This is a genomic window from Oribacterium sp. FC2011, assembly GCF_000701645.1.
Taxonomy (GTDB): Bacteria; Bacillota; Clostridia; order Lachnospirales; family Lachnospiraceae; genus Oribacterium.
The window spans coordinates 1-170628 of the sequence record NZ_JNJM01000010.1; the positions used below are offsets into that span (position 1 = coordinate 1).

At 40.1% G+C, this 170628-nt stretch carries 151 protein-coding genes, 4 pseudogenes and 1 riboswitch; of the genes and pseudogenes, 131 read left to right on the forward strand and 24 right to left on the reverse strand.

What is annotated here, in order from left to right; genetic code table 11:
* The 33 genes from T357_RS19170 to T357_RS0109430 all read left to right on the forward strand — a co-directional run.
* A partial coding sequence (locus T357_RS19170) for a hypothetical protein (RefSeq protein ID WP_044916646.1) occupies window positions 1-593 on the forward strand: 593 nt, incomplete at its 5' end.
* Between the two features lie 45 nt (window positions 594-638).
* Window positions 639-1595 (forward strand): helix-turn-helix domain-containing protein, encoded by a 957-nt coding sequence (locus tag T357_RS20250; protein ID WP_049962364.1) that lies wholly within the window; start codon window positions 639-641, stop codon window positions 1593-1595.
* A gap of 81 nt (window positions 1596-1676) precedes the next feature.
* Window positions 1677-2195 carry a hypothetical protein gene (locus tag T357_RS0109265; protein ID WP_031551422.1) on the forward strand — a complete coding sequence of 173 codons (519 nt, stop codon included), beginning with the start codon at window positions 1677-1679 and terminating at the stop codon, window positions 2193-2195.
* 146 nt (window positions 2196-2341) lie between these two features.
* Window positions 2342-2806, forward strand: coding sequence for a hypothetical protein (locus tag T357_RS0109270; protein ID WP_031551424.1), 465 nt, complete (start codon window positions 2342-2344; stop codon window positions 2804-2806).
* A gap of 208 nt (window positions 2807-3014) precedes the next feature.
* Window positions 3015-3503 (forward strand): 5' nucleotidase, NT5C type, encoded by a 489-nt coding sequence (locus T357_RS0109275; RefSeq protein ID WP_049962365.1) that lies wholly within the window; start codon window positions 3015-3017, stop codon window positions 3501-3503.
* A 109-nt stretch (window positions 3504-3612) separates the two neighbouring features.
* Window positions 3613-3957: a phenylpyruvate tautomerase MIF-related protein gene (locus tag T357_RS0109280; protein WP_031551430.1), complete on the forward strand. Its 345-nt coding sequence runs from the start codon at window positions 3613-3615 to the stop codon at window positions 3955-3957.
* A complete protein-coding gene (locus T357_RS0109285; RefSeq protein WP_031551433.1) occupies window positions 3941-4849 on the forward strand; it encodes a fructosamine kinase family protein in 909 nt (302 codons plus the stop codon). Before T357_RS0109280 ends, T357_RS0109285 begins: the two co-directional genes overlap by 17 nt.
* 18 nt (window positions 4850-4867) lie before the next feature.
* Window positions 4868-5167 (forward strand): HNH endonuclease, encoded by a 300-nt coding sequence (locus tag T357_RS0109290; protein WP_049962366.1) that lies wholly within the window; start codon window positions 4868-4870, stop codon window positions 5165-5167.
* Window positions 5168-5196: 29 nt separating this feature from the next.
* On the forward strand, window positions 5197-6030 hold the full coding sequence (locus T357_RS0109295) for a YitT family protein (protein ID WP_031551438.1): 834 nt from the start codon (window positions 5197-5199) through the stop codon (window positions 6028-6030).
* Window positions 6031-6169: 139 nt separating this feature from the next.
* Entirely contained in the window at window positions 6170-7048 is an 879-nt protein-coding gene (locus T357_RS0109300; protein WP_081828114.1) for a single-stranded DNA-binding protein, read from the forward strand.
* Between the two features lie 111 nt (window positions 7049-7159).
* A complete protein-coding gene (locus T357_RS0109305; protein WP_031551443.1) occupies window positions 7160-8017 on the forward strand; it encodes a class B sortase in 858 nt (285 codons plus the stop codon).
* A 213-nt stretch (window positions 8018-8230) separates the two neighbouring features.
* Window positions 8231-9169: an aldo/keto reductase gene (locus T357_RS0109310; RefSeq protein ID WP_031551446.1), complete on the forward strand. Its 939-nt coding sequence runs from the start codon at window positions 8231-8233 to the stop codon at window positions 9167-9169.
* Between the two features lie 81 nt (window positions 9170-9250).
* Window positions 9251-9865 carry a TetR/AcrR family transcriptional regulator gene (locus tag T357_RS0109315; RefSeq protein ID WP_031551448.1) on the forward strand — a complete coding sequence of 205 codons (615 nt, stop codon included), beginning with the start codon at window positions 9251-9253 and terminating at the stop codon, window positions 9863-9865.
* Between the two features lie 22 nt (window positions 9866-9887).
* Window positions 9888-10430, forward strand: a complete 543-nt coding sequence (locus T357_RS0109320; protein ID WP_031551450.1) for a flavin reductase family protein — start codon at window positions 9888-9890, stop codon at window positions 10428-10430.
* A gap of 56 nt (window positions 10431-10486) precedes the next feature.
* Window positions 10487-11023 (forward strand): flavodoxin family protein, encoded by a 537-nt coding sequence (locus tag T357_RS0109325; protein ID WP_031551452.1) that lies wholly within the window; start codon window positions 10487-10489, stop codon window positions 11021-11023.
* Window positions 11024-11599, forward strand: coding sequence for a sugar O-acetyltransferase (locus T357_RS0109330; RefSeq protein WP_031551454.1), 576 nt, complete (start codon window positions 11024-11026; stop codon window positions 11597-11599).
* Between the two features lie 6 nt (window positions 11600-11605).
* The gene (locus tag T357_RS0109335; RefSeq protein WP_031551456.1) at window positions 11606-12133 is read left to right on the forward strand and encodes a flavodoxin family protein; all 528 of its coding nucleotides are present in this window, start codon (window positions 11606-11608) and stop codon (window positions 12131-12133) included.
* Window positions 12134-12144: 11 nt separating this feature from the next.
* Entirely contained in the window at window positions 12145-12474 is a 330-nt protein-coding gene (locus T357_RS0109340; protein WP_031551459.1) for a putative quinol monooxygenase, read from the forward strand.
* Window positions 12475-12504: 30 nt separating this feature from the next.
* A complete protein-coding gene (locus tag T357_RS0109345) occupies window positions 12505-12981 on the forward strand; it encodes a flavodoxin (RefSeq protein WP_031551462.1) in 477 nt (158 codons plus the stop codon).
* Window positions 12981-13682: a flavodoxin gene (locus tag T357_RS0109350; protein WP_031551465.1), complete on the forward strand. Its 702-nt coding sequence runs from the start codon at window positions 12981-12983 to the stop codon at window positions 13680-13682. Before T357_RS0109345 ends, T357_RS0109350 begins: the two co-directional genes overlap by 1 nt.
* Window positions 13683-13692: 10 nt before the next feature.
* Window positions 13693-14457, forward strand: a complete 765-nt coding sequence (locus T357_RS0109355; RefSeq protein WP_031551468.1) for a carboxymuconolactone decarboxylase family protein — start codon at window positions 13693-13695, stop codon at window positions 14455-14457.
* A 375-nt stretch (window positions 14458-14832) separates the two neighbouring features.
* On the forward strand, window positions 14833-15945 hold the full coding sequence (locus T357_RS20255; protein WP_197027327.1) for a phage tail tip lysozyme: 1113 nt from the start codon (window positions 14833-14835) through the stop codon (window positions 15943-15945).
* A gap of 95 nt (window positions 15946-16040) precedes the next feature.
* Window positions 16041-17135, forward strand: a complete 1095-nt coding sequence (locus T357_RS0109370) for a hypothetical protein (RefSeq protein WP_031551474.1) — start codon at window positions 16041-16043, stop codon at window positions 17133-17135.
* Window positions 17136-17333: 198 nt separating this feature from the next.
* A complete protein-coding gene (locus T357_RS0109375; protein WP_031551477.1) occupies window positions 17334-18842 on the forward strand; it encodes a hypothetical protein in 1509 nt (502 codons plus the stop codon).
* Between the two features lie 206 nt (window positions 18843-19048).
* Window positions 19049-21193 (forward strand): PcfJ domain-containing protein, encoded by a 2145-nt coding sequence (locus T357_RS0109380; protein ID WP_031551480.1) that lies wholly within the window; start codon window positions 19049-19051, stop codon window positions 21191-21193.
* Between the two features lie 153 nt (window positions 21194-21346).
* The gene (locus tag T357_RS0109385; protein WP_031551483.1) at window positions 21347-21766 is read left to right on the forward strand and encodes a hypothetical protein; all 420 of its coding nucleotides are present in this window, start codon (window positions 21347-21349) and stop codon (window positions 21764-21766) included.
* Between the two features lie 513 nt (window positions 21767-22279).
* Window positions 22280-22522, forward strand: a complete 243-nt coding sequence (locus tag T357_RS0109395; protein WP_031551486.1) for a hypothetical protein — start codon at window positions 22280-22282, stop codon at window positions 22520-22522.
* The gene (locus T357_RS0109400; protein ID WP_031551489.1) at window positions 22523-23122 is read left to right on the forward strand and encodes a hypothetical protein; all 600 of its coding nucleotides are present in this window, start codon (window positions 22523-22525) and stop codon (window positions 23120-23122) included.
* 118 nt (window positions 23123-23240) lie between these two features.
* Complete coding sequence (locus T357_RS0109405; RefSeq protein WP_031551492.1) at window positions 23241-23438, forward strand: hypothetical protein; 198 nt, start codon at window positions 23241-23243, stop codon at window positions 23436-23438.
* A gap of 284 nt (window positions 23439-23722) precedes the next feature.
* The gene (locus T357_RS0109415; RefSeq protein WP_031551498.1) at window positions 23723-24592 is read left to right on the forward strand and encodes a DUF5688 family protein; all 870 of its coding nucleotides are present in this window, start codon (window positions 23723-23725) and stop codon (window positions 24590-24592) included.
* Window positions 24593-24689: 97 nt separating this feature from the next.
* Window positions 24690-25130 (forward strand): JAB domain-containing protein, encoded by a 441-nt coding sequence (locus T357_RS0109420; RefSeq protein ID WP_031551501.1) that lies wholly within the window; start codon window positions 24690-24692, stop codon window positions 25128-25130.
* A 285-nt stretch (window positions 25131-25415) separates the two neighbouring features.
* Entirely contained in the window at window positions 25416-26111 is a 696-nt protein-coding gene (locus T357_RS0109425) for an AzlC family ABC transporter permease (protein ID WP_031551504.1), read from the forward strand.
* Window positions 26104-26427, forward strand: a complete 324-nt coding sequence (locus T357_RS0109430; RefSeq protein WP_031551507.1) for a branched-chain amino acid transporter permease — start codon at window positions 26104-26106, stop codon at window positions 26425-26427. Before T357_RS0109425 ends, T357_RS0109430 begins: the two co-directional genes overlap by 8 nt.
* A 98-nt stretch (window positions 26428-26525) precedes the next feature.
* On the opposite strand, the gene T357_RS21160 is transcribed toward T357_RS0109430, so the two are convergent.
* The 5 genes from T357_RS21160 to T357_RS21165 all read right to left on the reverse strand — a co-directional run bounded on the left by T357_RS21160 (window position 26526) and on the right by T357_RS21165 (window position 34326).
* A complete protein-coding gene (locus T357_RS21160) occupies window positions 26526-26687 on the reverse strand; it encodes a hypothetical protein (RefSeq protein WP_155991347.1) in 162 nt (53 codons plus the stop codon).
* Window positions 26688-26816: 129 nt separating this feature from the next.
* Window positions 26817-27095 (reverse strand): hypothetical protein, encoded by a 279-nt coding sequence (locus tag T357_RS0109440; RefSeq protein WP_031551510.1) that lies wholly within the window; start codon window positions 27093-27095, stop codon window positions 26817-26819.
* 221 nt (window positions 27096-27316) lie between these two features.
* Entirely contained in the window at window positions 27317-28807 is a 1491-nt protein-coding gene (locus T357_RS0109445; RefSeq protein ID WP_255342815.1) for an RRXRR domain-containing protein, read from the reverse strand.
* A 196-nt stretch (window positions 28808-29003) separates the two neighbouring features.
* On the reverse strand, window positions 29004-33830 hold the full coding sequence (locus tag T357_RS0109450) for an SNF2-related protein (RefSeq protein ID WP_049962367.1): 4827 nt from the start codon (window positions 33828-33830) through the stop codon (window positions 29004-29006).
* Window positions 33831-34173: 343 nt separating this feature from the next.
* A complete protein-coding gene (locus T357_RS21165; protein WP_155991350.1) occupies window positions 34174-34326 on the reverse strand; it encodes a hypothetical protein in 153 nt (50 codons plus the stop codon).
* Between the two features lie 236 nt (window positions 34327-34562).
* On the opposite strand from T357_RS21165, the gene T357_RS20260 reads away from it, so the two are divergent.
* From T357_RS20260 to T357_RS0109485, 4 genes are all read left to right on the forward strand, one after another.
* On the forward strand, window positions 34563-36485 hold the full coding sequence (locus tag T357_RS20260; RefSeq protein WP_049962368.1) for an AAA family ATPase: 1923 nt from the start codon (window positions 34563-34565) through the stop codon (window positions 36483-36485).
* Window positions 36486-37250: 765 nt separating this feature from the next.
* Window positions 37251-39002: a hypothetical protein gene (locus T357_RS0109475; protein ID WP_031551528.1), complete on the forward strand. Its 1752-nt coding sequence runs from the start codon at window positions 37251-37253 to the stop codon at window positions 39000-39002.
* Between the two features lie 165 nt (window positions 39003-39167).
* Window positions 39168-40514: an MATE family efflux transporter gene (locus tag T357_RS0109480; protein WP_044916650.1), complete on the forward strand. Its 1347-nt coding sequence runs from the start codon at window positions 39168-39170 to the stop codon at window positions 40512-40514.
* A 556-nt stretch (window positions 40515-41070) separates the two neighbouring features.
* Window positions 41071-42177 carry a sigma factor gene (locus T357_RS0109485; protein WP_031551534.1) on the forward strand — a complete coding sequence of 369 codons (1107 nt, stop codon included), beginning with the start codon at window positions 41071-41073 and terminating at the stop codon, window positions 42175-42177.
* 346 nt (window positions 42178-42523) lie between these two features.
* On the opposite strand, the gene T357_RS0109490 is transcribed toward T357_RS0109485, so the two are convergent.
* Window positions 42524-43525 carry a hypothetical protein gene (locus T357_RS0109490; RefSeq protein ID WP_031551537.1) on the reverse strand — a complete coding sequence of 334 codons (1002 nt, stop codon included), beginning with the start codon at window positions 43523-43525 and terminating at the stop codon, window positions 42524-42526.
* A 354-nt stretch (window positions 43526-43879) separates the two neighbouring features.
* Window positions 43880-44449: pseudogene (locus tag T357_RS0109495) on the reverse strand (helix-turn-helix transcriptional regulator); the annotation flags it as partial.
* Window positions 44450-44984: 535 nt separating this feature from the next.
* Between T357_RS0109495 and T357_RS0109500 the strand changes: the two are divergent.
* The 4 genes from T357_RS0109500 to T357_RS0109515 all read left to right on the forward strand — a co-directional run bounded on the left by T357_RS0109500 (window position 44985) and on the right by T357_RS0109515 (window position 49093).
* Window positions 44985-45731, forward strand: coding sequence for a hypothetical protein (locus tag T357_RS0109500; protein ID WP_031551544.1), 747 nt, complete (start codon window positions 44985-44987; stop codon window positions 45729-45731).
* A gap of 241 nt (window positions 45732-45972) precedes the next feature.
* Complete coding sequence (locus T357_RS0109505) at window positions 45973-46617, forward strand: hypothetical protein (protein ID WP_031551547.1); 645 nt, start codon at window positions 45973-45975, stop codon at window positions 46615-46617.
* Window positions 46618-46623: 6 nt separating this feature from the next.
* Window positions 46624-48876, forward strand: coding sequence for a VirD4-like conjugal transfer protein, CD1115 family (locus T357_RS20265; protein WP_049962369.1), 2253 nt, complete (start codon window positions 46624-46626; stop codon window positions 48874-48876).
* Window positions 48877-48892: 16 nt separating this feature from the next.
* The gene (locus tag T357_RS0109515) at window positions 48893-49093 is read left to right on the forward strand and encodes a cold shock domain-containing protein (RefSeq protein WP_031551554.1); all 201 of its coding nucleotides are present in this window, start codon (window positions 48893-48895) and stop codon (window positions 49091-49093) included.
* A gap of 32 nt (window positions 49094-49125) precedes the next feature.
* Here T357_RS0109515 and T357_RS0109520 read toward each other — a convergent pair whose 3' ends face one another.
* Window positions 49126-49980 carry a hypothetical protein gene (locus tag T357_RS0109520; RefSeq protein ID WP_031551563.1) on the reverse strand — a complete coding sequence of 285 codons (855 nt, stop codon included), beginning with the start codon at window positions 49978-49980 and terminating at the stop codon, window positions 49126-49128.
* Window positions 49981-50174: 194 nt separating this feature from the next.
* On the opposite strand from T357_RS0109520, the gene T357_RS0109525 reads away from it, so the two are divergent.
* Both T357_RS0109525 and T357_RS0109530 read left to right on the forward strand, forming a co-directional pair.
* Window positions 50175-51875, forward strand: a complete 1701-nt coding sequence (locus T357_RS0109525; RefSeq protein WP_031551574.1) for a hypothetical protein — start codon at window positions 50175-50177, stop codon at window positions 51873-51875.
* A 53-nt stretch (window positions 51876-51928) separates the two neighbouring features.
* Window positions 51929-52702, forward strand: a complete 774-nt coding sequence (locus T357_RS0109530) for a DNA-directed RNA polymerase subunit alpha C-terminal domain-containing protein (protein WP_031551577.1) — start codon at window positions 51929-51931, stop codon at window positions 52700-52702.
* A 156-nt stretch (window positions 52703-52858) separates the two neighbouring features.
* Here T357_RS0109530 and T357_RS0109535 read toward each other — a convergent pair whose 3' ends face one another.
* Together T357_RS0109535 and T357_RS21170 are read right to left on the reverse strand one after the other, a co-directional pair.
* Window positions 52859-53617, reverse strand: a complete 759-nt coding sequence (locus tag T357_RS0109535; RefSeq protein WP_031551580.1) for a transposase — start codon at window positions 53615-53617, stop codon at window positions 52859-52861.
* A 14-nt stretch (window positions 53618-53631) separates the two neighbouring features.
* Window positions 53632-53784, reverse strand: coding sequence for a hypothetical protein (locus T357_RS21170; RefSeq protein WP_155991353.1), 153 nt, complete (start codon window positions 53782-53784; stop codon window positions 53632-53634).
* A 117-nt stretch (window positions 53785-53901) separates the two neighbouring features.
* Here T357_RS21170 and T357_RS0109545 point away from each other — a divergent pair, with 117 nt between their 5' ends.
* From T357_RS0109545 to T357_RS0109555, 3 genes are read left to right on the forward strand one after another with little or no spacing between them, the layout of a single operon-like run.
* On the forward strand, window positions 53902-55140 hold the full coding sequence (locus T357_RS0109545) for a site-specific integrase (RefSeq protein ID WP_031551584.1): 1239 nt from the start codon (window positions 53902-53904) through the stop codon (window positions 55138-55140).
* On the forward strand, window positions 55127-56131 hold the full coding sequence (locus tag T357_RS0109550; protein ID WP_031551586.1) for a tyrosine-type recombinase/integrase: 1005 nt from the start codon (window positions 55127-55129) through the stop codon (window positions 56129-56131). The genes T357_RS0109545 and T357_RS0109550 overlap by 14 nt, the downstream gene beginning before the upstream one ends.
* Window positions 56118-57122, forward strand: coding sequence for a tyrosine-type recombinase/integrase (locus T357_RS0109555; RefSeq protein WP_031551588.1), 1005 nt, complete (start codon window positions 56118-56120; stop codon window positions 57120-57122). The genes T357_RS0109550 and T357_RS0109555 overlap by 14 nt, the downstream gene beginning before the upstream one ends.
* A gap of 69 nt (window positions 57123-57191) precedes the next feature.
* Here T357_RS0109555 and T357_RS0109560 read toward each other — a convergent pair whose 3' ends face one another.
* Entirely contained in the window at window positions 57192-57737 is a 546-nt protein-coding gene (locus tag T357_RS0109560; protein ID WP_242840090.1) for an IS91 family transposase, read from the reverse strand.
* Window positions 57738-57990: 253 nt separating this feature from the next.
* On the opposite strand from T357_RS0109560, the gene T357_RS0109565 reads away from it, so the two are divergent.
* Genes T357_RS0109565 through T357_RS0109575 form a run of 3 tightly spaced genes read left to right on the forward strand, consistent with a single transcriptional unit; the run spans window position 57991 to window position 61540 of the window.
* Complete coding sequence (locus T357_RS0109565) at window positions 57991-59295, forward strand: COG1470 family protein (RefSeq protein WP_049962371.1); 1305 nt, start codon at window positions 57991-57993, stop codon at window positions 59293-59295.
* Complete coding sequence (locus T357_RS0109570) at window positions 59295-60404, forward strand: ABC transporter ATP-binding protein (protein WP_031551592.1); 1110 nt, start codon at window positions 59295-59297, stop codon at window positions 60402-60404. Before T357_RS0109565 ends, T357_RS0109570 begins: the two co-directional genes overlap by 1 nt.
* Complete coding sequence (locus T357_RS0109575) at window positions 60401-61540, forward strand: ABC transporter permease (RefSeq protein ID WP_242840091.1); 1140 nt, start codon at window positions 60401-60403, stop codon at window positions 61538-61540. The genes T357_RS0109570 and T357_RS0109575 overlap by 4 nt, the downstream gene beginning before the upstream one ends.
* Window positions 61541-61901: 361 nt before the next feature.
* On the opposite strand, the pseudogene T357_RS20845 reads toward T357_RS0109575, so the two are convergent.
* Window positions 61902-63137 (reverse strand): annotated as a pseudogene (locus T357_RS20845) (IS91 family transposase); the annotation flags it as partial.
* A 169-nt stretch (window positions 63138-63306) separates the two neighbouring features.
* Here T357_RS20845 and T357_RS0109590 point away from each other — a divergent pair.
* From T357_RS0109590 to T357_RS0109600, 3 genes are all read left to right on the forward strand, one after another.
* Window positions 63307-63828 carry a hypothetical protein gene (locus tag T357_RS0109590; RefSeq protein ID WP_031551594.1) on the forward strand — a complete coding sequence of 174 codons (522 nt, stop codon included), beginning with the start codon at window positions 63307-63309 and terminating at the stop codon, window positions 63826-63828.
* A gap of 118 nt (window positions 63829-63946) precedes the next feature.
* Window positions 63947-65089, forward strand: coding sequence for a Gfo/Idh/MocA family protein (locus tag T357_RS0109595; RefSeq protein ID WP_031551595.1), 1143 nt, complete (start codon window positions 63947-63949; stop codon window positions 65087-65089).
* A 159-nt stretch (window positions 65090-65248) separates the two neighbouring features.
* Window positions 65249-66628, forward strand: coding sequence for an ATP-binding protein (locus T357_RS0109600; protein ID WP_031551596.1), 1380 nt, complete (start codon window positions 65249-65251; stop codon window positions 66626-66628).
* A gap of 222 nt (window positions 66629-66850) precedes the next feature.
* On the opposite strand, the gene T357_RS0109605 is transcribed toward T357_RS0109600, so the two are convergent.
* The 3 genes from T357_RS0109605 to T357_RS0109610 all read right to left on the reverse strand — a co-directional run bounded on the left by T357_RS0109605 (window position 66851) and on the right by T357_RS0109610 (window position 69369).
* The gene (locus T357_RS0109605; RefSeq protein ID WP_031551597.1) at window positions 66851-68413 is read right to left on the reverse strand and encodes a hypothetical protein; all 1563 of its coding nucleotides are present in this window, start codon (window positions 68411-68413) and stop codon (window positions 66851-66853) included.
* Window positions 68414-68815, reverse strand: a complete 402-nt coding sequence (gene tnpA / locus T357_RS20850; protein ID WP_081828118.1) for an IS200/IS605 family transposase — start codon at window positions 68813-68815, stop codon at window positions 68414-68416.
* Window positions 68816-69048: 233 nt separating this feature from the next.
* Entirely contained in the window at window positions 69049-69369 is a 321-nt protein-coding gene (locus T357_RS0109610) for a hypothetical protein (RefSeq protein WP_031551598.1), read from the reverse strand.
* A gap of 290 nt (window positions 69370-69659) precedes the next feature.
* Here T357_RS0109610 and T357_RS0109615 point away from each other — a divergent pair, with 290 nt between their 5' ends.
* From T357_RS0109615 to T357_RS19185, 4 genes are all read left to right on the forward strand, one after another.
* Window positions 69660-70373 (forward strand): hypothetical protein, encoded by a 714-nt coding sequence (locus T357_RS0109615; protein ID WP_031551600.1) that lies wholly within the window; start codon window positions 69660-69662, stop codon window positions 70371-70373.
* A 133-nt stretch (window positions 70374-70506) separates the two neighbouring features.
* A complete protein-coding gene (locus T357_RS0109620) occupies window positions 70507-70740 on the forward strand; it encodes a hypothetical protein (protein ID WP_031551602.1) in 234 nt (77 codons plus the stop codon).
* Between the two features lie 111 nt (window positions 70741-70851).
* Window positions 70852-72930 carry an ATP-dependent DNA helicase RecG gene (locus tag T357_RS0109625; RefSeq protein ID WP_031551605.1) on the forward strand — a complete coding sequence of 693 codons (2079 nt, stop codon included), beginning with the start codon at window positions 70852-70854 and terminating at the stop codon, window positions 72928-72930.
* Between the two features lie 170 nt (window positions 72931-73100).
* Window positions 73101-73949 carry a PD-(D/E)XK nuclease family transposase gene (locus T357_RS19185; RefSeq protein WP_031551608.1) on the forward strand — a complete coding sequence of 283 codons (849 nt, stop codon included), beginning with the start codon at window positions 73101-73103 and terminating at the stop codon, window positions 73947-73949.
* Window positions 73950-74054: 105 nt separating this feature from the next.
* On the opposite strand, the gene T357_RS0109635 is transcribed toward T357_RS19185, so the two are convergent.
* Window positions 74055-76157, reverse strand: a complete 2103-nt coding sequence (locus T357_RS0109635; RefSeq protein WP_031551611.1) for an FAD-dependent oxidoreductase — start codon at window positions 76155-76157, stop codon at window positions 74055-74057.
* 150 nt (window positions 76158-76307) lie between these two features.
* Here T357_RS0109635 and T357_RS0109640 point away from each other — a divergent pair, with 150 nt between their 5' ends.
* From T357_RS0109640 to T357_RS0109680, 9 genes are all read left to right on the forward strand, one after another.
* Window positions 76308-77087: a helix-turn-helix domain-containing protein gene (locus T357_RS0109640; protein ID WP_197027328.1), complete on the forward strand. Its 780-nt coding sequence runs from the start codon at window positions 76308-76310 to the stop codon at window positions 77085-77087.
* Between the two features lie 78 nt (window positions 77088-77165).
* Window positions 77166-77342, forward strand: coding sequence for a hypothetical protein (locus tag T357_RS21175; protein WP_155991359.1), 177 nt, complete (start codon window positions 77166-77168; stop codon window positions 77340-77342).
* Window positions 77343-77426: 84 nt separating this feature from the next.
* Complete coding sequence (locus tag T357_RS0109650; RefSeq protein WP_031551616.1) at window positions 77427-78569, forward strand: hypothetical protein; 1143 nt, start codon at window positions 77427-77429, stop codon at window positions 78567-78569.
* 149 nt (window positions 78570-78718) lie between these two features.
* Window positions 78719-79486 (forward strand): hypothetical protein, encoded by a 768-nt coding sequence (locus T357_RS0109655; RefSeq protein WP_031551619.1) that lies wholly within the window; start codon window positions 78719-78721, stop codon window positions 79484-79486.
* 1208 nt (window positions 79487-80694) lie between these two features.
* Window positions 80695-81207, forward strand: coding sequence for a hypothetical protein (locus T357_RS0109660; RefSeq protein ID WP_031551622.1), 513 nt, complete (start codon window positions 80695-80697; stop codon window positions 81205-81207).
* A gap of 12 nt (window positions 81208-81219) precedes the next feature.
* Complete coding sequence (locus T357_RS0109665; protein ID WP_031551625.1) at window positions 81220-81540, forward strand: hypothetical protein; 321 nt, start codon at window positions 81220-81222, stop codon at window positions 81538-81540.
* A 77-nt stretch (window positions 81541-81617) separates the two neighbouring features.
* Window positions 81618-82145: a hypothetical protein gene (locus tag T357_RS0109670; RefSeq protein WP_031551627.1), complete on the forward strand. Its 528-nt coding sequence runs from the start codon at window positions 81618-81620 to the stop codon at window positions 82143-82145.
* 18 nt (window positions 82146-82163) lie between these two features.
* On the forward strand, window positions 82164-82424 hold the full coding sequence (locus T357_RS0109675) for a hypothetical protein (RefSeq protein WP_031551629.1): 261 nt from the start codon (window positions 82164-82166) through the stop codon (window positions 82422-82424).
* Window positions 82425-82627: 203 nt separating this feature from the next.
* Window positions 82628-84598 (forward strand): hypothetical protein, encoded by a 1971-nt coding sequence (locus tag T357_RS0109680; RefSeq protein WP_031551632.1) that lies wholly within the window; start codon window positions 82628-82630, stop codon window positions 84596-84598.
* Between the two features lie 134 nt (window positions 84599-84732).
* Here the strand turns inward: T357_RS0109680 and T357_RS0109685 are convergent, their stop codons facing one another.
* Complete coding sequence (locus tag T357_RS0109685) at window positions 84733-85362, reverse strand: anthrax toxin lethal factor-related metalloendopeptidase (protein ID WP_031551635.1); 630 nt, start codon at window positions 85360-85362, stop codon at window positions 84733-84735.
* Between the two features lie 242 nt (window positions 85363-85604).
* On the opposite strand from T357_RS0109685, the gene T357_RS0109690 reads away from it, so the two are divergent.
* The 6 genes from T357_RS0109690 (at window position 85605) to T357_RS0109715 (ending at window position 89533) form a co-directional block, all read left to right on the forward strand.
* Window positions 85605-85907, forward strand: a complete 303-nt coding sequence (locus T357_RS0109690) for a hypothetical protein (protein WP_031551646.1) — start codon at window positions 85605-85607, stop codon at window positions 85905-85907.
* Window positions 85908-86155: 248 nt separating this feature from the next.
* Window positions 86156-86566 carry a DUF4430 domain-containing protein gene (locus T357_RS0109695; protein WP_049962372.1) on the forward strand — a complete coding sequence of 137 codons (411 nt, stop codon included), beginning with the start codon at window positions 86156-86158 and terminating at the stop codon, window positions 86564-86566.
* On the forward strand, window positions 86559-87065 hold the full coding sequence (locus T357_RS0109700; protein ID WP_031551650.1) for a hypothetical protein: 507 nt from the start codon (window positions 86559-86561) through the stop codon (window positions 87063-87065). The genes T357_RS0109695 and T357_RS0109700 overlap by 8 nt, the downstream gene beginning before the upstream one ends.
* 102 nt (window positions 87066-87167) lie before the next feature.
* On the forward strand, window positions 87168-88046 hold the full coding sequence (locus tag T357_RS0109705) for a hypothetical protein (RefSeq protein ID WP_031551653.1): 879 nt from the start codon (window positions 87168-87170) through the stop codon (window positions 88044-88046).
* A 132-nt stretch (window positions 88047-88178) separates the two neighbouring features.
* Window positions 88179-88454, forward strand: coding sequence for an HU family DNA-binding protein (locus T357_RS0109710; RefSeq protein ID WP_031551656.1), 276 nt, complete (start codon window positions 88179-88181; stop codon window positions 88452-88454).
* A 110-nt stretch (window positions 88455-88564) separates the two neighbouring features.
* A complete protein-coding gene (locus tag T357_RS0109715; RefSeq protein ID WP_031551660.1) occupies window positions 88565-89533 on the forward strand; it encodes a hypothetical protein in 969 nt (322 codons plus the stop codon).
* Window positions 89534-89746: 213 nt separating this feature from the next.
* Here T357_RS0109715 and T357_RS0109720 read toward each other — a convergent pair whose 3' ends face one another.
* A complete protein-coding gene (locus T357_RS0109720) occupies window positions 89747-91165 on the reverse strand; it encodes an IS5 family transposase (protein WP_031551663.1) in 1419 nt (472 codons plus the stop codon).
* 215 nt (window positions 91166-91380) lie between these two features.
* Between T357_RS0109720 and T357_RS0109725 the strand changes: the two genes are divergently transcribed.
* Both T357_RS0109725 and T357_RS0109730 read left to right on the forward strand, forming a co-directional pair.
* Window positions 91381-92262, forward strand: coding sequence for a hypothetical protein (locus T357_RS0109725; RefSeq protein ID WP_031551666.1), 882 nt, complete (start codon window positions 91381-91383; stop codon window positions 92260-92262).
* A 63-nt stretch (window positions 92263-92325) separates the two neighbouring features.
* Complete coding sequence (locus tag T357_RS0109730; protein ID WP_031551669.1) at window positions 92326-93321, forward strand: InlB B-repeat-containing protein; 996 nt, start codon at window positions 92326-92328, stop codon at window positions 93319-93321.
* A 77-nt stretch (window positions 93322-93398) separates the two neighbouring features.
* Here the strand turns inward: T357_RS0109730 and T357_RS0109735 are convergent, their stop codons facing one another.
* Both T357_RS0109735 and T357_RS0109740 read right to left on the reverse strand, forming a co-directional pair.
* On the reverse strand, window positions 93399-93929 hold the full coding sequence (locus T357_RS0109735; RefSeq protein WP_031551671.1) for an NUDIX domain-containing protein: 531 nt from the start codon (window positions 93927-93929) through the stop codon (window positions 93399-93401).
* Between the two features lie 12 nt (window positions 93930-93941).
* Window positions 93942-94274, reverse strand: coding sequence for a winged helix-turn-helix transcriptional regulator (locus T357_RS0109740; RefSeq protein ID WP_029201516.1), 333 nt, complete (start codon window positions 94272-94274; stop codon window positions 93942-93944).
* Window positions 94275-94417: 143 nt separating this feature from the next.
* Here T357_RS0109740 and T357_RS0109745 point away from each other — a divergent pair, with 143 nt between their 5' ends.
* The 19 genes from T357_RS0109745 (at window position 94418) to T357_RS0109835 (ending at window position 122099) form a co-directional block, all read left to right on the forward strand.
* The gene (locus T357_RS0109745) at window positions 94418-94771 is read left to right on the forward strand and encodes a cupin domain-containing protein (RefSeq protein ID WP_031551674.1); all 354 of its coding nucleotides are present in this window, start codon (window positions 94418-94420) and stop codon (window positions 94769-94771) included.
* 525 nt (window positions 94772-95296) lie between these two features.
* Complete coding sequence (locus T357_RS0109750; RefSeq protein WP_031551676.1) at window positions 95297-97399, forward strand: TIR domain-containing protein; 2103 nt, start codon at window positions 95297-95299, stop codon at window positions 97397-97399.
* Between the two features lie 193 nt (window positions 97400-97592).
* The gene (locus T357_RS0109755) at window positions 97593-98300 is read left to right on the forward strand and encodes a hypothetical protein (protein WP_031551679.1); all 708 of its coding nucleotides are present in this window, start codon (window positions 97593-97595) and stop codon (window positions 98298-98300) included.
* A gap of 13 nt (window positions 98301-98313) precedes the next feature.
* Window positions 98314-98505, forward strand: a complete 192-nt coding sequence (locus tag T357_RS0109760; protein ID WP_031551682.1) for a ribbon-helix-helix domain-containing protein — start codon at window positions 98314-98316, stop codon at window positions 98503-98505.
* 26 nt (window positions 98506-98531) lie between these two features.
* Window positions 98532-100490: an SPFH domain-containing protein gene (locus T357_RS0109765; RefSeq protein ID WP_031551684.1), complete on the forward strand. Its 1959-nt coding sequence runs from the start codon at window positions 98532-98534 to the stop codon at window positions 100488-100490.
* Window positions 100491-100510: 20 nt separating this feature from the next.
* On the forward strand, window positions 100511-101218 hold the full coding sequence (locus T357_RS0109770; RefSeq protein ID WP_031551687.1) for a YrzE family protein: 708 nt from the start codon (window positions 100511-100513) through the stop codon (window positions 101216-101218).
* Between the two features lie 199 nt (window positions 101219-101417).
* Window positions 101418-102713 carry a TFIIB-type zinc finger domain-containing protein gene (locus T357_RS0109775; protein ID WP_031551691.1) on the forward strand — a complete coding sequence of 432 codons (1296 nt, stop codon included), beginning with the start codon at window positions 101418-101420 and terminating at the stop codon, window positions 102711-102713.
* Window positions 102714-102889: 176 nt separating this feature from the next.
* On the forward strand, window positions 102890-103162 hold the full coding sequence (locus T357_RS0109780) for a hypothetical protein (protein ID WP_031551695.1): 273 nt from the start codon (window positions 102890-102892) through the stop codon (window positions 103160-103162).
* Between the two features lie 59 nt (window positions 103163-103221).
* The gene (locus T357_RS20270; RefSeq protein WP_031551709.1) at window positions 103222-104157 is read left to right on the forward strand and encodes a toll/interleukin-1 receptor domain-containing protein; all 936 of its coding nucleotides are present in this window, start codon (window positions 103222-103224) and stop codon (window positions 104155-104157) included.
* A 31-nt stretch (window positions 104158-104188) separates the two neighbouring features.
* Window positions 104189-105901, forward strand: a complete 1713-nt coding sequence (locus T357_RS0109790; RefSeq protein WP_031551712.1) for a DUF6273 domain-containing protein — start codon at window positions 104189-104191, stop codon at window positions 105899-105901.
* Between the two features lie 403 nt (window positions 105902-106304).
* The gene (locus tag T357_RS20275; protein WP_197027329.1) at window positions 106305-107891 is read left to right on the forward strand and encodes a toll/interleukin-1 receptor domain-containing protein; all 1587 of its coding nucleotides are present in this window, start codon (window positions 106305-106307) and stop codon (window positions 107889-107891) included.
* A 226-nt stretch (window positions 107892-108117) separates the two neighbouring features.
* The gene (locus T357_RS20280) at window positions 108118-110940 is read left to right on the forward strand and encodes a DUF6273 domain-containing protein (protein ID WP_031551717.1); all 2823 of its coding nucleotides are present in this window, start codon (window positions 108118-108120) and stop codon (window positions 110938-110940) included.
* Window positions 110941-111108: 168 nt separating this feature from the next.
* Window positions 111109-113757: a TIR domain-containing protein gene (locus T357_RS0109805; RefSeq protein WP_197027330.1), complete on the forward strand. Its 2649-nt coding sequence runs from the start codon at window positions 111109-111111 to the stop codon at window positions 113755-113757.
* Between the two features lie 61 nt (window positions 113758-113818).
* Entirely contained in the window at window positions 113819-115342 is a 1524-nt protein-coding gene (locus tag T357_RS0109810) for a DUF6273 domain-containing protein (protein ID WP_155991362.1), read from the forward strand.
* A 48-nt stretch (window positions 115343-115390) separates the two neighbouring features.
* A complete protein-coding gene (locus T357_RS0109815; protein ID WP_031551725.1) occupies window positions 115391-116299 on the forward strand; it encodes an SIR2 family protein in 909 nt (302 codons plus the stop codon).
* Between the two features lie 43 nt (window positions 116300-116342).
* Complete coding sequence (locus T357_RS20285; protein ID WP_049962373.1) at window positions 116343-118778, forward strand: DUF6273 domain-containing protein; 2436 nt, start codon at window positions 116343-116345, stop codon at window positions 118776-118778.
* 68 nt (window positions 118779-118846) lie between these two features.
* Entirely contained in the window at window positions 118847-119416 is a 570-nt protein-coding gene (locus T357_RS0109825) for a hypothetical protein (RefSeq protein WP_031551730.1), read from the forward strand.
* A gap of 43 nt (window positions 119417-119459) precedes the next feature.
* A complete protein-coding gene (locus tag T357_RS20290) occupies window positions 119460-121241 on the forward strand; it encodes a toll/interleukin-1 receptor domain-containing protein (protein WP_031551733.1) in 1782 nt (593 codons plus the stop codon).
* 453 nt (window positions 121242-121694) lie between these two features.
* The gene (locus T357_RS0109835; RefSeq protein ID WP_031551735.1) at window positions 121695-122099 is read left to right on the forward strand and encodes a signal peptidase I; all 405 of its coding nucleotides are present in this window, start codon (window positions 121695-121697) and stop codon (window positions 122097-122099) included.
* Window positions 122100-122446: 347 nt separating this feature from the next.
* Here T357_RS0109835 and T357_RS0109840 read toward each other — a convergent pair whose 3' ends face one another.
* Entirely contained in the window at window positions 122447-122851 is a 405-nt protein-coding gene (locus tag T357_RS0109840) for a hypothetical protein (protein ID WP_031551737.1), read from the reverse strand.
* Window positions 122852-123179: 328 nt separating this feature from the next.
* On the opposite strand from T357_RS0109840, the gene T357_RS0109845 reads away from it, so the two are divergent.
* The 6 genes from T357_RS0109845 (at window position 123180) to T357_RS0109870 (ending at window position 127994) form a co-directional block, all read left to right on the forward strand.
* Complete coding sequence (locus tag T357_RS0109845) at window positions 123180-123590, forward strand: hypothetical protein (protein ID WP_031551740.1); 411 nt, start codon at window positions 123180-123182, stop codon at window positions 123588-123590.
* A gap of 208 nt (window positions 123591-123798) precedes the next feature.
* On the forward strand, window positions 123799-124461 hold the full coding sequence (locus T357_RS0109850; protein WP_031551743.1) for a TraX family protein: 663 nt from the start codon (window positions 123799-123801) through the stop codon (window positions 124459-124461).
* Window positions 124462-124700: 239 nt separating this feature from the next.
* Window positions 124701-126248 (forward strand): helix-turn-helix domain-containing protein, encoded by a 1548-nt coding sequence (locus T357_RS0109855; RefSeq protein WP_031551746.1) that lies wholly within the window; start codon window positions 124701-124703, stop codon window positions 126246-126248.
* 55 nt (window positions 126249-126303) lie between these two features.
* The gene (locus T357_RS0109860; protein WP_031551748.1) at window positions 126304-127059 is read left to right on the forward strand and encodes a class B sortase; all 756 of its coding nucleotides are present in this window, start codon (window positions 126304-126306) and stop codon (window positions 127057-127059) included.
* Complete coding sequence (locus tag T357_RS0109865; RefSeq protein WP_031551750.1) at window positions 127059-127298, forward strand: hypothetical protein; 240 nt, start codon at window positions 127059-127061, stop codon at window positions 127296-127298. Before T357_RS0109860 ends, T357_RS0109865 begins: the two co-directional genes overlap by 1 nt.
* Before the next feature lie 171 nt (window positions 127299-127469).
* A complete protein-coding gene (locus T357_RS0109870; protein ID WP_031551753.1) occupies window positions 127470-127994 on the forward strand; it encodes a hypothetical protein in 525 nt (174 codons plus the stop codon).
* A 51-nt stretch (window positions 127995-128045) separates the two neighbouring features.
* Here the strand turns inward: T357_RS0109870 and T357_RS0109875 are convergent, their stop codons facing one another.
* Entirely contained in the window at window positions 128046-128516 is a 471-nt protein-coding gene (locus tag T357_RS0109875; protein WP_031551757.1) for a hypothetical protein, read from the reverse strand.
* 169 nt (window positions 128517-128685) lie between these two features.
* Here T357_RS0109875 and T357_RS0109880 point away from each other — a divergent pair, with 169 nt between their 5' ends.
* From T357_RS0109880 to T357_RS0109940, 13 genes are all read left to right on the forward strand, one after another.
* The gene (locus tag T357_RS0109880; protein ID WP_031551759.1) at window positions 128686-129807 is read left to right on the forward strand and encodes a toprim domain-containing protein; all 1122 of its coding nucleotides are present in this window, start codon (window positions 128686-128688) and stop codon (window positions 129805-129807) included.
* 261 nt (window positions 129808-130068) lie between these two features.
* Window positions 130069-130353, forward strand: a complete 285-nt coding sequence (locus T357_RS0109885) for a hypothetical protein (protein WP_031551763.1) — start codon at window positions 130069-130071, stop codon at window positions 130351-130353.
* A gap of 61 nt (window positions 130354-130414) precedes the next feature.
* Window positions 130415-130762, forward strand: a complete 348-nt coding sequence (locus tag T357_RS0109890) for a hypothetical protein (RefSeq protein WP_031551765.1) — start codon at window positions 130415-130417, stop codon at window positions 130760-130762.
* 623 nt (window positions 130763-131385) lie between these two features.
* On the forward strand, window positions 131386-132714 hold the full coding sequence (locus T357_RS0109895; RefSeq protein WP_031551768.1) for a hypothetical protein: 1329 nt from the start codon (window positions 131386-131388) through the stop codon (window positions 132712-132714).
* A 25-nt stretch (window positions 132715-132739) separates the two neighbouring features.
* Complete coding sequence (locus T357_RS0109900) at window positions 132740-133216, forward strand: PrgI family protein (RefSeq protein WP_255342817.1); 477 nt, start codon at window positions 132740-132742, stop codon at window positions 133214-133216.
* A gap of 24 nt (window positions 133217-133240) precedes the next feature.
* Entirely contained in the window at window positions 133241-135976 is a 2736-nt protein-coding gene (locus tag T357_RS0109905; protein ID WP_031551772.1) for a VirB4-like conjugal transfer ATPase, CD1110 family, read from the forward strand.
* A gap of 484 nt (window positions 135977-136460) precedes the next feature.
* Window positions 136461-137735, forward strand: a complete 1275-nt coding sequence (iscB, locus tag T357_RS0109910) for an RNA-guided endonuclease IscB (RefSeq protein ID WP_081828120.1) — start codon at window positions 136461-136463, stop codon at window positions 137733-137735.
* 4 nt (window positions 137736-137739) lie between these two features.
* The gene (locus tag T357_RS0109915) at window positions 137740-138114 is read left to right on the forward strand and encodes a Lar family restriction alleviation protein (protein WP_031551776.1); all 375 of its coding nucleotides are present in this window, start codon (window positions 137740-137742) and stop codon (window positions 138112-138114) included.
* Window positions 138115-138117: 3 nt separating this feature from the next.
* On the forward strand, window positions 138118-138801 hold the full coding sequence (gene lepB / locus T357_RS0109920; protein WP_044916655.1) for a signal peptidase I: 684 nt from the start codon (window positions 138118-138120) through the stop codon (window positions 138799-138801).
* A gap of 179 nt (window positions 138802-138980) precedes the next feature.
* Window positions 138981-139634, forward strand: a complete 654-nt coding sequence (locus tag T357_RS0109925) for a hypothetical protein (protein ID WP_031551780.1) — start codon at window positions 138981-138983, stop codon at window positions 139632-139634.
* A gap of 10 nt (window positions 139635-139644) precedes the next feature.
* Entirely contained in the window at window positions 139645-139944 is a 300-nt protein-coding gene (locus T357_RS0109930; protein WP_031551783.1) for a hypothetical protein, read from the forward strand.
* Between the two features lie 128 nt (window positions 139945-140072).
* Entirely contained in the window at window positions 140073-140741 is a 669-nt protein-coding gene (locus tag T357_RS0109935; RefSeq protein ID WP_031551797.1) for a 3'-5' exonuclease, read from the forward strand.
* A gap of 117 nt (window positions 140742-140858) precedes the next feature.
* On the forward strand, window positions 140859-141644 hold the full coding sequence (locus T357_RS0109940) for an ADP-ribosylglycohydrolase family protein (RefSeq protein WP_044916658.1): 786 nt from the start codon (window positions 140859-140861) through the stop codon (window positions 141642-141644).
* 58 nt (window positions 141645-141702) lie between these two features.
* On the opposite strand, the gene T357_RS0109945 is transcribed toward T357_RS0109940, so the two are convergent.
* A complete protein-coding gene (locus tag T357_RS0109945) occupies window positions 141703-142998 on the reverse strand; it encodes an ATP-binding protein (RefSeq protein WP_031551804.1) in 1296 nt (431 codons plus the stop codon).
* A gap of 429 nt (window positions 142999-143427) precedes the next feature.
* On the opposite strand from T357_RS0109945, the gene T357_RS0109950 reads away from it, so the two are divergent.
* Window positions 143428-144027, forward strand: coding sequence for a hypothetical protein (locus tag T357_RS0109950; RefSeq protein WP_031551807.1), 600 nt, complete (start codon window positions 143428-143430; stop codon window positions 144025-144027).
* A gap of 3 nt (window positions 144028-144030) precedes the next feature.
* The gene (locus tag T357_RS0109955; protein WP_031551810.1) at window positions 144031-144291 is read left to right on the forward strand and encodes a hypothetical protein; all 261 of its coding nucleotides are present in this window, start codon (window positions 144031-144033) and stop codon (window positions 144289-144291) included.
* Window positions 144292-144372: 81 nt separating this feature from the next.
* On the opposite strand, the gene T357_RS0109960 is transcribed toward T357_RS0109955, so the two are convergent.
* Complete coding sequence (locus T357_RS0109960) at window positions 144373-144915, reverse strand: hypothetical protein (protein WP_031551812.1); 543 nt, start codon at window positions 144913-144915, stop codon at window positions 144373-144375.
* A gap of 175 nt (window positions 144916-145090) precedes the next feature.
* On the opposite strand from T357_RS0109960, the gene T357_RS0109965 reads away from it, so the two are divergent.
* The 18 genes and pseudogenes from T357_RS0109965 to T357_RS0110055 all read left to right on the forward strand — a co-directional run.
* Window positions 145091-146383, forward strand: coding sequence for a Na+/H+ antiporter NhaC family protein (locus tag T357_RS0109965; protein ID WP_031551815.1), 1293 nt, complete (start codon window positions 145091-145093; stop codon window positions 146381-146383).
* Window positions 146384-146540: 157 nt separating this feature from the next.
* Complete coding sequence (locus T357_RS0109970; protein WP_031551817.1) at window positions 146541-148922, forward strand: InlB B-repeat-containing protein; 2382 nt, start codon at window positions 146541-146543, stop codon at window positions 148920-148922.
* Between the two features lie 316 nt (window positions 148923-149238).
* Window positions 149239-150225: a PDDEXK nuclease domain-containing protein gene (locus tag T357_RS0109975; protein ID WP_031551819.1), complete on the forward strand. Its 987-nt coding sequence runs from the start codon at window positions 149239-149241 to the stop codon at window positions 150223-150225.
* A 426-nt stretch (window positions 150226-150651) separates the two neighbouring features.
* On the forward strand, window positions 150652-152073 hold the full coding sequence (locus T357_RS0109980) for a hypothetical protein (protein WP_031551822.1): 1422 nt from the start codon (window positions 150652-150654) through the stop codon (window positions 152071-152073).
* Entirely contained in the window at window positions 152066-153292 is a 1227-nt protein-coding gene (locus tag T357_RS0109985; RefSeq protein ID WP_031551825.1) for a hypothetical protein, read from the forward strand. Before T357_RS0109980 ends, T357_RS0109985 begins: the two co-directional genes overlap by 8 nt.
* Window positions 153293-153414: 122 nt before the next feature.
* Window positions 153415-154605 carry a ParM/StbA family protein gene (locus tag T357_RS0109990; RefSeq protein ID WP_031551828.1) on the forward strand — a complete coding sequence of 397 codons (1191 nt, stop codon included), beginning with the start codon at window positions 153415-153417 and terminating at the stop codon, window positions 154603-154605.
* Window positions 154605-155477, forward strand: a complete 873-nt coding sequence (locus tag T357_RS0109995; RefSeq protein WP_031551830.1) for a hypothetical protein — start codon at window positions 154605-154607, stop codon at window positions 155475-155477. The genes T357_RS0109990 and T357_RS0109995 overlap by 1 nt, the downstream gene beginning before the upstream one ends.
* Window positions 155478-155600: 123 nt before the next feature.
* The gene (locus T357_RS0110000; RefSeq protein ID WP_031551832.1) at window positions 155601-156068 is read left to right on the forward strand and encodes a hypothetical protein; all 468 of its coding nucleotides are present in this window, start codon (window positions 155601-155603) and stop codon (window positions 156066-156068) included.
* Between the two features lie 157 nt (window positions 156069-156225).
* Window positions 156226-156456 (forward strand): annotated as a pseudogene (gene vapB, locus T357_RS22190) (type II toxin-antitoxin system antitoxin VapB).
* Window positions 156453-156814: pseudogene (vapC, locus tag T357_RS19215) on the forward strand (type II toxin-antitoxin system tRNA(fMet)-specific endonuclease VapC). Before vapB ends, vapC begins: the two co-directional pseudogenes overlap by 4 nt.
* 193 nt (window positions 156815-157007) lie before the next feature.
* Complete coding sequence (locus tag T357_RS0110015; RefSeq protein ID WP_031551834.1) at window positions 157008-157598, forward strand: hypothetical protein; 591 nt, start codon at window positions 157008-157010, stop codon at window positions 157596-157598.
* Between the two features lie 691 nt (window positions 157599-158289).
* Entirely contained in the window at window positions 158290-158868 is a 579-nt protein-coding gene (locus T357_RS0110025; protein ID WP_155991365.1) for a hypothetical protein, read from the forward strand.
* A gap of 717 nt (window positions 158869-159585) precedes the next feature.
* Window positions 159586-161799, forward strand: coding sequence for a diguanylate cyclase domain-containing protein (locus T357_RS0110030; protein ID WP_031551838.1), 2214 nt, complete (start codon window positions 159586-159588; stop codon window positions 161797-161799).
* A 19-nt stretch (window positions 161800-161818) separates the two neighbouring features.
* Entirely contained in the window at window positions 161819-164743 is a 2925-nt protein-coding gene (locus T357_RS0110035; protein ID WP_031551841.1) for an EAL domain-containing protein, read from the forward strand.
* A gap of 46 nt (window positions 164744-164789) precedes the next feature.
* Window positions 164790-166136, forward strand: coding sequence for a GGDEF domain-containing protein (locus T357_RS0110040; protein WP_031551843.1), 1347 nt, complete (start codon window positions 164790-164792; stop codon window positions 166134-166136).
* Window positions 166137-166285: 149 nt separating this feature from the next.
* Complete coding sequence (locus tag T357_RS21180) at window positions 166286-166450, forward strand: hypothetical protein (protein WP_155991368.1); 165 nt, start codon at window positions 166286-166288, stop codon at window positions 166448-166450.
* 213 nt (window positions 166451-166663) lie between these two features.
* A complete protein-coding gene (locus tag T357_RS0110050) occupies window positions 166664-169846 on the forward strand; it encodes a SpaA isopeptide-forming pilin-related protein (protein WP_031551846.1) in 3183 nt (1060 codons plus the stop codon).
* A gap of 53 nt (window positions 169847-169899) precedes the next feature.
* Window positions 169900-169976: riboswitch (Fluoride riboswitch) on the forward strand.
* Between the two features lie 50 nt (window positions 169977-170026).
* Window positions 170027-170628 (forward strand): cation:proton antiporter domain-containing protein (locus T357_RS0110055; protein WP_031551849.1); only part of this gene is annotated, 602 nt, incomplete at its 3' end.

Below are 170628 nucleotides of genomic sequence, written 5' to 3' on the forward strand. Positions count from 1 at the left end.
AAAATGGAGAATTGTTAAGGTATAAATTCCTTAAGCAGTCTCTCGACAATCCAGATGAGTTATACGAAATGGAATACCGAGGAGACGGGCAGATTTTGGAAATAGACGAGTATTCTCCGGTAGGTGTTTCAGCACCAATGCACGGAATCTTGGATTTCTTCGATGACCTTTGGTTCGATTTTCCGACTCCCTTTAAAAAAGGAGATATCCTTTGGATTCCTAAAACCGATGACAATCCGCTTAAACATAGTTATGGAGGGTTTGTTCTTAACAAAATGTCAACATGGGATACCAATGAATTCATCAGAAAAAATGGTGACAGTGATGACATGGATGCATCGGTGTATCTAGCTGACTCTCTCGGAGGAGTGTTCCGGGAGGTTGTAGGGAATTACATGGATTTTGAGTATTATGAAGAGCCTTTCAAGGTGAATGAACAGTTTTTTTATGCTCTTAGTAGTTATTTAAAAGAAAAAATAGGAGAAGATGCCCTCCTTAGATTATACAGGGAAAGGCTATTGGAAGTTGCGATAGCCGACGATATTGAAATGGCAAGTTGGGAAGAGGATGGAAGATATGAAAATCTTATTTAAATGTTAGAATCCAATTCCTAATGTAATTAATACTAGGGGATTTCTATGAGTTGTATAGATTTAATAAGAATCGGGAATAATATAAAAGATTTAAGAGAGCAGTATGATGAAACACAAAAAGATTTGGCGGCATTTTTACATTTGACACCATCAGCAATTAGCAAAATAGAAAATGGTGAAAATGAAATAGACATTGGAAAACTCGCCATCATTTCAAAGCATTATAATATCACAATTGATGAGCTTGTATTTTCAGATAAAATAAGAGTAAATTATTTCAAGAGGAATAAAGTTTCGAACGAAAAGAGATTCACTATATTTGATTTTATTAATAATTTACTATTCTTTCCTGAAAATCCATATAATTACCATGAATACTTAAAATACAAGATTAACCTTTATACCATATTTACATCAAATGATGTAGAATCGAATATAAAAAAAATCAATGCCGATATCTGTGCGCAGAAAGAAGATCTTATTGATGAATTGATTAAAGATTATGAAAGAAACGAAAATTGTGATAGCATGCATTTTATATTATGCATAAATCTAGAATATGCAATTATAATATCGTTTTGGTTAAATCAAATAATTAATAAAAGTAATTTTATAAAAGCTTATCCTGAAGATGGCATTCAAAAATATAACAGAATAATTGCATCGCAGATTGAATTTTTAAATCATTATGTAAATCTTAATTTTGATTTTTTTGACCATGATGAATTAAATATCGAGAAGATTCAAGAACAATTGATTGGTGCTATTAATAATGTGTGGCTTTCATTGACTTATATGGTTCATTATAATAATGATTTGTTCTGCTATTACAATGCCATTATGTATTTATGGGATTTGGTTGATAATGACAGGAATGAAATACAAAATCTTCAATATGGCTGTGATTTATTGCTTAGTGCTGCAAATATAGACAATTCGTATGCAAAAACGCATCTTGCTATAATGCATGAATGGAAGAAATATCTTTTATATTCCACTTAAGCACAATTACTTCACTAGAAACCATCGTTCTTTTACAATCAATCCATAATAAAAAATTGATTTAAAAGGAGGTTCCTCACAATGAAATGTGTTGCAAAGGACGACAGGAAAAGAGTAGTTGAAGTTTGTCATAAGAAAACAAATAAAGAAGCCCCAATTTATCTATTCAATGAAAATGATTCAAACAGACAAGTCCCTCACAGTACAAAAATGTCAAATACATTATCTAAGGACTTGGGTGGCATTGCTATTGAAGCAACTAGGGGTTTTACCTACATAAATGGTAAAAAATATGATGCTATAAAAGAGGCAGTTGATAAGTTCTCCGAAGTACAGATGACTAAATCAGAGAATGAAACTAAAATTCTTACTGATATTTTAGATTCTGATGATTTGAGTTCGGATGCAAAAGAGCATTGTTGCAATGAGTTTGTAACCAGTATAAATCAAGGTTCAGAAAATACAAAGATTGCTGTTCTTGGATCAATTTCAGTACTTAGTATTGCAAGTGTCCTTAAAACGATAATTGTTCAGAATCATAAAACAAAGAGATGTTTTAATAGAAATATGTTTCGATATCTGAATAAAAGAAAGCACTAAGCTTGTATATGTATTAAATATTTATGTTAAGTTTTAAGAAAGAGGGTATAGCCTATTCGGTAGTTGTGAAACGCATGATTTGTGTATTTGCTACCGTTAGGCTTATCTAATACATCATCTTTTAATATTTTTCAGGAGCTTATAAAATGCAGTTATCAAACAGTGATATTAAGGTATGGTTCGCCTTGTTAGTAACAGCTTTTTTTTCTTTTGGATTATCATTTCTTCCTACAGATAACATCTATAAAGCAATGGAATTGTCGACAAGCTATTATACTGAAGATTTTCTTATAAAGAAAGATCTTGACAATGATGGAGTATGTGAATACATTGAGAACCAATCATTTTCGGACGGCGGACATGTCTGTTCAGTTTATAAATTAATAAACGACTCTATCTATGTAGGATGTGTCACTGATCTTTTTGATGAACCTTATGATAATACGGGTCTTGGCTGTATGATGACCTATTATGACAGAGACAACAATTCTGTTTTATTTATATATAAATCAAATGGAATACTCAGAAATAAGACCAAACGTCTTGACGTAAGCAATATACATTTTGAACCATTGGATCCCATGCTTCAAGATAGTATATATATAGAATAATATCAGTGGGCATTCGCTAGGCATGATAATTGCCAGAAAGCGAATGCTCTTTTTTTGTATCTATATAGATGCATGTACCTTTTTTTGCATCCCCGACCAGCTAACATATAATCAGAAGCTTATCTGAACATTCCCTCCCCATAATTGTTATGTAACAGATCATAAGTAAATTGGAGAAGAACATGAATAGTAGAGAAAGGAGATGTGCATGAAACGTATATTTTTCGATCTTGACGGTACTCTTGCCGAATGGAAGGAAGCAGGAATGAGAGAACTAAAAAGCCGGGGATATTTTCTTAATCTGGATCCGCAGACTGAAATACTCGACTTTGCGAGAAAACTTGCAAAAAAGGAAAACTTCGAGGTATACATTTTGTCCGCTTTCCTTACGGACTGCACTGCGTTGGAAGATAAGAACAAGTGGTGTGATATGAAAGCGCCGGAGATTAAGAATCGAAATTTTGTGCTAAACGGTACAAATAAGGCTCTCTCAGTGATGAAGATACTTCAAAAAGAGTCTCTAACCGATGAGGATATCCTGGTGGACGATTACTCGGAAAACTTAAACGAGTGGAAAAAATACGGAGGAAAGGCAATAAAGTGGCTAAACGGAAAAAATGGCCGTGGTATCAAATTCGATGGACCGAGAACAAGTGATATCAACGAACTTGCCAGGCTGATTAGTTCAGCCGCATAATCTGCGACTTTTGTCGTTAGTCAGCTAATGTTAAGTTCAATGAAAAGCATTATAATGGTACAGAGAACTATAGTTGATACTATTTTTTGTAGGGAAAAGGAGAAGGACCATGCCATTCATTTCAACAAAAACTAATGTTACGGTAACAAAGGAAAAAGAGAAACAGCTAAAGGAGCGCCTTGGACAGGCTATTTCAATTATTCCGGGGAAGAGCGAGAACTGGCTTATGTTGGCAATCGAGGGAGACATTCCTATGTACTTTAGAGGTGATGATTCTCAGCCTACAGCATTCATCGAGGTTAAGATCTATGGAAATGCTTCTTCTGATGTTTACGGCAAGATGACAAAAGAACTGACAGGCATATATGGGGATATTCTTGGTGTGAGTCCTGACCACATGTATATCCGTTATTTCGGATCAGATGATTGGGGATGGAATGGGAACAATTTCTGATAAAGTGCTCGTTTGCAGCTCGTTAAAAGAGGCTGTTATATCAGTATGCGGAAAAGACGTATCAGTGGAGAAAAAGCAGGCAGTTCATGGCGGAGATGCCAATGATGCCTATAAGCTTTTTCTTTCAGATGGAGAAACGCTTTTCCTTAAGGCGAACAGTATTTCAAATAAAGATTTCTTCAGGGCTGAAGCTGAGGGTGTCGCTGTCATAATGCAAACAGGAACCATCAGGGTCCCACATATTCATGCTATTGGCACAGATGATGGATATTCGTTTCTTTTGATGGAGTTTATAGAAAGGGCTTTGCCTAAGAAGGACTTTTGGGAAAAGCTCGGCTCCGGTCTTGCTGCCATGCATAAGGCTGATACCTCATCTTTTGTGACAGATGGGAAATATGGTCTTAATAGTGATAATTACATCGGTGCCGGCAAACAGAAGAATACTCCAAAGAACAGCTGGATAGAGTTCTTTTACGAATGTAGGTTAAGACCACAGTTTGAGCTGGCATCAAGGCACCTTGACGGAAGCCTTATCAGAAAGGTAAATTGGCTCCTCGATAACCTTGACAGATTCCTTTATGAACCGGAGAAACCTTCTCTTTTACATGGGGATCTCTGGGCCGGAAACTTTATGTCGGATGAAACTGGGCAGCCGATGCTGATAGATCCGGCGGTATACGTGGGATGTAATGAGGCTGACATTGCGATGACTGAACTGTTTGGTGGCTTTGACAGAAAGTTTTATGACGCGTACTTTAAAGCTATGGGAGCTATCCCGGGCTATGAGGAAAGACGGGACTTGTATAACTTATACCACCTGACAAATCATTTAAATCTTTTTGGAAGTTCGTATTTGTCAGCGGTAGTGAGGACGATAGAGAGATATTGCTAAAAGATATCCGAGGGATGTATGAGGGGCCTAAAGCAAAAGAAATCAGAAATCAAACGTATTCTTCTAAACAAAACGGATGGAGTTTGCGCTCGTTGCGGAAGGTCTATTACTCTGGAGAAAACAACTATAGAACATTACATACCAAAATACAGAGGTGGAGCAGATGACGAAAGAAATCTCCTTCCGTTATGTAAGAAATGTAATAAGCAGAAAGGCTCAAGGATAGTAGACGCTGAGGAGTACTATCCGTTTCTTAAGAGCGAATACTGCTTGGATGCAGATAAATATAAACTTAATTGGGGAAGTGTAACTGAATAGGCAGAAAATACAGAAGGATAATAGTTTAGATGAAGAAGACTCAGGGCATACTATCATATATTTTTATTATACTTGGAGCCATTATGGCGAGTTTTTCGGTTGCTCTTATTTTGCTTCCGAATGACGCTATAGACTACGGAACTGCCGGGGTTGCCATCATTATCAGTAAGCTTACCGGGCTACAGCTGTCACTATGCATGATTGCGGTTTTCCTGCCTTTTTTGATAGCGGGTTACATTTTTCTGGGAAGACGTTTCACCATAAAAGCTGCGGTTGGTTCTATCGTCTACACTTTAGGGCTTGTATTTTTTGAGCATATTCCTTTTGAACTAAATACTGAGCACTTTCTTGCGGTAGCTTTCGGAGGAGCAATACTTGGCTTTGGATTATCATTGATCCTTCGCTATGGCGGGTGTATAGACGGTTCAGAAATTCTTGCGAATATCATAGTAAAGAAGCTGTCTGATAAGACAGGTAGAAATTACAGCATGACACCGGTGCTTCTGGCATTCAATGCTCTTGTGTACCTCACGGTGTTTGTAGTAATAGATGCAACAGCCGCACTTCTTAGTCTTCTTGTATATGTTGTTGCCACAAGCGTGATAGATCACTATACGGATCACTTCGAATCAATCAAGCAGGTTACCATTATTACCCAGGATCCTGATGGAATAATAAGTGACATCAAGAAGCAGCTCAATAAAACATGCACCATCATGAATTCCCGCGGAGCCATTGCTGGAGAGAACACAACATTATTCTGCTATATAAGCTATTTTGAACTGTCGGTGATGAAAGAAATCATATCAAGTCATCCAGGAAGCTTCAGTACAGTATCGACCATCGATGAGATAATAAGATAATACAATAATGTTCAAGAACCGGTTCGCCGGTTCTTTTTTTAAAAAAATTTTTCTAAAAAAAACTAATACGACAAAAACTCCGTACATAATTAGATAGTAAACGAGTTAATAGAGTTATTTGGAGAAAGAAGGTATTATAATGGCACGTCACAATGAGGTCACAATGTACGGCCAAGTGTCGAGCGCACCAAAAATATATACTGATAAGCCCGGACAGCCGGACGCAAAGAAGATACAGGTAATCTGTACCGTAGCGGTCATCCGTGGCATCAGGGATTATGGTGCCAAGGACCACAGGATCAAAATGGATAATCCTATCGTCCTTTCACAAAATGCAAAAATCATGAAGCAGATGGCCAAATGGGAAAAGGGAGATATGGTGCTCATTAGGGGAACCCTTGCATCCCATGATTACACAAAACATTGTTTATGTAAGAATGAAGTCTGTGAGGATGAAGAAGGAAAACATTCAGTTATTTCCTTTAATGAGACACTTTGCTATGTGAACCCTGTGTTCACAGAAGTGCTCACAAAGGGTCTTGATCCATCGGAAGGTACAAAGAATATGCGTGAGCGTTCCGAGATTTCAAACCGTGTTACCATAATCGGAAAGGCAAGCAACGAACCGGAGATCTATACTACAGACCAGGGACAGAGGATCACCAATTATGTCCTTGATGTACCCAGAAAGTATAGGATAAAGGAAGATGATGATTCAAATCGTCACGATTTCCTTATTATGAAGTCATACGGTAAGATTGCCGATATGGATTACCGTTACATAAAAAAAGACGGTCATGTATTTGTCGATGGAGCAATACAGGTAAGAGAGTATGCAAAGCAGCTTGAGTGTCCTTACTGTCACACGGTCCACAACATATTAAGGACTGTGACAGAAGTAATTCCTTATTCAACAGAGTACGGTGTTGGATGCAGAAATGAGGAAGAAGCAGAAGAGTTTCAGACAAAGATGTCAGCACAAAAAGCCGGCGAAGTAAAAGATGAGATATTCTCATAAAAGATATTTTAAAAAATCTGCTGTAAAACCGGCAGATTTTTTTGTTATCCGAGTTATCCCCTTCCATAATCTGTATGTAGATTATTAGATAAGTCATTAGAGGAGGTAAATATGAAAAAAACAATGACTTTTATCCTTATTATTCTTGCTGCGGTTTTCGTGACAATGTCGGTGAAGCGCTCAAGAGATAAGGAAGAAGCGGCTGAGTCTTATAACGAACTTAAAGCCGAGATGTTTACCGAAGCATCTGAAGAAATACCGGATACCGCGGTGGATGTAGAGGAAATAGAACCAGAAGCCATTGCTCTTTCTGATGACGAAAGGGCTATGGTAGATGGTGTAAAGAGACTCCAGAAGGATAACGGAGATGTTCAGGGGTACATCATGATCCTTGACTCTGATATCGAGAAGGATCGACTCTGCAATGCGGCAATGAAGGACGAAGGAGTTGTTCTTCAATACCCAGTTTATCAAAGAAAAGGTAATGATCAGGAAGCTCTTGATTATTATTTACACCATAACGGAAAAGGCGAGCGGGAAAGTTATCCTGGATGCATTTTCGGAGACGGTGCAATAGATGAAGAGGGTAATTATCTTTTTGACCTCGATAGCGATGGTAATCATGTCATCGCCGGACACAACATGAGTGTCCATAGGAACAAAAAGGAGAACTGGATGTTTGGAAGCCTCCGTTATTACGAGGAACCCGAATACCTTGAGGAGCATAAAAACCTCGTACTGGTAACTGATGAAACAGTGAAGTACTTCACTATAGTTTCATATTACCAGGCAGAGGCGGATGATGATTTTTACAACATTCATCCTGAAACTCCAGAAGCACTCTCAAAATTCCTGTCTGATAAGACGGGAATGGAAATAGAGACGGACGATTCGGTAACGCTTGTTGCCTGTGATGATGATACATCAAATGATGCAGGCAGACGTTATGTCATTGCGATTTCTGAATAAGTGGGCGATATGCTCACTTATTTTTTAGTTGAGGTATTTTTCTCATCTAGCATCACAACATTCTTGAAACATATATAAAAAGGAGATTCTCTATCGGTAAGGAGTCTTCAAAATTTTATAAAAGAAAAAATAAAAAAGAGATTGACACTGTGTCAATACAGTGTTATTATTCAACCATCACCTGACACGATGTCAACTGAAAGGAGCTTTGATATGACAAAGACATTACCAAAGATAGCACTCGGCGCATGGGCATGGGGAAATGATGGAACATTTGGAGGAAACTTCACAGAAGAATCTCTCAGACCTATATTTGACGCAGCAATGAAGGCAGGTCTTAATCTCTGGGATACAGCTTATGTATATGGCATGGGCACATCAGAGAAGACCCTCGGAAGTTTTCTGAAGGGGCTTCCAAGGAATTCATATATCGTATCTGATAAGTTCACACCACAGTGTGCAGATTACTCATCAGCAACACCTGTAGCGGATATGCTGAAGACAGAATACGAGATGCTCGGTATCGACAGCATGGATATTTACTGGGTACATAATCCTGTGGATGCCCCAAAGTGGATCACAGAGGTTGCGAAGTATTTTGAAGGGAAGGACAATGTTCCGGTAATCGGCGTGTCAAACCACAACCTGGCAGAGATCAAGGAAGCAGACAGAATCCTTCATGAGCATGGACTCAGGCTTGGAGCAGTACAGAATCACTACAGCCTCCTTAACAGATCATCTGAGGATTCAGGAATCGTTGATTACTGCAAGGAAAACGGCATTCAGTTCTGGGCATATATGGTACTTGAACAGGGCGCACTTTCCGGAAAGTATGATACAAAGAATCCGATGCCGGAAGGATCAGGAAGAGGAATAACCTATAATCCTGTACTTGATAAGCTTGAGATCATGAATGCTAAGCTTAAGGAAGTAGCAGACAAGTACAATGTGGCACCGGCACAGATTCCTGTAGCATGGGCTATCGCAAAGGGAGCGCTTCCTATCATCGGTGTGACAAAGGTTAATCATGTTGAGGATGCAGTTAAGGCCTGCAACATTTCCCTTACTGCGGAAGAGATAGCAGATCTTGAAAAGACTGCTGACAGCCTTGATCTTAACCTTATCCGTATGTGGGAAAAGAAGATGGATTAACTTTTGCCCGAAAATTGACCTTGTGTCAACATTATAGTAATATAAGTTATATTTGAGACAAGGATTCAAAGGAGAACTATCATGGCAGTGGAACTTAAGGAGACGATTGACAAAAGAAGAGAGGAGATAATGGATGCCTGTGAAAAGCTTTATGAGAACATGGGCTTTCACAGCATTACCATAAAGAGCATAAGCACCGAAACCAGCTTTTCCAGACCTTCTATCTACAATTATTTCCAAACAAAGGAAGAAATCTTTTTAGGACTGCTTACCCGTGAATATATGAAATGGAATGATGCTTTAAGGAGCATTATCAAAAGAAATTTGGATATGGATAAGGATTCTCTGGCAAGAGCCATTGCAAAATCCATGGAAGACAGGAAGACACTTCTCAAGATTTCGGCCATGAACCTTTATGAGATAGAGGACAACAGCAGGGATGAGCTTTTGATTGAATACAAGAAAGCTTTTAAGGAAACGGTGGAGCTTTTTGGTGAATGTTTGAAAAAACATCTTAATATAACCGATCAGAAGAGTGAGCAGATAAGATATGCATTTTTCCCTTACATGTATGGAATCTATCCATATTCATATCCGACAGAGAAGCAGATATCTGCCATGGATGAGGTGAAGCTCTCTCATGTTGATGTGACGATTTATGAAATGACCTATCAGTTTTTGAAACTGATTTTTTGATTAAAAGAAAGAAGGAGCGTAAATGAAGAAGAATATAGGAGCAACTTTGGCATTATATCCGGCACCTGTAATCGTAGTAGGAGCAATGGTGGACGGAAAGCCTAACTGGACACTGGTAGCACACGCAGGAACTGTAGCGCACAGCCATCTTATGGTATCCATGGTGCAGGCACATTATACAAATAAGGGAATCAGAGAGAATAAGATTTTCTCTGTGAATGTAGTTGATGAGTCATGGCTTAAGGAAGCAGACAGAATGGGCGTAGTCTCAGGAAATAAAGAAGATAAGTCAGGTGTTTTTAAATATACAGTAGGTGAGAACGGAGCTCCTCTTATTGATGATGCAAAGGTTTCTATAGAGTGCGAGATGGACACAAACTTAGAACTTGAGAACTTCGATAACTTTATCGGAAAGATCCTTGCCACATACGCGGATGAGTCTGTCCTTAATGAAGCCGGTAAGATTGACTACCATGTTTTCAAACCTGTTCTTTTCGAGTTCCCTACATATGAATACTTTGTGACAGGTGATAAAGTGGGCGATTGCGCAAAAATGAATAAATAATTGAAAGTAAAGTCTGCGGCTTTTTGCCGTGGGCTTATTTCATAGAGGATTTTAGAATGAATATAACAGTTTTGATGGGAAGCCCCAATAAGAATGGTTCAACCGGTATCCTGACCAAAGAATTTAAACGAGGAGCAGAGGAATCCGGGCATACAGTCGAGATTCTGGATATCTGTCACATTGATATAAAACCATGTATCGGATGTGTGCAGTGTGGATATGAAGGACCATGCGTACAGAAGGATGATACAGAGATCATAAGGAGAAAACTCCTGTCATCTGATATGGTGGTATTTGCCACTCCGCTTTACTACTATGGAATGTCGGCACAGATGAAGATTGTTGTAGACAGGTTCTGCGCTTATAACAGCAGCCTGAGCAGAAAACATCTTAGATCAGCACTTCTTAGTGTTGCATGGAATGCAGATGACTGGACATTCGAGGCACTTGAAGCACATTATAAAACTCTTGTCAGATACATCAATTTTGAAGATATGGGTATGGTTCTTGGATATGGCTGCGGAACACCGGGAATGACTTCAAGGAGCAGGTATCCAAAGGAAGCCTATGAACTTGGAAGGAGGCTCAGATAAATGACAGAACACGAAAAGCTGTTAGAAGGAAAAGAGTATGATTACAGAGATCCTGAGATTCAGGAGATGATCATATCAGCAAAAAAACTGGTCAGGAAGCTTAATGATACAGATGAAACTATTGAACAGAAGGAAACTGCAAAAAATCTCCTTGGCAAGATGGGCGACGGAACAGTGGTCATGCCTCCTTTTCGCTGCACTTATGGAAAGCATATAGAGCTTGGTGAAAATGTCACGATCAATATGAACTGTACCTTCCTTGATTCAAATATGATCACTATTGGTGACAGAACTCTTATCGCACCAGATGTAAAGATATATTGTGGAGAGCATAGTTTAGATGCTTCAAAACGTTTTGGAACGAGAGAAGATGGAAGCAAATATCTTATTTCAACAACAAGACCTGTAAGGATAGGTTCTGACTGCTGGATAGGAGGGAATGCCACAATTCTTCCTGGAGTAACTATAGGAAATAATGTGGTAATAGCGGCCGGTGCTGTCGTAACTAAGGATATACCGGATAATGTTATTGCTGGCGGTGTTCCAGCTAAGATAATTAGACAGCTAGAGGGGTAGCTATCTATGAAAAATGTTTTGATTTTGTCGGCAAGCCCCAGAAAAGAGGGGAATTCCGATATCCTGTGTGATGCGTTTATGAAAGGCGCATCCGAATCCGGTAACAATGTCGAAAAGATTTCTCTGTATGACAGGAATATAAACTTTTGTCGTGCATGTTATTCCTGTTTTAAAACAGGAAAATGTGTCTTACAGGATGATATGGCTGAGATCCTTGATAAGATGCAGAGATCAGATGTGATCGTTGTTGCCACACCAACTTATTTCCTTACCATGAATGGAATGCTTAAGACTGTGATAGACAGGTTTCTTCCTAAGTGGCAAGATCTCGGAGGACATGATATCTTCCTAATTATCACAGGACATGACGAAAAAAGAGGACTTGAACTTGTAGGGCAGGAACTAACCACAGTATTCAAGAACCTTGGGAATGAAATAAAAGGCATCATTTGGGGAGAAGGTGTCTGGCAAAAAGGCGAAGTAATAGGAACCAGGGCAATGAAAGAAGCCTATGACAGCGGATTAAACGTATGAGGTAGATGAAGATGAGCATTACAGTAAATCTCAGATATACAGGAACCAATGGTTCTGCAAGAAAATTTGCAGAGGAGATGACAAAAAGCGGAACAGTAGAGAAAATCCGTAATGAGGCAGGAAATCTCAGGTATGAATATTACGAGTCATTGGAAGATCCAGAGACTATACTTCTGATAGACAGTTGGAAGGATCAGGAATCAATTGATGTCCATCATGCATCTCCCATGATGAAAACAATCATGGATCTTCGTGAAAAATATGATCTCCACATGACTGTTGAGAGATATGTTTCTGATGATACCATGCCGGAAAAGGATGCGGGTTTTATAAGAAAATAAGCATAAAGAGGAAAGAGAGGGATTAATCTTATGGGTAAATCTTTAGTTGCATTTTTTAGTGCAAGCGGAGTAACCAAACAGGTTGCGGTTAGGCTTGCTTCGTCTATAGGCGCTGAGTTATTTGAAATAGAGCCGGAAGAAAAATATACAAGTGCTGATTTAAACTGGCAGGATAAAAGCAGCCGTAGTTCCATAGAGATGAATGACAAAAACAGCAGGCCGGAAATAGCATCACGTATTGCTGATATTTCAGAATATTCAAATGTTTTTGTTGGCTTTCCGGTGTGGTGGTATAGAGAGCCATCTATCATAGATACATTTATGGAAAGCTATAATTTTTCGGGAAAAACAGTCATACCATTCTGCACATCAGGAGGAAGCGGAATAGGGAATTCAGGTGAGAATATGAAAGCTCTTGCTAAGGAAGCTAATGTTGTCAGTGGAAGGCGATTCACCAGAAATGTTTCTGAAGAAGAACTGAAAAAATGGGTGGAGGAGATAATCTGATGAGTAACTGTTTTAAGAAGATTACGGTATTAATAGCTATTGCAGCATTAATGACAGGCATTGTTGGATGCGGAAATCAATCAGAAACTCATACAGAAAGTGTTACCGAAACAGTAGAAACTGTTGAGTCAGTGAGAACTGATGAAAGTGCCACATCGGAAGCGGCAACAGAAAACAGTACTGATATATCAAAGGAAGCATCAAATGTAGATGTGGGCAATAAAACTCTGGTGGTGTATTTTTCGGCGACAGGAACCACAAAGGGAGTTGCAGAAAAGATATCACAGGTTACAGAAGCAGATTTATATAAGATCGTACCAAAGGAGCCATATACGGATGCAGATTTAAACTATAATGATTCAAACACAAGGGCTACAAAAGAACAAAGGGATCCTGATGTTCGACCTGAATTTGAAGACCTGAATATAGAAATAGGTGATACTTATTCCACTGTATTTATAGGTTATCCGATATGGTGGGGTGAGGAACCGCGTATCATGGATACGTTTGTGGAAAGCTATGATTTTGATGGGTTAACGATTATTCCGTTCTGTACATCAGGAGGTAGCGGAATAAGTACGAGCAGTAAGAATCTTTCAGAAAAAGCCGGGTCAGGCAACTGGCTTGATGGAAACAGATTCAGTGGAGATGTTTCTCTGGAAGAGATCAGAAGCTGGATCGATGGACTTTCGCTGGAATAAGGAGTAGGAAATGAGCGAGAAAATAGTACAAACCGCAGGCCGAGCAGCTCTTTCAGAGTTCGCACCGGACTTTGCACATTTTAATGACGATATTCTTTTTGGGGAGAACTGGAACAATCAGGATATTGATGTAAAGACCAGAAGCATCATAACTATTGTAGCATTGATGGCTCAGGGAATTACAGACAGCAGCCTGAAGTATCATATTGATAATGCAAAAAAGCATGGTGTTACTCAAAAAGAAATGGCGGCGGTCATTACACATGTAGCTTTTTATGCAGGATGGCCGAAAGCATGGGCGGTATTTAATCTTGCTAAAGAAGTATATTCTGAGAAAATTGAGGAATTAACTGACAAGGATAAATACCAGAATACTATCTTTTTCCCTATCGGGGATCCGAATGACGGATTTGCTCAGTACTTTGACGGACAGAGTTATCTTGCACCGGTTTCTACTAAACAGATCCCGATTTTCAATGTGACCTTTGAGCCGGGATGCAGGAATCACTGGCATATCCATCATGCGAAGAGCGGTGGTGGTCAGATGCTGATCTGTGTAGGAGGAAGAGGCTTTTATCAGGAATGGGGTAAGGATGCAGTTGAATTAACTCCCGGAACAGTCATCAATATTCCTTCCGAAGTAAAACACTGGCATGGTGCAGCACCGGATTCATGGTTTTCACATCTTGCAATAGAAATTCAGGGTGAAGATGCGGGCAATGAGTGGTGTGAGTCTGTGTCGGAAGAAGATTATTCTAATGCAGTAAGGAAATAAATATAGAAACTAAGAGAATAAAAGCTACGAAAGGCGCATGGACTTCATTCATAGTCTGTGCGTTTTTTTGTTCTTAATTAAGAAATTTCTCCAAAAAATACTGATACGCGAAGAAGTGTCCGCATAATTGTTTTATGGAAAGGGAGGGGTAATACCATGATTAGATTGCCACTTATTATTTACGTACCGGTACTTTTCTTAATGGGGATAGTTTATGTAGCATCGGGAACACTGTTTACCAAAAACAAAACAACACATTTAAAAGAAACAGTTATACGGTTCTTAGTATTAGCAACGATTTTCACCGCGATATATTACCTTACTTGAACGACTAAATACGCTCTCATGGAAAACAGTGAAAGGAATTGTGACTTAATGAGAAGAATATTATCGGGTATAATGGCATTTTTAATCGTCGTTATATCCCCCTTTAGCACATACGCATCGGATAAAGATAATAAGGTGGCTCCGTCAGCTATTTACGGCTCAAGGATAAATATGTCTATCAATCAGGAGTCAGTAATGTTTTCGCCACAGTATTTTGATCCGAATGAACTGTATGTGACATCAAGTTCTACCGTATCTGTAATGGATATTCCCGGACTATCAACGGACGAGATGGAAAATATGAGAAAGATAGTATCGGGATTAAAGGACCTTAATCTTTCTAACGCCATGCTGGCAGGAATACTTGGAAATCTCCGTCAAGAGTCTAGCTTCAAGCCCTCGGCACTGTCGGATTCCAAGACATACTATGGTCTTGTTCAATGGGGAAAAGAACGAAGAACGGCCCTTGAAACCATACCGGATTATGATACAGTCGAAGGTCAGGTGAAATTCCTGAAAGCTGAACTTCAGGGCACTGCACCGGCAACAGGAAATTATGGCGCTACATTAGATAAGTATCTGAGTCGCTATGATAGTTCGAATATGCAGACGGTAATAGATGTTGAAATGGCATGCGAAGCATTCTGTGTTGTTGTTGAGGGATGTACAGGCGGTAAAGCTGAAAATAAAAATAAAGCTAAAGACGGTAAGTATTATCAGGATCTTGGCCAAAGAAAAGATTATGCAAAAGAGATTTATAACTATCTCGAAATTGGAAATATAAGCGTAGAAGCATCGGAACAGGTTAAGGAATTCCTTTCAATAGCATCGTCAAAGCTTGGCTGCCCTTATGTATGGGGAGCAAAAGGTCCTAACTCATTTGACTGTTCAGGCTATGTCTGGTGGTGCTTAAATCAGACCGGTGTAAACGTTCCGTACAGAACCACAGGTAGTTGGATCTCAGATAAGCCGTTCCCGCAGGTTACTTCTTATGATGAACTTAGGGCCGGGGATGTCATGCTTATCAGTGGACATATCGTAATTATCGTAGGAGACGGAACCATTATGGATGCTTCATCATCTAATGGCAAAGTGGTTCACAGAAATCTTAGTGAGTGGTGGAGAAATCACTTTGTAGTTGGATATAGGATATTTAATTAAACCACTAAGCTAGGATACCCTTTATATCATGTGCTATATTAATTATTCGCACGCATAATTAAAGTATGGACAATAAAAGTAATATGGGAGAAAATATGAAAAACTTATTTAAAACAATATTCTTTGCAACAGCCATTATGACAATGGCTGCATTCGCATCATTTGCAGAAACTGAAAGGGTAGATAATCTTAACTCTGACTTTCTGCCAGAAAACGCAGTAGATGTAGAAATCTCGGCAGATGTACCGGAGTATTACAACCTGAAGATTGATGTCATGATAAATGACATAGACTTTGATCTAAACTATCGTGAGGATTTACCGAACAACGGTTACACCAGAACATACCCTATATCAGCCGGTGTTTATGATGTAACGGTGTTTTCAAATGAAGATATAAACGATGAATACACATACGAAGTATCTCCTAAGACATTGGATACTTCAAAGTGTCAGAATGTAAAGATCAAGGTTAAATCGTTAGGAAAAGATATAGAAGCTGGAGAAGAAGATAATCATGAAGTGGATGAAAGCATAGGCCCACTTGACGTTGAACCAGAAATAATAGATCTCTCCGACGGAAAAACCTATGGCACATTCCGTGTAAAGCTTGTAAGCTACGAGGCAGCCATCACCCATGTAACATATCAGATTACAGACGGAAAAACTGTCTATGACATAGACCTAAAGCGTGAATATAATTTCGCTGCAGACGTACTCCTTCCCGTAGGTTCTTACTATGAGCTCGGATCTCCAAAGTTCGACTTAGACGATAGAGCTTCGTGGAACAATGAAATCAGATGTACGTGGTCCCATAAATATAATAGGGGTACTTTCGGAAACTACTACGAGATTGTGGAAAATAACACAACACTTCTTGACGATCTTGAAATCATGATGATTCAGAGAGGAGATGTCTTCCCGTTTGATTCATATATGCTTTTCCAGCCAATGATCAAGAACGAAAGAGATGCCCTTATTGAATCCCATGCTCAGGCAATTCAGGAATCATTGAATGAAACTACAGAAACAACAGAAGCAAAGACAGAAGAAACTGAGACGATTGCAGAGCTAAAGCCTGTAGAAGATACTACCAATGTAGATATCGGACGTATCATTGTTATAGTCGGTGCTGTGGTAGCAATATTGATTGCAAGCGTTGCGGTTGTATTGAAACTAAAGAAAAAATAAGTACATATTATAAAGCGGTCATATCACAAAAAATGACCGCTTTTTGTATGCCAATTTTTAATTCATATCAACGTTATTAGAAACATCCCCTTCCATAATTTATTTGAAAAAAAGCATAAGTCATTTAGAGAGAAAAAATGACAGACAAGCCCGACGGGGCATACGCAGAGGTGCTCGAGTACCGGAAAGGAGCCATATATGGCAAAGAACGTTCAGATTATAGAAACCGGTAAGGGGTATACCCTTACTACGACAAATGTACCTGAGACAAGCGCAGAGCTTAGCGCACACACAGGCATCAGAAAAGAAAGCATAAGATCTCATATGGATAGTATGGGGGCACGCTTTGATGCCGAAGGCCATTTCTACTTCGACCTTGAAATAAGCGCAGAGCTTGCACTGTCGATTTTTGACGGAGTAGAAGTTAAGGAAGTCGAGGAAATAACTCCTGATGATCCGGTTCTCAGCGAACATCCGGAAGATGATGTACCGGAAGCTGAAGAAACGGAACAGGAAAAAGAACCCGTGATAGAAACTGAAGTGATTCCGGAGCCTGTGACGGAAACAAATGTGACCGAAACTGTTGCAGACACAGTACTCACAAAACCTGATGTAAAGGTAAGTGTAATTATGTCTCCTGACTTTATGTCCTACACTTTTACGACAACCGCCGACAGAGAAACAATTAAGGATATTGCAGAAAAGGCGAGTCTTTCAAAGGTGGATCTTTTAGCGGACATTTACCTTTGCAATGGAAAGGTTGATTCTGATGATTATATCAGTTTCGATTCAGAAGAGGATGCCGAAAAGGCTGCCGGCAAGATTAACCGTCTCATTGCAGAAGCACCCACTAAAAAGGTTGAAGAAGTGTGTGACGAGGAATCGGAACCGGAAGCCCAAGCAGAAACTCCAGTAAAAAAGGAGGAAGAGGTTATCCCTGACTTCTCTGATTACAGAGAAAAACTTCAGTGGGAGCTTGATAAGATCAAGAAAGCCCATTGCAAGGACGAAGATAATCCCTCTATGAGCGAAATGAACTTTCTAGGTAGCTTTATGTGGTATATGAGCTGTATAGAGCAGAGAGTTGCAGTAGACCCATTATTTGAAAGCAAAGTTCTTGATAAGAGACTTAACTTAGATTTATTAAACAAGTTTCTTATGATGAGAGCATTGGGACAGCTTACTCCAACAGATGACGGAAATATCGTTACAAAGGAAGCAGCTGAAGCAGAGAATAATAAAAAGAAGGGTGTAAAGTCATCATCCGGAGACTTATCCCGATTCACCGTGAATATGGGTGAGTTCTTGGACAATGCCTACGGAGCCTCAAGAGGCATAGGTTATCATGTTCCTGATGCAGATGTCGCAGGCTGGATCTTCGATTTTTATGATCACGAAGGTGATGCTCTTTACAATAAGATAAAGAGTAAGAAAGAGAAGAAAGCAAAAGAGGCGGAGGAAAGAAAAAAGAAGGCCGGGAAGAATAAGACTACAAAGAAGTCTAAAGCTAAGTCTTCCAAAGCCACTGTAAAACCGGCAACAAATGTAACAGAAAAGGTAGAGTTTAAGACCGAAACTACGGTTACGGAGGAAAAACCGGAAAGCACTGATATCCCCCTGACACCTTCTGAAATCTGGGGTATGGATGATCCCTACAAGATAAACGACGGATATGCTCAGATGAATTTTATGAGTATGTTAAGTTGACCAAAAGAACATTTTTTAAACAGTCTGCAACTTCGGTTGCAGGCTGTTTTTTTGTGCTCATTCCAGATGTTCTGACTAAGTCTATCTGAAATATCCCCTCCCATAATTTTAATGTAAAAAGCAAAAGTCATTATGGAGAAAGAAAATGACGAAAAGCCCAAAGTGGCATACGAAAGTTGTGCAGGTGCACAGGAAAGGAGCCTTTTATGGCCGAGTTGGAATTAACAGAAGAGTTCAGAAAAGAACGGACAAAGGAACTTAAAGAAGTGTTGAAAGGGTATCAGTATCTTTGTACTGACACTGATGAGCTTTCGAGGAAAGCAGCGAATGGACACCAATCATACATCTTCAAATACTATAAGAAAGATGGAGATGTGCTGATACAGGAAGTCTGGGTGGCAAACGAAAAGCAGAACCATGTCGCTGTATTTTCCGGTTTAACAGCAGTTGATACAAAAAACGAGCTTTTTGTCACTATGAACAGCGACGGAAAATATCAGACAAGGACTACGGCTTGTGACCATGCAAGTAATGTCATAAGAAAAGGAGATGCTTATAGCAGTATTGGCAAAATCGTAATGACGGATAAGGATGCCGGAAAGGAATATGATAGGCTGGTTGATAATATTGCATGGCAACAGGCATATCAAGATTACAACAGGGCGTACGACAGAAAGCAGGATGAGGCTAAAACCCTCAATACCCCGGTAAAACCCATAGGAAAAGACTTTATTAGATTTTGTAAAAACCTTCCCTTTAATATGGGCAATCGAATTTTCTATAAGGGAGAAGAGGGTTATTGCACAAGATGTAAGCAAAACGTGTCCCTAAAGGGAAAGATTAAACACCTCAGTGAAGGCAAGTGCCCTTCTTGTAAAAAGGAAGTGACATTCATTTCGAGGCTTAGGAACCATAAGGTGGTCCATGATACACGCTGTGCAATGAAGCTTGAAAAAGCAAGTGAAGGCTATACTTTGATCAGGTTTTTCCGAGTAGAAATGACCATTAACGGTGATTCCATCTCTCCAATATATGATCTCACGGAAAGAGTACGTGAGTTTGTTAAGGAGAAAAAGGTACGTGCCTATAAATGGAACTGGGGTAAATGGGAATACTGTAAAACCATTCGTGGGTTCGGCGGAAACCGTATAATGAATATCGGTTGTAACTTCGGAAAGTTTTCATCTAAAGGTGGGATATATACCAAGGGGCTTAACTCCTTGATAGACAGCACACCTTTCCTGCAGCATATAGGCTTTAAGGAATTCCTTGAATTAAAGCATCCTGAAATAAATAAGCAGGATCGTGAAATACGATGCATTAGTGATTACCTTGAGAGCCATGCAATGGAAACTTACTTTGAATGGATAGAGAAATCCGGATTCCGTATGCTTAAAGAGAAAATTTATGAAGGGTACGGTTTAAGTGAATCCATATGCAACATACACGGAAAGACTCTTCCCGAGGTATTTGGCGTTGATCGTCAGACATATAGAAGAATATATGAAAGGCGTGACACAATAACCGACAGGGGAATCCTGGTGTATCGTGAATTTCCTAAGCTTAAAGATGCTGAAAAACAAGAGCTTAGCTTATTATTTAAACCTCATGAATTTGAGAACATAAGGAGCATCCTTCAGTACACAACCTATCATAAAGCAATGAAGTACATAAGGGCTCAGATAGACAGTACATTCAACTCACCGTCTTCTGTTCTGACTATGTGGTGTGATTACATTAAAATGAGGGATACTTATGGTGAATGGAATAAAAAGAGTAATATATTATTTTTCCCCAAATATCTTAAAAAAGCTCATGATGAAATCATGGATCTTAATAAGATAAAAAAGAAGGAAGAGGCCAGGAAACGTCTTGCGAAGAAGATCCAGGAAACATATAGGAGCATTGGACTTTCTGATGAGGAATGGCAACAGTCCACATACAGTAAGATCCTCGATGCGACTCAGGTTGACAGATTGCCGGTATTCTTCAAACTTGACAAAAAACTTCCGGGCATCCATAAGAAGTACGATTTCAGTATGGAAAATGGTGAACTCTTTGTCACGGCTCCGAAGATTGCCTATGACATAGTTTCGGAAGGCGAGATCCAAAACATCTGTGTCGGGCAAAAGGGAATGGGCTATATAGAAAATATGGCCGAAAACAAGGCGGTAATTCTATTCGTCCGTCGTTCCGAAGAGCCGGACAAGCCTTATTACACTGTCGAAGTACGTAATAATACCATCGTGCAGGTAAGGGGCAAATGCAACTGTTCCGCAAAAGAGGATGTGATAAATCTCCTTACGGAATACGCAAAAAAGAAGGCGCTCAAGTATGACGCGATAGCGTGATATAAGGTGCAGATAATCATTCAATACAGCCAGTCATTCCGATTGGCTGTTTTTTTTACGAAAAGCCAAAAGAAAACTTCTTTTCTATCATCTTTTTACTAATCCACCAAAATCTCCGCCCATAATTATATTAGAGAAAAGACGGAGGAAAAGATGTATATCCCAAAAGAGTATTATAAGGCCGTCATGTTCGTGAAGAAGCTGAGACAGGACGGGAAAGATTTAAGTGAAGCTGTTTCTACAGCATCAAAGTATTATAAGGTGCCAGGAACTGAGTTAGAAAAATATATAGAAGATGAATCCAGTAATGAGACACGCTTCAAATACTATACGGTACAAAGGCTTGTGGCAACAATGGACAGACCTGACTTTAGACCCGATGGGGACCCGTATGTGATAAAGGCAACAAGCGGGATAAAGGTAATGGAAAGATGTACCAAAGAGAACACAAGTCTTGAATTATCGAAAAGGAAAGACGGAAAGAAGACCTGCGTGTATATCACAAGATTCATAGGGCTTATGTCCGGATATCCTGAGAAAAGCCAGGCTGAAGCCAACATATCAAAATGCTAAAGAATTCATTTTTTGAAGAACAACAAAGAGACACCAAGCACACAATAAGACCGACTGATATGGATCAAAGTGTAGTGGACTGTGTACGTGGCATATCATCGTTTATCTGCAGCATTATCATGTGTCTTGTGGTTGTGTTGATTTTCATACTTTTATTTAGACATGGCGGGTCATTATTTTATGAAATAGATAGACTATTGAATACAAGTCTCCGAACGGTGATAGCGGTGTGATTTATGGCAAATCAAGTATGCTTATCTTTGATCCGGACGGGAAAGAATCACTGCACACAGGTACGAGGACGATAAACACGCTTGAGGAACTGAAAGATGCCGTAGACACGTATCCTGATTTCTTTGAAAATGTGCTTAAAATGTAAGTTGATCAAAAAAGAGAAAACCGCTTAGCCGAAAGCTAGGCGGTTAGCCCTTCGAATTTACTATGTATCTAAGTAATGATAATATTTAAAACGAAGAATACTATAGCGAGAGAGAAGAGGACCTCGACCTTCTGATGATGCATATAAATTATGTAAAAACCATGACACAGGGCATGGGGGACTCTGAAAAAGCCGTATTCATCCATGATTATCTTGAAGACCATTTTCAGTATGGTTATGACCGCACCCCCGGAAGTGCGGTGCAGGGTTTTAAGACAGGCTATACAAAATGCCTCGGATATACGGCAGCTTACTATATAATTGGGTTAAACAGTGGGCTCAAAGTTCTACAGAGATTCTTTTTTCGAGGATATTGATTGACTGGAGTGGGTGAAATAGTGAGTTACTTATATGATTATTTGATACAGATAACACCTGATGGGTGGATGAATTTTTTCAGAAGTTTCTCTTTGACAATCTTGATTATAACGATAATCAAAACGACACGGCAGAAAACGGAAGTAAAAAACAAAAATATATACTATAATCTGTTGTTGGGTTCTTTGCCCAGCATAGATGTTATATGTACCCAATCAGATTATCTTGATGATGAAGATGGCTTATTAGGAAGTTTAACTAACGCTGATACTCGAAGTAAAATTTTGGAAGATAGAATGAATGATCAAAGTCGGTCTGACATAGAGCGAGAAAATTATAAGTATAAAGTAAAAAAGCATAAAGCTTATATTGATTATTGGACTAAAACAAATGAAAAAATAGAAGATCTTATGACTAATGAGGATTTCAAGGACATAGAAAATAACCATAAATGTGATGGGAATGTGTTTGCCTATTATTGTGAATTTGTAGCTGCATTTCGAAATGAGCATTTTTTTGGCAGACCTATCATAAGGACCGAATTATTAAGAAATCTGTTGATGAATTTAGCAGAAGAAATACGAATGGTAGAGAAATAAGGGGATGTTATTTAAACAGATTTACACTTGTAACTCCAAAGTCTGAAAATGATGTACGATTGCAAGCTAGGCTTGGTAATCAGAACCCCGCGGGCCGTGGGAGCAGTCAGGAGGAATGATGGATATAATTAAGGAAGAGTTTACTACGGCACAGATTGATATGCTCCGTCAGACTCAGGCAACGCTTGCTATAGAAGATTTAAAAATCGGCAAGATGGGTATAGATGCTATTGGTAAGATGCTCAAGGGGGAAATTTCCAGAGAAGATTATCAGAAAATGCTGAAGGAGAATTATAAATCTAATGGAAAGCATTGATCACTACAAATATCCTGGAGAAGATTGTGAATAATGTTTCTTTAATGAATAATAGTATTTTAAATTACCGTATATTTGTTATAAGTCTAAAAAATTATTATGAAAGCTGCGAAAAAAATCATTTCGCAGCTTTTTTTGTGCTCAAATTGAAGGTTATCAGAAAAATCCCTTTCCATAATTAGTTTGTAACAAAGATAGTAAGTCATCATTGAGAAAAGACTTATGAAGAAAAAGCTCGAAAATGAGCATACGAAAGGTGTAAAGACACCGGAAAGGAGCCTAAAATGGCTAATTTTACTATTGAAACAGTTGTTGACTCACTTAAGAAGGAATTTCCCCACTGTGAGGTTAGCATTAATTCATCAGAGGCTATTAACAAGCCAGGACAGATTATTACAGTGAAACCCAAGGACAAAAACATTGGGGCTACATTGTACTGGAACCGAATAAAGCCGCAGATTGAAAAAGAAGGAAATATACAGGCAGTCATTGATATGGTAAGAAAAGGTATCGAGAATGTTCCGGCTAGTTATAACGCTGAATGGATACAGGATTACGAGTATGTAAGAAATAAGCTTGTAATCTGCATATGTTCTTCAGAGACGAACAATCTTGAGAATACCCCATACCATAAAGTAGCCGGTGATCTTGTGGAGTATTACAGAATCATGGTAGATGACTTCACTGACTCAGGCGAAGCTACAATAACAGTAAAGGATAATCTTTTGAAGATGTGGGGCAAAAATGCCGAACAGATTCGCGAAGATGCTCTTAAAAGCTCTCAGGATATAAGGCCCTTCGTGCTTCATTCGATAATGGATGAGTTCAAGGAAATCCTGGGATATACTCCGGAGGTTGATGAGTGTCCGCTGTGGGTTGCTACAAACGTTAAGAAGATTTACGGAGCTGCGGTAATCGCATATCCTAAGTTTTTCGATGATGTAAGGGAAAAGATTGGCAGTAATTGTTACCTTCTTCCGAGTAGTACCCATGAGGTTCTCCTTGCACCTGCGACAAAAATGGTACAGGACGTAGGTTTTATGGCCGAAATGGTACGGGAGATTAACAAAACAGAGGTCGCACCAGAAGACAGACTCAGCAACAACGTGTTCTTCGTTGACATTAACGAAAAAACTATAAAACTTGCTAGTTAATCCTTACGCGTAACCACAAGTCAAAATCTCATCTGCATTTGGCAGGTGAGATTTTTTTTAAAAGGAAAAGCTTAATAAGCATACGAAAGGAAATAATATGTACGAAATTAAGGAAGCAAGAATACAACTCCGAGAAGGGCTGCCTTTGTATAGCTCTAAAGCAATCAAGGGATCCAAGGATGTAGCAAAGCTATTAATGAGTGAAATGGCAAAACTAGACAGGGAAAATATATGGGCGCTTAATCTCGACAATAAGCTGAAAGTCATAAACTATACAGTGGTTGCGATAGGTTCTATAGATTCGGCACCTTATAGGAATGCTGATGTATTTAAAGCAGCAATACTGTCGAATGCCAAAGGAATCATATTAGCGCATAATCACCCGTCAGGAGATCCTGAACCGTCTAAATATGATTTCGAAGTAACTGAATCTTTGATAGCATCCGGTAAACTACTAGGCATACAGGTTTTGGACCATCTTGTGATAGGAAATAAGAAATACTATAGCTTTAATGAGGAACATCCGGAGATGTTCTGAAACCATAAGTCTTTAAAACAGTCCGCACGTTCGGGCTGTTTTTTTATACAAAAAAAGCTGTGGAAGCCACAGCGAGAGTTTGAAATTTTTTCTGTAAATATGAGTATTCTATGATAATTTAGATTTATGAGGAAGCAATCAGACTGATTGCTTCCTTTTTCTGACTATACATTTATTAAAGACATAAGTCACTATCAGTTTGTCATTGTACCAAGGATTGTAGTATGATTATTAGCATATTAAATTGTTCAATCGGGATTTATAGTACTGCTATTGGAGATATAGATGAAGGAGTTACGCTTTGCCATAAGAAATACGATTCCAATATTCTTTACCTATCTGTTCATCGGGATTGCCTTTGGCATTCTGATGAGTGATGCAGGATACGGTGTTATGCTATCGACAGCATCCGCTTTTTTTATTTTCGCTGGTTCGATGCAGCTTGTAATGGTGCCGATGATGACATCCGGAGTATCCTTGTTTTCACTGGCACTCATGTCCTTTTTTATCAATGCCCGGCATATTTTCTATGGAATTGGATTTATTGAAAAGTTTCGCGGAATGGGTTGGCGCTATCCCTACATGGTTTTGACTCTAACAGATGAAACTTATTCCGTTCTCTGTTCAGTAAAGTATGATAAGGATCTGGACGAGGACAGGGCTGCATTTCTGATTGCCATGGCAGACCATCTGTATTGGGTTTTCGGCTGCTTCATTGGCGCATGCGTGGGGCGATACCTTCCGTTCGATATGAGAGGAATCGAGTTCTCTGCCACGGCGTTTTTTCTGGTCGTGGTTATCAATCAATGGCATCAATACCATTCCAAACTCCCATTTTTTATAGCTGCCGTATGTACCATGGTTTTTTATTTGTTGCTGGGTAAGGATTTTTTCCTGATTCCCACTCTGGTTACCTGTCTGGCTGTGATGATTTTTCTTCGAAAGCCCGTAGAGCAGAAGGAGGGCTTTGTCGATGAATGAAGTGCTGTATCCACTGGCTGTGATAGCTGTCGTCGCACTAGTTACATGGATGCTCCGGGCTTTTCCTTTCCTGCTGTTTGGTAACAGACCGCTTCCCAAGGTGATCCTGTATCTAGGCAAAGTCCTTCCGCCTGCGATTATGACTGTTCTGGTAATCTATTGCCTTCGGGATATATCTTTTTTCCAGCCGCCCTATGGAATACCGGAAATCGTTGCATGTGTTGTAGTTGCTGCTCTGCAAATCATCCGCAGGAATATGTATCTTTCAATTATAGTGGGAACGATTTGCTACATGATAATGATCCGTGTTGTTTAGAATGTTGCGTTTATAACTTGTTTCATAAAGTTTAGTCTAAGGGGTTAAATTCTCGTTGCACAAATAACCTCTATCCTAAATAAATATAAGGTAAATCATTAATCTGAAAGTCTACCAGGGTACATGATGGAAAGCTCCCCACGAACCTTTCCCCAATTTCTGATGGGCATCGTCCATTTCTTTATTATTTCAAAGGTTGATAGATAAAGAGCTTCTAGTGTATACGCACTTTTGTATGTTTTTTCAAACTTTTCTGTCATCTGTTTCTCCGGATGACTTATTCATTTTTCAAATAAATTATGGGAGGGGATGTCTCAGATAGTTTTTGTCTTCGGTAAAAATGGGCACAAAAAAACAGCCTGCACTTTTGTACAGACTGTTTGTAATATTTACAGTTTCCTTCCACAAATTGGGCAGAAGTTAATGGGTACATTTTTGAATATGAGATCATCGTCTGCACCATCGAACCACACCGTCACATTTAATGTTTTCTTGCGTGGATCTATTTGTCCGTTACACCCAAGTGACGTAATAGTTATTTCACGACACGTTATGGTTTCTTCTGAATGGAAAACAACATCCGGTAAATTTTCAAGTTTTCCCTGCAATGTGCAAAACCTGCAATCACCTTCTATTTCCTTGCCATTGATACCTAAAATCTTAGCCATATTCTGTCTCCTTTTCTTTTCATGACTTCACACATAGGTTTTAAAGCGTGATTTGATTTTTATATTATACCGTATGCTTTACAATAAGCTTTTCTGTTCCGTTTTTCTCTAAAAATTATTAGGAGGAAAGTGAGAGATAAGGGTAAAAAAGAGAAGCAAATGACATTAAAGTCTTTTACATTAAACAATTCGGTTAAAGCCACGACCCTTTAGGGTCGGTTTTAAATATATACAAGGCCTGTGTTTCCATTTAAGATATAGCATTGTGTAACCGGATAGTTTGTCTTTGTATCTCCGACAGCACGAAGGTATTTCCCTCCTGTAAGCTGTCCTGACATTATATGTCTCTGTCCTTTGTACATGAATACTACTCCAGGCATCATTCTGCTATTGGCATTATAGAAACGTGTGCTCCTTTTAACGGTCAAACGTTTCACGTCAGACGGATGTTTCTTGCTGAATTCCTCAAGTGAGTCTCCTTTCTGCTCAAAACGCTTGTGACGGTTCTTACAGACTGCCTTGCCGTTAAGATAATAGGTACGCTCACGCTGATTATTGATTATTGCCCTGTTATGCCTTCGGAACTGCATCACTTCAAAGGCTTCCGTGTTATCCGTGACCTTTTGGATACCCGATCCAAGAAGTGCGATACATACAGCATCCTCCGGATGATCCTTTCCAATGCAGAGGCTTTTCCGTATCATCTGAGTATTATAGCCTTCGCAGAAATGGACGTATTTTTCACCGAACGTCTCTACAAGTCCCTCAATAATGAATGGTATTGCCTGGTTCAGTACACTCAGTGCAGCGTATTTCTTTCTGAGCCCGATGCTTTCAAGCTTCAGGTTGCCTGTATGCACCTTTTCATGGCATGAACCACAGAGTCCTATAAGGTTCTCCGGTGTATCAGACCCGTCTTTTGAACGTGGTGTCAGATGGTGGTAATGCTCGATGTCATTATCACAGCAGGCACATTTGCCATCCTGCATGGCGTATATGTACTCATGTGAGCTGCTGTAGCCTTTGAGCCTGCCGTTCTGGAAATCCAAACCTCTGATACTGCCATCATCCATCTTCATGAAGGCAAAGCGGTTAACTTCTAGTGTCCAGTCTGTTACCGGAAGCACCTGACATATTTTCCGCACCATATTGAGGTGCGTCTGTACGAGCTGTCTCGTTGTCGGCGTTATCCAGTTTTCAGGACGCTTTCTGTTGGCGAATCTGCTTTCTGTATTGATGATATCTTTCATCATGACAGGTTTTTCGCATCCGGATATCATGCGTCCTTCAGTAAATTCTTTAGTTGTGCCGCATTTGGCAGCACGCCGTTTCTTTCTCAGACGTTCTCCTCTGCGGGATGCCTGTCTGTGCTGTTTCCTTTCAGACATTAGCTTAGGGATATCCTTGTTGCGTGTTTCGACATGTGACTTATATATCACAGTGCCGTTTTCATCAATCACAGCTTCCCCAAGGTTTGTTCTGCCAGGATCAGTCCCGCCGTATAACGGCTGTGTGATACCTGGTGTCTCATATTTCAGCTGTACCGTGAACGGTACCTTTGTGGCAATTCGTGCCTTGCCACGATTCAAAAGTCTCTTAATATGTCCGGTTCTTGCAGTTGGCATCAGCGGTTTTCCTGATGCGTCTATGATGTATATGAGTATCTGCCGATGCCTCCTTTCCAAAAATCTTCTCTTTGTTCCACAGGGCACCGCCTGTAAAGCACTTCCCTGTGGTATTACAATTCCATAGCTTCGATACAGCTATCCAGAGCACATACCTTGGAATCAGATGTGGTGGCGTTGTTGCTGCTGTATCATAGCTCTGCTCAATAACTCAGATTAGGCTTTTTCAACCCTCGCCCCTTTACGGGGCGGGGTTATTGACTTCTCTTTATTAAACAGATATTTAAACTGCCTTGCTTGTAAGGTCAGGACCTAAATGCAGTGCTGCATCTATTTCTGCCTGACGCTTTTTGAGGTTTGCGAGTTCAAGTTCATGTACGAATGGCTTCTCTACAGAAACCTTTGCAGTAGCTATCTGCTGAACGGTGTTCTCAAGAGCACCTACAACGCTCACAAGGGAATTCCTCATGTTCTGTTCAAACTCAAGGATTCTCTTCACGTTAAGTGACGGTATAGCCGATGCATCAACAGTATTGGTAGACATTCCGGACAAAACGATAAGGTATCCGCTTCCGAACATGGAATAGCGGAGTACAAGATCCAAACCTCTGAAAGTACCTATCTTTTTGTCGAGGTTGTTCTTGGATGCCCTCATCCTGTCAACTGCATCACAGATTGCTTTACCGCACACCTTTTCTTCTGTGAAAGTAACACCTTCGATTTCGATTTCAGATAAGTCATTAGGAAATAACTCCATGATCTCGATATCGTTTTTAAGAAGGTACTTTCTCTTTGCAAGTCGTTTAAGTGAATCAGGGTATTCGTGAGCCAGTTTTTTCTCAAGTGAATACTTGGAGGATCTAAACTGGTTCTGAAGAAGAGTTAACTTCTTAACCTTAACGTCAACTTCCATCTTTTCCTTAAACAGAGGGTTCTGGCAGGCCAGAGCCTTTATTTCAGCGTAGCTTAGTGCTGTCTGGTCGATATCCTCGACAGCTCTTGCAGGAGATTTACTGGTCATTATCTGACCTATAAATTTCTGCTTTTGCTCAACCAACTGCCAGTTGTAAGCATCAAAGGTGCCCTTAGTTACATAGGTGTAAATGTGCACCTTCTCATTGAGGTTGCCCTGACGGACGATACGCCCGATTCTCTGCTCAAGATCTGCCGGCCTCCAGGGACAATCAAATAAATGCATTGCGATAAGCCTGTCCTGTACGTTGGTACCCGTACCGGCTTTCTTTGTACTGGCAAGGAGGATGCGTACTGCTCCAAGTCTTACTTTTTTAAACAGCTCCTCCTTTCTGATATCCGTGTTTGCTTCGTGGACGAATTTTATTTCTTCCTCCGGAACACCCCTTTTTACAAGCTTCTGCCTTATATCTTCATAGATATTAAAGCCAACGCTGTCTTTCTTTGGTGTTGCATAGTCACAGAATATCATCTGCGTAAGTCTCTGTGCCTCAGTTTCCTTGTAGATCTGATACACAGTTTCCACTAATGTGTTTACCTTGCTGCCTTTTTCATCTGGAAGAGACTGGTTTATTATTCGCTGATCCAATGCACATTTACGTCCATCGGTTGTTATCTTCAGCATATTATCTTCCTGAGAATCCACGCCGCCGGCACGCACACGGTCTGCGCGTTCTGACAGCGATTCAACATATTCCTTCTGAAAACGTGTGGGTTCGCACACTATATTATGTTCTTCCTTGTCAGGCACCGGCAGTTTAAGGTCTTCAGCAAGCTTGATGTCTGCAATTTCCTTAAAGAGACTCATAAGCTCCGGTAAATTATAGAACTTACTGAATCTCGATTTTGCCTGGTACTTTGTTCCTTCAGGAGCAAGTTCCACTGATGTCTGTATTTCCCCGAAGGTTGATGCCCATGCATCAAAATTCAAAAGCCCCAGGTCCCGAAGCCGCTCTTTCATGAGATACCTCATGTTGATGTACAGCTCGGATATCGAGTTTGCTACCGGTGTTCCTGTAAGGAATGTGATTCCATGACCACTTCCCACAGTTTCGCTCACGTATCGTACCTTCATTTCCATATCTGTACACTTCTGTGAAGCGTTGGACTTTACGTTGCCTATATTTGAGAGCTTTGTGACTACCATAAGGTTTTTAAACTCATGGCTTTCATCAACCACAAGATGGTCGATACCAAGCTCCTCAAAATACACAACCGAATCCTTTATAGCCCTGTTGTTAAGCTCATCAAGTTTTACTTCGAGCTTTTTCTTCATTGTTTCAAGCTGTTTTACTGAGAAATCCTTGGATTTTCCCTTTCTTGAACCATATCTTGGATCTATTTCCTGCAAAGATTCACTAACCTCGTTTATCCGCTCACGGATATATCGTCTCTCTGTGTCCGTGGAGAGAGGGATTCTTTCGAATTGTGAATGTCCGATTATGATTGCATCCCAATCGCCGGTGGCAATCTTAGACACAAACTTCTTACGGTTATTCTTCTTAAAATCCTTTTCCCTTGTGGCAAGGAGCTTTGCTGAAGGATAGACCCTCAAAAATTCCGAAGTCCACTGACGGATAAGATGATTCGGTACAACAAACATGATCTTGTTCGATATGCCGAGTCTTCTAAGCTCCATGGCTGCCGCAATGGATTCGGCTGTCTTGCCTGCACCGACTGCATGAGCCAGAAGAGTATTGCCGCCGTAGACTATTCTTGCCACGGCATCGAGCTGATGCTTTCTTAGCTTGAATTCGGGACACATTCCGGGGAACACAAGGTTGTCTCCGTTATATGTGCGGGGGACGGTGGAGTTGAATCTTGCATTGTAAATATCAACAAGATGTTCTCTCCGGTCCATGTCTTCATATACCCAGTTGTCCCAGGCCATTTTTATAGCGTCCTGCTTCTGCTGAGCTACCATGGTTTCGTCACGGTTAACAATGGTTTTCTCACCTCCGGATCCATCAGGGACATTTTCAGTCACCTTGGCGTCCTTGAGATTCAGACACAGTTCAAACAAACGGAAACCATTTATTTTAGGTGTACCGTAATCATTATTGGCCTTAACATTATCATTGGCATACCATGAATCCTTGTTTGTGACCGCATAAACCGAGTTGCAAGCACTGTATTTCACAGTAAATACATCTCTGTCATGCTGTGTGGTCTCAAACAGTTCATGCATGAACTGCTCGTAATATTCCGTCGGAACCCATGTGGCTCCCAATCGTACTGTAATGTCTGTGGCTTCAAGCCGTGGAGGAATCGCCTTTTCAAGTAGTTCCACATTTCTTTCAAATACCGGATTCTCTTTAGCTGCATCCTTTGCAAGAAACAGCTTTTTTCGTATATCTCCTGTAAGGTAATCATCTAAAAGTTCATAGGAACTATCCTCTGGATTTAAGATGATGTTATCCTTTAACTCACCTATGATTGTATCAATGTCCTTCTTATAAATATCAGACATATACGAGAAGTTGATGTATCCGTATTCCTGCATTGATGCTATAAGGGCATCTTTTGCAGTTTCTACAGAGGATACCTTCTTGTGACTGCGGATAGTCCTTTTTGTGAACATATCGGACAGCCCGCAAAACTCACCTTCTTCATCGAATAACTCCAATGAACAAAGGAGATAGTAAGAAGAGTCCTCTGAAAAAGCTATGGAATTCCCCCTTTTATTGATGAGGTTGTATTTTTTTGTGAAGCGGTTATACAAATCCATCATCCTGTTCTGTAGTCTATGAAGCTCCTCGTCCGTACAGTCATTCTGCTGGGCCTTGATGCAATCAAGTACGGAATCGCGGAGTTCTATAAGCTTAAGAACACGGTTTTTATCACCCCTTATTTTTACAGGGAACATAACCGAGTCCTGTCTGTAATAGATTTCTCCTTTGACTACTGTGTAGGTGTAGTTTCTGACATCGGGGGTTGCCGGAATAAGCTTATTTACGGATTCCCCTTCTTCAAAACTAACCTCTACTACGGATGCTTTATATGTGCCCTCTATAAGAGAAAGGGCATTCTCAAGCTGTTCACTGAGAGAAACTGCCATGTTGGGCTTAACTGTTAGCCTCATTCCAAACGGTCCTGTAACTTTCTCCATACCACCGAGTACCATTTCCGGATGATCTGTAAAATAAGAGTTTAAGCTTACATTATCGCCAAGGTCCTCTGTTTCCACCCATGGTTCCTCAGTGAGAAAATCCAAAGACTCTTTTTTCTGGAACATGAGTATGTCTGTTGCTACCTGTGTTCCAGCATTACTGAAAGCATTATTAGGAAGCCTGACAGCCCCTAACAAGCTTGCCCTCTGCGAGATGTACTTACGTACATTAGTTGTTTTCTTATCCATTGTTCCGGTGGATGTTATAAAACAGATCAATCCACCCGGCCTTACTTTATCTATGGCTTTAGCGATAAAGTAGTCATGGATCAGGAAATGGTGCTTGTCATAAGCCTTGTCGGACACCGAATAATCACCAAATGGTACGTTTCCGATAGCGAGATCAAAGAAATTATCGGAAAACGATGTCTTCTCAAACCCCATAACTGAAATGTTTGCCCTAGGATAGAGCTTTTTGGCAATCCTTCCGGTGATTGAATCAATCTCCACACCGTAAAGCATTGATTCCTCCATGGACTTAGGCAATGTACCAAAGTACACACCCACGCCCATCGATGGTTCAAGTATGTTTCCCTTTACGAAGCCCATTCTTTCAAGGCACTTATAAATAGCCCTTGGAATGACGGGATCTGTGAAATGGCTATTGTTTACCGATGCCCTTGCTGAACTATACTCATCTTCGGTAAGAAGGTTTCTAAGTTCTGCATCTCTTTCATCTGTAAAGGCCTTATCAAGTCCGCCCCAGCCAACATATCTTGCGAGGACATCCTTTTCCTCCTTTGTGGCATTTCGTCCCTCATCTTCAAGTTTTTTAAGAAGTGTAATGGCCTCTATATTGAACTTGTAGCGTTCCCTTGGAGTACCTACGGCATTTGTATCATCAGTGATGACATAGTTTGTCGCTGCCACTTCCTCGGTATGCTTATCAGGTGAGGTTAATGTATCTGTTTCTTCTGAACCCATATTCAACAGATCGAACATGGATAACTGGTTAAACGTGCAGTTCATAGACACCTCCTTCAGACATACTGTCCTTTCTGATACTTGAACTGCACTGGTTTCTGAATTTAGACAAAGTTTTCATTTTTGTCCTTTCTGGCAACTTTTTTGCCAATAAAAAAGACAAGTAACCGGCTTTCAGAATACATTCGAATGCTTTTAAGCTTTTCAGTTCTGTTCTTCGCCAAATTACTTGTGTTACTAGTTACAAATCAATTATGGAAAGGGAAATTGGAGATAAAGTATAAGATATATAGAATTGTGTGAAATAAATCATCAAATCACAAAAAAGCCCTTCGAAATCAAATACCAATGGGTCAGCGATTTGAAGGGCTGTGAAACAGTTATGACATTAATTCTCGTCTTCATCATAATAGACGTCATAAAACCTCGGGGTACATTCCCAAAGTCCCATAGACTCAAGGGATTCAGGTACTACCTGCCCATTTACTTTCTCGGCAAATTTCTTTGCCTGATATTCGCATGAAAATCTCTCTGAAGCCATAATTACCTCCCGGGGTTTTACCCCTTTAAAATTAAAAAATAATGATCAATTCTGTTTCAAATCTCCAGAATGACTAATATATAAACTACTTTTTAAATATGGGAGAGGATATTCCGGATAAGCTTCAAAAATCAAAAAACCAAGAATATTTTTAAGAAAAATCTATCAGCAGCCAAATTTCCCTCAAAATCCCTCCCATAATTCAGGTAAAAGAAAAGATTTTTTAGGAGGTAGGTATGTTAGACAGAAAAGCCGAAGAGAAATTTATAGAATATATTGAATCCATTAAAAGCATGGGCGTCCTTTTAGGAGGAGCGGACACATTGATGAATCAGTTCCAGACGGCCCTGACAGAATTCCTAGTAGGCATCTCTTCTGACGATAACATGCTTACAGACAGAGAAATGGATTTCATCAATAGCGTTACCGGTAATGAATACGAAAGCGGTCAGTTCCGCACCATAATGCAGATGAGCCGTAAATATGCATGCGATGCACCGCCTTTATATTTTGAGAGCCTGATGTCTTTGGATCACCGTCTTGGACCGATGATAGAGCATGATGACCAGAAGGTAGAAAGGACACATTACCGTTCCTGGAAGGCACTTGAGATTTTTGCGATGATAGGGAATCGCTTTTCGGCATTTGAAGCCGGTGAAAAGGATAATCTCAATAAAATCATAAAGAGAATGGATTATCTGAATACAGTTGCATCAGTTTTAGAGGAAAACATCGATAACAGACTTTATGATGTTTCAGTTCCGTATCTGCCACAGGTGCCGGGGTTTATCATTGGCGGAAGTTATGATGAATCTCTCAAGATACTGGAGCTTATGGAAGAAAACTGCCTGTATGGTATGGATACAAGCACTCCGATAAAAACCGGTGTATTTGATGCTGAAACCATGAAATACTTTGTAATCCTTCATACAAAATTCCTGAGTAATACTATTACGGAAGCAGAAAAGGAAGAGTATCTTTCATACATTTCTCTTGGAGCGTCACCTTCAGAAGATTACTGTTCTCCCGATACAAAAGATGGAGTAGAAAGCAAGGAAAATGAAGGAGAGCATCTGAAGCTTAGAGAGGAATGGAGACATTTAACTGAGACTGCATGGGAAGATAAATGCCAGTCACTATCATGTGATTATGACTATTCATCAGATGATGATTTTCCTGAGTTTACTACGGGTAACGAAGACGAGTATATAGAAAAGGCCAAGAAGAACATGACAGAAAGCAAGGAGACTACACAGGAAGAATACCCATATAAAGATAAGACATTATCTGAGCTAATATCGGAACTTGACAGCCTTCCAGGACTCAAATCCGTGAAGGAGACTGTAAAATTCACAATGAACCTTGCAAAAATGAACAAGCTTCGTAAAACAAGAGGCCTTAATGTTCTTTCACCCACTATGCACATGATATTCACCGGAAATCCCGGAACAGGAAAGACCACAATAGCAAGACTGATAGCTGCGATCTACCGTGAGATGGAGATACTACCCAAGGGGCATTTCATTGAGACAGATGCAGAAGGGTTAATAGGCGGATATGTCGGACAAACTGCTATAAAAACAAAAGACATGGTGCAGAAAGCACTCGGAGGTATCCTGTTCATAGACGAAGCATACATTCTTGCAAATAATAACCTCGGTGGCACCAATGATTTCGGAAAAGAAGCAGTGGCAACCCTCATAAAGCTGATGGAGGATCACCGAGACAACCTTGTTGTAATATTTGCGGGATATACAAAAGAAATGCAGGATTTTCTCAGCATGAATCCGGGTATACGATCCCGTATAAACACCTACATTGATTTTCCGGATTATAGCGGGAAAGAACTGACTGATATATTTAAACTCATGTGCAGTAAGGCAAGTTATTCTCCGAGCAGTGACTGCCTTAAATACACTAGGGAATATTTTGAGAAAAGATCAGCAGAAAAGATCGTGAACTATGCAAATGCAAGAGATGTAAGGAATTTCCTTGAAAAAGCAGCTGCTAATCAGGCTGACCGTCTGGCAAAGAATCTTGATGACAAGATAAGTAACAGAAATATCATGGCTCTCAATATGCAGGACGTTGAGAATGTAGACCTTAAAAAACAGGATGCACCGGACGAAAAACACCACCGATTAGGATTTTCGTTGTAACCAAGCCTTATCCCGTGAGTCCCCTCACATAATTTTTATGTAACAGATATAAGTAATTTGGAGTGGTCATGGCCACGGAAAGGAATAAATGAAAGGTTTATTATATGAATTTGATGAGAACACGGACCTACGATTTGTAAAAAGATCAATTAAGAAGGTGCTGGACGAGTATGGAATCGAGCCTCGGATAAAATCATTTGAGGATTCTGCTCATTTTCGCCAGAGTCTCCTTGAAGATGCGAATTATACTAGAGCCAGGAACCTAGTATCAGAGCGGATAAAGGCATAAAAGCTATATGATGAGAATGAAATCCTCAAGGAGCTACTGACTGACATGGCAGTTTTCTATTTTCTCCGTCTCAAAGAAGATATTGAAAGTGGAAATGTCACGAAAGCTGTCGACAAGGCACTTATGGATGTAAGGATTCAGCTTAGTTCGTGCTCTCCGGAAGGAGAATACAATGAAACTTGGAACAAAAATAATAAACATGATTGGATACCGAATCTTCAACAAGCTGTTATATAGACTCGTGAAGATCACCCTAAGAGCAATCTTTCATATTTGACCAAATGCACCCATACCAGTTGGGTGCATTTTTATATAACAAAGAAGCAAAAAAAATATAAGGTTAAATGGGGCAAAAAGAAGAAATTTAAAAAATTTTCAAATAAATACTGATACGTTCAAAACCCCTCCCATAATTGATTAGAATCCACTACAAAACAAATTAGCAATTGTAATCGAATATTCGAGGAGTAACATCTATGGAATTATTTAACACCGCAAGTGCCTATGCAAATATCCTTGTACAGGCAAAACTTCTTGTAGAACGGGAGCAGAAGGATGATAACGCTGCTCATGCACTAAATAATCGTCTCCACAATAACGCATTTTGCGGACTTCTGTATGAAGGCGCAGATTTTGAAGTGTTGGAAAGCGAATCCGGAAGACTTATAAGGATTAATTTCAACAATAACTCATACGTAGTTCCTGACAGAGCAGTAAGGAACATATTGAGAAATGACTATGACAGGATCATCGGCAGTAAAGAAGAACCTGAAACAGAAGATATATCATCAGAAATGAAGGAAGAGATTCTAAAGGAGTCAGCGTCCGATACGGTAATATCAACCATTGAAACAGAAGAATCAGTTTCTAAAACAGATTCTGATGAATCAAAGAAGCAGGCCGAAACTGGAAGCAAAGATGCAATGCCTAAGGCAGAGAATAAGAGGAAAACCGAGCCAACAAGAAGCAAGGGCATAATAGTGGATGAGGATGCCTTTTCTGTTGGAGGAGAACTTGACCATGCCATAGTTAACATAAATGAAGACGGCAGCGTGGCTGTTGAAGCAAGAAAGGAAAATGATGTTCCTGAAAAGAAGCCTGAAGACAACACTCCGCTTTCTGCCTTCACCGCTTATGCAAATGATATCGAAAGTGACCTGGAATCAGAAGATGAAGAACCGGATTTCCTTGAGAGAAGACCAATTTTCAAAAGAAAAAACATAGAGAACGTAGCATCTAAGGACAATAACACAGAGAGCAACACTGAGACAGTAAAAGAGGATCAGATCTTAAAGCATGGCTTCTTCAGAAAGAAAACCGATGCCGGAAACAATGAAAACATAAAGACGATTGTGAAACCGGCTCAGGAGTTATCAAGAAAAGGTTTTTTTTCTAAAAAGGATGAGTCTTTGAAAGTAGCGGTTTCATCCGACGACGAAAAAGAAAACGATAAGCCTGTAAAGCCATTGTTTGGATTTGCTCCCAAAAGGCCAAAACTCAACAAAGAAAAGGAAGAGGTAGTTCCTGAAGAAATCAAGGTATCCAAGCTTGAATTATTCGATGATGAACAGGAACCGGATCATTCAAATGACAGGGGTAAGCTCTTTAACCATATACATACAATCGTTCTGAAACGTAGTTTTGGGGCAGCTGAGATAGGCCCATATCGTTTTATCATCTGGCCTTCATGGATATACAACCGGACTACCGGAACTGCTTTTGCCGAGATTCTTGTGCATGTTACAGATCCTAATGACAAGGAATACATTTTTGTCACACAAAAGCGCGAGAATGAAATAAACATGACAATAGATGGCAAGACATTTAAAGTTTACGGTACATGGAATAGTGGCATTTTCACATCCCATGTAAGTCTAACCGGAAAAACTGCATCTATATATCAGCCAATAGAGGAAATAAAAAAGAATGTACCGGAGGATTTCAGTAATGAGTTCCTTGACCAGTTCCGCCTAGAAAAGAAAGGACAGCCATCTCTCTTTATTGTTCCATTCAAGTGTTATAACGGCGGAGAAGAATATATACCAATAATCGGCTTCGTAGAGTTAAATGGTGTAAAAACAGCACTCCCACGACTTCCCAGAAACGAGCTCCGTTATACATACGGCGGTATTGAGCGTGTGGTAAGGGGCTTCTGGAAAGAAGGAGTCTTTGATTTTACAAGCGATGACGCAAACAGACTAATATTGTTCAGTCAGGAAGGTGCCTGATTTTTTGAGTTTAAAAAGAGATTTAAATACAGTTAATGGTAAATGCTACTTACGTAAGCCCCAGTCTTTTTTTAAGTGCATTGACCATCTGACAGGCAAATGTTATATTGGCCCAGAATAACCAAACTTGTAAAAAATCTTACATGAAAGTAGGAGCTAAGTCGTATGCGGGACATGACAAATGGACAGCCCATAAGTCATCTGTGGCGGTTCGCGCTACCGGTACTTATGGGAAACTGGCTGCAACTTTTATATAATGCTGTGGATTCCGTTATCGCCGGAAGGTTTATCGGAAAAGAAGCCCTTTCCGCCGAGGGGATTGCTGCCCCTGTGATGAACCTGGTGATTTTGGGGATTTCCGGGGTCTGTATCGGGGCTGGAGTGCTGATGGGGGAGGCCTTCGGAGAAAAGAATCTACCCAAAGTCAGAAAAACCCTAGGTGGTATGCTTCGTTGTGGGATGATTTTCTGCCTCTTGGTGGTGGCGGCTGGTGTATATCTGACTCCTATGATCTTGAACTCCTTGTCAGTGCCGGATGACATCTTTCTGATGACATTGGTTTATCTCCGGATCACCTTCCTGGGAGCTCCGTTCACCTTCCTTTATAACGCGCTTGCGGCCGGTCTCAAGGCAGTGGGAGATTCAAAGACGCCCCTCAAATTTTTGGCCTTCTCCGCAATACTTAACGCATTGCTTGATCTGTTTTTCCTTGGATTTCTCCATTTCGGTATTGTCTGTAGTGCGGTCACTACAGTAGTTGCAGAAGCTGTTTCCGCTGTGCTGGCGGTGGTGTACATGCTTAGGAAAACCCGGGAGATTGTACCGGGAAGAGAAGATCTGAAAAGAGATCTTTTACTGCTTAGGAGAATACTTTCTTACGGCGGTCCGACGGCACTACAGCAGATGCTTCAGCCTATCGGCAAAGTACTTATTCAGGGCCAGGTGAATGCACTTGGTGTTGATGTAATTGCTGCTTATAATGCTGTTACGAAGGCAGATGATTTTGCCTGTATTCCTGCTCAGGGAATTTCTTCAGCTTTGTCCTCCTTCATGGCGCAGAATCGTGGAGCAGGGAAAAAGGAACGCCTTCTACCAGGCTTCCGAGCAGGGCTTAAGCTGGAACTTTGCTATTTCGTGCTTATCTGTACGGTGACATACCTTTTCAGAGAACCCTTTGTTCGTCTGTTCCTTAAAGCGGGGGACGCAGAGGCCATTGTCTGTATCGGAGCGGATTACCTTGGGTTGATGGCATTTTTCTATATTTTTCCGGCGATGACCAACTGTATGCAAGGCTTTTTCCGTGGCATGGGGGATATGAAGATAACCATTGTCCTTACAGCCATCCAGATTACTTTAAGGACGATCTTCACCTATGTGCTGGCGCCTTCGATGGGTATCCGGGGCATTGCGGTGGCGTGCACAGTTGGATGGTCGGCCATGCTAGTGGCGGCATTCATGCGCTTCAGGAAATGGCGGTATGAGTTAGCGGAATCCCGGGATTTGCTAATTTAACTGTTGACTCGTCAATTCTGCAAGCGTATAATCCCAATTGTCTGAAGCGGACGCTAAACCGTTAAGACATAGTGGAGAACAAATTCATACAGATGTAGATTCATATCAGCAGGTTTATGTTGATATTGTTTTCTATAGATGCGCGAATGGTTTTTCACTGAATTTATACCTGATACAATTACTAAGCCTTTCGCGAGATGCGGGAGGCTTTTTTGATTCTTAAAAACAAAATCATTCCTCCGCATTTTATGAATTTCACACTAAATTGTATTTAATCAAATACAAAAACCGGTTTAATCGAAAATTTCTATCAGCAGCCTTGTCCGATTTGTCGAGCACGTGATACTATGCTACAGTTGTTTTAGTAATTGTTCATATAATCAATCTATAGATTTTAGAATAATTGCACAAGAAATCATATTACAAGCTTACAGATACACCGGACAACAAAACAAAATATCCGGGCAGGATACATTGCAGGTTTTTGGGGTAGAAAAGCAACACGACTTAGGGGTAAAAAGAGTCGTAATGTATGTTTTTGGGGAGAGTATGTGAAATGATTAATTCAAGGGATAGTTTTAAAGATTATTTCAAAAACAAAGGGATGTCAGACGTTGCAATCGATGACATGTATGATGATGTTAATTGTGCTGATTATGAAGTTTGTGATTATGATGACAGTGAAGATGAGTCTGTCGCTCTTGACGATTCAGAAAAGAGTTTTGCCCGTGACGTTCTGCCTGATGCAGAGATAAAACCAAAGGAAGAGATGATTAAGATCTTCACACGAATCGCAGCCGTCGTAAATGATCCTGATTCCATGGAATATGAGATCCAGGATGCACAGGTTGAAGCACTCTCTTATATGAAGGGTGTTATCAGATCCATCATAAGCACAAAGTTCAAAGAGTATGTAAGAAGGGATCCTTCTTTCGCTGAAGACCTTACACAGTCAGCATGTGAAAATCTCATCAGAAACCTTGGCAAATATGATGGTTCAAGGGGAATAGCTCCTTCTACATTCTTCTATATACACCTGAAGTCAGGAATGGTTGCTGTTACAAATGAAATGAAGAACTGCACATCGTCCAGCGATGCAGCACTTCGTCGCAAGATCAATAAGATCGACAAGCAGTGCAAGGAATATGGCTATGAAGCTACTATTAGGGACTACATCGTAGAGACCGGGGAATCTCGAAGCAATATCGAGACAACTCTCCGTGCCATGAAGATTAAGACAGGTCACCTTGATGCAATGGAGCAGTATGATTCATACATCGCAGGTGACGAGAGCCAGTCACTCGCATATGAGAATCCAGAGTCAGCAGCTATTCGCAAGGTACTTGGTGAGAAGATTGTAGAGAGATTATCAGAAATCTGTGTAGATGAAGATATTTTCCTTTTTGAGATGAACAGAATAGAGCACATTGATGTACCTGAGATTGCCAAAAGACTTGGAAGAGTCGGAGAGGAAGATAAGATCCGTCGTGCTGTTAAGGAAGTAGTAACTGCAGCTAGTTTTGATCCTGTTATCAAGAGACTTGCAGCCGGACTTGGTTATGGCAAAGAGCCAAACTCATCTCTTTTAAATATCATTAATCTCAGCTCACAGGATGAGAATATGCTCGATCTCGCTCCTGAAGAGGGGTATTTGGTAGTTTAGTAAAGCCTTGTAAGACTGAAAAAATAGTAGCGTATCCGATATTTCGGATACGCTATTTTGGTATTAAAGTAATGATAGTACAAAATATAATATTTAGCTCTTTAGGCGACCTTGTTGATAAAAATTTTTGTTTCGTCATTATGCACAAAAAGTCATATTGATTTAATCTTTATTAATCAAGCAAGAAATTCTAATTTTATTCTTTCAAAAATACAAATTATATTTGTTGATAATTAAAAATAATATGCAAAAAGCGGTACATAGTGACCACCGCTTTTCTTTTATCCTCTTTTGCAGAATTCTCAAAATTTTCAAGTTTTTAAAATGCCCTTATTTTAATGGCTTTTTATGCTGTCCAATCATGGAAACTCACATTATTGTCTTCGTTATCCGATTCGTACAGTTTGCCTCGACCTGAGTTGTTCTTAGCACGTTTAACCTTGAGAGCCTCAGGAGTGGATTCTGCCTGAACGGTACTTTTATAAACCTTCTTAGTGCCATCTGCGGAGACCTTCTTTCCCCCCGGGTTGCCGTCACCCTGAGAGGCATGGGAAATGCCTTTGAAAACTGGCTCCTGCTGTTTTCTGTCATGGTCAACTGTTTCAGTCCTGTTATCATCATTATCAGTTCTTTCATCAGAGATGCTGTTATCGCTGTCCTCTTCAGCGTCATCCTTCATCTTTCCTGCATTTCGGATTTCCTCTTCTCTTGCCTCCGTGATTTCACGCTCTGCTTCACGTTTTTCGGCATCTGTCGGAAGCTTTGCATATTCGCCCTTTTCTGCGAAGTTCTTGAATATCTCCTGCCTCTTCGTGAGCTTTCTGTACTCTGAGGCACAGACTGCCAGCTTATAGGATTCTGATATATGAGGATTGTTGGTAACTGAATTGACCTTACTTAAGGATGCGCCTGCTTCATCTGAAATGATACGCTGTGCCTCCTCCTTGGTCTTTGCAGCCTTAAGTTTTTTCTCAAAATTCTTGATTTCATCTTTTTCAGCTTTTATCTCTGAATACAGCTTGGAATCTTTCTGTCGGATATATTCCAGCTCATCCGGGGACAGATTTTCCCCATACATATATTTGGTCCGAATCTTGGTGAGCTTTTCGTCAGAATCCTCCTTCTCTGCATTCATCTTGTAGGCATCCACAATCTGCTGTGCCTCTGTCCGGATAGTATCACGCACTTTTTCGGAAGTAGTCCTTCTGTCATGATTTACGGCAGTGGTCTCTTTCGATGTAAAATCACTTTCGTTTTTACGTCGCTCTACCTTTTGCTTCATTTTCTGCGTTTTGGAATAGTTCCCAACAGTCCCGTAACGCGTAAAAAAAGACATATCTATACTCATAGTAATCTCCATTCTCCACCGTTCCATCGGTAGAAAAACGTACACTACACCTATTTCACTAATCGGTATATCGGCTAAAATCACAATAATATAAAGCTCTTTAGGCGACTCCCTTGTTAATTAAAAATATAATTTTTCTCTTGTAGAAAACATAATCAATCCCAACCTTTTCTAAAGTAGTTTATCAACAAATAACTCTTACATTGAAATATATGTATCATGAATAAAATAATTGTTTAAAAATTAGCTCAAAATAAGGACTTAGACATCTTGCCTAAGTCCTTAAATTTTAGCAATTCTTTGTGCAATATTTCAGGCATCAAAAAGGTCGCCTAAAGAGCCTAATATTTTAAACTAGAGGAAGCGCAATAGGGCATAGTCCATCAGATGGTTTGAAGCCCAAAGCGAAAAACATTGTCTCCTCCTGACCACCCCATACTGAAACGGTTGTTGCTCTAACGTGATACTTAGAATTAATCCAGAAAAAAAGTCAATAAACACACTTTCATATATTTCAAAACCGTTACGAATATAGGCAGACATCTCACTTGTCTCTTCTGTAAGTTCACTAAGGTCAAATATACCGATAGCTTGGTTATCATTGCGACGGAAAAGCAAGAAAATGTGATCGGCTTTCGGATAGTAGAATTTTATAATTTGCTGGTCCCCAAGTTGAGAATCATCACTGTCAGATTTGCTATTTAATGCTGTAAAAGCAAGACCTAATGCTCCGTGCTCATACATTAGTGAACAAAGAGAATCCTTATCCTTCTCCTGAAGATTGCGAATGTAAAAATTCTGATTCTCGACGATAGCTTTATCTGTATATATAAGATCTTCTATAGAGATGGAAAAAAGTTTTGCCAACTTCGCAACTGTGTAAATATCGGGAAGACTCTCACCTTTTTCCCACTTTGCAACAGCCTGACGAGTTACGGAACAATGTTAAGCAAGGTCTTCCTGTGTCAGTCCCAGGTTTTTTCTATAGTTTGTTATTTTATCTCCGATATTCATTTGAGTTCCTCCGGAATGTTTGATGCCTCTATTCTAACAGGGGTTACAGAGATTCTCTATTAACTATTATTTGCGTCCGACGCAACTGTAGGTTGCGTAATCTAATTCTTAGTTGATTATCTTTTTTTAATTCATATATAACGATAGATAAATTTATTTTAACCAAGCCATAAAAAAGTATAGGCACGAAAAATACAAAAGTGGAAAAAAATCTTCCCATAATTAAAAGGTAAACTAACAATTGGCCATACGTATACTCTTTTGCATTAAGGAAATAAATTAGATTATTACCAGCTACATCTGTTTATTAACAAGCAAGTACTCCGAATGTATCGGTAGTGTTATTGCATACTCAAATAATAGGACATGATTATGATACTTAATGCAGAAAATATGGCCCACATTTTTTGAACGATAGGTATCGTTAGAAAGAGAAGAGGGAAAAATGAAATATTTTGAGGATGAAAATGCCGATCTTTATTACCTTTACGATCAGGTAATGTTTGGTCAAAAGCCGTCACTTGGAAAGGAGCTGTTCTTATCATCATACAATGGTCGAAAGGAGTACACATCCACTGATCAGCAGAGAGCTATAGAAGTCATTAAGTATGCCTTCGAATGTTACATGGGCTGGACTCCCGAACAGACAGCTGCAAATATTTCCGAGGATATCCTAAAGCATCTCCATCTGAACGGTCTTGTTTCGCAGAGAATAAAATTCCCTGCAGAATTAACTCCAATGAACAATCTTCATTACCTTGTTCATCTTATGTATCCGAACGAGTTTCCATACGATGCAAGAGCAGCGGTTGAAAGCTATTACGACAAAGTTATATCCGGAGAGATTCCAAGATTCCAGAAAGGTTTCTTTGCGACAGAAAACAATGAAGGTCTAGAAAGAGCCTGTATATGTTTTGCAAGGATGCTCCAACTCGCACGCCCTTTTAGCTCTATAAGGGAAATGTATAATTTCTTTTCAAAAGGCGACTGCAAAAAGCTTATAAACGAATATAAATTAACTTCAGCCTGCAGGGATCTTTTCCAGTTCCCGTTAGATTTTCTTCATTATTCTCTGCCGGAGGAACAACGTAAAAACTGTTACTATAAAAGTTTAAGATACAAGCTTGTAAGACAGAACTTCTCAAGACGCCTTAATATAGCTCAGAAAAATCAGTTTATCTCCACAACATAAGTAAACATGTCATCTGCCGTATTTATAAAGTACGGCTTTTTTGTTACCAGAAAATCTTACAGAGATTATTAATGATACCGGCATAGTCTTAACGCGTATAAATATTCTCACCCATTCTCCGCCATATTCTTGAAAAAGGAGTACAACAAAAAATTTTCATCATTAATGTTAAAAATTTGCCCAAATAATACTTATAGAGAAAAAACTATTCCCATAATTAAACCGAAAGGAGAGTTTGATTATGAGCGCAGTTTTAATATGTCCGTTTTGCGGACGGCAATTATACGAATCTAGCGGCGTTGAATTGATCCGTTATGGAAATAGAGAATATCACGTGGAGCTTAGCACCATCAAATGTGATTACTGTGGCACTAATGAGCTTGCCACGGGATGGGGGAAATTCTACAAAGACGATAATACAGAAGCAGGTAAAAAACAGGAAGAAAAAGAGCCGGAAAAATTTATAGGATCCGGAGAAGAACAGATACTAAATCCTAAATGGGTAGACCGGAATCCTTTATATAAGGCACTGATCTATAGCGATATAACATTCCCCTACAATGTGCCAAAGTGGCGTTCAGCCTGGTATCTGAGAACCCACCGTCCGAAATTAAGGATTGTCCTTGGCGGAGTCCTTTACGATACAGATTATGCAAATCTACTCACAACAGATGACTGGCATGATAAAAACAAAACAGTAAGGACTTACTATTACAGGATGCCGAGAGGTGATTACTTTTCAATACAGGTAGGAGACGGGCAGAAAGACCACTTCAGACGAATGAGCGAAATGGAGATACAGAGTAAACTCGGTAAAATTGCTCCGGATATATATCTTAAATTTTTCCCTATCGGCGAAAAAGAAGAAGTAAAAGACGAGGGGTAAGCACGGATGAATATAATAAGACAAAAAGCCCTCGATATGGTCGATAGTTCTATTGAAAGGAAGAACAAGAAACCACATACACAAAAGAAGGTCAAACAGCCAAAGCCTGTAAAAACACATAACCCTTTCAAGAGTCAGAGCGGGGGAACGGCGCAAAACGTTATTACGGCTGTGGTGCTCGGTATTGTCCTCATATACTACTGCGCAAAGGGCAATTATGGAGTAGAGTATTACGATCAGGAAATGGCTCCGCTCTACAGATTTATGGATGGACTATCAGGCGAGGCAGGTAAGGTTTATTTTGGCGGAGCTTTCATACAGCAGCTTTTATGGGTTCTCGGTGGATATGCCCTTATGATCTTCTATTTTGTCATGGACAGGATAAATAACCGTCACTATGCGGATTACGAACAACAGGGTACGGCAAAGTTCATGACTCCGAAGCTCGTAAAAGACTTCAATATGGTTTACAACTATCCGCTCGGACAAAAGTATGCGAAGAGTGATTATGAGAAAGGCGAAGTAAATCAGATATATTCGCAGCATTGTCAGATTGCACTTAACACAAGGGTTACAGGATTCAATCTTAATGCCATTTGTGTCGGAGGTCCCGGTACCGGTAAGAGTTTCCGTGTTGTACTTCCTAATCTCTGTTCAGCTTATGATTCATTTGTTATAACGGATCCTTCATCAGAGCTTTTGAAGAAAACAGGAAACTATCTGGAAGAAAACGGATACACCATAAAGGTCCTTAACCTTATCGACATGGTGCATTCAAATACATATAACCCATTTAATTATTTAAGAAACGAACAGGATGTCCTTACACTTATACAGTCATTTATCAATGCAACTAATGACGGCGTAAAGGCAAGCAGTGATCCTTTCTGGGAGAAAGCCGAAATGGCACTTCTGCAGGCCCTCGTTTTTTATGTGACCATATATCAGAGTAAGCAGTTCCAGAACTTTGCGACTATTGCCAATATGCTTCGTCGTGCAAAAGCTGATCCTAAGCAGACCGAGACAAGTCTTGATAAGCTTTTTAATGAGATACGTTCCTATGACAAAGACGATATCTGTGTAAAGCAGTATGACATCTTTAAGCAGGCGAGTGATAAGACAGCACAGTCAATCCTTATCACCACATCCGTAAGACTTTCAATGTTTAATATCAATGCTGTAAAGAATCTTACATCCACGGATCAGATGGAACTGGAGCTTACAGGTGACAGAAAGACAGCGATATTCATCGTAGTACCTTCCGGAGACAATGCCTATAAGGCACTGGTTAACCTGATGTACACACAGCTCTTTGATACTCTTTACTATCATGGACAGGTTGAATGTAATGACGGCGCACTTCCTCATCATGTACGCCTAGTGCTGGATGAGTTCGCGAACATCGGAGTCATTCCTGGGTTCCAAAATAAGCTCACAACCTGTAGAAAATACAATATTGAAGCCCTTATCTTTGTACAGGCCGAGTCTCAGATAAAGATGCTCTATAAGGATGACTATGAGACCATCATCGGTGCATGTTCAACATACATTTACCTTGGTGGAAACGAGCTTTCCACGATGGAAAACCTTTCAAAAAGAATAGGTGAGACCACTATAAGAGTAAGAGACCATTCTTATTCACATGGATCAAGGAATTCCTCATCAACATCATTCAAGTACACAAAACGTATGCTTATGACAGTTGATGAGATTAGACGTCTTGCTCCTGATGAGTGTCTTGTCTTAATACAGGGGCAATATGCTTTCTACGATAAGAAGTATGACACCCCTAGAGATGAGAGGTTCCAGAAGAGCTGCGAACTGGGCCCTTATGTATTCGAATACTGCAACATAAGAACAGAGGACATAAAGGTTCTTGAAAGAAAAAGAAAAAGGATAGCAGCACTCGTACAGCAGAGATCATCGAAGAAGAAAGCTCCTAACGAAAGAGCCATACAGATGAGCCCTGTGCAGAATAGGGATATCCCGACAGATGAACAGTCACAGGCGTTGTTGCAGAAACACGTTGAAAACAGGACGGTTGTTCCCCAAATAGATGAAGCTAATTTTCTTGTTCACGGTGCTACGGTCACTCAACACCGGTCAGATGGTACAAAGACTGAAAAGAATGCCCTTAAAAGCAAGCCAAAGAATAATTTTGAGATGAAGGGGTATACAGATAAGCATAACATCCAGACTTTCACGTCCACATCAGGAACAGAATCACTGATGGAGAGTCTTGATAACATAATAATTTAAAGGAGAGATACATTATATGACAGGCTATACAGCATGGTACGACCCAAATAAAGGATACGGTTTTGTCACTGGTGAAGACGGCAATGATTATTTTGCACACCAAAAAAATATATTAGCTGAAGGATTTAGAAAGTTGATTGCAGGTAAGGAAGTGGAATTTGTTCCCTGTACAGAAAACGGAAGAAGAGTAGCAGAAAAAATAGAGCCCCGTGAATAAAAAAGTGCGGCTCGGTAAAGAGCCGCAAACAATCACATCATACTCTGGAATCCTATACGGATTTCATTTCTATTAGGATCAAGGAAGGATGTCATGTCATCGGTTCTCAAAGATTTGTCAAAGTCCTCCTTTGTGGAGCGGTATCCGCTTTTAAGGATAGGGATAGGCTTAAAGGCATTCTTCTTGTCATCGTCTGTCTGATATCCTTTCCCTTCAAAACAATACACCTGATAAAGCTCATCGGGTTCATCGTCTCTGTGAGGCGCTGTGCAAACACCGGGCTTTAGCCTTACAGGTTTATTTGTTACGGTGTCTATCAGATTGTACTGCCTTCTTATTGATGAAAAGATACTGGTGGCAACGGATAACTCAGGAGTTCGTTCTATATCGTGATGCTTAAAGTCATTTGAAGCCGAAACAGTGCTCACAAGCCAAAGTGGATTAGAAGGAAAATATCTTGCGACATAATCCTTTACTACATTGAAAGGCAGTTTGTCGAGATAATGGATGTTTTCCTTTTCGATTGGGATATGAAACACGTTTAGTGTCAGATGCCTAAACATCGCACGAATAAGACGTTCCTCATGATGAAGATTAGCTTGTTCAAAGCCTTTACGGTCTATGACGGTAACCGTACCTAACAATGCCTTTCTGTCAACAAAGTCATGACGTTTTTTGATAGAACGAAGGCTGCCCTTTGCAGGACGTACTTTTATCTGGTCATAACCATCAAAAATCCTTGGCGTTCTTTCCTCGATATAGTCCGTTATCAGTTTTTCGCCTTTTTCATTCGGTTTTGTCTTTATATGTTTACCCATAAGCTCCGGATAAAAAGGATATTTATTAATAATGCCTAAGGGATTGTATTCAAAATCTCTGAGTTTCATAGCACACCTCAATTTAAAAGTATTTCTAATCTAATTATGGGATATAAATCCCTATGAAATACAATTGCTGATAGAAATTTTAGAAAATTTTTCAGAAGAAAACAAGAATATAGAGAAAACACAAGTTAAAACGTATATCCATAAACATAATTATTATATAGAAAAAACCACATTGTAAAACAGAGGAGGAAATCATGGCTAACGCATCATTACCGCCATTAACAGTTAAATGGGACGATATCGCATTAGGAGAAGCTGCGTTGTTTACTGCCAAGGGGATAGAAAGTGTATTTGACCCTATGACACGACGCGCAGGTAAAGATACACTTGTAAAAGTAAATTATGCTCGAATAACTTATCCTTGGAGGGATGAAGGAAATCCTAAAGGTAAAGAAAACGAGAAGGAACCATCCCTTGATCCCACAAAAAAGAGCCTTGATCCAAATGCTCCAACCCATTACGTTCTTGCAGGAGATAAACTTCACACAAAAATAGAAGAGGAATTTGCGAAGAATCATGTACAGTGCAGTATTGTTCAGTATATGATCCCTGACAAAAACACGGAAGGCAAATTCAATGCGGTTTACGTATATTATCCGGACAAAGAAGATACAGAAAAGACAAGACAGATAGTAAATGACATAAATCTTGCAAGAACCAGTAATTTCAATGAGATTGAACCTGATAAGCTGGCAGAATTCTGTGATAAGATGGGAAGCGAGGTTGCATTACACAAGAACATATCAGAGCTTGAGTATGAGCAGATGTCGTCTAGAGGCATCGGATTTATGCATACAGTAATAAAGAACAGAGACGGTTCCGTCACACTTGCTTTTCCGAATGACCCTGTTGTAGTAAATGAAGAAAACAAAGTCTACAACGAATCCCACATTTTCCTTTCCGGACAGACCGGAAGATGCATAACCAGTCTTGAAAAGGAATTCAATGACAGCTGTAAGAGTGTTATGGCTCATATCGCTAACAACATGGAAAAGACCATAGTTGTAGATACTATGCACCCTAATAGATTCCTTGTAGCAGATGCAGAAAGTGTTAAATTCTATGTCCGTACACCAGAAATGGACATACAGGAGAGAGACATACCAAGAAATTCAAACATGAGTAATGCCTTTCAGCTTGATGTATATGCAGGTCTTAAAGCTTATGGTCAGTTTGAAAGAGTCGAGCAGAAAGATCTTGAAGAAAAGCTCTTGGAGGTACGGAAAGAGCACGAAAGAGAAGAAGTTGATGCACGAGTTAAGATGATAGCCTATAAGGAACAGCTTCTTCCCATGACAAAACAGCTTGTTGAATTTACATCAATGGCACGATTGACAGAAGACAGAAATGCTATAAGAGACATAATGGAGCAGAGCGTCAGAGAGGGCAAGTTTGCTAACCTTTCCGTATATCTTGACAAAGATGCTGCAATCAGTAATGCCATGGGGGCACCAACCGTAAAGGAAACGGTAGAAACTGAAGATAAGGGAAATTCCGTTGAAAAGGTAACCGAAAAGGAAATCCATGAATTAAGGGATAAGTTATCATCAGAGGCCATTGAGACCGGAAAAGTACTGTATGAACAGTATTTTTCTGAATACGGACTTACAGATGATGTAAGAGCACACCTTGAGACTTGGTTTGCATGTGAGCCTGCAGTACAGCTTTTATCACAGGAAGCAGACGATATAAAGAATGTTATTTCCTATGATATCTGCACAACAGTAGACAACTGCGCAAGCGAGCATAGTGATGTGATTGAAAAGGTGGATACAAGAGAATTTGATGAGTTCGTAAGAGAAACCGAAGACATATCAATCGACTTCAGCTTTAACGAAGATCCGGCAATGGAAGATGAAGAGGAAGAATACGATTATAGTAATGATGAACTATAATCTTACTGCAAGAAAGTATAGAATGAGTTAGGATACAAGCAACGGGAGGAATTATGACTGATAGAATAGAACTTGCAGAAAAACTTATAGAGATTGCGAATCGGTGTGACCGAAATAATCATGCACAAAGAACCTGTGACCTTAACGAGATAGACGGGGGTGTGGAAGCTTTGCACGATGCAGCTAACATCCTTAGAAAAGGACTTGGAAGACCGTCTGACGAGGGGTGGCCTATAAACCTTCTTCTCGAAATCGGCATAGTATGTACCGTAAAAGAAGCAGAGTCCATAGAAGAAAACCTACTGTATGTGATGGATTCTCTTAAGGAAAGGGATAAGCAAATACTTATTCTCAGATACAAAGAGGGAAAAACCTACGAAGAGATGTCTGAAATCATAGGTGTATGCCACCAGCGCACCCAGGAAATTGAACACAGAATACTTCGGAATCTCTCAAGGCCGGAACGGATAGATGTGATCTGTAATGGTAAAGAATCAGTTAATTCATACCTTAAACACAAGGATGAATTCGTCGATTCGCTTTCTCAACTTAAATCGGATATACAAACGATAAGAGAACAAATCGAAGAAAAACCAACAATGTCAAATGACACAGAAGCCACCGGTACAAGCATATATGAAAAGCCGATCTCGTATCTTGGACTTTCTGTAAGAGCTTATAATTGTTTAAAAAGGTCGGGGCTTCAAACAATTAAGGATCTTGGTGACATGACCAGAGAAAAACTTCTATACACAAGGAACCTTGGACCAAGAACGGTAGAGGAAATCATAAACAAGGCTAGGGAATTCGGCTTTGATATTAAATAAAATCTAGATGCGGGATCTTTGATCTCGCATTTTTTGCTTTATAGGAAAGTGCATTAACTAAATATTCGGCATAACATATGTTCGTATTAAAAAATAGGTGAATTTAATAAGGGCTTTATTTAATGACGTTAAATGATTACAATTATGAGTGACTTCTCATTTGCGAGGTGAGGAAGTCATTTTTGAGTACCGTTGGTAAGAGTTGTTTTTTAGATTTGCTTTCATTTTTACGAGTAGTGATGATTTTGTCGTAGCCAAGCTGTCTTCTTTAGATCGCAGCTTAATGATGGCCTTTCTATAGAGTTCTTCCAACGGTATTTTTTTGTAATGAAAGTATAAAGCTGCAAATGTCATTGTTGCTCCACATTTGGCGCAAACAAGAGGATCATAACCAAACGATTTAAGGATGGCTTCTCTCCAACTTGCGAAAGAGATTGAAGGAGTGTGACGCTTGGACTTGTATTTTTTAGCATGTATTCTGGCTTTACATTTGCTGGCATAGAAACCACCATATCGTATCATTTTGAAATTCTTTTCCGGAAGGTGCATGAAAACGAGTTTTAAAAAGTCCAATACAGGCTGTTTTACAGTGACAAGTTCATCATCTTCATGTTTGTTATAATGCCATACAACAGTTTCGCCATCGTAAGAATCAATCCTGGAAGTGGCAATGACCGGTCTGCCAAGATAACGGCTGACATATTTTACTAGTTCTTTTTTAGACATATCACCCTGTTTATGTTCTTTGCCATTTTCGTCTTTAAAAGGTTGGGCATAAACATAGAAACCTTCTTTGTGATTTTTATAGCTTGAAACTTTTTGTCTCTGAAAAGAAGGACCTAAAGCCAGGCGAAGTTTATCAAGAAGAACTTTTTGAAAAGATCTTCGGAGAAATTCGTATGAGAAAAAATTCATAGGGCGCCAAACGCCTAATTGATTGAATGCACCCTCTGAGCAAAGTACATGGATACTATGACAAGCTTGTCATAGTATCCATTATGGAAAGCAAGTAAAAATGACCAGTTCCTCAGGAAAACATTGATGTAATAAGTTCTGGGTTTCATTTTCTTTTCATAATACATACTGTCATCCAGGCCACAATACGTTAACTTTTCAGTCTAAGGACTAAAAAGTTTAATAAACAGACTCGTATTTCTATTTTTATTTTTGTATCTTCTTTATTAGAGGAGGCAGCAAAAATGCAGAAAAAAATACTTGTTTTTGAGTTGTGCACGGAATTAGAGCAGGAACTGGTCCGACAACAGTTAAACCCAGATACACTCAAAAGGTATCGCAAAGTATTAAAAGAGTTTTCTGCTTTCGGTGGCGAGGAAGTTTATTCCCAGCCGCTGGGGACGGATTTCCTTATCCAAAAATTCAAGGCAGATGGCGGTATATCTATCACTGATGAGCATTCACGGACGGAAGCATATTACTATAGATGCATCCGTATCCTTACTGAGTACTATAACTTCGGCATTGTCCATATCAGGAATGATTTTAAGGGCGAGGTCATTTGGCCTGATGGCTTCCGGGCATGTACGGAGAGTTACTTGGGAGAGCTTGTAGAAGACGGGCTTTCATACGCATATATCAACCGTTCCAAAAGTGTCATCAAAGACTTAATCATATTTCTGGATGACAGGGGAATTCACAGGCCACATGACATCACGACTGAACATAACGATGCGTTCATAAAGAGCTATTACTACCTCAGTCCAAAGGGAATAGCCTCCAAGCTTTGCATATTGCGAAGGTATTACAGGTTCCTGTACCTGAACCGTCACATCCAGATCCATCTGGCAGAAAAACTGCCACACGCATGTATTAACGGGAGAATGAAGATTCCGACTTTTTGGACTCATGAGGAAATCGAAAAAATCAAATCAAGTGCAGAAAGAGTGAGCCCATCTGGGAAACGAGCCTACGCCATGATTATCCTCGCCTCGGAACTGGGGCTACGCATAGGTGACATTCGCAGCCTTAAGCTATCCAACATCGACTGGGAACAAAAGAAAATATCAATCGTCCAGCATAAAACAGGGAAGCCTCTCGTGCTGCCCCTCACGGACGATGCCGGATGGGCCCTTATTGACTACATAAAGGGCGGCCGTCCTATTACCGAAAGCCCAAACGTATTTGTCAGGCACCGGCAGCCCTATGACGCATTTCCTGTGAACAGTACAATGAACCATATCCTGTCTGCCGTGCTTGCCAAGGCAGGGATAGCATCCGATAGTAAGAACTATGGCTGGCACACGTTCCGTCGCTCCCTTGCGACCAGCCTCCTGCAGAGTGAGGTCGAAATGTCAACCATATCCGAGATATTGGGACACAGCGATCCGGATATTGCCGGAAGGTATTATATTAAGATAGATGCCCAGAACCTAAAAAAGTGCATGCTGGACCTGGAGGTGAAGGATTATGTCAGGGGCTAAATCATACCATGGCCCGTTTGCGGCCCATTTGCAGGCTTTTATTGAGGAAAAGCGGTCGCTAGGATGCCGATATAAGGAAGAGGAACGGCTTTCGTTTGCATTTGACCTGCTAAGCCTTGGGTTCGACTGTACGGAAGGGCTCAGCTCTGAACTGGTCAATGCATTCATTGCATACCAGCCAAACTGGCAGGCAACAACACAAAAACGGAGGATCAGCTTCCTCCAGAATTTCGGGGACTACCTGCTCCGCCATGACACGGCGGCTTTCCGTCCAGGCTATGCCGCCATGAGGAAAATGCAGGCTGAATTCAAGCCATATATTTTTTCGCATGAGGAAATAGACAGGCTTTTTTCTCGGGCAGACAGCATCCATCCCAACTGCCGTAATTCACATGTCTTCTATCCGGTACTTTTCAGGGTGCTGTACGGAACCGGGATACGGATTTCCGAGGCGCTTGCGCTGACCATGGACGATGTTGACCTTAAGGAACAGACGCTGCATATTGTAAATCCAAAAAACCGAAAGGATCGGATTCTCCCAATCAGCGATTCCGTTACGGAATACTGCAGATGGTATCAAGGGAAGATACACCCGACCTTCCGTGGAGGCGACCTGTTTTTTATGAGCAACCGGGGCACCGGCCGCTATTACCGCAACAATGTACAGGTCTTTTTCAGCAGGATGGTGGCAGATATTGGCATCCCCACACATGGTTACAAAGGAGGAGGTCCGCACCTGCACTGTTTAAGACACACATTCTGTGTCCACAGCCTTGAAAAAATGGTAAGGAGTGGCATACCACACGGCGCTGCGCTCCAGCTGCTGAGCGCCTACATGGGACACCAGTCCCTCTCCGCAACCGGCAGGTACCTGCATCTTACTGCGGAGGCGTTTCCCGACCTGGTAGAAAAGATAGAAGAAGCCACAAAAGACATTTTTCCATTGATATCGCCACTAGAGGAGGTGAGGATGCCCTATGAAGAAGAATGATTTTGCACAGTATATAACAGCTTTCCTCACGAAACATCTTGCAGGGGAAAGGAACCTCAGCGGGAACACAATCATGTCATACAGGGACGCATTTGTCATGCTCATTAAATTTATGAATGACAGGTATTCCATCAGGACAGAGAAGCTTTGCGTAGATGATTTTTCCGCAGGCAGGATAAAGGAATTCCTCGACTATCTTGAAACTGAGCAGGGAAACAGCGTGTCGACCAGGAACCAGAGGCTGATCGCCATCCATTCGTTTTTTCGTTACACGGGCGCACAAAACCCAGAGTATATGTTTCTTTCACAGCAGGTTCTGGCAATCCCGGAAAAAAAGAAAAGTCAAAAACCCATAAGGCATTTTGAAATGGGTCAAGTCAAGGATCTGCTTGCCGCCCCAGACACGCATACCGCTCGTGGGAGACGTGACCAGGCATTGCTGTGCCTTCTATATGACAGCGGGTGCAGGGTCCAGGAACTTGCCGACATAAAAGTATGTGATATCAGGCTAGCGTCCCCCGTACAAGTTACATTGACCGGAAAGGGACGAAAAACCCGCACAGTGCCACTTACTGCAGAAACCAAAGAAATAATAGCGGCCTATATAAGGGAAAACCATCTTGATCAGACATCAAGACAGGATGCCCCGCTTTTTTACAACCGCCGCGGGGACAAGCTTACAAGGCAAGGAATCACATATATTCTGAAAAAATATACCGAACCTATAGGACTAACCAATGCCACGCCGCATCTTCTGCGCCACAGCAAGGCCATGCATATGACAGAAGCCGATATCAATCCAGTATATATACGGGATTTTCTTGGACATACAGACTTAAAAGTGACTCAAATATACTCCAAAACGAGCGCAGAAATGAAAAGACGTGCACTTGAGAAGCTCCAAGGGACAGATATAATTCCAAAGAAGTCCCAAAAAGATTGGACGGATGACAAAGACCTCCTGGATTGGCTGAATAGTCTCGGCCGTTAATTATGTAAAGGAAATAAAACCGGCTATAGCAAGAACACAATGCTTGACGCAGTCGCTTTACATAAGGGTTCACTTTCCATAATGAATATGTGGATTCCATTCAAGAGGACGACCAAAGGTGTGAAGGGTCATGACAAATCCTGGATGTAAAATTTCTTTTTGAGTTTTGCGGGCAAACTTTTGAAAACAACGGGATAAAACTTCTTCAACAGAATCAAAGAGAAGATTCAAGAGAGAGCGATCTTTTAGAAAATAAGGACGCAGTTCTTCATCTATAGTAAAAACTATATGTCGATGGGTGACATCAATCATGATGGATTGCATTGCTTGGGCGCGTTTAAGAGAATACATAGCGCCACAGGTGCTACATAGTTTGGAGTGACAGCGGTAAGGTACATATTTGATCTCGCCACAGCAAGGACAGATATAGAGTGCACCGCCATAATCAGGATCACCACATTTAAGAAGTCGATCTATATTGTCTAAAACGACTGGCCTGGGATGGAGTCCATAAATGATCTCCTCGTAATGCTCCAGACACATTTGCTGAATGATATTACGATGAGAATTGAGATAAATTGTTTCTTTTCCAAAAGGGATCCACTTAGTACTCATACTTCTATTATGAAACAAAAGTGGAGGGGAATAAATACAGCCCCTCAAAGATTTGAGGGGTTGGGGAGTTTGAAGATGCCCTTGCTTTTCAAAGGGCATTTTCTTGGTGGCGTGTAATGTCACATCTTAATTTGTTCACCAAATCTCCCCATTATGAACACAATTACTTCACAAACTGTGACTAAAACAGAGTTTAGTTGAGCGGAATTAAAAATTATATCCGATCAATAAAATTTAATACGGGGGATTCATTATGAGAACCACAAAAAATAGTAATAACATCAAGGGAATATGTATAGCCCCAGCTACAGATACGCAAGAGTGTAATGCATTAAAACAAAAGTCATTGAAGGCTTATTTCACCAGGATCATAGCTGCGGCAGCACTCGGTACATCACTCATGGTATCAACAGCCTATGCATCTCAGGGATTTGAGATGTCTACAGATTATCCAGGTATTACAGCAAAACCAGGTGAGACCATAAACTTTAATCTTGATTTTGTTAATGAAACATCACAAGGACTTAACACTGCTTTAAGTGCCAGTGGACTCGATGAGAGCTGGAGCGGATATTTCAGTGGCAACGATAAGGCAATATCCAATGTTTATGTAAAGACCAACTCAAGTACTAAAGGTACAAAGGATGACCCCAACGCAGATCTTGTAACATACAGTCTCACAGTACCGGATGATGCCAAAAAGGGCACATATACAGTGAGTCTTAATGCAAAGGCAACTCAGAGTGACTTAGGACCAGCAAGCCCTGCATCAAGCAATCTTACTCTTACTATTAATGTTTCAGATGAGTCCTCAGGTTCCTCAGAGCTTACAACAACATATCCAGAGCAGCAGGGAGCTACAGGAACAACTTTTACCTTTAATTCAACTCTTAAAAACAATTCATCCAGTGCACAGAGCTACAGCCTTGCAGCAGAGGCTCCAACAGGCTGGACAGTAGGCTTCAAGCCATCCAGTGCTCAGACACAGGTATCAAGCCTGGATGTTGATGCTCATGGCAGTCAGGGACTTACTATTACAGTTACACCACCAGATAAAGTAACAGCAGGTGATTATGAGATCCCTATTACTGCCAATAGCGCAGACCAGAGCTTGAGTACTACTCTTAAAGTTACAATAACAGGTACCTATGCTATAAATCTCTCTACAACTGAGGGGCAGTTAAGCTTTGATGCCAATGTCAACAAAAAACAAACAGTTCCACTCAATATAGTAAACACAGGAAATATAGACCTAAATAACGTGAACCTCACTACAACAGCTCCGAGTGGATGGACAGTGGAGTTTAATGAAAGCACTATTGATACACTTCCTGCAGGACAGACAAAGGAAGTAATCATGTATGTTACCCCATCAAAGGATGCCATGAGCGGCGATTATGCCATGACAGTAAGCGCAGGAAATGATGAGACCTCTATGGATCAGTCCTTTAGAGTAACAGTAAAAACACCTACCATGTGGGGCGCTGTAGGAATCCTCCTTATCGTAGCTGTGGTATGCGTACTTGGAGAGATATTCCATAAGTACGGGAGGCACTGATGTTTAGTGACGTTATTATAAGAACCAGAGATCTCGTAAAAGAGTATGGTGATGTAACAGCAGTTGACCACCTTAATCTTGAGATACGTAAAGGAGAGGTATTTGGACTCCTAGGACCAAACGGTGCAGGCAAGACCACAACGACGCTCATGCTCCTTGGACTTACAGACCCAACATCTGGTACTGCAGAGATAGATGGCCTTGACTGTACTAGAGATAGTCTTGCTGTAAAAAAGATAGTAGGCTATCTACCTGATAATGTAGGATTCTATCCAGATATGACAGGCCGGGAAAACCTTATCTTTTCTGGAATGATGAATGGATCATCACGTAAAGAGGCAAAGGAAAGGGCTGCAAAACTCCTTGAAAGGGTAAATATGACTTATGCTGCCGATAGAAAGACTGGTACCTACTCAAGAGGTATGAGACAAAGACTCGGTATTGCCGATGTTCTCATGAAGGATCCGGAGATCATCATTATGGATGAACCTACACTTGGTATCGACCCTTCAGGTATGCGAGAACTTACAAAACTTATCCGTGAACTGTCTGTAAAAGACGGAAGGACCATACTTATATCAAGTCACGAACTTTACCAGATACAAGAGATATCCGATAGAGTGGGTATTTTTGTGGAGGGCAAAATGATTGCTTGTGGCGGCATTTCGGAATTAGGTCAGCAGCTCCAAAATGAAGGACTTTTTATCATAGATTTAAAACTTGATAACATAAATTCTTTTGATAAAAATAAAGTACAGGCAAATAAGGAAGTATATTCTAAAAATATAGAAATAGGAGTTGCAAGGGATAACAATCTCTCCCACACTCCAAATATTAATCAGCCAAAGACACATGATGCTACAGATATAGATACACATGACACTGACTCTGATATAGAGCGAGAGAAGGCATTAATCAGAGAAATTTCAGGTATCAGATTAATGGGGGTAAAAGCAGACGGCACAATTCACATAGAATCAAGCCGCGACATACGTCAAGATTTACTCCCTAAACTGGCAGAGGCAGGTTTTATCCTAAGTGAGCTCCATGAAAGCGGCGGAGACCTGGAAGAAATATATAGAAAGTACTTTGAGAGGGAGACAGCATGAGAGAAGACATAAAAGTAAATGATCGTAATGCAGTTGATGCTGTTTCTGGTACAGTACAAAAGACAAAAAATGATAAACTTGCATTTAAATCAAGCCTTAAAAAATTGTGGGACTGGTTTATGGAGGATGACTTACTGCCAGGAGAGACCAGGGAAAGTAGAGCGGACAATCTAAAGACCAATCGACGGGGTATGATAGTTCTCTATAGGAAGGAACTGGCAGACCATTTAAGCAGTAAGAGATTCTGGGCGCTTTTTGTGCTTTTACTCATCGTATCAGTCGCAAGCCTCTCTGGTGCTATATCAACTCTTAGGACAGCAGCACAAAGTGCCAATGCACAGGGAGTAGCAGTTTCAGAGTTTCAGTTTCTAAAGCTTTTTACCACAGCTGGCAGCAGTATATATAGTTTCCAGAGTTTCATAGGCTTTTTAGGACCAATATTTGGTATCATGCTGGGTTTTGATGCTATCAACAATGAGCAGGCTCAAGGGACACTCAACAGGCTTGCGGCACAGCCGATATACAGAGATACAATCATTAACGCCAAGTTCCTTGCAGGTGCAACAGTTATACTTATGACAACACTTTCCCTCGGTATTGCTTTATCGGGTATGGGCATAGTACTTACAGGACTTATCCCTCAGGCAGAGGAGTGGGCAAGACTTATCATCTTTTTACTACTGAGTGCGGTGTATATGTCTGTATGGCTGGCCATATCAGTGCTGTTTTCCACCATATCAAAGCATGGAGCAACATCAGCGCTGTCATCAATAGCCTTATGGCTGTTCCTCACTATGTTTCTGAGTTTGATAGCCAGTGGACTCACAAATCTACTGTACAGTAACGCTACAACTACATCAGCTGTGATATCAGGTTACCGTTTTCAGACAAACCTTAACCGAGTATCACCATATTACCTGTACAGTGAGGCAGCATCGGTACTTATGAACCCAAATGTGAGATCATTGGATATCATGTCACTTGCAGAGTATAAAAACGGAGCTATAGCATCCTATCTGACTCTAGGACAGTCACTCCTTCAGATATGGCCACATCTTGTGGTTATGATAACAGAAGTGGTTGTGGGATTTGCCCTTGCCTATATAAGCTTTATGAGGAAAGAGATCAGGGCTTAAAAGAATAGTGTACTGCTTAAAAGAATAATGTATTGATTTAAAGAATGTAGTAATAATATAAATATCAAAAAAAGTAAAAAGGGAAAAGCATGTAAAATAATCAGGTTGATGATTATGTTACATGCTTTTTTACTTCTTCATAGGAAAGTGCATTCACTGGATATTTGGTGTAACATATGTTCGCTCCTAAAAAATGGGTAAATTCAATAAAGGCTTTATCTCAAGGCCTTAAATGGTTACAATTATTTATGACTTCTCATTTGCGAGGTGATGAAGTCATTTTTGAGTACCGTTGGTAAGATTTGGGTTTTGGATTTGCTTTCATTTTTGCGAGCAGGGAAGATTTTGTTGTTGCTAAGCTATCTTCTTTAGATCGTAGTTTAATGATCGCCTTTCTATAGAGTTCTTCCAACGGTATTTTTTTGTAACGAAAGTAAAGAGCTGCGAAAGACATGGTTGATCCACATTTGGTGCAAACAAGTGGATCATAGCCAAAAGATTTAAGAATAGCTTCTCTCCAACTTGCAAAAGATATTGAAGGAAGGTGACGTTTGGATTTAAATTTTTTGGCATGGATTCTGGCTTTACATTTACTGGCGTAAAAACCGCCGTATCGTATCATTTTGAAATTCTTTTCTGGAAGATGCATAAAAACGAGTTTTAAGAATTCTAATACAGGCTGTTTTACTGTGACAAGCTTATCATCTTCATGTTTGTTATAATGCCATACAACAGTTTCGCCATCGTAAGAATCTATCCTGGAAGTGGCAATAACCGGTCTTCCAAGATAACGACTAACATATTTTACAAGCTCCTTTTTAGACATATCACCCTGTTTACGCTCTTTGCCATTTTCATCTTTGAATGGTTGGGCATAAACATAGAAGCCTTCCTTGTGGTTTTTATAGCTTGAAACCTTTTGCTTTTGAAAAGAAGGACCTAAAGCCAGGCGAAGTTTATCAAGAAGAACTTTTTGAAAAGATCTTCGGAGAAGTTCGTAGGAGAAAAAATTTATAGGACGCCAGACGCCTAATTGATTGAAAGCGCCTTCTGAGCATAGTACATGAATATGAGGATTCCACTCAAGAGGACGCCCAAAGGTATGAAGAGTCATGACAAATCCAGGACGTAAAATTTCTTTTTGAGTTTTACGGGCATATTTTTGGAAACAGAATGTTAAAACTTCTTCTACGGAATCAAAGAGAAGATTCAAAAGAGAACGGTCTTTTAGAAAAAAAGGGCGCAGTTCCTCGTCTATAGTGAACACTATATGACGATGGGTGACATCGATCATGATTGATTGCATAGCTTCTGCACGTTTGAGAGAATACATAGCGCCACAGGTACTGCATAGTTTTGAGTGGCAACGATAGGGTACATATTTGATCTCACCACAACCAGGGCAGATATAGAGTGCGCCGCCATAATCGGGATCTCCACACTTAAGGAGTCGGTCGATATTGTCTAAAACGACAGGTCTAGGATGGAGTGAATAAATGATCTCTTCATAATGATCCAGACACATTTGCTGGATGACATTGCGATGAGAGTTAAGATAAATTGTTTCATTTCCAAAAGAAATCCACTTTGTGCTCATAAGATTATTATGAAACAAAAGTGGAGCGAAATAAATAGAGCCCCTCAAAGATTGAGGGGTTGGGGAGTTTGAAGATGCCCTTGCTTTTCAAAGGGCATTTTCTTGTGCCTTTATTACAGTTTTCCCCTTCCATAATTTAGTTATAAAGAAAGATGAAAGGAGTTTTATGATGAATCTCACACAAGCAGAAGAATACGATTTAAAGAAACAGAGCCATTTGTATGATCCGGAGAACAAATATGTCGGTGATGGACAAATACTGGGTGCGGAAGAGGAGATGGGCTATGACGACGGAGTGGATTACAATGGTGACAGCCTTGGATATATGTCCGACACTAATCATGACGGAAGCTATTCATACGGAAGAGATATTGACGAAAGAGCAGAAGAACAGTCCACTCTATTAAGGGACCAAATCTATGGAATAGACACTGCTGAATATGCAAGAAGATTTCAGGAAGAAGCTACAGCAGATGATACATCTCCAGAATACTTGAACACCGGTTTGAAAGAGGATGCAGAAATCGAAGACATAGTAGACAATTCTGATGACATTGATTCGTGGTTTGCGGATGAACAGGACGATGATACTTGGTCTGAAAATCCGGAGTTCAGGAACAGAGTGTATGATCTTTCGGAAAAATCAGAGAGTCATGATGGACCTGAAGAAGATTTGGAACAAGAACTGTGAAAAAGCATTTGTATCCATTAATATGGATATAGATGCCTTTAGTTAATAACAATCATTGTTTGTGAACAAACGACTTAAAGAATTTCATAATATATTCTTGAATTGGGGGGAATGTCTAATGCTTAAGACCGCCGTGATCGGAGTGGGAAACATGGGCAGCAAATATGCGAAGCTGCTTTGGGATAAGAAAATCAATGGTCTGGAACTTGCCGCTTTAACAAGGGTGCGGTCGCCTTATGATATACCGTTAAATGAAGCTATCGCATCAGGTGTTCCGGTATTTGATTCAGCCGTTAAGCTTTTTGAAGCAGTAGAAAACGGCGAGTTAAAAATAGATGCGGTAGTGATAGCAACACCTCACATTTCGCATGAGGAGATCGCGGTAAAAGCATTTGAACTCGGTTTAAATGTTCTTTCTGATAAGCCGGCCGGAGTATACAGCAGACAGGCCAGAAATATGGATGAAGCTGCAAAAAGTTCGGGCAAAGTTTTTTCTATCATCTTCAATCAGAGAACTTATCCTATATATAAAAAGCTAAAAGAGATACTTGTGGAAGGAAAATACGGTCGATTGAAGCGTGTGAATTGGGTAGTTACCGACTGGTACAGACCGGAAAAATATTATACTTCAAGTTCCTGGCATTCAACATGGGCAAAAGACGGTGGAGGAGTGCTGCTTAATCAGGCTCCGCACAATCTTGATCTCATACAGTGGCTGTTTGGAATGCCTAAGAGAGTTCAGGGATTCTGTAAAGAAGGACATTTTCACGACATAGAAGTTGAGGATGATGTGACAGCTTATTTCGAGTGGGAAAATGGAGCTACAGGTACTTTTATAACATCTACAGGCGAAGCACCCGGGACTAACCGGATGGAGATCTCTCTTGAAGAAGCAACCATAATCTGTGAAAAGAATATGTTAAAAATAGGTGAGACCTATACTGAGATGGGAATGCCTGAACCGGATTACAGAAGGGAATCAACGGATTATTTCAGAAAAATAAACGGAACATGGACTGAACTCTCCTTCGAAAAAGAGAATCATCAATATGAAAAGGTCCTCCAAGGCTTTTCAGATGAATGTAACGGAAAAGGTGAAAGTATCGCTGCCGGAAGAGAAGGACGGAAAAGTCTGTTGATATCAAATGCGATATATCTTTCATCATGGGATAAAAAAATGATAGAAATACCGGAGCTTGACTCACAAAAAGAACTGCAATTTGAAAAAGATTTTGAAATTGCGTTAAGCTTGAAAAAATAGAGTACTTATTAAAGCTTGAATTATCTTAAAATAAATATTGGCACTGATTATTCGGCTACGACCGAGTCGGAACATACCGAATAAAACTTTACAAAAGAACTTACCTTTCATATAATTATTATAGTTCGGAAGCAACCGAGTCGAAAGGAACCGAGTAAAATGAATTTCTATGGAAGAACACAGCAGTTAGATAAACTACATAAAGAAATGTCTTCTGATGACATGAGGATGACACTCATATATGGAAGGCGAAGAGTGGGAAAGAGCGAGCTTGTAAAACAGGCGATTAAATACTCAGGTATTAAAAGTATTTACTACGAGTGCAAGCAGGTGACAGAAGCAAGTAATGTGCAGAGTATTTGTGAGGTGATCTCGGAAGAACAAGGATTACCCAAATTGGGATATACATCATTTGATGAATTGATGGACTACGTTTTTAACCTTGCAAGGGAAGAAAAAATTGTATTCGTATTGGATGAGTATCCTTACCTCAGGGAAAACATAAAAGGACTTGATAGCATACTTCAGTCGCTTGTGGATAAATATCGGGAAACATCAAGGCTAAAGCTCATAATTCTCGGTTCCTATGTAGACATAATGAAGTCTCTTTTGGAGCACTCTAATCCCTTGTTCGGCAGAATAGATCTGGTCATAGATCTTAAACAGATGGATTATTATGAATCATCGTTGTTCTACCCAAACATGTCTTTAGAAGACAAGGTCAGAATATACTCAGTATTCGGAGGGATTCCATACTTCAATAGACTTGTTGATGATAAGAAAACCGTGAAGGAAAACATCATAGACCTAATCGCATCACCGGGAGCACGTTTGGAAAATGAGGTTTCTATGTATCTAAACGCAGAGATTTCAAAAATAGTCAATGCAAATGAAGTGTTCGCAGCACTTGCCAGAGGGTTCTCAAAGTACAGCGATATTCTTTCTCAGTCTCATGTATCAAGTGGACCTACGCTGGTAGATGTTCTTGAGAAACTTATGAAGATGGAAGTGGTCGAAAAGAAAGCTCCTATCAACGATGAAGAAAACAAGAAAAAAGCGGGATATTATATTTGTGACAACCTATCGCTTTTCTATTTCAGGTATATTTTCAAGCATTTGTCTCAGCTTAAGATCATGGATCCGGATGTATTTTATGACAAATACATTGATAAGGATTTTGAGGAAAAGTATGTGCCACACAAGTTTGAAGAAATCTGCAGACAGTATCTTATAAGACAGAACAGACTTGGAAATATCGAACCTGTTATCGAGAAAATTGGAAAGTATTATTATGATGATCCAAAGACACGCACTAACGGGGAATTTGATGTCGTTACACAGGATGAGATCGGGTATGTTTTTTATGAAGTGAAATTCAGGAAAAGGAAGACATCTAAAGAAGTCATAGATGAAGAGATCAGCCAGATTAAGAGCACTGACCTTAATTGCTATAAATATGTATTCTTTTCAAGGGCAGGATTTGCCGCAGAAGAGACCGATGAGATAAAACATATAGAACTTGAACAGTTGTATAAGTAGTATCTTGACGTACTCCCACGGATAAATCCGTGGGATTCTCACTTAGATTCACCCGATTCCACCTGACCATATAGGGCAGGATATGACCGGTTATTTCAGTGTTTACCCGAGAATTCGATACGCGTGTACCTACTTTCCAAAAGGATGGTCTACGTCTGGACCATTAAAAAAATATTAGTAGCTGTACAATACTGTCCGGTATTCCGGGCAGTATTTTTATGCTCAAAAACCGAAGCACGCCTTCATGCTCTTACCATCAGCCTTCATATTACTTATCAACTCATCGTGCAGCTTAATGAAGCTGTCGAATTCATATATACATTTCTCTCTGTTAGGGTGATTCAGATTTCCATTGCTGTTCTTTAACAGGAACCCGCTATATAAGTCCCTCTGTACCTCATGTCCGTCTATCGATTTAAACCTGTCGCTAATATTGATTTTGGTGTTTGTGTCCGTTGTGTGGTCGTACTGGCTCGCTCTGAAGTTCCATGTGTCCACCTTATACAATGCACCACCATATAACTTTACCTTTTGTTCCAGCAGTACAAGGAATCTTGATGGTGAGCGGTTGTTCATAGATGAACCATAACGTTTCTTTCTTTTGAACTTACGGATGGATTGTTCAGTACCGTCCTTCTTTGCCACAACAGAGACCTTGTCCGAACGCTCAGCCTTCTTCTTCGATCGCTTTTGAAGGGCACTAAAGTTCATATTTTCCGTGATGAAGTTTATCGAGTCAGTTATCAGTCTGTTGATGTACTGTCTGTGTGACTGGTTAATATATTCGGATTTTTGCCGGTACAATGATTTGAGCTTGTCACGAGATTTGAGATAGGTCTTTGAGAGCACCCACTTATCCTTATTCGTTCTGTCGATGGTACCGTCAGGCTTGTATTTATTGGGGTTAGAAGCACGTTTTGACCGATCCATGTGCCTTGACACGTTACGTATCTTTCTGTTGAACTCATAACATTTAGGAGCAAGCTCTTCCAATGTCGCCATGTTGTCCGATACTGTAGCGGCTGTCGATGTTCCGAGGTCAAGTCCTGTCCGATTATCTGCATCGCCAACTGTCTTTAGTTTTCTCGGAGCATCCCCTTCAAGGTATACATTCAGATAGTAGTGCCAGCCATTGGGAAACATTCGTCTTTTTATCTCACAGTAGGAAACCTTATGATCGATAGATTCCATGATGTATGGCATTCCTGCTTCAACATCCTTGTGTTTGCGAGGGAGCCTGCACCTTATATGTAGTCCGTTCCACTCGATACTAAACGATTCCTTGTCGAACTTGATCCCGTTAGTAGCAGACTTGCCACAGATGGTGTCAAAGTCCCGGTATTTCTTGAAATGAAGCTCTTCTCCGTTACCGAACAATACCTTCTCCACACCGTCCCATACACGGTCAGCTTCCTTCTGCACCTGCTGTGAGGAGATATGCTTTTTGTACTTCCTGCCACAGATCTTGATATAGGACTCAAGACCTGCCTTGCAAAACCCGATTTCCTGCCGAATGCTGTACATGACACCAGAAAGCTCCTTCATCCGATTAGATTTCTCTTTTGGGAATCTGGAGTGGCTGCTCTCAGCAGCCTTCTTTTCTTTGAGAAGTGCCGTATATTCATCCTTTGAGGCCTGATATTCCCTGTTGTAGTCAAGCTGTCTGAGCAGTTTCTTTGCATGCTTGACTACGACGTTATGGATATGGGATATCATAAAATAGCGGTCTGCAAGTACCTGTTCATCATATTCGGTTGTCGCAAGACTCAGTCTAAGTACGTGCATCTAATCCCTCGTTTTTTGTGTATTGATATACCATTCTATAGTTTCAGAGCTGACATTACCTGCTGTGCTGACAAAATATGAACGTGTCCATAAAGACGGCATATTTTTTAGCTGCGAGAATTCTTCACGCAGCTTATGTGATGTAGCGCCTTTGATTTGTTTTACAATATCAGGGATACTTTGTTGAGGATATACACTCACAAACATGTGGACGTGGTCTATATGACATTCCATGGCAAGGATATCTATATTGTGCGTCTGGCATTCAACTGAAGTCAGTTCTTTGAATCGCTCTTCGACACCGGGAATATTAAAAATCTTCCTACGGTATCTTGGGCAGAACACAAGATGATAGTTTATCAATGATACAGTAGTTCTTGTATGTTTATACTCATTCTTCATGTGTATAATATAGCATATAATATACACATGAGTCAAATAAAAAAGACGATATCTTCAGTATTTTGGCTGAAAATATCATCTTTGGTTTAATACGCTCTCATCCCACGGTTAAAACCGTGGGCTTTCTCGCTTATTTAGGTTGTAATCGTACTTGGACACCGCCAGTGCTTCATAAAAAAATCATCTGTATCCATTAATACGGATACGGATGATTTTTGTTTTTTGAGAATTTATTATCCAAGTTTTCTTACAGGATTGACTTCCTGTACAGCTACTGTTGAACGCTTTCTTCTCATGGCCTCTCTCATTTTAGACTGGGTTTCTGCTACATGGTCAAAGACAGCATCAAAAAGCTCGTCGCTCTTACCGGGTTCGATTTTTCCCTTCTGTTCCTGTGCCATAAGGATCTTATAATACTGTTCAAGTAATCCGTCACATGACTGTGCTATTTCTGATGACAGCTCGAAAAGTGTTGTCTTTGATGACACCTGAACGCTGCATGTAGACTTACCCTGCTCATCGCTTTTTTTGTTATCTACCGTTACAGATACCATAGAACCTCCCCATTACCTATGCAAAAGTGCATTAATAAGTATATTGCACGTACCACTCTTTATATTAATTATGATCGCTTTTCTTTTTCTATCAGTATATTTCAAAAAATTAAAATGTATACAAAAGTTTGTGAAACACAAGTGGAATTATAAATTGGCTCTGTCCTTATTGCAATGATTTTACCCTAATTTCATCAAAGTTAACAATTAATTCTTATAATGTCTCTTATTTCAAATAACACCGACCATAATTAATGTGAATAAATTACATAAGGAAGGAGGAGTGAATTATGCATCTTGACATAAAAAGATTGATGCAGGATGCCGATGCAAGGATAGTTGCATTCCATATCGGAATGAAGCTTTTTGCTAACGGCAGACCTGTGGAAAATCTTGACATAAGTTCCCTGTCATACGAAGCAATGGACAGCACGTACTGGACGTATTGTCCGTTTCACGAGCGTGTTCAGGGAAAGAAAGACCATCACCCGTCTAACTGCGTGGTACATCCGAAAAGCATAATGTGTTTTGCCGGATGTGGATCTCACAATATCATAGAGATGGTATGTGAATTCTGCAAAGTACCTAAAGGACGCGGGTACGAAATTATTGCCGAAGCAATGGGTGGAGTGCAGCTTTATCTTCTGGACGGGAAAGCTCCGGATTACCCGAAGCTTACATTGAAACCGGAGGAGCAAAGAGCACTTATGCTTTCGCCATCTAACGGTTCACCTCTACATCTATCGATGTATGAGCTATACTCCCGCTCAAAGAGAGATTATTACTCTTTGATAGAAGATCGGGCAAGAGAAATGCTTGAAGAATATCAGAAACTTCTTGCCTACTACGGCTCCATGGATGCCCCAAGAGCTTCTATGATCTATGATCTCATGGGACCGCAATATTTTGACGGGGGTATTTACGAAGAGTTGGAAAAAGAACTGAAGGAGCGTATTATAATATGCTCGAATATAGTTCAGTTCTTTAAAAAGAAAACTGCATAATGAATATGACCGGACAGGCTGATCATCATAGCCTGGACCGGTCTTTTTTACAAAGACACTATATTGCGTCATGAACATAGTTTGTGTTTTAATAAAGAGTAAGCAAATCAACTTGGATACGGAAAAAAACAAGATGAAAGACTATAAGAAAAAACAAGCAAAAAGATTCAAAAACAAATCACAGAATACATTTATTACATTAGACCAGTCAGGAAAAAGACAGGATATAATCACAGGTATTCAGCAGGTCAACCGACTTCTTAATTTCCATTCTGTTCACAACAATCTTACTCCGTCAGAAGTACGGGATAACTCCGGTCAGCTAAGGGTTCTCTATGCAAAACTCTGGGAACTTGATGCAAAATAATAGTCTCTGTAAAGGTCTATTTAATTATCATTTCTGAAAATTCTATCAGCAACCAAATCTCCTAATAATTATCTACCATAATTGTAGTAGTACTATAGGAGGAATTTCTTCATGGCCAAAAAGACATTTCCCTGGGAATTAACGAAAGCCCAGTTAAATACATTAGAAAAGAACCATATCACAAATAAATACCACTACCATAGACTTCTGCCTCTCCATTATATGGATAATACCGTGGAGACCGGAGTTTCACAGGAGCTTAACGGCTGCCATGTGACCATAATTGGAAGAATAATCGATGTAAAGACCGGCACAAGCAGTAAGGGAGCCGCATGGCTAAGATGCACGGTTATTGATAAAAAGACCGGTTACCATGTTGGTGTTATGAACTTCTTCGCAACAAAAAGAGTGGAGAAACTGTACTCTTACTGGATGACTCTTCAGTGTGATGTGCTTATAGGCGGCGAGCTCTCTTATAATCCGCAATTCGGAGACAAGGGCTTTTCAATAGTATCACCTGATACATTCACAATGGATGTCGAGAAGAATATGGTGGTAAAAACGGTTCTAAGCTCAATCAAAGGTATATCCGAAGAAAAAATGAGGGCGTTCCTTGAAGAAAAACTAAAGGATCGTGAGGAAGATACTCTTCCGGAAGAATTGTTATCAAGATTAAATCTTGATGAGATAAATGAGGCGGTGAGAAAGGCTCTTTTCCCTTCAACAATGAAAGAAGCTGTAGAAGGAAGGAAACGTCTTCTCTTCAATGACATCCTAAATTTTGCGGGAAGGATGGAACTGGAGAAGCGAGATACTCCATCAGGAGGAATCAAGATCACAAAGTGCGAGCTTACAGAAAAGATAATAGCATCACTTCCATATGAACTGACAAACGGACAGAGAAGTGCCTATGAATCAATAAAATATGAAATGATGCAGGGGAATTATGTCAATGCGCTTGTACAGGGTGATGTTGGATGTGGAAAGACCATAATCTCGTTCCTCGCAATGCTCCTTGCTGCGGAAAACGGCTTTCAGGCTGTTCTCCTTGCCCCTACAAAGATACTTGCAAAACAGCACTATGATAAGCTTTGCAGTCTGATAGAAGGCACAGGCATGAGCGTTTCCCTTATCGTTTCAGACACTCTTAATAAGAAGGGGTCCGAAACAGACGAGATGCTTAGAGAGATAGCAAATGGTAACTGTAAACTGATAGTAGGAACACATTCCATCATGTCAGACCGCCTTCGTTTAAAACGGTTAGGGCTTTCCATTGTAGATGAGGAGCACCGTTTTGGAGTGGAACAGCGTGAAGCTGTTAAATCCATTGACTATATCGGTATGTCTGCAACGCCTATTCCAAGAACCCTTGCAACAGCTATATATGGGGACACCACTAAGATATTCAGCGTGAAGGAAAAGCCCGGAAACAGGAAAGGTGTAAAGACGCTTTATGACAGCGGTATACACTTAAAGAAATACATCCAACAGATACTGGACCTTCATCAACAGGTGTATGTTGTATGTCCCATGATAGTAGACGGTAAAAAGGGCTCCACAACAGAAGGAGTGCTCTCTACCGAAAAGGCAACGAAAAAGCTTCGGGAAATGTTTCCTGATTACAGAGTAGAGGAGATGACCGGTGTTACTTCTAACGAGGAGACCGATGCAATACTTAATGATTTCCATGATGGAAAGGTCGATATTCTTGTTTCAACAACTGTTATCGAAGTAGGTGTTGATGTTCCAAACGCAACCCTTATTCTCATAATGAATGCAGAGCGCTTCGGTTTGTCTCAGATGCATCAGTTACGGGGCCGTGTCGGAAGAGGAGATAAGCTGTCTTTCTGTGTACTGGTGTCTAAAGATACTGAAAACGAGAATATAAAAACGCTACTTGAAACAGACGATGGCTTTGAAATAGCTGAAAGAGATTTGAAGTATCTAAGAAAGTCCGGAGACCTCTTTGGTTCAGAACAGAGCGGACGAAACAAGTACATTGATGAGATTGTACTATACCCGAATCTCTATAAGGCTACCCAGAAAATAGCAGCGGAACTGCCTAGCGAAGTACTTTTAAAGCACATAGAGCGTTCTGAAGAATGTGAGATACGTGGCAGGATGAGAGCGATAACTATAGATATAGAAAAGAAGCGGAAGGCGGAAGATGACCAGGTGGTAACATCGTAATTGGTGTGAACGGATATCGTCAAGGAAAAGCCAACAGGCTGATAGGTGATCTGGTTTTTGAGGTCGCAATTTGCGACCTCAAAAACCACTTATAAAGATTGCATTAAATCGCCTTTTTGCTAATTGTAAGGCTTGTGGTAGAGTGATATTATTAGCCTGAAGGAGTGTGTATGGGGAAGAAAGAAAAAGACACAGAAATCTCAAGAACTGAGCTTAGCGCTCAGATAAATGCCGAACTTGAAAAGGCGATAGATGATTTAACTCTATTTGACGATGATTTGATGAGCAAGGTCTTCGATGGAAACATTGAAGCTGCTGAATTGCTTTTGAAAATAGTCCTTGAAAGGGATGACATCAAAGTTATACGTGTAAAGGGACAGGTGGAGCTTAAAAGTGCATATCCTGGTGGCAGAAATATTAGGCTTGATATAGTTGCAGTTGATGATAAAGGTGTTCAGTTTGATGTTGAAGTTCAGAGGAATACAAAAGGCTCACATATAAAGAGGGCAAGATATCATCAGAGCATGATTGATTCAAGGCTTTTAAAGAAAAAACAGGAGTTCAAATCCATCAGAGATACTTATGTTATCTTCATTTGCCAGCATGATAAGTTTAAGGCAAATAGGCCTATATATCATGTAGACAAGACTGTTAGAGAAACAGGGGAGGCATTCGATGATGGTGCCCATATTATTTACGTGAACGGTAAATATCGTGGCAAGGATGATTTTGGTAAACTGGCACATGACTTTAACTGCAAGAAAGCTGATAACATTTATTTTAAGCCTCTTGCTGATGGAGTCAGGCATTTCAAAGAAACAGAGGAAGGACGTGATGCTATGTGTGAATCATTTACAAAGTTAGCTGATAAGGTTGCAGATGAAAGAGCCGAGCAGACAACAATAAACAACATCAAGCTTATGATGAAGAATATGAAGTGTAGTCTTGAAGATGCATTGAATGCTCTTGAGATTAAGGGCAAAGATCGCGCAATCATAGCAAAGCAGCTTCAGAAATGACTATCATTTTTAATAATTAATTGAAGGTAAACAAAGAAAGACTGTGAAAAATGAGAAATCATTCTTCACAGTCTTTGTATTCTAGCTTATTCTATGACGGTATTCTTAATGTTCCAGGTTTCCGTCCATACCGCGCTCTGTTGCGGTTTTCATGGTTTCTTTACCTGTTTCAGTCAACTCGGTTGTATCCTCTGTTGTTGTGTAACCTGCATTTTCAGCAGCCGCAGCGCCGGCAAGTCTTCCGGATGTAAGAGAGAAGCCAAGACCGACACCTTCAACATTCTGGTATGCAGCGATTGAGATGCCGGATACGTTGTTACCTGTTGCATAGAGGTTCTTGATTGTCTTATTCTGTTCATTAAGAACATTGAGGTTCTCATCTGTGTTAACACCGCCTAATGCGCCAAGGATTCCTGAATGACCCTTTGTTACATAGTAAGGACCTTCTGATACAGTATAAACGAGAGACTCTTTATCCTTGTAGAATTCTGTATCTTCACCTGTTTCAACCGCGGTATTGTACTTTGCGATGGTTGCTTCAAGATCACTTGAATCGCAGCCGATGAACGCTGCAGCGTCAGCTATTGTATCAAATACTCCGCCTTCTCCTGCTTCTGTAAGAAGCTCAAAACCTGTAGTCCAGTCTTCCTTTGAGATAGGAGCATGGTAAATAGTAGGATCTCCATTCTCATCAATGATGCCGTAACGATCCCAGTAATGAACCCATGTGCCTGTGTTTTCCTGAGATTCGTCTGTCCAACGGTCAACAGTAGTCTGATCTACGATTGTATATGCAATGCCGCCCTGTGCGGCTACTGCAGAGGAGAATTCAACAGTATCCTTAAGAAGATCTTCATCCATGAAACGCTTGCCACGACCGTTTACCCAGAGAATCGGACTGTTTAATGTCAGCTGAGAAACAATCTCATCACCTGCATTAAGTGTTACAACACCGTGGTTCATAGTAAGAAGCTCACCCTTAGCAGCACCGATATCCCACATCATCTCAAGTCCGGGAAGTTTTGATCCGGCCAATACCATAGAATTATTGTAAAGCTCTTCGCCGAGGGTTTCCTTCATCAGTTCCGGATTGTTGGCGAATGATCCGGTAGACATGATAACGGACTTTGCGTTAACAATCAGTGTACCGCCGTCACTTGTTGTACACTTTGCACCTGTTACAGCACCCTCACCATCTACTATAAGCTCAGTTGCTGTTGTGCCGTAACGGATCTCAACGCCGCTTCTTTCAAGGGATTCACCAATATATTTGAATGGATCAGCATTGTTCCATCTGTGGTAAACAACTTCCTGGTCAAGATGAGCAATCTGCTGTGCCTGCTTTGAAAGGAAGAATCCAACACCATGATTCAGCATATAGCTGACTGTATTCTTTGCCTCTGAAACAAAACGGCTGATGAGAGCTCCATTGCCAAGATAGTCGGTACTCTGCATGAGGTGGTTGAACCAGTATTCTTCATCTGTTTCCTCACCGTTTTCACCATATCGGTCCTTCTGTTCAACAGATCCAACTGCAAACATACCCTGTGCAGCATTACCCATGCCTCCAAGGGTTTCTGTAGCTTCAACACCCAATACATGAGCACCGGATTCAGCAGCCTTTAATGCAGCCATAGAACCTGAAGCACCCATTCCGATTACAAGTACATCTGTATCAACAGTTTCTGTTTCACCGGATTCAGTTTTTTTAGCTAATGAATCTACATCAAATCCGGCTTCTGTCATTGCACTCTTTACTGCCTCAGAAACAGCATTACGTGTCATTGTAGCTCCGGACACAACATCAATATCATATGTCTGACCATCAACAACTTCCTTTGCAAGTTCGTCTGCAGCTGTCTTTCCGTAACCATCTGTCTGTGTTGAAGCATCAATATCAACATTTGTGATCTTTCCGCCTTCGACAGTAATGGTTACAGGTACTTCACCGTTACTGAAGCCCGTGCCTACAGCACTGTAAGTTCCATCCGTGATTTCGGTTGATGATGCAGAAGTTCCTTCAGATGCTTGAACCTCTGTTGCTACCTCAGAAGCTGCTTCGGACGTAGCCTGTACTGTGGCTGTTGCAGTAGTTTCAGTGTTTACAGGAGGTATCGAAGTTGCTGAGCATGCGGAAAGCGAACTGCACGCAAGTGACAAGGCAACTAATCCTCCAAGACTTTGGAGTTTCCAATTATTCTTTCTCATGTCTTTATCCCTCTCTGGAATGTTTAATTGATAAAACTAGCTTACTGATTTGTGATTACTTTAACAATGGCCGTATCTTGTTTAAAAAGTTCTCAAATCTTAGCTTTTTATATAATTATGTGATAAGATATGGGCATGAAAACTATTACTTTGAATTTAATAGAAGACGGAGTGACGGATTACTTCACCATTTTGCGTGCAGAGCGAAGGACATCCCTGACATTTGCAGGCCGAAGGTTCACTATGAGTAGGGGCGATCTGATCCTGAGCCGGGAAAATATAAGATGGAATTGCGATGCCGGATCAAGTCTTAGTGTGCTTTCAATCCGACGTGAATTTTTTGACGGACTGTTTGTGTCCCAGACCGCAGACTGCCGTATTATTTACGACTTTATACACGATGAATCCGGTAACAGTGAGTATTTATATTTCTCCTGCCAGAACGACCAGAATGTCTTAATTGCCTTTAATGCATTGGAACAGGAACTAAAGCTAAGCGATTCACATCATGAGAAAATGACACATCTTCTGATGGTTGCAATAGTGACGGAACTTGACCGTGCGAGAGAAAATTCATTGATCGTTCCGAACAGCACTATGGTTTCCCAAAACCGTTTTGGAAAGCTCATGAAATATATGGGAGATCATTATAATGAATGCACACTTGCCGAAGTTGCTGAAAAATATGGGTACAATCCTGACTATCTAAGCTTCCGATTTAAGATGATCACAGGTGTGACCTTCTCAAAGAAGATGCTTGAAATGAAACTGGAACAGGCAGCAAATATGCTTTTATCATCTGATCTTACATCCGATGAGATAGCGCAAAGCTGTGGGTTCCAGAGCAGAAGCTGGTTTACCCGTAAGTTCAAAGAACGTTACGGTGAATCCCCCGGCAAGTGGCGTAAAAACTCAAAAAAATTAGCTTAAGAACGAAACGGGAGTCTATTTAGATGATCCCTAACCATAATTATATTGAAAAAGGAAAAGGAATCCGGAGGAAGTATAATGGATACCGCTAAAGATATTAAGGACAATTTTGCTGTTCTTCGTAACTACAGCTGTGAAGGTCAAATAAGTATATTAGACTTATACAGGAAAGATGGCGAGCCAAGAGCTGCTTACAAGAAAAAGCTTATAAAAAGAAAACAGAATATACTCAAAAAGGTCAGGTCAGAAACCTGACCTTTTTTTACTAATAAACCAAAATCTCCGTGCATAATTAGAATGAATCTAAAATACAACATTCTAAAAAGGAAAAAAGAAATAATGGCAAAAGTACAGAATGTGGAACTATCTTACAATGATATATTTCACGCAATACAGAGCAGTGAAAAGATACAGACATCGCTAGATAGACAACTTGAGCTCCAAAAGGAAATAGAGAAATACCGAGACGCACAATCGACTCATAGAATAAGAAATCCTTTTCTAAGATTAGTGAATGAATTTCTCAAAACCACATTGGGTATCGATTTATCACTGGCTCCGGCTATACCGGAAGATCTTAAAAAGGAATTTAAAGAACAGAAGAAAATGTTCGATACAGCCTATAGGGATATTCTTAATACCATACGGAAGATGGAATATGTCCGAATGGTCCAGCTTGGGATATCTCAGACAGATGCAAAGGACCTCATAGAGAAGTATCGGATAGCTGAACCAGAAAAATTCAAAGAACTTATTTTGGAAGAATACGAAACAGACTACAGGGAAGCTATGAAGAATAACGAAACACCTATAAAATATACAAATCTGAGGGAATGGGAGATTGAAGAAAAGAACCTTAGAAAGACAACGGTGAGAGATGACTGCATGAGACTTGCACACAAGCTACAGTTAAATCTCGTGACAAGCGACAGAACCCTCGACAGCGAAGGGAACTATCATCAAAACTTCGTATACGATGCAAATGATACTCATATAGAAGGTGATCTCTATACACCCGAAGACACAAATAAGCTGAGGGAAGAACTTGATGATGTTTCTCATACAGTAGACCGAATGCTCAACAGAGACTTTAAGGATATTCTTCCCAAAATTAAAGAATTAGAAGAACACGCAAAAGACGTTGGCTGTTTTCTCCAGATATCCAAGGACGGAGTATTATCCCTTTCTTATTTTGATGAAATGGGAGATGAACACGTACCTTATTCCGTATCGCTTGATGGAAACGAATCCGTGTTCTTTGAGGAATGCCTGGCAAATATCGGGATAAGGGAACAAGAGATAGAAAAAAGTCTTAACGACAATGACTATAATGTTCTTGAGTATGAAGACGTATCTCCTGCTTCAAACCTCGAAGAAAATTTAGATCAATGGGATTACGGTCAGAATGACGAAGGAAACAGGTATATAGACCAGGATATGTTTTATGATATAGCTGATGACATGGATAATCTCGCTCCGTAAAACATAAGTGAAAAGGTGATGAAATTGGGCTTCAAAATGAGGCTCATTTTTTATTTGAATTTTTCTAAAAAATACTAATAAGCTCAAAACCTTCCCCATAATTGTTTTGTTAGCAAAAAAGCACTATAACACCGAAAAGGAGATTGTATATGAAGCTTATAAAGAAATTAGGTATCATAGGTGGTATATCAATAATGGGTTTATGCACTATGACAGGCGCAATGGCCGGATACAGAGGAATAACATCCACAACAGAGAACATCTTCTCAGTAGTTGCCGGAAAATCCAATGACAATGATGCAGCAACAATCATCGAGGATGAACTTGATAAAATTCTTTATGGACCGGATGGAGAAGAGGGTTCCAGCGACGATGGAGAAGGTGATCCCGATTACCTTATGGCACTTGACCCAGGGGCTGAAAAGACAAAAGATCCTGCTATAAGAACCAACGTTGCATACGATTCATTAGTTTTCGTGAAAGTTGAAGTACCATTGTTGAAAGGTACTATCGGCGGCAAGAATGGAGCGTATGAAGCAATGCGTCTCATGAAGAATGGAACATCCCTAAACGACATTTCTGTTGGTGATGAAGTAGGTGATTTTAAACTAATGAAAGCCGATAAGAGTGATTCCATAGAAAAGAAGTCTGTCTACTATTTCGGATTCATGGGAACCCTTGAAGGAACAGATCACGAAGATGAAAAGCTGAATGAAACTTCAACTTTGTTCGACACATTTGTAGTTAACGATTTTACAGCAATAGATGGAAAGTACTTCACAGCAGATGCCGATGTTGATATTTCTGCTTTCATCATGCAGGATGTGAACCCTGAAACCCATATGGAGTATAAGGATATAGATGAAGCTTGGAAGAAGCTTCTGGATGCAGATGTGATAGACTCCGACAAGGATTGATTGGATCGTGAATCCCTGATTTCATCATAGAAAATATGGATTTTGAAAAGTGTTTGCGGATTTTCTGCAGGCATTTTTTTATTGGGATTAATTTAATCGCCCAATAAAGAAAGTGTCCTTTACCTTGATGTGCAGGGTTTCGGCAGCAATATTATATAGGATATTACTAGTTTATCGTCATTAAAAATATCTAGTCACCGAAAAATATCTACAGACCGTTGATATATAAGGCTCTAATGGCGTTTTTTGATGACTAGATAATGTTAAAACAACATTCATATTTCTAGTCACCGAAAAATACCCACAGACCATTGATACATAAGGCTCCAACGGCGTTTTTTGATGACTAGATAATGTTAAAACAACATTCTACATTTCTAGTCACCGAAAAATACCTACAGACCGTTGATATATAAGGCTTTGTTGGCGTTTTTTGATGACTAGATTTCGCTGAAACAACATTCACATTTCTAGTCACCGAGAAACACCTACAGACCGTTGAAATATAAGGAGCTAATGGCGTTTTTTGATGACTAGATTTCGCTGAAACAACATTCACATTTCTAGTCACCGAAAAATACCTACAGACCATTAATATGCAAGGCTCTATCGGCTTTTTTTGATGACTAGATGTTTCTCGAACACGGTTAATATAACACCCAGTTACCGGTTAATACTCCACAAAACTTTGCCATATAAGGATCATTCGGCAAAATGGAATAACAGTATTCAGCTATATTTTTGATAAAAATCCTACGCTAATAATCAATCACCTTGCTCTAACTGCTATAGCACTTCAAAACGCTAATATGCCGCCTGGCGTTTTCCTAGAGCCTGGTCAGAAGATAAGCCTACACAATGGTTCTTCTCTATGATACATATGGCTTTTTGATGACTTAATACTGCTCAAATATCATTTTGCAATATCTAGTCACCAAAAAATGCCCTTTAACCATTGATATATAAGCCTTATGCGGTAAAAACGGGTGGTTATAAAAGGACCCATTTTGAGTATAAATCCGACTTTATTCAACATCCAATAAAAATCAAACTGCAATTGCATTTTAAAGTGCAAATATGCGTATGGCGGTTACCGCCACAAGAAAATTTTGGGGCTAAAAAAAATTGCATTATTATCACCCAAAAATCATGGTTATCTGAGATATCCCCTCTCATAATATTTTTAGAAACAACTATGGAGGTACGAAATGACCACTCAGACTATTATCAATACAAAATACGAGCACGACGGAAAGGTGTTCTACGAACTGGATGGGAAGCTCTATCTGTTCGATTGCATGGGAATCCATTATCTTTCTCCTGCATCTCCTCAGGCCAACGGTATTTTCTACTCTAACGAAGAGTACATTAAAGAGGATCCGGAGGGATTGATAGAGAAGATTTCCTCTGCATCTAAAAAAAGAAAGAATGACCAACTTAGAACTAATGAGAACGAAAAGAACAGGACATTGGTGCAAAATTTAGATGAAATGATCGATTGTATTGAATCTCCTAAGTCCACTGAGGCATCCGATTCAAAAAAGACTATAGAACATTCAACCCAGACATTCCCACGAAAAGAATTAATTGAGGATTTTGAAATTCTTGACAAAGATGTATTTAAGCCGGTGGAAACAAAGTGTGGCGAAGAAAAACCATTAAACCGACTCGTAGAGATCGTTAATAAAACCAAAAACAATCTTCAGCTTCAGGTAAAGTAAACAGGAGAAAACATGCAAAATTTATTTTTAGGATCGGTAATGACGGTGTTTTCAATCAAAACACTTATTGCCGGAATGGCAGAAGTAACAAGAGAAAAGGAAGAGACCGGCTGTGGCGATATCGTAAGTGGGATAGTGAAAGCCTATCACGGTATCTTTGGCTTAATATTGGCAATGCCGATCTTCTTCGGATTATTTCATAACGTGTATGCGTTTATGCCGGTAGCGCTTTATGCAGTAAGTCTGTATTTCTTTGGACAAAAAGTAACAGTTAACAGAAAAGCAAGCCGAAAAGTAAAGAAAGAAAAAAGAAGAAGCAGTGAACGAGATTAAAAACAAGAATGACCGCGAAAAAGAAGTCAGAATTAGGTATAATCTTTTCGAGAATCAATCTTTTGGGAGGTATGTAGATGAGTTCAAAAGAACAACAGGAATTAAAGGACCTTTTGAAGACAGACCCAAGATTCTTTTTTGAACAGGAATTTTTTTGCAAAATGTATCTGGATAATCCTGATAAGACAATAAAGACATTAATAGACCTAAGGGATGCAGGCGGTGTTTTCATTCTCATGCGAAACCTTTATGAGAAAACAGGAATGGAGTTTCCGTACTTCGAAGAACAGTTTCGTATGACATTCAATGACCATGAGGACTACGGTATTAGTACCGTGAATATCCTGATGCCACCTACGGAAAAAGACTATCACTCAAAAAACATAATCCTTCTCCGAACAACGATTAAAGGCAGGATGCCGATGTATGTGAGATGCTTTAATCCATTCTGCGAACTGTACAAGGCAGAATATCTTGCATCATTCTCAAACGGTGTGTATCGCAAGTTCGGTTCATTTGCTCTTGATGAAGAGCGCAGCGCCGTAGACTACTATAAATCCTATATAGAGGAAGATACACCTGACATAACATTGGAATTTCAGTAAAGAAAAAGGGAAAATTAAATGAACGAAAGAAACAATGAGTGTGATTATTGCATGTTACATGGAGAAACAGGTGATTTACCGGACAAGTGGATTTTTTCTGCAAAGGAAAAAATCGAGTGCAGGAACCGAATGATTCTTAGCTTAAACTGCGACGGACAGATTGATCCGACGGAGAAGGCTCTCCATGTATCAGTAGGGTTCGACGAGTCATCGGCTGTAGAGATAATCTCAAAGGATGTACCTATTAATTATTGCCCAATGTGCGGAAGAAAGCTTTGAGTTACTAAAACAAACATATAGAAGAGATGATAGCTGAAATATTCCCATGATGAATACCATGGGAGTATTTCAGCTTTTTTTTGCATATTGAGCTTTATTCACAGAGATACCTATGTATGTTATGCTGAAATCAATAACAAAAACGTGATTTAAGATTCGAGGTGAAATATTTCCGATTATTCTAAGAAAAGGAGGCAATGGCAATGAAAAGACGTATTTTGAGTGTTGTTTTGTGTGCTTCACTCATATTAGGATTACTTTCTGGCTGTGGTGGCGGAAGTACTTCCGAAACTACCGGCAGCATGGAAACGACCAGCGCAAAAAACAGCCAAAAGGAATCTTCCGGGAATACCAATACAGGCACGGAACCTGCCGTTACGGACGACAAAACCTCACAACAAGCTGTTTCCGGGGAAATCCTCGAAATCACTCTTCCCAGAGTTTCCAGGGAACGTGAACTTGTTCTGACTGCTGGAAACCTGGCACTACAAAGCTATGTTAACGCCAGGATGTGGACGGAAAAGCTTGAAAGGGTATCGCAGTCAGATGTAAGCGACGAAGATCTCACCGATATACTGGAACACTGCATAGAAGCATGGAAAACAGCCGATGCTGTATGTTCAAAAGCGGAATACATGGGTTCTCTATTGGAACAGGCGGAAGTGTTACCTGATTTCCAGTGGCTTCAAGAAGGCAGACAATCCAAACTTATTCCTTGGGACACGCCCACTAACTTTTCTATACGCTTATTTGGGAAAGGTATGTCAGACATTCGCCCACCATTTTCCGATGATTTTTTAAAGGAAAGCATTTTCGGCATTCGGGCCTATGCCGCTGAATATGATACATCCACTTACCTCTTGCACGATTGGGCTGAGAAAATGAATGATTTATATAAATCAGCTCCTGCAGGTGAGCGGGTACAACATCTTGCGAATATACTCGGAACGGATACTAAAGATGCATGGAGACAGATGCAGCTAGCCGAGAGTGTTCTTCATGGTGAGGCCGAATTTAAAGAAGATTTACATGATACTTGTTACAAAGTTGCCAAAGCATTGACTACCGCCGGCAAAGTAGCAGGCTTCGGATTAGCGGCAACTGCCTTTGGTGCAGCAACGCTCCCTATGACAGTCGGCGGTGCGATAAAGTACTACGGTGCGGCAGCCCTTTTATCTACCCAGGGTGTGGATGTAGTGACGGATGTCTATGATACCGGTGCAACCATTCTTTTGGGAACGGATGAAAACCTTACGGCGGAATTATACAATATGAAAGATGCTATCGGTGTTGCGGGTGCCTTTTCAGGTGCTTACGGCCTTTTTGCCGGTAATTGGAAAGGCTTTGAAAACTGGGGCCAGCAACTCATGTATTTGGGTGAATCCCTTAAAGACTTCAATAATGAAGGTAAGATCATGGGTATCGTCTGGAAGGAAGATAAAAACGGCAACATGTCCCCTACCCTTGTCAGTACAGAAATACCTGTTCCATATGATGATAAGGCTAGTGAAGATGTAATGAAAACATTGACTGCCGCCGGCATGGATGAAATGTATGCGAAGGCTCTCGCTGATTCAGGTGCGGATAATGTAGCCGGAGGAACAGCTTCACTGGATGGCGGCATGTTAAAGCCCTGGAATGAATTGAACTTGGATGATATCGATGAATACCTGAAGTATCTCGATGGCCTGAATCAAATGCATGACATTGAAAAAGAGATTGAAGAACTCGCAAAAGAATTGGAGAAATCCATTGAGGAATCATATCATATCGTAATGAATAGTCCCGAAAAGCTTGCAGGCAGATATTCCTACCTCAGTGATGAAAACGGGGAAGGTTGGGATGATCTCCATAAGCTCGCCGAAGGGTTGTCGGGAGAGACTATTGATCGTAAGGTACCACCGGTGGATGTCGTTTATGAAAATGAACACCTTGATTTGATTATAAAAGGAAAAAGTCTTAACGAAAGTTTTAATACAGAAGGTGTTTATGATCCAGGAGCTGGAACACTTACATATATGGTCGATAATGACAGTATTGTTTGTTACTTTACAAAGGACGAGTCCGGTAATCAATATATGCGTCTACTATATTCAGGAGGTACCACAAAAAGCGGAAAAAGCATGGAAGGCAACCAGTATTACATAAGGACCGGAGAAGCCGGAGAGGATTAAAGCTCTTGTTTTCCGTGAATCTGTGACTAATTGATAAAAAAATAGTTTAAAAATATTAGCGTTTTTTAATGAACGAAAGAACCGTTCCCGTGTTTCATACACAAGGGAACGGTTCTTTTTGTGGAAATTATGAATCACAGATTATTTACCAAATTGTTTATAAAATCAAATGTCTTTGGGGCAATCTGAGATAATTCTATAGGATTATTTACATAGGCTGCAAAGGAACCTGCAAAGTATTCGCACTGGTCCTGAGCTTCATAGTCTGATACAAGATAATTTCCCGAACATTCTTCAAGATATATAGCCTTGAAATCATCAAGTTCCGAGCGGGAACGGATGCCGCCTTTTGCATATTCGAATGTTTTACCGTTATATCTAAGCTCTGCCTTCTCCGATCCGATATCCTCAAAGACATAATCATCAAGAAAGTGGGCCATTTCATGAATTAGAGTGCCTGCACCATCATAATCTGTGTTAGTGAGAATCAGACACCCTTCACCATCGATTCCTGCATATATTCCGAGTAGTAGGGAGTATTCCGGATCGTAACCATCAAAGAAAGTTATGAAGTTACCGAGACTCTCAAACAGATATGTTACAATGCCTGGTATCTTATTATATTCTGCTCTTACAGCATCCTTCTGTTGCTGCGTCACTGGAACATCAAAATCCTCAAACCTCACATCAGCAAAAGCTGGACCTGTTATCAAAATAGTGGCCGCAGTCACTAACAGGATAATCTTTGTGCTCTTATGGTTCATCGTTAATGCCTCTCAGATAAGAAAGACCCAGGCACATACAACGAGGGCATGACGATTACCTACAAAAACAATATACTATAGCTTTGAGGGAATTTATACGAATATTGTCGAAAAAACATATTAAATTTTCGTTTATAACTAAATGCCGGAATAATATTCCAATCCTATATCGATTATCTTTACCCATAATTACTGTATAATGATACAAAAGTCATCGGAGTGTTTGCGAAGGGAGGCATGAAATGGGAGATAAACCGATGCCAAAGGAAAAGTTTGTTGCTATGATGAATGACGTTTTCCTAAAAATCTGGAAACCATATCAGAAAGACAATGAACTAAGTACGGACGAATATACAAAATTATTAGAAACAGTTGATGAGATAATAGATAAGTATAAAGAGTACACCTATACTACAGAAAGCGGTGAGAGAAAAGCATATGTTGAGAACTATGCAATCACAACACTGACTATAATAATGGCGAACGAAAAAGAGAAAAGGCAGGAACAGAAAAAGCTCCTGGATATCTTAAATGGGATTTCGTGAACGAAAGGAACTGCGGATTTCTGCAGTTCTTTTTTATGTCGATGTGAAAAATAAGAAAAAGTAGCTCAGATAGCATATAGAAAGAAAAAACCGATGAGGTGTATCGTAAAGAACTGGCTTTTTTGAAAGAAATATAAAGCCTATGATATACTTAAGCTTGTGAGAACAGGCTTTGTAAACGTGCCAGATATACATCATTTTCAGAGGAGTTAACTCAGAAATAAGCTTGTGGAAAAGAATAGGGAATCATGAATAAGAAACTATTGTATATAAAAGGAATATCAGCATTCATCATATGCATCATTTGTTTTTTGCTGATATATATCAGATTTTCGCCAAAGCCGGATTCTAGTGGACAGAAAGCATATACACTAGAAGTATCAGATGGAGAGAAAAGTAATCATTATTCAGGAAGGACCGATGCGGAATATCTGTCAGGATTACTGGACGAATTAAAAAACACGGAAGATTTTATATATGAGAGTACTTCAAGCGATTATGGAATGTATATTACTTCCGTGAATGGCTTGAAAGCCGATGATAGTAAGAAAACCTATTGGGCTATATATGTAAATGGTGAGTACGGACAGTACGGAGCAAATTCGCAGCCTGTAAATGATGGGGATACATATGCCCTTAAGCTTGAGAGTTATGAGTGATAACGCATTATCAGTAAAAGACATAGCATATTTGGGAATTTCACTTGCTATACTGGAAGCCTCCAAACTTGCGCTTGATTTCTTGCCAAATGTAGAAGTCGTAACGCTTCTTTTTATTGTATATACAATATTTTATGGCAGAAAAACACTGCTTATTGCATTTGGATTTACAGCTATTGAGTGCTTTCTTAAAGGGGTCAATGTTTGGTCTATTATGTATCTGTACATATGGCCAATGCTTATCTTAATGGTATTCTATGCAAATAGGAAAAAAGTGGGTTTCGTGTTCTATTGCATATTATCAGGGTTTTTCGGGTTGTTTTTCGGGCTGTTCTGTTCAATCCCGTACCTGTTTATAGGCGGATGGAGTATGGCTGTGACATGGTGGATTGCCGGTATACCGTATGATATCATCCATTGTGTCAGCAACTTTGTTCTGACTCTGATACTTTTCAAACCGCTTTGTAAGATCATGAGTAAAGTAATTTCAGAACAGTAAAGAGAGAATAATATAGGTTTTCAGAAAGACCGTAATTATTCGATAACTTTCAACCTCAAAGTGATGACATTTTATAATAGCTTCAAAATTAAGGAGGCAGACATGAGACGTATTATAGTGTTGATCTCATTAATATCTTTAGCACTTTCAGCATGTGGGAGTTCATCTAAAACCCGAGACAATAATGTATCTATATCATCAGAAACTCAGGAAACGGATGATTCTAACTCCAAAACACAGAATGATGATCCGGTGGCAGATAGCCATTCACATGACTTAAATGAGACTGCCTCAAACGGGGCAGTTGAACATAAACGTATCGACAGCGATATTATGGAACATTACGGCATATATCTTATAGACTGGTCCGAAGAACAGCTTATCTATGATGAAAACGGGAATCTCGTGACGGTCATGACCACAGACCGGAATGGAGCGGAATGCAAGCAGTATGACTTCTCGTATTTTGATTCCGGAAGAGTGAAAGAGATAATCGAGTATAGTAACGGCAATCCCGTCATCATCATTGATTACGACCGAAACGAAAAAGGTCAGAAGACAGTCCAGTATTCCAAGGTCAGCGACAATAAAGGCGGTTTCGCGGATACAGCAATAATCTACACGGAATATGATGAATCCGGTAACAGAATATATGACTATCCCTATACAGCGGATGGGGCACGACAGGAGTCTTATAGCGCATATCTTTATGACAGCTCAGGAAACCGCATTGAACTACAGTGCCGTGATAGTGTTACTGATGAAGTGATATCAAACGAGCTTTATGAGTATGACAGTAATGGACGTTTGATATGCTCTTCTTCATATTTCAAAGGGGTTCTGTCATCGAAAACGGAATATAAGTACGATGGAGATTTATTTGATTCTCTTGTGATATATACGGGGGCTACTGACAATGAGGGAATAACAGGTTATGATCTGCTTTTGCCATCTACACTGTATGAGCTTCAGGATTACTGACAGTGACCCGGTGTTGGGCACGTTTCTCAAAATGCAAAAGGGAAAAGATTGAACTCTTGAAGTCTTAAACACATACAAGTTCTCTCGTATGTAGTATAATAAACTCATGTTGTATTTACGGAGGTGATTCTTATGACAAAACAGGAATTAATAGCAGAAGTAGCAAAAAGAGCAGACATTACAAAGAAGGATGCGGATCTCGTAGTTAAAGCTACATTTGAGACAATTGCCGATGCCCTTGAGAATGGAGACAAGTTCCAGCTTGTAGGATTCGGTACATTCGATGTTGCAGAACGTGCAGCAAGAGAAGCAAGAAATCCAAGAGATGGTTCTGTAATGCAGATTGGCCCATCTAAGTCTGTACGCTTCAAAGCTGGTGCTGATCTCAAGAAACGTGTGAACGGATAACTCAAAACTCAATGCCTTAGAGGTTGCCGCTAAAGATGATTGTCTATAAGCGGCAGCCTCTTCACATTGTTAGAACAAAAATATTCTTCTAGGGTTATAGGAAAACTGTAATGAAAAATATTGAGATTAAGGAAGTGATACCGTACGCAAGTACCGTTTTGTTAGTAGCTTTGATGACACTTTCTGCGGAGGTTTTATATGAGAAGGAGATAATATTCCCCGAAATAACAGCATTAGCAGTTGGATATATGGTAGCAAAAAAGAGAAGCTGGAAGGTGAACGGAAGGCGTATGTTAGCTCTTATTACTGGCTGTGCGATAATGGGAGTGTGCATTGTAAGATTCGTTCCGTTTGATACGTATATCGAAGTTATTCTGGCATTTACAATCGCCCAGGTGCTTTTTATGTTTTCGGGAACCACATTCGCACCATTTGTATCAGCAATAGTGCTGCCGGTGATGATGCAGACCAGAAGTATAGTGTATCCAATAGCTGCATTTATATTGACTTCACTTGTGATATTGTTCCATAACCTTTTTCTGTTTCAGGGAATTCGGACAGATGAGGAATATGTTCCTGTGATGCTGAATTCAAGAGATGATATGATAGATACTGCTATCAGAATCCTTTGTGTGATAGTAATTGCCGGTGTTGCATTCAAAACAGGATATAGATTTATCGTGGCCCCTCCGTTACTTGTAGCATTTACTGAGTTTTCAAGGCCGGGGAACAAGACAAGAAATATGCCGGTCAAAACGGTGTCAGTGATAACTCTTTGTTCCATAATTGGTGTGATATCAAGATATATCTTTGTTATCAGGTTAGGGCTTCCTCTTACGATTGCAGCCATAGTTGCTACATGTGGAATGCTTACCGTTATTTATTTTTCTAAAATGTATATGCCACCGGTAGGCGCCATTACTATGCTTAGCATGATAATATCTGAAAGCGTATTGTTTACTTATCCGATTCAGATTTTTGTAGGCAGTAGCCTGATTCTTATTCTGTCCAGAATTCTTTTCATGAGACGACAGGACAAGAAAATATATGAAAAAAGAGCAGAACTACATGCAGAATGAGTAATAATTCCGTTAGTGAACGGATAATAATCATATCGATACTACTTGGAGGATACCGTCGGGTATCCTCTTTTTTTTGTGCACAAAAAAATTTTTCAAAAAATTTTTCAAAAAATACTAATACGACAAGAACTCCTAGCATACTTACAATGTCGGCAATAAAAAAGCCGTACAAAGACTAATTAGTGTATGCTCAGCAATCGCCTGATTTTTTCAGACGGCTACCTCATAAAAATACTTGAACCTTGAAAATATCAAAATCAATTTTTGGAACAAAGAAAGCCTCAGGAGGCAATCTAAGTTCATGGATATGATCGACAGGGCTATAGAGCTTCGACTTGTTTCTTCAAGCTTGGTCATGATTAATCCAAGACCATGACTATGTTTTGATAATGCAAATTTTCGCTCTACCTCAATTCTGTCAACGCTATCCACGTACTCTGTACGTTTATCGATTGAAACATTCTTCCCTGGTCTTCCTAAAGCCGGGCCTGCAAGTCTTATCCCTCGAGATTTACAATACGAAAGGTTTTCCCTATTTCTGTAAATCTTATCCGCAAGTACACGCTTGGGATAATGACCATTGCGCTTGAAGAATCTTTCGATGGCGGATATCAAAACCTCGCACTCATTGTATGCGTCGAATGATATTTTTTCTAACCTGCCTAGACCATTTTCGATACTAAGATCAATCTTGGCACCGAATTCTACAGGAGCTTTGCTCTTGCCCCTGACTATAGGTCTCACATAAGGCTGGGATATGCTTACAATCCGGTCCTGAACAGTGTGAACATTGTTTTTATACATGTATTCCTGCTGTTCATACACTTTATCAATGACCGCTATTCTTTCCATCTGGTGCTTGTCAGGATAGTATCCATAACTCATGAACCAGTCAATGTAATTCCTGTCACGCCTGATGTATTGGAGTTGTTTCTTGATTGCCTTACGTATTTTCTTGGAAGATTGTTTTTTACATTTAGCCAGGGCTAGGTAATCTTTTCTCGCATTATTTTTGTACATGCGAGGTTTTAAAAGGTTGTACTCGTAACAGACAGATGAAATAATTGCTTCAAGGTTTTCTCTTGCTTCATTTAACAAGTTTATGTCCTGAGGAAATGCAATGTTCTGCGGAGCACATGTTGCATCAATTATCAGCGTGCCTTTATTTTCAGAATCACCACTTGATGAATCATCGCTATGATCATTTTCGTATTCATCTTCATCATTTTTGTTGTAATCGATGATTAATTCATTGATCTCTGCAAGCTTTTCATCAGTGATCCTTTTGCGAAATTCCACCATCAAAGATGGTGCAAATGGTTTGTCCAATTGAAATCCAGGCAATCCAATAAAATACTGGTAATACGGATTCTCTTGGATCTGCTCGACGAGTTCTCTGTCAGAAAAGCCAAACTTTTTTTGAATCAGGAGAGCCCCCAGTGCCATACGTAGTGGTTTTGCAGGCATTCCACAATCAGAAGGAAACAGATCTGCATACACAGCTTCTATTTCATCCCAGGGAATCATGGCAGCTTTTTTAATCCATTTATTCTCTGGATCAAGTTTTAGACCCATTGGCTGATTGAAATCTCCGAGACTAAACTGATGATTTTGATTTTTCTTATACATGGGATTCTCCGCGAAAAGTGCAAGGTTTTTGAGAAACTTTGATGTAATTCCTTGCATCAATTATCTCACGTATAGGCAAAAAAGTCAGCAATTTCAAGGCATTTTAGTTCTTGAGCATACACTAATTAGATATCACACAACAGGGCACATGGCTTACTCATGTGCCCAAAAGCAAAACACTTGGAGAACTATGACGAAAAGAGGGAAAAACAAGTATGAAAAAAAAGCTGGCAATGCTTGGCTGCGCTGGTCTAATGACAGTAGCAACCATCGGTGGAGCATACGCGCTCTATTCCGGAACTGCAAAGACGGTTGAAAACAAATTCAACATTGTTGCTGGTGCAGACCATGGAACAGAAGGCTTCGATCCTTCAAACCCTGACGGACCAACAGACGGAACAGACGGAACTGTAGAAGAAGGCAACTGGGGCACAGTCGATGAAGACGGTGACGGACAGCCTGATGATATTAACGGTGACGGCATGATCGATGAAAATGATAAGCCTGATACAGACGGAGATGGTATCTACGATTCCGCAGATGATCTTGAGCCAGGGCAGAAGGTATTAAAGAACCCATCTATCACTTCAAACGTAAACTATGAGTCATGGGTGGTTATGCGTGTCAACATTCCTACAGTAAGCGGAAGACGCTCAGATGAAGCTTCTGTAACAAGACATGATGCAGTGATTCTTGCAAAGAACGGCTTTGAAGAAGTTGCAGAACCTACGGTTGGACATAAGCTTGGCGAAGACGCTGTTCTTCTCTCAAAGTACGAGCAGGACGGTCAGACAGTTTATTACTATGGATTCTTAGAGCCTCTTCAATCAAAGGAGAAGGATCCACATGAGACTCCTGCATTATTCGACTACTTCAGAGTACAGGACTTCGCAGAGATTGACGTAAACAATTCAGATGGACGTTCTTCAACAGAGGATGGTGTTGGTGTAGATGTTTCGGCAGCCATGATCCAGACCACAAACGTTAAGGATATTTATGCTGCAGGTGCAGAACTCGGTATCTGTGAGGCAACAAGCACCTCCGACACAACAAATACAACTGATTCTTCGTCTACACAGACAGGAAACGAAGGTTGATTCCTTAGTTAATGTCAGGCTCCATGCCTGGTATTTAATAAAAAATGAATAAAGGAGAAAACGATGAAGAAGCTAGATTTTGTCAAGACAACCGCGGTTGCTTCTATTTTTGCAGCAACCATTGCGGCAAGTCCGGCTTTCGCAAACACGACTGCAACATTCACCGTAAGTGATGATGCAGTCAAAGAGATTGCGACGATCCAGCGTTCCATGATGGAAGATGCTGACGAATCAGATTCAACCTCTTACGAAGCAGGTGACGAGATGGCTGAGGGATACCTTGATCCTCTGGATATCCAGAATGATATGCCCGATGCTGTTTCTGATGAAGACCTTCTTGAAGGAGAAGACGCTGCTGTAGAAGTTGAAGTTAACTCTGACACAGTAATACTTCCTACTCCAGAACGTGAAGGCTATGTTTTTATCGAATGGAACTCTGAGTCAGACGGCTCAGGCGAGAGCTTCCAGGCAGGTGATACTTTTGTGATAACATCCGAAGTAGAGCTTTTTGCAATATGGGAAGAAAAAGAGAGAAGTTCCCTCACCCTTAACTTTAACGAAGACTCATTCGTTAAAGAGAACTTTTTCGAAGAGGAAGAAGAGGGGGTAACAGTTCATGCAGTATCAACAAGATCTGCAGGAACATCAAAGAATGCTGAAGAAGCAGTTAAAACTGAGACAGGATCAGAAGAAATTGCTTTAGAAGACTCTGAATCTACCGAGATCAGCGAAACCGATTCGAAGGACGCTGAGACAGGATCAGAAGAAGTAGATGAGAGTTCACTGGACAAGGTAGAGACAGAGGATAAGGAAACCACCAAATCTTCAACAGATTCATCTCAAGATGCTGAACAGGTCAGCGAAAAAGATGATACTGTTGAAGAAGAGAAGGTTTCTGATGATAAGGAATCTGAAGAGTCAGAAAATGATAGTAGCTCAAAGGATGATGATTCAGATAGCGAATCAGGCAGCGATGAATCGGATGATGATTCAAGCAATGATGAAAAAGATGAAGAAGATGATTCTGAATCAGATGACTCAAATTCATCTGAAGAATAAGGACTGTCTATTCAAAAGAAGGAGTAGACCTCAGTTTAAATCTGGGGTCTGCTCCTTTTTATGTATAGGCCTGTCTGTCATGCTTTCTTTAACGCATCCATCATAATATCATCATGATCAAAGGCAAGATCTTTAAGTGTAAGTTCTAAATCACCATTCATGAACCGGAATTTGTCATCTTCATGTATAACGGTAAACCATCCGGCATCCGCTGCATCATCTGCGGCAATAGGCTTTACCTTATCAGGATCAACAACAGCCAAATATGCTGCAGAAACTGTCCATCCACGAGGATCCCTTCCCGGCTTGCTGTAAACTCCTATTAACGTAAGATCTTTCGGTGCCATTTCAACACCAGTTTCTTCTGAAAGCTCTCTTGCAGCTGTTTCCTCAATTCGCTCACCTTCCTCAGAAAAGCCTCCGGGAAAGGCCCATTTACCGAGACAGGGATGATTTCCTCTCTTTATGAGCAGTACCTTTTCTTCTGAGTCTTTCTTTGTGATTATGCAGATGTCCGCTGTTAAAGACGGCTTCTTCCATTTATTGGAATCATAGGATTTTAAATATTCTTCTTCGGTAAGTCCGTTCTTGTCTCTTATTTCACTCATTGTCAACCTCCATTAAGCATTGCATTTCCTTAATTCTTCAATATATTCAAATCCGAATAACTCAATCTGGTCCAATACCTTCCTGAATTTTTCACCCATTTCGCTAAGGCTGTATTCTACTCTTGGCGGAACTTCAGCGTATACTTTCCTGACGATCAGCTTATCATCCTCTAATTGTCTTAACTGTCTTGTGAGCATCGTTCTTGTGACTTCCGGAATGTTACGTTCTAGCTCATTAAAACGCTTTGTTCCTGTACTTAGCTGAAACAGGATAACTATAGCCCACTTCCCCTGGAGGACTCTTTGGGTTGTTGCATAAGGACATTGACCATATATACTTTTCATAAAAATTTCTCCTTGAAAATGCATAATAGTATCATAAATGTAACTATGTATTATAAATGTTCGTACTTGTTTGGATGATTCTTAGAGATAAAATGATGATACAGCAAACAAAAAGAAATAGCAAACAAATGGAGGAAAACAATATGTCAAATTTTAAAAAAGTAAATGTAACTGAGGACCCAAGAACAGAGCTTCATGACGCTCTCGGTTTAACAGGAGCAGAGATAAGTATTAACCATCTTCCTGCCGGAGCAAGTGTTCCCTTTGTACACTCACATAAGAAGAACGAAGAGATTTATATCATCCTTTCCGGAAAGGGCCGGGCTTCGATAGATGGAGAAGATGTTGAAATCGCTAAAGGTGATGTAGTTAAGATTTCACCTGAAGGAAAGAGACAGTTTTTTGCAGCTGATGATTCAGAGTTAAGCTATGCATGTATCCAGGTTAAGGCCGGTTCAATCGATGGCTACACTGCAGATGATGCGGTAGTATACTAAATCAAAAAAGCAGAAAAAAATATCAAGTTTCAGTTTCCTTTCAGCATCCGGTGATATTCTATGACCATCAGATGAGATACATCTGAACCCTATAGAAGTTTTTTCATACTACTCTGACCGGCAGCCCCCTAAACTGCCGGTAACCCTCTGAAAACCGATGATCAGATTATAGGCACTCTTATCATCTTTATATAATAAATTAACCGGCTAGATTTCTAGCCGGTTTTATTGTCACTAAAGTAAAAGTCGAAGTGCTGGCTTCCATTGTATATCGAGACCCCCGCAGCTTGAATAAAACATGACATCTACAATTTTTCTTTTATTACATTCTCAAATATATATGCTTCTGACTATATATCCACGCATAAGGTGTCATTAGTCAATTGAAGCTAGAATACAATTGTATTATAATTGTCTTTAATAGATAAATAGGTCGGTAAAAAAATTAAATATGGGTATACATGCATTATGTTCGAATTATATTCTGATGAATAGAACGCAAAGATGTAGCATAGGAGGATAAAAGTGGCAGTTTTTAGGTGTAAAATGTGCGGCGGTACTCTTGAAGTTCAAGAGGGAATGACTGTATGCAAATGTGAATATTGCGGGATGGTTCAGACAGTTCCGCAGTTAGATGATGAAAAGAAAATCAATCTATTTACTAGAGCAAACAGATTACGCAGTGCATGTGAATTTGACAAAGCATCTGGTGTATACGAGACGATTGTTACTGATTTTCCTGAAGAGGCAGAGGCATATTGGGGACTCCTACTTTGTAAATTTGGAATTGAGTATGTTGATGATCCAAAAACAGGTAAGAAAATTCCAACATGCCATAGATCATCTTTTGATAGCATTATGGACGATCAGGATTTTGAGATGGTTATGGAATATTCTGATCCCATTTCACGTGCAGTGTATCGTGACGAAGCTAAGTCTATTGAAGAATTACGAATAAGCATAAATGAGGTATCTTCTAAGGAAGAACCCTATGACATCTTCATCTGTTATAAAGAAACAGATGCTATGGGAGAACGTACTATCGATAGTGTAATTGCTCAAGATGTCTATGATGCACTTGTAGAAAAAGGTTATAAAGTGTTTTTCTCCCGTATTACTCTTGAGGATAAATTAGGTCAGGAATATGAACCTTATATTTTTGCGGCCCTTAATTCGGCAAAAATAATGTTAGCCTTTGGCACAGATTATGAATATTACAATGCGGTTTGGGTTAAGAATGAGTGGAGCAGATTTCTTGGCTTAATTGAAAAGGGTGCAAAGAAAACATTGATTCCCTGTTTTAAGGGAATAGATGCTTATGATATGCCGAAAGAATTTGCAAGACTTCAGGCACAAGATATGGGCAAGGTTGGTGCAATACAGGATCTGCTGAGAGGAATAGGAAAAATTTTAGGTGAAAGGGCAAGTGTTAGCAGTTCTTCAACGGCTGCTATTATAAGTGCAGAAGGTTCTGCACTTACTCAAAGGGGAAATATGGCTCTGGAAGATGGTGATTTTGACGGGGCGGAAGGCTATTTTGAAAGAGCGTTGGATGTTAATCCTTCAGATGCACGTGCTTACCTTGGTAAGTTTCTCGCTTTTTATAGCCTGACATCATTAGATGATCTTGATGATAAGGTATGCTTGCTGGATGATAATAAGGAGTTTAGACGTGCAGAACAATTTGCAGATGAAGATTTGAAAAAATCATTACAGAAAGTGAGAGAGTCAAACGAGCTAAAGATTGAAAGGTTGAGACTTATTGATGCCTTAAGGAAAGTTCGTCGAAAGAAGGGGGCCGAAGAACTGGATTCCATGAAAAAAAGTGCATATGAGTACTTGATGCAAGGTACTCCAGAAGGTGAGAAGGCCGCACGTGAAATTTATTCCAACTTGTTATCTACAGAGGTTATCAGTGCACATACACATAAGCAATTTATAAATAGCATCTCTATTACACAAGGAATTTTAAAAGTATTAAGTGATTATGAAACACATCCTTCATCAGCGATTGCTATAGAAGGCACACTGAATAAATATTGTCACACTGATGTTTCCAGAGTTTTAAAAGATCTGGTTGCATTTAAACTGATAGAACAGAGTGCTTTAGGTTATTCATTTATTGGTGCAAAAGAAGAAAAAGAAAGGCTATTAAAGGAGGCCGAAGAAAGACGTCAAAAAGAAGCAAAGCAAAGGGCTGCTTATGATGAAGCATGTGCAGCTGTTAATCGTCAGATTCAGGAGGAAATAGATTCAAGAGTCAGTCAAATAGCTGATGATTATGAATCTCGATTGAATGAAATTCAGATGGAACTCAATAAGGAAATCTCCGAATGTAATAAGCAGAGAGAAGAAATAGAACGCCAGATTAATGATTTGCGTAGCCAAAAGTCTTCATTATGGTTCTTTAAAGGTAAAGAGAAAAAAGCATTACAGGCACAGATTGACGATGCCCAGAATAGATTAAATACAATTCCTACACAACAGCATATCCAAGCTAAATATCAGCCTACAATCGACCAAGTAAATTCAGAGAAGAAGACTGAAATAAATCAGATAACTATTGAAGTAAAATCTCTATATCCTATGCCTAGATTAAAAGATTTTGTTGATGTGGTGACAGTATAATATATTGATGATCAAGGTGTTTTAAGCATAATTATTTCATTTCAAGACTCGGAAAACATTAGTTTTCTGGGTCTTTTTTTGTCATGATTATACAAAAATCCTAGTTGATTGAACATAGAATACAATTGTAGTATAATTGTCTTTAATAGATAAATAGGTCGGTAAAAAAATTAAATATGGGTGGAGATGCATTATGTTCGAATTATATTCTAGTGAAGATAAGGCAAAACTGTTTGATGAGATAACTGGGCATTTTTTTGACCGGAATTTTGGGTCAATGTCAAAATCTGATTATGAGACAATGCTGTTTCGCATCATGCTGGATTATCTGAGAGAGAAGGAGCCTGATCGCTGTAGCGACTACCAGATTTCAAAGATACTTGGTATCAGTCAAAGCAGGGTTAGGAATCTTAAAATTAAGGCTGAACTGGTATATCCGAGACAAGGCTTTGATGAGGACTGGAAGAAAGCTTTTACAGCCGATGTGCGTTATGCAAAGTATGACGAAAACTCTGGACTTGTCAAAATGAACATAAAGGATATCACAGTTCTTTTTGAATTAAGGAACTATATGGAAAATAACGGCTGGTATGATGAATATCAGCTGAATCCAAAGCTGTTCCAATGTCCGCTTGATGTATTCATTTCCCTATGTCAGAAAATGGATGGAGAGAACCTTATTATTGATGATGACACCAAAAAGAAACTGAAGGAGCTTGAAAAACTGAATCTCAACGAGCAGGAAAAATCAGCACTTGACTTACTTCAAGAGGGAAGATATCAGGAAGCTCTTAAGAAGCTGGGAAAGAAAGTTTCAAGACAGTTCCTAGAAGAGTTGTTGGAAACAGTTCCGTTTGGCAAGACTTTGAAAATACTATTAGAGGCAGTTAGCAGCAAGTAGAGAGTGAAAAATAATGGGAACAGATAAAAAGTTCATTGTGGAAAAACAGAAGTATTCCGGTGAGACGAAAGTCATCTCTCTGAGGATTCCCAAGGATATGCTGACAGATATCGATGTGTTGGCAGAAAAGACAGGGAGAAAACGGAACGAGGTCGTTATGCTTGCGCTTGAGTACGCGCTTGAAAATCTTGAAACTAAAGAATAATACAGATTATTTACCAGGAGGTAACCATGGCAAAATTTGCAATAGAATGTCCCAACTGCGGAAAGTATGCGGAGGGAAAAACAGGATTCTGGATTTTTGGAGATAAAAAAATCAAGTGTTCCTGTGGTTATACAATCAATGTAAAGACAGATAAGTTAGCATCAAGGACCTGCTCACATTGTGGCAATGATGTTGTGTTTGATCAAACAAAAGGTGCAGATGCATTATGCCCTGTATGCCATGAGAAAATTAACACAATGGCTGAAAATCAGCAGATGGCTGAGTTTTCTTGTAAACAATGTGGCGTCCGCCTTATGACGTCAAAAAGCGCCAGTGTATATACCTGTCCTATCTGTGATTATGAAAATGATGTTGCTGAAAGACTGACAAGCGAAAAGATACGAAGTGATGGTCTTGCCAGCATTATTAAATACGAGGGGGATGACCAGACACTTGTATGGAAACATCCTATAGAGGACTTTAACTATGGTTCACAGCTGATCGTTCATGAGAGCCAGGAGGCGGTCTTCTTCCGTGATGGTCAGGCCCTGGATTCTTTCGGTGCCGGGCGCTATACGTTGGAGACTCAACAGCTTCCTCTGTTAGAAAAGGTATACCAGCTTCCGACTGACACTGAGGGTACATTCCATTCGGAAGTGTATTACATCAATCTTGCCACTGTTATGGGTATAAAGTGGGGTACTGACAGCAAAGTACGGATGTTTGATCCGGCATCAGGACTCCATGTGGAGCTGGGTGCAAGCGGTGAGTTTAACATCAGAGTTGTCAATTCGCGTAAACTCCTTGCCAAGCTGGTTGGTACCACAGGCAAGCTAAGTCAGGATCAGCTCCTTGGGATCGGGAACGGCAAAGGATATTTCCGCGCAATGATAATGACACAGGTCAAGAGTTATCTTGCACAGACCATTAAAGAAAGCGGCATCAGTGTCCTTGAAATCGATGAAAGACTGATGGAGCTTTCAGAAAACCTGCGCATTAAGCTGAACCAGTATCTGGATGCTTACGGTCTCGAGATGCCGGAGTTCTTTGTTAGCCGCGTTATGACACCGGATGATGATCCTAATTTCCGAAGGATGAAGGAGCAGTATGCGGAACAGTACCTTAACGTAAAGCAGGAACAGATACGTAGAAAAGAGGCTGAAGCAGCTGCAGAACGCAAAGCTGTAGAAGCTCAGACTGCAGCCCGTATGAAGATCATAGGCGCTCAGGGAGAAGCAGAAGCACTGAAGATTCAGAAGCAGGCGGAAGCAGAAGCATATCGTATGCAGGCAGAGGCTGAAGCCATGGAAATGAAGATGAAGGGCTATACATACCAGCAGGAGACTGCCCGTCAGGTAGGAATGGAAGCCATGAAGAACGGCCTGACTGGAGGAGAAGGTGGTGGAGCCGGTCTGGGAGCACTCGGAGGAGTTGCCGGACTTGGCATCGGCCTTGGGGCCATGGGAAGTGTTATCGGTATGACGAAGGATGCACTGAATCCGGTTGGAGAGACTGCTTCACAGATGGGGCAGCAATTTGGCCAGACTATGATGGGTGGAAACTATACCCAGGGGGGGTCTCCGTCAGTTCCTTCCCAGCAGTCATCACAGCAAGGTCTCGACATATGGAACTGTGATGCATGTGGCTGCAAGAATATAACAAGTAAGTTCTGCCCGGACTGTGGAGCGAAGAAACCTGTGCCTAAGATCATGGCGGAAAGCGGTACGTGGACTTGCCCTTCCTGTGGCGCAAAAGGACTAACAAGTAAATTCTGCACAGAATGTGGTGCAAAACGACCTGAAGCGGAACAACCCGTAACTTGGACGTGTACAAACTGCGGAGCATCCGGAATTACCAGCATGTTCTGTCCGGAGTGCGGTGCAAAGAAACCGGAATCAAATCCTACAACCTGGAACTGTCCTGACTGCGGAGCCACCGGGATCACAGCTAAGTTCTGCCCAGATTGTGGCAGAAAAAGAGATTGAGAAGGGAGCTATGAAAATCTATGGAAAAGAATGAAGCACGCAGCGGTATCGTTCTTATCATCATCGCTGTGATATTTACCTTGGTTACGCTTATCTTGCCATTCAACAAAAACATCGTGTTCTGGATATCATGGCTGTTCGGAATCCTGGCGGTTGGTGCATGTGCCTTTGCGTTAAAATCAGCATTCCGCGGCGGTGTGTATGGAGGAGAAGGCGCAAGAAGCAAATTCTACGGATTCCCAATCGCCAAGATCGGGCTTATCTATATGGTTGCACAGCTTGTGCTAAGCCTTATCTTTATGGCTATTGGTTCCATGCTCCCGTTATATATCCCGGTAGTGATTAGCCTTATCCTTCTTGGTATGACAGCAATAGGGATGATCGGAGCAGATGCAGTTCGTGACGAAGTAGAAAGGCAAGATATAAGACTTACTACAGATACGAAGTGTATACAGAATTTAAGATCTATCGTGTACCCATTAGCTGCACAGTGTTCAGACTCAGAAGCGTCTTCCGCACTACAGAAACTTGCTGATGATTTTCGGTATTCTGATCCTGTCAGTTCAGAAAATACATCTGATATTGAAAAGGATCTTACGGCCCAGATGAGTGAGCTTCAGGCCGCAGTTATTGAAGGAAATGCGAGTGACATTAAAGAACTTTGTGGAAAGATCGGGATAACGCTGACTGAGCGGAACAGACTCTGCAAGCTTGGAAAGAAGAAGTAAACAAGACCTACTATGAAAAGTCTTAAAATGCAAAATGTGCGGCGGTGACCTTGCCTTCGAACCGGGTGCGACATTTTGTTTAAGATAATGACTTAATGGAAATTTCTTCCGGAGGGATTTTCCTAAAAGAGTATACCAATATAATCAATCTGGAATCATAACGTATAGATGATATTGAAAAACGGAGGTGCATGTATTTATGAAGCAATTAGTATGTGAAATGTGTGGAAGCAACGATCTTATAAAGCAAGATGGCGTTTTTGTATGTCAATCCTGCGGCTGCAAATATACGGTAGAAGAAGCACGAAAGCTCATGGTGGAAGGGACTGTTGAAGTTAAAGGAACAGTTAAAGTTGATAATACTGAGGAACTGTCAAATAATTTAATAAATGCAAAAAGGGCGTTCGAAGATAAACGATATAAAGATGCTGAAAGACTCTATTCAGAAATATTACGAGTTGAACCTGATAACGCGGAAGCTGTTTTGTGTCAGGGACTTGCAAAATCGTGGCAGGGAACGATTGCAAATAATGAATTAGATGTGGCAGAAAGAGCCTATAGAAGAGCTGTTGAAATTGTAGTTAATAAAAACCCTGATACACAGGAGAGTGCCGCATTTATAAATCACGGATTTAGTGAGTTCGCGTCACTTGCTATGGCATGGTCTAGTACATATTCAAGCAAGGTCAGTGAAGTGATTGATAGAGCAACGGAACGACAAAATCGTTTGGAAGCTGATTTTAAACGTCAGGCTTCATATCTGCATGACAGAGATGCATTTAAACATGCTCAGGAGTTGGCTTTACAACAGTTGGAAAATCTTCAAAATGAAACAAAAAAAGAGACTGATACTTATTTTGACAGAGGGAATCAATGCTTGAACAGGATTTTGTTAGAAGTGAAATTCGTTCAGGTTAAATGCGATGAGTTTATAGAAACGAAAGAAAGAATCTATAGGTTTTTAAAAGCAGCATTAGATACGATAAACAAGAATATTCTAAGCAAAAAACCCGTAAATGGAGAAGCCTTGCAGAAAGATTTTGATGTTATTTATGCATCCATTAATAAAGAATGCAGAAAATACGACGAAAAGAAGGTGGCGAAATACTGGGAGGAACATATAGAGGATAAGCAAAGAATTGATCAGGAAATAAATTCAATAGAACCCCATATTAATAAGCTCACTGAGGAGATGGAAAAGCTCTCTATGAACCCGCAAATTAAGGAATACGATGAGAATAGTACTTCGTTAATGGCAACCATAAATGAAAAAAAAGCTCAACTCAAAAACTTAGGATTCTTCAAACTAAAAGAAAAGAAGCAGTTGGAGAGCGAGATATATGAGTTGTCACATAAATATGAGAGCCTTAATTCTCTGAAATTAGAAGCTCAAAATGAAATAGAATTTGCAAAAAATGAGTATTTGATTCAAATAGAAAGCCTGAAGAACCGAAAAAAACAATTGGAAAATGATTTGTTATACCCGAAAATGTAATAACACTGTCTTTATTATTCACTGCCGATCATGATTACTATTTTATAGAAGAACAGAATGTTTTGTCGAATATACTGAAAAGAATCGGATTAGATTGAAGAAGATCGTAGAGAAGCAATAGAAATCAGAGATATTCTTGCAGCTCTTCAGGGTTTGGATTAATAAACGGAGTATAAATGGCAATTTTAAAATGTAAAATGTGTGGTGGCGACCTGACATTTGAGCCAGGTGCAACGGTGTGTGAGTGTGAATTCTGTGGAACTAAACAAACGATTCCTACAGCGGATAATGAAAAGGAGATGACTTTGTTTAGTCGTGCAAACCGTTTATTAAGAAGCTATGAGTTCGACAAAGCAGAAGGTATCTTTGAGTCCATAGTGCAGAATTCCCAGATGAGGCGGAAGCCTACTGGTGTCTTGTACTGTGTAAATATGGCATCGAATATATAGATGATTCAACCATCGGGAAGAAAGTTCCTACCTGCCATCGTTCCTCCTATGATTCTGTTATGGATGATTCCGATTTCGAACAGGTCATGGAGAATGCTGACACCGTAGCAAGAGCGGTATATAGAGAGCAAGCTAAACAAATTGAAGAGCTACGAAAAGGAATCATAGAGGTTTCCGGAAAAGAAGAGCCCTATGATATCTTCATCTGCTACAAAGAAACAGATGAGAATAATGAACGTACCATTGATTCTGTATTGGCTCAGGACATTTATGATGCACTTACAGCAAAAGGATACCGGGTATTCTTCTCGCGTATCAGTCTGGAAGATAAGCTAGGAGTGGAGTATGAACCCTATATTTTTGCTGCTTTAAATTCTGCAAAGGTGATGCTTGCGATTGGAACCAGTTATGATTATTACAATTCAGTTTGGGTAAAGAATGAGTGGGGGCGTTATCTTAAGTTGATGGCTGCGGATAAGAGTAAGTATCTAATACCCTGTTATAAGGACATAGACGCTTATGACATCCCGAAGGAATTCGTGAAGCTACAGGCACAGGATTTGGGAAAAGTTGGTGCGATACAGGATCTTATAAGAGGTATTGAAAAAATAGTCGGACATGGAGACCTTTCAAAAAAGGACGATTATGACAGTGGTGACATGGCTGTTTCTGCCCGTAATGAGATTGTTGCCCTTCTTAAACGTGTGTCTATATTTCTTGAAGATAAAGATTGGCAGAATGCAGATTTATATTGCGAAAAAATATTGGATAAGGATCCAGAGAATGCAGAAGATTACCTTTATAAGATAATGACGAAATTGCAGGTTAGAAATCGAAGCGACATCGGAAACTGCAAAGAGTCTTTTGAAGAAGATGAACTATATAAAAAAATATTGCGATTTGATAATGGAATACTTCGTGAAGAATTGGAATGTTATCTTGATAAGATTCATGACAGACTAAAAGAAGAAAAGTATCAAAATGCGATAGGTTAATTTGGTAGAAGTGCTATTGGAGGAAAATAAAATGGCAGCATTACAGTGTGAGATCTGCGGTGGAAAGCTGATTGGCAAACCTGGTGGCATTTTTGAGTGCGACAGCTGTGGAATGGAATATAGTACAGAATGGGCAAAGGCGAAGATCCAGGAAATAAAAGGTACGGTCAAAGTTGAAGGTACCGTCCAGGTTGAAGGCACCGTCAAGGTTGAAGGCGGTCAAAACATTGACTCACTGTTGGCTTTGGGTTTTCGGGAATTGGCGCAGGCGAAAAGGTTAGGTAAGCCCAACAGAGATAAAGCCAGAGAATATTTTGAACAGGCGCTGACTTTTGATGCTCAAAATGGAGATGCATTGCTGGGAGTTATTATGTGTGGTGACGCATATACTCTCTTTCTCAGACAAAATATGGCAGCAGGTGTCTCATGCAATACAAGAGAGAAATTCTGGGAATGCATGAAGAAAGCAACTCCGGAGGATCGTGAACAAATAATATCTGGTGAGAATTTTCAAATAATGTTAAAGGCGCATAAAAGCACCGAACTGGAAAAGGAAATATCGGATTTTATGAGTCAGACAGCCATTAATGACAGAATGGCAGCGGACAAGGAAAATGAAAGAAAAAAGAGTCAGGAAACGGTAAAAAAAGAGCTGGAGGAAGTGAGAAAACAACTGAAAGCTATTACGGAAGGAACGTTTGTATTTGATGATGCAGAAACAAACAATCTGAAGAGCTTAAGATCAAAAGCTGAAGATGCTGAAAACGCCGTAAAGAAAAAGGAGCAGGAGTTTGATCAGTTGCCGGAACAAGATGAAAAACGCCGCCTTGTAGAAGAAATCAGCAAAATGCAGAAACAAATGACTGCTCTTGGGTTTTTTAAAGGAAAGGAAAAGAAAAATCTTCAGTCTCAAATACAGATTTTGGATGAAAAGCTTAGGGAAATTGATGACAGGCTGCTGGAGAAAAAGAAGGAATTGGAACAACTGGCTCTGACACATCGCACCTATCAAAATCAGGCAGAGAGCTATCTTAGAGAAATAGAACAGAAAAATAGAATAAGCTTGATGAAACGAGGTTATGCGTTATTGTTTGGGCAAACTGATATCAAGCCGGGGGCTAAAGTTATATTTGGACGATATAAGCAAGGACGGGAAGATAATATGCCTATTCAGTGGAGAGTGCTGAATGAAGATGATGGGTTATTAATGATTACGGATATGGCATTAGAAGCAGGGCCGCTGGACTATAACACTTGGAATTCTAAAACCGAAGCGGTCACATGGGAAAACTGTCATTTAAGGAAATATTTAAATAACGACTTCCTTAAATCGGCCTTTTCTGCAGAAGAACTACCCTATATCCGGAAGAAAACTGTGACAGCTCATCAAAATCCAAAGGAAGGAAGTCGGAGCGCAGGAAAAGATACGGAAGACTATGTTTTTTTGCTATCTGTAGAAGAAGCAGAACTGTATTTTAATTCTGATGAAGACAGAATATGCGTTCCAACAGAGTGGGCCAAGGTGAACTGGGAAGCATATGAAGATTTTAAAACAAAGGGAAGCAGGTGGTGGCTTCGAACACCTTCCGGTATTGCATCTAACGACGTTGCATATGTTGATGAACATGGCAGTATTAATTACAATGGACGCTCAGCTTTTTATGACCAGAAGGGTAAGAGCGTTGGATTTGGTGGCGCTAATTATTCCATCCGTCCTGCTGTGTGGATTGGTTTGGAATCATAGTTACATAATTATATTTTCAAAACGAGAAAATGACTACATGGAGCTGTATGTAAAATAGAGGGCTTGAACTATGGCAGTTTTAAAGTGCAAGATGTGTGGAGGTGACCTATCATTTGATTCAGGTGCAACAGTCTGTGAATGCGAATACTGCGGATCGAAACAGACGATTCCGACAGCAGACAACGAAAAAAAGATAACTCTCTTCGCCCGCGCGAACCGCCTGCTCCGCAGTTGCGAATTCGACAAGGCCGAGGGTATCTTCGAGTCCATAGTTGCAGAATTCCCCGAGGAGGCGGAAGCTTACTGGGGTCTTGTGCTGTGTAAATACGGCATCGAATATGTGGACGATCCTGCTACGGGTAAGAAAGTCCCCACTTGCCATCGATCTTCCTACGACTCTGTGATGGAAGATTCTGATTTCGAACAGGTCATGGAGAATGCTGATACTGTAGCAAGAGCAGTATATCGCGAGCAGGCTAAACAAATCGAAGAGCTGAGAAAAGGCATCATAGAGGTCTCTGGAAAAGAAGAACCCTATGATATCTTCATCTGTTATAAGGAAACTGATGAAAATAAAGAACGGACCATAGATTCTGTATTGGCACAGGACATTTATGATGCTCTGACAACAAAAGGGTACCGGGTATTCTTCTCACGTATAAGCTTGGAAGATAAGCTTGGAGTTGAGTATGAACCTTATATTTTTGCTGCTTTGAATTCAGCAAAGGTGATGCTGGCTATCGGAACCAGCTATGATTATTACAACGCGGTATGGGTCAAGAATGAGTGGAGCCGGTATCTTAAATTAATGGCTGCAGACAAGAGTAAATATCTAATACCTTGTTATAAGGACATTGACGCGTATGACATTCCGAAGGAATTTACAAAGCTTCAGGCACAGGATCTTGGAAAAGTGGGTGCGATACAGGATCTTTTAAGGGGAATTGAAAAGCTGATTGGACCCGGAAATAATGCAGAACAATACAAAACGTCACAAACATTATTATTTCAGCAAAATAGTGGTCCTAACTTGGAGGCGCTTATAAGGAGAGCATATATATTTCTGGAAGATAAAGAATGGGAGAGAGCTGACAACTACTTTGAGCAGGCACTTGATTTGGAGCCTGAGAATGCCAAGGCATACCTCGGTAAGCTGATGGCGGAATTAAGGATTTCTAAGAGTGAACAGATAGCCGACCTTAACGAATTTCCTGATACAAATATATATTGGAAGAAAACAATGCGCTATGCAGATACAGATCTGAAAAATCAAATGGAGGAATATCTACAAGCCATAAAAGAAAGATTGTGTAAGGGGAACTTAAAAGCGCTTTATGAAACCGGATTATCCTTATATAAACGAGCAGTAGATGAAAATGATTATCTTAGTGTTGCAGAATATATGGACAATGCAGGGGGATTTGCCGATTCAGAAAAATTGGCGCAGATATGCAGAGATAAGGCAGAATCTTTGAGAAAAGATGCTATTTATAAAAAAGCGAAATCCCAGTTAGAGGAATTGGACAGAGAGGAAATACTGAAAGCAATTCCTTTATTAGAATCAATTTCTGGTTATTTGGATGCCGATGAGCTTATAAAACATATTGAAGAAACTGTATCAAATGCACAAATGGAAAAGAAGTATCAGGATGCTTCTTGGTTGCAGTTAATGGGTAGTAAAAAAGATTTAAAAGATGCTGCTGAGAAATTTTTATCCATTGCAGAATGGAAAGATTCGGCTACCAGGGCAGATGATTGTCGAAAAAAACTTGAAGAGCTCGAAAAGCTAGAAGAGCAAAATCGTATTCGTAAAGAAAACGAAGAAAAGAAAAGAATACAAATAATGGAAAAGAAGCAACAAATGGAAGATCTTTTAAAAAACCTCCAAAAAGAAAGGGCTTCATTAGGCTTCTTTGCAATGAAAAGGAAACAAGAAATTGATTCTGAATGTGCAGAAATTCTGAGACAATTAGAGAATCTAAAGCTTTAAGCAATTAATGAGAATAACCATCAGAATAAATATAGGGGCTAATTACGAAAACTCTGTATTGTAGAAGCTATCAAAAATAGAACAATTGATTAAAATAGGTTCTATGTAGAAGACAGTTGTTGATAGGAATAATGCAAATATTTTGGAACTCAGAATAAAGGAAAGATACTAGTAAAACGGAATATATTTTTCAAGTCGGAATAGAAAAATATGAAAGAGGTAGCATATGTCAGTTTACAGATGCAAGATGTGTGGTGGGGACCTGGCCATTAAGCCAGACACAACGGTATGTGAGTGTGAATTTTGCGGATCGAAGCAGACGATTCCTACAGTAACAGACGAAGGACTTCAAAATTTGTTCAATAGGGCAAATCTTCTACGAATGAAGTCTGAATTTGATAAGGCTTCTGAGATCTATGAGAAGATCCTCCAACAGAGCGCTACAGAAGCTGAAGCATATTGGGGGCTTATCCTCTGTAAATACGGAATTGAATATGTTGAGGATCCGGCAACTAACAAACGGATACCAACATGCCACAGGGCTTCGTACGACGCTGTAACAGCAGACGAAGATTATAAAAATGCCTTGAAATACTCCGACACTGTTCAGCGTGAGATTTATGAAGAGCAGGCAAGAGAAATCGACCAGCTCCAGAGAGGCATTCTTGATATCGTACACAAAGAAAAGCCGTATGATGTTTTCATTTGTTATAAAGAAACAGATGAGACAGGAAAGCGCACTCCAGATAGTGTGATTGCCAATGATATCTATCATCAGCTTACATCGGAAGGATTTAAAGTATTCTATGCTGCCATTACGCTTGAGGACAAGCTGGGAACGGAATATGAACCTTATATTTTCTCTGCCCTGAATACCGCCAAAGTGATGCTTGCTATCGGAACAAAACCTGAGTACTTCAACGCGGTATGGGTGAAGAATGAGTGGTCCAGATTCCTTAAGATCATGAAGAATGATCATACCCGTCTGCTTATTCCATGCTATAGGGACATGGATCCTTATGAACTTCCGGAGGAGTTTGCCCATCTGCAGGCTCAGGATATGTCAAAAATCGGATTTATAAACGACATTGTCCGGGGAATTAAAAAAGTAATTGAAAGGAACTCTGATCAGCCTAAGTTACAGGATAACACTGTTGTTCAGTCAGTCACTTCCGGAACCACAGTGAATGCTCAGGTCAAGCGCGGTGCTATGGCTTTGGAAGATCATGACTGGAATAAGGCCGATGAATTTTTTGAGGAAGCATTGAACCTTGATCCTGAATGTGCTGAAGCCTATCTGGGCAAGATGTTGGCAAGGGATAAACAGGCAACATTTATTAGTTGGCTGGAAATGCAAAAAGAGAAGTATTGTGTAGCGGATAGTGAACGTCTTACGGCTTGTTCCGAAGATAGTGAGCACATAAAAAGAACAATCGGAAGATATGTTACACAAGGCTATCTTGATGCCGAAACGGTCAGCAGAGAATATACATTTAATCGTGATTATAGTTCCAGTCTTTCCAGTAGAAGGAGCCAAAAAGAAAAACAACAGGAAGAACTATCGTCTGACCGTCAGTTGATGAGAGCAAGACAATATGCCAAAGGCGATATTAAACAGCAGATTGAGGACGGCCTCACTGAAGTGTATCGTGTTCTTGAGGACAGAATTGTCAATGCTGAAAATGAGGATGCTGAAAATATTAACAATATAAAAGCTGCTTATGCCGAGTATATTGCCAGAACAGATAAAAAAATTGAAAGGATGAATGAAGAAGCTGAGGAACGTAAGGAACAACAATATCAGAGCCTTATATCTTCCATGAAAGAGAGTAAAAATATTAATGAATTCGAGAATATTTATGACTCATTAAAATCATTGAATGGATATAAGGATAGTAATGAGCTTGCCTCTAAATGCGTTGAAGAGATTGACCGTTTAAAAAAGGAAAAGCAAAAAGAAGATGAGCGGCAGGCTGTGGAACAAAGCCATATGGCTAAGCAGAGAGTAAAGAAACAAATTTTTTTAATGGGTTTGTTGGTAGTTGTTGCAATTATTCTGATAACGGTAGTTATTCCCAGACTAAGATATTACAAAGCAAAGAGATTGTTAAATTCAGGCGAGTATGAAGCTGCATATACGTTGCTGGAAAAAATTGGAGACAATGACAAAATAAAAGCTAATAAATATGACAGAGCTGTTGCTCTGATTGATTCTGGTGATTACAACGATGCATATGTGTTGTTAGAAGAGATTGGTGATGATAACACAATAAAAGCTAATAAATATGACAGAGCTATTAAGCTGATCGATTCTGGTGATTATGAAGCTGCATATGTGTTGTTGGAACAGATTGGCGATGATAACACAATAAAAGTTAATAAATATGACAGAGCTGTTAAGTTAATCAATTCTGGTGATTATGAAGAAGCATATATTTTACTGAAAGATCTGGATTATCAAGACAGCACTGAGCGGCTGAAAAGTCTAATTCCTAGGATTAAGACTTCTCTTCTTTCCAGGGCAAAAGTAGGGTCTTATATTTACTTAGGTTTATACGAGCAAGATAATGACACATCAAATGGGAAGGAAGATATAGAATGGCTTGTACTAAATGTAGAAGATAATCAAGCACTTATTATCAGTAAATACATGTTGGATATTCTACCATTCAATGAAAAATATGAAGATATTTACTGGAAAAACAGTTCTATACGGAAATGGCTGAATGTAAGCTTTCTTGATACCGCTTTCGACAATGAAGAACAAGAAAGAATTCTTACAATGGATAAAGAATTACAAGATAAAGTGTTTTTACTAAGTATTTCTGAAGTTAAGGAATATTTTCATTCTGATAATGAGCGTATATGTACAGGAACTGCGTATTATAATGAACAAAAAAATAATACTACTAGTGAAGAAGATTGGTGGCTCAGGACTCATGATATTTATTGTTCGGCCTCGGTAGTCAACAGCAATGGAACCATAGATCACTGGCCCGTTGATTTTACCTGTGCAATTCGTCCGGCTTTGTGGATTACATTGAATTAATAATAATTAATTGAACCGATTATGACTAGAATAGACCGTTAGTCAAAACGTGGCTAGGTGGGTGGAACAAAAACTATATAAACTATAAATAATACAAGGTGATAGTGTGAAAAATACTTTTCATCACTATTTGTGCCGCCGAACAAAGGCGGCGGAATGGGGATTATTATGGCTATATTAAAATGCAAGATGTGTGGAGGCGACCTATCATTTGATTCAGGTGCAACAGTCTGTGAATGCGAATACTGCGGATCGAAACAGACGATTCCGACAGCAGACAACGAAAAAAAGGTAACTCTCTTCGCCCGCGCGAACCGCCTGCTCCGCAGTTGCGAATTCGACAAGGCCGAGGGTATCTTTGAGTCCATCGTGGCAGAATTCCCCGAGGAGGCAGAAGCCTACTGGGGGCTTGTGCTATGTAAATACGGCATCGAATATGTGGACGATCCAGCCAGCGGAAAAAAGGTTCCTACCTGCCACCGTTCATCCTTTGATTCCGTGATGGATGATTCCGATTTTGAACAGGTCATGGAGAATGCTGACACGGTAGCAAGAGCTATCTATCGTGAACAAGCAAAGCAGATTGAAGAACTGAGAAAAGGTATTATAGAGGTTTCCGGAAAAGAAGAGCCCTATGATATCTTTATCTGCTATAAAGAAACGGATGAGCATAATGATCGGACCATAGATTCTGTATTGGCACAGGACATTTATGATGCTCTGACATCAAAAGAATACCGAGTATTCTTCTCACGTATAAGCTTGGAAGATAAGCTAGGAGTTGAGTATGAACCTTATATTTTTGCTGCTTTGAATTCAGCAAAGGTGATGCTGGCTATCGGAACCAGCTATGATTATTATAATGCAGTTTGGGTCAAGAATGAGTGGGGCCGATATCTTAAATTGATGGCTGCAGACAAAAGTAAATATCTAATACCCTGTTATAAGGACATTGACGCGTATGACATTCCGAAGGAGTTCGCGAAGCTACAGGCACAGGATCTTGGAAAAGTAGGTGCTATACAAGATCTCTTAAGAGGCATTGAAAAGCTAATACCTCCAGAGAAAACTGTGGAACATTCTCAGTCTTCACAGACGGTAGTGGTGCAGCAATCAGGAGGCCCTAATGTGGAATCTCTGCTTAAACGTGGCAAGCAGGCACTTGAAGATGAAGACTGGCAGAAAGCTAATGAATTTTTTGATCGTGTTTTAGATATGGATGCCGAAAATGCAGAAGCTTTTTTCGGTAAATATTGTGCGGATATAAAATATAAAAAAGAGGAAGAACTAGCAGAGGATGTTAAAGCTGTAGAAAAGGCAAAAGATAACACAAATTATCAGCGAGCAGTCAAATATGGTAGCAATGAGCAGAAAAAATACTGGGAAGAATTGTTTATCTCCGCAGAACAGAAAAGAGAGGCGGAAAAACAAAAACTAGAGGAAGCACCAAAACGCCTTTCTATAATCAGACAGGCCTTACGCATAGCCAATATTATGATAAGTGCTGATGCTACGCATTCAATCGGGTTAAAAGCGGATGGTACTGTGATTTCGACTGCGTATAAAGGTGATTATTATCATAATCAATGCGAAGTCGGTGATTGGAAAGATATTATTTCAATTCGAGCGACGAATAACCGGTCTTTTGGTATCAAAGCAGATGGTCGCGTGGTCAGAACTGTAGATAAATGTTTCGGTGATGAAGATTATAAAGATGTAGATAATTGGAAGGATATTATATCAATTGGTCAAGGAATGTGCCTGCCGGCACTTAAAGCTGATGGAAGCGTGATTACATCTGTTAATAAACATTCAAAATATGGACAATGTAATGTTTCAAGCTGGAAAAATATTAGGGAAGTACAATCGAATAATTTAAATACATTTGGTCTAAATCAGAATGGAACAGTAATTGCTACAGAATGCAAATTCACGGATACTATACCAAAATATACTGCAGGTAAAATAGAAGATAACGAAATTAATGGAATGAGACTACAAGTTGCTGTTGAGAAGTGGAAAAATATTGTTTCAATCAGTGTAGGCTTAAATCGTATAGCTGGGTTAAAAGAAGATGGCACTGTTGTGATTGCTCAAGGTTTAAAAGATACCGATATGGGTATTGTTGAAAAGTGGAACGATATTATTGAACTCAGTATTGGAAAGTATCATATAATCGGGCTGAAAAAGAATGGAACAGTTGTAGGTGCAGGTTTATATCAGTGTGAGGTAGAGGGTTGGAGAGATATTGTCGCAATTTGTGCGGGGCCTGACCATACACTCGGAATAAAGGCAGATGGTACTGTTGTTTCCACAAAACCATTTGATGAATACGAAAATTATGGTCAATGTGATGTGAATGGCTGGACACTATTTAATATGGAAGATCTGATTAAAAAGTGCAGAATTAAAGCGGAGTCATTGGCGTCAGAGGAGGGCAGATTTACGACAGCTATAAATGAATTAAAATTAAAACTGGAAAAGGAAGAATCCAAGAAACAAACATTGATTGAGCTCAAAAACAAGGAACAAGAACTGTTTGAAAAACAGGTTTATGAACTGCAAAGAGACTTAGAATCACTTAAGGGATTCTTTAACGGAATAAAACGTAAAGAGATAAAGCTGGCTATTGAAAACATAAGAGCTCAACATGAAGAAGCTTTTTATAACAAGAATAATGACCTGTTGGAGATAGAAAACAACATTAAATCCTTCAAGCAATTAATTACTCAGTATAATCAAAAAATAATGAAATCACTAAAAAATGTAAACGATATTGAGACACTGATAAAAGAGCTGGAGAAATTAAATCAATAAGAATAACAATCAAGCCGGAAGAATGACCATTTTGATAGTTAAGTAAGCGAGGTTAATGATTATGGCAAAACTTGAATGTGAAATATGTGGGGGCAAATTAATTGCCAGACCAGATGGTCTGTTTGAATGTGAATATTGTGGCATGCAGTATGACAAGCTGAAAATTCAACAGATGGTACAAGAAATAAAAGGTACTGTAAAAGTAGAAGGAACGGTTCAAGTTGAGGGCAAGGTTCAAGTTGAAGGTGGCGAGAATATAGAATCCTTGATTTTATTGGGGTATAGAGAACTAGAACAGTCACATTATCCAGAAGATGATCATCATTTGAAAGCTTTGCATTATTTTGAAAAGGCACTGACATTTGATGCGCAGAATGGGGATGCGTTACTTGGAAAGCTGATTACTGAAGATGCTTTTTTTACACTGATAGAAAGAATTGATACAAGAACTGTTGATTCTTGCAATACACGGGAGAAATTCTGGTCCAGACTTGCAAAAACAACAGACAAAGAACGTGAAAAAATTACATCCTCTAACAATTATTTAACATTAATGAGAGCAAATAAAAATGCTCTACTTGAGGAGGAAATCGAAACATACTACCAGGAAATCTCTGAGTGGAAAAAACAACAAGATGAAAAAAGGCATGAGGAACAGGAGCAGATTAGAAAAAAAGAACAGAATGCTTCGCTTGAAAAGCAGCAACGCATTAACAGAAGAGTAGAAAACCGTAATGGCTTGAAAGAGCAATTATATAAAATCGCAGAAGAAAAGGATAATATCATACTAAAGTTGAAACAGGACATAGACAGCCTGCAGCAATACATGTCCACATTGGGATTCCTCAATGGAAAAGAAAAAATTACAATTCAGGAAAAAATTGAAGCTTTGACAAATGAAGTTTCCAAGAAACAGGAATCTTATGAAATGGAAATCACAAAACTAAAGCTTGAAATGCAGGGCGCTATTATGTCATCGCGAAATCAAGTGCAATTTGGACGGTATGAAATGGGTGGACAAATACTTGCTATCGACTGGCAAATATTGGAAGCCAAGGAAGAAAAAATACTAATCATCTCTAAGTATGCAATTGATGAGAAGCCTTTTTCTAAGCTGGGAGGTTGGACTTCATGGGAAAGTAGTGATTTAAGAAGCTGGCTCAATAAATCATTTATAGAAACCTCTTTTGATGAGGATGAACAGCTCTTGATTGGTAGAACAAAATTAAAGACAAGGGCTTATCATAATACATACGATCGAGAAGAATATACAGAAGAAACAGAAGATCGTATATTTCTTCTTTCTGTAGATGAAGTACAAAAATATTTTCCTAGCGACAGTAGTAGGAGACTTCAACCTACTCTTGCACTGAAAGCAGTTAGCAAAAATAAATTGGATAGCAGAGGTTGTATATGGTGGCTCAGATCACAAGTAAATATGAATAAATTAAAAATAGGATCAAGTTTCCTTGCCTGTGTAACAGAATATGGCGGTATTGGTATTGCAGAGAATTCTCAAGGAAAACCGAGTAACCAAATCGCTTGTATTCGTCCTGCAATGTGGCTTGATACGACAAAAGTATAGCCATTATTTATGTCCGCAATCAAACGTACTAATGGAGACAAGATTTATATGGCAATAAGAAGAGACGTTTTAGAAATAAACACAACAAAAAAGCCTAATGTTCTTTTTCTTGGTAACGGGATGCTCAAATTATCAAATAACTCAACAGGTTGGGATGATTTGTTAGCAAGCATAAGTACTTTGAACAATCCTGAGAATGTTAAAAAGGTCCCTTATGCCATGCAACCCGAGGCTCTCTGCGGAACAGATGTTGAAGATATACAACGACGTGTAGCAGATAATATAAACACCGTTTCTAATATACATCCACTTTTGCAGGAGCTATTAAGTCTGCCCTTTGATGCTATTCTGACAACTAATTATACCTATGAAATAGAGGAAGAATTATCAAAGAAGCCTTTTACTCCTTATGCCAGAAAAAAAGCATTTACAGCATTGGATGGAAATACAAAGGTAAACCATAATACCTTTGTATGTAATATAATCACGACGCCGGACGGGAGAACTATACCGGTTTTTCACATTCACGGAGAAAAAGAACGAAAACATTCAATGGTTCTTAGTTATTACAGTTATGCTAAATCTTTGAGTCTACTTACAAAATATAATAAAGACTTAGGGAATCAATTGTTTGAATGTCAGCAGAATAAAGCAAATCATAAATGTAAATGCTGGCTTGATTATTTTCTGATTGGAAATATTTGGTCTGTAGGATTTGGTCTGGATGTTTCAGAGTTTGATGTATGGTGGGCAATTGAAAGAAAATCAAGAGAAATCGCAGATCATGGATTTTTCAAAGCTTATTTTAGTGGAAAGAATACCGATGGAAATCCTCAGAAGGTATTGTTATCTGCCATGAGATACGAATGTCTGTTTTATTCAGTTAGGAACAAGAATTATTCCGCCATTTATAGGAAAATAATTGATGATATAAAAGCAGATCTTATGTCTACATAAGATAAAACGAAAAATAGTAATATATATATTTAACGGAGCTATCATGACAGTATTAAAGTGTAAGATGTGTGGCGGTGACTTGGTCGTTGAACCAAATACAACGGTGTGCGAATGTGAATACTGCGGATCGAAGCAGACGATCCCCACAGTAGATAATGAAAAGAAGATTACCCTGTTCAGTCGAGCAAACCGTCTGCTCAGAAGCTGTGAATTTGACAAAGCGGAAGGAATCTTTGAGTCAATAGTAGCAGAATTTCCCGAGGAGGCGGAAGCTTATTGGGGCCTTGTGCTGTGTAAATACGGAATTGAATATGTAGATGATCCTGCAACTGGAAAGAAAGTCCCCACATGCCACCGCTCGTCATTTGATTCCGTAATGGATGATTCCGATTTCGAACAGGTCATGGAGAATGCCGACACAGTAGCCAGAGCTGTTTATCGTGAACAAGCAAAACAAATCGAGGAGCTGAGAAAAGGCATCATAGAGGTTTCTGGAAAAGAAGAACCCTATGATATCTTCATTTGTTATAAGGAAACAGATGAGAATAATGAACGTACCATAGATTCAGTTTTGGCTCAGGATATCTATGATGCTTTGACATCGAAAGGATACCGGGTATTCTTCTCACGTATTAGCCTGGAAGACAAGCTAGGGGTTGAGTATGAACCCTATATTTTTGCTGCACTGAATTCCGCAAAAGTAATGCTTGCAGTCGGGACCAGCTATGACTATTACAATGCTGTGTGGGTTAAGAATGAGTGGAGCCGGTATCTTAAGTTAATAGCTGCGGACAAGAGTAAATATCTAATTCCTTGTTATAAGGACATTGATGCATATGACATTCCGAAGGAATTTGCGAAGCTGCAGGCACAGGACTTGGGAAAAGTAGGTGCTATACAGGATCTCATAAGGGGCATCGACAAGCTGTTTGGGAAGGATAATAAACCAGAAAATCCTTTGCATTCTCAAATAGTCCAACAAGTAGTGACAGGCGGTTCAAATGTTGCTGCTCTTCTAAAGCGTGGATATGACTCAATTGAGGACGGTGAATTTGAAGAGGCAAACAAATTTTTCAATGATGCATTGAATATAGAAGCTGAGTCAGCCGAGGCTTATCTGGGACTATTTTTGACCGAAATAGGGAGTAGAAACAAGGAAGAAGCCAGAAAGGTATTTATTGCCGAAGACTGTACTGATAACCGCTACTGGATGCGTGCAAAGCAGTATGCAAAAGGAAACCTTGCTGTTGAATTATTAGAATGGGAAGAGTCGAAAGAAAAAAACCTTGCAAGAATAAAAGAGATGCAGGAAAAGAGAATTGCCCGGTTCAAAGAAATCCAGATGCAAATACAAAAGGTAAATACAAACGAATATGAAATAGAATACAGTCCTGAGGAAAAGAAAATCTTATTGGATTTAAAAAATAAATACGAGGAGGCTAAATCTAAAGCAGAAAAAGTACGAAATGAACTTGATGAAAAGCAGGAGCAGATAAAGGCCCACCAGACTGAAATAAAAGATGCTATTAATCAGAAACATAAATATATGGCAGAATACGAATCCCTTAAAAATGAAGAAATCAAGGAGAAACAGCATAGAATGGAGGGTCTTGGCTTTTTTAAGGGTAAAGAGAAAAAAATTTTGCAAGAGCAAATATACGTTTTGGAGGAATCTCTTAGTAATGAAAAAAAGAAATTGCAAGATCAAATTGGGGGGCTAGAAGTATCTTTAAAAAAAGATGAGGAAGACTTACGAAATATAGTTAGAGAGATTGATGACTATGAGACAGCCTGTGATGTTGCGAGAAGCAAAGGACTAAGTTTTCAAGGGGAAATAAAGCGCAAAATAAAGAGGGAACTACTTAAGGAAGCATATTTGCTGATTTTTGGAATAGAAGAGGTTAAAACAGGATCAATAGTACAATTCGGAAGATATGAAAATGGTAATGGTGTTGAGCCAATAAAGTGGAGAGTGTTAGAAAATACAAACAGTCTATTCTTACTTACAGAGCAGGCAATTGACTGTAGAAAGTATAACGAGAAAAACGAAAATGTAACGTGGGAAAAGTGTACCTTAAGAGAATGGTTGAATAAGGACTTTTTTAACGCAGCTTTTAATGAAGAGGAGCAGAATTATATCAAAACAAGTATCGTCCCCTCACACAAAGATTCAACATTTAAAGCGGATCCTGGAATGGAAACGGAAGATCATGTTTTTCTGTTGTCCATTGCGGAAGTAAGGCAGTATTTAAATAATAAAATGGACAGAGTTTGTAAACCCAGTCAACTTGCGGTTAATCATGGAGTCTTTGTGGGTTTTGAAGCATGTGCGTGGTGGTTAAGGTCACAAGGAAAATGGAATAATGAAACTGCTGCTATCAGCAACTATAGGGGAGAGATTAAGTATGTGGTCGTTGACAGGGATAGTCTTGGTGTCCGACCCGCTTTAAAGATTGATTTGGATGTTTACTGTTTGTAAATCACTATTGTTGAAAAAACAAAATACTATTTTTCTATTCAATATAATATTAGATAGCATCAATACATATGGATGAAACCATTTACAACTTATGCCAAAAAAAAGCATTTACAGCATTGGATGGAAATACTAAGGTAAACCATAATACCTTTGTATGTAATATGATCACGACGTCGGACGGAAGAACAATACCTGTTTTTCATATTCACGGAGAAAAAGAGCGAAAACATTCAATGATACTTAGCTATTACAGTTATGCGAAATCTTTGAGTCTACTTACAAAATATAATAAAGATTTAGGGAATCAGTTGTTTGAATGCCAACAGAATAAAGTAAATCATAAATGTAAATGCTGGCTTGACTATTTTCTGATTGGAAATGTTTGGCCTGTAGGTTTTGGTCTGGATGTTTCAGAGTTTGATGTATGGTGGGCAATTGAAAGAAAATCAAGAGAAATCGCAGATCATGGATTTTTCAAGGCTTATTTTAGTGGAAAGAATACCGATGGAAATCCTCAGAAGGTATTGTTATCTGCCATGAGATACGAGTGTCTGTTTTATTCAGTTAGGAACAAGAATTATTCCGCCATTTATAGGAAAATAATTGATGATATAAAAGCAGATCTTATGTTTACATAAGATAAAACGAAAAATAGTAATACATATATTTAACGGAGCTATCATGACAGTATTAAAGTGTAAGATGTGTGGCGGTGACTTGATCATTGAACCGAATACAACGGTGTGCGAATGTGAATACTGCGGATCAAAGCAAACTATTCCTATTGCAGACAATGAAAAGAAAATTACTCTTTTTAGCCGTGCAAATAGACTCCTACGTAGCTGTGAGTTCGATAAGGCAGAAGGAATCTTCGAGTCCATAGTTGCAGAATTCCCAGAGGAGGCCGAAGCCTATTGGGGGCTTGTGCTATGTAAATACGGCATCGAATATGTGGACGATCCAGCCAGCGGAAAAAAGGTTCCTACCTGCCACCGTTCATCCTTTGATTCCGTGATGTATGATTCCGATTTTGAACAGGTCATGGAGAATGCTGACACAGTAGCCAGAGCTGTTTATCGTGAACAAGCAAAACAAATCGAGGAGCTGAGAAAAGGCATCATAGAGGTTTCTGGAAAAGAAGAACCCTATGATATCTTCATTTGTTATAAGGAAACAGATGAGAATAATGAACGTACCATAGATTCAGTTTTGGCTCAGGATATCTATGATGCTTTGACATCGAAAGGATACCGGGTGTTTTTCTCACGCATCAGTTTGGAAGATAAGCTAGGGGTGGAGTACGAACCCTTTATTTTTGCTGCTTTGAATTCTGCGAAAGTAATGCTTGCGATCGGAACCAGCTATGACTATTACAATGCGGTGTGGGTCAAGAATGAATGGGGCCGGTATCTGAAGCTTATGGCAGCTGACAAAAGTAAATATCTAATCCCCTGTTATAAGGATATTGATGCTTATGACATTCCTAAGGAGTTCACAAAGCTGCAAGCACAGGACCTGGGAAAAGTTGGCGCTATACAAGATTTGATTCGAGGAATAGACAAACTTTTCGGTAAAGGTGGAACTATCATTCATTCTCAGGAAATAATTCAGAATAAAACAAATACTACAGCATTACTGGATAGAGGAAAAATGGCCCTTGAAGATGGTGCATATGATAATGCAAAAACATTTTTTGACCAGGTGCTTAATACAGATTCAAAATGTGCAGAAGCATATCTAGGTATGGCCATGGCTTGTGCAAGTGCAAGCGATATCGAAATATTTGGCAATATGATTGCAAACGGACTTGTTTGCGATAATTACTATGCTCGCGCAAAACAATTTGGAAATCCAGAACTTTTAGATAGACTAAAAAAGTATGAGAATTTAAATTCTGAAAGAATAGAAAAGATTGAACTTAGACGTAGAGAAATAGAAAATGAAATTGATAACATTACGAAGAAAATTAACGACATAGATAATAGTATTTTCGAAAGTCAAACAAGGATACAATTAAAGGAAACGCAAGAGCGCATAGATTGGCTTAATAGTGAATACAGTTGTCTGAGTTTTTTTGATTTTAAAAGAAAAAGTGAAATTGAAGCTGAGCTTAATATAGCAAATGAAAAAATTAATAAGCTGACTATTGCACTAAACGAAGAAAAGGCAGCATTGACTGCTCAACATGACGAGTTACTAAAAAAGAAAAATATTTTGATAAGGGAGAAAGATGATGTAGGTAAACCATTGGAGACTTTATCTAATAATGATAATAATATAGATGAGGTTAAATCGATATCAGAACTATTGAATTATATTTCAATCAGGATTTCATGTTCCAAGGATAATGATCAAAAAAATGTTTTGACACACCTATATAAGGACATTCAAAGAAATAGCTTTAGTCTAGATTTTGAGACTCTAAAACAAAATAGTATATCTAAACTCAACGAATTAGATTAGGTCTTAATATATAAGCGCCTAAAACCTTTTATTATGCAATAAAGATTAAAAAACACTGAAGGATTTATGTAAGATAAAAATTTAGCCTATTATCAAGGTCTGTTGAGGTTAAATAGAAATTAATTGGGAGTAGGTCAAGTTTCGAACTACTCCCAATTAAACTATACAAAAATATTATCGCAGGCCTTACATGTCAAAACAAGAAGATGGATTTTAATACTAAGCTATGTCTACAAATAACTGGTATTAATTATAGCTGCGTTTAACTGTGTTGTATGATTGGATCCGTATCACTCTTAGTGTTAACGAATCAGTTTTGTTTGATATCAGGCATTATATATCAATTTCATAAAAAAACCTCAAAAATACTAATACAGCAAAAAGTCCTCCCATAATAAGTAGAGACAGCAAATTATACAGAGGTACCTGTACACCGGAAAGGTCATCAAAAGAATGAATAGAAAGAAGTTATTAAATATCGGGGACAAACTTCTCACTGCACTCATCGTGCTCTTTTTTATCATCACGATCCTTTTTAAAGTGAGATACATAGAAACAGGTTCGATGAAGCCGACACTACAGGTGGGATCCATAGTATACGTAAATCCATTCTCATACTGTGAAAAAAGAAGACCGGGTATCGGAGAGATAGCCATGTACCAGTCATCGACTGGCATGGAGTACATACACAGGATCGTCGATATTACGGAGGAAGGAGAATATATTTTTAAAGGCGATAACAACTCGACCAAGGACTTTAATCCTGTGCCTCTTACCAGTATCGAAGGAAAAGTGGTAATAAGAGTAAATATTGTCGCTCCCTTCATAAGAGCTATTAAGAATCTTCAGGATATCTGATGTCTGATTTTTAGCTGTGACATACAAGCCTCTGTATAGATAAGCAGAGGTCTTTTTTGCAATAAAAAAGGCAAGCCCGAAAGCTCACCTTGACCGGCCTCATGTGCCGGCAATCTCCAAAATTACTTAAAGTAATTTACGAAAGATATTATTTCATATAATACCCCAAAAAGCAATATATTTGTGTGGTCCGGACAAACGATTCCGACATATTCCTAGAAAAATCAAGGACCGTTAATGCGCATATTATAAAAGAGCAAAGGGGATTAGAAAAAATCTTATAACCAAGTTCTATAGAAAGGTCCCATCCTTTTTACTCTACCAATTTTGTCTTTACAGTTATATTTTTACTCCTCGTCTCTTTGGACTCCGATTAATTCAGCTAGCAAACAGGAACAAATAGTCGTAAGAAGAATTACATTAAAATCAAAAAACTTACTATTCACTAATGAACCTAAAACCCACGCCAAACCACAAAATAGTGCAGCAAAAAATATTAAAATAAGTATCACTATAAATGTTTTCAGGTGCACTATTTTGACGATTATCTTATGAATGAGTGGGCTTATGAAGCAACATATTGCTGCGCCCAAGAAAACAGAGCTTGCCATATTACAAGTTTCCTTAACTACATTTTCATTTTTTAATAACAATTCAATTATACTTTTTATTTTATTAATGGAATAAGGAAATGCTAGAAAAATTATCCCCACGACGCATAATGCAATAATATAAAAAGTTGATTTTTTCATGATATCTTTTCCTCCTATTCTACGCGCTCTATAATATCACACATACACTGTATATCAAATTATCTTTTTCCCCTAGCCTACTTCTCGAGGTTTAGCTCGAACGATAAACAATTGTTTCTCTGGAAAGACTTTTTTAATAGAAATCCTTACCCAGCCGAAAGACCTAGTAGGATATGTCCTTTCTGAATACAATAGTTACATTGTCTGATGAATAATTAACATCATTAAAAAAACTGATGCTCTTTACTCTAAAAGTATTATCCCTTCCCATAATTACTTTGTATCAAAATAACAAGTAATTGCGTTAAGAACGCAGGAGGAGAAAGAAGTGAAGATTTACTATCAGAAAGAGATGCCATGCCCACTGTGCGGTAAAAAAATACTTAATTCCGGAAAAACAAACGATTCCGGGCTTTATGAAGAGGAAAGGTTCCATTGCTGGAGGTGCAAAGAGGACTTTTTACCATACCAAGATGTCCATAAAATGTTCGTAGCGGAAAAATACGCTATAGATATAAAAAAGGACAGCGAAGGATGGAATTACAAAGTTCTTGACTTTCATGGAAAGACTCTTAAGGAAGGTGCTGACCCAGATGCTTCTTGCGCTATGTCACTTTGCAGGCAGGTAATACGTGAATGCAATTTAAAAAGCGACCAGATACGAGCTCTCAGCGAGAAATCCAGAACCCTCATGCTTGAGATCTTTGAGCGAGGCGGCCGTCTGGTTCCGGCTTCATAGATGCACTTCATAAGCCCCATTGCGGGGCTTTTTTTATCTGAACTTGTCTCCTCCTATGACTATCGGTTCCAGATATTCCTGGCTTCATTCAATATCACAGCATGATTGTTCATTTATAATTATGGTTAAACTGATTTGCTATTTTTTACTGATAATTGAAGAACACCTCCCATAATTAGAATGCAGAAATGTTTTCTTGGAGGTTTGAATGATAAAGCTGCTGGCCCTTTTAACGATGCTTATAGACCATATAGGTGTCATACTATTAAAGGAGATTATTATATTCCGGCTTATCGGACGGCTTGCAATGCCTCTGTATGCTTATTGCATAGCAAGAGGATTTTACTTTTCAAAACAGCATGGAACACTAAAAAAGTATATATCAAATATCCTTGCTTTAACCTTAATATCAGAAATCCCATATTGCCTGATTGTACAATACCCAGCCATTAACATAGGATTCACCTGGCTTAGTGCAATCACAATACTCTTTGTATTGGAAAGTAACATGGATAGACCGAAAAAATATCTTGTGGCTTGGTTTATAGTCGTTTTTGCATACGGTTTAGATAGGATTATAAGCTTCGATTACGGAGTATATGGTGTAATTACGGCTGTTGCCATGTATTACCTGATGGTCAAACAAGAATCGCCGGTTATGATGTTCATAGTTTCAATTAGCCTATGGATATTCTACATTTTATTTATGAATATATCCTTTGAACAGATTTATGCGGTATTTGCAGTATTGTTTATCGTTCTTTTAAATCCATTTGATGATGTCATTAAGGTTCCAAAAAGGGTATATTACTGGTTTTATCCTCTTCACATGATGATATTGTTGTTCATAGGAAGAATGCTTCCAAAGTAATCAGAAGGTATATAGACACCATTTTTTTAATAAAAACGCTCTCCAAAGGGGTTGTCCGGGGTGACAACTCCTGTTTTTTTGAAAAAATTTCAAATAATAACGAAAAAAGTTTACTATTCTTACCAATATCGCGATATCTCCTTCCATAATTATGTTACGGAAAAAGAAGTCATAATAGTGAAAGGGGTGCAATAACACCTACGAACCTTATTCCGAAAAAATAGTTAGGGTTAAAAACCATGGAAGAATTAGACGTTAAAAAATCACAAGGCATGACAGACTCCTATGAGCTCATCGGTATAGACAGCGAAGGCTACGGTAAGGTCTCCAAGTGTCTGATGCTGGACACAAATATAGATCCGTCCGCAAAAGGTCTGTTTGCCTATTACGCGACTTATACCGGTAGCGGTATGAATTATGCTTTTCCATCGAAAGAGAAGATAATGCGTGATCTTAAGATCAGCAACCGCACTATGTATAAGTACAGAAAGCAGCTGGAAGAAAGAGGCTATATTAAAGTCCAGGAGCTCTACAACAAAGAACATAAGCAGATGACAAACCACTATATCATCAATATGTGCCCTGGAGACGTAATGGAAGAGCATAGCAAAGGTTCCCGTGCAGCTTATTTAAGCTTCAAGGGCTGGGGGAATATGCCGACAATGGTGGCAATGGATAGCTCACTAGGGTTGAAAGCGATAGGTCTCTATGGTTATATATCTGCTCTTGCAGGATCGGATACCTATACCCTCTTAAGAGCAGAGTACCAAAAACTCACCTTCGGATTACAGGAAGAGCCTTTCCAAAAAACAGTAAAAAAACTCATCGATAACGGATATATCGTTCGTTACCAGGTTCACGTAAATGGTTCCGTCCGTGGAGCAGTCTATGAACTTACAGACCACAAATTGTCTCAGGAAGAGATTGATAAAGAAAAAAAGAACAGAGTAAGAGTATTTACTGAAGAAGAGTGTCTAAGTATGTTTGGGACTCCGGAATTTGTAGATTTTGGAAGTAACGGGCACAGGAGAAGTACGCCTATTTGTCAGTACCCGGGAAATAGCACCACGGCTAAAACCTTGAAAAATAAGGATTTTCATGAGGTACCGGAAAATAGCACCACGGCTTTTTCTAAGGAATACTCCGACATTCAGAACCCGGAAAAGGACACCACAGCTATCTACACCACGGCATCCCACACCGCAGAGGAGAGCACCACAAACAATAACACATTAAACATAAACACAATAAACAATAACGCATTAAACATCACTCACTCCCTAAAGAGAACAGAAAAGAGTGAAGGAGAGAAAGGTTCGCTCGATTCCTGTGAGCTATTGTTCAACAAAAGTTCAATGGATTACAGAACAGCATTGAATACCCTGAAGGATGCAGTAAAATACCAGTCATGGGCTAAAAAGGATTCAAACCTCGATTTGACGGTTGAGATCCTGGCTAGAATGTTGTCGGATAGAAATACGTTTAATGTCAAAGGGATCATGATATCATCTGAGGATGTCATAAAAAAACTTTCAGACAGACTCACAGAATACCATGAAATAAATAAAGCTGATCTTGCTGACTTCTTGTGTGCTTGCGCCGGAAAGATGGCAGAAACTGAATCAAAAGACGGAATCCGTATAAATGACAAGCAGAAGTACATGAGGTCAATCATATACGACTCGTTACTTAGCAACACTATGTCTGTCGAACACTTGGAGGACCCCGTGATACGCAGCATATACACAAAAAAGCTTGAAACATTTGAAAAAGCGAAAAGTTTTTAAAAAAACACTAATACGCCAATAACATAGCCCATAATTTACCTGGAAGGGTTTGATTATGAGGATATTAAAATACATTTTCCTTGTGATGTGTATAGTTCCTCTGGCGCTCATGTTTTTACGTATGGGCGAGTATCAGAAAGAGGAGAACACATACAACGAGATTAAGAGGATAGTTGCGGAGCAGAGAATAAGAGATGGCCAGAAGGCCGTACCGGAATGGGTAAATCCTAATGACCTTATTGATTTTAAAGGTCTTCTGGATAAAAATCGAGAGACAGTCGCGTACATCAGGATAGACGGAACAAAGATTGATTATCCTGTTGTACGTACTGAAAAGGACAGCGACAGATATCTTAACACCGGTTTTAACGGAGATAAATCCATTTACGGCACCATATTTGAAGACAGTGCCGGCGGACTAAATCTCACAAACAACATACTCCATGGCCACAACATGAAGAACGGCAGCATGTTCGGGAGTCTCAAAAAGTTCGATGATGAAAAGTACACTGAATCCCATAAATTGATCAAATATATCACCAAAAACACTGTTTATCTTTACGATACGGTATGTTTTTTTACGGCAAGTGGGAGAAACTCGAAATTATTGAAAAATCTTGTACCTTACAGCAAAGAAGAATTTGAAGCCTTAAAAGATACCATAGCTGCAAACAAAGGCATCTTTTACGGGGATATGGAATGGGGTGAACAATACATTACCCTTGCAACCTGCGAATATTCACATAAGTCCGGACAATGCTATGTTATTGGAAGGCTTATGGACAAATACAAATTCAAGGAGATGGACTGATGAGGGTTTTAAATAAACATGAGAACAGAATAAATGAAAACAGGGAAAGAAAAGTCACCGAAGTTAAAGTCAATGGAAAGTCCGTAAGGTTTGCCCTGAATGCATGGAACACACTCCTTAACATTGTAGGAGGAGTATTGGCAACCATAGGAGCTTTCAGCCTGGTACATCCGGACCTTAGACTTGAAGTAGTGACCATCTTCAACCAATTTCTCGACGAAATTGGATTGTTTTTCTGATGAAAAGTAATTCAAATCCCCTAAAAATAGAAAAACCGGAGGTTATCTGAAACATCTCCTTCCATATTTAAAATGTAGTTAATTTTTTAAAGCAAGTCATCTGGAGTCATTAATGATTCAGCTGACTTGCTATTTTTCTATTTTAAGGGGAAGACCCCAGGAGGTATTAAGATGGCAGACACAACAGCACAGGTAACAGTTGTTTCAACAGAGGAAATCTCTTTTTCATTTGAAAAATTTACTCTCGCAAGAGGAATGAGCTTTAAGTATGACTACTCTGTTGAAATGGGCCTTGAATGGTTTGAATGCTTTGACGAAGCCAAGGAAAGATATGAGACATATGGTATGGATGGGCTGATGGATTATTACGATCCGGATGGCCATAGCTTATATGGACGTGTCCTAGGTCAGGATAATACCGCAGACCGCCACAGAACCTTCGACGGAAGTAAAAAGTACCTGGAAGATCAGCTCCGTGCCTATACTAATTTTACGTATACGGTTTTAAGGAAGCTTAACAGATTTTCCGGAGAAAACCGGAATGTCACAGGTGGATTTATTTATCCGCCTCATGACGGTTCTTCACAGGAAAAGAGATACGCCTTCGTAAAGAAGTTCGTGTCAGATCTTGCGAATTGGTATGGTGAAGATGTAGGAGAGTCTTCTTTTGATAAGAAGATACTGTCAGTCGGCTGATAATAATATAAGATCCCAGAGGTTTGCCCCTGGGATTTTTGTATGTCATTATTATAAATCTCCATCAATCACTGTAAAAAACGGTCTCTTCGTTACCGGCTCGTCCATAAGTCTCTTTATGGCATCTTCGATTCGATTCCTCATATAGGGCTCTTCAGCAGTATCGTGAAAGTTTTTAAGGAGAGCATCCTCATGGAGTTCAATGTCATCGACAAGCCCTTTTATTATGTCTTTGAGTGAACCAACTTCCACGATCTTGTCTCCCATATAGATGGAAACAAGATCAGTATCATCTGATTCATTAACAACTTGAATTGATACACCGTCCTTGCTGCCGTCTACGTAGAGAAATGAGGACGGAAACACATCGTAATCCTTGTTTAGATGATCAATTGCTGCCTGTGCCTCAAGTGATATTGTCTCAAGTGCCTGGACTGGATCTCCGTCAGAAACAACACTACCTCCGTTATTTAATTTGTAAGTTCCGTTCTGGAACATAATGGAATCCTTTGTAATCTTCATATCTTTTTACCTCAAAAAAAATCTATGCCCTAATTTTGTTCCAGAAATAAATATCAGTCAACTTTGTACATAGCTGCTGATAGAAAGTTTGAAATTTTTTTATTATATGATTTATCCCCTCTCATAATTATTGTGAACGAAAACCTAAAAGTCATCTAAGGAGGACAGGATGGGAAATTTGAGACAGAGTGTACAGAAGTACACCAAAATAGAATATAACGAAAAAACAGGGCTTTATAAAGGACGGTGTCCTTTCTGCCTTGGAGAAACGGAAACTCTCATGGTGGACACAGATCAGGATCTTTACGTCTGCTATGGATGTGGGGAAATGGGGAACAGGGAGAAATTCCTTCAAAAGAAAGAAGGGGTAAAAATTCCTATACCAGATTCGGCCATCCCGGAGATTCTACCTATATATAAGAAAGCGCAACAATACTATGCCTTCATATTGAAACAGGATGGGAATCCGGGACATAAATACCTGGAAGCACGAGGGATATCCGACAAGGCTATTGAACGATTTGGGCTTGGCTTTGCTCCATATGGCCACAGACTCTATGACTTCCTGAAAAAATGCGGGTTTTCAGATGATCTCATATTCGCAACGAAACTCTGCAGAAAGACAGTGGACTCAGATGAAGTATATGACTTCTTCCGAAACCGCGTGATGTTCCCAATCTACGACGGGCATGACAATGTTATTGCCTTTGGAGGAAGGATACTTCGGGATGAAAAGCAGAAAGGAGAAGATGGAAAGAAAGCAGCACCAAAATATATAAATAGTGCGGACAGTCCGCTATTTTCCAAGAGAAAGATCCTTTACGGTTATCCGTATAAGGTTCCTGAAGGAGTAAAAAGGGCTAATGCCATAGTCATATGCGAAGGATACATGGATCTTATAGCAATGAAGAGAGCCGGCCTTAATGACTGTGCTGCAGTTCTTGGTACAGCTCTTACAGAGGAGCACGCAAAAAGGATTGCAACCGACTATAAGACGGTATTCCTGGCACTGGATTCCGACGAGGCAGGCACTAACGCTATGATCAGTTCAATCAACATCTTAAGGGAATTCGGATTAAATGTCTTCATTATGAAGTACAATACTGAGGTGCATCCCGCAAAGGATGCTGATGAACTAATCACCAAATACGGACGTGATGCCTTTATATCCGTCCTGAAGAGGCAGACCAAGGCTGATTTCTTTCTTGCAAGACATGCCGGGGATATCAAAAGGTTTACGGACCTTCTGGTGAAATTAGACCGTGAAGGATTTGAACCAAAGAAAGCCTAACACAACACCCATTAAAGCAGTTATTTTCAGAATAGCTGCTTTTTTTGTTGCAAAAACCCTCCATTTCCACTGATTTTCGGACATTTTTGAAATTTTCAAAAATTTTTTCAAATTATTTCCCCAAAAATACTAATACACAAAGAACACTCCCCATAATTGTCTTGTACCGAAGAAGAGGTATGAAAAATAAATAAAGGAGGGCGCTTGAAGCAGATTATCCGCTGTATGTGACAAGAAATCTTTGTACAAGTGAAAAGACACATGAAAGAAACATTGTCTGCTAAGAAACATACAAAGACACAGATTAAGATGACTCACCAGGAATATGATGAGCTCGTCAACAGTATTGTAGAGATGGGGTATATAGACCGAACATGGTATCCGGAGGAAAAAGATGTTTTGGAGCTGGCCGAAGACCCAGTTGGTCAGTTGGAGTTCACCTTATGGATACTATATTCCGACCCTGAAAGAAAACTCACAGAAGAACAAAAAAAAGTTGAAAAATCTCTGAAAGATCTTGTTGAAAACACGATAATTTTTGTCTAGTCAAAAAAACCGGCTAGCATAATTATATCAAAACAATCATTTATTTTTTAAGGAGCACAGTATGAAAGCAAATATCAAAACATTAAGAAACAGGGCACTTACACTTGCAGAGGCTGCATATCTTATTATGACAGTAAACGTAATGCCGGCACTTGCTGTTGACCTTGGAAAGTCTTACAAGGTAACAGTAAACTCATCTACAGATCCTATGTCCCTTTTTCTTCAGGTAGCATTCTATATCCTAAGAGGTATGGGTATTGGTCTTGTAGTATACGGTATCGCAGGTATTGCTACTGCACGTTCAGACGGAGACAGTTCACAGATTATGAATCAGATTGGTAAGCTTATCGGTGGAGTTGTTCTTTTCGGTCTCCCTATGATCCTTCAGGCTGCAAATATCATCGCTTAATACGCCTGACTGCTCCCACGGGCAAGCCCGTGGGGTTCTGATTACCAAGCGTAGCCTGTAATCGTACATCATTTTCAGACTTTGGAGTTACAGGTGTAAATCTATTTGAATCAGAACTTTAATTACCAAGCAGTCCAACGACCACATTAGCGGTAATTTTCTGTCTTGTGACAAGGGCGTACAGTCAATCGCCCTGAATTGAGTTGTTTTAAGAAATAATTATTCTGCTGTTTAATGATTTAATATTAGTTGTCTTCTTCACATACATAAGGTATTACCTTCCGTGAAGTAATACTGGCAAACATTAAATAAGGCTTCACTGGTCAGATTTTTGCAGCATGGAAAAGTTTCTTTATAAACCTGAAATCATCCTTAGACAGATATACATGTTGACTAATGGTTAGATACATGCAGGTTTTTCCTTTCATAAGACCCGGATCATACTTGTATGTATATTTTAGCACGTTTTGTGCCACATTAAAAGAGGCACATCAAAATTATACACTTCTAAAAGTGAAGCCATTCATCCCACGACCTTAAGGTTATGGTATTTCTGGCTGATTATTCATAACAACTGGGTCTGGGAACAACATCCCGGGCCCTGTTTTTTTAGGGAAAAATTAATGATAAGACTGAAAAATATAAAAAAGATTCTCGCAAGAGTAGTGCTATGTACATTTATTCTGTCAGCGTCTGTTCCGGCGGTTTCCAGTTTTGCAGGTTCCCTCGACTCTTCTCTTAACGATGACACTGACAGAATACTTGATGATATCAAGAACGAAGACCAGTATAAGCAGATAGACCCTGAAGAAGGAGAAGGAGCATCCGAGGATACTTCCAGCGCTGAATTAAGAGATAAGCTTGTCGATGAATTGGAAGACGCATTATCTAAAGTATCGGCCTCAGACAACAATAAGGTTAGTATTATAACAGGTACGAATCTCATAAACGAAGTATGTTCAAAAGCAAAAGCACCACTTACATTTACAAGCCAATGGATAAACAACTTTGTCGACACAGCAGGACAGCTTGGCATACCTACAAGTGCAACTCTGGATGCTAAGTTTGGCACAGAAGCAGATGTAAAGGGTGCAGCAAAAAAAATAAAGCTTCTTCAATGGGAAGGCAGTGATTTTAATAATGGTGCCATGTCGACACTCCTTGAAGACCTTAATACCGGTACTTCAGCATTCACGGATCTTATGGTGGGATATGGCCTTACGATGTGTGTTGCATTCTCATGTCTCACTCTATCAGAAATGGTTGCCGATAGAAAGTTCTCACAGGAAGCTTTCGGAACCACGATGTTCAAAATGTTTTTTGGACTCTGGATTATATACAACTTTAAGGCCATTATAGGCTTCGCTGTATACTGGGGCGGTTATATGGTCACTAAGTTCGCTGGTGCAATCACCGATGAAGCTATACAGTATGCACTCTATAAGAATGCTTTAGCTACATCACTTGGACAGACAATAATTGAAATGAACCCCATAGCGAATGCTACGGCAAACCTTATGACAAATGTTAAGACTTTGGGTTCATGGGCTGGAAAGTTATTGGTAGCAAGCCAGACACTTCCCGCTCATGCACTTGGTGCAATCGGAAGTCAGCTTTCTGATTTTTTAGGAAACGGTATTATCCAGCTTGTATCTTCATTCACTGTCTACTCAATCATCATAGAAATAATGGTGCGTGCAACATTCACACCTATCGCTATAGCTGATATGTACAATGACACACTAAGGTCATCTGCAGTCAGATATATCAAAAAAATAGTTGCCCTTGCACTTACAGGCGTGGTGATGTACGTAATTCTTTACGCAACAAACATGCTGAAACAACACATCCCTTTCTATGACCCTGTAGCTCTGATGGCAATAAACCTTACGATGCTAGGACTTCTCGCAAGAGCAAGATCCATTGCAGAAGATATTATAGGCGTGCACTGATGAAAGGAATATAAACATGGTTATAATGCCCATCCCAAAGGATGTACGAAAATTCAAAACGAAAATATTTATGAGTTTTACACTTCGTCAGATATCATTTCTCCTTATAGGTGGCGCACTTGGGTGCGCAGTGAAATTCGGACTTGGTAGTGTATGGACTGATGAAGTAGGAAAGGAAGCCTGCAACTACTTAATGATGTTTGTAATGGCTCCGTTTGTTATGTGCGGATACGTAGACATACAGGACATGCCAATCTATGTGTACGCAAAAGAAGTGCTGATAAACAGATACTTCGGACATAAACGGAGACCCTACAGGACAGTAAATATTTATGAGAACCTGGCTGTGCAGAACAAGATCACCTACGAATATTTTGATGATGTAGACGACAGTTTTGACAAAAAGGGAAGAAAAAAATCTGAAAAAAGGATCAAGAAGGAACATGAAAAGAGACTTGAGAAGTTTCTTAAAGATAATCCCGACTTGAAGCCTATTAGTTAATGTTTCGAACGTGAAGGAGGGTTTATGTTCGATTTGTTATTTGGTAAGAAAAAAACTGTTACCAACGTAGACAATGTCAAGGCATCGGAAGAAAAGGATAAGTCTCTGGATCTATCCGGTGACGTTGGGTCAATAAAGACTATCTTCGATGAAGAAGAAGAAAAACAAAAGAGACTTGCCGATAAAAGGAACGGCAAGGCACAGGATACAAGCAAAAAGAAGATAAAGAAAACGAGAAAGGCACTTATCAAAATGATAACCGTGCCCAAGTACGTACAGGATTCGATCCCTTACGATAAGGTTTTCCTGAACGGTATCATAAAAACAAAGGATGATATCTATACAAAATCATACAAGATCACTGATACGAATTTCCGTACAGCGACTCAGGAAGTCCAGAACGAGATATTCTTTGCATATGGGGAACTTCTTAATTACTTCCAGCCGGACGTAAGGCCCCAGTTCGTCATCTGGTCACATAAGATTGACCAGGACGAGTTTAAGAGAGAAGTCCTTTATCAGAAGAAGAATGACAAGTTTGATGTGTATAGAGAAGATTTAAACAACATTCTCAGGGAGAAGATTTCTGAAGGACAGAATTCAATCGTACAGGACAAGTATCTCATTATCTCCGTAAAGGCTGAAAACGTAGAGATAGCAAACGGTATATTCTCACGTATCGATGCCGAAGTTTCAAGCAAGTTAAAGACCATCACTGATTATCAGACAGACCCTATGGAGCTTCAGGAAAGACTTGAGCTTCTTTACAACATCTATAATCAGGACACGGATATAAAGTTCTTTAAGAAGATGAACATTGATGGAAAGGAAGCAAGAAGCTTTTCTATCCCATGGCTCCTTGAACTTGGACTTACCACAAAGGATGTAATAGGCCCTAACGCTCTTACTTTTGAGAGAGATTACATGAGAATAGGTGATAAGTACGCACGATCCCTTTATCTCAGAAATCTCCCCACAGAGCTTTCAGCAGAGATATTCACTTCTATTTCTGAGATAGGCTGTAACTGCCTTACATCAGTGCATTACGCCCCATACAGACAGGATGAAGCTATAAAGCTTGTCCGTAACCGTATGATCGATGTTTCGGCTAACGTTGCACAAAGCGCTCAGAGACTTGCAAAGCAGGGACTTACAACAGAGTTTATTTCACCGGACCTTCAGGAAGAAAAGGAAGGAGCAGACTCCGTATATAAGGATCTCACTGTAAGAGACCAGAAGGCATTCCTTATGGCAGTGACAGTAACTATCTTTGCTGATGACCTTGAGGAATTAAATAAATACACAGAGATCGCAATGAACAAAGCCGGTGACCAGCTCTGCACCCTTGCAAAGCTCACCGAACAGCAAGAGAAGGGCTTAAACACAACACTCCCTCTTGGAGTAAAGGAGATTTACGCTGACCGCTTTATGAATACGGTTTCGGCAGCCCTTTTCCTCCCTTTTTCAAGCCAGGAGCTCATCCAGAAAGGCGGTAATTACTATGGCATAAATGAAACAAGCCATAATATGATCATGTATAACCGCTTGAGAGGTCAGAACTCCAACGGCCTTATCCTCGGAATGTCCGGTTCCGGTAAGTCTTTTGCTGCCAAGGCAGAAATGACACAGGTTTTTTTGAAGGATCCAACCAATGAGATCTTCGTCATCGACCCGCAGGCCGAATATGCCCCACTCGCAAACGCATTGGGAGGGGAAGTAATAAGAATAACCCCCGGTTCCTCGAACCATATCAACCCTTTCGATCTTGACATTACTGCAGATGAAAAGGACGGGGATGATCCTATCACCGTAAAATCAAACTACATCTGTTCAATCTTTGAATCGGCTATCGGCGGAAGAAACGGCCTTAACACCATTCAGGTAACAATCATTGACCGTTGTGTACGTCTCATTTATGAGGACTACATTGCGGAAATGACCAAAAGAAATGTCGCAATAGACGAAGAGAATGAGGAGATTGAACGTTACAACAGGCATAATCCGGATAATGAGAAGCCGTTAAAGCCTCGGGAGACCATTGATACTACGATCTGTCCTACCATGACTGAGTTCTACGAGCTCATCAAGCGTCAGCCGGAGCCTGAAGCCGAGTATATCGCACTTGCTATTGAGAAGTACTGTATCGGTAACTTCAGAACCTTCAGCTATCAGACTAACGTAAATACAAATTCACGATTCACTGTTTATGATATTTCAGCCATAAAGGCCGGATCCGGAATGGGTGAAATGGGAATGCAGGTGTGCCTTAACGATATCTGGAACAGAACCATCAGAAACAAGGGTAAGTGCCGTACATTCATCTACATCGATGAGCTTTACATGATTACACAGTCTGAATCTTGCGCTAGATTCTTAATGTACGTATTCAAGCAGATAAGAAAGTACGGTGGTGTGCCAACCGGTATGACACAGAACTGTGAGGACCTTCTCACAAACAGAGAATCCCGTGGTATCTTCAATAACTGTTCATTCATTATGATGATGAACCAGTCTTTAGAAGACCGTATGCAGATCGGTTCTCTCCTTCATCTTTCAGAGTCACAGCTTGGATTTATCAAGAATGCAGATTCCGGCCACGGACTTCTTTATACCGGAAAGAGCATTGTACCGTTTGCAAACATCTATCCTCGTGATAATGAACTGTACACGCTTCTTTCAACGAACCCTAACGATATCAAGAAAGTCCTTGCTAAACAGGAACTTGAGAAAGAACAGACTATTGAAGAAAAGTCAGCATAAGTGAACTCTTAAATTCAAAAAGAAACTGAGGAATTAAGCCTTGGTTTCTTTTTGAAAGGGTGATTCTACCGGGGAATTAATAAACATCAGAAAATTTCTATCAGCAACGAAAAATCAGATTAGAAAACACACATAATTATTATAGAATAAGCATATTATTTTAACAGCTCACAAATGAGCAAGAAAGAGAGGACATATCTCACTAATACCTACGGGCAAGCCCGCGGGGTTGCAGTAGATATACTGTAGCCCATGGTGAGTAGCCTAAGTGCTTCGGGCACTACGTTAAGAGAGAATATATAGTCACCTGCAGATGTAGTACCAAGTCTGCAGCTCTGAGGCCAGTGATTAAACAGTCCTGTGGTATAGGGGCAGTGTTGCTGATATAAAACCTCTTATTAACATTGGCGATGGTACACCAACGGTCAGATATGTACCGGCTTACAGCGTAAAACATATCAATCTTATGGAAGGAGTACCTCATATGGTATATGTGATAAGTAAAGACGGGCATCCGCTTATGCCTACAATGCGGTATGGTAAAGTGAGACGGATGTTGAAATCTGGTCTTGCTAAAGTAATCAGCAGATGCCCGTTCACAATACAACTATTATATGAGACTACTGACATCACCCAGAACATATCATTGGGTGTGGATACAGGCAGTAAAGACGTAGGCTTATCTGTTACGACCAACAAAAAGGTACTGTTCGAAGCCAAGGTCACACTAAGGAATGATATCGTCGAACTCATATCTACAAGACGGGAACAGCGCCGTACTAGACGTAACCGTAAGACGCGTCACCGAAAGCCAAGATTTGATAACCGCACAAGACATGAAGGCTGGCTTTCACCGTCTGTAAGACAGAAGGCTGAGTCACATATCACAATGGTTCAGAAGGTAATTAAGATACTCCCTGTATCACACATAAAGGTTGAAACGGCATCCTTTGACATACAGAAGATAAAGAACCCCGATGTATCCGGTACTGATTATCAAAACGGGGAACAGACAGACTTCTGGAATGTACGTGAGTATGTTCTGTGGCGTGACGGTCATGTATGCCAGTGCTGTAAGGGGAAGTCAAAGGACAAGATACTTAATGTACACCACATAGAATCACGTAAGACAGGCGGTGATTCACCGAATAACCTTATCACTTTATGTAAGTACTGCCATAAACAGTATCATCTCGGGAAAATAAAACTCCCAAAGACGATTCACAGGGGTATGAGTTTCAGAGATGCTACCTTCATGGGTATCACAAGATGGGCGGTATATGACAAACTAAAGGAACTGTATCCTGATGTAAATCTTACATACGGATATATCACAAAAAAAACACGCATAGAGAACAGTTTACCAAAGGATCATCACATAGATGCAAGATGTATAAGCGGTAATCCTAAGGCTGAATCTGAAGGCACAGTATATTTCTATAAGAAGGTACGATGTCATAACCGGCAGATACATAAGTGTACCATAAACAAAGGTGGTATCCGTAAACGTAACCAGGCTCCATATGAAGTGCATGGATTCAGGCTATACGATAAAGTGACCGTAAATAATGTTGAAGCCTTTGTATTTGGCAGAAGACTGGACGGCAGGTTTGCAATACGTATGCTGGATGGAACCAAGATAAACGAACAATTGTCCTATAAGAAGATAAAGTTGTTAGAAATGCGAAAAAATTACATTTGTGAAAGGAGGACGCCACTCCTCATCGGGGCAAGCCCCGACGTTCCCGTGGCGGTTTAAAATTATGGCAGAAGGATATGAAATTTTTGAAGAAGAACAAATCAATGAAAAGGATAACACTCCTTTTATCTTCTATCGAGTTAGAGGCATTGTAGATAAACAGGAAAAACTCCCAAGAACAGAGTCCGGATGGACCATTTACCCGGAGCTGAAACTTTGTCCGTTCTGCGGCGGAAGGCCCAAGGTACAACAAAAATCAAAGACTATAATAAAGGGAGTCCCTAATAGAAATTATTATGTTCAGTGCACAAAATGCGGTGCCAGGGGAGCAAGATTCATTGCAGAAGACTTCAACAATGATGGATCACAGACAAAGCTTGAAGCCATCAATGCCTGGAATAGGAGATACACAGCGATTTTTAACGAATACGCAAACTAATATATGACAAAAGAAATAAAGGAATTTTTCAGGAGCATAATAATCGCGATACTCGCAGCCGGCATAATATCAAACTATGTACTCGCCATTGCGTACATTCCATCGTCATCAATGGAAAACACAATGATGACAGGAGACAGGGTAATAGGATCAAGGCTCTTTTATAAAGGCGACTCAATCAAAAGTGGCGATGTTGTTATATTCCGATACGGTTATACGTGTAGTTCCTGCGGTGCAATGTATCAGGAAAATGATAAAGGTCATTGTCCGGAATGCGGTGAAATCGATGCACATAACAAAGTGGTACATTTCACAAAACGCATTATAGGAGTGCCCGGGGATGTGATAGATATAATGCCGACCAATATAAAGTCTGTGGACACTCTAAAAATGGGGACTTTCTATAATGAAGCTACATTCACCGAAGCTCTCATTATGGTTAACGGGAAAGCCCTTGATGAAAAATACATCGCAGAACCAATGATTTGCGACAAGACACGTTATCCAATGGTTCATGTTAAGGTACCGGAGGGGTGCTACTATATGCTTGGAGATAACAGGAACAATTCAGAAGATTCCAGATTCTGGTCGAATCCGTTTGTAAAAGAGTCGGACATCTTGGCAAAGGTATTATTCTGCTTTTATCCTTTCAATGACGCAAAAATTATAAAATCTTATAAGTTTTAGTTCCGTGTACTATGCAGGTTGATTTCGGCCTGCATTTTTTTCATAAAAATACTAATAATTGAAAAACTCCGCTCATAATTAATTAGAACACATATAAAAAACCGAAAAACAAACCCAGAATAAAAAATCCGCTCTCATAATTTATGTAACAGATTATTGATTCAATGCGGAGGTTTGAAATGTTTATCTTAAATTCGAGCGGTACTATAGCTCTGAACTACGACTATGTAATATATGCAAAATGCGAAAACGATTCTGACAGACTTAGGGCAAATGAACTTCTATACAGTGGTAGTCATTATGCACTGGCGCTTCATTTCGGGGATGAACATGACGGAAAGATATTACGGTTCTACGGAGACGAATCCCTGGATAATGTTGAGGAAAGAAACGCGTCAATACTTCTCTCTTACAATAACGGCTTAAGGCTATACGACTTTTCAGAGTCACCTGACCAGTACAAAAAGTCCGAGCTCTGCGGGCCTGAGCCTGATGCCTACTGGATACTTAGTCAGAATCCGGTACAGTCTGTTAATTTAAAGAAGTGTTCCCAGGTCCGTATTGTAGATGTCACTGACAAATACCGATTGGAACACCCTGTATCGAAGGAATGTTGTTACGCATTGGTGGCCACGTACAATAAGCAGTGCGGTTATAAGCGGATAAACCTTTTTGCGGCAAAGAATCTCAATGAAGCAAAGGCAGCACTTAAGGTGCTTATGTATAGCTATGCTGCGGGCAGAAAGATGCTGGATTACAGTGGCTATGCAACTACTGTTTTTGAGAGATATGAGGACTACCGAAGTGTCAAAGAGGAATTCGGAATAGCTTAAGGAGAAAAGGATGTTTGAGATACTGAAATCTGTTGAAAGGTCTTATTCACTGGGTTCAACCCTGATACTACTTGCGACTATTTGGGCAGGACTTGCAGTATTGTCCTATAAAAACAAAAGGACAATATATTTCTATATTGAATTATTTTTCATGTGCTTTTTATACCTGATGTCGCTTGTCCTTCTTATAAATGCGGTGTTCTATGAGCCACTTTGGGTTTTACTGAAGCTTATAGGACATACGCTTCTTATAGCAATAGCTTTAATCGTCATAAGATATGCTCCATTACATCATAATAAGAATATATAACTTAAACGCATGATATACCTGTTATATCATGCGCTATTTTTATGTACATTTTTTTCGCTGGGCTACATATTATTATGTTTCCATAAGCACAGAAGGATTAGCATTTTCATCAAATATTGGAGGGAACCATGAAACATATCGTTGTTGATCTTGAGATGAATTATGTCGCAAAGAAATCAGATGCAAGAAGGATCTGCAGGATGGAAACTATAGAAATAGGAGCAGTCATGCTTGATGATAATCTTCAGGAGATATCAGCATTCAGGACCTATGTGAAGCCTGAATATAATGACTGCATTGAAAGAAAGATTAAGAGAATCACGGGTATCACAGAAGAGATGGTCCAGAATGCACCTGTTTTTAAAGAGGCTCTCAGGATGTTCACGAATTGGTGCCTTGGAACCGGAGATGCGATTACAATCTATGCCTGGAGTGATTCGGACTATTGCCAGATAGCAAAGGAGATTACTCTTAAGAATTATGAAATGACACAGGAGGAAGAAACTATCCTCACTGTCAAATGGTCGGACTTCCAGAAAGAATTCGATACTCATCTAGGCTTCAACAAGCAGCTTTCTCTCAGCATGGCCCTCGACATGGCAGGCATTGACTTCACAGGAAGAGAGCATGATGCTCTTGATGATGCGAGAAATACGGCAGAACTCCTTAATATCCTGAGAGATACAGCCCTTTTCAACCTAACGCTCAGGAAGATAAAGGAAGCAATGGAACCAAGCAAAATAAGCAATACAATGGGTGAGCTGTTTGATTTTTCGGCATTCGCGTGTGTGGGATAAGTGGATTTTAAAAGGTAAAATACGAGTTTACCATTTTTCAATCATATAAATGTATCATTATGACATAAATCAGGAAATGCCTCTCTGGAGAGCGGCAAATGGAAGGAGATTAATGATATGGCAGTTAAAGGCGCAATACTCGGAGATATACTGGGTTCTCCGTATGAGTTTAAAAGAATAAAAAATTATGACTGGAAGACCGTGCAACTTGCCGGAAATCCATCGGCAGGGTTTACCGATGATACCGTAATGACACTTGCAATAAAGAAAGCAATCATTGAGGGGCTTGATATTACTGAGACTATGGTAGAAGTTGGCAGGAGATATCCAAATTGCGGTTATGGTGGAAGTTTCTATAACTGGGTAAATGGGGCTGATCATACACCCTATGGAAGCTATGGCAATGGATCTGCCATGAGAGTTTCCTTTGTAGGAGAGTACTATGATGATTTTGATGAAATGCAGCTGGAGGCTAAGGCTACTGCGGCAGTGTCTCATAATCATCCGGAAGGAATTAAAGGAGCAGTAGTAACCGCTACATGTATATGGATGGCAAAGCATGGAAAGAGCAAGCAGGAAATATACGACTATGTATTAAGAGAATATCCGCCTGAGGACTATGAATACAGCATAGCTTATAGCCTCGAAGAGTTAAGGCCTCGATACAGATGGAATGAAACCTGCCAAGGGTCTGTTCCGGCGGCCATGAGATGCTTCTTTGAAAGCACAGATTATGAAAGCTTCATGAGAAATGTCATTAGCCTTAATTGTGATACAGATACCATCGGAGCTATTGCCGGAGGCGTTGCTGAAGAGTTCTATCACGGGTTCGGAGATCTGGATGCAGAAAGGATTCTGGAAGAGTGTTTGGATGATTATCTGAATATGATCTTAAACAAGTGATTTTGACAAAAAACTCACTAATACTCACTTAAGCCGTGGGTATTAGTGAGTTAAATTGTTAATCTACAGAATTAATCCACTCTTGTGAAAGATAAAGAGGCACGTTTACCATCCATTCTTGTTTTCTAAATCCTGACATCGAAAAACGGCATGGTTTGAGGTTTTGGTTTTCTTCAAACACTGTTCGAAGGCTCTTGGATTTAAGATTTTCTTCTGCTTTTACTTCTATTGGATATATTTCATCCTTCTGTACTATAAAGTCAATTTCAAGCGGTGAGTTTTCCTTTGAATAGTAATAAATCTTTAAATCAAGCGCTGTAAGTTCCTGTGCAACAAATTGTTCTGTAAAAGCTCCCTTGTATTCAGAAAAATAATTAATTCCAGTGAGTATCTCCTTGGATGTTACATCAGCCATTGCACCAAGCAAGCCAAGATCAGAGATAAAAAGCTTGAAAGCTCCAGTGTCTTCGTAAAATTTAAGTGGACGTTGTATCTTGTTCGTGCGGACTATCTTATGTAGAAGACCGGCATTTATTAACCATTGAATGGCATTCTCAAATTCTTTTGCTCTTGCACCCTGTTTTAATGCACCATATATAAACTTTTTATTTTCTTTAGCTAATTGTGAAGGTATTGAATTCCAAACCATCACAACCTTTGGAAGTATATCTTCAGGAACATGTTTTGAAAAATCCCTTTCATAATCTGAAAGGATTCTATTTTGCAGCTTACGAACTTCCTTAAGATCTTGTTTAGTAAAATAGTTATTTACAATTTCAGGCATTCCGCCAACATAATAATACTGACGGAGTAGATCAGTTAGTTTCTGTGACATGGGGGCCAATTCTTCCCAATTATGACTTTTTATCTGTTCCAGTAACCCATTATTTCCGGAAGCTTCCAGAAATTCAAGAAAGGTCATAGGGTATAGTTTTAATTCCTCGACCTTGCCCACAGGATATCCAGTGCCGGAATGTAGCTTAATACCAAGCAGACTCCCCGCAACGATTATGTGATACTCAGGTGCATCTTCTGCGAAATATTTGAGTGAAGTTAAAGCAAGAGGAGACTCCTGTACCTCATCAAGTAGTATGAGCGTAGTTTCAGGAAGTATTGTCTCTTTGGTAATGGATGAAAAAGAACGGATAAGACGTTGTATATCATAATCATAAAAGAGTGATTTCATTTCTATTGTTTTATCACAGTTTATATATGCAACATTTTTGTATTCGTTCGCACCAAATTCTTTAAGAATCCATGTCTTTCCAACTTGTCTTGCACCATCTAAAATCAAAGGCTTTCTATCATGAGAGTTTTTCCAATCTAATAGTTTTGAATATATATTTCGCTTCATCTATGACCTCATTAATACGTACATATAAATTAACCATTATATAGATACTACATTTAAATGAACGAAATGTCAATGTATTGTAACATTTTTATGAATGAATAATGGCAGATAATAACATAATGATGAACGAATAATAACGATAAATCAACAAAAACATGAACGAAAGATCGCTATAGCGATGGAATAAAAATAGACACCAATGGAATAAATTCAGACAGTCCGGACACAAAGCAGACAGTTCCGGACTTTTTTACACCCATTCACGACTAAAAGTCGCCAATCACGGACATATTCATGACAGGAACAGGCTACGCCGGGTAGAAATAAATAATTATTGATCAAAAAATACTTATATGAGCAGATCTCCTTCCATAATTGTTATACAGCAGAAATTTATTAAGCGTTTGCAAAGGCAGAAAGAAGGACAAGATGATTGCTTTTATCAATGTTGCGGGATGTATGGACCGCATAGGAACTACCACTCAGGCAGTACAGCTTACAAGGTTCATTAAATCCATGGACTATGATGTAGCATACATGGAAATGAATGACAAGAATTACATCAAGAACACCAATAACGTTTATTCCGATTATGAAGAAAAAGATACAGGAATTATAAGCGTACAGGGTATAGATGTAATCCCAAGACATAAGTACATTGATATAAAGAAAGGCGGCTCAAATCTCGATTTCCTTATTATCGATCATGGCTGTGTTAATGACAAAAGATTCGACAGAAAGGAATTTCTTCACGGAGGAATACCTATCCTCGTTGGTGGTATCAAAGCAAATGAATTAGTCGAAACAGAAAATGCTCTACGTGACAATGAAATGCAGAAAGCATTCTTCGTGTTTTCTTTTGTTGAAGAAGGGGATAATGAAGAACTTCTTTTGAATATGGGGCGAAAAAAGGACGAAACATTCTTTTCTCCCTACTTCCCTGATCCGTTTGTACAGATGAACGAATCTAAAGAAGACTATTTCCAACAGGTAATGAGTGCCGTCATGCTGCGCGTTGAAAGGGGCTAAAAGATGAGATATAAGCCTATCCTAATGACGAGGATCGAAGAAGAAGAGAGGCAGTTAAAAGAAAACCTTCTCCTTAGTGAAGAAGCCGGAGTGATACGGTCTACTGATGACATAGTTGTTAAGAAAAAGAGTGTTAGTGACTACATAAAGGAAATCTCACACATTGTTTTTTCTGTAGTATTCCTCGTACTGGTATTTTTAGGGCTCCTTGTTTTACTGAATCCTACTTCAAGAGAAATACTGTTAAGTATCTTAAAATTTTAGGCTTTACCGGGCTCCCAGCTATGGAGCCTTTTTTCGCATAGCAAAAACCATTTCCCCTTGTCTTGCAATCCATGCTGTAAATTATATAGAAAAAAGCTTCGGTATCAGTTGAAACCAGACTACGCCCATAAAAATACATATTATGCTTATAAAAAACCACCATGCACGGTGTATATATGCTTCGTGATCATGATTTGATATAAAAATCTTGTAAGAGCTTCCTATTCTGTATTTCTTAGTGGACGAAATATGGTCAACTGTATACTTTTCCCGTTCTCCGTCAAGCTTAAAGTCCAGAGAATAGTAAACGCTGCCCTTTGAAGAACGGTGTTTATCAACATTTACGAGCTTTCCCTCTGTTTTTATATGGTGTGTAATTACAGAGTAGGATTCATGTAACCCAAACGATAGCGTTACTCCTCCCATTAATAATGATAGAAGAGTTCCTCCAATTACGGCATTCTTTGTAAACATTGAGAAAGATAATGCTGCAAAAAAAGTACCGATTGCAATATATAAAATCTTTTCTTTTGTGTCGAAGCCCTGTTGAAACGGATAGTAAAAGAATAAAGCTCCCACAGCTCCAAACATAAGGGCAACACAGTAAAAAATAATCATTTCCATTATTATATATCCTCAGATCTAACAAAGAATGTGCTTAGATTACCATAAAGGTCTCAGAAATAATATTGGCATTATGGAGAAAAGGGAGAAAACTTCTTTCTATCAGATATCCTTTGTGATAATCTAACTACTATTAAACTATGGAAATAACTCGAACTGATGGAGATTTAACCTTATGGAATATTTAGTGCTAGGACTATTCTGCATAAGTCTTTTGCTTTGCATATCGCTGAATATTTCAATAATCTATGCCCTTTTGGCAGGGCTTATTCTGTTCATGCTTTACGGAAGACATAAAGGATTTTCCTGGAAGTCACTAATATCCATGGCTATCAATGGGATCAAAACCGTTAGTAATATATTGATCACTTTTATCTTTATAGGTGTGATGACTGCTCTCTGGAGGGCTTCAGGAACAATTCCTTTTATTGTTTCTAAGGCCTCAACCCTTATTAGACCATCCGTTTTTCTTCTTATGACTTTTCTTCTTAACAGCGGACTCTCGGTTCTGACCGGAACATCCTTCGGAACATCAGCAACAATGGGTGTGATCTGTGCCTCCATGGGTTCCATAATGGGAGTAAGTCCGATGCTGACCGGAGGTGCTGTCTTATCAGGTGCTTTTTTCGGTGACAGATGTTCACCTGTATCAACAAGTGCATTACTTGTTGCAGGGATCACAGGAACAGATATCTATAAGAATATCCGCGGAATGATCCGTACTTCCTTAATACCTTTCATTGCAGCTTGCGTTATATATTTTGCGATAGGTTCATCCGTTTCCGCTGAAGGTCCCATTATGGATCTAAAAGATATGTTTTCAACATCCTTCCGGCTCGAATGGATTACCGTCATTCCCGCAGTCACCATTATGCTTCTTATCATTTTACATGTTAATGTTAAGATCGCCATGGGACTAAGCATTCTTTCTGCAATACCTATCTGCCTTTTTGTACAAAATATATCTTTCATTGAGATATTACATACTGCACTAACAGGTTTCACTCCAAAGGATGAGGCTCTTTCTTCCATGCTGAGCGGTGGAGGCGTGCTTTCAATGCTGAAGAGCGGATTAATAGTCTGCATATCATCATCTTATTCAGATATCTTTAATAGGACAGGGCTCCTTGATAACGTAAAACATTCAGTTTCCTCCCTAGCCGGTAAAACCAACCGCTTCACTGCATTATTCTGTTCCTCAATTGGTTCAGCTATAATTGCATGCAACCAGACCCTTACAATCCTTCTCTGTAATCAGCTTTGCAGCGGACTATATAAAGAAAAGGATAAACTCGCTGTTGATCTGGAAGATACAGCAGTCGTTATCGCACCATTAATTCCATGGTCAATAGCCGGAGCTGTTCCTTTGGCCACAGTAGGTGCACCTTCAACAGCAATATTTGCTTCATTCTATCTCTTGTTACTTCCTATTTACAGGTTACGTTCGGCAAGGTATGAGAAAAGCTAAACAAAAGAATAACTTTTTCAAATTCTGGCTCCTTTTGGCGGAGCCAGAATTTTTTTACAAAAAATCTCGAAAAAAAACTAATAACAAAAGAACCCCTCCCATAATTAGAAAGTAAGAAAAAGAGAGAATGAATTAAAGAAATATAGGAGGAGAAGCAATGGGCAAAGCATATAGGCCATCTTATTTTAAATATCCTGGAATGATATTTAAAAGAATGATGACAGGCAAGAATATATTACCCAAAGTGCTGATAGCATTATTCATTGTGATATATTTATTGACCGAAATACTATCGCCAATTAAGGCATATGCGCTTAATTTTGACAGCAGTACCGTGTGCGTCAGAAACGACGGCGGTGATTTCACATTCTCAGCATCGGATAAAGGGTCTGGCTGGGTCCGCGTAAGAATGACGGGACAAACCCCGGACTACACTGATTGGAGTAGTACATTTACTTATGAGTCAAGATGGTCTGGTTTATCCATGTCATTCGGTTTGATCACACCATATTATTCAAATTATTATGATGAGGTAGTATACGGTAACAACACAAGCTACAATAACCCTCGTGATAAATCTAATACTGAAATGAGGCATTCCGGAGGAAAATACTCAAGCAGTAGCGGTTCAGGATACACATTCCTTAAGGGCGGTGAGGTTACATTTTCAAGTGGAAGTGGAATTAAATCCTTTTCAACCAAAACAACCTGGGAGCACTCAGGCACAAGTTCTTCCTCGACAGAAACAAAAAGGGATTACTTAAACTCAATGAGTGGTCAGTATGAAGTGATAAGCTACAACCTCACCAAAACATCTTCACATAGATATAGTGGTGAAGATTACGCTACCGGTTACAGCTATGATATTACAGTTGACGTAAAAATCAATAATGGCGGTAAGAACGGCGTCGGTTTAACCCCTGTGTTCTATGTTGTTGGATATGCTGAAGGCGCCACAAAATCCAAAGGTGAGTATTATGACAAAATACTGTGGGAGAGCTCACATATGGCAACAGCCGCCGAAATGATGAACACGGTAACTGTCACATTTAATGGAAATAATGGTTCTGATGGCGGCACCGTCACAGGATCACCAAATGAAACCAAAACGGCACCTAAATCAACCCGCACAGGCTACAACAGTAACGGTTGGTATACTGCACCATCTGGCGGTACATTTATAACAGCAGATGGTGGAAAATATACACAGCCATCTTCAGATGTAACCTACTATGCTCAATGGAGTCCAATAAACTATACGATCAAATTTAACGGTAACGGCGGAACTGTAAGCTCAGAATCTCAGACCAAGGCTTATGATTCTACCCTTGGCACACTTCCTACTGCAGAAAGAAAAGGTTATGACTTTAAAGGCTGGTATACCTCATCAATAAACGGTACGAAAATTGCCTCGAGTACAAAGGTTTCAGGTGACGCAAACTATTATGCTCAGTGGTCACCAAGATCCGATACACAATATAAGGTAGAGCACTATCAGCAAAACGTAACCGGCAGCGGATATACGCTGGCAAATACTGAAAGTAAAACAGGTGAATCAGATTCCAGTGTCACTCCACCAGTAAAGACATATACAGGTTTCACAGCACCTAAGACACAGACACAAACGATCTCTGCAGACGGTTCAAGAGTGTTTAAATACTACTATACGAGAAACAAGTACCCATTTACTCTCGGTACGGACACAGGCGTTAGTACATCCGGATCAACCGCGACAGGAAGCTATTACTATGGTCAGACAATCACACTTAAGGCGACTCCTTTAAACGGATATAAGTTCGACAAGTGGTCTGACGGTAATACAAACCAGAGCTTTACATTTACAATGCCGGCACAGGCTGTTACGAAGACTCCAGAAGTACACCCAATCACTTATACAATCACCTACAATCTGAACGGCGGCAGGATTGACTATAAGAAGCTTTACTATAATGTCGAGACTCCGACCTTCTATATCGAGAATCCGACAAAGAAGGGCTTCTCCTTCTCTGGCTGGACCGGCACAGGAATCTCAGGTGCAACAACAGATCTTTCCGTACCTTTAGGTTCATACGGAAATAAGACCTTTACAGCAACTTGGGGTAATGGTGTTTATACAATCAACTTCGATGGTAACGGACATACAGGCGGTTCAATGGATGCTATCACCGTAAAATCCGGAGAAAGCGTAACACTCCCTCAGAATGGATTTGTAAAGGATGGTTACAGCTTCGTTGGATGGTACACCACAAAGCAGGACATGTTCGGTACATTCTACAAGAACGGGGCAACAATAACAGACCTTACAGAGTCAGTTACACTCCGCGCACAGTGGAAGAAGATCCGTAACACTGATCGGGAGCCTTACGATAATCCATCAGGCGGTGATGATGGTAATGGTGGCAATAGTGGTGATGACGCAGAGATCATCCCTAACGATGAGCTTGGATACTTCGGTACAGCTAAGAGAACAAACGAGATTTCAATCCGTACAACAAACGGCATGAAGGACAAGAAGCTGACGCTGAATTATAACTATTAATGCTTATATTTGACCGATATTCCCAAAGATATAAAGCTGCTCATTCCATATTTGATGTAAGAATTAGATTAAATATGGAATGATGGTAAACCGGACTCAGGGATGTGAGTTACATCGGTTCGTTAAATTTGAGAAGTCGAAAGATTGTAGAGGACCTGTATCACTTGTCAATTACCTACAGATTCTCTATGGAGTACCTATAGAGAGTTTAATCGCTGTGTACAGAACAAGCTGAATTTTGCTATAATTGCAATGGTGTAATTGCACGGATTTATTTTTTGGAGGCGATAGCTTGAGTATAATAATAAAGACAGAAATGTTTGATGATATTCTTAATATGATTTATTCAGCAAAGAAAAAAGCTGAATTACAAGTCAATTCTACTATTATAGATTTGTATTGGAATATCGGTGAATATGTTTCCAATAAGGCTGAGTCCGATGGCTGGGGAAAATCCACTGTCAAAGCATTGTCAGATTATATTTTGAGCAAGGAGCCTGGTATCCGTGGATATTCTTCTCAGAATATATGGAGAATGAAGCAATTCTATGAAACATACAGGGATCATCCAGAACTCTCAACACTGTTGAGAGAAAATACTTGGTCCAATAATATGCATATTGTGTCAAAAACCAAGGATTACCAAGAAAAGAAGTTCTACTTAGAGCTAGCATCCAAGGAAAAATATCAAGCACGCGAATTAGCAAGACAAATTGATAGCGGATACTATGAACGCCTTTTACTGTCTAATGGAAAGGCACCTTCTGCACTTGAACCACAAAAGATATCTGGTATGTTAAGAGATATGTATATGCTTGAATTCCTTGATCTACCAGAGCCATATAAAGAGTTCGATTTGAAAAAAGCTATTCTCCGCAATATGAAAAAATTCTTGCTGGAATTTGGAAGGGATTTTTTATTTGTGGGAGAAGAGTATCATGTCCAAGTTGGTAATAATGATTACTATGTTGACTTGCTTTTTTACCACAGGGAGCTGCAATGTTTGGTAGCGATAGATTTAAAAATAGACGATTTTAAGCCTGAGTATATGGGAAAGATGGATTTTTACCTGGAAGCATTAGACCGTGATGTGAAAAAGCCCCATGAAAATCCAAGCGTAGGCATGATTCTTTGCAAAAATGCAGATACAGATGTTGTGGAATATTCATTGAGCCGTAGCTTATCACAGACAATGATTTCAGAGTACAAAACAAAGCTGATTTCAAAAGATGTTCTTAAGGAGAAATTAGCTGAGCTGTACAGTATTGCAGCGGAAGAATCTGAAAACTCTCAACAGTGTTGAGAGAAATAAAAACATAGTTATCAAACGAAGTAAGCTGGCTTGAAGAGGATGTCGATATGGTTCTAAGTGGGATAATAGCCTTTATTAAAATATCATAATTGATTAAACTAAACGTTCGCAAAAATCATACTTTTGCGGATGTTTAGAAAAGACAATGCTGCTATTAATCCTTATGATGAGAATCAATTGTAGCACAGAAACTCAATTTACTTTACATTAAGCAGTAGATCGCATGGTCTACTGCTCTTTTCTATGTGCAAAAACTCAGCTATAACTCACTTAAAAGCCTGACTTTCTTTAGGGAGTCAGGCTTTTCTAAAAAAATACTAAGAAAAATTTCTCAGAAATACTAATATGCCCCAAATTCTTCCCATAATTACTGAGTAGAACAGACAAGAATTATTTTTCATAGAAGGAGTTTTAAAGATGAGGAAAAATATTGGAGTAAAACTTGCTGCTACAGCTCTCTGCCTTTCCATGATGGGAATACCTGGAAGTGCCCCTGCATATGCCGGCACAGTAGATGCAATCCTTAAGACCGGCGGAATCCAGATAGCCTTAGAACAGAAGATGCTGGACGAAAGCGGAAACAGAGTAGACCCGTATGAAGTAAGTCTTCACCCTACGGAAGAAGTATCGTATATCGTAAGCGTAAAGAATGACTTATCACCGGCTTATATAAGATTAAAGCTTAACTACACCGGCGAATTTGATGGTATTGACGACACTATGCTAAGAGGCGTAAGCGATAAATGGGTAAAGCAGGGCGATTACTGGTATTACACAGAGCCCGTTAAGACCGGGTCACTTACCGATTTCTGTACCAGCCTTGTAATGCCAGAATTCCCCGAATCAACGGGAGTACCCGTATCAGTGAGCGTTGATGCCGATGCCGTGCAGTCTGCAAACTTTACTCCTGACTTCACATCCACATCCCCATGGGGTGATGTAGAAATACAGTCCCACGCATCATTTGGTGATTCCGTAAGATCTGATTCAGGTGATTCGGGTTTCCATATCACTTTTGAGGACATAGAAGATGGTGAGATGAATGAGTCAAACGATCTTTTCAAGAATTTCCGATCTCTCATGCCTGGAGATACTGTCTCAGAGAAAATCACCATCAAGAATGAGTATAACAGACCTATTTCTATCAGACTTTCATCTGACAACAATGATAAAGATACTTCCTTAAATAAATGGATAAACGTTGAAATAAAACGTTTAAGCACCGAAGGTACTGATGAAAAAGTTGTTTATTCGGGCCCTCTTTACGGTGATGACTTAGAAAAAGACATAAACCTCGGCATCATTGGTAAAGGTAGATTCCAGGAGTACTTGGTAACTCTTTTAGTTGATAAGAATTTGCCTAACTCTACGATGATGAAGGATTACTCTGTTTCATGGGATATTTATTCTAAGAATACTACAAGTGGTGGATCCGGAGGCAGCGGTGGTCCCGGAACCGGTTCATACGGAATAGACACAACCGGTCCATCAGTACTAGGAGTAGCCCGTCCCGAAGAGATACCTCAAATCATCCAGAATCTCCCATTCTCAGGCTCGATTTCACAGATAATCGGTGACATAAAGGCAAACTACAGACCGGGCGCAAAGGATTCAAAGGGAAACAAGCTCACCTCAAATGATGCATCACTTTTAGGAAAAGACGGTATCTACTACGCATTCAGAGATGGTGAAGACGTTAAGGGAGCTGACAGGGACATAGCCGGAAACTACAAGACAGGAGACGTGTTCCCGTTTGCAATGCTTGGAGGTATCTCAATTATTGGATTCCTTGGACTTTTGTTCAGTGGAAAAAAGAAGAAAGGTGAAGGAAATGCGTAAATTAGTGACATTCTTATCAGTTGGAGCAATAGCTGTAAGTAGCTTATCAGGAACTCTGACAGCCCAGGCTAATACAAACAATCAAGTTAAAAACACCGCCGAACGTTATAGCGAACTGGAAAAGGCTGCAAGTTTCGATACCTCAAAGGTTTCTGTAAACAGAATCACACATTCATTTGAACAGAAAACCGTGTACACCACATTCGATAAAGAAAAAGATCCAAAGGAAATACTGGATGAGCCGGTTCTTATCAATGACGTACCATTCATAGTAAGCAATACTGAAACTCCTACCCTTATATCACAGGAAACAGTAAAGCCGCTTGTAAAGACAATAGTTACTGATACTTTTCTTGGCGAAGAGACAGACGAATCTAACCAGCCTTTCCCTTCAATTTCTGAAGACGGCATTAAGTATAACCTCACATCTAAGACTCTGATTGAGGGCGCTGTTAAAGACAGAAAAGAGCACAAGTCTACAGAGGTCACATACACATCTGTAGAAGATAAAGTCAACGTTCCTGAAAAAACGGTTATAGAAATGTCTGATAAAGCATCCGGTAAGGAATTTGAAGCGACACTCAATCTTGCAAAAGAAGATGTACTTAAAGAATACTGGGACAACGACTTTGAATTCCCCATAACAGTATCAGGCTACGGCGATGCAAACGTATTTAACCTTAACGGAATAGAAATACCGGCAGATGCAGAACTTATCAAGTATAAGGACGAATTCTTAAAGATGCTCGACCTTAGCACAAAGGCTTATGAGATCGAATCCATAAAGTGGGACGGTGAAGCATACATGGTTAACGGAAACACCATGAGAAATGCTGTTGCAAAGGGCAGAAAGTACGTAAAGGACATAAAGGCTATTTATGAAGCAGACGTACCTCTCCCCGCAATGCCTGAGAAGTCATGGAGATGCACATATACAGAGGAATTCCCGGAAGGAAATACCCTATACACCATGGTCACAAATGCCACCTACACAGTTGATCCAACAGTCGCTAAGTCAAGAGGCGGTCTCTTAGGCGTTCTCGATTCCGTAGTTGGTACCATTACGGCAGCTTACAGTGCAGTTATTGAATCTTTCACAGAGAGACCTATTGCCACAACAATACCCCTCGTTCTCGTCGCAGGCCTTATTTCAATCTTTGTAACTAGAAGGATGAAGGAGAAGAAGTTTATGGCTGAAAATACTGCAGGTAATATCTGATTGAATATACGCTCTTTCAAACAATCCCTTAAGATGTGCAGAATTTTTGTTATCCGAAAAATCCCCTTCCATAATTAAATTATCAGAAAAGCTTATCTTATATCGAAAGGGAATAAATACATATGATTACTGCAAAAGATTACCAGACAAGAACAGAATTCAAACCTCTTAACAGTCCTTCCGTTGAAGGAGTTACTATCATTGCTACGGATATAGGCTACTCCGGAGTTAAGACATATTGTGAGAGCGGGGTATTCTGCACACCTTACTATGCAAAGGATTTAGGAATAAATCCGGAAATGCTGAGTGGTTCGTTAAGTCCTGAAGAAATACTGTATCGGGATGCAGAAACAAAGCACATCTGGCGAGTTGGGAAAACAGCCCAGGCGCTTGTAAGCCAGTCAGATACCAATGATTGTGATGGAGAGCTTGTATCGAGATACAGGTATCACACCACAATGTTTAGAATCTCTTTGGAGACAGCCATAGGTCTCGCACTTATTCATAACGGATACCGTGAACCAAAAGATCTTAATGGCACCCTTGCAATTCAGACAGGACTCCCACCTGCATACATAGAGGAGGATACTGAGCTTATAAAGGACTCATTCGTAGGTAAGCACAAATTCTCGCTTAAAGTTGTAGAGACCGGCCAGTATGTACAGTTTGATTTTGAGATTCCAAATGGATGTGTTGATGTTATGTCACAGCCCAAAGGTACCCTTATGAACCTTATGGTTGACGATAATGGAAATCTCGACAGCCTTATCAAGACATTTTCCGAAAACGGAGCCATTCTTGATATCGGATATGGGACACTTGACTTCTTTGAAATAACCGAAAGATCCATTTCCAATAAGGAATCTTTTACAAAATTCTCAATGAATTCAGTACTTAAAAAAACATCTGAAAAGATAAAAGAAAAATTCGGGGTGAAGCTCAGGGCTTCTGCTATGCAGAACTGCCTTGAAACCGGAAAAGTAAGAGTATGTAAAAGAGTCAAAGGAAGACCACCCGTGATAAAGTCCGAAGATTTTACAGATTTACTTCAGGAAGCCAGTAGAGAAATATGCACTGAGGCAATGGAACAGGTGACAAATACATTCGATTTCTCAAATTATAAGTATATCGTAATCACAGGCGGAACCGCAGCTGCATGGGAATCCTACATTAGAGAGTATTTTGCCGAAATGGACATCATACTCATACGTGGAGATGAAAACACAAACATCGGCATGACATATTCTAATGTCAGGGGATATTACTTCAATCAATTAACAGCACAACGGAAAAGGAAAGCAAGGTGTGCCTAATGTACCTACCGATTAGACTACATGATAATGGTGACCATGTTCTGGTGGAACTATTTACTAATTATAATGTTTCGGCAAGTATATTTCTCGATGCGCTGTATGCAGAACTTAAGAAAATTCCTCTTCAGTTCGGTATGCCACAAAAAAGAGAAGGAGAATGTCCTATAAGAACCCGTTTTACATTGGGTATAAATGATGATGAACTCATAGACTATATTAATGGGATAACACCCGGATACCGCAATGAATGTTTAAAATTCATCCTTAAGGAACACATATGTCTTTTCCGCGACTATGTATTCTATAACAAAAAACCAATCGAAACCTCTGATGGAAGATATGTTGATTTTCCTAAGGATATTATGGAAGAAAGCGGGAAGAAAATAAAAAGAAGGTGGAAAAAAAGCACATTCTGCGATCAGACAGAGGACAAGACTGTAAGTCAGAACGTCGAGATTAACATAAATACTAAAAATATCATTGAACTAACAAATGAAAAAGCAGTGTCAAAATCTGATATTCCACATATCAATCAACTAGTTTCGGGTAAAGAAACAAATGATAAGCGTAAATTCTCAGATAATTCTTCAAAACCTAAAGCAGATGTGAAGATCGTTTCCGATGAATCTTTAGAGGAAAACGTTGAACACAACGAGGCTTATCTGGAAGAAGGCCGTAGGAAGCTTAAAGAATATCTGAAAGAAAGAAGGAATAGTATAAATAATGATGATACTCTTATACATTCACCTAAAACAGCTACTACAGCAAACACAAGTGTTACAGAAACCATTGCTGAAAACAATAAGAGCACTGATTTCGACCAGGATGAAGCACAAGAAATATATGATGTATTCTTTAACTCGGATTGTTAACATAAAACAACATATAGAATTATATGCTGCGTGGTCGTTGTGTCAGACATACATTGACACGAGAACGTGCACTGAGTAAAATAAAACGCGATTTAATATGAGTGGGGGTTAAAAAGAAGTATTATGTACGATAAGAGAACAGAATTCGAAAAGCACATCAAAAACAAACTTGAGGAAATCCGGATACTCTGCAACAGGGCAAGAATCCCTTTTGTTTTTGTAGCTGCACTTTACGATGACGATGAGAAAACAAAATATGCAAGCTATATTGATGCCAACGATGGTGACGGAAGAGATATGGACGGCTATGCATGGAACGGACTTGCTCCTAGGACAATGGGATATGAATTTACAGATAAGGACAACCGTATAGTCCAGATTGCAAAGATCATGAACGGAGAGGTTGCTGTGCCAAACGGAGACAAGCAGCGTGCAAAGTTTGAAGTAATGGAGTCTCTAAGCTCAAATCTCGGTGATGAATTCAAATCCATGTATGATTTAAAGGATGATGGTACCATTGATGATGACTTTGATTCTGATGGCGACGATGATGACATGGATTTAATAGAAGATGAATTTGATGATGAATAAGAGCGTATAATCCTCCTGATTGACGCGTGATACAGCCACACATACGTGGCTGTTTTTTTGTGAAAAAAAAGGAATTTTTTTAAAAGTTTGACGATTGATGCTTGCTTTGGTATATACCACGATATGTACTTAATTACAAGAAAGGTAGGTGTCTATTATGATGACTGCAAAAGTATTTGAAAATGGAAGAAGTCAGGCAGTAAGACTGCCGAAGGAATAACGCTTTACATCAGATGAAGTAATGGTCAATAAAATTGGAGATATAGTTCTTTTATTTCCAAAGACAAATAATTGGGATTCCTTTAAGAAGGCATTAGATATGTTTTCTGATGATTTCATGTCAGATAGCCGCGCGGAGAATCCGGTACAAGAGCGTGAAGATTTATGAGATATATGTTGGACACCAACATTTGCATTTATGCGATCAAGCATAAACCGGAGAAATTATTTCATCTGTAACATATGCAGAATTGGTACATGGTGTAGAAAAGAGCACAGCAGTTGAGAAGAACAGACTGGCACTTTCCCTTATGCTTGCAAATATTGAAATAATGGATTTTGATGTCGATGCCACAATTTACTATGGAAAAATCCGAGCTAATCTTGAGAAAAAAGGAACCCCGATAGGTCCTCTCGACATGATGATAGCAGACCATGCCCAGTCGCTTGCTTACACTTTGGTAACAAACAATGTCAGAGAATTTTCCAGGGTTGAAGGCCTAAAGATTAAGAATTGGATTGAATGATAGATTTAATATATTAGGCAAATAATGTGCCGTTCTGATATTGACACCCAAATATATGTTTGCTATTATATTAAGCATATTAAGACTAATTGAATCCAAATGTACGGCGAATTAATGCTATTGAGGTATCAACAGAAGCAGTAGACACATATCCAAGATACTTCAAAAATGTGCAAAAGAGGTAATAAAGGATATGGAAAACTCACTATATATCGAGCATATAAATACCCACGTAGAAGAAATTGCCGAATATGTTAACAGTTTTTTTGAAGAACGCAAAAACTTTATCCGTGCACAGCTGATTCGGGAAATACGAAAATATATTGAATCTCCAGTAGAACACTATGTATGGAAATCTGATGGCAATAAGTACGACCACTCGGGTATCCTGGTTGAAGATGGTTATGTATCTTTAGACCAGACAGTAACAGATTTTCTTGAAAATGAGTACACTGGAGGCAAAAAATCAACGCATATGAGTGGGATGGGATGGAGTTATCCTACTTATGGAGATGACCTTAGTTATTTGACCATCGAGCTTGGTTCTGAGTTGATGTTTGCGGCTATCAAAAATTATTTGGAAAACTCATTTTCAATAGTATTGTCTGATCAGGACTTTTTAAAGATTCAGGAAGAATGCTGTGATTTCGATGAAATTTATGATAACTGTAAGGCGTCCGATTTTTTTTTAGCAGAGCTTGCCATTGAATTTGTCGGAATAGGAAACTTAAGATTGATTGATATTATGCTGAATGCAAAGACACATGTTAGACGTTACAGATAATCGCCAGACAAACTACATCATCATTATATAAACAGATTTGCGGAGAGTACGAGTGTACATTCCGCAAATTTAAGTCATTATGGATCAGCCCTTACTATTTCATATTCAACATCGTAGAATTTATTTCCATCCCAAAGTGGTGCATTAAGAAATGCTTTCACAGACAAGGACAACCGTTTAGTCCAGATAGCAAATATCCTCACTAATACCCACGAGCAAGCCCGTGGGTTTGCGATAAAGCCGTAACCCTTGGGTGAGTAGCCTAAGTCCTTTATGGGCTACGTTAAGAGAGAATATATAGTCACCTACGGATGTAGTACCAAGTCTGTAGCTCTGAGGTCTGTGTTTAAACAGTTCTGAGGTATAGGGACAGTGATGCAGACAAAAAACCTCTCATTAACATTGGCGATAGTACACCTACCGCCCTTTGGGGCGAGTGATTAAATCCCTTGTGGATTTCAGAAAGCATTCTGGTGATATGCAGAAAGAACGAAAACAGGAAATCAACACTACACTTAAGGATTCACAGGAACGATATTTTGCAGGAGAGGTCAAAATGTATTCATTAGAAAGATTTGAGGATCGCCTCAAAGAAAAACGTAAGCGACCAAGGAAGTTGAGCCAGGCACTTAAGGTAATGTCTGAGATTTCGATTTAATTGAAATCCCACAACATATACTTCGAAGAATGCATGAAAGAAGATACTCCACATATAACAATGGCCTTCAAGAACTGTGACAGATGCCCGGGGCATTATTCTGAGGGGAGCATATACTTCTATGAGGATTGCATGGAGGCGAGAGTCTACTACGCAGAGATAGGTACAAAATGGTGTAAGGAATCAAAGCATTTATCCGAATTATACAGACTTATGAACTATCTAGATGCAAAGGTCTGGTCACGAGTGAAGGACGGGATGAACGGGACTCTTTATAAATTGGAACATTTGATAACTCCTCGCTTTTGTGTTACGGAAGACGGCTGTCAAGACATAACTACTATAATGGCGATTCCTTATTCGCACTTTGAATTGGATGTTCTTGAAATAGAGGATTTCATAACAGCGGCTCTGCCGGATTTGCTGGATAGTTTAAGTGCATCGATTTTTCTCTCGCTATTAGGCGAGATAAATATAGAAGAGGCGATAAGCCTTGTTGATACAGAGATTCTTGGGAGGGATTCCGATGGCATGAAGAAAGCCGAAGCCTACGGCGCTGAAGAAGCTGGAAGACAATCCGGGAAAACTTATAAAACTGAATTACGACAATAATCTTGGATATCTATGACCTTGAATGATTTCCGGTTCGGCTTTTTACAATACCAAGTTTAATATATTCGGCTTTTTACAAAAGCAGGTTTAATAAAATTTCGGCTTTTTACAATTTCTGCTTTAATATCTTCGGCATTTTACAAATTCTGGTTTATTTATTCGGCTTTTTACAAAAACTGGTTTAAAAAATAAAGCTGGAAAACTGTAAAAAGCCGAAAAAACAGACATTTTACACTTCTGCTTTATTCTTTTTACAGGTTTTGGTTAAACCGACACTATTTCATTTTAGGGTCAATTCTCGTCAATTCTTATCACTATCATTTCGTTAAACTATGGGCTTCCCATTGTTTTACAGTTTGTAAAGGGATATGATACGTCCCGGCAAATTTGACCTGCGTGAGTCCTGTCATCTCCCTTAATTCTTTTATGCTCAGCATATAATAAGCCCCAATAAGTATACAATGTATACCTTAATTGTAATATTTCTAACACTTATAATCAAGGTGGTGTAAAAATCCGACATAAATAATCTACTTTAATCGCGTAATTTATCCTTATTATCCAAGCCTTTTTGAGCTGATGTTTGTCATATTTGAGCCGATATACCAAACGAGAATATGCATTGTAATCTGAAATTAAGTGCCAATCACCGTGAACTTGTGATTACAGGGGGTGTAATTTTTCAGAGTACTAAAAAAGAAAGCAAGGTGACACAAGGTGGCAGATAAACTTAGAAAGAACACGCTCATGCAGCTGCAGGTCAGCCTGCCTAAGAAAATTGTCATAACGGCAGTAATCATGGCTGCGCTGATCCTGCTTGTGTTTTATTGCGATATTCCCAACCCGAATATGATTCTGATCGCGGGACTTGTCCTGTGCTCCGCGCTGTTCGGATATGGAGGCGGGATTGTCGCGGCGGTGATCATGCTTGGCTACACATTATTCTTTTTCTCCACGGATCACAGCTTTACTCAGTTCACGCCACAGAATATGCAGAAGGTCATGGTTTCGATCTTTGGCATCGTCGCGGATATGCTGCTTGTCTGCGAATTGAAAAGGGCGGGAATCTACGAATTCAATGACATTCATACGCTGAATGCCGCATTGCATAGCGAAGCCGCTTCTCTCGACACCATTCACGAGATGCTCGGGTCAGGCAAATGGACCATGGATTTCGATGAACAGGGCGTGATGGTCGGGGTCAAATGGAGCGACGAGTTCCGCAGAATGCTGGGCTACCACAGCAGAGAGGACTTTCCGGACGTTCTGGAATCCTGGTCCGATCTGCTGCACCCCGACGACAAAGAACGGGTGCTGAAGGAGTTTCACGACACCATCTCCGACTACACAGGGCAGAAGACCTATGACGTGGAATACCGTCTGCTGACGAAGAGCAGAGGCTACCGCTGGTACCGGGCCGTGGGCAAACTCATACGCCGCCCGGACGGCTCTCCCGTCACCTACGTCGGGATTTTTATCGACATCATGGAACAAAAGGAGACAGCACAGAATCTCTCTGCGGCAAGGAGGATGGCGGACATCGACCCCCTCACAGGTGTCAAGAACAAAAACGCATACCTTCAGTGGGAGAGGAAAATCAATACCGCAATTGAGCAGGAAGAACAGGAACCTTTTGCGGTGGTAGTCTGCGATATCAATGATCTGAAAAAAGTCAACGATCTGTATGGCCACAAGGAAGGCGATGCCTGCATTCGGGCAGCCTGCAAAAAGATCTGTACCATCTTCGATCACAGCCCGGTTTTCCGGGTGGGAGGAGATGAGTTCATTGTGATCCTCTCCGGAAATGATTACCAAGACCGGAAGGAACTGATGAATCAGATCAATGCCATTCCCTCCGACCGCACGAAAATCCGATTGGGAGAGACCGTGTCCGCCGGCATGGCGGAATACGACAGGGATAAACATCCTTCTCTTCTGCAGGTCGCCGAAGAGGCAGACGAGGCCATGTATGCCCGGAAACAATATCTGAAAGATACTATACTGAAAAAGGATGATATAGCCGACAGTGAAACAGCTTCGGATTACATCCCAGTTATCCATGCCCGCAAGCGCATTCTGGTCGTTGATGATATCGAAATGAACCGTGAGATCATGGGTAACCTTCTCGCGGAAGATTATGATATCTCTTATGCTTCGGATGGTGTTGAAGCTCTGGAAACATTGCATAGTCACAAAGATGAGATAGACCTCGTTCTTCTTGATTTGCAGATGCCGAACATGAATGGTCGGGAATTAATTGCCCAGATGCAGATCGATGAGGAACTAATGTCCATTCCGGTGATCATCTTAACTGTTGATCAGGATGCGGAGCTGGACTGTCTGAGAATCGGCGCAATGGATTTCATCCCGAAACCATATCCGGATATTGAGATCGTCAAAGCCCGAATTGCCAAGTGTATCGAGTTGGCGGAGGATCGTGAACTGATCCTTTACACGGAGCGTGACAAACTGACAGGACTGCTGAATAAGGACTATTTCTTCCGATATGTCAGCAGGCTTGATCATCTGTACAAGGACAGGCCTCTGGACGCAATCGCCTGCAATGTGAACAAATTCCATTCCTTCAATAAAACATACGGACGGCAATTTGGTGACCAGGTGCTGCGGAGCATAGGTACAGGTATGATAAAAATCGCTCGTGAGACCGGTGGGATCAGCTGCAGGGAGGAAGACGATACCTGCCTGTCATACTGCCCACATCAGGATGATTATGAGCGGTTGATCAGTGAGTTCCTTTCCGATGTGTTTGCCGTAAAAGAGATCGCAGATAAAGTCAGCATAAGATTTGGTGTATTCACTGATGCGCGACATGTGGAGAGTATTGAAGATCGGTTTGAACGCGCAAAGATTGCAGCGGACCGAGTCAAAAATGATCCGGAAAAGATTTGTGGCTTCTACGATTTAACTTAAAAAAGGTGGTGGATATGTGATGAAAAATGATGCATTTACTCGGATAAAGCGGTCTTCGGCTTTTCTTCTATGCCTTATTATCGCTGCTTCTTTGCTGATGCCATTATCTGCGCACGCACAGGAGACCGGAAAGACCGTGCGTGTGGGTTGGTACGAGTCCGCTTTCCACCACGCGGATGGATTCGGAAGGCGTTCAGGCTATGGCTATGAATACCAGCAGCGGATCGCCACCTTTACCGGGTGGAACTATGAATATGTGGAGGGCAGCTGGTCAGAATTGCTTGAAATGCTGATCGCTGGAGAGATCGATCTGCTCAGTGACGTGTCGTATACCGAGGAGCGCGCAGAGAAGATCCTCTATTCCGCTCTGGTGATGGGCTCGGAGGACTACCACGTCTTTATCAGGCCGGACAATACGGAGATACGACCGGATGATTTCTCAACCCTTAACGGAAAGCGGGTCGGCGTCAACAAAAACAGCATTCAGGAAAAACAATTTGTAGAATGGGCGGAGGAATACGGCGTCCATCCTGAAATTGTAGAGCTGACAGAAAAGACCCCTGAACTGCTGGCCATGCTGGAGCGCGGCGAGATCGACGCTCTGGTGACGCTGGACACCTATGGAAATACGGCGGATGTGCTGCCTGTATGCAAGGTGGGGTTTGCGGAATCCTATTTTGGCATCAACAAGAACCGCCCGGATCTCAAGCAGGAACTGGATGCGGCCATGAACCGCATCATGGAAGATAACCGGAATTTCAACGAGCAGATGACCGCTCAGTACAATAAAGCCAGCGGGCTCACCGGCTTTCTGACCGCTGAAGAGCTGGAATGGTATCAAACGCATGGGAAAATCCGCGTGGGGTATCAGACAAATTATTTACCCTTCTGCGATGTCGATGAGGAGACGCAGTCTCTTGAAGGGACTCTCTCGGATATCCTGACATTTGCTGAGACTTGCGAGAAGAATGCGGAGCTCAGTTTTGAAACCAGGGGCTTTCGTACCACGGAGGAGGCTGTGCAGGCTCTGGTTCGCGGCGAGATCGACTGCGTGTTCCCTGTCAATTTAAGCTCCTACGACGGTGAACAGCTTGGGATCATCATCACGGACCCCTATGCTACGACGGAGCTGTATGCGGCAGTCCGGACCGCAGACCGGCAGGGTCTGTCACCGGAACAGGATATGACGATCGCCATCACAAAGGGCAATTTGAACTACGAATCCTTTGTAATGGATTATTTCCCGCATTGGAAAGCAGCGTATTATGACGAAAGAGAGGACGTCTTCAAAGCGGTATCAAAAGGAGAGGCAGACTGCATCCTGGTCAGCAATTACCGGCTCAACCGCATGCGCGATCTGTGTGACAGATACGAGCTTTCCACCCTTGCCACGGGGAATGTCATGGATCTGTCCTTTGCAGTCAGGCGGGAGGATGACTGCCTGTACTCCATTCTCAATAAGATCAGCCGTCTCATCCCCGATTCGCTGATCAACTCTTCGCTTACAACGTACACCTTCGTTGACGAACGGGTGACGTTCCTTGATTTCATCAGAGATAACGTGGTCAGCGTTCTTGCCGTTGTGGCAGCCATCGCATTGGTCATCATCCTGCTTCTTGTTCGGAACATACGGGCAGAAAGGAGGGCCAACTCAGAGAGAAAGCTGATTTCGGCCGTGGAAACGGATGCATTGACCGGGCTTTATAACCGGAACTTCTTCTTTGAGTACGCGAATCGTATACACCGGGAAACTCCGGAGCCCAAAATGGATGCCGTGGTCCTGAATATTGAGCAGTTCCACTCCGTGAACGAACTGCACGGCAGAGAATTCGGCGATAAGGTGCTCAAGTCCCTTGGAGAAGAGATCCGGGGCTTTCTCCGCCAGACAGACGGGATCGGCGGCAGATTTGAAGGCGATCGTTTCGATATCTTCTGCAGGCCGCAGGAAGACTACCGGCTTCTGCTGGGCCGCTTCCAGAGCAGCCTTCGGAATCTGTTTCCGAACGCAAGCATCCGGCTGCGTATGGGCGTGGCTCCGTGGCAGGAGGGCGTGGAACCGATGCAGCTGTTTGACCGGGCAAGAGCCGCCAGCAGTATTATCCGCGGCAGCGAAAAGCATCTCATGGTCTATGATGAAGATATGCGCGTGAAGGAGGATCTGAACCAACGGCTGATCAACGACCTTGACCGTGCGCTGCGGGACCATGAGTTTGAGATCTATTATCAGCCAAAGTACGATATCCAAAACGATCCGCCGCGTTTTCATAGCGCGGAAGCACTGATCCGCTGGCATCATCCCGAGATTGGAGTGATCACTCCAAACGATTTTATCCCCCTGTTCGAGGCAAACGGGCAGATCAGCGAGATAGACAAGTATGTGTGGCGGGAAACAGCCCGACAGATTGCCGAATGGCGGGAGAAGTACGGCATCACGATACCTGTGTCTGTCAACCTGTCCCGTGTGGATGCCCTTGACCCCACTCTGGAGCAAACGCTGGATGCGCTGGTGGAGAAATTCTCCCTTGATTATCAGTACCTGCATCTGGAAGTGACGGAGTCCGCTTATACAGAGGACGCTGAGCAGCTGCGGCGTGTCATCCAGCAACTGCGTGCAAAGGGCTACAAAATCGAGATGGATGACTTCGGTTCCGGTTATTCCTCCCTGAATATGCTATCATCCATCCCCATCGACGTGCTGAAGATGGATATGGCATTTATTCAAAACATAGAACACGATGAAAAGGATGTCCGGCTTGTCGAATTGATCCTTGATATCGCAGCAAACCTGAAGGTTCCCGTCATCGCCGAGGGCGTGGAAACGGAAACCCAGATGCAGCTGCTCAAAAAAATGGGATGCGAGTTGGTTCAGGGGTATTATTTCTCACGTCCGCTCCCTGCATCTGAATTTGAAAAGAGCATAATCAAAGATTGCATCGATCGCTGAATAGTATTAGCTGCCTTCACCTATGAAGCAGAAAAGAGGAAGAACTATGCCGAAACAAGATAAAGAAAAGGGTATCTCTCTACGGACGATCCATTTATGGCTGATCATTGGGGCTGTGATTATCTCAGGTCTGATGATTCTGTTTACATTTCAACTGACGACCAGTTTTCATGCCCTGACTCATGTGTCAGAACAGCAGGTGGAGCTGGCACAGGCAGCCCGTGAATTGATGGATGCTTCCGATTATTTAACGGAAAAAGTACAGAGATTTACTGTTCAGGGAGAGATGCGATTCTTGGAAGAATACTTCACGGAGGCACTCGAATCAAAGCGCCGGGAAGAGGCAATCGACAGGATGTCGGAAGGAAGTGGCAGCGAGGAAGCCTTGCAGAGTCTTCAGAATGCTATGAATTATTCTCTGGAGCTGATGAATCAGGAATACTATGCGATGCGACTCGTGATTGAAGCCAAAGGGTATAAGGACTATCCTGAGATTCTTCACTCAATAGAACTGTCCTCAGAAGATCAGGCGCTTGCTCCGGAAGAAAAGATGCGAAAGGCCACCGAGCTTGTTCTCAATGATGATTACTATACTCTGAAAGATCAGATTCAGGAGAATATGAAGGCCAGTCTTGATAAACTGGAGCAGACGGTATATGTTGAAAATGCTTCTGCGCTGGAATCTCTTCACGGAAAGATCGTGTTTGGGCGCATTGCAATTGTGATTCAAACTATCATCATCCTGTTTATGGTTTGGATCACTTCCCGTCTCGGTATCAACCCAATCCTGAATGCGGTGAACCACATCAAGTCTGACAGTCCTATTCCTGAGGTTGGTGCAAATGAATTCCGCTATCTGGCCCGCGCTTATAACAAGATATATGAGGTCTATAAGAGCAGTCTGGAACGTCTGAATTTCAAAGCGTCTCACGATGAACTGACCGGCGCTTACAATCGCGCCGGATATGACCTGCTTCTTTCCAGTATCGATCTTAACAGTACATATATGCTGCTCTTTGACATCGATAACTTTAAGGCCATCAATGACACCTATGGACATGAAACGGGAGACAAAGTCCTGATCAAGCTGGTAGAGGTTTTAAGAAACAATTTCAGGTCTGACGATTATATCTGCCGCATCGGCGGTGATGAATTCGTTGTCTTTATGGTTCACTCGCCTCAAATACAGCGTGAGCAGATCACTTCGAAAATCGAGAAAATCAACCTTGCACTGGATGAGACCGCCGACGGCCTGCCGCGTGCTTCTATTAGCGTCGGTATCACCCATGGGACGGATGTCAACAATGTAAAAGAACTGTTTGAAAATACTGATGCGGCGATGTATCAGGCAAAGCAAAGCGGAAAACGCACATATAGGTTTCATAAGAAGTAGTTTTGCTGAATACGATAATCTGTTTTTCAGGCTTGCTTTCTCGACATGTTCCCCTGCGCGAGATAATACGCTGACATGTTCCCCTGCGCGTTTGGAACGGTAGATATGTTCTTTTCGCAAAGTGGATGCGCGTGCTTGGGAGTATGAGTATGCAAAAGCACGACTCGTGCCATCCGGTACAAGGGAATATATCGCTTCAATATGTCGGCATTCAAAACGATGAACTCGTAGAAACCGATTTCGCTGTTCCTAAAGCTTCTAAACATATCCAGGAAAAGAAGCGCATAGGCTTTATTATCCCTGACAGACTGTGAATATCCGCTTTCATTTATAAGCAAATGGACTCACTTATACTGTCCATTTGCTTTTTTCTGTTTTTCCATTTCCTATTTGCATACCGGTAACATCCTGCATTTTTTAAAAAATCCTCATTAAATTCTTCAAAATCCCTAAATATCCCCCTTATCCGAAAAATCCCCTTCCATAATTCTTTTATCAGAAATAAAAAAAGGAAGGGAGACAGCGATATGATTCGCTTCGGAAAAAAGATCAGAAAAAGTGTTTCAGCCCTGGCAGCTGTATCAGTGCTTGTAAACACTGGACTCACGGCTATAGCCGATAACTCAGGAAGTATTAAGACAGTTTCAAATAACGGTATCACATATGTCACAGGCATAACATCAGGGGACACCGCAGACGGAGTGCTTGTTATACCGGACGACCTTGGAGAGACAATTTTCCTTGGTGATCCAAACGGAACAAAAACATTCCTCGGGAACAATGATGTTAGTACCCTTGTTATCGGGGATAATGTCTGGGGTGTGACAAGCTCTGCCTTCACTTATGCCGATGCACTCAGTACCATCATAGTACCTGAGACCAATACTTCATTCGTGGCTGCGGCTGAAGGTCTTTATGGCTATATCTCCGATAATAATTATTCCCTCATTAAGTACTATTCCGGTAATCCCAGACAGGATTTCGTCATGCCGGATTACACAACTATGGTAATAAGTGCAGATGATGCGGAATTTGCAACACTTAATCTTAACAGGGTATCAACTGTATATCCTCTTACTTTTGCGGGAACAAGCATAGATACACTTGTCATTACAAATGATGTCACAAATGCTGCGGCTGATGTTGCTGAAAGCTCTGATATCCTCTATGGTGCAAAAGTTGGAAGTTTTGCGGCATCAGGAGCATTTCAGACAAACTATGACGGTTCGATCCTTTCAAAGAATGGCCGAATCATTAAGTTCTCAGAATATGCGGACTCGAGCGTAGATGTATCAGGATATACAAGCATTTCTCCATTTGCTTTCACAAGCCTCTCTCAATATGAGGCTATTCGCGGTAATCTTCCGGATGAGATGATAAAGGATGTAGTGTTCTCATTCTACGATCAGGGCGAAGCCGTTTTTTACGTTAATGACGAGATAGGTTTCTGTTATAACTACGACAGATGGATGCCAGGACATGTAAATAATAAGAACGGTTACACCCTTTCATCCAGCGGTCTTTCTGAAAGCCAGTATAACAATGTGAAGAAACTCATGTACTACGGTGTTCCTAATGACCAGACTGGTCTTTTTGAAGAGGTATTCGGTGTAAGCTATGATTCTGTGAAGGGTTCATTTGAGAATGGTGATGCGGCTCTTAATGTTGTATCAAGCCTTTTATATAGGTTCATTACAGATAGTGCACATGAACCATCAGAGATAAAGGGTATCGACGGGTACGTCTTTACTGAAGCAAAGGTGGCAGCTTACAGAAATGCTCTTCTCAATGCAATTCAGAATGATACTGCAGAAAGAGGAAATGTATCACTCAATGCGGATAAGGATATAGTATTCACACTTCAGGATGACGGCACATATATGTCAAATGAAGTAACTGTGACAGCATCTGATGATGCAGACCACACACTTAAGCTCACAACAGAAGGCATTACAGTAAACGGAAGTGACGAGTTCACAACAGGCACAAAGATCTGTTTTGTAAGCGATTCTGAGCCTACAGAGATTAAATTCACAACAGAAGACGTTGCATTAAGCTTCTATGTAACTGATTCAAAACACCAAAACGTGCTTACTTCATCAACAACCACAGTAGAGCACACTCTTACTGTAAAGGAAAAAGAGGAAGAGGAAGTACATAACGAAATCCCGATCTCAAAGAAAGATGCCACAACAAAGGAAGAACTTAGCGGTGCATTCCTTGTGCTCTATGACGAGGATGAAAACGAAATAGATTCATGGATATCCGACGAAGAACCTCACCTTGTATACGACCTTCCTGACGGAACATACAAGCTTGTCGAATCCATCGCACCGGAAGATTATAGCGTTGCAGAAGACGTGACTTTCGAAGTTAAAGACGGAAAAGTAAAGAAAGAAGTTGTGATGTACGATGAGAAGATAGAAAAGATTGCAACATCCTCTGAAATCCCTATCTCAAAGCAGGATATCACTAACGGTAAGGAACTCCCCGGAGCAGAGCTTACACTCTATGACGAGGATAGCGAAGTAGTAGAGAGCTGGACCTCAAAGAAAACACCACACATCATGAAAAACCTTAAGGACGGATTCTACACACTTGAAGAGATAACTGCACCAGAAGGCTATGATCTTGCTGAAGATATTGAGTTTGAAGTAGTAGACGGAAAAGTAGCTGAAAGCGTAATCATGTATGATGCACCTCTTAAAGAAGAGATTGCATCATCATCAGAGATTTCAATCCGTAAGACAGATATTACAAACGGTAAAGAACTCCCCGGAGCAAAGCTTAAGATCACAAACGAGGACGGAAAAGAAGTTGAATCATGGACTTCTACAGAGAAACCTCATGTAATTAAGAACCTCAAAGACGGAAAGTACATACTTGAGGAAGTTACGGCTCCTGATGGTTACGAGATAGCAGAATCCATCGAATTTACCGTTGTCGAAGGCGAAGCACAGACAATAGTAATGAAGGATGCTCCCACTAAGAAAGAAGAACCGGAAGAGCAACCTGAGAAGACAAAGGTTGTTCTCCATAAGAAAGACTTTACCACCGGCGATGAGCTGCCTGGTGCAGAACTGATAGTTGAAGACTCAGAAGAAAACGAAATCGACAGCTGGATATCTGAAGAAGAACCTCACGAAATTGAAGATCTTCCAGACGGTACCTATTACCTCATAGAGATTACAGCTCCTGATGGCTACCTTGTAGCAGAAAAGGTTGAATTCAAGGTATCATCCGGTAAATCCGTAGTAACCGTTACAATGAAGGATAAGAGAGAGCCGGAAGAAACAGTAAAGGAAGACACGCCCGAAGAGACACAGCCGGAGACTGAAGCATCAACTGAAACGCAACCAGAAACAGAAGCTACTAACGAGACTCAGCAAGAAACTGAGGCTCAAAAGGAAGAGAAAAAATCAGAGACTCCTACATCTCATAAGTCAAGCGGCAGTCATTCAGGAGGTGGTGGCGGAAGCTATGTGATAGGCCGAGGACTTGAGTTCAATAAAAGAGCAGAGACACCTGATCTTGTCACTACACAAGTGGACACTCCTATTACAGCTGATGTTCCTCAGAACGTAAGAGTTCTTGCAGCAAGAAGGACTCCCAAGACCGGCGAGAACAGAAGTATGACAACTCTTTTGAGCGCTGCTGTATTTATCACAGCGGTCTATGGATTCCTGAAGCCTGAAAAGAATAAGATTTAACGGACTGTCACTGTGAACATTATTGCTTTAATATATCCCATATGCTATATTAAAACAAGCAAGGGAATGAAGTTCTCCCTAAGTAAAATTACTTGAACCGCTTACTATAGCTGATGACTTCTGCGTTTATTCACGCAGTAGTTGTCAGCTTTTTTGATATCACAGGAGGGTTAGGGTTTTATGTTACTCAGTATTTCGCTTATTTTTATTTTAGGAATGTCTCTTGGTTTTATTTGCAGGAAACTAAAGCTTCCAAGTCTTATTGGATTACTGATAACAGGCATTCTGCTGGGACCCTATGTACTGAATCTTATAGATGGAAGCATTCTTGGGATATCTTCTGATCTTCGGAAAATAGCTCTCATCATAATCCTGACAAGAGCAGGACTCGGCCTCGATGTATCAGGACTGAAAAAACTCGGAAGACCTGCTTTTCTGATGTGCTTTGTGCCTGCAACATGTGAGCTCATAGGAATGCTTATTCTTGCTCCCGGATTGCTCGGACTACCTCTTCTTGACGCTGCAATTCTCGGTTCTGTGCTTGCTGCTGTATCACCTGCTGTTGTCGTCCCCAGAATGGTAAAACTGATGGATGAAGGTTATGGAACAGAAGAAGGTATCCCTCAGCTCATCCTGGCGGGGGCATCTGTTGATGACGTTTACGTTATAGTACTTTTTTCGACATTTTTAGGCATGGCTCAGGGACAGGGGATTTCACTGACAAGTTTCGTAAACATTCCTGTATCAATATTTCTTGGCATAATCATTGGACTCCTGATAGG

What these genes read in the sequence shown, in the direction of transcription:
- T357_RS20250 (WP_049962364.1), top strand. Translation starts at nt 639, where the DNA reads ATGAGTTGTATAGATTTAATAAGAATCGGGAATAATATAAAAGATTTA.
- T357_RS0109265 (WP_031551422.1), top strand. Translation starts at nt 1,677, where the DNA reads ATGAAATGTGTTGCAAAGGACGACAGGAAAAGAGTAGTTGAAGTTTGT.
- T357_RS0109270 (WP_031551424.1), top strand. Translation starts at nt 2,342, where the DNA reads ATGCAGTTATCAAACAGTGATATTAAGGTATGGTTCGCCTTGTTAGTA.
- T357_RS0109275 (WP_049962365.1), top strand. Translation starts at nt 3,015, where the DNA reads ATGAAACGTATATTTTTCGATCTTGACGGTACTCTTGCCGAATGGAAG.
- T357_RS0109280 (WP_031551430.1), top strand. Translation starts at nt 3,613, where the DNA reads ATGCCATTCATTTCAACAAAAACTAATGTTACGGTAACAAAGGAAAAA.
- T357_RS0109285 (WP_031551433.1), top strand. Translation starts at nt 3,941, where the DNA reads ATGGGAACAATTTCTGATAAAGTGCTCGTTTGCAGCTCGTTAAAAGAG.
- T357_RS0109290 (WP_049962366.1), top strand. Translation starts at nt 4,868, where the DNA reads ATGAGGGGCCTAAAGCAAAAGAAATCAGAAATCAAACGTATTCTTCTA.
- T357_RS0109295 (WP_031551438.1), top strand. Translation starts at nt 5,197, where the DNA reads ATGAAGAAGACTCAGGGCATACTATCATATATTTTTATTATACTTGGA.
- T357_RS0109300 (WP_081828114.1), top strand. Translation starts at nt 6,170, where the DNA reads ATGGCACGTCACAATGAGGTCACAATGTACGGCCAAGTGTCGAGCGCA.
- T357_RS0109305 (WP_031551443.1), top strand. Translation starts at nt 7,160, where the DNA reads ATGAAAAAAACAATGACTTTTATCCTTATTATTCTTGCTGCGGTTTTC.
- T357_RS0109310 (WP_031551446.1), top strand. Translation starts at nt 8,231, where the DNA reads ATGACAAAGACATTACCAAAGATAGCACTCGGCGCATGGGCATGGGGA.
- T357_RS0109315 (WP_031551448.1), top strand. Translation starts at nt 9,251, where the DNA reads ATGGCAGTGGAACTTAAGGAGACGATTGACAAAAGAAGAGAGGAGATA.
- T357_RS0109320 (WP_031551450.1), top strand. Translation starts at nt 9,888, where the DNA reads ATGAAGAAGAATATAGGAGCAACTTTGGCATTATATCCGGCACCTGTA.
- T357_RS0109325 (WP_031551452.1), top strand. Translation starts at nt 10,487, where the DNA reads ATGAATATAACAGTTTTGATGGGAAGCCCCAATAAGAATGGTTCAACC.
- T357_RS0109330 (WP_031551454.1), top strand. Translation starts at nt 11,024, where the DNA reads ATGACAGAACACGAAAAGCTGTTAGAAGGAAAAGAGTATGATTACAGA.
- T357_RS0109335 (WP_031551456.1), top strand. Translation starts at nt 11,606, where the DNA reads ATGAAAAATGTTTTGATTTTGTCGGCAAGCCCCAGAAAAGAGGGGAAT.
- T357_RS0109340 (WP_031551459.1), top strand. Translation starts at nt 12,145, where the DNA reads ATGAGCATTACAGTAAATCTCAGATATACAGGAACCAATGGTTCTGCA.
- T357_RS0109345 (WP_031551462.1), top strand. Translation starts at nt 12,505, where the DNA reads ATGGGTAAATCTTTAGTTGCATTTTTTAGTGCAAGCGGAGTAACCAAA.
- T357_RS0109350 (WP_031551465.1), top strand. Translation starts at nt 12,981, where the DNA reads ATGAGTAACTGTTTTAAGAAGATTACGGTATTAATAGCTATTGCAGCA.
- T357_RS0109355 (WP_031551468.1), top strand. Translation starts at nt 13,693, where the DNA reads ATGAGCGAGAAAATAGTACAAACCGCAGGCCGAGCAGCTCTTTCAGAG.
- T357_RS20255 (WP_197027327.1), top strand. Translation starts at nt 14,833, where the DNA reads ATGAGAAGAATATTATCGGGTATAATGGCATTTTTAATCGTCGTTATA.
- T357_RS0109370 (WP_031551474.1), top strand. Translation starts at nt 16,041, where the DNA reads ATGAAAAACTTATTTAAAACAATATTCTTTGCAACAGCCATTATGACA.
- T357_RS0109375 (WP_031551477.1), top strand. Translation starts at nt 17,334, where the DNA reads ATGGCAAAGAACGTTCAGATTATAGAAACCGGTAAGGGGTATACCCTT.
- T357_RS0109380 (WP_031551480.1), top strand. Translation starts at nt 19,049, where the DNA reads ATGGCCGAGTTGGAATTAACAGAAGAGTTCAGAAAAGAACGGACAAAG.
- T357_RS0109385 (WP_031551483.1), top strand. Translation starts at nt 21,347, where the DNA reads ATGTATATCCCAAAAGAGTATTATAAGGCCGTCATGTTCGTGAAGAAG.
- T357_RS0109395 (WP_031551486.1), top strand. Translation starts at nt 22,280, where the DNA reads ATGATGCATATAAATTATGTAAAAACCATGACACAGGGCATGGGGGAC.
- T357_RS0109405 (WP_031551492.1), top strand. Translation starts at nt 23,241, where the DNA reads ATGGATATAATTAAGGAAGAGTTTACTACGGCACAGATTGATATGCTC.
- T357_RS0109415 (WP_031551498.1), top strand. Translation starts at nt 23,723, where the DNA reads ATGGCTAATTTTACTATTGAAACAGTTGTTGACTCACTTAAGAAGGAA.
- T357_RS0109420 (WP_031551501.1), top strand. Translation starts at nt 24,690, where the DNA reads ATGTACGAAATTAAGGAAGCAAGAATACAACTCCGAGAAGGGCTGCCT.
- T357_RS0109425 (WP_031551504.1), top strand. Translation starts at nt 25,416, where the DNA reads ATGAAGGAGTTACGCTTTGCCATAAGAAATACGATTCCAATATTCTTT.
- T357_RS0109430 (WP_031551507.1), top strand. Translation starts at nt 26,104, where the DNA reads ATGAATGAAGTGCTGTATCCACTGGCTGTGATAGCTGTCGTCGCACTA.
- T357_RS21160 (WP_155991347.1), bottom strand. Translation starts at nt 26,687, where the DNA reads ATGACAGAAAAGTTTGAAAAAACATACAAAAGTGCGTATACACTAGAA.
- T357_RS0109440 (WP_031551510.1), bottom strand. Translation starts at nt 27,095, where the DNA reads ATGGCTAAGATTTTAGGTATCAATGGCAAGGAAATAGAAGGTGATTGC.
- T357_RS0109450 (WP_049962367.1), bottom strand. Translation starts at nt 33,830, where the DNA reads ATGAACTGCACGTTTAACCAGTTATCCATGTTCGATCTGTTGAATATG.
- T357_RS21165 (WP_155991350.1), bottom strand. Translation starts at nt 34,326, where the DNA reads ATGGCTTCAGAGAGATTTTCATGCGAATATCAGGCAAAGAAATTTGCC.
- T357_RS20260 (WP_049962368.1), top strand. Translation starts at nt 34,563, where the DNA reads ATGTTAGACAGAAAAGCCGAAGAGAAATTTATAGAATATATTGAATCC.
- T357_RS0109475 (WP_031551528.1), top strand. Translation starts at nt 37,251, where the DNA reads ATGGAATTATTTAACACCGCAAGTGCCTATGCAAATATCCTTGTACAG.
- T357_RS0109480 (WP_044916650.1), top strand. Translation starts at nt 39,168, where the DNA reads ATGCGGGACATGACAAATGGACAGCCCATAAGTCATCTGTGGCGGTTC.
- T357_RS0109485 (WP_031551534.1), top strand. Translation starts at nt 41,071, where the DNA reads ATGATTAATTCAAGGGATAGTTTTAAAGATTATTTCAAAAACAAAGGG.
- T357_RS0109490 (WP_031551537.1), bottom strand. Translation starts at nt 43,525, where the DNA reads ATGAGTATAGATATGTCTTTTTTTACGCGTTACGGGACTGTTGGGAAC.
- T357_RS0109500 (WP_031551544.1), top strand. Translation starts at nt 44,985, where the DNA reads ATGAAATATTTTGAGGATGAAAATGCCGATCTTTATTACCTTTACGAT.
- T357_RS0109505 (WP_031551547.1), top strand. Translation starts at nt 45,973, where the DNA reads ATGAGCGCAGTTTTAATATGTCCGTTTTGCGGACGGCAATTATACGAA.
- T357_RS20265 (WP_049962369.1), top strand. Translation starts at nt 46,624, where the DNA reads ATGAATATAATAAGACAAAAAGCCCTCGATATGGTCGATAGTTCTATT.
- T357_RS0109515 (WP_031551554.1), top strand. Translation starts at nt 48,893, where the DNA reads ATGACAGGCTATACAGCATGGTACGACCCAAATAAAGGATACGGTTTT.
- T357_RS0109520 (WP_031551563.1), bottom strand. Translation starts at nt 49,980, where the DNA reads ATGAAACTCAGAGATTTTGAATACAATCCCTTAGGCATTATTAATAAA.
- T357_RS0109525 (WP_031551574.1), top strand. Translation starts at nt 50,175, where the DNA reads ATGGCTAACGCATCATTACCGCCATTAACAGTTAAATGGGACGATATC.
- T357_RS0109530 (WP_031551577.1), top strand. Translation starts at nt 51,929, where the DNA reads ATGACTGATAGAATAGAACTTGCAGAAAAACTTATAGAGATTGCGAAT.
- T357_RS0109535 (WP_031551580.1), bottom strand. Translation starts at nt 53,617, where the DNA reads ATGAATTTTTTCTCATACGAATTTCTCCGAAGATCTTTTCAAAAAGTT.
- T357_RS21170 (WP_155991353.1), bottom strand. Translation starts at nt 53,784, where the DNA reads ATGTATTATGAAAAGAAAATGAAACCCAGAACTTATTACATCAATGTT.
- T357_RS0109545 (WP_031551584.1), top strand. Translation starts at nt 53,902, where the DNA reads ATGCAGAAAAAAATACTTGTTTTTGAGTTGTGCACGGAATTAGAGCAG.
- T357_RS0109550 (WP_031551586.1), top strand. Translation starts at nt 55,127, where the DNA reads ATGTCAGGGGCTAAATCATACCATGGCCCGTTTGCGGCCCATTTGCAG.
- T357_RS0109555 (WP_031551588.1), top strand. Translation starts at nt 56,118, where the DNA reads ATGAAGAAGAATGATTTTGCACAGTATATAACAGCTTTCCTCACGAAA.
- T357_RS0109560 (WP_242840090.1), bottom strand. Translation starts at nt 57,737, where the DNA reads ATGAGTACTAAGTGGATCCCTTTTGGAAAAGAAACAATTTATCTCAAT.
- T357_RS0109565 (WP_049962371.1), top strand. Translation starts at nt 57,991, where the DNA reads ATGAGAACCACAAAAAATAGTAATAACATCAAGGGAATATGTATAGCC.
- T357_RS0109570 (WP_031551592.1), top strand. Translation starts at nt 59,295, where the DNA reads ATGTTTAGTGACGTTATTATAAGAACCAGAGATCTCGTAAAAGAGTAT.
- T357_RS0109575 (WP_242840091.1), top strand. Translation starts at nt 60,401, where the DNA reads ATGAGAGAAGACATAAAAGTAAATGATCGTAATGCAGTTGATGCTGTT.
- T357_RS0109590 (WP_031551594.1), top strand. Translation starts at nt 63,307, where the DNA reads ATGAATCTCACACAAGCAGAAGAATACGATTTAAAGAAACAGAGCCAT.
- T357_RS0109595 (WP_031551595.1), top strand. Translation starts at nt 63,947, where the DNA reads ATGCTTAAGACCGCCGTGATCGGAGTGGGAAACATGGGCAGCAAATAT.
- T357_RS0109600 (WP_031551596.1), top strand. Translation starts at nt 65,249, where the DNA reads ATGAATTTCTATGGAAGAACACAGCAGTTAGATAAACTACATAAAGAA.
- T357_RS0109605 (WP_031551597.1), bottom strand. Translation starts at nt 68,413, where the DNA reads ATGCACGTACTTAGACTGAGTCTTGCGACAACCGAATATGATGAACAG.
- tnpA (WP_081828118.1), bottom strand. Translation starts at nt 68,815, where the DNA reads ATGAAGAATGAGTATAAACATACAAGAACTACTGTATCATTGATAAAC.
- T357_RS0109610 (WP_031551598.1), bottom strand. Translation starts at nt 69,369, where the DNA reads ATGGTATCTGTAACGGTAGATAACAAAAAAAGCGATGAGCAGGGTAAG.
- T357_RS0109615 (WP_031551600.1), top strand. Translation starts at nt 69,660, where the DNA reads ATGCATCTTGACATAAAAAGATTGATGCAGGATGCCGATGCAAGGATA.
- T357_RS0109620 (WP_031551602.1), top strand. Translation starts at nt 70,507, where the DNA reads ATGAAAGACTATAAGAAAAAACAAGCAAAAAGATTCAAAAACAAATCA.
- T357_RS0109625 (WP_031551605.1), top strand. Translation starts at nt 70,852, where the DNA reads ATGGCCAAAAAGACATTTCCCTGGGAATTAACGAAAGCCCAGTTAAAT.
- T357_RS19185 (WP_031551608.1), top strand. Translation starts at nt 73,101, where the DNA reads ATGGGGAAGAAAGAAAAAGACACAGAAATCTCAAGAACTGAGCTTAGC.
- T357_RS0109635 (WP_031551611.1), bottom strand. Translation starts at nt 76,157, where the DNA reads ATGAGAAAGAATAATTGGAAACTCCAAAGTCTTGGAGGATTAGTTGCC.
- T357_RS21175 (WP_155991359.1), top strand. Translation starts at nt 77,166, where the DNA reads ATGGATACCGCTAAAGATATTAAGGACAATTTTGCTGTTCTTCGTAAC.
- T357_RS0109650 (WP_031551616.1), top strand. Translation starts at nt 77,427, where the DNA reads ATGGCAAAAGTACAGAATGTGGAACTATCTTACAATGATATATTTCAC.
- T357_RS0109655 (WP_031551619.1), top strand. Translation starts at nt 78,719, where the DNA reads ATGAAGCTTATAAAGAAATTAGGTATCATAGGTGGTATATCAATAATG.
- T357_RS0109660 (WP_031551622.1), top strand. Translation starts at nt 80,695, where the DNA reads ATGACCACTCAGACTATTATCAATACAAAATACGAGCACGACGGAAAG.
- T357_RS0109665 (WP_031551625.1), top strand. Translation starts at nt 81,220, where the DNA reads ATGCAAAATTTATTTTTAGGATCGGTAATGACGGTGTTTTCAATCAAA.
- T357_RS0109670 (WP_031551627.1), top strand. Translation starts at nt 81,618, where the DNA reads ATGAGTTCAAAAGAACAACAGGAATTAAAGGACCTTTTGAAGACAGAC.
- T357_RS0109675 (WP_031551629.1), top strand. Translation starts at nt 82,164, where the DNA reads ATGAACGAAAGAAACAATGAGTGTGATTATTGCATGTTACATGGAGAA.
- T357_RS0109680 (WP_031551632.1), top strand. Translation starts at nt 82,628, where the DNA reads ATGAAAAGACGTATTTTGAGTGTTGTTTTGTGTGCTTCACTCATATTA.
- T357_RS0109685 (WP_031551635.1), bottom strand. Translation starts at nt 85,362, where the DNA reads ATGAACCATAAGAGCACAAAGATTATCCTGTTAGTGACTGCGGCCACT.
- T357_RS0109690 (WP_031551646.1), top strand. Translation starts at nt 85,605, where the DNA reads ATGGGAGATAAACCGATGCCAAAGGAAAAGTTTGTTGCTATGATGAAT.
- T357_RS0109695 (WP_049962372.1), top strand. Translation starts at nt 86,156, where the DNA reads ATGAATAAGAAACTATTGTATATAAAAGGAATATCAGCATTCATCATA.
- T357_RS0109700 (WP_031551650.1), top strand. Translation starts at nt 86,559, where the DNA reads ATGAGTGATAACGCATTATCAGTAAAAGACATAGCATATTTGGGAATT.
- T357_RS0109705 (WP_031551653.1), top strand. Translation starts at nt 87,168, where the DNA reads ATGAGACGTATTATAGTGTTGATCTCATTAATATCTTTAGCACTTTCA.
- T357_RS0109710 (WP_031551656.1), top strand. Translation starts at nt 88,179, where the DNA reads ATGACAAAACAGGAATTAATAGCAGAAGTAGCAAAAAGAGCAGACATT.
- T357_RS0109715 (WP_031551660.1), top strand. Translation starts at nt 88,565, where the DNA reads ATGAAAAATATTGAGATTAAGGAAGTGATACCGTACGCAAGTACCGTT.
- T357_RS0109720 (WP_031551663.1), bottom strand. Translation starts at nt 91,165, where the DNA reads ATGTATAAGAAAAATCAAAATCATCAGTTTAGTCTCGGAGATTTCAAT.
- T357_RS0109725 (WP_031551666.1), top strand. Translation starts at nt 91,381, where the DNA reads ATGAAAAAAAAGCTGGCAATGCTTGGCTGCGCTGGTCTAATGACAGTA.
- T357_RS0109730 (WP_031551669.1), top strand. Translation starts at nt 92,326, where the DNA reads ATGAAGAAGCTAGATTTTGTCAAGACAACCGCGGTTGCTTCTATTTTT.
- T357_RS0109735 (WP_031551671.1), bottom strand. Translation starts at nt 93,929, where the DNA reads ATGAGTGAAATAAGAGACAAGAACGGACTTACCGAAGAAGAATATTTA.
- T357_RS0109740 (WP_029201516.1), bottom strand. Translation starts at nt 94,274, where the DNA reads ATGAAAAGTATATATGGTCAATGTCCTTATGCAACAACCCAAAGAGTC.
- T357_RS0109745 (WP_031551674.1), top strand. Translation starts at nt 94,418, where the DNA reads ATGTCAAATTTTAAAAAAGTAAATGTAACTGAGGACCCAAGAACAGAG.
- T357_RS0109755 (WP_031551679.1), top strand. Translation starts at nt 97,593, where the DNA reads ATGTTCGAATTATATTCTAGTGAAGATAAGGCAAAACTGTTTGATGAG.
- T357_RS0109760 (WP_031551682.1), top strand. Translation starts at nt 98,314, where the DNA reads ATGGGAACAGATAAAAAGTTCATTGTGGAAAAACAGAAGTATTCCGGT.
- T357_RS0109765 (WP_031551684.1), top strand. Translation starts at nt 98,532, where the DNA reads ATGGCAAAATTTGCAATAGAATGTCCCAACTGCGGAAAGTATGCGGAG.
- T357_RS0109770 (WP_031551687.1), top strand. Translation starts at nt 100,511, where the DNA reads ATGGAAAAGAATGAAGCACGCAGCGGTATCGTTCTTATCATCATCGCT.
- T357_RS0109775 (WP_031551691.1), top strand. Translation starts at nt 101,418, where the DNA reads ATGAAGCAATTAGTATGTGAAATGTGTGGAAGCAACGATCTTATAAAG.
- T357_RS0109780 (WP_031551695.1), top strand. Translation starts at nt 102,890, where the DNA reads ATGGCAATTTTAAAATGTAAAATGTGTGGTGGCGACCTGACATTTGAG.
- T357_RS20270 (WP_031551709.1), top strand. Translation starts at nt 103,222, where the DNA reads ATGGATGATTCCGATTTCGAACAGGTCATGGAGAATGCTGACACCGTA.
- T357_RS0109790 (WP_031551712.1), top strand. Translation starts at nt 104,189, where the DNA reads ATGGCAGCATTACAGTGTGAGATCTGCGGTGGAAAGCTGATTGGCAAA.
- T357_RS20275 (WP_197027329.1), top strand. Translation starts at nt 106,305, where the DNA reads ATGGAAGATTCTGATTTCGAACAGGTCATGGAGAATGCTGATACTGTA.
- T357_RS20280 (WP_031551717.1), top strand. Translation starts at nt 108,118, where the DNA reads ATGTCAGTTTACAGATGCAAGATGTGTGGTGGGGACCTGGCCATTAAG.
- T357_RS0109805 (WP_197027330.1), top strand. Translation starts at nt 111,109, where the DNA reads ATGGCTATATTAAAATGCAAGATGTGTGGAGGCGACCTATCATTTGAT.
- T357_RS0109810 (WP_155991362.1), top strand. Translation starts at nt 113,819, where the DNA reads ATGGCAAAACTTGAATGTGAAATATGTGGGGGCAAATTAATTGCCAGA.
- T357_RS0109815 (WP_031551725.1), top strand. Translation starts at nt 115,391, where the DNA reads ATGGCAATAAGAAGAGACGTTTTAGAAATAAACACAACAAAAAAGCCT.
- T357_RS20285 (WP_049962373.1), top strand. Translation starts at nt 116,343, where the DNA reads ATGACAGTATTAAAGTGTAAGATGTGTGGCGGTGACTTGGTCGTTGAA.
- T357_RS0109825 (WP_031551730.1), top strand. Translation starts at nt 118,847, where the DNA reads ATGGATGAAACCATTTACAACTTATGCCAAAAAAAAGCATTTACAGCA.
- T357_RS20290 (WP_031551733.1), top strand. Translation starts at nt 119,460, where the DNA reads ATGACAGTATTAAAGTGTAAGATGTGTGGCGGTGACTTGATCATTGAA.
- T357_RS0109835 (WP_031551735.1), top strand. Translation starts at nt 121,695, where the DNA reads ATGAATAGAAAGAAGTTATTAAATATCGGGGACAAACTTCTCACTGCA.
- T357_RS0109840 (WP_031551737.1), bottom strand. Translation starts at nt 122,851, where the DNA reads ATGAAAAAATCAACTTTTTATATTATTGCATTATGCGTCGTGGGGATA.
- T357_RS0109850 (WP_031551743.1), top strand. Translation starts at nt 123,799, where the DNA reads ATGATAAAGCTGCTGGCCCTTTTAACGATGCTTATAGACCATATAGGT.
- T357_RS0109855 (WP_031551746.1), top strand. Translation starts at nt 124,701, where the DNA reads ATGGAAGAATTAGACGTTAAAAAATCACAAGGCATGACAGACTCCTAT.
- T357_RS0109860 (WP_031551748.1), top strand. Translation starts at nt 126,304, where the DNA reads ATGAGGATATTAAAATACATTTTCCTTGTGATGTGTATAGTTCCTCTG.
- T357_RS0109865 (WP_031551750.1), top strand. Translation starts at nt 127,059, where the DNA reads ATGAGGGTTTTAAATAAACATGAGAACAGAATAAATGAAAACAGGGAA.
- T357_RS0109870 (WP_031551753.1), top strand. Translation starts at nt 127,470, where the DNA reads ATGGCAGACACAACAGCACAGGTAACAGTTGTTTCAACAGAGGAAATC.
- T357_RS0109875 (WP_031551757.1), bottom strand. Translation starts at nt 128,516, where the DNA reads ATGAAGATTACAAAGGATTCCATTATGTTCCAGAACGGAACTTACAAA.
- T357_RS0109880 (WP_031551759.1), top strand. Translation starts at nt 128,686, where the DNA reads ATGGGAAATTTGAGACAGAGTGTACAGAAGTACACCAAAATAGAATAT.
- T357_RS0109885 (WP_031551763.1), top strand. Translation starts at nt 130,069, where the DNA reads ATGAAAGAAACATTGTCTGCTAAGAAACATACAAAGACACAGATTAAG.
- T357_RS0109890 (WP_031551765.1), top strand. Translation starts at nt 130,415, where the DNA reads ATGAAAGCAAATATCAAAACATTAAGAAACAGGGCACTTACACTTGCA.
- T357_RS0109895 (WP_031551768.1), top strand. Translation starts at nt 131,386, where the DNA reads ATGATAAGACTGAAAAATATAAAAAAGATTCTCGCAAGAGTAGTGCTA.
- T357_RS0109900 (WP_255342817.1), top strand. Translation starts at nt 132,740, where the DNA reads ATGCCCATCCCAAAGGATGTACGAAAATTCAAAACGAAAATATTTATG.
- T357_RS0109905 (WP_031551772.1), top strand. Translation starts at nt 133,241, where the DNA reads ATGTTCGATTTGTTATTTGGTAAGAAAAAAACTGTTACCAACGTAGAC.
- iscB (WP_081828120.1), top strand. Translation starts at nt 136,461, where the DNA reads ATGGTATATGTGATAAGTAAAGACGGGCATCCGCTTATGCCTACAATG.
- T357_RS0109915 (WP_031551776.1), top strand. Translation starts at nt 137,740, where the DNA reads ATGGCAGAAGGATATGAAATTTTTGAAGAAGAACAAATCAATGAAAAG.
- lepB (WP_044916655.1), top strand. Translation starts at nt 138,118, where the DNA reads ATGACAAAAGAAATAAAGGAATTTTTCAGGAGCATAATAATCGCGATA.
- T357_RS0109925 (WP_031551780.1), top strand. Translation starts at nt 138,981, where the DNA reads ATGTTTATCTTAAATTCGAGCGGTACTATAGCTCTGAACTACGACTAT.
- T357_RS0109930 (WP_031551783.1), top strand. Translation starts at nt 139,645, where the DNA reads ATGTTTGAGATACTGAAATCTGTTGAAAGGTCTTATTCACTGGGTTCA.
- T357_RS0109935 (WP_031551797.1), top strand. Translation starts at nt 140,073, where the DNA reads ATGAAACATATCGTTGTTGATCTTGAGATGAATTATGTCGCAAAGAAA.
- T357_RS0109940 (WP_044916658.1), top strand. Translation starts at nt 140,859, where the DNA reads ATGGCAGTTAAAGGCGCAATACTCGGAGATATACTGGGTTCTCCGTAT.
- T357_RS0109945 (WP_031551804.1), bottom strand. Translation starts at nt 142,998, where the DNA reads ATGAAGCGAAATATATATTCAAAACTATTAGATTGGAAAAACTCTCAT.
- T357_RS0109950 (WP_031551807.1), top strand. Translation starts at nt 143,428, where the DNA reads ATGATTGCTTTTATCAATGTTGCGGGATGTATGGACCGCATAGGAACT.
- T357_RS0109955 (WP_031551810.1), top strand. Translation starts at nt 144,031, where the DNA reads ATGAGATATAAGCCTATCCTAATGACGAGGATCGAAGAAGAAGAGAGG.
- T357_RS0109960 (WP_031551812.1), bottom strand. Translation starts at nt 144,915, where the DNA reads ATGGAAATGATTATTTTTTACTGTGTTGCCCTTATGTTTGGAGCTGTG.
- T357_RS0109965 (WP_031551815.1), top strand. Translation starts at nt 145,091, where the DNA reads ATGGAATATTTAGTGCTAGGACTATTCTGCATAAGTCTTTTGCTTTGC.
- T357_RS0109970 (WP_031551817.1), top strand. Translation starts at nt 146,541, where the DNA reads ATGGGCAAAGCATATAGGCCATCTTATTTTAAATATCCTGGAATGATA.
- T357_RS0109975 (WP_031551819.1), top strand. Translation starts at nt 149,239, where the DNA reads ATGTTTGATGATATTCTTAATATGATTTATTCAGCAAAGAAAAAAGCT.
- T357_RS0109980 (WP_031551822.1), top strand. Translation starts at nt 150,652, where the DNA reads ATGAGGAAAAATATTGGAGTAAAACTTGCTGCTACAGCTCTCTGCCTT.
- T357_RS0109985 (WP_031551825.1), top strand. Translation starts at nt 152,066, where the DNA reads ATGCGTAAATTAGTGACATTCTTATCAGTTGGAGCAATAGCTGTAAGT.
- T357_RS0109990 (WP_031551828.1), top strand. Translation starts at nt 153,415, where the DNA reads ATGATTACTGCAAAAGATTACCAGACAAGAACAGAATTCAAACCTCTT.
- T357_RS0109995 (WP_031551830.1), top strand. Translation starts at nt 154,605, where the DNA reads ATGTACCTACCGATTAGACTACATGATAATGGTGACCATGTTCTGGTG.
- T357_RS0110000 (WP_031551832.1), top strand. Translation starts at nt 155,601, where the DNA reads ATGTACGATAAGAGAACAGAATTCGAAAAGCACATCAAAAACAAACTT.
- T357_RS0110015 (WP_031551834.1), top strand. Translation starts at nt 157,008, where the DNA reads ATGGAAAACTCACTATATATCGAGCATATAAATACCCACGTAGAAGAA.
- T357_RS0110025 (WP_155991365.1), top strand. Translation starts at nt 158,290, where the DNA reads ATGAAAGAAGATACTCCACATATAACAATGGCCTTCAAGAACTGTGAC.
- T357_RS0110035 (WP_031551841.1), top strand. Translation starts at nt 161,819, where the DNA reads ATGAAAAATGATGCATTTACTCGGATAAAGCGGTCTTCGGCTTTTCTT.
- T357_RS0110040 (WP_031551843.1), top strand. Translation starts at nt 164,790, where the DNA reads ATGCCGAAACAAGATAAAGAAAAGGGTATCTCTCTACGGACGATCCAT.
- T357_RS21180 (WP_155991368.1), top strand. Translation starts at nt 166,286, where the DNA reads ATGCAAAAGCACGACTCGTGCCATCCGGTACAAGGGAATATATCGCTT.
- T357_RS0110050 (WP_031551846.1), top strand. Translation starts at nt 166,664, where the DNA reads ATGATTCGCTTCGGAAAAAAGATCAGAAAAAGTGTTTCAGCCCTGGCA.